The 227,155-nt window shown below is 68.1% G+C and carries 204 protein-coding genes, 4 tRNA genes and 2 pseudogenes (2 of these 210 cut by a window edge); 91 read left to right on the top strand and 119 right to left on the bottom strand.

Translation table 11 applies throughout. The features are described 5' to 3' along the window. Both AT699_RS22370 and AT699_RS22365 read left to right on the top strand, forming a co-directional pair. Window positions 1-197, top strand: the 3' portion of a protein-coding gene (locus AT699_RS22370) for a hypothetical protein (protein WP_006387672.1). Its footprint begins 94 nt before the window's first position; the window shows 197 of its 291 coding nt (coding positions 95-291); the start codon falls outside the window, past its left edge; its stop codon occupies window positions 195-197. Window positions 198-211: 14 nt separating this feature from the next. Beyond that, a complete protein-coding gene (locus AT699_RS22365) occupies window positions 212-1,936 on the top strand; it encodes a PepSY-associated TM helix domain-containing protein (RefSeq protein WP_024069910.1) in 1,725 nt (574 codons plus the stop codon). Here AT699_RS22365 and AT699_RS22360 read toward each other — a convergent pair. Both AT699_RS22360 and AT699_RS22355 read right to left on the bottom strand, forming a co-directional pair. Then, window positions 1,881-2,279 (bottom strand): DUF6157 family protein, encoded by a 399-nt coding sequence (locus AT699_RS22360; RefSeq protein ID WP_054448805.1) that lies wholly within the window; start codon window positions 2,277-2,279, stop codon window positions 1,881-1,883. The genes AT699_RS22365 and AT699_RS22360 overlap by 56 nt on opposite strands. A 144-nt stretch (window positions 2,280-2,423) precedes the next feature. Further along, a complete protein-coding gene (locus AT699_RS22355) occupies window positions 2,424-5,519 on the bottom strand; it encodes an autotransporter domain-containing protein (RefSeq protein ID WP_267887597.1) in 3,096 nt (1,031 codons plus the stop codon). Between the two features lie 394 nt (window positions 5,520-5,913). Between AT699_RS22355 and AT699_RS31190 the strand changes: the two genes are divergently transcribed. Next, window positions 5,914-7,557, top strand: a complete 1,644-nt coding sequence (locus AT699_RS31190; RefSeq protein ID WP_024069906.1) for a methyl-accepting chemotaxis protein — start codon at window positions 5,914-5,916, stop codon at window positions 7,555-7,557. On the opposite strand, the gene AT699_RS22345 is transcribed toward AT699_RS31190, so the two are convergent. The 10 genes from AT699_RS22345 to AT699_RS22295 form a co-directional block, all read right to left on the bottom strand. Beyond that, window positions 7,460-9,901 carry a fimbria/pilus outer membrane usher protein gene (locus tag AT699_RS22345; RefSeq protein WP_058207457.1) on the bottom strand — a complete coding sequence of 814 codons (2,442 nt, stop codon included), beginning with the start codon at window positions 9,899-9,901 and terminating at the stop codon, window positions 7,460-7,462. The genes AT699_RS31190 and AT699_RS22345 overlap by 98 nt on opposite strands. Continuing rightward, entirely contained in the window at window positions 9,898-10,611 is a 714-nt protein-coding gene (locus tag AT699_RS22340) for a fimbria/pilus chaperone family protein (protein WP_024069905.1), read from the bottom strand. The genes AT699_RS22345 and AT699_RS22340 overlap by 4 nt, the downstream gene beginning before the upstream one ends. Before the next feature lie 69 nt (window positions 10,612-10,680). Beyond that, window positions 10,681-11,316, bottom strand: a complete 636-nt coding sequence (locus tag AT699_RS22335; RefSeq protein ID WP_020928949.1) for a DUF1120 domain-containing protein — start codon at window positions 11,314-11,316, stop codon at window positions 10,681-10,683. Between the two features lie 38 nt (window positions 11,317-11,354). Next, the gene (locus tag AT699_RS22330; RefSeq protein ID WP_020928948.1) at window positions 11,355-12,026 is read right to left on the bottom strand and encodes a DUF1120 domain-containing protein; all 672 of its coding nucleotides are present in this window, start codon (window positions 12,024-12,026) and stop codon (window positions 11,355-11,357) included. A 54-nt stretch (window positions 12,027-12,080) separates the two neighbouring features. Then, window positions 12,081-12,833 carry a hypothetical protein gene (locus tag AT699_RS22325; RefSeq protein ID WP_024069904.1) on the bottom strand — a complete coding sequence of 251 codons (753 nt, stop codon included), beginning with the start codon at window positions 12,831-12,833 and terminating at the stop codon, window positions 12,081-12,083. A gap of 46 nt (window positions 12,834-12,879) precedes the next feature. Beyond that, complete coding sequence (locus AT699_RS22320) at window positions 12,880-13,617, bottom strand: DUF1120 domain-containing protein (RefSeq protein WP_024069903.1); 738 nt, start codon at window positions 13,615-13,617, stop codon at window positions 12,880-12,882. Window positions 13,618-13,789: 172 nt separating this feature from the next. Continuing rightward, window positions 13,790-14,875 carry an ABC transporter substrate-binding protein gene (locus AT699_RS22310; RefSeq protein ID WP_024069902.1) on the bottom strand — a complete coding sequence of 362 codons (1,086 nt, stop codon included), beginning with the start codon at window positions 14,873-14,875 and terminating at the stop codon, window positions 13,790-13,792. Between the two features lie 55 nt (window positions 14,876-14,930). Then, window positions 14,931-15,575 (bottom strand): response regulator, encoded by a 645-nt coding sequence (locus tag AT699_RS22305; protein WP_024069901.1) that lies wholly within the window; start codon window positions 15,573-15,575, stop codon window positions 14,931-14,933. Between the two features lie 64 nt (window positions 15,576-15,639). Continuing rightward, on the bottom strand, window positions 15,640-18,849 hold the full coding sequence (locus AT699_RS22300) for a hybrid sensor histidine kinase/response regulator (protein ID WP_158646892.1): 3,210 nt from the start codon (window positions 18,847-18,849) through the stop codon (window positions 15,640-15,642). Between the two features lie 65 nt (window positions 18,850-18,914). Further along, the gene (locus AT699_RS22295; protein ID WP_024069899.1) at window positions 18,915-20,105 is read right to left on the bottom strand and encodes an EAL domain-containing response regulator; all 1,191 of its coding nucleotides are present in this window, start codon (window positions 20,103-20,105) and stop codon (window positions 18,915-18,917) included. A gap of 246 nt (window positions 20,106-20,351) precedes the next feature. Here AT699_RS22295 and AT699_RS22290 point away from each other — a divergent pair, with 246 nt between their 5' ends. Both AT699_RS22290 and AT699_RS22285 read left to right on the top strand, forming a co-directional pair. Beyond that, window positions 20,352-20,768 carry a hypothetical protein gene (locus tag AT699_RS22290; protein WP_020928941.1) on the top strand — a complete coding sequence of 139 codons (417 nt, stop codon included), beginning with the start codon at window positions 20,352-20,354 and terminating at the stop codon, window positions 20,766-20,768. Between the two features lies 1 nt (window position 20,769). Beyond that, the gene (locus tag AT699_RS22285; RefSeq protein WP_026383239.1) at window positions 20,770-20,973 is read left to right on the top strand and encodes a hypothetical protein; all 204 of its coding nucleotides are present in this window, start codon (window positions 20,770-20,772) and stop codon (window positions 20,971-20,973) included. Between the two features lie 165 nt (window positions 20,974-21,138). Here AT699_RS22285 and AT699_RS22280 read toward each other — a convergent pair whose 3' ends face one another. The 4 genes from AT699_RS22280 to AT699_RS22265 all read right to left on the bottom strand — a co-directional run bounded on the left by AT699_RS22280 (window position 21,139) and on the right by AT699_RS22265 (window position 26,431). Then, window positions 21,139-21,885 carry a fimbria/pilus periplasmic chaperone gene (locus AT699_RS22280; protein WP_024069898.1) on the bottom strand — a complete coding sequence of 249 codons (747 nt, stop codon included), beginning with the start codon at window positions 21,883-21,885 and terminating at the stop codon, window positions 21,139-21,141. A gap of 41 nt (window positions 21,886-21,926) precedes the next feature. Next, a complete protein-coding gene (locus AT699_RS22275; protein WP_058207455.1) occupies window positions 21,927-24,416 on the bottom strand; it encodes a fimbria/pilus outer membrane usher protein in 2,490 nt (829 codons plus the stop codon). Window positions 24,417-24,580: 164 nt separating this feature from the next. Continuing rightward, window positions 24,581-25,135 carry a fimbrial protein gene (locus AT699_RS22270; RefSeq protein ID WP_024069896.1) on the bottom strand — a complete coding sequence of 185 codons (555 nt, stop codon included), beginning with the start codon at window positions 25,133-25,135 and terminating at the stop codon, window positions 24,581-24,583. A 498-nt stretch (window positions 25,136-25,633) separates the two neighbouring features. Next, a complete protein-coding gene (locus AT699_RS22265; RefSeq protein WP_020928936.1) occupies window positions 25,634-26,431 on the bottom strand; it encodes a sulfite exporter TauE/SafE family protein in 798 nt (265 codons plus the stop codon). A gap of 66 nt (window positions 26,432-26,497) precedes the next feature. On the opposite strand from AT699_RS22265, the gene AT699_RS22260 reads away from it, so the two are divergent. Then, window positions 26,498-27,163 (top strand): response regulator, encoded by a 666-nt coding sequence (locus tag AT699_RS22260; protein WP_020928935.1) that lies wholly within the window; start codon window positions 26,498-26,500, stop codon window positions 27,161-27,163. Beyond that, window positions 27,160-28,443 (top strand): sensor histidine kinase, encoded by a 1,284-nt coding sequence (locus AT699_RS22255; RefSeq protein ID WP_024069895.1) that lies wholly within the window; start codon window positions 27,160-27,162, stop codon window positions 28,441-28,443. Before AT699_RS22260 ends, AT699_RS22255 begins: the two co-directional genes overlap by 4 nt. On the opposite strand, the gene AT699_RS22250 is transcribed toward AT699_RS22255, so the two are convergent. The 6 genes from AT699_RS22250 to AT699_RS31990 form a co-directional block, all read right to left on the bottom strand. After that, complete coding sequence (locus AT699_RS22250) at window positions 28,379-29,014, bottom strand: IbrB-like domain-containing protein (RefSeq protein WP_058207454.1); 636 nt, start codon at window positions 29,012-29,014, stop codon at window positions 28,379-28,381. The two genes, AT699_RS22255 and AT699_RS22250, sit on opposite strands and share 65 nt — an antisense overlap. Then, window positions 28,899-29,447: an N-acetyltransferase gene (locus AT699_RS31185; protein ID WP_024069894.1), complete on the bottom strand. Its 549-nt coding sequence runs from the start codon at window positions 29,445-29,447 to the stop codon at window positions 28,899-28,901. Before AT699_RS31185 ends, AT699_RS22250 begins: the two co-directional genes overlap by 116 nt. Next, window positions 29,444-30,667 (bottom strand): phosphoadenosine phosphosulfate reductase, encoded by a 1,224-nt coding sequence (locus AT699_RS22245; protein WP_024069893.1) that lies wholly within the window; start codon window positions 30,665-30,667, stop codon window positions 29,444-29,446. Before AT699_RS22245 ends, AT699_RS31185 begins: the two co-directional genes overlap by 4 nt. A gap of 239 nt (window positions 30,668-30,906) precedes the next feature. Further along, entirely contained in the window at window positions 30,907-31,278 is a 372-nt protein-coding gene (locus AT699_RS22240; RefSeq protein WP_024069892.1) for a tRNA-binding protein, read from the bottom strand. A 58-nt stretch (window positions 31,279-31,336) separates the two neighbouring features. After that, window positions 31,337-32,965: a PQQ-binding-like beta-propeller repeat protein gene (locus tag AT699_RS22235; protein ID WP_024069891.1), complete on the bottom strand. Its 1,629-nt coding sequence runs from the start codon at window positions 32,963-32,965 to the stop codon at window positions 31,337-31,339. A gap of 181 nt (window positions 32,966-33,146) precedes the next feature. Next, window positions 33,147-33,317: a hypothetical protein gene (locus AT699_RS31990; protein ID WP_162838314.1), complete on the bottom strand. Its 171-nt coding sequence runs from the start codon at window positions 33,315-33,317 to the stop codon at window positions 33,147-33,149. Window positions 33,318-33,796: 479 nt separating this feature from the next. On the opposite strand from AT699_RS31990, the gene AT699_RS22230 reads away from it, so the two are divergent. The 3 genes from AT699_RS22230 (at window position 33,797) to AT699_RS22220 (ending at window position 35,262) form a co-directional block, all read left to right on the top strand. Next, window positions 33,797-33,991, top strand: a complete 195-nt coding sequence (locus AT699_RS22230) for a hypothetical protein (RefSeq protein WP_006386486.1) — start codon at window positions 33,797-33,799, stop codon at window positions 33,989-33,991. Window positions 33,992-34,020: 29 nt separating this feature from the next. Next, complete coding sequence (locus tag AT699_RS22225) at window positions 34,021-34,506, top strand: GNAT family N-acetyltransferase (protein ID WP_058207630.1); 486 nt, start codon at window positions 34,021-34,023, stop codon at window positions 34,504-34,506. A gap of 123 nt (window positions 34,507-34,629) precedes the next feature. Next, complete coding sequence (locus AT699_RS22220) at window positions 34,630-35,262, top strand: FMN-binding negative transcriptional regulator (RefSeq protein WP_026384422.1); 633 nt, start codon at window positions 34,630-34,632, stop codon at window positions 35,260-35,262. Here the strand turns inward: AT699_RS22220 and AT699_RS22215 are convergent. Next, a complete protein-coding gene (locus tag AT699_RS22215) occupies window positions 35,222-36,502 on the bottom strand; it encodes an MFS transporter (protein ID WP_024069888.1) in 1,281 nt (426 codons plus the stop codon). The two genes, AT699_RS22220 and AT699_RS22215, sit on opposite strands and share 41 nt — an antisense overlap. A gap of 87 nt (window positions 36,503-36,589) precedes the next feature. Here AT699_RS22215 and AT699_RS22210 point away from each other — a divergent pair, with 87 nt between their 5' ends. From AT699_RS22210 to AT699_RS22200, 3 genes are all read left to right on the top strand, one after another. Then, the gene (locus AT699_RS22210) at window positions 36,590-37,330 is read left to right on the top strand and encodes an ArsR/SmtB family transcription factor (RefSeq protein ID WP_006386490.1); all 741 of its coding nucleotides are present in this window, start codon (window positions 36,590-36,592) and stop codon (window positions 37,328-37,330) included. Window positions 37,331-37,434: 104 nt separating this feature from the next. Next, on the top strand, window positions 37,435-38,085 hold the full coding sequence (locus AT699_RS22205; protein WP_006386491.1) for a hypothetical protein: 651 nt from the start codon (window positions 37,435-37,437) through the stop codon (window positions 38,083-38,085). A 225-nt stretch (window positions 38,086-38,310) separates the two neighbouring features. Further along, entirely contained in the window at window positions 38,311-38,583 is a 273-nt protein-coding gene (locus AT699_RS22200) for a hypothetical protein (RefSeq protein ID WP_006386492.1), read from the top strand. Window positions 38,584-38,625: 42 nt separating this feature from the next. Here the strand turns inward: AT699_RS22200 and AT699_RS22195 are convergent, their stop codons facing one another. The 3 genes from AT699_RS22195 to ypfJ all read right to left on the bottom strand — a co-directional run bounded on the left by AT699_RS22195 (window position 38,626) and on the right by ypfJ (window position 40,961). Next, window positions 38,626-39,393, bottom strand: a complete 768-nt coding sequence (locus AT699_RS22195; RefSeq protein WP_006386493.1) for a DUF1828 domain-containing protein — start codon at window positions 39,391-39,393, stop codon at window positions 38,626-38,628. Beyond that, a complete protein-coding gene (locus AT699_RS22190) occupies window positions 39,390-39,926 on the bottom strand; it encodes a hypothetical protein (protein ID WP_006386494.1) in 537 nt (178 codons plus the stop codon). Before AT699_RS22190 ends, AT699_RS22195 begins: the two co-directional genes overlap by 4 nt. A gap of 180 nt (window positions 39,927-40,106) precedes the next feature. Beyond that, window positions 40,107-40,961 (bottom strand): KPN_02809 family neutral zinc metallopeptidase, encoded by an 855-nt coding sequence (gene ypfJ, locus AT699_RS22185; RefSeq protein WP_006386495.1) that lies wholly within the window; start codon window positions 40,959-40,961, stop codon window positions 40,107-40,109. Window positions 40,962-41,050: 89 nt separating this feature from the next. On the opposite strand from ypfJ, the gene AT699_RS22180 reads away from it, so the two are divergent. The 4 genes from AT699_RS22180 (at window position 41,051) to bamC (ending at window position 44,521) form a co-directional block, all read left to right on the top strand. Next, window positions 41,051-41,677, top strand: a complete 627-nt coding sequence (locus AT699_RS22180) for an L-threonylcarbamoyladenylate synthase (protein WP_006386496.1) — start codon at window positions 41,051-41,053, stop codon at window positions 41,675-41,677. 61 nt (window positions 41,678-41,738) lie between these two features. Further along, a complete protein-coding gene (locus tag AT699_RS22175; protein WP_006386497.1) occupies window positions 41,739-42,386 on the top strand; it encodes a site-2 protease family protein in 648 nt (215 codons plus the stop codon). Window positions 42,387-42,473: 87 nt separating this feature from the next. Further along, the gene (gene dapA, locus AT699_RS22170; protein WP_006386498.1) at window positions 42,474-43,379 is read left to right on the top strand and encodes a 4-hydroxy-tetrahydrodipicolinate synthase; all 906 of its coding nucleotides are present in this window, start codon (window positions 42,474-42,476) and stop codon (window positions 43,377-43,379) included. Between the two features lie 17 nt (window positions 43,380-43,396). Next, window positions 43,397-44,521 (top strand): outer membrane protein assembly factor BamC, encoded by a 1,125-nt coding sequence (gene bamC / locus AT699_RS22165; protein ID WP_006386499.1) that lies wholly within the window; start codon window positions 43,397-43,399, stop codon window positions 44,519-44,521. A gap of 203 nt (window positions 44,522-44,724) precedes the next feature. On the opposite strand, the gene AT699_RS31175 is transcribed toward bamC, so the two are convergent. The 9 genes from AT699_RS31175 to AT699_RS22125 form a co-directional block, all read right to left on the bottom strand. Beyond that, the gene (locus AT699_RS31175; RefSeq protein ID WP_006386500.1) at window positions 44,725-44,952 is read right to left on the bottom strand and encodes a hypothetical protein; all 228 of its coding nucleotides are present in this window, start codon (window positions 44,950-44,952) and stop codon (window positions 44,725-44,727) included. A gap of 217 nt (window positions 44,953-45,169) precedes the next feature. Then, complete coding sequence (locus tag AT699_RS22155; protein WP_024069887.1) at window positions 45,170-46,363, bottom strand: ribosomal protein uL16 3-hydroxylase; 1,194 nt, start codon at window positions 46,361-46,363, stop codon at window positions 45,170-45,172. Beyond that, a complete protein-coding gene (gene mutS / locus AT699_RS22150) occupies window positions 46,360-49,014 on the bottom strand; it encodes a DNA mismatch repair protein MutS (protein WP_024069886.1) in 2,655 nt (884 codons plus the stop codon). The genes AT699_RS22155 and mutS overlap by 4 nt, the downstream gene beginning before the upstream one ends. A 193-nt stretch (window positions 49,015-49,207) precedes the next feature. Next, on the bottom strand, window positions 49,208-49,429 hold the full coding sequence (locus AT699_RS31695; RefSeq protein WP_131727059.1) for a hypothetical protein: 222 nt from the start codon (window positions 49,427-49,429) through the stop codon (window positions 49,208-49,210). Then, window positions 49,407-50,183: a hypothetical protein gene (locus tag AT699_RS22145; RefSeq protein ID WP_024069885.1), complete on the bottom strand. Its 777-nt coding sequence runs from the start codon at window positions 50,181-50,183 to the stop codon at window positions 49,407-49,409. Before AT699_RS22145 ends, AT699_RS31695 begins: the two co-directional genes overlap by 23 nt. Window positions 50,184-50,358: 175 nt before the next feature. Continuing rightward, the gene (locus AT699_RS22140) at window positions 50,359-50,985 is read right to left on the bottom strand and encodes a pyridoxamine 5'-phosphate oxidase family protein (RefSeq protein ID WP_024069884.1); all 627 of its coding nucleotides are present in this window, start codon (window positions 50,983-50,985) and stop codon (window positions 50,359-50,361) included. 29 nt (window positions 50,986-51,014) lie between these two features. Then, a complete protein-coding gene (locus AT699_RS22135; RefSeq protein WP_006386506.1) occupies window positions 51,015-51,536 on the bottom strand; it encodes a DUF4189 domain-containing protein in 522 nt (173 codons plus the stop codon). Window positions 51,537-51,643: 107 nt separating this feature from the next. Then, complete coding sequence (locus AT699_RS22130) at window positions 51,644-51,949, bottom strand: cupin domain-containing protein (protein ID WP_006386507.1); 306 nt, start codon at window positions 51,947-51,949, stop codon at window positions 51,644-51,646. Window positions 51,950-52,189: 240 nt separating this feature from the next. Next, entirely contained in the window at window positions 52,190-52,453 is a 264-nt protein-coding gene (locus tag AT699_RS22125; RefSeq protein ID WP_006386508.1) for a hypothetical protein, read from the bottom strand. Between the two features lie 193 nt (window positions 52,454-52,646). On the opposite strand from AT699_RS22125, the gene AT699_RS22120 reads away from it, so the two are divergent. From AT699_RS22120 to AT699_RS22110, 3 genes are all read left to right on the top strand, one after another. Beyond that, entirely contained in the window at window positions 52,647-53,555 is a 909-nt protein-coding gene (locus tag AT699_RS22120) for an aldose epimerase family protein (protein WP_024069882.1), read from the top strand. A 77-nt stretch (window positions 53,556-53,632) separates the two neighbouring features. After that, the gene (locus AT699_RS22115) at window positions 53,633-53,989 is read left to right on the top strand and encodes a hypothetical protein (RefSeq protein ID WP_006386510.1); all 357 of its coding nucleotides are present in this window, start codon (window positions 53,633-53,635) and stop codon (window positions 53,987-53,989) included. A gap of 133 nt (window positions 53,990-54,122) precedes the next feature. Further along, window positions 54,123-54,476 (top strand): antibiotic biosynthesis monooxygenase, encoded by a 354-nt coding sequence (locus tag AT699_RS22110; RefSeq protein WP_006386511.1) that lies wholly within the window; start codon window positions 54,123-54,125, stop codon window positions 54,474-54,476. Between the two features lie 16 nt (window positions 54,477-54,492). Here the strand turns inward: AT699_RS22110 and AT699_RS22105 are convergent, their stop codons facing one another. The 3 genes from AT699_RS22105 to AT699_RS22095 form a co-directional block, all read right to left on the bottom strand. Then, entirely contained in the window at window positions 54,493-54,792 is a 300-nt protein-coding gene (locus AT699_RS22105; RefSeq protein WP_223203218.1) for a hypothetical protein, read from the bottom strand. 118 nt (window positions 54,793-54,910) lie between these two features. Beyond that, on the bottom strand, window positions 54,911-55,924 hold the full coding sequence (locus AT699_RS22100; RefSeq protein ID WP_024069881.1) for a zinc-binding alcohol dehydrogenase family protein: 1,014 nt from the start codon (window positions 55,922-55,924) through the stop codon (window positions 54,911-54,913). Between the two features lie 26 nt (window positions 55,925-55,950). Then, the gene (locus AT699_RS22095) at window positions 55,951-56,745 is read right to left on the bottom strand and encodes an SDR family NAD(P)-dependent oxidoreductase (protein WP_024069880.1); all 795 of its coding nucleotides are present in this window, start codon (window positions 56,743-56,745) and stop codon (window positions 55,951-55,953) included. A gap of 109 nt (window positions 56,746-56,854) precedes the next feature. Between AT699_RS22095 and AT699_RS22090 the strand changes: the two genes are divergently transcribed. Next, on the top strand, window positions 56,855-57,772 hold the full coding sequence (locus tag AT699_RS22090; RefSeq protein WP_020928912.1) for a LysR family transcriptional regulator: 918 nt from the start codon (window positions 56,855-56,857) through the stop codon (window positions 57,770-57,772). Window positions 57,773-57,784: 12 nt separating this feature from the next. Here the strand turns inward: AT699_RS22090 and AT699_RS22085 are convergent, their stop codons facing one another. Next, a complete protein-coding gene (locus AT699_RS22085; RefSeq protein ID WP_024069879.1) occupies window positions 57,785-58,288 on the bottom strand; it encodes a DUF6496 domain-containing protein in 504 nt (167 codons plus the stop codon). Between the two features lie 190 nt (window positions 58,289-58,478). Between AT699_RS22085 and AT699_RS22080 the strand changes: the two genes are divergently transcribed. Beyond that, window positions 58,479-58,697 carry a dodecin gene (locus AT699_RS22080; RefSeq protein ID WP_006386517.1) on the top strand — a complete coding sequence of 73 codons (219 nt, stop codon included), beginning with the start codon at window positions 58,479-58,481 and terminating at the stop codon, window positions 58,695-58,697. Window positions 58,698-59,676: 979 nt separating this feature from the next. On the opposite strand, the gene AT699_RS22075 is transcribed toward AT699_RS22080, so the two are convergent. Together AT699_RS22075 and hpxZ are read right to left on the bottom strand one after the other, a co-directional pair. After that, the gene (locus AT699_RS22075; protein WP_006386518.1) at window positions 59,677-60,231 is read right to left on the bottom strand and encodes an NADPH-dependent FMN reductase; all 555 of its coding nucleotides are present in this window, start codon (window positions 60,229-60,231) and stop codon (window positions 59,677-59,679) included. A 134-nt stretch (window positions 60,232-60,365) separates the two neighbouring features. Further along, window positions 60,366-60,743 carry an oxalurate catabolism protein HpxZ gene (hpxZ, locus tag AT699_RS22070; protein ID WP_024069878.1) on the bottom strand — a complete coding sequence of 126 codons (378 nt, stop codon included), beginning with the start codon at window positions 60,741-60,743 and terminating at the stop codon, window positions 60,366-60,368. Window positions 60,744-60,951: 208 nt separating this feature from the next. Here hpxZ and AT699_RS22065 point away from each other — a divergent pair, with 208 nt between their 5' ends. Further along, window positions 60,952-61,497: an antibiotic biosynthesis monooxygenase gene (locus AT699_RS22065; RefSeq protein WP_024069877.1), complete on the top strand. Its 546-nt coding sequence runs from the start codon at window positions 60,952-60,954 to the stop codon at window positions 61,495-61,497. 26 nt (window positions 61,498-61,523) lie between these two features. On the opposite strand, the gene AT699_RS22060 is transcribed toward AT699_RS22065, so the two are convergent. The 6 genes from AT699_RS22060 to AT699_RS22035 form a co-directional block, all read right to left on the bottom strand. Further along, window positions 61,524-62,231: a GntR family transcriptional regulator gene (locus AT699_RS22060; RefSeq protein ID WP_024069876.1), complete on the bottom strand. Its 708-nt coding sequence runs from the start codon at window positions 62,229-62,231 to the stop codon at window positions 61,524-61,526. 20 nt (window positions 62,232-62,251) lie between these two features. Next, window positions 62,252-63,640 carry an AtzE family amidohydrolase gene (locus AT699_RS22055; protein WP_024069875.1) on the bottom strand — a complete coding sequence of 463 codons (1,389 nt, stop codon included), beginning with the start codon at window positions 63,638-63,640 and terminating at the stop codon, window positions 62,252-62,254. After that, on the bottom strand, window positions 63,637-63,819 hold the full coding sequence (locus AT699_RS22050) for a DUF4089 domain-containing protein (RefSeq protein ID WP_006386524.1): 183 nt from the start codon (window positions 63,817-63,819) through the stop codon (window positions 63,637-63,639). Before AT699_RS22050 ends, AT699_RS22055 begins: the two co-directional genes overlap by 4 nt. A 28-nt stretch (window positions 63,820-63,847) precedes the next feature. Continuing rightward, the gene (locus AT699_RS22045) at window positions 63,848-64,669 is read right to left on the bottom strand and encodes an ABC transporter ATP-binding protein (protein WP_006386525.1); all 822 of its coding nucleotides are present in this window, start codon (window positions 64,667-64,669) and stop codon (window positions 63,848-63,850) included. A gap of 2 nt (window positions 64,670-64,671) precedes the next feature. Then, window positions 64,672-65,463, bottom strand: coding sequence for an ABC transporter permease (locus AT699_RS22040; protein WP_058207629.1), 792 nt, complete (start codon window positions 65,461-65,463; stop codon window positions 64,672-64,674). Window positions 65,464-65,589: 126 nt separating this feature from the next. Further along, window positions 65,590-66,597, bottom strand: a complete 1,008-nt coding sequence (locus AT699_RS22035) for an ABC transporter substrate-binding protein (protein ID WP_024069873.1) — start codon at window positions 66,595-66,597, stop codon at window positions 65,590-65,592. Between the two features lie 280 nt (window positions 66,598-66,877). On the opposite strand from AT699_RS22035, the gene AT699_RS22030 reads away from it, so the two are divergent. The 8 genes from AT699_RS22030 to AT699_RS21995 all read left to right on the top strand — a co-directional run bounded on the left by AT699_RS22030 (window position 66,878) and on the right by AT699_RS21995 (window position 76,273). Then, window positions 66,878-67,789 (top strand): LysR family transcriptional regulator, encoded by a 912-nt coding sequence (locus tag AT699_RS22030; RefSeq protein WP_020928900.1) that lies wholly within the window; start codon window positions 66,878-66,880, stop codon window positions 67,787-67,789. Window positions 67,790-67,911: 122 nt separating this feature from the next. Continuing rightward, window positions 67,912-68,580 (top strand): DUF4286 family protein, encoded by a 669-nt coding sequence (locus AT699_RS22025; RefSeq protein ID WP_024069871.1) that lies wholly within the window; start codon window positions 67,912-67,914, stop codon window positions 68,578-68,580. 48 nt (window positions 68,581-68,628) lie between these two features. Then, window positions 68,629-69,954 (top strand): MFS transporter, encoded by a 1,326-nt coding sequence (locus AT699_RS22020; RefSeq protein WP_024069870.1) that lies wholly within the window; start codon window positions 68,629-68,631, stop codon window positions 69,952-69,954. Between the two features lie 217 nt (window positions 69,955-70,171). Then, window positions 70,172-71,470: an imelysin family protein gene (locus tag AT699_RS22015; protein WP_024069869.1), complete on the top strand. Its 1,299-nt coding sequence runs from the start codon at window positions 70,172-70,174 to the stop codon at window positions 71,468-71,470. Next, the gene (locus AT699_RS22010) at window positions 71,467-72,984 is read left to right on the top strand and encodes a di-heme oxidoreductase family protein (RefSeq protein WP_024069868.1); all 1,518 of its coding nucleotides are present in this window, start codon (window positions 71,467-71,469) and stop codon (window positions 72,982-72,984) included. The genes AT699_RS22015 and AT699_RS22010 overlap by 4 nt, the downstream gene beginning before the upstream one ends. Then, entirely contained in the window at window positions 72,984-74,078 is a 1,095-nt protein-coding gene (locus AT699_RS22005) for an imelysin family protein (RefSeq protein WP_020928895.1), read from the top strand. Before AT699_RS22010 ends, AT699_RS22005 begins: the two co-directional genes overlap by 1 nt. Window positions 74,079-74,094: 16 nt before the next feature. Then, window positions 74,095-75,279 carry a DUF1513 domain-containing protein gene (locus tag AT699_RS22000; protein WP_024069867.1) on the top strand — a complete coding sequence of 395 codons (1,185 nt, stop codon included), beginning with the start codon at window positions 74,095-74,097 and terminating at the stop codon, window positions 75,277-75,279. Between the two features lie 145 nt (window positions 75,280-75,424). Continuing rightward, on the top strand, window positions 75,425-76,273 hold the full coding sequence (locus tag AT699_RS21995; RefSeq protein ID WP_006386533.1) for a mechanosensitive ion channel family protein: 849 nt from the start codon (window positions 75,425-75,427) through the stop codon (window positions 76,271-76,273). Between the two features lie 83 nt (window positions 76,274-76,356). Here the strand turns inward: AT699_RS21995 and AT699_RS21990 are convergent, their stop codons facing one another. Next, the gene (locus AT699_RS21990; RefSeq protein ID WP_006386534.1) at window positions 76,357-77,118 is read right to left on the bottom strand and encodes an IclR family transcriptional regulator; all 762 of its coding nucleotides are present in this window, start codon (window positions 77,116-77,118) and stop codon (window positions 76,357-76,359) included. A 161-nt stretch (window positions 77,119-77,279) separates the two neighbouring features. On the opposite strand from AT699_RS21990, the gene AT699_RS21985 reads away from it, so the two are divergent. Beyond that, entirely contained in the window at window positions 77,280-78,269 is a 990-nt protein-coding gene (locus AT699_RS21985) for a Bug family tripartite tricarboxylate transporter substrate binding protein (RefSeq protein ID WP_006386535.1), read from the top strand. A gap of 69 nt (window positions 78,270-78,338) precedes the next feature. Here the strand turns inward: AT699_RS21985 and AT699_RS21980 are convergent, their stop codons facing one another. Then, window positions 78,339-79,130 carry an RNA methyltransferase gene (locus AT699_RS21980; RefSeq protein ID WP_006386536.1) on the bottom strand — a complete coding sequence of 264 codons (792 nt, stop codon included), beginning with the start codon at window positions 79,128-79,130 and terminating at the stop codon, window positions 78,339-78,341. A gap of 120 nt (window positions 79,131-79,250) precedes the next feature. On the opposite strand from AT699_RS21980, the gene AT699_RS21975 reads away from it, so the two are divergent. After that, the gene (locus AT699_RS21975) at window positions 79,251-80,036 is read left to right on the top strand and encodes an inositol monophosphatase family protein (protein ID WP_006386537.1); all 786 of its coding nucleotides are present in this window, start codon (window positions 79,251-79,253) and stop codon (window positions 80,034-80,036) included. A gap of 237 nt (window positions 80,037-80,273) precedes the next feature. Beyond that, a complete protein-coding gene (locus AT699_RS21970; protein WP_054499732.1) occupies window positions 80,274-81,440 on the top strand; it encodes a PDDEXK nuclease domain-containing protein in 1,167 nt (388 codons plus the stop codon). A 48-nt stretch (window positions 81,441-81,488) separates the two neighbouring features. On the opposite strand, the gene AT699_RS21965 is transcribed toward AT699_RS21970, so the two are convergent. The 7 genes from AT699_RS21965 to AT699_RS21935 are packed head-to-tail and all read right to left on the bottom strand — an operon-like array spanning window position 81,489 to window position 90,230. Further along, entirely contained in the window at window positions 81,489-82,487 is a 999-nt protein-coding gene (locus AT699_RS21965) for an FAD:protein FMN transferase (protein WP_233639643.1), read from the bottom strand. Between the two features lie 48 nt (window positions 82,488-82,535). Next, window positions 82,536-83,036 carry a nitrous oxide reductase accessory protein NosL gene (locus tag AT699_RS21960; protein WP_024069864.1) on the bottom strand — a complete coding sequence of 167 codons (501 nt, stop codon included), beginning with the start codon at window positions 83,034-83,036 and terminating at the stop codon, window positions 82,536-82,538. Continuing rightward, window positions 83,033-83,863, bottom strand: a complete 831-nt coding sequence (locus tag AT699_RS21955) for an ABC transporter permease (RefSeq protein ID WP_020928889.1) — start codon at window positions 83,861-83,863, stop codon at window positions 83,033-83,035. Before AT699_RS21955 ends, AT699_RS21960 begins: the two co-directional genes overlap by 4 nt. Further along, window positions 83,860-84,765: an ABC transporter ATP-binding protein gene (locus tag AT699_RS21950; RefSeq protein WP_024069863.1), complete on the bottom strand. Its 906-nt coding sequence runs from the start codon at window positions 84,763-84,765 to the stop codon at window positions 83,860-83,862. Before AT699_RS21950 ends, AT699_RS21955 begins: the two co-directional genes overlap by 4 nt. After that, the gene (locus AT699_RS21945) at window positions 84,762-86,075 is read right to left on the bottom strand and encodes a nitrous oxide reductase family maturation protein NosD (RefSeq protein ID WP_024069862.1); all 1,314 of its coding nucleotides are present in this window, start codon (window positions 86,073-86,075) and stop codon (window positions 84,762-84,764) included. Before AT699_RS21945 ends, AT699_RS21950 begins: the two co-directional genes overlap by 4 nt. A 5-nt stretch (window positions 86,076-86,080) precedes the next feature. Next, on the bottom strand, window positions 86,081-87,997 hold the full coding sequence (nosZ, locus tag AT699_RS21940) for a TAT-dependent nitrous-oxide reductase (RefSeq protein WP_006386544.1): 1,917 nt from the start codon (window positions 87,995-87,997) through the stop codon (window positions 86,081-86,083). Between the two features lie 46 nt (window positions 87,998-88,043). Next, window positions 88,044-90,230 carry a NosR/NirI family protein gene (locus AT699_RS21935; RefSeq protein WP_024069861.1) on the bottom strand — a complete coding sequence of 729 codons (2,187 nt, stop codon included), beginning with the start codon at window positions 90,228-90,230 and terminating at the stop codon, window positions 88,044-88,046. A gap of 418 nt (window positions 90,231-90,648) precedes the next feature. On the opposite strand from AT699_RS21935, the gene azu reads away from it, so the two are divergent. The 3 genes from azu to AT699_RS21920 all read left to right on the top strand — a co-directional run bounded on the left by azu (window position 90,649) and on the right by AT699_RS21920 (window position 93,769). Continuing rightward, window positions 90,649-91,098, top strand: a complete 450-nt coding sequence (azu, locus tag AT699_RS21930; RefSeq protein ID WP_006386547.1) for an azurin — start codon at window positions 90,649-90,651, stop codon at window positions 91,096-91,098. Window positions 91,099-91,288: 190 nt separating this feature from the next. Continuing rightward, on the top strand, window positions 91,289-92,872 hold the full coding sequence (locus AT699_RS21925; protein WP_006386548.1) for a TerC family protein: 1,584 nt from the start codon (window positions 91,289-91,291) through the stop codon (window positions 92,870-92,872). 33 nt (window positions 92,873-92,905) lie between these two features. Then, entirely contained in the window at window positions 92,906-93,769 is an 864-nt protein-coding gene (locus tag AT699_RS21920; protein WP_006386549.1) for an undecaprenyl-diphosphate phosphatase, read from the top strand. A 110-nt stretch (window positions 93,770-93,879) separates the two neighbouring features. Here AT699_RS21920 and AT699_RS21915 read toward each other — a convergent pair whose 3' ends face one another. The 3 genes from AT699_RS21915 to AT699_RS21905 all read right to left on the bottom strand — a co-directional run bounded on the left by AT699_RS21915 (window position 93,880) and on the right by AT699_RS21905 (window position 95,970). After that, the gene (locus AT699_RS21915) at window positions 93,880-94,653 is read right to left on the bottom strand and encodes a UDP-2,3-diacylglucosamine diphosphatase (RefSeq protein ID WP_006386550.1); all 774 of its coding nucleotides are present in this window, start codon (window positions 94,651-94,653) and stop codon (window positions 93,880-93,882) included. Then, window positions 94,646-95,155 carry a peptidylprolyl isomerase gene (locus AT699_RS21910; RefSeq protein WP_026382011.1) on the bottom strand — a complete coding sequence of 170 codons (510 nt, stop codon included), beginning with the start codon at window positions 95,153-95,155 and terminating at the stop codon, window positions 94,646-94,648. Before AT699_RS21910 ends, AT699_RS21915 begins: the two co-directional genes overlap by 8 nt. A 131-nt stretch (window positions 95,156-95,286) precedes the next feature. Continuing rightward, window positions 95,287-95,970, bottom strand: a complete 684-nt coding sequence (locus tag AT699_RS21905) for a tetratricopeptide repeat protein (protein ID WP_006386552.1) — start codon at window positions 95,968-95,970, stop codon at window positions 95,287-95,289. Between the two features lie 328 nt (window positions 95,971-96,298). Here AT699_RS21905 and cysS point away from each other — a divergent pair, with 328 nt between their 5' ends. From cysS to AT699_RS21870, 7 genes and pseudogenes are all read left to right on the top strand, one after another. Then, window positions 96,299-97,753: a cysteine--tRNA ligase gene (cysS, locus tag AT699_RS21900; protein WP_006386553.1), complete on the top strand. Its 1,455-nt coding sequence runs from the start codon at window positions 96,299-96,301 to the stop codon at window positions 97,751-97,753. 20 nt (window positions 97,754-97,773) lie between these two features. Then, on the top strand, window positions 97,774-98,418 hold the full coding sequence (locus tag AT699_RS21895; RefSeq protein ID WP_006386554.1) for a DNA-3-methyladenine glycosylase family protein: 645 nt from the start codon (window positions 97,774-97,776) through the stop codon (window positions 98,416-98,418). Between the two features lie 36 nt (window positions 98,419-98,454). Beyond that, window positions 98,455-99,420: an acetyl-CoA carboxylase carboxyltransferase subunit alpha gene (locus tag AT699_RS21890; RefSeq protein ID WP_024069860.1), complete on the top strand. Its 966-nt coding sequence runs from the start codon at window positions 98,455-98,457 to the stop codon at window positions 99,418-99,420. 145 nt (window positions 99,421-99,565) lie between these two features. Continuing rightward, on the top strand, window positions 99,566-100,564 hold the full coding sequence (tilS, locus tag AT699_RS21885; protein WP_058207627.1) for a tRNA lysidine(34) synthetase TilS: 999 nt from the start codon (window positions 99,566-99,568) through the stop codon (window positions 100,562-100,564). A 199-nt stretch (window positions 100,565-100,763) separates the two neighbouring features. Further along, window positions 100,764-102,029, top strand: coding sequence for an aspartate kinase (locus AT699_RS21880; RefSeq protein WP_006387677.1), 1,266 nt, complete (start codon window positions 100,764-100,766; stop codon window positions 102,027-102,029). An 88-nt stretch (window positions 102,030-102,117) separates the two neighbouring features. Beyond that, window positions 102,118-102,210: transfer RNA gene (locus AT699_RS21875), tRNA-Ser, on the top strand. 179 nt (window positions 102,211-102,389) lie between these two features. Further along, a pseudogene (locus AT699_RS21870) lies at window positions 102,390-103,106 on the top strand (phage portal protein); the annotation flags it as partial. Between the two features lie 83 nt (window positions 103,107-103,189). On the opposite strand, the gene AT699_RS21865 reads toward AT699_RS21870, so the two are convergent. From AT699_RS21865 to AT699_RS21800, 14 genes and pseudogenes are all read right to left on the bottom strand, one after another. Beyond that, window positions 103,190-103,477, bottom strand: coding sequence for a hypothetical protein (locus tag AT699_RS21865; protein ID WP_024069855.1), 288 nt, complete (start codon window positions 103,475-103,477; stop codon window positions 103,190-103,192). A gap of 239 nt (window positions 103,478-103,716) precedes the next feature. Then, the gene (locus AT699_RS21860; protein ID WP_058207453.1) at window positions 103,717-105,501 is read right to left on the bottom strand and encodes an NACHT domain-containing protein; all 1,785 of its coding nucleotides are present in this window, start codon (window positions 105,499-105,501) and stop codon (window positions 103,717-103,719) included. A gap of 475 nt (window positions 105,502-105,976) precedes the next feature. Continuing rightward, window positions 105,977-106,210 carry a hypothetical protein gene (locus AT699_RS21855; protein ID WP_054448781.1) on the bottom strand — a complete coding sequence of 78 codons (234 nt, stop codon included), beginning with the start codon at window positions 106,208-106,210 and terminating at the stop codon, window positions 105,977-105,979. Between the two features lie 22 nt (window positions 106,211-106,232). Next, a complete protein-coding gene (ccoG, locus tag AT699_RS21850) occupies window positions 106,233-107,723 on the bottom strand; it encodes a cytochrome c oxidase accessory protein CcoG (protein ID WP_058207452.1) in 1,491 nt (496 codons plus the stop codon). Window positions 107,724-107,733: 10 nt separating this feature from the next. After that, a complete protein-coding gene (ccoP, locus tag AT699_RS21845; RefSeq protein ID WP_024069853.1) occupies window positions 107,734-108,687 on the bottom strand; it encodes a cytochrome-c oxidase, cbb3-type subunit III in 954 nt (317 codons plus the stop codon). Continuing rightward, the gene (locus AT699_RS21840; protein ID WP_080969313.1) at window positions 108,684-108,860 is read right to left on the bottom strand and encodes a cbb3-type cytochrome oxidase subunit 3; all 177 of its coding nucleotides are present in this window, start codon (window positions 108,858-108,860) and stop codon (window positions 108,684-108,686) included. The genes ccoP and AT699_RS21840 overlap by 4 nt, the downstream gene beginning before the upstream one ends. Then, window positions 108,860-109,567, bottom strand: a complete 708-nt coding sequence (gene ccoO, locus AT699_RS21835) for a cytochrome-c oxidase, cbb3-type subunit II (protein WP_058207451.1) — start codon at window positions 109,565-109,567, stop codon at window positions 108,860-108,862. The genes AT699_RS21840 and ccoO overlap by 1 nt, the downstream gene beginning before the upstream one ends. A 10-nt stretch (window positions 109,568-109,577) precedes the next feature. After that, window positions 109,578-111,044 (bottom strand): cytochrome-c oxidase, cbb3-type subunit I, encoded by a 1,467-nt coding sequence (ccoN, locus tag AT699_RS21830; protein ID WP_058207450.1) that lies wholly within the window; start codon window positions 111,042-111,044, stop codon window positions 109,578-109,580. 76 nt (window positions 111,045-111,120) lie between these two features. Then, the gene (ccoS, locus tag AT699_RS21825; RefSeq protein WP_026382396.1) at window positions 111,121-111,282 is read right to left on the bottom strand and encodes a cbb3-type cytochrome oxidase assembly protein CcoS; all 162 of its coding nucleotides are present in this window, start codon (window positions 111,280-111,282) and stop codon (window positions 111,121-111,123) included. Beyond that, window positions 111,279-112,245 (bottom strand): annotated as a pseudogene (locus AT699_RS21820) (P-type ATPase). The gene ccoS and the pseudogene AT699_RS21820 overlap by 4 nt, the downstream one beginning before the upstream one ends. 53 nt (window positions 112,246-112,298) lie before the next feature. Continuing rightward, entirely contained in the window at window positions 112,299-113,336 is a 1,038-nt protein-coding gene (locus AT699_RS21815) for a c-type cytochrome (protein ID WP_024069850.1), read from the bottom strand. Beyond that, complete coding sequence (locus AT699_RS21810) at window positions 113,333-114,058, bottom strand: c-type cytochrome (RefSeq protein WP_054448492.1); 726 nt, start codon at window positions 114,056-114,058, stop codon at window positions 113,333-113,335. Before AT699_RS21810 ends, AT699_RS21815 begins: the two co-directional genes overlap by 4 nt. Before the next feature lie 284 nt (window positions 114,059-114,342). Further along, window positions 114,343-114,684 carry a hypothetical protein gene (locus AT699_RS21805; protein WP_024069848.1) on the bottom strand — a complete coding sequence of 114 codons (342 nt, stop codon included), beginning with the start codon at window positions 114,682-114,684 and terminating at the stop codon, window positions 114,343-114,345. Between the two features lie 74 nt (window positions 114,685-114,758). Continuing rightward, a complete protein-coding gene (locus AT699_RS21800; protein ID WP_006387686.1) occupies window positions 114,759-115,166 on the bottom strand; it encodes a hypothetical protein in 408 nt (135 codons plus the stop codon). A gap of 545 nt (window positions 115,167-115,711) precedes the next feature. Here AT699_RS21800 and AT699_RS21795 point away from each other — a divergent pair. The 3 genes from AT699_RS21795 to AT699_RS21785 all read left to right on the top strand — a co-directional run bounded on the left by AT699_RS21795 (window position 115,712) and on the right by AT699_RS21785 (window position 123,090). Continuing rightward, window positions 115,712-118,489, top strand: coding sequence for an ATP-binding protein (locus tag AT699_RS21795; RefSeq protein WP_049051293.1), 2,778 nt, complete (start codon window positions 115,712-115,714; stop codon window positions 118,487-118,489). Then, window positions 118,486-119,760, top strand: coding sequence for an EAL domain-containing response regulator (locus AT699_RS21790; RefSeq protein WP_006387688.1), 1,275 nt, complete (start codon window positions 118,486-118,488; stop codon window positions 119,758-119,760). Before AT699_RS21795 ends, AT699_RS21790 begins: the two co-directional genes overlap by 4 nt. A gap of 93 nt (window positions 119,761-119,853) precedes the next feature. Then, window positions 119,854-123,090, top strand: a complete 3,237-nt coding sequence (locus AT699_RS21785; RefSeq protein ID WP_049055008.1) for a hybrid sensor histidine kinase/response regulator — start codon at window positions 119,854-119,856, stop codon at window positions 123,088-123,090. Between the two features lie 22 nt (window positions 123,091-123,112). Here the strand turns inward: AT699_RS21785 and AT699_RS21780 are convergent, their stop codons facing one another. The 4 genes from AT699_RS21780 to acpA form a co-directional block, all read right to left on the bottom strand. Beyond that, window positions 123,113-126,460: an autotransporter family protein gene (locus AT699_RS21780; RefSeq protein WP_024069845.1), complete on the bottom strand. Its 3,348-nt coding sequence runs from the start codon at window positions 126,458-126,460 to the stop codon at window positions 123,113-123,115. 311 nt (window positions 126,461-126,771) lie between these two features. Continuing rightward, window positions 126,772-127,815, bottom strand: a complete 1,044-nt coding sequence (gene mnmH, locus AT699_RS21775) for a tRNA 2-selenouridine(34) synthase MnmH (protein ID WP_024069844.1) — start codon at window positions 127,813-127,815, stop codon at window positions 126,772-126,774. A gap of 63 nt (window positions 127,816-127,878) precedes the next feature. After that, on the bottom strand, window positions 127,879-128,496 hold the full coding sequence (locus tag AT699_RS21770) for an NUDIX hydrolase (protein WP_024069843.1): 618 nt from the start codon (window positions 128,494-128,496) through the stop codon (window positions 127,879-127,881). 80 nt (window positions 128,497-128,576) lie between these two features. Beyond that, on the bottom strand, window positions 128,577-130,319 hold the full coding sequence (gene acpA, locus AT699_RS21765; protein WP_058207449.1) for an acid phosphatase: 1,743 nt from the start codon (window positions 130,317-130,319) through the stop codon (window positions 128,577-128,579). Between the two features lie 207 nt (window positions 130,320-130,526). Between acpA and AT699_RS21760 the strand changes: the two genes are divergently transcribed. Then, window positions 130,527-131,159 (top strand): TetR/AcrR family transcriptional regulator, encoded by a 633-nt coding sequence (locus tag AT699_RS21760; protein WP_024069841.1) that lies wholly within the window; start codon window positions 130,527-130,529, stop codon window positions 131,157-131,159. 25 nt (window positions 131,160-131,184) lie between these two features. Here the strand turns inward: AT699_RS21760 and AT699_RS21755 are convergent, their stop codons facing one another. Continuing rightward, on the bottom strand, window positions 131,185-131,874 hold the full coding sequence (locus AT699_RS21755) for an ATP-binding cassette domain-containing protein (RefSeq protein ID WP_049055003.1): 690 nt from the start codon (window positions 131,872-131,874) through the stop codon (window positions 131,185-131,187). Between the two features lie 250 nt (window positions 131,875-132,124). Between AT699_RS21755 and AT699_RS21750 the strand changes: the two genes are divergently transcribed. Together AT699_RS21750 and AT699_RS21745 are read left to right on the top strand one after the other, a co-directional pair. Further along, window positions 132,125-132,201: transfer RNA gene (locus tag AT699_RS21750), tRNA-Arg, on the top strand. A gap of 105 nt (window positions 132,202-132,306) precedes the next feature. Then, window positions 132,307-132,383 (top strand) — tRNA-Arg (locus tag AT699_RS21745). 156 nt (window positions 132,384-132,539) lie between these two features. Here the strand turns inward: AT699_RS21745 and AT699_RS21740 are convergent. Continuing rightward, the gene (locus AT699_RS21740; RefSeq protein ID WP_006387697.1) at window positions 132,540-132,752 is read right to left on the bottom strand and encodes a DUF3079 domain-containing protein; all 213 of its coding nucleotides are present in this window, start codon (window positions 132,750-132,752) and stop codon (window positions 132,540-132,542) included. 310 nt (window positions 132,753-133,062) lie between these two features. Here AT699_RS21740 and AT699_RS21735 point away from each other — a divergent pair. Then, a tRNA-Arg gene (locus AT699_RS21735) sits at window positions 133,063-133,139 on the top strand. Window positions 133,140-133,427: 288 nt separating this feature from the next. Here AT699_RS21735 and AT699_RS21730 read toward each other — a convergent pair. Next, window positions 133,428-134,024, bottom strand: a complete 597-nt coding sequence (locus tag AT699_RS21730) for a short chain dehydrogenase (protein ID WP_006387698.1) — start codon at window positions 134,022-134,024, stop codon at window positions 133,428-133,430. Window positions 134,025-134,153: 129 nt separating this feature from the next. Between AT699_RS21730 and AT699_RS21725 the strand changes: the two genes are divergently transcribed. Further along, a complete protein-coding gene (locus tag AT699_RS21725) occupies window positions 134,154-135,074 on the top strand; it encodes a LysR family transcriptional regulator (protein WP_035183235.1) in 921 nt (306 codons plus the stop codon). Between the two features lie 36 nt (window positions 135,075-135,110). Here the strand turns inward: AT699_RS21725 and AT699_RS21720 are convergent, their stop codons facing one another. Continuing rightward, complete coding sequence (locus tag AT699_RS21720) at window positions 135,111-135,359, bottom strand: hypothetical protein (protein ID WP_006387700.1); 249 nt, start codon at window positions 135,357-135,359, stop codon at window positions 135,111-135,113. 90 nt (window positions 135,360-135,449) lie between these two features. Beyond that, window positions 135,450-136,049 carry a helix-turn-helix domain-containing protein gene (locus AT699_RS21715; RefSeq protein ID WP_006387701.1) on the bottom strand — a complete coding sequence of 200 codons (600 nt, stop codon included), beginning with the start codon at window positions 136,047-136,049 and terminating at the stop codon, window positions 135,450-135,452. A gap of 475 nt (window positions 136,050-136,524) precedes the next feature. Between AT699_RS21715 and AT699_RS21710 the strand changes: the two genes are divergently transcribed. Continuing rightward, window positions 136,525-136,956: a hypothetical protein gene (locus AT699_RS21710; protein ID WP_024069839.1), complete on the top strand. Its 432-nt coding sequence runs from the start codon at window positions 136,525-136,527 to the stop codon at window positions 136,954-136,956. A 114-nt stretch (window positions 136,957-137,070) separates the two neighbouring features. Here the strand turns inward: AT699_RS21710 and AT699_RS21705 are convergent, their stop codons facing one another. Further along, complete coding sequence (locus AT699_RS21705; protein ID WP_024069838.1) at window positions 137,071-137,853, bottom strand: SIR2 family NAD-dependent protein deacylase; 783 nt, start codon at window positions 137,851-137,853, stop codon at window positions 137,071-137,073. 197 nt (window positions 137,854-138,050) lie between these two features. Here AT699_RS21705 and AT699_RS21700 point away from each other — a divergent pair, with 197 nt between their 5' ends. The 6 genes from AT699_RS21700 to AT699_RS21675 all read left to right on the top strand — a co-directional run bounded on the left by AT699_RS21700 (window position 138,051) and on the right by AT699_RS21675 (window position 143,189). Then, window positions 138,051-138,677, top strand: coding sequence for a cysteine dioxygenase family protein (locus tag AT699_RS21700; RefSeq protein ID WP_006387704.1), 627 nt, complete (start codon window positions 138,051-138,053; stop codon window positions 138,675-138,677). Between the two features lie 62 nt (window positions 138,678-138,739). Beyond that, the gene (locus AT699_RS21695) at window positions 138,740-139,504 is read left to right on the top strand and encodes an IclR family transcriptional regulator (RefSeq protein ID WP_006387706.1); all 765 of its coding nucleotides are present in this window, start codon (window positions 138,740-138,742) and stop codon (window positions 139,502-139,504) included. A gap of 132 nt (window positions 139,505-139,636) precedes the next feature. Next, window positions 139,637-140,800: a CaiB/BaiF CoA transferase family protein gene (locus AT699_RS21690; protein WP_024069837.1), complete on the top strand. Its 1,164-nt coding sequence runs from the start codon at window positions 139,637-139,639 to the stop codon at window positions 140,798-140,800. Beyond that, on the top strand, window positions 140,797-141,519 hold the full coding sequence (locus AT699_RS21685; protein WP_024069836.1) for an enoyl-CoA hydratase/isomerase family protein: 723 nt from the start codon (window positions 140,797-140,799) through the stop codon (window positions 141,517-141,519). The genes AT699_RS21690 and AT699_RS21685 overlap by 4 nt, the downstream gene beginning before the upstream one ends. 52 nt (window positions 141,520-141,571) lie before the next feature. Continuing rightward, entirely contained in the window at window positions 141,572-142,426 is an 855-nt protein-coding gene (locus tag AT699_RS21680) for a CoA transferase subunit A (RefSeq protein ID WP_006387711.1), read from the top strand. Next, window positions 142,419-143,189, top strand: coding sequence for a CoA-transferase subunit beta (locus tag AT699_RS21675; RefSeq protein WP_024069835.1), 771 nt, complete (start codon window positions 142,419-142,421; stop codon window positions 143,187-143,189). Before AT699_RS21680 ends, AT699_RS21675 begins: the two co-directional genes overlap by 8 nt. Window positions 143,190-143,199: 10 nt before the next feature. Here the strand turns inward: AT699_RS21675 and AT699_RS21670 are convergent, their stop codons facing one another. The 6 genes from AT699_RS21670 to AT699_RS21645 form a co-directional block, all read right to left on the bottom strand. Further along, complete coding sequence (locus tag AT699_RS21670; protein ID WP_024069834.1) at window positions 143,200-144,093, bottom strand: GntR family transcriptional regulator; 894 nt, start codon at window positions 144,091-144,093, stop codon at window positions 143,200-143,202. A gap of 4 nt (window positions 144,094-144,097) precedes the next feature. Further along, complete coding sequence (gene pdxA, locus AT699_RS21665; protein ID WP_024069833.1) at window positions 144,098-145,150, bottom strand: 4-hydroxythreonine-4-phosphate dehydrogenase PdxA; 1,053 nt, start codon at window positions 145,148-145,150, stop codon at window positions 144,098-144,100. Then, window positions 145,147-146,367: a D-threonate kinase gene (dtnK, locus tag AT699_RS21660; RefSeq protein WP_024069832.1), complete on the bottom strand. Its 1,221-nt coding sequence runs from the start codon at window positions 146,365-146,367 to the stop codon at window positions 145,147-145,149. Before dtnK ends, pdxA begins: the two co-directional genes overlap by 4 nt. After that, window positions 146,364-147,392: a 2-keto-3-deoxygluconate permease gene (locus tag AT699_RS21655; RefSeq protein WP_020928848.1), complete on the bottom strand. Its 1,029-nt coding sequence runs from the start codon at window positions 147,390-147,392 to the stop codon at window positions 146,364-146,366. Before AT699_RS21655 ends, dtnK begins: the two co-directional genes overlap by 4 nt. A 150-nt stretch (window positions 147,393-147,542) precedes the next feature. Further along, complete coding sequence (locus AT699_RS21650; RefSeq protein WP_020928846.1) at window positions 147,543-149,396, bottom strand: ABC transporter ATP-binding protein; 1,854 nt, start codon at window positions 149,394-149,396, stop codon at window positions 147,543-147,545. A 71-nt stretch (window positions 149,397-149,467) separates the two neighbouring features. Then, a complete protein-coding gene (locus AT699_RS21645) occupies window positions 149,468-149,983 on the bottom strand; it encodes a MarR family winged helix-turn-helix transcriptional regulator (RefSeq protein WP_006387715.1) in 516 nt (171 codons plus the stop codon). Window positions 149,984-150,124: 141 nt separating this feature from the next. Between AT699_RS21645 and AT699_RS21640 the strand changes: the two genes are divergently transcribed. Together AT699_RS21640 and AT699_RS21635 are read left to right on the top strand one after the other, a co-directional pair. Continuing rightward, window positions 150,125-151,087, top strand: coding sequence for a tripartite tricarboxylate transporter substrate-binding protein (locus AT699_RS21640; protein ID WP_370445622.1), 963 nt, complete (start codon window positions 150,125-150,127; stop codon window positions 151,085-151,087). 11 nt (window positions 151,088-151,098) lie between these two features. Continuing rightward, the gene (locus AT699_RS21635) at window positions 151,099-152,667 is read left to right on the top strand and encodes a sulfatase-like hydrolase/transferase (RefSeq protein WP_006387717.1); all 1,569 of its coding nucleotides are present in this window, start codon (window positions 151,099-151,101) and stop codon (window positions 152,665-152,667) included. A gap of 43 nt (window positions 152,668-152,710) precedes the next feature. Here the strand turns inward: AT699_RS21635 and AT699_RS21630 are convergent, their stop codons facing one another. The 10 genes from AT699_RS21630 to AT699_RS21585 all read right to left on the bottom strand — a co-directional run bounded on the left by AT699_RS21630 (window position 152,711) and on the right by AT699_RS21585 (window position 167,059). Continuing rightward, window positions 152,711-154,405: a long-chain-fatty-acid--CoA ligase gene (locus tag AT699_RS21630; RefSeq protein ID WP_024069828.1), complete on the bottom strand. Its 1,695-nt coding sequence runs from the start codon at window positions 154,403-154,405 to the stop codon at window positions 152,711-152,713. A 2-nt stretch (window positions 154,406-154,407) separates the two neighbouring features. Beyond that, a complete protein-coding gene (locus AT699_RS21625) occupies window positions 154,408-155,004 on the bottom strand; it encodes a chalcone isomerase family protein (RefSeq protein ID WP_006387719.1) in 597 nt (198 codons plus the stop codon). Beyond that, on the bottom strand, window positions 154,965-155,513 hold the full coding sequence (locus tag AT699_RS21620) for a DUF4442 domain-containing protein (RefSeq protein ID WP_006387720.1): 549 nt from the start codon (window positions 155,511-155,513) through the stop codon (window positions 154,965-154,967). The genes AT699_RS21625 and AT699_RS21620 overlap by 40 nt, the downstream gene beginning before the upstream one ends. A gap of 18 nt (window positions 155,514-155,531) precedes the next feature. Further along, on the bottom strand, window positions 155,532-156,731 hold the full coding sequence (locus AT699_RS21615; RefSeq protein ID WP_024069827.1) for an acetyl-CoA C-acyltransferase: 1,200 nt from the start codon (window positions 156,729-156,731) through the stop codon (window positions 155,532-155,534). Between the two features lie 137 nt (window positions 156,732-156,868). Then, the gene (locus AT699_RS21610) at window positions 156,869-159,259 is read right to left on the bottom strand and encodes a 3-hydroxyacyl-CoA dehydrogenase/enoyl-CoA hydratase family protein (RefSeq protein ID WP_024069826.1); all 2,391 of its coding nucleotides are present in this window, start codon (window positions 159,257-159,259) and stop codon (window positions 156,869-156,871) included. Between the two features lie 60 nt (window positions 159,260-159,319). Beyond that, window positions 159,320-160,630: an OmpP1/FadL family transporter gene (locus AT699_RS21605; RefSeq protein WP_024069825.1), complete on the bottom strand. Its 1,311-nt coding sequence runs from the start codon at window positions 160,628-160,630 to the stop codon at window positions 159,320-159,322. A 98-nt stretch (window positions 160,631-160,728) separates the two neighbouring features. Then, complete coding sequence (locus AT699_RS21600) at window positions 160,729-162,663, bottom strand: 3-hydroxyacyl-CoA dehydrogenase NAD-binding domain-containing protein (RefSeq protein WP_024069824.1); 1,935 nt, start codon at window positions 162,661-162,663, stop codon at window positions 160,729-160,731. Then, on the bottom strand, window positions 162,663-163,952 hold the full coding sequence (locus AT699_RS21595) for an acetyl-CoA C-acetyltransferase (RefSeq protein ID WP_024069823.1): 1,290 nt from the start codon (window positions 163,950-163,952) through the stop codon (window positions 162,663-162,665). The genes AT699_RS21600 and AT699_RS21595 overlap by 1 nt, the downstream gene beginning before the upstream one ends. Window positions 163,953-163,979: 27 nt before the next feature. After that, on the bottom strand, window positions 163,980-166,328 hold the full coding sequence (locus tag AT699_RS21590; RefSeq protein WP_006387728.1) for an acyl-CoA dehydrogenase: 2,349 nt from the start codon (window positions 166,326-166,328) through the stop codon (window positions 163,980-163,982). Between the two features lie 59 nt (window positions 166,329-166,387). After that, a complete protein-coding gene (locus AT699_RS21585) occupies window positions 166,388-167,059 on the bottom strand; it encodes a TetR/AcrR family transcriptional regulator (protein ID WP_006387729.1) in 672 nt (223 codons plus the stop codon). A gap of 357 nt (window positions 167,060-167,416) precedes the next feature. Between AT699_RS21585 and AT699_RS21580 the strand changes: the two genes are divergently transcribed. From AT699_RS21580 to AT699_RS21570, 3 genes are all read left to right on the top strand, one after another. Then, the gene (locus tag AT699_RS21580) at window positions 167,417-169,018 is read left to right on the top strand and encodes a glucosamine inositolphosphorylceramide transferase family protein (protein ID WP_006387730.1); all 1,602 of its coding nucleotides are present in this window, start codon (window positions 167,417-167,419) and stop codon (window positions 169,016-169,018) included. Window positions 169,019-169,583: 565 nt separating this feature from the next. After that, a complete protein-coding gene (locus AT699_RS21575) occupies window positions 169,584-170,330 on the top strand; it encodes a response regulator transcription factor (RefSeq protein ID WP_024069822.1) in 747 nt (248 codons plus the stop codon). A 308-nt stretch (window positions 170,331-170,638) separates the two neighbouring features. Beyond that, entirely contained in the window at window positions 170,639-171,301 is a 663-nt protein-coding gene (locus tag AT699_RS21570) for a response regulator transcription factor (protein ID WP_020928834.1), read from the top strand. Between the two features lie 12 nt (window positions 171,302-171,313). On the opposite strand, the gene AT699_RS21565 is transcribed toward AT699_RS21570, so the two are convergent. From AT699_RS21565 to AT699_RS21505, 13 genes are all read right to left on the bottom strand, one after another. After that, the gene (locus AT699_RS21565; RefSeq protein WP_024069821.1) at window positions 171,314-172,588 is read right to left on the bottom strand and encodes a glycosyltransferase WbuB; all 1,275 of its coding nucleotides are present in this window, start codon (window positions 172,586-172,588) and stop codon (window positions 171,314-171,316) included. Then, window positions 172,585-173,145 carry a putative colanic acid biosynthesis acetyltransferase gene (locus AT699_RS21560; protein WP_006387734.1) on the bottom strand — a complete coding sequence of 187 codons (561 nt, stop codon included), beginning with the start codon at window positions 173,143-173,145 and terminating at the stop codon, window positions 172,585-172,587. Before AT699_RS21560 ends, AT699_RS21565 begins: the two co-directional genes overlap by 4 nt. After that, window positions 173,142-174,029, bottom strand: coding sequence for a glycosyltransferase family 2 protein (locus AT699_RS21555; protein ID WP_006387735.1), 888 nt, complete (start codon window positions 174,027-174,029; stop codon window positions 173,142-173,144). Before AT699_RS21555 ends, AT699_RS21560 begins: the two co-directional genes overlap by 4 nt. A 13-nt stretch (window positions 174,030-174,042) precedes the next feature. Beyond that, entirely contained in the window at window positions 174,043-175,173 is a 1,131-nt protein-coding gene (locus AT699_RS21550) for a glycosyltransferase (RefSeq protein WP_006387736.1), read from the bottom strand. Continuing rightward, the gene (locus AT699_RS21545; RefSeq protein ID WP_020928831.1) at window positions 175,166-176,458 is read right to left on the bottom strand and encodes an O-antigen ligase family protein; all 1,293 of its coding nucleotides are present in this window, start codon (window positions 176,456-176,458) and stop codon (window positions 175,166-175,168) included. The genes AT699_RS21550 and AT699_RS21545 overlap by 8 nt, the downstream gene beginning before the upstream one ends. A 78-nt stretch (window positions 176,459-176,536) precedes the next feature. Next, window positions 176,537-177,439 carry a glycosyltransferase family 2 protein gene (locus AT699_RS21540; protein ID WP_006387738.1) on the bottom strand — a complete coding sequence of 301 codons (903 nt, stop codon included), beginning with the start codon at window positions 177,437-177,439 and terminating at the stop codon, window positions 176,537-176,539. A gap of 20 nt (window positions 177,440-177,459) precedes the next feature. Then, window positions 177,460-178,776: a lipopolysaccharide biosynthesis protein gene (locus AT699_RS21535; RefSeq protein WP_006387739.1), complete on the bottom strand. Its 1,317-nt coding sequence runs from the start codon at window positions 178,774-178,776 to the stop codon at window positions 177,460-177,462. Window positions 178,777-179,072: 296 nt separating this feature from the next. After that, a complete protein-coding gene (locus tag AT699_RS21530) occupies window positions 179,073-180,026 on the bottom strand; it encodes a GDP-L-fucose synthase family protein (RefSeq protein WP_020928830.1) in 954 nt (317 codons plus the stop codon). 6 nt (window positions 180,027-180,032) lie between these two features. Further along, the gene (gene gmd, locus AT699_RS21525) at window positions 180,033-181,142 is read right to left on the bottom strand and encodes a GDP-mannose 4,6-dehydratase (RefSeq protein ID WP_006387741.1); all 1,110 of its coding nucleotides are present in this window, start codon (window positions 181,140-181,142) and stop codon (window positions 180,033-180,035) included. A 10-nt stretch (window positions 181,143-181,152) separates the two neighbouring features. Beyond that, on the bottom strand, window positions 181,153-181,560 hold the full coding sequence (locus tag AT699_RS21520; protein ID WP_006387742.1) for a VanZ family protein: 408 nt from the start codon (window positions 181,558-181,560) through the stop codon (window positions 181,153-181,155). Beyond that, window positions 181,553-182,983, bottom strand: coding sequence for a mannose-1-phosphate guanylyltransferase/mannose-6-phosphate isomerase (locus AT699_RS21515; protein WP_024069820.1), 1,431 nt, complete (start codon window positions 182,981-182,983; stop codon window positions 181,553-181,555). Before AT699_RS21515 ends, AT699_RS21520 begins: the two co-directional genes overlap by 8 nt. Next, window positions 182,980-183,441 carry a GDP-mannose mannosyl hydrolase gene (locus AT699_RS21510; RefSeq protein WP_197541492.1) on the bottom strand — a complete coding sequence of 154 codons (462 nt, stop codon included), beginning with the start codon at window positions 183,439-183,441 and terminating at the stop codon, window positions 182,980-182,982. Before AT699_RS21510 ends, AT699_RS21515 begins: the two co-directional genes overlap by 4 nt. Window positions 183,442-183,514: 73 nt before the next feature. Further along, complete coding sequence (locus AT699_RS21505; RefSeq protein WP_024069819.1) at window positions 183,515-184,924, bottom strand: undecaprenyl-phosphate glucose phosphotransferase; 1,410 nt, start codon at window positions 184,922-184,924, stop codon at window positions 183,515-183,517. A 247-nt stretch (window positions 184,925-185,171) separates the two neighbouring features. Between AT699_RS21505 and AT699_RS21500 the strand changes: the two genes are divergently transcribed. The 7 genes from AT699_RS21500 (at window position 185,172) to AT699_RS21470 (ending at window position 194,899) form a co-directional block, all read left to right on the top strand. Next, window positions 185,172-186,308 carry a polysaccharide biosynthesis/export family protein gene (locus AT699_RS21500; protein ID WP_006387746.1) on the top strand — a complete coding sequence of 379 codons (1,137 nt, stop codon included), beginning with the start codon at window positions 185,172-185,174 and terminating at the stop codon, window positions 186,306-186,308. Window positions 186,309-186,413: 105 nt separating this feature from the next. After that, entirely contained in the window at window positions 186,414-188,675 is a 2,262-nt protein-coding gene (locus AT699_RS21495; protein ID WP_020928826.1) for a GNVR domain-containing protein, read from the top strand. Between the two features lie 18 nt (window positions 188,676-188,693). Next, a complete protein-coding gene (locus AT699_RS21490) occupies window positions 188,694-190,097 on the top strand; it encodes a phosphomannomutase/phosphoglucomutase (protein ID WP_006387748.1) in 1,404 nt (467 codons plus the stop codon). A gap of 13 nt (window positions 190,098-190,110) precedes the next feature. Further along, window positions 190,111-191,784: a glucose-6-phosphate isomerase gene (pgi, locus tag AT699_RS21485; protein WP_024069818.1), complete on the top strand. Its 1,674-nt coding sequence runs from the start codon at window positions 190,111-190,113 to the stop codon at window positions 191,782-191,784. A 12-nt stretch (window positions 191,785-191,796) separates the two neighbouring features. Further along, the gene (gene galE, locus AT699_RS21480; protein ID WP_006387750.1) at window positions 191,797-192,849 is read left to right on the top strand and encodes a UDP-glucose 4-epimerase GalE; all 1,053 of its coding nucleotides are present in this window, start codon (window positions 191,797-191,799) and stop codon (window positions 192,847-192,849) included. A 183-nt stretch (window positions 192,850-193,032) separates the two neighbouring features. Beyond that, on the top strand, window positions 193,033-193,980 hold the full coding sequence (gene epsC, locus AT699_RS21475; RefSeq protein WP_006387751.1) for a serine O-acetyltransferase EpsC: 948 nt from the start codon (window positions 193,033-193,035) through the stop codon (window positions 193,978-193,980). A gap of 91 nt (window positions 193,981-194,071) precedes the next feature. After that, the gene (locus AT699_RS21470) at window positions 194,072-194,899 is read left to right on the top strand and encodes an NAD-dependent protein deacetylase (RefSeq protein WP_024069817.1); all 828 of its coding nucleotides are present in this window, start codon (window positions 194,072-194,074) and stop codon (window positions 194,897-194,899) included. Between the two features lie 171 nt (window positions 194,900-195,070). Here AT699_RS21470 and AT699_RS21465 read toward each other — a convergent pair whose 3' ends face one another. From AT699_RS21465 to AT699_RS21455, 3 genes are all read right to left on the bottom strand, one after another. Then, the gene (locus tag AT699_RS21465; RefSeq protein WP_020928823.1) at window positions 195,071-195,925 is read right to left on the bottom strand and encodes an inositol monophosphatase family protein; all 855 of its coding nucleotides are present in this window, start codon (window positions 195,923-195,925) and stop codon (window positions 195,071-195,073) included. 199 nt (window positions 195,926-196,124) lie between these two features. Continuing rightward, complete coding sequence (locus AT699_RS21460; protein ID WP_024069816.1) at window positions 196,125-197,594, bottom strand: NAD-dependent succinate-semialdehyde dehydrogenase; 1,470 nt, start codon at window positions 197,592-197,594, stop codon at window positions 196,125-196,127. 123 nt (window positions 197,595-197,717) lie between these two features. Further along, the gene (locus AT699_RS21455) at window positions 197,718-198,980 is read right to left on the bottom strand and encodes a 4-aminobutyrate--2-oxoglutarate transaminase (RefSeq protein ID WP_024069815.1); all 1,263 of its coding nucleotides are present in this window, start codon (window positions 198,978-198,980) and stop codon (window positions 197,718-197,720) included. A gap of 95 nt (window positions 198,981-199,075) precedes the next feature. Between AT699_RS21455 and pdxR the strand changes: the two genes are divergently transcribed. Further along, the gene (gene pdxR, locus AT699_RS21450; RefSeq protein WP_353630597.1) at window positions 199,076-200,605 is read left to right on the top strand and encodes a MocR-like pyridoxine biosynthesis transcription factor PdxR; all 1,530 of its coding nucleotides are present in this window, start codon (window positions 199,076-199,078) and stop codon (window positions 200,603-200,605) included. Window positions 200,606-200,707: 102 nt separating this feature from the next. Here the strand turns inward: pdxR and AT699_RS21445 are convergent, their stop codons facing one another. After that, a complete protein-coding gene (locus AT699_RS21445) occupies window positions 200,708-201,619 on the bottom strand; it encodes a DUF72 domain-containing protein (protein ID WP_020928819.1) in 912 nt (303 codons plus the stop codon). Window positions 201,620-201,729: 110 nt separating this feature from the next. Between AT699_RS21445 and AT699_RS21440 the strand changes: the two genes are divergently transcribed. The 7 genes from AT699_RS21440 to AT699_RS21410 all read left to right on the top strand — a co-directional run bounded on the left by AT699_RS21440 (window position 201,730) and on the right by AT699_RS21410 (window position 212,282). Beyond that, window positions 201,730-203,820, top strand: a complete 2,091-nt coding sequence (locus AT699_RS21440; protein ID WP_024069814.1) for an ATP-dependent helicase — start codon at window positions 201,730-201,732, stop codon at window positions 203,818-203,820. A gap of 123 nt (window positions 203,821-203,943) precedes the next feature. Beyond that, entirely contained in the window at window positions 203,944-204,954 is a 1,011-nt protein-coding gene (locus AT699_RS21435; RefSeq protein ID WP_006387759.1) for a magnesium and cobalt transport protein CorA, read from the top strand. A 102-nt stretch (window positions 204,955-205,056) separates the two neighbouring features. Beyond that, on the top strand, window positions 205,057-205,722 hold the full coding sequence (locus AT699_RS21430; RefSeq protein ID WP_020928817.1) for a thermonuclease family protein: 666 nt from the start codon (window positions 205,057-205,059) through the stop codon (window positions 205,720-205,722). 140 nt (window positions 205,723-205,862) lie between these two features. Next, the gene (locus AT699_RS21425) at window positions 205,863-208,100 is read left to right on the top strand and encodes an ABC transporter substrate-binding protein (protein WP_024069813.1); all 2,238 of its coding nucleotides are present in this window, start codon (window positions 205,863-205,865) and stop codon (window positions 208,098-208,100) included. Continuing rightward, window positions 208,097-209,074, top strand: coding sequence for an ABC transporter permease (locus tag AT699_RS21420; protein ID WP_006387762.1), 978 nt, complete (start codon window positions 208,097-208,099; stop codon window positions 209,072-209,074). The genes AT699_RS21425 and AT699_RS21420 overlap by 4 nt, the downstream gene beginning before the upstream one ends. 5 nt (window positions 209,075-209,079) lie before the next feature. Next, entirely contained in the window at window positions 209,080-210,588 is a 1,509-nt protein-coding gene (locus AT699_RS21415; RefSeq protein ID WP_024069812.1) for an ABC transporter permease, read from the top strand. Then, window positions 210,585-212,282 carry an ABC transporter ATP-binding protein gene (locus tag AT699_RS21410; protein WP_024069811.1) on the top strand — a complete coding sequence of 566 codons (1,698 nt, stop codon included), beginning with the start codon at window positions 210,585-210,587 and terminating at the stop codon, window positions 212,280-212,282. Before AT699_RS21415 ends, AT699_RS21410 begins: the two co-directional genes overlap by 4 nt. A 55-nt stretch (window positions 212,283-212,337) precedes the next feature. Here AT699_RS21410 and AT699_RS21405 read toward each other — a convergent pair whose 3' ends face one another. From AT699_RS21405 to AT699_RS21395, 3 genes are all read right to left on the bottom strand, one after another. Continuing rightward, a complete protein-coding gene (locus tag AT699_RS21405) occupies window positions 212,338-212,877 on the bottom strand; it encodes a MarR family winged helix-turn-helix transcriptional regulator (RefSeq protein ID WP_006387765.1) in 540 nt (179 codons plus the stop codon). A 28-nt stretch (window positions 212,878-212,905) separates the two neighbouring features. Continuing rightward, a complete protein-coding gene (locus AT699_RS21400; protein ID WP_024069810.1) occupies window positions 212,906-214,504 on the bottom strand; it encodes a collagen-like triple helix repeat-containing protein in 1,599 nt (532 codons plus the stop codon). Between the two features lie 358 nt (window positions 214,505-214,862). Next, window positions 214,863-216,572 (bottom strand): ShlB/FhaC/HecB family hemolysin secretion/activation protein, encoded by a 1,710-nt coding sequence (locus tag AT699_RS21395; RefSeq protein ID WP_035183252.1) that lies wholly within the window; start codon window positions 216,570-216,572, stop codon window positions 214,863-214,865. 493 nt (window positions 216,573-217,065) lie between these two features. On the opposite strand from AT699_RS21395, the gene AT699_RS21390 reads away from it, so the two are divergent. From AT699_RS21390 to AT699_RS21335, 12 genes are all read left to right on the top strand, one after another. Continuing rightward, window positions 217,066-217,896, top strand: coding sequence for an MHYT domain-containing protein (locus AT699_RS21390; RefSeq protein ID WP_006387768.1), 831 nt, complete (start codon window positions 217,066-217,068; stop codon window positions 217,894-217,896). Between the two features lie 145 nt (window positions 217,897-218,041). Then, window positions 218,042-218,218 carry a Flp family type IVb pilin gene (locus AT699_RS21385; protein ID WP_006387769.1) on the top strand — a complete coding sequence of 59 codons (177 nt, stop codon included), beginning with the start codon at window positions 218,042-218,044 and terminating at the stop codon, window positions 218,216-218,218. Between the two features lie 271 nt (window positions 218,219-218,489). After that, entirely contained in the window at window positions 218,490-218,957 is a 468-nt protein-coding gene (locus AT699_RS21380) for an A24 family peptidase (protein WP_233639206.1), read from the top strand. After that, window positions 218,924-219,364, top strand: coding sequence for a TadE/TadG family type IV pilus assembly protein (locus tag AT699_RS21375; RefSeq protein WP_058207448.1), 441 nt, complete (start codon window positions 218,924-218,926; stop codon window positions 219,362-219,364). The genes AT699_RS21380 and AT699_RS21375 overlap by 34 nt, the downstream gene beginning before the upstream one ends. A gap of 1 nt (window position 219,365) precedes the next feature. Continuing rightward, the gene (locus AT699_RS21370; protein WP_006387772.1) at window positions 219,366-219,857 is read left to right on the top strand and encodes a TadE/TadG family type IV pilus assembly protein; all 492 of its coding nucleotides are present in this window, start codon (window positions 219,366-219,368) and stop codon (window positions 219,855-219,857) included. Then, the gene (gene cpaB, locus AT699_RS21365; protein WP_020928806.1) at window positions 219,854-220,807 is read left to right on the top strand and encodes a Flp pilus assembly protein CpaB; all 954 of its coding nucleotides are present in this window, start codon (window positions 219,854-219,856) and stop codon (window positions 220,805-220,807) included. The genes AT699_RS21370 and cpaB overlap by 4 nt, the downstream gene beginning before the upstream one ends. A gap of 67 nt (window positions 220,808-220,874) precedes the next feature. After that, entirely contained in the window at window positions 220,875-222,251 is a 1,377-nt protein-coding gene (locus tag AT699_RS21360; RefSeq protein WP_020928805.1) for a type II and III secretion system protein family protein, read from the top strand. Further along, on the top strand, window positions 222,248-223,588 hold the full coding sequence (locus AT699_RS21355; RefSeq protein ID WP_026385120.1) for a MinD/ParA family protein: 1,341 nt from the start codon (window positions 222,248-222,250) through the stop codon (window positions 223,586-223,588). The genes AT699_RS21360 and AT699_RS21355 overlap by 4 nt, the downstream gene beginning before the upstream one ends. Window positions 223,589-223,608: 20 nt before the next feature. After that, entirely contained in the window at window positions 223,609-224,964 is a 1,356-nt protein-coding gene (locus tag AT699_RS21350) for a CpaF family protein (RefSeq protein ID WP_024069806.1), read from the top strand. After that, window positions 224,964-225,893 (top strand): type II secretion system F family protein, encoded by a 930-nt coding sequence (locus AT699_RS21345; protein ID WP_020928803.1) that lies wholly within the window; start codon window positions 224,964-224,966, stop codon window positions 225,891-225,893. Before AT699_RS21350 ends, AT699_RS21345 begins: the two co-directional genes overlap by 1 nt. Window positions 225,894-225,903: 10 nt before the next feature. Beyond that, window positions 225,904-226,905 (top strand): type II secretion system F family protein, encoded by a 1,002-nt coding sequence (locus AT699_RS21340; RefSeq protein WP_024069805.1) that lies wholly within the window; start codon window positions 225,904-225,906, stop codon window positions 226,903-226,905. A gap of 53 nt (window positions 226,906-226,958) precedes the next feature. Next, a protein-coding gene (locus AT699_RS21335; RefSeq protein ID WP_024069804.1) for a tetratricopeptide repeat protein crosses the window boundary here: on the top strand, window positions 226,959-227,155 show its 5' end (the start). It continues 640 nt past the right edge of the window; only the first 197 of its 837 coding nucleotides appear in the window; its start codon is at window positions 226,959-226,961; the stop codon falls past the right edge of the window.

Here is a 227,155-nt window from a genome sequence, read left to right as displayed (position 1 = left end):
GCGCGGCGCTGGCGGCGATGACGCGCGGGATTCCCCTTGTGACGCGCTCGCAGCTCGCCATGTGGCTGGTGCCGCCCGTCTGGCTGGGCGTGCTGAGCACGGTCTATTTCTTCCGCAGCGGCCCGCGGGCCTGGGCCTGGCTGGGGGGCGCGTGCGCCGTGCTGTATGGCGCGTTGTTCCTGGCCGGCGCGCTCTGAGGGCGGGCACCATCATGAAAGCCGACTACATACGCATCTACAAATCCGTCCACACCTGGACCGGCATCCTGGCGGGCATGGCGCTCTTCATCGCCTTCTATGCCGGCGCATTGACGGTATTCAAGGAGCCGCTGTCGCGCTGGGCCACGCCGCCCTCGGCCGTGCCGCGCGCGCCGGTGCAGGACGCGCAGGATCTCATCGCCAGGACGCTGGCGGCGCGCCCGGACGTGGCCAGGGGATTCACCATGCACCTGCGCGACGGCGAGCAAGAGCCGGCGCGCCTGGGCTGGGAGGTGCGCGATCCGGGCGCCGACGACCATGACGAATCGCCGCTGCGCCACTACATCGCCTTCCTGGACGCGGACGGGAAATTGCAGGTGCAGCAGTCCGCGCCCAGCGGGCTGGCGGCATTCATCGACGTGCTGCATCGCGTGGTCGGGCTGCCGCTCGACAGCGATCCCAATCGCTGGTTCATGGGAATCATCGCCTCGCTGTACGCGGTGGCGCTGGTTTCCGGCGTCATTGTGCTGCTGCCGTCGCTGGTCAAGGATTTCTTTGCCCTGCGCACCGGCAGGAACCTCAAGCGCATGTGGCTCGATGCGCACAATGTGGTGGGCATTGTCTCGTTGCCGTTCCACCTGGTCATGGCGCTCAGTTCGGTGGTGTTCGCGTTCCACGATGGCATCTACGACCTGCAGGACAAGTTCATGTACGAGGGCAAGCTGGAGGCGGTGTTCCAGCGGCCTGGCGCCGGCGCGCCGGACCCGGCCATCCGGCGCGACCCGGCGGCCATGCTGGCGCCGCAGGCGCTGGCGGCCCGGGCGCGCGAGCTGGCGCCGGGCTTCGAGCCGGACACGCTGCAGTACCAGCAGGTCACCGGTCCGCGCGCCATCGTGCGGGTGTGGGGCAAGGACGACAGGGCGGTGTCGCCGCGCGCGCGCGGCGGCTTCGTGGCGCTCGACCCCTACACCGGCAAGGTGCTGAACAGCGACTACCTGCCGGGCGGGCAGAGCACCGCCAATCTCTGGGTCAGCAGCTTCTTCGCGCTGCACATGGCGTCCTTCGGTGGCGTGACGGTGCAGTGGCTGTACTTCTTCCTGGGCCTGGCGGGCGCGTGGCTGTTCTACAGCGGCAACCTGCTGTGGATCGAAACGCGTCGCAAGCGCGCCGACCGCAGGACCGGCGCGATGCCGCGGCAGAGGCTGGATACGCGGCTGATGGCCTCGGCCACCGTGGGCGTATGCCTGGGCAGCCTGTGCGGCATTTCGTTGATGATCGTCGCCGCCAAAGGATTGAATGGCCGCGTCGACGATCTCGACGCCTGGCTGCGGGGCGTGTACTACGCGGCGTTCTTCGCCAGCGTGGCCTGGGCCTTTGCGCGCGGCGGCGCCAGGGCGGGCGTGCAACTGCTGTGGACCGCCGCGGCGCTGACGCTGGCGATTCCGGCCACCTCGCTGGCGGGCTGGCTGCTGCCCGCCAGCGGACTATGGGCGCACACCACGCCGCCGGCATTGGCCGTGGACGCCACGGCGCTGGCGCTTGCGCTGGGCCTGGCCTGGATGGCGAAAGCCAGCGCGCGGCGTATCCGCCATGGCGAGCGCGACAGCGTGTGGGCGCCGCGGCCGCCGGCGTCGGAGCGCGGCGATCGGGCCCTGGCGCAGCCCGTGGCGCCGGCCCGCGCCGTCACGCCCGGCGACTGCGCATCCCCGCCACGATCTTCAGGTCCGCGCGCGCAATGAGTTCGCGATATGTCTCGCTGTCGACGCCATGGATGGCCACTTTCGACTCGGCGTCGTGATGGATGCCCCAGCCGAATTGCTTGACCAGGGGCGAGGCGCGCAGGCAGGCCTGTGGCCTGGCGAAAAACGCTTCGCGTGCCGGCTTGCGGTCCCGGGGCGCGATGCCGTTGCGAATGGCGTATACCTCGAACAGCAGATCATCGCTGGTGTAGTGGTACGGGTGCCGCGTCAGCAAGGCGTGCTGGAGCTGGGCGATGGAGTTGGCCTTGGCCGGCATCGTGCCGGCCGTGGCGGTGCTGTCGGGGGACGCCGTGATGAAGGTCGCCGTGTAGTTCGTTGTCATGGTGGTCCTGGTTTCCCCCGGGGCTGAGGGGCCAGGCCGGCCGCGCCATTGCCGGTCCGGCCCCGTTCCGCCAAGTTTCGCACTTTTCGGGCTTGTCGGTGCGGCGACGGCCTGCGCTTCGCGACGCATGAGGCCCGCGGGCCGTCACTGGAAGCGGTACCGCAGCCCCGCCGCGAACACGTTGTTGGTCAGCCCTCCGGGGCCGAACTGCGCGTCGTAGCTGGCGTACCACGAGACGTCATCCGCCAGCTGCGAGCTGGCGCCCAGGCCCAGCCAGCCGGTATGGCGCGGCAGGCCGATGCCCTGGACCTCGAAGCTCGCGTCCGGAGCGCCGGCGAAGGCGGCCGTGAAGTCCAGGCGGGTCGGGTTGCCGTAGCGATACGCGCCATAGGCGCTAAGGGTGGTGCTGCCCCCGGCCCAGTCGAGCGGCGAGGATTGCAATCGCAGGCCCAACTGGCCGGCCCCCTGGTCGTACGACTTCTTTCGAGCCTGCAGGGCGAAGGCGCTGCCATCTTCGTCGATCGCGCCGCGCGCCAGATGGTCGTAGGACACGCCGACGAAAGGCGTCACGCGGCCGCTGTCGAACGCGAAGGCGTGGCCGATCTCGGCGTAAAGGGCGGTGACGCGGTCGTTACGGCCGCTGGCGACGCGTTCGGCGCCGCCGGCCAGGATGTCGCGCTTGACGTCCGCATGGCGCCATTCGTGGCCGGCGCGCGCCGATACGTACGGGCCGGTCTCGGCCCCGTAGCGGCCATACAGCGACAGCCCGGTTCCCTGGCTCCTGGACTGGCCGCCATAATGGTCGAAATCGGCCTTGGCGTCGGACCACGTCAGGGAAAGACCGAGAATGCCGTCGTCCGTGACGCGATGGTCAACGCCCAGCTGGCCGCCATACAGGCGCGTATCCGCGCCGGCGAAACCGGACTGCTTCAACTTGCCGGCGCCGCCCATCATCTGCATCCACACGCCGCTGCGCGCGCCTGCGAGCGCCAGCTGGTCGACGCGGTTCGACAGCGCGCGGTTCACGGCCTGTGACTGCTGGAAGCCGAGCGCCTGCGACGAGGCATGGATCTGCCCGCTGACGCTGTCGAGCGCCGCCGCCAGTTGCGCGGCGCTGTCGACGCTCTGCAGCCGCGCCGCGCGCTGGATGAAGGCGTCGCTGACGTTGCTGTCTGCGCCCAGGACCTTGGCGTCGGCTGCCTCGAAGGCGGTCTCGATCGCCTGCGCGGCGCCCAGCCTGCCGGCCTGGCCGCCGTACAAGTCATGCGCCACGGTAGCGACGTTGCTGCGCGCCACGTCCAGGTCGATCTGGTCGGCGGTCGAGTAGTCGGGGCTGACCGTGTACAGCAGGCTCGGTCCGGCGCTGACCGTGCCGAAGCGGCCGACCACCGCGAAGGCCTTGAGAACCGTCTCGCGCGACTTGACCACATAGGCGTCGTCGGGCTTGGTGATTTCCAGCGCGGAATTGCCCGGCGAGGCCAGGCCATCGACCGTCAGGGTCGTGCCAAGCTGGGTCGCCAGCCTGGCCTCGGGGCGAAACGCGAAGTAGCTGCCCTGGATGTGCAGGCCGTTGCCCTTGGCCACCAGCGTGCCGCGGTTGTGCACCGAGCGTCCCGCCACGCCGCCGTCGGCGCTCAGGACGCCATCGGCCTGGATCGAGATGTCCCCGGCCACGCTGCCGTACAGTTCGACCGTGCCGCGGGTGATGGTCGTGGTGCCGGTATAGCGGTTCTGGCCCCACAGGACCAGGGCGCCGGTGCCTGCCTTGGTCAGGCCGGCGTCGCCGCCGATGTCGTTGAAGAACTCCGAGCGCATGCCGTCGAAGTCCGCCACGAAATCCCCGCCCAGTGTCAGGCGCGTGTCGAACAGGGCGGGGCCGCGCACCGCGCGCGCCATGTTCAACCGGCCCCAGCCGAAGCGGGTACGGTCGCCCAGGTCGTCGGCGGTCGACAGCAGGGTCTGGCGCAATGCGCTGTTGTCCATCCAGGGATAGGCTTGCGATACCAGCGCCGCCGTGGCGGCGACCACGGGCGCGGCGAACGAGGTGCCCGTCAATTTGTCGTCGTCCGGCGACCGCGCGCTGATGCACCACTTCGCGGCGATACCGCAGGCGTTGGACCAGGGCGCGAGATCGCCGTCGGCAAGCACCTGCGTGACCGTCAGCCAGCCGCGTTCCAGCGTCGGCACGACACGAGGCGCGGCGGCCAGCAGATAGGGATTGGGTTGCGCTTCGTTGCCGTTGGCCCAGACCAGCAGCTGGCCGTTGCTGTTCACGGCTTCGTCGAGCGCAGGGAAGAAGGCCTTGACCGTCGGCGAATCGGGCTTGGTTTCGTCGCCGTCGGGCAGGGCGTACTCGGGGCCGGGAACGAAGGACCAGGAATTGTTGACGATCTTGACCCCGCGCGCGTTCAGGGCTGACAGCACGCCGCGCAGGCTCAGGTTCGAAAAGGTGGCCCGCTGGTTTGCCTGGTACAGGTTGACGCCCGTGGCCACGCCCTTGCCGAAGTCGTCGCCGGCCACGACCTTGCCGCCAATGATGCGGCTGACGATGGCGCCATGGGTGGCGATCTTGCCGTCCTTGTCGACGGGCTCGGCGGCATCGGGGGCGAGGACCTCGCGCAGCGCGCCCGCAACCGAGAGCTTGTGGTGGTCCGTGGCCGGATCGGCGTCGAAGCCGTTGTCGATCACACCGACGTTGACGCCCGCGCCCTCGAAGGCCGCCGCGTCGGGCGGGGCGGGCACGGGCGAGGTCGGCCGCCAGCCGGGGATGCCGGTGTCGCTGATGGGGACGACAGGGGCTGGCTGGGGCGGATCGGGGGGCGCGACGGGATCGGCCGGTGTGGCGGGATCGGGGGGGGTGACGGGATCGGCCGGTTTGGCGGGGTCGGGGGGCGTGACGGGATCGGCGGGCTTGACGGGGCCGGGAGGCGTGAGGGGATCGGCCGGTTTGGCGGGGTCGGGGGGCGTGACGGGATCGGCGGGCTTGACGGGGCCGGGAGGCGTGACGGGATCGGCCGGTTTGGCCGGATCAGGCGGCGTGACGGGATCGGCGGACTGGACCGGAGGCGCGACCGTCCCGGCGCCGCCAGGACCGCCACCGCCGCCACTTCCCGTGCCAGGCAGGCTGCCCCCCGTGTCTCCATGGCTTCCCCCGCCGCCTCCGCAAGCCGCCAGGATGGACAGGGTCAGGATGGACAGGGCGAGTCTGGATGCGATCGGCAGGGATCGATGTGTGCGCATGATGCGGCGGTTTCCGTATTTGTGCTGGCCCCGGGCAAGGGGCGCTTGAAAGGGGGGCGTCGCCGTCAAGCCAAGTTTGGTTTTTGCGACACGCCATGTTTGGCGGCGCGCATTAACCCCGCATTAGCCGAGGCCACAAGGGCACCGCGCGAGCGTGTTCTCGGACTGCCGGACATCCACCCCTTCCGCCAGGAACCGCTGGCCTATTAGCGGGATTTATGCCGGGCTTAAGCCATTGCTTGAACCAGCGTCGTGAACAGTGAGCAAAACCCGCTATTCCTGGGGTTTTCCCTCATCTTCTCGTCGCCCTACCATGCCCGTCCGGATCAATCAGGCCCCGCGACAACAACAGGCGCCATCGCGCCATCCGGCCGGGGCCGCATAGGAAGCAAGCATGTTTCGGCTATTTACTGGATTGCGCATCCGCGCCCGGCTCTCGGGCGCATTCTTGATCGTGGCGATGATCGGCGGGGCCATTGGCGCCGTTGGCGTCTGGGGGCTGGCCAGCATCAACGACATGAACACGCGGCTTTACGAAGTCGAGCTGCGCGGCCTGTCCGACATGAAGGAAGCCAACATCCATTTCATCTATGCGGGCCGCGCCCGCAACAGCTACCTGGCCGCCTCCAGCGAACGCGAACGCCAGGCCGCGCGCGCGCAGTTCGACAACGCCGTGCGCAACATGGACAAGCTGCGTGACCGCGCGCAGGCCTACTACCAGACGGACGAGGGGCGCCAGATGCTGGACCGCTTCAAGGAAATGGAAGAGACGTGGAAACGCGACGCCGACGCCTTCTTCACCGCCGCCGCCGCGTTGCCGCCGGTGCAGAAAGACCCGCGCGCGGCCGAGATCGAACGACACGTGATCGCGTCGTCCGAGCAACTGGACCGCGTCATGAGCAAGCTGGCCCTGCAAAAAGAGGCCTCCACCGCGCGGTCGGTGCGCGAGGGCTCCGATCTGTACGAGCGCATGCGGGACGTCATGATCCTGCTGTCGGTGGCTGGGGTGGTGCTAGGCATCCTGCTGGGCGCCGTGATGACGCGCGGCATCGTGGGGCCGCTGGGCCAGGCCGTGAACGCGGCGCGCCGGGTGGCGGCCGGCGACCTGACCGGCGACATCCAGGTGGCCACGCGCGACGAGACCGGCGACCTGATGGCCGCGCTCAAGGCCATGAACGCCAGCCTGACCGGTATCGTGCGCGAAGTGCGCGGCGGCAGCGAGGGAATCGCCGCGGCCTCATCGCAGATCGCGCAAGGCAACGCCGACCTGTCCCAGCGCACGGAGGAACAGGCGGCGTCGCTGGAGGAAACCGCGGCCTCCATGGAGGAACTCACCGGCACGGTGCGCCAGAATGCCGGTAACGCCGGCCAGGCCGAGCAACTGGTCAGCCAGGCCTCGGCCGTGGCGGCGCGCGGCGGCGAAGTGGTCGATGGCGTGGTGCAGACCATGGGCGCGATTTCCGACAGCTCGCGCCGCATCGTGGATATCACCAACGTGATCGATGGCATCGCGTTCCAGACCAACATCCTGGCGCTCAACGCCGCGGTCGAGGCGGCCCGGGCCGGCGAGCAGGGCCGCGGCTTCGCCGTGGTGGCGGGAGAGGTCCGCACCCTGGCGCAGCGCTCGGCGCTGGCCGCCAAGGAAATCAATGCCCTGATCAACGAATCCGTCAGCCGCGTCGAGGATGGATCGCGCCAGGCCGACGAGGCCGGGCGCACCATGCGCGACGTGGTCCAGAGCGTGCGCCGCGCGGCAACGCTGGTGCGCGAAATCGCCAGCGCCTCGGCCGAGCAGTCGACCGGCATCGACCAGGTGAACGTGGCGATCGCGCAGATGGACGGCGTCACGCAGCAGAACGCCGCCCTGGTGGAACAGGCCGCCGCCGCGGCCGCCAGCATGCGCGAGCAGGCCGGTCACCTGGCGCAGCAGGTGCGGCGTTTCAAGGTGGATGCGGACGCGCCGCCGCCGCGGGCGCTGCCTTGCGGCATACCGCCGGCGCGTCCTGGTAGGGACGATCCGGATCCGGCTTGCCCGTAGGCTGGAATTCCAGAAAACACCGGCCGCCTTCCTTCAGCGCGACTTGCAGAGGCGCGGCATAAGCGTCATCCAGGAAGATCTGGCCCTGCCGGCCGACCAGCGTGACCAGGTTGCCGCGTCCGTCCATTACCGGCAGCCGTTCGGCCAACGGCTGCCGGTCGGCTTCGGACACCGCCGACAACAGATAGCGCTGGACCTGGCGCAAGTTGAAGTCAACCACCTGCACCGACCCGCGCGCCGGCTTCACCGACTGGATGCCGTTGGGCAGGTTGGCGTTGCGCGGCAGGCTGGCGGTGTTGATCTCGACCGAGCTTTCGCTGTAGGCGGGCAGGCCTGGGATCACGGCATGGCCCCAGGCATCCGTCCAGGCCGGACCCGCGGGCGTCTGGATTTGCACGCCGCCCAGGTCGCCGACCTTGGCGATGCCCAATGTGTCGCCCACGTCGTATGGCGAAAACGCCACCGCGCCGCCAGCCGCCACCACGGAACCCTGCACTCCCCAGTTCGTGGACAGGCTGCCCTGTGCATCGCGGTTGGCCGACAGGTTCAGGTGGGTATAACGCGGTAGCGCGTCAATGGCCACGGACGAGTTCACGGCATGACCCGGATTGGCCACGCTGGAACTCAGGTTGTAGCTGAATTGCGGGCTGACCGTGTCCGAATAGCTCGCGCCAAGGGCGCTGCTATCGCCCGCCTTGCTGACATACACGCCGGCGCTGGCGCTGCCCAGCGGGAAACTGAGGGTCAGGAAATACTGATTGTCCGAGCGCGCACGCGTGTCGGCGCTGAGGTCTTTCGCCGCCGACAGCGTCACCGAAGTGCGCCCGAAATTGCGGTTCCACGACACCGTGGCGCGCCGGCGGGTGGCATCCAGGCCGCTCAGGCGGCTTGCCGTATAGGTGGCCGACAGCGAGCCCAACGTGGCATTGAACCAGGAGGCTCCGGCGGTATAGGTCTGGCTCGCCCTGGCCCCGGCGCGCGGGTCATCCGTGCGTTGCAGTACTTGCGCCAGGTCGCGGTACCCCTGCGTCTGCCAGGTCGCCGAAAAATTGGTGGACAGCCTTTCCCATGGCGAGATCGACAGGGTCGACGTGATCTGCTGCCCCTGGAGCTTCTGCCCCTGCGCCATCGCGCTGGAGGCACGGATGCCGATCGAGCCATTGATGGCCTCGCCGGGCGAGGCGGTAAGCGTCGCGGCCAGCGCGCGGTACGACGGCGATGCCAGCACGCCCGCGTTGACGCTGGCGTGGCGCCCCAGGTTCCAGCCATTGCTGGCGGTGGCTACCAGCGGCGTCTGGCTGTCGCTGCCGCGATAAGCCTGGTAGCGGCCCACCGCGATCGACAGCCCCTGGGCCGTCGTGTTGCGCACCGCACCGAATGATGCCGCCGGGACGATGAACTGCTGCCGCTCGCCGCTGGTGGAAATCACCTGCACGTCGAGGTCGGAATTGCCGCTGATGATGGGTACATCGCTGATCGTGTAGGCGCCGGCAGGAACCTGCGTCATCAGGATCAGCGTTCCCATCTGGCGCACTTCCACCCGGCTCGGACCGCTGGCGATGCCGCTGAAGGCGACGCCCGACGCCTGCGTCTGCCGCAACGCATATTCGGGAAAAAGCTGCACGCCGCGCAGTGTGCCGACCGCGAACAGCGAGCCCGCGGGTGAGATCTGGCCTGCCTGGAAGGTGGCGCGCAGGCTCGGCACGGCGTGCTGGGCATACGTATCCCCCTGGGTGAAGGTCGATCGGCCTCCTTGCGAGTAATAGTCCTGGCGGCTGCGCAGGATCCAGTCGGCCACGTTCAGGCCCGTCTCACTGTATGCGCGCAAATACTGGTAGCCCGAATCCCCGGTGCCGCTGCGCGAGCCGCTCAGGTTGTAGTTGATCATCGCGGCGGTGCCGCCCGAAACATATTGACCCTGGATTGCCTCCTCGGCAGGGGCGCGGGCGGCCAGCGGCGTGACGATGTCGACCTGCGACTGGTTCGGCAGTTGGGTGATATCGGTTTCCGGATAGGCCTTGCGATAATCCTGGCAGCCTTCCTCCGACGTGCCGTCCGGCACCTTCAGGCCGATGTGCCGCAGAAGCTCGGGCGTGAAGCACAGCGTGCCTTCGTCGTTGAAGCGCACGTCCATGGTGCCCCGGTCGATGCCATTGACATTCAGGCGCACACGGGCCATACCCGGCAGGAAACGCGCCGCTTTGCTGAAGTAGGCCGCGGCTTCGGGCGAGATGCCCAGGCGCTTCAGGGTCTGGGGATCAAACTGCTGCGCGAACGCGGCGCCCGGGACGGTCATGCCGATGCAGGCCGCCACGCCCGCAGCCGCGTACGCCAGCGGGTTCATTTCGCGGGAGTCTGGCTGCAGCCATTGGACAGGGGGATGGCATAGCTGCCCGCGGCGTAGCCGTAGACGGTGGCGGGCCAGATCGTCACGGTACCGGCGGTGGCCGCCCGCTTGCCGGCCAGCGGCAGCTCGAAGCGCTCACCCGGCAACAGGTAGGTCTTGGGCAACGGCAGATTGACGTTGGCGCTGTCCAGCCGCGCCTGCTGGGCCAGGCGCACGACATAACCGCTGTCATTGCACAGGCGCAGCTTGTCGCCGTCCACGCTGCTGGACAGGCGCGTCCATGGGTCCTTCAGCTTTTCCAGCGCGCGGGGCTGGATGATCATGGGGATGTTCTGGCGAAAGGTGGTCTGCACCTGGTTGTCGGCGCCACGCGCGAACGGGATGCCTTCGAAGGCCACGCGCTTGAATCGTTGCGTGGCCAGCGGCCCCTTCTTGGTCAGCATGAAGCGCACCAGTTGTGACTGGCCGGCTTCCAGCCGTGCCATCGGGGGTGTGACGACCACCATCTCTTCGGGGTCCTCGGCGATGTTCTCGATGGTGGTGTAGAGCAGTACCGCCGCGGCGTCGGTGTTCTGCACGACCATGGTGCCCTCGCCGGTGGCTTCGTCGACGATGAGGACCGAGCTTTCGGGTACGACGCCGGCCGCACCGGCGGGGTTGGCCAGCAGGGCGAAGGCCAGGGGAATGCAAGTCAGGAAGGGTTTCATATCAGCAAGCAGAAGACGTATTGACGCCGGCCGGGCTCGGCCTGCGGGAAATGGCCATCCGGAGAAGGCCTACGGGAAAACGGCTGACAGGCTTATCGAGCCGTCGAGCTGGACCTCGCGGCCCAGGTACAACGTGGAGGTCGGCGCGATGGCCGTTTCGATTCGCACGCCTGCCGTCAGCGTGCGGCCGCTGGCCGGGCGGCGTTGCTCGCCGCGCGCCCAGGCGATCAGGTCGGCGGCGCCGATGACCGCATCTGATTCCAGCTCGCGCCAAGTGGCGCCGCCATCGGACGAGACGATCAGGCGCGCCGGCACGCCGTCGATGCTGGCGGCGTCGCGGCGCCAGCGCAGCGCGAACGCGCCCAGCGGTTTGCCGGATGCCAGGCCGATGCCGTGGCTCGTTTCGCCCGCCAGGCCCAGCCTGCCGCCGGCCGCCGTGCTGGCCGAGCCGTCGACGCCGGACTGGCGCAGTGCGAGCGTTGCCGGTTGTTCACAGATCACCGTGACGCTGCGTTGCTGCGCGGGCAGCGGCGCGGCTTCGGCGGCGCGCAACAGGCTGCGCTTGATCTTGCCGTAGTCCACTGTGGGGCCGCCACCCAATTGGATGCGGCAACTGTTGGCCTGCGGCGCGGGCGGCGCGGCAAGGCTCGCCGCGCTGAGCAGGGCGCCCAGCAGGGCGCAAAGGGAAGGCAGGTAAGGCTTCATGATCAGCCGGAGCTCCCGGCGCGAGGCGGCAGCGGCCGCTAGAGATAGACGAGCGTCATGACCGCGCCGCCGGTGAACGGCACCTCGGTCGCCACGCCCAGTTGTGCGCTGCGGTCCAGGGCCACCTGGATGCGTACGGTACCCACGAACTCACGGCCGAAGGCGGGTTCGCGCGGCCCCGGCATGCTCCAGGTTTCGAGGCTGCCGTCGTCATGGAAGAAGTTACCGACAGAGGGATTCCAGGACTTGCCGCCGTCGCCGCTGTAAATGGACTGCGTATCCTGCTGGTCCACCTTGAAGCCTGGCACCAACTGCAGCGCCCAGGAGCCGATGCTGCGTCCTGCGTCATTGCGCAGACCATATTGCCGGGCGGGCGACCAGCTCTTGCCACGCCCGCCGAAGAACACCATGTCTTCCTTGAACGCCACCAGGCCGGGATTGCTGTCACTGACGGTCAGCGCGACTTTGGTCAATGACTCGCAGGAAATCCGGAGCTCTCGGTCGATGACGGGCAACTGCGTGTAGGTATCCTTGTTCAGATCCTTCAGCTTCACCTTGCCGTAGTTGAAGGTGCCCTGGTCGGAAATCTGGAAGGTGCACGCCCCGGGCCTTATCGAACCCTGTACGGCGACGTTCAGGGGAGTGCTCTGTGCCAGGGCGACCAGAGGCAGGGCCGCGAAGGCGCAGGCCAGGAGATATCGGAGTTTCATCGTGTTTTGGCCATCGGCCAGCCGGCGCGGCGTGCGCGCCGGCTGGCACGTGGATCACAGGTAGCTGAGCGTGATGGTGGTCTCGCCGCGGAACGTCAAATCGTTGTTGATCGTCAGTTCGGACTTCGGCTGGATGGCGGCGCCGATCACGATGTCGCCGTTGAACAGGGATGCCGAGACCGGCACGGTGGGCGTGGCGGGATCTGCGAAGGTCACGAACGTCGTGCCGTCCGACTTCAGTTGCGCGGCATTCGCGGCGGTGTCCGCGGCACTGGCCCATGCGGCCCGGTCGCTGCTGGTCACGACCAGCGCTCTGGCCTGCTTGCCGTTGGCTGCGGCGGTGGTGTACTGGAAGTTGCGGAACTGGAACACGTAGCGTCCGATGCGCGTGGTCGAAGTCGCCGCGTCCACCAGGTCATAGATATAGCCCTTCTTGGCTTCAGCCTGGATGCCAGTGGCCTTGTGGTCGAGTGCGGTGTCCGAAGGCGTCGGTGCCTTGACCGTGCCGGCAACGGACAGGGCGACCGCGGCATCGCCGCCGTCGCACTTGATGGACAGCTGCTGAACGATAGGTGCCAAGGGGGTCTCGACCTTTTCCTTGAGCGAAGCGGGGTTGATCTTCTTCATGTCGAAGGAGATCGCGCCGGAGGTCGGGGTGCAGCTTCCCGGGGAGATGACGCCGCCGACGGCGACGTTCAGCGTCGACGGCGCGGGCGCCGCGGCCGGGGCGTTCTGCGCCGATGCCGTCGCGAAGCCGGCGCAGGCCAGCACCGCGAACAGGATCTTGCGGATTTGGAAGTGTTTCATTCTTGCTCTCGGTATATCGAAGCGTGCGTCACGCCCGACGCGTGGATCAGAGGTAGTTCAGCGTGATGGTCGCGCCGCCTTCGAACTTGAGGTCGCCAGTCAGCTTCAGGTCTTTCTTGGCCAGGATGAGCGGCGCCAGCATCAACTCGCCTTCGAAGGTGCTGGCCAGCACCGGCGTGGTATTGGCCTTGGGGTCGGCGAATGACACGTAATTGCTGCCGTCCTTCTTGAGCTGCGCGGTGTTCCAACCGTTCGGGCTGGAGGTGTTGTTGCTCCACGAGTTCTTGTCGTCGCTCTTGATGATCTCGGCCTTGGAAGCGACAGCGCCCGTGCCGCCGCCGGTGTACACGAAGTTGCGGAACTGCATGGCGTATACGCCGACGCGGCTGTTGCCGTCGGCCGGGTTGACCAGGTCATACAGCGAGTCTTCGTAAGTAGAGGTGCCGGCCGGGTGGTTGTCCATGCTGGCGCCGTAGGCCTTCGATGCCTTGGTATAGCCGGTCACGTTCAGCGCGATCGCGGTGTCCGCGGTGCAGGTGATCCTGATCTTGTTGGTGATGCCGCTCAGCATGGTGACCTTGTCGTTGTTCAGCGACTTCGGGTTGATGCTCTTCATGTCGAACGTCAGGTCGCCGGACGCCGGCGTGCAGCTGCCCGGGGTAATCGTGCCGGTGACATTAATCTTGAAGCTGGGCGCGGCGGCGGGGGCGTTCTGGGCCAGAGCGCTGGTGGAGGCGGCGCAGGCCAGGAGGGCGGCGAGGAGCTTGCTGGAGTGGTGTTTCATGGTTGTCTGAAAGCCAAAGTGATAGCGGAGCGGAGGTTCTGTGGTGTCGTTCCTGCCACGAAAAATCGGACGAAATCACCACGGAAACTAAGGTACCAATCCGCTGCCGCACCGCACCATCAGACAATTCCGGTAGTGCGAGCCGGAATACAGGGACGCTTCGGCCGCCTCGCTACGGCGCCGGCTTCATGATGCGCGTCAGCCACGCCGCGCGCATCGCCGCAAAGTGTTCAGCCGTCAGTCCCGCCCAGTCCACCGGGACCAGCCTGGCGGCGATGTCGGGTGAGAGCAACGGAATCCTGGCGCGCGCCGCTTCGCTGATCTTGGCCTTCTGGTTGGACGGCGCGTAGTACATCGCCTCGGAAAAGGCCTGTTGCGCCCGCGGGCCGAGCGAATAATTGATGAACGCCTGCGCTGCCTCGCCATTGGGGCGGTCCGCGACCCGGGCGATCAGGATGGGCACGGCGACAGTGCCCTCGCTGGGCACCGTTGTCGCATAGCCGTCCAGCGCGTCCATCTGGCTCTGGCTGCGCGAGTTCCAGCCAACCGCCAACAGGGCGCGCTTCTGGGATACCAGCCAGTACTGGTTGGGGCGCGGGTTCCAGGTCAGGATGTTGGCGGTGATTTTCTCCAGATAGTCGAAGCCGGGATCGAAGCTGCCCAGACCGTCGGCGGCCCCGGCCAGGCGATTGGCGAGAAAGGTCAGCGCAATCATGCTGCCGTTGACGTTCGGATTGGTGGCTACGGCCACCTTGCCCTGGTACTTCGGATCCCACATCTCGCGCCAGCTCCGGGGGGGATGGGCAAAGGCAGACTTGGCGTACACCAGCGTCATGGAGTCGTACATGGCCGGCAGCGCCCAGAATCCGAGCTCGCGGCCCATCTTGCCCAGGTCCGCGGCATTGGGAATGCGCTTGGGGTCCATCGGCTCGATCAGGCGCTCCGCCTGCGCCAGGCGCGCGTTGGGCGGGTCCAGGATCACGATGTCGATGCGCGGCGCGGCCCGCTGCGCCCGCAGCACCGCCAACGCATTGCGTGAATCGCGCACCGCGTAGTAGCCGACCTCGATGTCCGGATGTGCCGCTTCGAACGGCCGGATCACCGTCCGCAGGTATTTTTCGTCGAACGCGTCCACGCCATAGGCCATGACCGTGAGCTTGACCGGCGCGGCCGCGAGCGTCGCCTCGGGGCACAGCGACGCCGCCAGGCCGGTGATCGCCAGAACGATGAGCAGGCGGCGGGGAAAGCGGTGCGTCATGGTGAGGGCTCCATCATGATGCCGGCGCGCCCATCGCGGGACGCTGGCGCGGCCATTACTTGAAAAGATCGTGATTGACGCCGAACATGACCAGTTCGTGGTCCGTTTCCACGTCCAGCTTGCGCATCGCCGCGATCTTGTGGGTGCTGACCGTCTTGACGCTGCGATTCATGACGCGCGCGATGTCGCCCACCGAGGTGCCGGAAAGGAAATGCCGCAGCACCTCCAGTTCCTTGGGCGACAGCCGCGCGATCCGAGCCGCCGCATCGTGCGAGCCGCCTGGATGGTTGGCGGCCGGGGCCTGCGGCGCGCCGCGGTAGATCTGGTTGTTTTCCAGCGTGCCGAGCGCGGTCAGCATCTCGGCCAGGTCGCCGCTCTTGAACAGCACTCCGCTGACGCCTTCCTCGTACAGGCTGGCGACGATCACCGGCGAAGAGATCATGGTATGGATAAGGATCCGCACCCGAGGGAAGTTGCGGCGCAGGTATTGCACCAGCGCCAGGCCATCGCCGTAGCCATCCTCGGACGGCATGTTGTAGTCGGTGATGATGATGTCCGGCGCCAGCTCGCGCGCCTTGCGGATCAGTTCGGCGGCGTTGAGGGCCTCTCCGACGATGTGGTAACGGGCGACGCCTTCGAGGACGTTGCGCACGCCCAGGATCACGACTTGGTGATCGTCGGCCAGCAGGATTCGTGTCATGTTTCTCGTTCCTTGTTTGACGCTTCTAGCGAGGTGGCCTGGGTCTGTTTGGAAAAGTGCCGGGCTATAGCTCCTTGAACTGTTCGGCCAATTGCGAGAGCGTACTCTTGACGGCGTTTTCCAGGACCGAGGTCAATCCTTCTTCAGTGATCTTCTGTTCCAGCACGCCGCAGAACCGGGCGATTTCCTCGGCGTTCATCACCACCAGGGATCCCCGTATGCGGTGCAGGGTCGAGACGATCGCTGCCGCGTCGCGCGCCGCCAGCGCCGTCCGCATCGCGGCCATGTCCTCGCGCATGGTGGTGTTGAACGCCGCGCGCAGTTGGCTGTCGTAGAACTCCTTGGGGCGGTTTGGAGGAGGCGGGCCAGCGAACTTGGCGCTTATGATTCTCGCGCAGGCGGTACTTAGCGCGTCGTGCAGCGTTCGCAGGTCCACCGGCTTGACCACCCAGGCGTTCAACCCCGCGGCGAAGCCGGCATCGCGTTGCGTCTGCAGCGCGTCGGCCGTCAGGCCGATGATCGGCGCCTTGGTGTGGCGGGCGCGCAGCGTGCGCACCAGTTCGTAGCCGTTCATCAGCGGCATGTTCATGTCGGTGATGAGCACATCGAATTCATCGCCGTTCCAGCGCGCCAGGGTTTCCACGCCGTCGACGCAAAGGGTGACCTCGCAGCCCAGCTCCTCCAGCTGGCGCACGAGCAGGGTGCGATTGACCGGGTTGTCCTCGGCCACCAGCACGCGCAGGCCCAGCCGTCGCAGACCCGCGTCGGGGCGATACTCCGGCGCCAATGCCTCGCCCGCGTCCGGCGTGTCGGCCGATTCCTCGGTGGGAGCTGGCCGGCCGCGCTGCGCCAGCGCGACCGCTTCGACGATGCTTTGCCGCAGGTGGCTGGTCACGTGGATCTCGGACAGGCTCCATTGCGGCTTGTCTGGGCCATCGGGAATGCACGATACCCGCGGCCCGGTCCATTCGATCGGCGGCAGCCGTTCCGGCAGCAGTTCCACCAGGATGCCTTCGCGCTTGGCGGGCGCGCTGCCGCCATGGCTCGGACGCGCGGTGGCGCCGGCCAGGGTCAGCCACGCGCAGGTATCCTGCGCCAGGTCCGCAACCGGGGCCCGCACCCATACCGGCGGCGCCGGCGCTATTTCGCCGTTGCCCGCCAGGCGCGCCGAGTCGGCCGTGACGCGCAGCGGCAGCCGGAAGATGAACGTGCTGCCACGGCCAGGACTGCTGTCCAGCGTGATGTCGCCCTGCATCAACTGGCTCAGGCTGTGGCAGATATACAGCCCCAGTCCGGTTCCAGGAATGGAATGGCCCGGCCCATACGCCTGGTAGAAAGGCTGGAACAGCAGCGGCTGCTGGTCGGCGGATATCCCCAGGCCGGTGTCGGCGACGCGCCACTCCAGCACCGACAGGCCGTCGCCGCCGCCGACCACCGTCAGGTCTATCCGCACCCAGCCCGCCTCGGTGAACTTGATGGCGTTGCTGATCAGGTTGTTCAGCACCTGCTTGATACGCAAGGCATCGCCATGGGCATACACCGGCACATCGGTGGCGATGGTGGAGAAGAACTGCAGGCCCTTGGCGTCCGCGGTGGCGGCGTAAGATTGCAGCGCTTCTTCCGTGAGCGCAGCCGGATCGAACCGGTGGTCCTTGAGCGTCATCTGGCGCGACTCGATCTTGGACACATCGAGGATGTCGTTGATGACGTTGAGCAAGCCTGCCGACGAGGTCTGGATGGTGCGCAGATAGCCGCGCTGCAAATTGGTCAAGGGCGTCAGGCCCAATAGTTCAACCGTACCCAGCGTGCCGTAGAGCGGTGTGCGGATCTCGTGGCTCATGGTGGCCAGGAAAACCGTCTTGCCGGCGTTGGCGTCATCGGCGGCGCGCTTGGCTTGCGCCAGTGCGGCCTGCGCGCGCTTGTGGTCCGTGATGTCGCTGAAGGTGGCCAGTACGATCTCCTCGCCCTGGTAAGTCACGCGCGCCGCGCTGAAACTCAGGTGCCGGCCATTGATCTCGATGTCGCCGGGCACCGCGGCGCCGTCGGCGGAGAAGGTCAGCTGTTTGACGATCTCCACGTCTCCCAGCCATTCATCCGCCAGATGGTTCTTGGCCACGATCTGGTGGTCGGAGACGCGCAGCGCGCAGACGGCAACGCGGGCGGCCGCGATCACGGCGCGATTGAAGGATTCGCTTTCGACCACGCGTTCGTGGCTGGCTTGCGCGGGGCGCACGATCAGGTTGCGGTGCCGTCGGTACAGCGCCACGCTACCGCCCGAGCACAACAGCATAAGAGCGACGAACGATATAAATTGCCAGCGGGCGGTCTGGAAAAACTGGGCGTAAGGCACCAGATAGGTCGCGTGCCAGCCATCCTCGCACCAAGTGTGGATGTGCGCGCCATCCACCCTGAAGTCCACGTCGCTTTTCACCTCCTCCAATGCGCCGGGCTCGTGTGGAAGAACCGGCGAGTGGGATCCGGCCGACGCCGTGCTCAGATGCTGGAAGTACACCCGGCCGTAGGTCGGGTCGCCGGAATATACGTCCTGCATCTCGATGAACGTCGCCAACACCAGGTCGCGCTTGGGTGTGTCGGGCAGCCAGGCGGCGTCCGGCAGCGTGATGGGGCTGTACACCACATAGCCTATCCGGCCCGCGCCGCTACCGGGCAGGTTGACGCTGATCCACTTTTCCCCGCCCGGACTGGTGCGCGGGGTCTGCGTATAGATGAGCTCGCGCACGCGGTTCGCCGACAGCGGGCAACGCCACCAGCGATGCACGTCATCGGTCATTGAATCCTCGGAGCAGGGCACGGATATGCTGACCTGGCTGTTCAGGTCCAGCAGGAACGCCTGCATGCCGGGTTGCTGCCAGCTGCTGCGGTAGGTGCCGTAAAGGCTGGAAAGTCCCGCCGCCACTGTCTGCAGGCGGCGGCTGTAGTCGTTGCCGCCCGGCGTGTCGCTGCGGCCGACCTTGACGATGTATGGCATGGCCAGGCTTTCGTACTGGCCCTCGTAAGTGTTGGTCGTGGCGTCGCTGTCGATCAGTTCGAACGAGGCCGGGCCGCCTTGCGTCATTGCCAGGCCCTGGCGCACTGCATCGTTCCTGGTGGCGCGCGCAATCAGCGATTCCTGGCCATGCAGATTGAGGATCAGGTGCTGGAAGTGCGAGCGTGCTTCGTTGGTGGCATGGTTGATCAGGCTATTCACGACCCAGTAACACATCACCAGCATGATAATCGCAATGATCAGCGTCACGATGAACAGCAGCTGCATGCGCAGCGAAACCCGGGCAAGGTCGCCGATGGACGCGAGGTGCGTATGGCGGGGCCTGGCGCGCATCATCGCGAGACAGCGGAATTCCGTTTCAGGAATCCCAGCAGCAATTCCGGCGTCAAGGCGCGCGAAATCAGGAATCCCTGGGCCGTATCGCACTGCATCTTCTTGAGCAGCGCCAGTTGCTCCCAGGTTTCGACGCCCTCGGCGACCACGTTCAATGCCAGGCGCCGGCCGAGCGACACAATGCTCTCGACCGCGGCCTGGGCGCCGTCATCGGTGACGCTGCGGCTGATCAGGGAACGGTCGATCTTCAGCTCGGTGAAGGGGGTCGAAACCAGGTTGAACACCGAACTGTAGCCCTGGCCGGAGTCGTCCTGGGCCAGGCCAAATCCCTTCATCCGCAGGCGGCAGGCACCGGCGTAATAGTCGCTTATCGCATCCGTGGTCGTGCCCTCGGTCAGTTCAAAGCAGATGTCCTGCGGGTTGCCGCCCAGGCGCATGACGTGGTCGTACAGGCGGTCCGGCAGATCCGCATCCTGCAGCAGATGCGTTGGCAGGTTGACGGACACTTCCACCCGGAAGTCATGCCGTTGCCAGGCGTGCTGCGCCGCGATCGTCTGCGCGAGCATCGACAATAGCAGGTCGTCTTCGAGCTCGTCCAGTATCAGCGCGGGCAGGAACTGGCCTGGCAACAACACGGTGCCGTCGGGGCGCACCCAGCGCACCAGCGCTTCGGCGGCGGTGATGGCGCTGTCGGCGATGCGCATCTTGGGCTGGAACCACGCGCGGATCTCGCCCGAGGTCAGGGCATGTTGCAATGCGGCACGGTCGAACACCTGCCCCGACACCAGGGACTCGGCCTTGAGGCGGGACGCCGCTTTCAGCTTGGCCACCAGGGCGATGATAGCCTGCGGTTGCGCCGGCTTGGACAATTGGTCGATGACCCGCATGCCCAGTGTCTTGGCCACCAGGCTGGCGCCGGCGATCAGGCGCTTCGGCGACGAGCTGATCACCGCCAGCAGCGGCGGCGCTTCGTAGGTGGACAGGCGCTGGATCAATTGCACGCCATCCAGTTCGGGCATGAGCAGGTCGCTCAGCACCAGGTCGTAGTGCTGGTTTTCCAGCAGGCGCAGGGCGTGGCTGCCGTTCTCGGCGGTTTCCACGTGCGCAATGCCGGCCTGAAGGAACAGGTTCTTCAGGTACTCGCGTTGCAACAGCTGGTCGTCGACGATCAGGACGCGATAGGACAGCATGGCTTGATATCTCCAGAGGGGCGCCGCTGCCCGTCGGGGCGAAACGGGCCCCGCGGGAACGGCGTGCGCGCGTCGGCGGTCAGCAAGTCGGCTATTGGACCAGTCCGAGGGCGAGTTGGGTATCAGACATTTCCGAATCGCTGGCGAGTCGCGTTGGGACGAGAAGGTGGGTTTCGGAACCGTCTGATGGGCGCGCGCCGCGAGGTTTCCTAGAATGCGTGGCCCTGATCAACCGTTTTTCCCGCCGTGGCCCATTTCGCCTTTCTGCACAACTTGCATGTGCATGCCCAGTACATCGACCGCGCCACCCGGCTGGCCGCGAGCCTCAAGGAATCGGTCGCCGCAATCAACTTCTATACCGAAACGCAAGCCAGCCTGTACGCGCGCGCCGGCGCTCCGGGCCGGCATTACCTGCTGGTCGAGGGCCGCTCGCTGTGGTTACAACGCTTTTTCTCGGCGCCGCATTGCCCCCAGGTGGCAGGCGTGCTCGCGGTGGTGACCGACAGGCCCGGTTCGGCCGAGCGCGCCCGGCTCATGCTGGCCGGCGCGGACATCTGCTTGCCAGGCTCGACGCTTCCCGGCGAGGTCGTGGCGGCGTTATCGGCGCTGGCGCGGATGGAACGGCGACTGGCCGTGGCGGGCGCCAGCGGCAACGGCGGATAGCATGGTGGCACGGGTGTCGGCACGTCCGCGCACAGTGTTCCGCGCCGTCCGCAGATGTGCGCTTGGCGGCCTGGTGGCGCTGGCCGCCGTCATGGCATGGTGCCTGTCGCTATCGGAGTCGGCCTGTGTCAGGTACGGCGGCTGGATCGCCGGCGGGACCTTGCTCGGCATGCTGGGGCTGGGCCTGTGGGTCAGCCGCCGCTGAATGTCAGGCCGATAGACCGGTATTGCGTCGCCCGCGTCAGCCCCCGAGGACCGTATTGACCGGCTGCAAGTCCGAACCGGCGGCGCTCAATTCAGCGGTGCATTGTCAGTGCAGCGTCGCCGCGCCGCCGAAACAACGGCCTAGCGTGGCCGGGTTGCGCCCGCGCTACTGACGCAGGCGTTCCTGGAAAACGCACTGCCCCGCCGCGCAGCGATAGCGGTTCATGCGCAATCCGCCATAGTCGTCGACATTGCCCAGCACCAGCTCGCCGACGTCCGGCGGCAGCGTCGCCTTGACCTCCTGTTCCGAGAACGGCGCCAGCATTGGTGCGTTATCGAAACCTGGCAGCGGCTGCTTCACATCGCGTCCCAGCCAGATCACCGTGACGTAGTACGGCGTGGGGTTTTTCAGCGTCAGGCTGTTGCCGCGTGCCTGGATCTGCAGGGACCTTTCCGGATTGACCTCGTCGCTCTTGCCGAGCGCCGCCGGGCGCAGCAGCAGCTTCAGCCGGCTTTGCGTGGTCAGCTGCAGGATGTTGGCGTCGGTCTTGGGCGGTTCCGGGGGAATCTCGCGCACGTTGAAATAGAACAGGGTCTCGCGGTCCTGTGGCAGGCGTGCGGTGAAGGCGTCGTTGGCACGCATGATGCGCACCTGGGCCTTCTTGCCGCCATCGATCCGCTGCAGCGGCGGCAGCGCCACCAGGTCGCTGATTGTCTTGCCGTCGGCGTCCTCGATCCAGGCTTGCGCCAGGTACGGGGTGTCATGGCTTTCGTTGCTCAGGACGACCGACACCGATTTCTGGTTGCCGCCCATGATGATGCGGGTTCGGTCGACGTTGACCGCGGCCTGGGCGCAAAGCCCCCATGCCAGCGTGGCGCCCAGCAGCAGGCCTCTCAGATGTTTGCGTTTCACGTGTGCTCTTCCCAAAAAGATGTGGCGCCCTGCGGGGTCGTTCAGTGGCAGGGCAAGGACCGCGGCCCCTGGTCGATGGCCGCCGCGGCCGGCAGCGCCAGGCGGCATTCGCGGGCGCCGCCCCAGGTCACGGTCAGCGCCTCGCGGTCATCCGGTTCCACGTTCAGGTACACCAGTCCGCCGTCGGCCACCATGCCGGCGGTCTTGCCGCTGCGGGTCGACAGCACCAGCGCGCCAAGCGGTGGGTGGCCGCCGTCGGCCAGCTCTACGCGGCCCAGCACCTGTTCGCCATGGCGGGCACCGACACGGGTGTAGCCGATGGCGCCCTCGGTCAATACCTGGCTGATCATCGCGTCGGCCACGTCCACGCCGTCGGGCAGGGCATTGACGTCCACCGCCAGGTTGCTTTCGCGATAGCTCGATACGCCGTTCACGACGGCGATGCCGAAGCGGTTGGTGACCCCGTCGCCGTTCTCGATCTGCACGCCGGCGATGCCGTCGGTGTCGATCATCATGCGCGGTTCGTTGCCCGAGGAAGGCGGGCCGAAGGCCGCGCCCTCGGCGGTTGCCGTCAGCGAGCCGTACCAGTTCAGGCCGACGCTGCGGTACTGGCCCGGCTGCAAGGTGAAATCGCCCGCGGCGCGGCCGTAGGGGGTGCGGCTCTGGATATTGCCGCTCACGCTCTGGTGGCGGTCGGGTGCGTCGCGGTCGTCGCTGGCGCTCAGGTTCCAGGTGGTGTCGGGGTTGCTGAAGTCGGTGTAGCCGACGTTCTGCTGCATGCGGCCGTCGCCGCTGTTCTGGTAGCCATAGCTGAGCTGGCGGCTGTCGCCCAGCGGGATGCTGAGACTGGCGTAGACCTGGTTCTGCGTCGGTCCGTAGACGCTCTGGGTGCGCGCCAGCGACAGCGACAGGCTGACGTTGCGCAGCGGGCCGAAGCGGGCGTTCTTGTTGAACGACAGCATGTAGTGGTTGTTGGCCGCCGCGTCGTTCCAGTAGTTGAGCCGGCTCAGCGACAGGGAGACGCTCAGTTCCAGCGGCTGGATGTACTGGCTGTAGGAAACCGTATAGCTTTGCTTTTCGTCGCGGAAGTCGCCGCCGTGCAGGGCGGAGCGGACAATGAATTCCCGCATCGACAGGAAGTGGCGCCCCGAGAACCGGTAGCCCATGAAGGCCAGCGTGCTGCCCAGGTCATCGAAGCTCTTGGCGTAGTTGACCCGATAGCTGTAGCCCGTGCGTCGCGGCGCCGACGAATACGGCAGGCGCGCGTCCGAGCGCGTGACGTCGGCCGACAGCGCGCCCAGCGCGCCCATGTTCTGCCCGGCGCCCAGCGCCAGCGACTGGTAGTTGTCGTCGGTGACGATCAGGCCGCCGTACAGCGAGGTGTTGTTGAACGCGCCCCAGATGGCCTCGCCCGCCATGAAGCGTGGCTTGGCAACGTGGTTGCCACTGGGGCCGCCGAACAGCGGGCGTCCCAGCGACACCTGGTAGCGCAGGTTGCCCTTGCGCGTCATGAACGGCACGCTGGCCGTGCTGACCTGCCAGCTGCGCTTGGTGCCATCGCTTTCCCGCAGCGACACGTCCAGGTTGCCGCTGATGTACTGATTCAGTGCCGGCAGCACGAACGGCCCGGGCGATACCCGCGTCTGGTAGAGCAGGCGGCCGTTCTGGCTGACCGTCACCTCGGCATTGCTGGTGGCGATGCCGGTGATCTGCGGCGCATATCCCTGCAGCGACGGCGGCAGCATGCGTTCGTCGCTGGCCAGCGTCACGCCGGCGAAGCGGAAGGGGTCGAAGATCGCGGACGCCAGGTAGGTCTGGCCCAGCGTCAGTTTCGAGCGCCATTGCGGCAAGGCGCGGAACAGATAGGTCTGAGGCAGGCTGAAGCGCGCCTGGGATTGGCCGCCGCTGTCGTAGCGGTTGTACTGGTAGTCGCTGCGCAGGCGCCATGCGCCCAGGTTCAGGCCGCCGGTGCCGTACAGCGTGTAGCTCGCCGAGCCCGCGCCCTGCCGCGGCATGTAGCGGTTGGCCAGCACGTTGTAGTCCAGGATCACGCCGTTCACGCCGTTGCTCCAGCGGGCGGGGGGCACCCAGTCGGGGTCCTGGTATTGCAGCCAGGCCTGCGGCACGGTCAAGGTCAGGCTCTGGTGTTCGGCGCTGTAGACGACCCGGCTGTCGGGCGTGTCCAGGTCGATGCAGGGGCCGCCCTCGGCCGTGTGGACCTGGGCCAGCCGCGCGCGGAATTCGTCTTTCAGGCTCAGCATGTCGACCATTCCGGGGGTGACACAGAATACGGTGCCATCGCCGATCACCGGCACGGCCTTGACCAGTGTCTGGCCCTGGATCAGCCGCTGGTCCAGGTAGATGTCGAGCAGGTAGCTGCCGGGCGCGATGTAGCCGTCGCGGCTGAAGGTCGACAGGTCGATGTTGTTCTTGTCTTTGGTATTGAGAAAGCCCGTGCTGAATTCCGTCGCCTGTGCCGTGCACACAAAAGTACTGATCGCCACGAGGAATGCCAAACGGGCCAGGGTCATGATGTCTGTTGCCGAATCACCGGCCTGAAGGGTTGCCGGACTGCTTCGGCGTCGATGCGGCGGCGCTGGGCGGCCGCCTCGGTGAGGTAATGCTCGCGCGCCCGCCGAACCCTGGCGCCGGAGCGGCGGGGTTCGGGCGCGCGTAACGGCAGGGGGGCTGCCGTCTACTTGTAGTCAAGCATGTAGGTCACCTTGGCCGCGACCGAGCCGGCCGTGGCGGCGGTTGCGCCGGTATTGGCGATGCGGGCGAACAGGCTCAGCATGTTGCCGTTGCCCTGGTGCATCTGCGTTCCGGCGCTTCCCGTCGCGAAATTGACTGCCGTCGTGTTGTCGGCGTTCATCATCTGGATGGCGACGCCGGTGGCGTCACCGGTATTCGGGATCATGCCGGTCGTCGACGTCTGGCCGGGGAACGTGACGTTGACCTTCGACAGCTTCAAGGCCTTCGTCGTGGCGTCTTCCTCGAAGTTGCAGCCCGCCAGGTGGATCTCCACCGGCACCGGCGTGCCGAACTTACCGGTGCCGCTCAGGACCTTCTTGGAAATCTGACCCAGGTCGATGGCCAGGTTGGAGTCTGCGGCCGAGATGGAGCACGGCGCCTCGGTGACCGAACCGGTGAAGGTGATAGTGCCTTGGCCCATATCACCGGCGGCAAATGCCGCCACCGGGCCGAGCAGGGCGGCGGTGGCCGCGGTGGCGAGGAGCGTCTTCTTAAACATGGATAGTCCTTATGTGATATCCGTGGGGGATTGCCTGCGCTGAATGCCGCGCAGTGGTTGAAGAAATCGAAGAAACCGGGCGGAAAAATTATGGAGTTGGATGCGGTGCTTTTTTCCACGCATCCATGGCGGGATCTATAGCGTCCGCGGGGAAATGCGGGCCATGGATGTCAGCAATGCGCAACGCGCTGGACCGTGCCGCGATCACGAAAGCGCAAGGCGGCGCGCGCGGCCGTGAAAGCGATGGCGCCGGCTGTTGGCGCAAGGGTTGGGCGGGACGGCGGTGCGGCCGGGTTCGCCGGCGAGGCCGGTGGCGAGCCAATCAGGACCCGCCAGGCATGCGGATGGATATGAGAGGTTTTCGTCATGCAGGCCATCTTGCATGGCGTGCATTATCTGAGCGTTAACACGAATCAGAGACGAAGCCAGTGCCTATCGTGCGTGCGATAGGCACGGCGTGGCGCGATAAGGCCTGCGCGAAGTTGGAAGCGGACCCGCTCAGGCGCGCCAGGCCAGCACGCCCGCCACCACCACGCACACCGCGGCGAAGGCGCGTTGCAGCACGGCCTGCGGCACGCGCGGCGCCAGCGCGCGCCCGCCCGCCATGCCGGCGATGGCCGCGGCCACGAAGGCCCATTGCGCGGCCGACAGCGTCAGGCCATGCAGCAGCGCGGAGCTGACCGTGGCGGCCGACACCAGCGCGATGACCATGAGCGAGGTCGAGACGATGCTGATCATGCGCGCATCGCTGAAGTGCGTCAGCGCCGGCACGATGATGAAGCCGCCGCCCACGCCCAGCATGCCGGTGCAGATGCCGGACACGGCACCGATGCCGCCCAGCGTGGCGGCGGTCAGGCGATTCCAGACGAAGCGGCCGGTCTCGGGCGACAGGCGGCAGGCCTTGGGCGGCGCGTCGAGGGCGCCCGGTAGTGGCGCGCGACGTCGCGATTGCTGCACCATGCGCACCGCCACCAGCAGCATCACGCCCGCAAAAGTCAGACTAAGCCACTGTGCCGGCACCTGGCGCGCCAGCGACAATCCCAGGGGAGCGGTCAGTGCGCCCACCGCGGCCATCAGCATGGCGGCCTTGTAGCGCACCAGGCCCCGCATCAAACCCTGCAGGGCGCCGACCGCCGAAGCGATGCCCACCGCGATCAGCGCCACCGGCGCCGCCTGTGTCAGCGTCAGGCCCAGGCCGAACATCAGCGCGGGCACGGCCAGGATGCCGCCGCCAGCGCCCGTCAGGCCAAGGGAGACGCCAATGCATAGTCCCAGCAGGGTCGCGGTCATCATCATTAATTACTTTTGGAAATTAACTTATTACTTCTAATAAGTATAACGTGCCGGGACTGGGATACTGCGATGCGCATTTTGTTGGTCGAGGATGACGCGTCCATCGCGTCGGCGATTCAAGCCGGGCTGGGACTGCAAGGTTTCGTGGTCGATGCGGTGGGGAGCCTGCGGCAGGCCGACCTGGCGGTGCAAACGTCCCACGCCAGCGCTTGTGTGCTGGATCTCTGTCTGCCCGATGGCGACGGCGTGACGCTGCTGGCGAAGTGGCGCGCGCGGCGCCAGGACCTGCCGGTGCTGGTGCTGACCGCCAGGTCGGCAATTGCGCAGCGCGTCGCGGCGTTGCGCGCCGGCGCCGACGACTACGTCCTCAAGCCGTTCGACCTGGATGAACTGGCCGCGCGGTTGCAGGCGCTGATACGGCGCGCGGCCGGCCATAGCGCCGATCGCATCGACCACGGCCGCCTCACGTTGTACCTGTCGCGCGGCGAAGTCCTGCTGGACGGCGCCCGCGTCACGCTGCAGCGGCGCGAACTGGCCTTGCTCAAGACGCTGTTGCAGCATCCCGGGCAGATCCTCACCATGGACCAGTTGCGCGACAGCCTGTACGGCTTTGACGACCGGGTCGAGAGCAACGCCGTCAACGTGCATATCCACAAGCTGCGCCGCAAGCTCGGCGCCGGGCTGATCGAGACCGTGCGCGGCTGGGGCTATCGGCTGGGGATGCCGCCGCCATGAGCCTGCGCGTTCGCCTGATGCTGATCCTGGGCGCCGTCTGGCTGGTGGTCGGCGGCGCGGTGACGCTGTGGATGTTCGAACTTGCCAGCGCCGAGCTGGACGCGGCGCTGGACTCGCGGCTGGCGGCGTCGGCGGCCATGGTGGCGCGGCTGGTGACGCAGCCGTCGCGTCCGGCCACGGCGGATGGCGGCGACATGCTGGCGATCGTCGGCCCGCCGGCGGGCGACGCCCGCTGCGCGGCCGGGCCGGGCGACGACGCGGCGCAGGCGTGCGCGCCGGACGGACAGGCGCTTGCCGCCGCGCCGCTCGGCTACGGTTCGCTCATGCGGGCCGGTGCCGACTGGCGCACTTATGCCTTCGAGACCGACGACCTGCGCGTGGTCACCGCCGGTCGCGGCGACATCCGTGCCGCGCTGCATCGGCAGATCGCCTGGACGGCGCTGCTGCCCAGCGTGGCCGGGCTGCTGCTGGCCATGGCGCTGCTCTGGTTCGGGGTCGACCGCCCGTCAATTCCCCAGACGCTGGCGCGGCTGTCGCGGCGCATGGAGGAAATGCTGCGGCGTGAGCGGCATTTCTCGGATCATGCGGCGCACGAAATGCGCGCTCCGGTCACCGCCATCAAGGCGCATCTGCAGGTGCTGCAACGGTTGCCGCAGGCGCCCCATGATGCCGCCAGCCGCCAGGCCATTGCGCATGCGCTGCAGGGCACCGAGCGCCTGGAGCGCCTGATCGAACAGCTATTGGCGCTGGCGCGCGCCGATGGCGACGAGGCGGCCGGCGTTCCGGCCTGCGACGCGCTGGCGGTGCTGGCGCGGGTGGCCGGCCGCAAGCCCGCGCGGGTGCGCTGGCGCATGCCCGCCGGCCAGCCCTGGGTGGCGCTGCCCGATACCCTGCTGGATTGCGCCGTGCGCAACCTGGTGGACAACGCGCTCAAGTATTCGCCCGACGACAAACCGGTGGAGGTCGACGCCGGCATCGTCTCGGATTGGCTGGTGGTGACGGTGCGCGACCACGGTCCCGGCCTGACGCCGGCGCAGTGCGCGCAGGCGGCCGCGCCGTTCTGGCGCGGTCATCGCCAGGTCGAGGGCGCCGGCCTGGGGCTGTCGATCGTGGCGACCATCGCGGCGCGCCACGGCGGCATGCTGGAATTGACGCCGGCCGTCGGTGGCGGCTTGTGCGGCCGCCTCAGCCTGCCCCTGGTCAATCCCGTCCATGCTATTCCCATGACCTGGAATAGTGATGATCAAGGAACATCTCAGGCAGGCCGGACACCTGCTTGAAGCGCAGGATCTCGTCGGGGTCCATGCCGAGCTGGCGGGCGATGTCGGCATCGTTCCAGCCCGCCCTGACCAGCCGCACGACGATGTCGGTCATGGGCATGACGCCATGCACGCCGCGGGCGCGGTTGTGGCGGATGGTCGCGGCGATGCGGTCGGCCGTGGCATCGCGCCCGGCCCGGATGGCGACGACGGGCAGGTAGCCATGCAGCCGCTGCCGGATGGGCCCCTTCTTCTTGCCGACCCGCTGGCGGTGGAAACCGTCGACCACCACGTAGCCATCCTGCCCGTCCGGATGCGCCACGATGGGCTGGGTGTAGCCGTCGGCGTCGATCGACAACTCCAGCAGCCGCATCTCCGGCGGCGCGACGGTGTTGGGGTTGTAGTCGTTGGCCTGGACCTGTTCGCCGGGCACCCACAGCACGCAATCGACCGGCTCGGCGGCAAAAGGGCTGTGCTCATGCAGGCATTGGCGGATCTGGTTGATGGCTTCGATCCGCTCGCGCAGCGGCAGGCTCCGCAGTTCGTTGAACAGGAGCCGGGCCCGGCTCGTCAGGTTCGCTGCGTGTGGCATGCGTGTTCCTTTTCAAGGTGGCCCAGTTGCCACGGGTGAGATGGACCTGGAAGCCGTAAGGCTGCAGGAGCGCGGCGCAGTCCCATGGCACGCGCAACACGCATGGCTGGTTCAGCGCGTCGATGTACTCCAGCACCCGCTGCCGCAGCGCCCGGAACAGGCCGAGCTGGCGCGCCTCGGGGCGCACGTAGCCGTCGCGGATGCGGACCTCGCCGCTCAGGAGTTCGATGCTGATGAAACCCAGCACGCGCTTGCTGGCGTGTCTTCGGACGATGAACCAGAGATAGCGCGGGCCGTCGCTGAGGGGGTAGCCGCCGCAGTCGCGCCTGACGTTGGCGCTGGCGAAGAAGCGGCCCATCGGGGCGAAGAAGGCCGGCTCGTCGTCGTACGAGCGCAGTTGTTCGAATGCGTAGTGCTTCAGGGGATGGGTCATGGGACGGCGCGGGGCTTGGCGGGAAGCAGGGTGTCGATATCGCGCCGGGCGGGGCCGAACGACAGGGAGCGCGCCATGTCCTGCTTGAGCAGCGACAGGCCGATGCGCCGCCATGACGGTTGCGCCTTGCGGTTCTCGAGATCGGGAACGCCCGCGTCCGGCCACATCGAAAGGGGATGGCCGCGTTGCTCCCACCACTGGATGAAGACATCGATGCGCCGCGCGTAGACCTGGCGCAACGCGGCCGGCATGCTGTCGAGCAGGAACTGGCAGTATTGGCGCCAGGTGCTGAAGGTGGGGGGCAGGCCCAGGCCGCCGCGGTAGCCGAGAAAGCGCTGGCGGCAATAGCGGGCCGCGTAGTTGGCGCCTTCGACGCGCCTGACCGTGCGGAACCAGGTGGCGGGTTCGAGCTTGTGGAACAGGTCCAGGCCCTTGCGCTGGTCGTCGCCGTAGGGCTGGCAGATGCGCATCTGCGAAAACGCCACGCCCGCCCGCAGCATCTGGTCGTAGAGGCGGTTGTAGGCGTGGCCGTGCTCGCCGGTGTAGCGCCACAGGTCTTCGAATTTCCAGTCGTAGATCGGAAAGAAGGTGACGCCGCCGTCGCCGGATTTGTCGCTGGTGCTCCAGGGCAGCGGCTTGTGCGCGCCGGGGGGCGTCCAGGCGCATTTCTTGGTGCGGCGCTTGACCGCGAGGTAGCGGTTGAGCGATTCGTCGGAACGGATGCCGACCAGGAACGCGGTGGACGCGTCGCGCGCCAGCCAACGGTTGAATTCGGGCACGAATTCCTCGAACTCCATGCGGTGGCGATAGAACGGGAATCGGGCGGGGTCGCTGATGACCGAGGGATGGCTCGGCAGGGGGCGGATCCAGTCGGCCTCGCGGCCCGGTTCCCAGGCGCACCAGTAGGGTTCGCGCAGGCTGGACGCGTTGCGCAGGTTGATCGGCAGGCAGACCCACCACGGCTGGACGTCGGGCCGGTCGAACATTTCGGTGACGTGCGCGATGGTGGCCTGGTATTGCCCTTCGAGGTCGATGAACACGGCGTGCACCGGGCCGCGCTTCATTTCGCGGGCGACCTCCAGCGCCAGGTGCAGCGTGACGGAACTGTCCTTGCCGCCGGAGAAGGCCACGCACACGCGTTCGAAGTGCTGGAACACCAGCCGCAGGCGCGCCTTGGCGGCATCGTGGACGTTGAGATCGCGGTAGTGCTTCACCGCCATTGTGCTGTTACCTATTCGCTTCATCCCGAGAGTCGGCGCGCGGCTGGAACCGCGGCGCGACGATGTGGCCGGCCAGGGAAAATTTATGCGAATCGGCCGCCGTAAGCCTTTGAGAATAGCGTGAAGGGCAGGCGCGGACAGGGTCAATATGTCCGACATTCACGCGACCCTCGGCGGGCATTTGCCGCGATCAGGCCGGCAGGCAGGGCTTCGGAGAGCGGTAGCTTGTGCGGGTGCGGTCAGGTGAGCCGGGCGCCATTGGGGACATCGAGCTCGGGCGTCACCAGCACGGTGTCGCCGGCGTCGTCGGCCAGGCCCAGCACCAGGACTTCGGAGCGCACCGGACCGACCTGGCGCGGCGGGAAGTTGACGACGCCCAGCACCCGTTTGCCGGGCAGCTGGTCCAGCGCGTAGCGGCCGGTGATCTGCGCCGAGCTTTTCCGCACGCCGACGCCAGCGCCGAAGTCGATGGTCAATTTATAGGCCGGCTTGCGCGCTTCGGGAAACGCGTCGGCGGCGACGATGGTGCCGACACGGATGTCGACTTGCATGAAGTCGTCGAAGCTGATGGTGGCGGCGGGCGGGGTGTTCGGGTCTTGGGTGTAGTGCATGGCTTGGCGTGACGAAGGGAATGGAACGGGGCCGGCCCGAAGGCCGGCGACAGGCCCATCATGCCAGATCGAGGTTGCCGTCCGCGCCGGTCCTGGCGGGCAGGTCGGCCAGCCTGGCCAGCGCGATGCGGCCGTCCAGCGTGCCGATCGCGAGGATGCCGTCGCGCGCCGCCATGGCGTAGATCACCGTGGCGATGCCGTCCAGGCGGACCTTGGCCGACAGACGCAGGTCGCCGGTGCGGGCGTCGATCAGCATCAGGCTGCCGTCGAGGAAGGCCGCCGTCACCAGGCCGTCGGCCAGCACGATGGCGCTGGCCGACGCCGGCGTGGCATGGCGCCAGCGTTCCTGGCCGCGCGCCAGGCTCTTGCGGTAGATGAAGCCGCGGTAGGCGCCGTCGACCGTGGGCGAATAGTGCTTGCCGGCGATGACGACGCCCGCGCCGAGGGCGTCGTCGACGTAGGCGCCGCGGCATTCCATGGCATGGCTGGCCGGCGTGCGATCGGGCTTGAGCACGGGCCAGAGCCGTTCGATGCGGCCGTCAGGGTGGACGATGCACAGGTACTTGCCCTCGTGCGAGCCGGGCGGGGTGCCTTGCAGCGCGAACAGGCAGGGGGCGCCGTTGATGCCGATGTAGTGGTTGAAGCAATCGTAATGGCCGACGTCCAGCCGCTGTTCGCGGGCCAGCGCCGGATCCAGCAGGATGTCGGCGGCGCCGCGCGCGCGACTGCCGACGCGGTCTTGGCGGCCCAGCAGGCGGCCATCGGCGTCGACCGAGAATGTGTATGCGCCGCCGGCGTAGTCGCGCGCCGCCGCCAGTTGCCCGTCGCGCAGCACGTACAGGCGGGAATCGCGCCGGAAAATGTCGGCCGGATCGGGGGGCGCCAGCGCGTGCACCGTGACCGCCGCCGCGGGCAGGATTTCGCTGCCGCGGCCGCCGCCTTCGTGGCGCGACAGCAGCTCGCCGTTGCGGTCATAGCGGTCCAGCAGGCAGGCGTCGTGGGTGGCGCCAAGGGTATCGGCGTCGAGCCAGGCGAGGTCCCAGATCGCGCCGCGCAGGCCCAGGTCGGGCAGGCCGGACCAGTCGGCCAGGCGCGTGACCGCAAGGCCATCGTCCGGCGGCGTGGCGTCGACCATGGCGGTGGTTTCGTCGAGGTCGAGCGCGGCGGGTTCGCCGGCGCGCCAGGCCGCGTCGGAATCATCGATCCGTATCCGCAGCAGCGTATCCGCGGCCGGCGCGGCGCGGTCGTCGTCCTCGTCCCAGGATTCATCCCATGGACGGACCCAGGCTTCGAGCTGCCCGGCATCGTCCAGGTAGCGGCAACGGACCACTTCCGGGACATGCAGGCAGGGACGGCGGCTGCGGCCGTCGGCCCAGTTCCAGATGACGAGGTCGCCTTCGAACAGATAGCCGCCATCGTAGCTGCCCGCGCCGATCGCAATCGCGGGCCGGGTGGGATGGAAGGCGACGTCGTTGACCGGCAGGCGCAGCGCGTCGAAGGTGGCGAACGGCGCGGCCTCGCCGCGGCGGTACAGGCCGACACGGTAGCGCAGGGTGGCGCCGCCATAGACGGCGCGCGCGCGCGGATTGATCAACAGCGGAAAGGCCGAGGCCACCGCCGCGAGCTCGCCGTCGGGACTGAAGAACACGGCGGTGATCTTGCCGGCGCCGCGCAGCGCCGGATTCATGAACGGGTTCACGATGGGCGGGGGCCGCGCGCGCCGATGCGTGGCGCGGCCGGACGTTTGGGGCCGCGCATGCCCGCGCCGGGGCGGCGGCAGGGCGGGACGATGGCGGGCGCGGGCATGGCGGATGCTGACGGCGTCAAGGGTGTGTCACATCAAGGGGGCGCGTCACGTCAAGGGCGTGTCACGATTTGGCCGCGCCGGCCGTGGCCGCGGGTTTCTTGGCGCGAGGCTTGGCCGTGGTGGACGGCTTGCCCGCGGGGGGCGCGTCGAATTCCTGTTTGTTCCGTTCGCCCCGCGGGGTGTTTTCCGGGTGGGGTTTGGGGAACGCCCAGGGTTTGGTTTTCTGATCCATTGCTTGTACTCCTTGCACAGGCCGAACAGTAGCATTAGCCGTGCCAGCGAGTAAGTGAGGGTTGACGTCAATATTCATCGCTTCGTGAGAGAGGACGCGGCAAGCGCGGATGGCCGGGAAAGGCGGCCACGTGGCGGGCTGGCTGACATACGACCGCGGCGGCGGCGCCGCGTTCACTCATGGGAGGCGTTTTATCCGGTATCGAATCGGGCCGCGCGATCGTTCGCGGGCGGGGTGGGTGGCGTGCATGGCCCCTGCGGGCCGCGGCCGGGTGGCCGCGCGGCCGCGATTTCGCGGGGCTGTCCGGCGTTGCCATCGTGCGCGGACGGTCCGGATGCGCGAATTTTACCGTGTCGCCGCGCTCGGCCAAATGCAGCCATCCCGCCACGCATCGGACTCATCCATTTGCGTCGCTGAATGAATCACCGCAGCCAGCGCCAGCGGGGCTACGATCGGGGTGTGCACATAGGGAGGGAGCTATGGACACGACCAAGGAATGGTACGCCGCCGTCAAGGAATGGCAGCGCGCGCGCGACGAATTGACCGCCGCCGTCGCCGCCATCAAATGGCCCGATCCGACGTCGGCCTGTCTGGCCACATACGACCGCGCCTACGCGCATGAGACCGCGGCGCGCGAGCGCATGAACCAGGCCTACGAGCGCGTCCGACGATGACGGGCGGCGCGGTTGCTACACTGCCGCGCATGACGCAAACCCCGAACACCCTGACGATCCGGCTGGCGCGCCCCGACGATGCGGCGGCGCTGGAAGACATATTGACCGCGACCTACGAAGGCACCTGGCGACCGCAGATGACGCCCGAGAAATATCGGTATTTCCTGGACAGCGGCAAGATCCCGCGCTATGTCGCCGAACGCGGCGCGCGCTTTTACGTGTGCGAAGCCGAAGGCCGGGTGGCGGGCATGGTGGACTGGGAAAAGAACTTCATCTGGGCGCTGCACGTGCATCCGGCGATGCAGCGGCGTGGCGTGGGCGCGGCGCTGCTGGCGCTGGCCGAGGACGGCATGCGCCGCGCCGGTTTCGGCCAGGCGCGGCTGGAAACCGATACCTTCAACATGCAGAGCCGCGCGTTCTACGGCAAGCAGGGCTATGCCGAGATCGACACCTATCCCGACGAGGAATGGGACAGCGGTTTCACCACGGTGCTGCTGGTGAAGGCGCTGGCCTGACACGGACGGCGCGGCGGAGGGCGGCGCCACGTTGTGGCCCCATGAATTGATGGCTGGATGGCTCTGGCAATGGGGCCAGGGCGGCGCTATGGTGTGTTTTTCCTCCAGCCAGCCATTGCCGCCATGTATCTGCCGTCCGCCTTCCGCGAAGACTCGCTCGATATCCAGCACGACTTCATCCGCGCCCATCCCCTGGGGGTGCTGGCCACCAGCGGGGACGGCGGGCTGATGGCCAACCACATTCCCTGTCTGCTGTATCCCGAAGGGCCGCGGGGCGTGCTGCGCCTGCACATGGCGCGGGCCAATCCGCAGTGGCGGGAGCTGGCCGACGGCGCCGAGTGCCTGGTGGTGTTCCACGGCGCCCAGGCCTATGTCACGCCGTCCTGGTACGCCACCAAGGCCGAGACCCACAAGGTGGTGCCGACCTGGAACTTCGTGGCCGTGCACGTGTGGGGCACGCCGCGGATCCATGACGATCCGGCCTGGGTGCGCGCGCAGATCGGCGCCTTGACCGACGCGCAGGAAAAGGCGCGGGCCCAGCCCTGGCGCGTCGAGGATGCGCCCGACGATTTCATCGCCGCGCAGATGCGGGCGATCGTCGGCGTGGAAATCGCCATCACGCGCATCGAGGGCAAATGGAAGGTCAGCCAGAACCGCAACGCCGCCGACCGCCAAGGGGTGGCGCAGGGGCTGGCCGACGAGCAGGGCGACGCCGTCATGGCCGGCCTGGTGGCGCGTCGCGGCGGGCTGGACTGAGTCCGCGCCGCCAGGCCGCGCCGCGGCCCCATGCCAGGCAGGCGATCGCGGCGGCTTGCAGGCAGGCCGCCACCGCCAGGAATGCGAACATCGATTGGCCGTCCTGGCCGGCCATGGCGCGCAGCACGCCGAACACCGCCGGCGCAAACGCATAGGCGCCTTGCGACACGGCGACGATCAGCGGCACCACGCGCAAGGCGTCCTCGCGGCCGAATTCGCTCTGCGCGATCAATGGCGGCAGCGACGTGGCGTTGCCGATGCCGGCGCCGAACAGCAGCACGCCGGCCCACACCGCCCAGGCGTGGTCCGCCGCCAGCATCAGGACCAGCGAGCCGAGGATCTGCGCGCCATACGATACGCAGGCGACCTTGCGGCGGTCGGCGGACGGCGGCATCAGCCAGCCCACCAGGCTGCGCCCGGCGATGGCGCTTGCCGTGGCCAGGCCCATGGCGATGCCGGCGGTCTGCGCGCCCAGCAGTGGCGCCAGCAATGACAGCAGGTGGGCGATCAGGCCGATCTGCGCGAACAGGCCCAGCGCCATGCCGGCGCCCAGCGACAGGAAGGCGCGATCGCGCCACAGGCGCGGCACCGGCGCCAGCGTGGCGGCCGCGGCCGGTGACTGCGGGTCGGGCGCCACGCCGTCCGGGTGCTGGCCCAACTGGCGCGGCGTGACGGCGAATACCTTGCGCGCCAGGATCGCGATCACGATGACCATCGTCGCGCCGATCCACCAGGCCGCCTGCGCGAAACCGTAGCCGGAAATCAGGAAGACCCACAGCGGCGAAAACACGATGCCGCCCACGCTGGCGCCGTTGTAGGCCATGCCGAGCGCGGCCGGGCGCCGTTTGACGAACCAGGGCGCGATCAGCGCATTGACCGCCGCCGCGCCCAGCGTCACCCAGCCCATGCCGGAGAACAGCGCGGCCGCGTACAGCTGCCACGGCGCCGCCGCGCGCGCCCAGCCCGACACGCCCAGCGCCAGCGCAACGGCGCCCGCCAGGGTCACCGCCGGCACGCCCCAGCGCCGGTACAGGCGCGGCAGATTGGCCACGATCAGCGTGCCGCACAGGAAGTGCAGGCTGACCGCGGCCGAGACCAGCGCCACGCTCCAGCCGGTGCGCTGCACCACGGCGTGCAGGAAGACCGGCGGACCGTAGAAGCCCACGCCCCAGCCGAAGACGGCCAGCACGAAGGTGGCGTAGAGAACTTTCCAGCCGAAGAAAACCGGGGTGTCGCGCATGGCGGTGGCCGGCGGCGCCGGCTGTCTTGTTGGGATGACTCGCAGTATGCTTGTGCCTGTACACAACACTTTGGCCGGGACCGAATCATGGAATCCGAGTTCGCCGATATCAATCTGTCCGCCGTCGCGGGCGCCATCGCCGATCCGGCGCGGGCGCGCATGCTGTGCGTGCTGCTGGATGGCCGCGCCCGCACCGCCACGGAACTGGCCGCGGCCGCGGATATCGGCGCGTCCACGGCCAGCAGCCATTTCCAGCGCCTGCGCGAGCAGGGCCTGGTGGAGCAGGCGGCGCAGGGCAAGCACCGCTATTACCGGCTGGCCAATGCCGAAGTGGCGCGCGCGCTGGAAGCGTTGCTGGTGGTGGCGGGCGCCGAGCGCGCGCCATTCAAGCCCAACACGCCATCGGCGCTGCGCGAGGCCCGCACCTGTTATGACCACATGGCGGGCACGCTGGCCGTGCGCGTCCATGATGCGATGCTGGCGCGCCAATGGCTGGCGGCCGATGGCCGCGACTATGTGTTGACGCCGCTGGGCGAGGCCTCGCTGGCACAGGTCGGGGTGGATGTGGCGCAGGCGCGCCAGCGCCGCCGCCGCTTTGCCTGCCCCTGCCTGGATTGGAGCGAGCGCCGCTCGCACCTGGGCGGCGCGCTCGGCGCCGCGCTGCTGGAGGCGTTGTTGCGGCGCGGCTGGGTCGACAAGGACCTGGACTCGCGCGCCTTGTCGGTCACGCGCAAAGGCGCGCGCCAGTTCCCGGCGTTTTTCGGCATGCCCGGGGAGGCGGCCGCCGACGCGGTGGACTGGAACCTGACGGGCGGCCACGCCGCCTAGGACCATTTCGAGGCGGATTTTCATCGCGCCCCCGCGGACCGGCAGGTCGCGGGCGGGCGCACATCTTTTTTTCATCGGGCATTTGCCCTGTACAGGAGGTGGCCTTGCCTACGCTGGCCCTGCACGCTTTCCGCCGCGCCTTGCCTATCGCGACGGAACTGCGCATCGACGTCAATCACGCTCCGCGCGAAGTGGAGACCGAACTCGATGCCATCCACGACCGCATGAATCGTCCTTCGGACCGCTTGCATGGATTGCCGGAGGTTCAAACCGACATCCCTGGCATGGTGCTTCGCTACCGCGAGGCCGATGGCGAGTATTACGTGTATGTGGTGGACGCGCGGCGCGGCCGGCTGGCGGGCTACACGGTGTTCAACCGGCTGATCGAAGTGGGGCGGCGCGCCGATCCCTACGTGCGCGCGCCGCATTCGAAGTACGCCGCGCCCTACCAGGGCATGGGGCTGGCCACCGCGGTCTATCGCTGGGCCCTGGACGCGGGGCTGTGCATCATGAGCGGGGCGCGCCAGTCGGTCGGCGCGCATCGCCTGTGGCTGGGGCTTGCTCGCGATTATCCGCTGGGCTATGCCGACCTGCGGCGCAAGCGGCTGACCTACCTGGGGCCGGCGGTGACGCCGCAGGTGCTGGGCGATCTGCACACCCGCATGTTCCTGCTGGGCCGGGGCTGGACCTTGCCCGACTACCTGCGGGCCACGGGCATGCAGCCCCCCGATAGTGCGCTTTCGCAACAGCTTTAGGGAAATCCCCGGGACGGATCGACGCGGCCCCGGCCGGGCGCGGGTCGCGTCCGGCTGTCAGCCGCGTCCTGCCTGCCTGTCGGCGTGGCGGGCAGGCCGCCAGGGAAACGGGGACGCAATTAGCGCGGTGCAACAATGTTTCTATCGGATGCCTGGGTTACAAAACTTATCCGAACTGTCATGAACAGGCGCGGTATGCTGGGTCGCAGATAGAGGGCATCCGAAGTGCATCAGAACAACTTGATCTACAAGGGATACCGGCTGACGGCCAAGGTGTCCCGGGGCGCGGGCGATGAAGTCCAAGCGTTGCCGAGCGGCCCCGTTTTCATCGCATCGGTCATGGTGGTCCAGGCTGGCGCCGTGCTGGAAGGTGGCGACGAATATCCCGTGCCACGCTTTGCCGAAGGTGGTTTTGTCTTCAGTCCGCGCGAAGCGGTGCATGCCGCCATCCTGCACGGCCGCGAAATCGTCGACGGCCTGACCAACATGCCATCCTGACGCCGCCGGCCGGCGCTGATGGGGCGCGGTCCGCGGCGGCGGCTATTCCGCGGCGAACACCGCCCGCCAGTCGCGGGTCTTGGCCAGCGTCAGCACGCTGGCCGACTGTTCCAGGATGGTCACGGCTTTCCTGAGTTCCTCGGCCGACGCGCCATCCTCCAGGATCACCATGCGCGAGTTGCGCGCATCGGCCATTTTCACGTCCGACATCTTGCCGTGGGTCTGGTAGACCTGCGTCCAATCCATTTTCTTGCCCGCCTTGAGCGCGATCGGTTCGATGTAGGTCAGCGCGGTGCTGCCCGCGGCGCGCACGGCGAAGGCGAAGTCGGCGGTATGGCCGCTGCTGCCCTTGGCGCGCGCGCCCTTGACCATGCGATTGGGGCCGACCCCGGCCGCCAGCGCCCGGCCGACCTGGGCGCGAAAGCGCAGCTGGCTGAAACGCGGCATCCACTTGGCGCACTGGAACGACAGCGCCATGGCCAGCTTGACCGCGTCCCACAGCGCTTCCTGCAACTGCTCGTTGGGGCCGCTGGCGACGATGGCGCCCGACTTGTCGAAGTGCGCCAGGCTCACGCCCGGCGTTTCGTTGAGGATGTCGATCCGCTTGGGCGCCAGTTCGATGCCGTAGCTGGAGGCATGCATCGCGGTTTCACAGGCGTCGGTGAGATAGAACGACGTGTCGTCCGGATGGGCGATGAAGAACGCCGCGTGCTGGCCGTCCAGGCCCAGCGTCATCGGCGAGATCGCGCGGATGGCGTGCTCGCCCGCCGGCAGGACGGTCCAGCCGGAGGCTTCCAGGAAATTGCTCATAGGATCAGTTCGATTTGTCGGCCTTTGAGGGGATGCGCGAAACCGCCGGTCAGGGTCAGGTTGGCCCTCGGCAGGAAGTACTGCATCAGCTCGGCGATCGTGTGCAGGGCGGGCACGATGGGTTCGGCGTAGCCTTCGCCTTCGTCCACCCAGATGTGTTCGTGGCTGCGGTCCGCCAGCGGCTTGCGGTATTGCGGCCGGCCTTCGCCCACCAGGCTGGTGTGGAAGGAGTCGTCGGTGTCGACGCCGAGGACGCGGTGCGGGCCGACGAACAGGCTGGCGCAGAACGCCTCGGCCAGGAAAATGGTGGCCTGGCCGTGCACGTCGGTGCGGGCGCCGCGGTAGGTGGCGCGGAAGATCACGTCGTCGCGCACTTCACCCTTGATGCGGCAAGGGCTGGCGAACTCCATCCACTGGATGCTGGTGGCGGCCGGCTTGGGGATCCAGGTGATCGGCTTGACGGTTTCCTTGGGCTCCGCGAGGATTTCTTGCACCTCATCAGCGGTGATTAACGGTTCGAACTTGTTGGCCATGGAACGGATCTGGTGTCTGGAAATGCGCCGCCGGGCCGCCCAGCGGGAAAAGCCCCCTTGCGGGAGCTCTGGCCCGCGCTTGGTCTGCGCGGGGGCGTAATCTTACAAGATGAAGACGCCCTCGGTCCGCGCGCTGTATGGATATACAGGCGCAATGGCGTCGCGGCCGGCACGCCGGGGCTACAGCGAGCTGGCGGCGAAGGTATCACATTGCTTGAGCTCGCCGCCTTCCAGGCCGCGCTTGAACCAGCGCACCCGCTGGGCCGACGAGCCGTGGGTGAAGGCGTCCGGCACCACGTAGCCCTGGCTCTGCTTTTGCAGCCGGTCGTCGCCGATGGCGGTGGCCGCGGCCAGCGCTTCCTCGACGTCGCCGCCCTCGAGGATGTTGCGGGCGGCGTTGGCGCGTTGCGCCCACAGGCCGGCGAAGCAGTCGGCCTGCAGTTCCATGCGCACGGACAGCGCATTGGCCTGCGACGGGTTGCGGCGGCGCAGGTTGTCGACCTGGTCGGAGATGCCCAGCAGGTGTTGCACGTGGTGGCCGACCTCGTGCGCGATGACGTAGGCCTGGGCGAAATCGCCGGGCGCCTTGAAGCGGTTCTGCAATTCGTCGAAGAACGCCAGGTCGATGTAGACCTTGCTGTCGCCCGGGCAGTAGAACGGCCCCATCGCCGCCTGGCCGGTGCCACAGGCCGTGGGCGTGGCGCCACGGAACAGCACCAGCTTGGGCGGCACGTACTGGCGGTTCAGGTCCTTCTGGAAGATGGCGCTCCAGGTGTCCTCGGTTTCGCCCAGCACCTTGGCGACGAAGCGTGCCTGCGGGTCGTTGGCGGGCGGCCGGGCGGCCGGCCCCTGTTGCTGCTGCGCCGGCGGGCCTTCGGCCATCTGCAGCACCACGCTGGGATCGACGCCGAAATACATGGCCACCAGGGCCAGCACGATGGTGCCGATGCCGATGGTGCCTCGGCCGCCGATACGCGGGCCGCTGGCGCGGCGGTCTTCCACGTTGTCGCTTTCGCGGGAATCGTCCAGGCGCATACTGTGTCTCCGGGCGGGCCGGCATGGCCGCCATGTGTTGCCGTGGCCGCCCATGGTGAAGCGGCCTTCAAGAGTGTTAGGATAAACCCATGGCTCTCCATTTAGATATCCACCCCGCGAATCCCCAACCGCGCCTGCTCAAGCAGGCCGCCCAATGGCTGAACGACGGGGGCCTGGTGGCGGTGCCCACCGATTCCAGCTACGCGGTGGTCGCGCGCCTGGACGACAAGAACGCGGCCGACGGCCTGCGCCGCCTGCGCGGCCTGGACGAGCGCCATCACCTCACGCTGCTTTGCCGCGACCTGGCCGAGATCGGCCACTTCGCGCGCGTCGACAACCGCCAGTACCGGCTGCTCAAGGCCGCTACGCCCGGCCCCTGGACCTTCATCCTGGAAGCCACCAAGGAAGTGCCGCGGCGCGTCTCGCACCCGTCGCGCAAGACCATCGGCATCCGCGTGCCGGATCACGCCGTGATGCTCGGCCTGCTCGAACAGATGGGCGCGCCGCTGCTGTCCACCACCCTCATCCCGAAGGACGAGACCGAAGCGTTGAACGACGCCGAGGACATCCGCGAGCGCTACGCCCACGAGCTGGCCGCCATCATCGACGCCGGCGCGTGCCCGCATTCGCCGACCACCGTGATCGACCTGACCGGCGCCGAGCCGGTGGTGGTGCGCGTGGGACGCGGCGACCCGGCCACGCTGGGCCTGGCCTGAAGTCACCGCCGCGCATGGCCCCCCGGCGCGGCCACGCGGGTCCTCTACAATCCGGTTCGCCATGAACGAGATCATCCAAACCATCGCGGTCTACGCGATACCGGTCATTTTCGCCATCACCCTGCACGAGGCCGCGCATGGTTATGTCGCGCGCATGTTCGGCGATCCGACGGCGTACCAGGCCGGCCGCGTCAGCCTGAACCCGGCGCGCCACATCGATCCGATCGGCACGCTGCTGGTGCCGGTGGTGATCCTGCTGACCTCCAAGCTGCTGGGCAGCCCGGGCATGCTGTTCGGCTGGGCCAAGCCGGTGCCGGTGGATTTCGGCCGCCTGCGCCGTCCCAAGAAAGACATGCTGTGGGTGGCGCTGGCCGGACCCGCCGCCAATCTGCTGATGGCCATCCTGTGGGTGTTTTCGCTGCGCCTGTTCCTGGAATCGGGCATGCAGGAGAGCTTCTGGTTCGAGATGGCGATGGCCGGCGTGCAGGTCAACCTGGTGCTGATGGCGCTGAACCTGCTGCCGATTCCGCCGCTGGATGGGGGACGCATCCTTTTCAGCCTGCTGCCCAACCGCCTGGCCTGGCAATACTCGAAAATCGAGCCGTATGGGCTGGTGATCGTGGTGGTGCTGCTGGTGACCGACGTGCTCTGGATATTGATGCGTCCGGTATTGGCTTTGGGAACGACGATCGTTCAGTGGTTCCTCTAGGATTTTGGCCAATATCCGTTAAACTCAGCGGTTTCACTGATTCTGGCCCTGGGGCATCCCGCCGTGGGGCTTTGGAGCCCCTCATTTATGGCATCCCCTGCAACCGCCGCAGGCGTTAATTTCCAGGGCAGCATGGTGGCCCTCGTCACCCCGATGCAGCCCGACGGCAGCCTGGACTACGCTGCCTACCGGTCGTTGATCGATTGGCATATCCAGGAAGGAACCGATGCGCTGGTGGTGGTGGGCACCACCGGGGAATCGCCGACGGTTTCCATGGAAGAACACGCGGAACTGATCCGCGTGGCGGTCGAGCATGCGGCGGGCCGCATCCCGGTCATTGCCGGCGTGGGCGCCAACTCCACCGACGAAGCCATCCACCTCACGCGCCACGCCAAGGCGGTGGGCGCGCAGGCCGGCCTGTCGGTGGTGCCGTACTACAACAAGCCCTCGCAGGAAGGCCTGTACCGCCACTTCCGCGCCATCGCCGAAGCCGTGGACCTGCCGACCATCCTGTACAACGTGCCGGGCCGCACCGTGGCCGACATGAGCAACGAAACGGTGCTGCGCCTGGCGCAGGTGCCGGGCATCATCGGCATCAAGGACGCCACCGGCGACATCGCCCGCGGCGGCCTGCTGTTGCGCGAGGCACCGGCCAGCTTCCAGGTGTTCAGTGGCGATGATCCCACCGCCGCCGCCCTGATCCTGCTGGGCGCGCGCGGCAACATTTCGGTGACCGCCAACGTCGCGCCCAAGCTGATGCGCGACCTCTGTGCCGCCGCCCTGGCGGGCAATGTGCCGAAGGTGCGTGAACTTAATGCGCACCTGGCCCGTCTGAACAAGGCTTTGTTCGTTGAAGCCAATCCTATTCCCGTCAAGTGGGCGCTGGCCGAAATGGGCCGCACCGCACTGGGCTACCGGTTGCCGCTGGTGGAACTGGGCGCACCGCACCACGAAACGGTGCGTCGCGCGCTCCAGGAAACGGGCCTGCTCTAAATATCGTGAGGATACGTATGAACAAGCGTCATGCCGGTCTGTCGGCATTGATGTCTCTGGTGTTGTTGGCCGGCTGCAGCGAGGTCAACCAATTCCTGGGCAATGAAGAGTCCGTCAACTACAAGAGCGCCGTCACGCAACGTGGCGAGCCGCTCAGCATCCCGCCCGACCTGACCCAGGCCGCCAGCGATCCGCGCTACCGCGCGCCGGCGTCGGGCTCGACCACCTACTCGCAATTCCAGCAGCAGGGCCAGGCCCAGGCCAACGCGCCCAAGGCCAGCAACGTGCTGCCCAACCGCCAGGACATGCGCGTCGAACGCGACGGCGACCTGCGCTGGCTGGTGGTCGACCGCGCGCCCGAGGACGTGTTCCCGCGCCTGGTCGACTTCTGGACCGAAAACGGCTTCACCGTCGCCAGCAACAATCCGGCCGCCGGCCTGATCGAGACCGACTGGGCGGAAAACCGCGCCAAGATCCCGGAAAGCTGGCTGCGCCAGGCCCTGGGCGCGGTGCTGGAATCGGCCTGGGACAGCGGCGAGCGCGAGAAATTCCGCACCCGCGTCGAACGCGTCAACGGCCACACCGAGATCTACGTCAGCCACCGCCAGATGCTGGAAAAGCGCGTTGGCAACGACGGCTCCCAGGTGCAATGGCAGAATGGCAAGGAAGACCCGGGCCTGAACGCCGCCATGCTGGCGCGCATGATGGTCTACCTGGGCACCGACGTCGACAACGCCCGCAAGCTGGTGCAGCAGGCCGAGGCCGCGCCGCAGAAGCCCGCGGTGCAGCAGGACGTCCGCACCCAGGGCGCCGCCCTGATCGTCAGCGAGTCGTTCGACCGGGCCTGGCGCCGTGTCGGCGTGGCGCTGGATGGCGGCGGTTTCTCGGTCGAGGACCGCGACCGTTCCGCTGGCGACTACTACGTGCGCTACGTCGACACCGACACCGGCGAGAAGATCGACCAGCCGGGCTTCTTCAGCCGCATGTTCTCGGGCGACAAGAAGGCCGAGGCGCCGCAGTACCGCATCCATCTGGTCGGCAGCGGCGAACAGACCACCGTCACGGTGCTGGATGCCAAGGGCGAACGCGACAACAGCGCCACCGCCCAGCGCCTGCTGAGCGTGCTGAAAGACAAGATGTGATCCACATCCCCGGCGAGCGCCACGGCGCTCGTATGGACCCGGAAAAGGCCCCTTGCGGGCCTTTTTCTTTGTGCGCGGGGCTGGCGCTCATCGGCCGCAGGACAAAGGGCATGGCCGTGGCGCGGCGGCTGCGCGCAAACAAAAACCCCGGCGCGAGGCCGGGGTTTTTGTTTGCCGTGATCAGCGCGGGGGTTGTTCGCTGATCAGGAAGCGGGCGTGGTCGAGCCGCCAGGGGTGGTCGAGCCACCGCCGGGCGTGGTGCCAGGGGTGGGGGCCGGGGCCGGCGAGGTGGCCGGCGGCGTGCTCGAGGGCGCCGGGGTGCTGGCGCCCGGCGTGGGGTTGTTCGCGGGCGCCGGGGCATCTTCCTTCTTGTTGCACGCGCTGAGCGACACCGCCAGCACCGAGGCAATAATCAAGGTTTTGCTCATCATTTTTAGACTCCTGTAGATGACGACTCTTGAAACCCCGTCAGGGGAAACCAGAATCCAGGCTACAGGAAGCCGTAAGCGATGCGAGTGTGAAAGTTAAAAAGGTCGCATCCCAACGGCAACAAACCTTTCCGGGCGGTGTGTTGTCTTGCTTTATGTGACCCTGCGCACAGACCTCATTGCGTTCTGTGCAAGATGGATACGCGCAGGTGTCTGGATACTACGAGGCGACGTAATGCAGCCAGCCGGAGTCGAGCCAGTCCGCCAGGCATGCGCGGGCCTCGTCGGACAGGCGCGCGCAGGCCGGATCGGCGCAGTCCAGGCTGCGCGCATCGGCCAGCTTGCAGAGCGCAGGCGCGGCCGGCGTCATGGCGGTCTCGCCGTTGATGAAGAGCTGTTTGCCGCGATAGAGCATGCGGCTGCGGCGATCCAGCACCAGCCTGCCGCTGGCGGGCCAGTCTTCTTCCAGGTCCACGTCCAGCCCCTCGGGGCCGTCGAACACGCTGAGGTTGCTGGGCTCGGTCAGCCAGCAGCCCAGGAAGCGCGAGGCCAGCGCGTCGTCGAAACGCAGCTTGCTGACGGTTTCCAGCGTGGCCGCGACCAGCGCGTCCGGCACCTGCGCCGGCGTGGCGACGGCGGCCTGGGCCGGGTCGCGGTACACGGCCGACAGCCTGGGGCCAGGCAACGCCGGCTCGCCATAGGGACCGCCCAGCAGCCCGACGCGCGCCATCACCTGGTCGGCGGCGGCTTCGAGCAGGCCGCGCGCCAGCGTGGCTTGCGTGGGGGCCCGGAAACCGATGGAGATGGTCATGCAGCCGTCGCCCGCGGCGATGCCGTCGTGCGCGGCCTGCGGCGGCAGGTAGAGCATGTCGCCGGGCGCCAGCAGCGCTTGTTCCTCGGGCTGGAAATGGCTGAGGATCTTGAGCGGCAGGCCGGGTTCGAGCGACAGGTCCTTCTGACGCCCGTAGCGCCATTCGCGCTCGCCGGCCGCTTGCAGCAGGAATACGTCATAGCTGTCGAAGTGCGGACCGACGCCGCCGCCATGGCTGGCGATGCTGATCATCACGTCGTCCAGGCGCGCGTCCGGGATGAAGCGGAACTGCTGCATCAGCTCGGCCGCGGCGTCGCTGTGCAGGTCGACGCTTTGCACCAGCAGGGTCCAGTCGCCTTCGTTGTCCTTGGGCAGGCGGGCGAAGGGGCCGTTTTCCATCTGCCATTCGCCGTTCTCGCGCCAGATCAGGCGCGATTCGACGTCGTCGCGGCGCGCCAGCTTCTTGATCGCGGCGATGGTGACCGGCGGCTTGAAATCCGGGATGGCCTGGCGGATCAGCAGCGGCTTCTTCTGCCAGTAGCGGCGCATGAAGTCGTTGGGGCTCTGGTTGCCCAGCAGCGGCAGGGGATGGTCGAGGTTCATTGCAGGTGCTTCTTCAGGCGGTAGAGGGCGTCCAGCGCTTCGCGCGGGGTCAGGCTGTCGGGGTCGATGCCGGCGAGTTCCTCGCGCAGCGTGTCCAGCGCCTCGATGGCGTCGGCGCGATCGGCTTCGGCATAGGCCTGCGCGTCGGCGTCGGCCGCGGCCGAGAACAGGCCGAGCTGCGGCGTGGGCGCGCCCTGCGCCTCGAGCCGTTCGAGTTCGCGGGTGGCCTGGCGGATCACGGCGGCGGGCACGCCGGCGCGCTGCGCCACCTGGATCCCGTAGCTGCGGCTGGCCGGGCCTTCGCGCACTTCGTGCAGGAACACGATGCCGCCGGCCGATTCGGCCGCGGCCAGGTGCACGTTGGCCGAAGCGGGTTGTTCGGCCGGCAGGCGCGTCAGTTCGAAATAGTGGGTGGCGAACAGCGTCAGGGCGCGGTTGTGCGCCAGCAGGCGGCAGGCGATGGCCCAGGCCAGCGCCAGGCCGTCGTAGGTGGAGGTGCCGCGGCCGATCTCGTCCATCAGCACCAGGCTGTTGGGCGTGCTGGCCGCGAGAATGGCGGCGGCTTCGGTCATCTCCATCATGAAGGTCGAGCGTCCGCCCGCCAGGTCGTCGGCGGCGCCGATGCGGGTGAAGATGCGGTCGATGCGGCCGATGCGGGCGCGCGCCGCCGGCACGAAGCTGCCGATGCGCGCCAGCAGCACGATCAACGCCACCTGCCGCATGTAGGTCGATTTACCGCCCATGTTGGGGCCGGTGATGAGCAGCATGCGGCGCGCCGGATCGAGGCGGCAGCCGTTGGGCGTGAAGCGCTCGATGGCCTGTTCGACCACGGGATGGCGGCCGGCGTCGATATCGATGTCGGCCTGCTCGGACAATTCGGGGGCGATCCAGTCGTGCCGCCGCGCGTGTTCGGCCAATGCCGCCAGGGTGTCCAGTTCGGCCAGCGCGCCGGCGCAATCGGACAGCGGGCGCACGTGTTCGGCCAGCACGTCCAGCAGCTGCTCGAACAGCCACTTTTCGCGCGCCAGCGAGCGGTCCTGCGCCGACAGCACCTTGTCTTCCCAGGTCTTGAGTTCCGGGGTGATGTAGCGTTCGGCGTTCTTGAGCGTCTGCCGGCGGCGGTAGTCTTCCGGCACCTTGGCGGTCTGGCCCTTGGTGACCTCGATGTAGAAGCCGTGCACGCGGTTGAATTCGACGCGCAGGTTGCTGATGCCGGTGCGCTCGCGTTCGCGCGCTTCCAGTTGCACCAGGAAGTCGCCGCCGTCGGCGGCCAGGGCGCGCAGTTCGTCCAGTTCGGCGTCAAAGCCGGTGGCCAGCACGCCGCCGTCGCGGATCGCCACGGCCGGCTCGGCGGCGATGGCGCGCACCAGCAGGGCGGCCAGCGCCGGGTCCACCGACAGGTGCGAGACCAAGTCGTTCAGCCGCGGCGATGCGGCCATCGGCGCGACCAGGTCGCGCAGCGCCGGCAAGGCTTGCAGGGCGTCGCGCAGGCTGGCCAGTTCGCGCGGGCGCACCGAGCGCAGCGCCAGCCGCGCGGCGATGCGTTCGATGTCGGGGAAGGCGTTGAGCGCGCCGCGCAGTGTTTCCAGCAGGCCGGCCGAGCCGAAGGTCTGTTCGACGTCCATGCGGCCGGCCAGCAGCGTCGAGATGGCCTGCTGGCGGGCCTGGGCCGGGGCGTTGTCGCGCAGCGGATGGTGCAGCCAGCGGCGCAGCAGGCGGCTGCCCATCGGCGTGCGGCAGCCGTCCAGCAGCGAGAACAGCGTGGGCGAATCCTCGCCCGACAGCGTCTGCGTCAGCTCCAGGTTGCGGCGCGTGACCGGATCGAGCAGCACGAACTGGCCGGGCCGCTCGGCCGACAGGCTCTGCACGTGCGCCAGCGCCTGCGACTGGGTGCGGGCGGCGTAGCGCAGCAGCGCGCCGGCGGCGCAGATGCCGGCCGGCATGTCTTCGATATCGAAGCCGGCCAGCGTGTCGGTCTTGAAATGCGCGAGCAGGTGCGCGCGGGCGCCGTCGCTTTCGAAGTGCCAGTCCGGCACGCGCGAACGGGCGCCTTCGAACGGAAAGTCGAATTCGGCGCTGTCGGCGCAGACGATTTCGGCCGGGGCGATGCGGTGCAGTTCGGATTCGAGCTGCGCCGGCGCGCATTCGGTGACGCGGAAGTCGCCGCTGGCCAGGTTCAGCCATGCGAGACCGGCGCGCGGCGCGCGCGCATTGCCGGTGACGAACACCGCGGCCAGCGCGCGGTCGGCCTTGGCCGGCAGCAGCGCGTCGTCGGTCAGCGTGCCGGGGGTGACGATGCGCACGATGCGGCGCTCGACCGGGCCCTTGGAGGCAGCGGGATCGCCGATCTGCTCGCAGATGGCGACGGACTCGCCCATCGCCACCAGCCGCGCCAGGTACTGCTCCATCGCGTGCACCGGCAGCCCGGCCATGGGGATGGGCGTGCCGTTGGACGAGCCGCGCTTGGTCAGCGTCAGGTTGAGCAGGCGCGCGCCGCGTTCCGCGTCTTCATAGAACATTTCATAGAAGTCACCCATGCGATAGAACAGCAGCAATGGGCCGGCCTCCACCTTCAGGCGGAGGTATTGCTGCATCATGGGGGTGTGGCCGGCGTGGGCCTCGGCGGCGGTGGTCTGTGTTGCGGAATTCATGCCCGTGATTGTATCGGGCCGGGGCGGGGTGGGGGAGCGGGCGCCGGAGGCTTTTACGACGGTGCCTGGCGGGTCGGCCTGGCGTGGGGAGCGTCAGGGCAGAAAGGGCAGCAGGACGATGCCATGGACCAGGATGAAGATGCCGAAGAGGCTCATGGGCGGCAGGGGGCGGCTTGCAGGAGGGCGCCGCCTATCATTGCTCGCCTTTCATTCGTCCATTGCGGCTTGAACGGTCTGGGACTTCGGCGATCTCCGGATACCGTCGTCCGTGGGTGGGCTGCCGCGCGGCGGCCTCGATCTGGGCCCAGGTCTGCGCGTCGGTCGGCTCAACGCCCTCAAGCGACAAGGAGATGGCGAGGCTTGGCGCCTGCTGCGTGCAGGAGAAAGCGGTTTTACGCGAATGGACGGTGCTCATCGGAGCCTCCGTTGAAGACCTTACGAACGTAGCGTAGCAGCTTTCCCCACGATGTGCTGTGAGGCGCCAGGTCGAACAGCATCATGCGCTGGGTGCCGTGGGCATCCCACCAGGCCGGGTCCCTGGCCAAGATTTTCTGGATTGTCTGGCAGCCCTGCAAATATGGCGCGGCGGCCAGCTCATCGGAGGCGATGTCGGCGTCGAAGCCGAATTTTGGCCAGATCCGGTAGCCGACGTAGCGTTTCCTGGCGCCCGGGCCACCGGCCGCGACCAGCGAGATATGCGACAGCCCGGCCAGATGCGCGGTAATTGCTGACAGCGCGAAGGCGATGGTGCCAAGACCCGGTGGCGCGTGGTGCGCCAGGCATATGCAGTCGATGTGCATGTTCTTGACGATAAGCGTGCTGTCGTGTTTGTCGCGTGCGCGGTAGAGTCCCAGTCTGTTCTTGTTCGGGCTTTGGATGATGCCGTTGTTGATGATGGAGAAGTACAGCCCCGCCGGGGCATCGTGAAGGGGCTTGCGGGCGAACTGCGCGTGGACCCGGCTTCCGTTGAAAACGGTGAACAGGTGGGCGAACTCGAGTGTCGAGATCATCCGATCCATGCCGTGGATGAGTTCGCCCGGTACAAGGGTCCTGCCGTCCAGCCGTATGCCGCGGCCGCTCAAATGAGCGATGCCGATCGGATGGCGCAACAGCGCCACATGCAGTGATCGCAGATGCGATCGATAAAAGTCTGTAGGTTCGAGCGGCACGCCGAAGATCCGTCCATCGATGAGGTCGCGGGGCCTTGGCGGGCACCCGTTAACGCATGGATGTCAGGGTATCGGGTTGATGGTGACGGCACACGTCGCGGTGTGATGTTTGCAGCATCATCGGGATGCGCAGCGGCATCCCGGGCGGCGTTCCGCTCGATTCAGCGGCAGAGACTCAATACAACGTGCTGGCCACGCGCGCCGGCAGGTCGCGGTCGTAGGCCGCGCCGTCGAAGGTGCCGGCGCTCAGGTCGGAGAGCATGCGGCCGACGCTGGGCAGCGCCGTGCGCGGGATCTGGGTGGCGGGGTCCCACAGCCGCGAGCGCAGCAGGGCGCGCGAGCACTGGAAGTAGACGGTCTGCACGTCGACGATCAGGACCGAGCGCGGCTGCTTGCCGTCCATCTCGAAGCGTTGCAGCAGCGCCGGGTCGACGCTGATGCGCGCGCTGCCGTTCACGCGCAGCGTCTCGTTGACGCCGGGAACCAGGAACAGCAGCGCCACGCGCGGTTCGGCCAGGATGTTGCGCAGGCTGTCGATGCGGTTATTGCCGCGCCGGTCCGGCAGCAGCAAGGTCTTTTCATCCTCGACCACGACGAAACCGGCGGGATCGCCGCGCGGCGACACATCCAGGCCGTCGGGGCCCGAGGTGGCCAGCGCCACAAAGGGCGCGGCCTCGATGAAGGCGCGGTAGTGCGGATGGACGTGGTCCACTTCCTTCTTGAGCGAAGCTTCGCCCGGTTCGCCATACAGGGCTTGCAGGGCGGTGGCGTCGGTGACGAGGTGGGTGGTGTCCAAGGGCATGGCGAAGGCTCGGGGAAAGGGGCGGCGGGCTATTGCACCCGTACCGGCATGCTGCAATCGGAGAAGAATACCTCACAGGCGCCGCCGCTTTCCCGCTTGCACTCGGCGAGCGTCATATCCGTCGCGGCCTCGAGCGTGGGGGCGAACCGGGAGACGGCGATGCCGTTGCCCCAGACGATCACGCCGCATTGGTTGGCGTACGAGACCTGGACGCGGCAGTCGCCGCCGCCTTTTTTGGCGCAGGATGCCACGGAGTCGTCTTCGGCCTGTTGCCGGCTCTTTCTGCTGCCGGCCACGCCAACCTTGCCGGTGACGGCATCCATGGCGATGGCGCCCCAGCGTTGTTCCCAGCGGACCGGCGGCGGGGGCGGCGGCGCCTGGTAGCCGCCCGGCACCTGGTACAGCCCGGGAATCGGAATGCACTGGGCGGTGCCCACGGCGGCCATGGTGTAGCCATCGGGACAGCCTTGTTCGGCCGTTGCCGGACGCGTCATCGCCAGTCCGAGGGCCAGGGTTGCGAATACCACGATGTGAAGAGGAAGACGCTTCATGGACTGGCCTGTGGTGACCGACGCTGTCGGGATGCGCGGATACTAGCGATTCCGGCAGCCAGTGGCAATATGCGCGCGCGAAGCGGAGTGGGCCGGCCGCCGCGGCCTCAGTAACCGACCGGATCGACGATCATCAGCACGCCGTGGCTGCCCTCGGCGACGGCGTGCGGCACCCCGGCGGGCGCCAGGTACATGCTGCCGGCCGCGACCTCGATCGCCTCGCCCTTGACCGACAGGCGCAGCGCGCCACTGATGACGATCAGGGCTTCGTTGTAGTCGTGCGTTTCGGCGGGGGAGGGCTGGCCGTCCATCCGTAGGATCTTGACGTTGCAGCCGCCAGTCTGGGCCAGCACGCGGGACTTCCAGGCGTCGGGCAGGCCGTTGGCGGCGTCGAGCAGGTCGAGCAGGGGCATGGTGGGCTTGCCGGGCGCGTGCCTGGCGCGAGAGGAAGGCGTTCTCACGCCCTGGAGAGGGGGAAGGGACCGTTCAGGCTTCCTGGCCGTAGCCGAAAGGCCAGCGGCGGCGGGTGGGTTCGGGCTTGGCGGTGTCTTCTTGCATGTTTTTCTCCGTAGGGTGCATTCCGGGGGATTCTATTTCCCGAGATGTAACAGCATTGCAAGGGATCGTTAGCACTCTGTCGTCGCGGCGGCCCCCTAGTCGGGCGCGAACAGCGTGACCTGGCGTTCGAGCGCGTAGGTGGCGCGGTAGCTGGCGGGCGTGGCGCCGCGGTCGATCAGCAGCAGGCCCTCGCGTTCGGCGGTGGCCAGGACGTCGCGCAGCTTCTGGCCGCTTTCCAGGCCGGTGGCTTCCTGCAGCCGTTGCAGGGGCAGGTAGTCGCCGTTCTTGACGCCGCTCAGGCGCGTAAAGGCGCTGAGCCAGATGCTGCGGCTGGGCGGGGAATTGATCAGACTGGTCATGGGCAGGGGTCCCTTGCGGTCGGATTACTGTATGAATGAACAGTATATCCGAACGTCGGACCAATCCCCGGTAGAGTATGTCGCACGGGTTTGAGGCATGGGGCAACGCTGAGGCCGGCAGCGTTTGCCGGCTCCGGACCGCGCCATGCACAATGGCGTCTCGCGGCCGTTCGCAGAGCCGCGGGAGCGCCCGATGCCCGATGATTTGCCCTTCCCCGCCTCGCTGGATGCCAGTGAACGCGTGACCATCACCCACGGCCCCCATCGCGCCGAGTTCGCGCCCGGCGGGGGCGGACGCCTGACGCGCCTGTCGACCGAGGCGCACGACTGGATCGTGCCGCTGGCCGAGACGGATTGGCCGCCCGCGCAATGGCCGCGCGCCGGCTCGTATCTGCTGGCGCCGTACTCGAACCGGGTGCGCGATGGCGTGTTCACGTTCGAAGGCGCGCGCCACGTGCTGGCATCGTTGCCCGGACGGCCGCAGGCGATTCACGGCGCCGGCCTGTATCAACCCTGGCAGGTGCGCCATCTGGCCGATGACGCGGTCGACCTGGTGCTGCAACAGCCCGCCGGCGTGCTGGGCTGGCCGTGGCCGTATGAATGCGTGCAGCGCTATCGGTTGGATTCGCGCGGGCTGTCGTTGACGCTGTTGATGATCAACCATGGCGATGCGCCGATGCCGTTCGGTTGCGGCATCCATCCGTACTTCACCGCCACGCGCGTGGCGCTGCATGCGCGGCGCATCTGGCCGACCGACGCCGACGGCCTGCCCGGCGCCAGCCAGACCACCCACGTGCGGGAACTGGGCCGGTCGGCCGAGGGGTGCGATACCTACCTGTCGCAGTGGGGCGGCCGCGCCACGCTGCACTGGCCGGATGGACACGAACTGGCGCTGCACGCCGATCCGGCTTTCGCGCACCTGGTGGTCTACACGGCGCCAGGCGCCGATTTCCTGTGCGTGGAGCCGGTGACCAATGTCGCCGATGCCTTCAACCTGGCGGCGGCCGGCGAGACCCGCACAGGCCTGCAGGTGCTGGCGCCGGGCGGGCGTTTCAGCGCCTCGATGCTGCTGGCGTTGCAAACGCCGCGCGCGGCGCGTTGACGTCGCGCGATGCCGGCGCTGGCAACGGCCAGGGCCTGTCGGCGATAATCCGGCCAAACCAATCCAGGAGTCGCTACGTGAAAAAGCTCAGCACCGAACAATTGCAGGCGGCCGCCGAAACGCTGCGCCGGGTGCAGGCCAGGCTGGCCCGTTCGGGCAATATGCCGCTGGAACCGACGATCTACGCCAGCGCCAAGGGCTTCCGGCGCAACGTGCCCGACTATGTCTGGTCGTGGCTGTCGGGCCTGCTGGCGCCGCACAAGAGCCTGTCGGCGTGGATGGATGCGCACCAGCCCGGTTGGCGCGAAGGCAAGATTCCGGCCGCCGTGGTGTATGCGCGCACCGAGAACGGCTGGTTCGATTGGCTGATCGCCGAGCTGGAAACCGAGATCAATGATCCGCACGCCCGCGCCCGGCGCGAAGGGCGCGCCTGATCCGGGCCAGGGACCGAGAAGGGAGGCTGCGCGATTGCGGACGGCATTGTCCGTAGTCTCGCGCCCGCCGGCCTCTTTTTCGCGGCGTCGCGCCGGGCCATAGTGTCGCCTGTCTTTCACCGCAGGAGCCGACATGGCCTTTCCCGTTACCGCCACCTTCAAGCCCGCGCCGGATGGCACGGTGTTCATCGTCAACGTGATTCATGCCCACCCGGGCCGGCAGGAGGACGCCTTCCAGGCGATCCAGGAGGTGGTGCATTACGTCGCGCGCACCAAGCCGGGTTTCCTGTGGAGTAACCTGGCCAAGAGCACGGACGGCAAGACCGTGGTGAACATCGAGGCGATCTCGGGGGCGGGAAAGGTCGACGAATTCTTTTCCGATCCGGTGTTCCTGGAGAAATTCCGCAAGCTCGATGCGGTATCGACCAGCGAATTCCACACCTACCAGGTCGATGACCTGGTGTTGCCCGGAATGCCCGCGGCCTGAGCAGGCCGGCGAGGTGTCAGGCCCGCGCCCGCGAGCGCGCGGCGCGCAGGCGCCGCGCCAGCAGCACCAGCAGTTCCTGCGCCGCGGCCACGAGCAAGGCGGCCAGGATCGAACCGAGCACCAGGGCGTCCCACAGGCGCGGCGGGCCGACCCGGAACTGGATGGTGTCGAACACCAGCCCGGCGGTGATGCCGGCGACGATGACGGCCTTCCAGCCCTGCAGCGGCACCAGCCGCAGCATCAGCAGGGCGACCGCCACCATGCCCCAGAGCATCGGTTCCAGCGCTTGGTCGAACAGGTGAGAAATCAGAGCCAACTCCCGAAAGCGCGGCCACGGGCTGAAGGCCCGCGGCGCGCAGTCGAGGTTTTACCTCTTTCTTCCGACGAATGCGAGACACCCGTCCCAATTTTTTCGTCGAGACGGGCCGGGCGCCTCAGAAGCCTTCCAGCACCACCTTGCCGCGCGCCTTGCCGCTTTCGATGAAGGCGTGGGCGCGGCGCAGGTTTTCGGCGTTGATGCGGCCGTAGTGCTCGCCCAGCGTGGTGCGCAGGGTGCCGTTGTCGATCAGCCGCGCGGCCTGGTTCAGCAGTTCGTGCTGGGCGATCAGGTCGGGCGTGTTGTGCAGCGGCCGGGCGAACATGAATTCCCAGTGCAGCGAGGCCGACTTGCCCTTGAGCAGGCGCACGTCGATGGCGGAGGGGTCGTCGATCAGGGCGATCCTGCCTTGCGGCGCGATGGCTTCGGCCAGCTGCGCGAAGTGCTGGTCGGTCTGGGTCAGGCCGGCGATGAAGCCGACCTGCGGCAGGCCGATGCGCTTGAGTTCCTCGGCCAGCGGGCGGGTGTGGTCGATGACGTAATGGGCGCCCAGCTCGGTGACCCAGGCCTGGGTCTCGGGCCGGGAGGCGGTGCCGATGATGGTCAGGCCGGTCAGCTGGCGCGCCAACTGCACCAGGATCGAGCCGACGCCGCCGGCCGCGCCGACCACCAGCAGCGTGCCCTGGCTGGGCGCGGCGTTGTCCAGCACGCGCAGGCGGTCGAACAGCAGTTCCCACGCGGTGATGGTGGTCAGCGGCAGCGCGGCGGCCTGGGCGAAGTCCAGGCTCTGCGGCATGCGGCCGACGATGCGCTCGTCGACCACGTGCAGTTCGCTGTTGGCGCCGGGGCGGGTCAGGGCGCCCGCGTACCAGACGCGGTCGCCGGGCGCGAACAGGCTGGTCTTGGCGCCCACGGCGCGCACGATGCCGGCGGCGTCCCAGCCGATGATCTCGGGCTGGCCGTCCTTGGGCTTGCGGTTGGCGCGGATCTTCACGTCCACCGGGTTGACGGAGATGGCTTTGACTTCGACCAGCAGGTCGTGGTCGCCGGGAACGGGGTCGGGCGCGGTGATGTCCTGCAACGATTGCGGATCGGTGGCGGGCAGGTTCTGGAAGTAGGCGATGGCTTTCATGGGGGATCTCGGAACGGGAAAAGGGATCAGGCGATGGTGCGGACCACGCCGCCGTCGACGCGCAGCGCGGCGCCGTTGGTGGCCGAGGACTGGCGCGAGCAGGTGTAGACGACCATGTTGGCGACTTCCTCCACCGTTGCCAGCCGGCGCAGCAGCGAGCTGGGACGATGCTGGGCGATGAAGTCGCGTTCCATCTGTTCTTGCGGCAGGCCTTGTTCCCTGGCCATTTCGGCGAAGAAGTCGACCACGCCTTCGGAGCGCGTCGGGCCGGGCAGCACGGCATTGACGGTGACGCCGCTGCCGGCCGTCAGTTCGGCCAGGCCGCGCGAGACGCCCAGCAGCGCCGTCTTGCTGACGCCGTAGTGGATCATTTCGGCCGGGATGTGCAGCGCCGATTCGCTGGAGATGAAGACGATGCGGCCCCAGTCGGCGGCCAGCATGCGCGGCAGGTAGTAGCGCGACAGGCGCACGCCGCTCATGACGTTGGTATCGAGCATGTAGCGCCAGTCGTCGTCGGTGATTTCGGTGAAGGACTTGGGCGCGAAGTAGCCGGCGTTGTTGACCAGGATGTCGACGTCGGGATGGGCGGCGCAGACCGAAGCGGCGCCGTCGGCGGTGGACAGGTCGGCCTGCACGGTGTGCACCTGGGCGCCCGGATGCCGGCGCGCGATGGCTTCGGCGGCCTGCTTGAGCTTGTCGGCGCTGCGGCCGTGCAGCACCACCTGGGCGCCGGCTTCGGCCAGGCCCTGGGCGATGGCCAGGCCGATGCCGCCGGAAGAACCGGTGACCAGGGCCTTCTTGCCGTTGAGTTCGATTTTCATGGGGACTCCAATGCGGGTAGGGGGTGACGTCATGATTACCCAGTGGCGAACGATGAAAAACCGGCTAGCATCGGACTCAGTTTCAATAATTCTTTGAAAATGAGCCCCCATGGTTCGGTTGGAAGACTTGCGCATCTTTGTCGCCGCGGCGGATCACGGCGGTTTTTCGGCTGCCGCGCGCGAACTGGACCTGACGCCGGCGGTGGCCAGCGCCGCGCTCAAGCGGCTGGAACTGTCGCTGGACACCCGCCTGTTCGTGCGGTCCACGCGCAGCCTGCGGCTGACCGGCGACGGCGAGCGCTATCTGGAATACGCGCGCGCCGCGCTGTCGAGCCTGCAGGCCGGCCAGAGCGCGCTGGCGCGCGACAAGACGGCCATCTCCGGCACGCTTTCGGTGTCGATTCCGTCGGACCTGGGGCGCCATGTGCTGCTGCCCTGGCTGGACGAATTCCAGCAGCGCCATCCGCGCGTGAACTTCCAGGTACGCATCAGCGACCGCCTGGCCGACCTCTACCGGCAGCCGGTCGACATTGCGTTGCGCTACGGCACGCCCGGCGATTCCGGCCTGGTGGCGCTGCCGCTGGGCGAGCACAACCGCCGCGTGGTGTGCGCCGCGCCGGCCTATTTCGCGCGCCATGGCATGCCGCAGACGCCGGCCGACCTGCGCCGCCACAACTGCCTGTGCTTCGTGCTGGGCGAATCCCTGCACGACCGCTGGGCCTTCGAGCACGAGGGCGGGGCGCTGACCGTGCCGGTCAAGGGCGACCGCGTCGGCGATGACGGCGACCTGGTGCGGCGCTGGGCGCTGGCCGGCTACGGCGTCGCGTACAAGTCGCGCTACGACGTGCTGGCCGACCTGCGCGCCGGCCGCCTGGTGCAGGCCCTGCCGGACTATACCGGCGAGCCGTCGCCGCTGTACCTGCTGTGCGTGCACCGCATGCTGCTGTCGCCCGCCGTCAAGCGGCTGCGCGAATTCCTGCAGGCGCGCCTGCGCGAATTCGAGGCGGGCGCCGGCGCGGCGCCCTGACAGCCGCGCCGCTCAGTGATGCGCGGCGGCGCGGTTGGCGGCGCGGGTGCGCGCGGCTTTCTTGGCGGCGGCCGAGCGTCCCGCCGCGCCCTTGGTGGCGGCGGCCTTCTTCGCGGCGGCCGAGCGATCCGCCGCGGTGCGCCGTGACGCCGTCTTGGACGCGTGGCGCGACAGCGCGGGCTTGGACGCGGGCCTGGCGCTTTCGCGCTTGAGGGCGCGCGTGGTGGCGCGGGCGCGCGTCGGCGATTTGGCGTGCCCGTCATGCGCGGCCTCGCTGTCCTGCTTGGCCTTGCGCCGGGTCGACGCGCTGGCCTTCTTGGGCGAGGGCAGGTCAACCCCAGCGCGGCGCGCCTTCGACAGGCCGATGGCGATGGCCTGCTTGGTCGAGCGCACGCCGTGCTTGCCTTCGCGCACGTGGTCGATTTCCTCGCGCACGAATTCGCCCGCTTGGGTGGATGGGGACTTGCCTTGCTTCTTGTCGCGCGCGGCGCGTTGCAGCGTTTTCCGTTCAGGCATGACAACCTCCTGGCTTGCGTTTCAGAAGCGAGACCCGGGGACGCGGGCGAGGCCGCGCCGACGGAACTCGTAACACCACTCTATGCCCTGCGCGGTATCCTGTGTGTTCGAATGGATTGCCGGTCGTAAGCGCCGGAACCCCGCGCGCGGCCGACGATTCGCAACGCTTCCCCCTCAAAGGAGACAAGCCATGTCGAATCATGTCTACAAGCAGATCGAACTGGTGGGCTCGTCCACCAAGTCCACCGACGATGCGATCAGCAAGGCCATCGAGCGCGCATCCGAAACGCTGCGCCACCTGGATTGGTTCGAGGTCACCGAGGTGCGCGGCCACATCAAGGACGGCAAGGTGGCGCACTGGCAGGTCGGCCTGAAGATCGGCATGCGGCTGGAGGATGGCGACGTCTAGCGCCGCCGACGCGCGATGGCGAGCGCCCGGCATTCACGCGGCGGGCGCGACGCGTCTGCGGCGCTGCTCCTTTTTTGAGCGGTCCTTGCAAGTGCTTGTCGGATAAGATTTTTTTCGGCTTGTCATGAGACTGTTCAGAGGTTTGTCCACATCCGGTGGGGACAAATGCGAGAAGGGGCGGGCGGGCGCGGCGCATCACGTAGCTGGCGCGGCCGGAGCACGGCGCCTGAGCGTTTATTGCCCGCCTGGCGCAAGGCCTTGGCGGTAAAGGGATTTTTGCGGCTGCCCGCAGGCTGTCCTCAGCCTTATCCACATTTCCCGGGGACAACCTGGCGCCTGGGCGAGTGCGTCTGGGCCTTTCTTGACCACCCCTTGCAGGTGCTTGATGTGCAAGGGAAAAGCCGAGCTGCCCTCATCCTGTCCTCATGCTTGTCCACAGAATGCTGGGACAAATGCACCGGTCGATGCGAAGCGTCCGCGGGCGTCCCGCAATCGCCCTTTGGACGGTGGATAAGTGCGCCAGGAATCGGCCAAACGATGGATTGCGCAGTTTTTGACCGGTGCCTGCAAGTGCTTGGCACGTCAGGCTTTTTCGTACCTGCCCCACAGCTGTCCTCAAGCTTCTCCACAGTTGGCGGGGATATGTGGGCCCCCACGCGGCGCGCACTGCGTGCGCTTGCTGCCCCCCGAGGGGGCTGCCCGGCCTTCGGGCGGCCGGGCGGCCGGGCGGCTTTTTTTTTGGGGCGGTGTTGGTGGGCGAAGGGGGCGCGCGAAGGGGCGGGGGGGCGCGCGCACGGGGCGGCGTGTTGGTGGCGGGGGGGGCTGCCTTCCCAGGGGCGGCGAAGGGAACTGTTTTTCGGAGCGGGGCCGCTTTATCCACAAAAAAAGCCCCCCGGCTTGGCGGGGGGCGTGATCGCCCGGAGGTAGGCGGGCGATCGGTGCCGGGTGGGGAGGCGCCCTGGCCCGGCATCGGCGGCAATCAGGGATTGAACTTCTTGATCCAGTCGACGTAGCGGTCGATCCAGCCTTGCAGGAACTTGCGCGTGCCCTCGTTGGTGATGGTGTACTGGTCGTCGATCAGGCCATCGGTGTATTGCAGGAAGACTTCCGGCGTGGTCAGCGCGATGGCGCCTTCGGCGGCCAGGATGTTGCGCAGGTGCTGCTGCATGAGCGCGGTGCCGGCGGCGCTGGGCGAGGCGCCGAGGATGCCCACGGCCTTGCCGGCCCATGAGTTCTGGCCCCACGGGCGGGTGCCCCAGTCGATCGCGTTCTTGATGGCGGCGGGCACCGAGCGGTTGTGCTCGGGCGAGACGAACAGAATGCCCTGGGCGTCGAGGATCTGCTGCTTGAGCTTGGCCGCGGGCGCGGGCAGGTTGTTTTCGTTGTCCTGGTTATACAGCGGCACGTCGCCCAGGCTGACGTAGTCGAACTTGAAGTCCGCGGGAACCAGTTTTTCCAGCGCGCGCGCCAGGCGCAGGTTGATCGATGCGGCGCGCAGGCTGCCGACGAAGACGGCGATCTTGTAGGTGCTCATGAGGCGGGGCTCCGGGTCGGGGAAAGCCCAGTGTAGACCTGTCCTCATGACGGCTCAATGGCCGCGAATCAATATGGTTATGGGCGGTGTTGACTTGTGTCAGGGCGCATCTGCGCCGGCCGTCGCGGTCGCGTCTAGCCGCTCATGAGGCTGACGTGCGCCGAGACCACGCGCCAGCCCTGCGGCGTGCGCATCCAGGTCTGGCTCTGGCGGCCGATGCGGTCGCTGCCATCGCGCTGGAATTCGATGTTGGTGGTGGCGAAATCGCGGCCGTAGGTGGTGATCGCGGTACGCAGCACGCGGCGCGCAAGGCCTTGCGGCGAGCGGCCCGCGCGAAAGGCGCGGATGGCGTCGTAGCCATAGAGGTTCTCGGCGGCGCCATAGCGCAGCGTGTGCGGGCTGTTCCAGAACAACTCGTCCAGCACCTCGACCTGATTGCCGACCAGGGCGGCTTCATAGCGGGCAAAGGCCACGGTGACCTCGGTGACGACGTCGGGCAGGTTGATATCCATGTGAGGGGTCGGGCTCCGGGTTGATTGCACCGTCATGGTGCGTGATTCAGGGTAATCACCAATATGGGGTGTGTTGCGGTGCGCAAATCTCGCGGCCAGACGCGGCGATCGCCCTATGCGCGGGGAAATGATGCGGTGCAAGGCTGGCACGCCGCTTGCTAGGGTTTACACCACATAACACGCTGCGCGCCGCCCCAGGAGTTTCACCATGTCCAGTTCCGCCGTTTCCGCCCCGGTCACCATGCTGGTCACCCGGCACATCACGCCCGAACGCTACAGCGATTTCCTGTCCTGGATGCGCCAGGGCGAGATCCTCGCCGCCGGCTTTCCCGGTTTTCTCGGCTCGGGCGTGCTGCAGCCGCCCGAGGGCGGCGACCAGTACCAGATCGTGCTGCGCTTCAACGACGAGGCCAGCCTCAATCGCTGGGAGCAATCGCTGCCGCGCCGCATGTGGCTCGAACGCGGCGCCGCGCTGGTGCGGGCCAGCCATGCGCGCCGCGTCAGCGGCATGGACAGCTGGTTCGGCCCGCAGGGCAACGCCGGCGCGCCGCCGCGCTGGAAGCAGGCCGTGAGCATCTGGCTGGCGTATTTTCCGGTGCTGCTGGCGTTCACCTTGCTGGTGAGCGAACACCTGAGCGCACTGCCGGTGTTCTGGCGCGCGCTGATCACCAGCGTGACGATGACGCCGGTGATGGTGTTTGTCTGCATTCCGTTCGTCACGCGCCGGCTGGAGCGCTGGCTGCGGCCGCACTGACGCGGCCGCGTATCGCGCCAGCGCCATCACGCCGCCTGCGCGCGGCGCGTGGCATACAGCCGGTGCAGCGTGATCTTGCGCACGGCGGCCTGGCTGTCGCCGATATGCGCCGCAAGCAAGGCCGTCGCGCGTTCGGCGTCGCGGGCCAGGATGGCGTCGAGGATGGCGCCATGTTCGGCGTAGGTATGGGCGATACGGTCGGGCTGGGTGAAGTCCAGCCGCCGCACGATGCGGATGCGCTCGGTGGCGGCGCGGTGCACGCGCGCGATCTCAGGATTGCCGGCGGCGGCCACCAGGTCCGCATGGAAGCGCTCGTCCAGGTCCGCCAGCCACTCGCCATCGCCGGAATAATGGGCGCTGTCCACCAGCCACGTATCCGCCAGCGGCTGCAGCGCGCGCAGCGGATCGGGCACCTGGCCCGGCGCGCACAGCGCGCGCACCGCCGCGATCTCCAGCACGCTGCGCAGTTCATAGAAGTGATCGAGCGTGTCGAAGTCCAGCGGCTTGACCAGCCAGCCATTGCGCTGGCGCACCTCCAGGTAGCCCTCGCGTTCCAGGCGGAACAGGGCTTCGCGCACCGGCGTGCGGCTGACCCGCAGGCGGTCGGCGATTTCGGTCTCGGTGAAGCGGTCGCCCGGCGCCAGGCGGAAATCCAGGATGTCGCGCTTGAGCGTGCCGTAGGCGGAGTCGGCCAGGCTGCGGGGCGTGTCGATGACGGCGAATGCGGAATCCATGGACGGCCTCGGTTGGCGGGTCAGGAGAGGGGACGAACGGTGGCAACGCCCGCCTGTTCCAGCCGCCGCGCGGCCAGCAGGCAATCGGCCTCGCGCCACGGCGCGGCGATCAATTGGACGCCCAGTGGCAGGTGCGCGTCGGCGCCGATGCCCGGCCAGGTGGGCGCGGCGCACACCGGCAGGCCAAGGCAGGAGATCGGCTGCGTCAGCAGGCCCATGCTGGCGCGCGCGGGCAGTGACTGGCCGGCCAGGGCCAGGGTCTCGGTGCCGATGGCGGTGGCGGGCACCGGCGTGGCCGGGGCGATCAGCACGTCGTAGCGCGCGAACAGCGCCATGGCTTCGCGGTAGACGCGGTGGCGCACCCGCTGGGCCTGCTGCACCCAGGCGGCAGGCACCAGGCTGCCGGCGACCAGGCGGTCGCGTGAATGGGGTTCGTAGTAGTCGTAGTGCGTGACCAGACGGCGGCGATGCAGCGCGCCGCCCTCGGCCGCCGTGATGACGAAGGCCGCGGCGCGCGCCTGTTCGGCGCTGGCCAGTTCGACGATCTCGGTGGCCGCGAGCGCGCGCGCGGCCAGTTGCACGGCCTGGCGCGCCTCGGGGCCGGCCCAGTGCGCGAAGTAGCCGCCCAGCACGGCCACGCGCAGCGGGCGGTCCGAAGACAGCTCCGCCAGCACGGGTTCGACGGCGCGCTGGGCGCAGGCGGCATCCTCGGCATCCGGGCCTTGCAGCGCGTCGTAGGCTGCGGCCAGGCTGGCCGTGTCGGTCGCGAACGGACCCAGGTGGTCGAGGCTGCCGACGAAGGGGAATGAGCCGGTGCGCGGCAGGCGGCCGAAGGTCGGCTTCAGGCCGAACACGCCGCACAGCGAGGCCGGCACGCGGATCGAGCCGTTGGTGTCCGAGCCCAGCGTCAGCGGCACGAGGCCGCCGGCCACCGCGGCCGCGCTGCCACCCGACGAGCCGCCGGCGATGCGGGCGGGGTCGTGCGGATTGCGGCTGGCGCCGTAGTGCGAGTTCTCGGTGGTGAAACCGTAGGCGTGTTCGTCCATGTTGAGCGCGCCCACCAGCACGGCGCCGGCCTTGTGCAGCCGCGCGACCAGCGCGGCGTCGCGTGGCGCGGGCGGGTTGGCGGCGTTGACGCGGCCCCCGGCCAGCGTTACCTCCTCGGCGGTGTCGAACAGGTTCTTGACCGCGTAGGGCACGCCGGCCAACGGCGGCAGGGTGTCGCCGCGGGCGCGGCGCGCGTCGATGGCGGCGGCTTCCTGGCGCGCCCGGCTTTCGGTGACGGCGGTGAAGCAGTTGTAGCGCGCATCGGCGGCGCGGATGCGGGCCAGCGTGGCTTCGAGCACCGCCGCCGCGCTGCGTTCGCCGGCGCGGATCTGCCGCGCCAGGTCGAGGACGGCGCCGTTCATGGACGGAACACCGCGGCCGATTCCAGCTCCACCGGCAAGGCTTCGTCGACGAAGGTCGAGGCGATGTCGTGGATGCGCGTGAATTGCCGCGCCACTTCGGCCGTGGCCGGTTCGCGCAGGGCGTAGCCGGCCAGCGCCAGCGCGCTGCGCACGTATTGGTCGATGGTTTCCTGGGTCATGGCGGACTCCCGTGAATGGCGTTGCGTGTCAGCGACGGACTTCGCGCTGGAAGATCTCCAGGCTCAGCTTCTTCATGCCGATGAAGCTGGGCTCGGACAGCGTCTCGACGGTGCGTGGGCGGGCGTCGCCGTAGTCCAGGATCTCGGCCACGCGGGTGGGGCGCTTGGTCAGCAGCAGCACCTGGTCGGCCAGGTACACGGCTTCCTCCAGGTCGTGCGACACCAGCAGCATGGTGGTGCCGGTCTGCATGAAGACTTCCTGCAGCTTTTCGCGGATGAACAGCGTCATCTCGAAGTCCAGCGCCGAAAACGGCTCGTCCAGGAACAGCACTTCCGGTCCCGGGGCCAGCGCGCGCATGATGGAGGCCGTCTGCTGCTGGCCGCCCGACAGTTCGTAGGGATAGCGCTTGAGGTCGAACTTGACGTCGAACGAGGCCACCAGCTCTTCCACGCGCGCGTCGACTTCGGCCTTGCCGCGGCCTTCCAGGCGCAGCGGGTAGGCGATGTTGTCGATGGTGCGCAGCCACGGGAACATGGCCTCGCGGTAGTTCTGGAAGACGTAGCCGATCTTGGTCTGGGCCAGCGACTTGCCGTCGAACAGGATCTCGCCGGCATCGATGGGGATGAGACCGGCGATCATGTTGATCAGCGTCGACTTGCCGCAGCCGTTGGGGCCGAACACCGAGACGATCTTGCCCTTGGGGATGTCGAGGTTGAAGTCCTCGTACAGCGGCCAGCCGGCGAAATACTTGGTCAGGCCGCGGATGGTGATGTGGGTGCCGGCCGGGCCCGGCCGGAACGGCGCGGGCGTGGGGGCGGGGGCGATGACGGGATTGATGACGGTGGACATGATTATCGGCCGCTCCAGTGGACCACGCGCTTTTCCAGCACCAGGAAAAGGATGTTGAGAACGTAGCCGAGCGCGCCGGCGGCCAGGATCGAGGCGTACATGTCGCGCACGTTCAGCACCTGCTGGGCGTTGATGATGCGGTTGCCGAGCCCGCTGTCCGAGCCGATGAACATCTCGGCCACGATCACGATGACCAGCGCCATCGATACGCCGCTGCGCAGGCCGACGAAGGTGGGTTGCAGGCTTTCCCAGATCAGCACGTCCTTGAAGATCTGCCAGCGCGAGGCGCCCATCACCCGCGCCGCCATCACGCGCTGCTTGCGCGCATTGATGACGCCGTAGGCGCTGTTGAACAGGATCACCAGCACCGCGGCGAAGGCGGCGATGGCGATCTTGTTCATGTCGGTCACGCCGAAGATCATCAGGAACAGCGGGATCAGCGCCGACGACGGCGTCGAGCGGAAGAAGTCCACCAGGAATTCGACGCTGCGGTAGGCTTTTTCATTGCTGCCCAGCAGCACGCCGAGCGGCACGCCGATCACGCCGGCGATGACGAAGGCCTGCAGCGTGCGGCTGACCGAGGCCAGGAAGTCGCCCAGCAGCGGGCCGCCGGCCATGCCCTTGGCCAGTGCCACCAGCGTGGCGTCGGGCGTGGGCAGCAGCACCGGGCTGACCAGTTGCAGGCGCACCACCAGGTCCCACACCACGTACAGCGCCAGCGGGCCGATCAGCGGCAGCAGGCGCGCGGCGGTCCAGGTGCGCGGCGGGCGCGAGGCGGGCGCGGCGGCAGGCATGCCGGCGCGGGCGGTTTTGCCCGGCGACCCGGCGGCCGGGTGGGCGGCCGCCGTCGCGACGGCCGCGTGGCCGGCGCCGCCGGCCGGGGCCGCGCTGGCGCGGTTGGCGTTGATCGCGTCCATGGCTCAGCCCTTGTACAGCATCGAGGCCACGTCCACCTTCTGCGCGAAGATGCCCTTGTCGGCGAACAGGTCGAAGAATTTCTGGAAGTACTGGATGTCGCTGGGGGTGAACTCGTTGTAGAGCGTGTAGGCGGCCAGCGGCACGGCTTCGGTCATGGGACCTTCGATGGCGGTGTAGCCCTTCATGAAGGGGCGCGCCTCGTCGGGCTTGCTGCGGATCAGCTCGATGCCGCGGGCGTAGGCGGCGATGAATTTCCTGCTTTCCTCGGGATGCTTCTTCAGGAACGCGGTGGTCAGCGAGGCCGAGCCGCCGAACCACGGCGCCATCGGATCGCCCAGCACGTATTTGGCGATCACGCCCGCCTCGAGCACGCGGGTGGTGCCGTTCAAGCGCCCGACCGTGCCGGTGGGCTCGAGCGTGTAGCACGCATCCAACTGGCCGGCGGCGACCGCGGCGACGTGCTGGCTGATCGCCAGCTCGACCACGGTCGCCCCGGTTGCGCCGGCGCGCTCCAGCACTGCTTTGGCCAGCGTGGCATTCTGGATGCCGGGTCCAGAACCGACCTTTTTCCCCTTGAGGTCTGCGATGGATTTAATGGGACTGTCTTTCGCGACGATGAACTCGTCCAGCACGTTCCTGGCGTTGCTGGGATTCGAGGCGAATATCTTGAACAGGCCGGGCGAGGCGATCTCGCCGATGGCCAGGTTGGCCGAGCCGGTGCCGTTGGCGCTGCCGTCGGCGCGGCCCGCCAGCATGGCTTCCATGACCTGCTGGGCGCCGGCGAACTTGAGCGGCTCGACGTTCAGGCCGGCTTCCTTGAAATAGCCCTTTTCGATGGCGGCGTAGAACGGCAGGCCGGCCGCGACCGGCCAGTAGCCGATGCGGATGACCGGGCCCGACTGCGCCCGCACCAGGGCCGGCGCGGCCAGCGTGGCGGCGCCCAGCGCGGCGCCTTGCATCAGCCGGCGGCGGGTGGCATTGAAAGCGAAGGGCGCGGGGCGGTCGGTCATGCGGGACTCCTGGTCGGAAAAGTGACGGGCGCTTGTAGACAAGCTTGCATACCAGTCATCAAGCAAGACCCGTGCCAACCGCCTTTTGCCCGGTTTTCGCGCCCCGCGGCGCCATCCGGGCGCGGCGCATGAACCATGCTGGTGCACGCGGCACCGCGAGAGGGCGTGCGTTGCATCATGGCGCGAGCGGCGCGCCAGGCGTTAGGATGTGAACAGGCCGGGGCCTGCCGCCCCGCCGTTCCTGAAAAGGGCGCGTCGCCAGGCGCGCCATGGCGTGGATATGAATACCCGTTTTGTCGAAGCATTCCTGTGGTCCGCCCGCCTGGGCAGTTTTCGCGCGGCCAGCGACCGCCTGCACATCACTCAGGCCGCGGTGGCCAACCGCATCGCCTCGCTCGAGGAGGACATCGGCGCGCGCCTGTTCGAGCGCGATGCCAAGGAGCTGCGGCTCACGGCGGTGGGCACGCGCCTGCTGGATTACGGTGAGCGCCTGCTGCAGCTGCGCCAGCAGATCCTGTCGCTGGGCCGCACCGGCGACGAGGTGTTCGGGCTGGTGCGCATCGGCGCCATCGAGACGGTGGTGCACACCTGGCTGATCGGTTTCCTGACGAACCTGCGCTCGACCTATCCGGGCATCGAGGTGCAGCTGACCTCGGAGACCACCCGCGCCCTGCATCGTGGCCTGCGCGAAGGCACGCTCGATATTGCCTTCCAGACCGATCTGCTGACCGACACCGGCGTCATCAGCACGCCCTGCCTGCCGATGGAAATGGGCTGGGTGGGGCCGGCCGGTGATGAAGATGCGCTGACGGTGCAGCAGCTGCTGGCCGAACCGGTGCTGACCATGAGCCCCGGTTCGCAGCCGCATGAGGCATTGAAAGGGCTGTTCCGGGAAGCCGGGCTGCCCCTGGGCAAGGTGCACTGCGTCAGCTCGATCTCGGCGCTGGCGCGGCTGGTGCGCAGCGGCTTTGGCCGCGCCCTGGTGCCGCTGCCGCCGATCTACGAATACGTGGCGCGCGGCGAAGTGCAGATGATCCGCTGCGACGTGCCGGTGCCACCGCAACTGCTGGTGGTGAGCTACCTGGAAGGCGCCGGCTCGGACGCGATCCGGCTGGTGGCCGAACTGGCCTGCCGCGCGTCGGACCAATACACCGCGTCGGTCACGCCGCCAAAATTCGGATCCGCGCAATAGCGTTATCCCTAGGTCGGCGCTCAATAATTTTATTGCTGGCGCGAAAAATTACTCGTTTGTCGGGCATGGCCGCCTCGGCCGAAGATGAGTCCCTTCCGTTATCGCAGGGATTTCTTCGTTCCATGAGCCAAGCCACCACTCCGTCCACGCCCAACGGCATGCTGTTCGTCGCCTGCGACGTCGATCCCGCTTTCGAGACCGATTTCAATCGCTGGTACGACCGCGAGCACGTCGAAGAACGCGTGCGCATCCCCGGCTTCCTGTCGGGCGCGCGCTATTTCTCGCTGTCCGGCGGCCGCAAGTACCTGGGGCTGTACCGCACGCAATCGCTGGGCGCCTTCACCACCGCGGACTACCGCGCCGCGTTCGAGCGCCAGACGCCGTGGTCCGTGACCAACCTGGACCGCATGCGCGATCCGATGCGGCGGGTGTGCGCGGTGCAGGCCGTGACCGGCTTCGGCAGCGGGAGCCACATCGCGGTGCTGCCGCTGGTGTTTGGCGGCGATGCCGAGGCGCTGCGGACGCGGGCGGCCGAGGCGGGCGCGGCGCTGGCCCGGGCCGATGGCTTCGTTCAGTCCTATCTGCTGGCGCCGGATGCCGCCCTGAGCGGTCCGTTGCCGCGCGAATCCACCGAAAACCGTCGCCTCGATCCGCTCTTCGTGATCGAAGCCAGCTCGGCGGGTGTGGCCCAGGCCTTGGGCGAACAGGCGGCCGCGGCGTTCGGCACGCGCGGCGCCGACACCTGGCTGCTGGAGCTGGGCTGGAAGCTGGCCGCGGCCGACTTGCGTTGACGCGCGCCAAGCGCCGCAACGCCACACACACAGACATGGGGAACCACAATGGCTGAGAACACCTTGCACGCGCCCGCGTCCGCCCACGGCGGCGCGGCGCCCGACAACATGAAGATGAAGAAACTGGCGATGGCCAGTTCGGTTGGCACCACGCTGGAGTGGTACGACTTCACTATCTACAACCTGATGGCGGCGTTGGTGTTCAACGCCATCTTCTTCCCGTCGTTCGACCCGCTGACCGGCACCATCCTGGCGTTCTCGACCTATGCCGTGGGCTACGTCTCGCGGCCGCTGGGCGGTTTCGTCTTCGGCCACCTGGGCGACCGCCTGGGGCGCAAGTTCGTGCTGGTCGCCACCTTGGTCATCATGGGCGTGTCGACCGGGCTGATGGGCATGCTGCCCACCTACGGCACCTGGGGCGTGTGGGCGCCGGTGGCGCTGGTGGCATTGCGCTTCATCCAGGGCGTGGCGCTGGGCGGCGAGTGGGCCGGCGCGGTGCTGCTGTCGATGGAACACGGCAAACCCGACCAGCGCGGCCGCAATGCGTCCTTCACGCAGGTCGGCCCGTCGTGCGGCACGCTGGTCGGCACCGGCTTCATCGCGCTGATCTCGCTGTGGCTCACGCCCGAGGAATTCCAGGCCTGGGGCTGGCGCGTGCCGTTCGTGTCGAGCGTGGCGCTGGTGCTGTTCGGCCTGTGGCTGCGCCGCGGGGTCGAGGAAACGCCGGTGTTCCTGGAAATGGAACAGAAGCGCGAAACCGCCAACACCCCGATCAAGGAAGTGCTGGTGCAACACTGGCGCCAATTGCTGGTGGCCGGCGGCTCGCGCATCGGTTCGGACGTGCTGTACGCGCTGGTGGTGGTGTTCACGCTGACCTACGTGACCACCGTGCTGCACCTGTCGCGGCCGCTGGCGCTGGGCGCCACCATGCTGGGCGCGGCGCTCAATGCCATCGCCGTGCCGCTGTGCGGGCATTTGTCGGACAAGATCGGGCGCCGTCCCGTGTACGTGGCCGGCGCGGTGCTGGGCATGGTCTGGGCCTTCGTGTTCTTCACGCTGATGGACACCGCGCATCCGGTCGCGATCTGCGCGGCGGTGGTGGTGGGCCTGTTGATCCACGCGATGATGTACGGCCCGCAGGCCGCCTTCATCACCGAGCAGTTCCCGGGCCGGGTGCGCTACGCCGGGTCGTCGCTGGCCTACACGCTGGCCGGCATCGTCGGCGGAGGCTTCGCGCCGCTGATCATCGCCAGCCTGTTCAAGTCGTGGAGTTCGACCGTGGCGGTGTCGCTGTACGTGGCCGCCGCGCTGGTGGTGACCGCCGTGTCGGTGCTGGCCGCCAGGGAAACCGCCAAGGCGCCGTTGCAGCGTTGAGCATCCGGCCGGCCTGGCTGGCAGGAAGCCCGGGACCGCTCCCGGGCTTTTTTTCGTCCCCGGCCCGGTTTTGCTGGCTTTTTCCGTTCGGATAAACGTCAGGTATCTGACTTTTCGCTGAATAACAAACGAAAATTGTTTACACTCGCATCCACAAATTCAAGTGTGGACGGGGCCGCCGCGGGGTGGATTTCGTCCGATTTACGGGAGAAAGTCGATGCGCAAGTTGTTGTTGGGGGCGGCGCTGGCCGTCGCGGCATTCGGGGGAACGGTTCATGCCGCCACGCAGCCCAAGGCCGTGGTGGCGAACTATTCAGACCTGGCGCTGGCGGGCTATCAAGACGCGCTGACCTCCGCCAAGACGCTGCGCGAGGCCATCAACGCCCTGGTCGCCAAGCCCAGCGCGGACACGCTCAAGGCCGCCCGCCGGGCCTGGCTGGACGCGCGCGTGCCGTACCAGCAGACCGAGGCGTTCCGCTTCGGCAACCCGATCGTCGACGACTGGGAAGGGCGCGTGAACGCCTGGCCGCTGGACGAAGGCCTGATCGACTACGTCGACGCCTCCTACGGCACCGAGAACGACGAGAACGCCTACTACGCGGTCAACGTCATCGCCAACTCCAAGATCTCGGTAGGCGGCAAGACCGTCGATGTCAGCGAGATCACGCCCAAGCTGCTGTCCGAAGTGCTGCACGAGGCCGACGGCAACGAGGCCAACGTCGCCACCGGCTACCACGCCATCGAATTCCTGCTGTGGGGCCAGGACCTTAACGGCACCGGCCCGGCACCGGCCGACCGCAAGGGCACGCCGCAGGAGCGCCACTCGGGCAACCGCCCGCACACCGACTACGACGTCAAGCAGTGCACCGGCGGCAACTGCGAACGCCGCATCGCCTACCTGAAGGCCGTGACCGACCTGCTGGTGACCGACCTGGAAGAGATGGTCGGCAATTGGCAGAAGGACGGCGCCGCGCGCAAGGCCGTGGAAGAAGACCCCAAGGCCGGCCTGGTGGCGATGCTGACCGGCGTGGGCAGCCTGTCGTACGGCGAACTGGCCGGCGAGCGCATGAAGCTCGGCCTGATGCTGCACGATCCCGAGGAAGAGCACGACTGCTTCTCGGACAATACCCACAACTCGCACTTCTACAACCAGATCGGCATCCGCAACGTCTACCTGGGCGCGTACACCCGCGTCGATGGCAAGCAGGTGTCGGGCGCCAGCCTGTCGGAACTGGTCAAGGCGCGCGATCCGAAGCTGGACGCGGAAGTGCGCGCCAAGCTGGACGCCACCGTGGCCGCCATGCAGGCCATGAAGACCCACGCCGAGACGGTCGAGACCTACGACCAGATGATCGCCGACGGCAACAAGGAAGGCAACGCCGTGGTGCAGGCCGCCATCGACCGCCTGGTCGACCAGACCCGCAGCCTGGAGCGCGTGATCGCGCTGCTGGACCTGGGCAAGGTCGCCATCGAAGGTTCCGACAGCCTGGACAAACCCGACGCCGTATTCAAGTGAAGCTCGTATTCGCCGCCGTACTGGCGGCGTCGGCCCATGCCGGCGCCGCCGCCGCTCCAACCGCGCCCGCCGGGCGCGACGACCTGAGCGCCGAAGACCTCAAGCGGGTCCTCGCCATCACCGCGCCGACCCGTGATTTCTCCAAGGCCGAAACCTTCGAGACCATGCAGGCGGGCGCCACCACCACCAACAAGCTCATCAACGCCGACATTTTCTCGCAGCCGTCGGCCAACATGAGCTTCGAGCGGCGCCAGGAATTCCAGGTCGGCAACGGCCTGTTCCGCAAGGACTGGGTGTCCGCGCCGGCGTCCACGCAGGCCTCCGACGGCCTCGGGCCGCTGTTCAACGCGCGTTCGTGCCAGGCCTGTCATACCAAGGACGGGCGCGGCTCGGTGCCGGGCTTCGATCCGCTGGAACGTCCCGACGCGGTGGCGCTGCTGCTGCGCCTGGCGGTGCCGGAGGGCCCCGACCGCGGCCATCCGCGGCTGGCGCCGGGCGAGATCGCGCTGCTGCCCGAGCCGGTTTACGGCGTGCAGCTGCAGAACTTCGCCGTGGCCGGCCTGCCGGCCGAAGGCCGCATGGAAATCGAATACACGCCGGTCACGGTCAAGCTCAACGGTGGCGAGACCGCGACGTTGATGAAGCCGGTCTACCGCATCGACAACCTGGGCTACGGTCCGATGCGCAAGGACACGCAGATATCGCCGCGCCTGGCGCCGCCGATGATCGGCCTGGGCCTGCTGGAATCGATCCACCAGGCCGACATCCTGGCCAACATCGGCGCCGACAAGCGCGACGGCATCGTCGGCAAGGCCAACTGGGTGACCGACGCGCGCACCGGCCAGCGCGTGCTGGGCCGCTTCAACCTGAAGGCCGGGCAGCCCACGGTGGAGCAGCAGAGCGCCGCCGCGTTCTCCAACGACATGGGCCTGTCGACGCCGCTGTTCCCCAATCACCACGGCGACTGTACGCCGGCGCAACCCCAGTGCCTGGAGATGCCGCACGGCGCGCAACCGCGTTTCGGCCCCGAGGAAGTGCCGGCCAAGCTGATGGACTTCGTCACCACCTATTCCACCAACCTGGCGGTGCCGCAGCGGCGCGACGCCGACGACGCCCGCGTGCTGGCCGGCAAGAAGCTGTTCTACGAGGCCAACTGCGTCGCCTGCCATGTGCCCAAGTACGTCACCAGCCGCGATGCGAAACAGGCCGAGCACCGCTTCCAGCTGATCTGGCCGTACACCGACATGCTGGTGCATGACATGGGCGATGACCTGGCCGACGGCGTGTCCGACGGCTCGGCCAATGGCCGCGAATGGCGCACGCCGCCGCTGTGGGGCATCGGCCTGACCCGGACCGTCAATCCCAACGCTACCTGGCTGCACGACGGCCGCGCCCGCACGCTGCTGGAAGCGGTGCTGTGGCACGGCGGCGCCGGCCAGCCGGCGCGCGATCGCGTGGTGGCGATGACGCCCGAAGAACGCGCCGACCTGATCCGTTTCCTGGAGTCGCTGTAATGGCTATCTTTGTTGCACGCTGGCGCGCGCCGGCCCGGACCCTGGCCGCCGCGCTGGCGCTGGCCTGGCCGCTGGCCGCGGGCGCCGAACTGCCCGCCGACCTGGGTGAGCGCCTGGCGCAGGGCTACGCGCGGCCGGCGGCCGCCGGCATGGTCGCGGCTGCCACCGACCTGGAAGGCGCGCTGGGCCAGTGGTGCGGCAAGCCGGACGCGGACGGCGCCAAGCGCGTGGAAGCCGCCTTCGCCGGCCTGGCGCTGGCGTGGGCGCGGCTCGAACCATTGCGTTTCGGTCCCCTGGTGCAGGCCAATCGTTATGAACGCCTGGCATTCTGGCCCGATACCCGGGGCGTGATGCCCCGGCAGGTGCAGGCCTTGATCGCCGCGCAGGACGCCGAACTGCTCAAGCCGGGCGCGCTGGCGGGCCGCAGCGTGGCGGTGCAGGGCCTGCCGGCGCTGGAATTCGTGCTGTACGGCGAACCGGCAGCGCTCACGCAGACCGCCGCGCCGACCTTCGGCTACGCCTGCGGCTATGCCCGCGCCGTGTCGGCCAACATTGCCGCGATCTCGCGCGACGTGGCGCAGGCCTGGGAGGCCAAGGCCGAGTTCGGCCGCCAGTTCGCGCGGCCCCAGGCGGGCAATGACCTCTACCGCGATCCGCAGGAGGTGGCGGCCGAAGCCATGAAGGCGCTGTCCACCGGCCTGCAGTTCGCGCGCGACGTGAAGCTGTTGCCCGTGCTGGGCGATTCGGCCGGGAGCGCGCGGCCCAAGCGCGCCGCCTTCTGGCGCAGCGGCCTGTCCACGCGCACGCTGGCGGCCAGCCTGGATGGCCTGGCGGCGTTCTACACGGCGGGCGGCTATGCGCTGCCCAAGGGCGAGGACTGGATGCCGGGCGCGGTGCTGGGCGAATTGCAGGGCGCGGCGCGCGCGTTGCGCGAGGCGCCGGCGCCGCTGGAGCAGGCCCTGGCCGACGCGGAAGGGCGGCGCCTGCTGGGCCTGGCGGCGCTGACGTTGAAGAACGCCAAAGCCATCGTCGACCAGGACCTGGCGCCGGCACTGGGCGTGACCATCGGCTTCAATGCGCTCGATGGCGATTGATCGAGCGCCGGCCGCGATGCCGGCCGATCCAAGCGGGCGACCCGCGCCGCGCGTGGCGGACGGCGCGCCGGCGCGGCCCGCGCGGCGCGAATTCCTGGCATGGGGCGCCGCGGGCGCGCTGGGCGCCACGCTGGCCTGGCCCGGCGCGGCGCTGGCCACGGCGGCGCGCGATGACACCGCGCTGTACCTGGCGGCGCGCCAGCGCGGCGGCCGCGACGAGGCGGTGGTCCTGGATGCGTCCGGGCAGGACCGCCGGGTGCTGCCGATGCCCGCGCGCGGCCACAGCTTCGCCATCGACGCGGCCGGCGGCCGCGCCGTGGTGTTCGGGCGCCAGCCGGGCTTTTTCGCCCTGGCCTTCGACCTGCGCGGCGAACGCGCGCCGCTCGAACTGCCGTTGCCGCAAGATCGCCATTTCTTCGGCCACGGCGCCTATTTCGATGGCGGCCGCCTGCTGGCCGCCACCGAAAACGATTTCGAAGGCGCGCGCGGCGTGCTCGGCATCTATGACGCCACGCCCGGCGGCGGCTACCGCCGCGTCGGCGAGTACGACAGCGGCGGCATCGGCCCGCACGAAGTCGTCCTGATGCCGGACGGCAGGACCTTGTGCGTGGCCAATGGCGGCATCCTGACCCACCCCGACTACGGCAAGCTCGAACTCAATCTCGATACCATGCGCCCGTCGCTGGCGTACCTGGACGCGGCCAGCGGCAGGTTGCTGGAAAAGGTGGAACTGGCGCCCGAGTTGCATCGCCTGTCGATCCGCCACCTGGCGCTGGCGGCCGATGGCAGTGTGTGGTTCGGCTGCCAGTACATGGGACCGGCCGGCGACCGCCCGGCGCTGGTGGGCCGCCACCGGCGCGGCGCGCCGGCGCAGCTGCACGCCGGACCGGCGGCCACGCTGCGCGAGATGCGCAATTACGTCGGTTCGGTGGCGGCGGACGCCGCCGGCGCGGTCATCGCCACCTCCAGCCCCGTGGGCGGCCGGGTGCTGTACTGGGACGCCGCCAGCGGGGCCTGCCTGGGCGAGACGCGGCTGGCCGACGGCTGCGGCGTGGCGCCGGCGCCGCGCGCCGGTTTCCTTGTCAGCAGCGGGTTGGGCGCCATGCTGCGCACCGATGCCGCGGGTGGCGAACAGCCGCTGCTGGCGCCGTCGCGCGAACGTTCCTGGGACAACCACTTCCGCAAGGTCGCCGGCGCCTGACCGCGCCGTTGCCGCCGCATATCCCTGCGGCTCAGCCAGCGCGCTTTACAAAGCCTGACATACCGGACACCCGCCGGCGCCCTTTCCGCATGACGCATCTGATACAGTTTTCGGCTGTCTTTTTTTGCATGAGGGAGCGACAACGATGGAAGACGCCTTGAAGGAATTCAATGCCTGGGCGCCCAGGCTGGTGGACCTGGGCATCAATCTGCTGGTGGCCTTGCTGATCCTGGTCATCGGCTGGTGGGTGTCGACGCTGCTGGGCCGCTGGGTTCGGCGCATCGCCACGCGTTCCAGCAAGATCGACCCGACCATCGTGCCGATGTTCTACAGCACCGTGGTATGGACGGTGCGCATCTTCACGCTGATCGCGGTGCTGGCGCGTTTCGGGGTGCAGACCGCCAGCCTGATCGCGGTGCTTGGCGCCGCCGGCCTGGCCGTCGGCCTGGCGCTGCAGGGCACGCTGCAGAACATCGCGGCCGGCATCATGCTGCTGATCCTGCGCCCGGTGCGTGCCGGCGAATACGTCGGTTTGAGCTCCGGCGCCGAAGGCACGGTCGAGGAAGTCGGCCTGTTCCTGACGCGCCTGATCCAGGTCGACGGCATCCACCTGACGCTGCCCAACAGCACCGTCTGGAACGCCACCATCACCAACTACAGCCGCAACAAGACCCGCCGCCTGGATATCCCGGTACCGGTGCGCTATGGCGATGACCTGAACGCGGTGCTGACCAAGCTGCAGGACATCGTCGCGGCCAATCCGAACGCGCTGAAGGATCCGCAGCCGCTGGTGAAGGTGGTCGACTACAAGGAAAGCGGCGTGGTCGTGAACGTGCGGGTGTGGGCCGACGCCGCCAAGTACTGGGACCTGCGCTGGGGCCTGTACCAGGACATCCGCCTGTCGCTGGAGGCCGCGGGCTTCCAGGCGCCGATCCCGCTGCGCGAGATCCAGAACCCCAAGGCCAGCGAGCCCAAGGCTGGCGCCGCGGCCTGAGCGTATGGCCTGCAATGAAAAGGGCGTCCCGGCCGATGGCGGGACGCCCTTTTTCATGGCGCGGCGTGGACCGCGTGCCGGGCTCAGGCCTGCACCGCCAGCCGCGCCAGTTCGGCCTTGATCCAGCCGGCGATCTCGCGCTGGCGCTGGGCCGGCATGCGGTCGATGATGGCCGTGACGCTGACCGCCAGCAGCGGCGCGCCATGGTTGTCGAGCAGGGCGCAGCCCACGCCCAGCGCGCCGCGCACGGCATGGTTGCCCACCACCGAATAGCCGCGGGCGCGGGTGTTTTCGATCAGGCGGAACATCTCTTGCGGCGTCATGCCGCCGTATTCGTCCAGCCGGCTGGAGTTGCGCTCGACGATGCCGCGCGCGACGTCGTCGGGCAGCGCGGCCAGCAGCGCCATGCCGCCCGAGCCCACGCCCAGCGGCTGGCGCTTGCCGGCGTAGGTGGCCAGGATCTGCACCGGATAGCTGCCGATCTCGCGATGCAGGCTGATGGAGTCGTCTTCATCGCGCACCACCAGGAACACGGCGTCGCCGGTGCGGTCGGCCAGGCGTCGCAGCACCGGCAGCAGCTGGCGCACGCGCGGATCGCGCGAGCGGGTGTCGGGGTCCACCGCCAGCTGGGCGCGGTACTTCTTGGTGCCCGTCACCGGCAGCACCAGGCCCGCGTCGAGCAGGGCCGCCAGCAGGCGGTAGATGGTGGGACGCTGGATGCCCGTCAGGCGGGCGATATCGGTCACGCTGAGCCCATCGGGGCCCTGGTCCCGCAGGGCGGCCAGAACGGCCAATCCGCGCCGCAATGTGCGGGGGCCTGCGGCCGCGGCATCGCTGTCTTGCATGCAACTCTCTGAAAACTTGGGGGTTATGGCGCAATGGTCAAGGGAAAACCATAGTCCGTAGCGTGGACTCTACCTTGATGCTCCGCTCGTGTATAGATCAGAATGCAGCATCCAATAATTCGAATCGTCCATTTAATGGACAGTATCAGCACGGAGACTATATGAAGACCGGTCAAAAGCCTGGACTGCGGCGTCTTGCCGCCACGCTACTGGCTACCGCCGCAAGCGCTTTCGCCATGGGTTCCGCCCAGGCCGCCTATCCCGACAAACCTGTCCGCATCGTGGTCGGCTTTTCCGCCGGCGGCACCACCGACGTGATCGCCCGCATCATGGCCAAGGAGCTCACCGAGAGCCTGGGCCAGTCGTTCGTGGTCGAGAACAAGCCGGGCGCCGGCAGCAACATCGCTACCGACATGGTGCAGCGCGCCGCGCCGGACGGCTACACGCTGCTGTTCGTGGCCGTCACCAGCGCCATCAACCAGACGCTGTACAAGAACGTCACGTTCGACCTGACGAAGGACTTCACCCCGGTGGCGCTGGGCGCCAAGGTGCCGAACATCCTGGTGGTGAACCCGCAGGTGCCGGTCAAGACGGTGCAGGAACTGGTCGACTACGCCAAGAAGAACCCGGGCAAGCTGGCGTTTGCCTCGTCGGGCAGCGGCACCTCGATCCACATGGCCGGCGAACTGTTCAAGATGAAGGCCGGCATCGACGTGCTGCACGTGCCGTACAAGGGCAGCGCCCCGGCCATCACCGACCTGATCGGCGGCCAGGTGCAATTCATGTTCGACAACATGCCGTCGGCCTGGCCGCACGCGCAATCGGGCAAGCTGCGCGCGCTGGCGGTGACCACGTCGGACCGCTCCAAGAGCGCGCCGGACCTGCCCACCATGCAGGAATCGGGCTTCGCCGGCTTCGACGTATCGTCGTGGTTCGGCCTGATCGCGCCGGCCGGCACGCCGCCGGAAGTGGTCAACAAGCTCAACGCCGCCATGGTCAAGGCGCTGGACAAGCCGGAAGTGCAGACCAGCTTCGAAAAACTGGGCGCCGTGGGCGTCAAGACCACGCCGGCCGAATTCGGCCAGTTCATCAAGTCGGAAGTGGAAGGCTGGGCGCCGGTGGTCAAGGCGTCGGGCGCCAAGGTCGACTGAGCACGCGCTTCGTGCCGCGGCGGGCCAACCGCCGGCGGCCGATGACGGGGGACGGGCAGATGCCCGTCCCTATTTTTTTGGGCCGCCGTCGCGACGCGCCGCGGCCAGCATGGCGGTGCAGACGCCGCGCATCATGTCGACCTCGTCGCGCGTCAGGGCCACCCGGGAAAAAAGGTGCCGCATCCGCGGCAGCAATTTCTTGGGATGGGCCGGGTCCAGGAAGCGCACGCCCACCAGCGCTTCTTCCCAGTGCGCCAGGAAGGCCTGCACCGCTTCCCCGGAGGCTGGCTCGGCCCCGCGCGAGGGCGCTTGCGCGGTGGAGGCGGGCAGCAGGGCGGCGCCCTGGTCCACCAGCAGCGCGTAGCGCAGCTCCCAGGCCGCCAGCTGCAGCGCCTGGGCCACGTTCAGCGAGCTGTATTCGGGGTTGGCCGGGATATGGCAGATGCGGTGGCACAGCCCGATCTGGGCGTTGGTCAGGCCGGCCCGCTCGGTGCCCAGCACGATGGCCGCGCAACCTTCGGCGGTTTCCGCGAGGTGGGCGCAGGCCAGGTCGGCGGCCTGGCGGATGTCGCAGGGCGGGGGGCCCAGGTCGCGCACCCGGGCGGTCAGGGCGAACGCCAGGGTCACGGGCGCCAGCGCCTCTTCCAGGGTATCGTAGATGCGCGCGTTCTCCAGCACGTCCAGGGCGCCGCTGGCCAGGGCCACGGCCTCCGGCTGGCTGGTTACATCGGCGAATTTGGGCCCCACCAGCACCAGTTCCGAGAAGCCCATGGTCTTGATCGCGCGGGCCGCCGAACCGACGTTTCCGGGGTGGCTGGGGTTCACCATGATGAAGCGAACGCGTGAAAATGCTTGAGTCATTTAAAATGGCACGTTTGGCTTAGTGCCTTCCTGGTTTTTTGGGCCGGTTTCCCCCTGTCGGGGGGCGGCGGATCCGGGGGGGTGGCTAGCGGCCTACCCACCGCATACGTACGGAATTTTATGCACCCGATGCTCAACATCGCCATCAAGGCGGCCCGGCGTGCCGGCACCATCATCAACCGTGCCAGCATGGATTTGGAACGACTCAGCGTGGCTCGCAAGGGGCCGCGCGATTATGTCACGGAAGTGGATCGCGCCGCCGAGGAGTCCATCGTCGAGACGCTGCGCGCCGCCTACCCGGACCATGCCGTCCTGGGCGAGGAATTCGGCTTGCAGGGCCCCGACCAGGCGGAATTCCAGTGGATCATCGATCCGCTGGACGGCACCACCAACTTCATCCACGGCCTGCCCAACTACGCCGTGTCGATCGCGCTGACCCAGCGCGGCCAGGTCACGCAGGCGGTCATCTATGACCCGTCGCGCAACGAACTGTTCACCGCCAGCCGTGGCAGCGGCACGTTCCTGAACGACCGCCGCGTGCGCGTCTCGGGCCGCACCCGCTACCACGAGGCCCTGCTGGGCGCGCACTGGCCCAACTCGGGCGACCTGGAACAAGGCTCGCAGCGTTTCCGCACCATGGCCGAAGGCAGCACCGGCGTGCGCCGCCTGGGCGCCACCGTGCTCGACCTGGCCTACGTCGCCTGCGGCCGCCTGGACGGCTTCTGCGGCGTGGGCCTGAAGCCCTGGGACCTGGCGGCCGGCAGCCTGATGGTGCTGGAAGCCGGCGGCCTGGTCGCCGACTTCGACGGCGAACAAGGCTGGATGGATTCGGGCAACGTGCTCGCCGCCAGCCCGAAGATCTTCACGCAGATGCTGTCGGCGCTGAATCCGACGCCGGCTGCCTGAGCGCGCTTCGTTGCCTCCCCAAAACCCGCCACCACGGCGGGTTTTTTGTTTGGGGTGATGCAGTTCGGTCATGTTTTGCGTCAGCGTCCCGGGTGGACTGATTGGTCACGGTGCGCGCGACCATGGCCCGGTTCATGCGCTATGGTCATGCCGCGAGTGATGTGGTGTGTCTGGCGCCGAACGAAGGGTCTACCGGTGACGAAGGCGCCTGCGTCTTCCTCACACGGAGATGATCGCATGACAGGAAAGACGTCGATGCGGCCGAGCCGGGCTGGCGTGTTGCCGGCCGGCTATGCCGGTATTCACGGCGATATCGTCGAGCTGCTCGATAGCGCCCGCCGGAGCGCGGCGCGGCGGGTCAATGCATTGATGACGGCCAGTTACTGGGCGATCGGCCAACGGATCGTCGACGCCGAGCAGAAAGGCAGGCGACGGGCCGGCTACGGGGAACAGTTGATCCAACGGTTGTCCATTGACCTGACCGCGCGGTTCGGGCGCGGCTTCAGCGCCGACAACCTGGAGAACATGCGGGGGTTCTTCCTTGCCTATCCTCCATCTGCAATTTCCGAGACAGTGTCTCGGAAATTCGACGAAACGGGAATGGCCGCGACTTCCGAGACAGCGTCTCGGAAATTCGATCTATCCGATCTGTCCCAGGCATTCACGCTGCCTTGGTCGGCGTATGTGCGATTGCTGTCGGTCAAGGACAGCCAGGCTCGCCGGTTCTACGAGGCGCATGCGCTGCGTGGCGGCTGGAGCGTGCGCCAGCTCGGCCGGCAGATCGAAAGCCAGTTCTACGAGCGCACTGCTTTGTCCAGGAACAAGGCCGCAGTGCTGGCGAAGGCAGCGCTGCCGATGCCTGGGGATAGCGTCACCGCGGACGATGCGATCAAGGATCCGTATGTGCTGGAGTTTCTCGATCTCAAGGACGAATACTCGGAATCCGATCTGGAAGCCGCCCTGACGCAGCGTCTGGAAGGCTTCCTGCTGGAGCTCGGGGAAGGCTTCACCTTCGTGGGGCGGCAGCGTCGATTGCGCATCGACCAGACGTGGTATCGCGTGGATCTGCTGCTGTTTCATCGCAGGCTGCGCTGCCTGGTCATCATCGATCTGAAACTCGGCAGCTTGACCCACGCGGATGTGGGTCAGATGCACATGTACTGCAACTATGCGAAAGCGCACTGGGCGCTTGCCGACGAGAATCCACCGGTGGGGCTGATCCTGTGCGCGGACAAAGGCCGTGCGCTGGCGCAGTATGCGTTGGACGGACTGCCAACCCAGGTGATGGCAGCCAACTACCGCACCGTCCTGCCGGACGCGGCGTTGCTGCAGCGGGAACTGGAGGCCACGCGCAGGCAGTTCGAGGCGCGCCAATCGAGCACCGCCCGCAAGGGAAAATCGTAGCCGCCGGTTCAGCGTTCCCCGTCCGGCAGGCGGTCGGTGCGCATTGCGTTACCCCTGGCCGCCCTGCGACACCAATCCCCCGTCGAGCGGCACGAACCACGCGCGCAGCCCCAGCTCGCGCACGATCGGCGCCGTGACCCGCAGCGGCATGTGCGAGAACGCGGTCGACAGGGCATCGGCCATGGCGGCGTTGGGCGCCATGATCGACACGCTCTGGTAGCGCGGCCGCGCGCTGCCGGTGCGGGGATCGAACAAGTGGGTGCAGCGGCCCGCCGCGTCGATGGCCGTGCCGTAGCCGCTCGATGTGGCCAGCGCCTGGTTGCGCACGGGCACCGAGGCCAGGATCCGCCGCGGCGCGCGCGGATCGGCCAGGCCGACCCGCCAGTCGCCGGGGGATGCGCGGCTGTCCAGCCCGCGGATCTCGCCCATGTCGACCAGCGCGCGATCCAGCCCGCCCTGCTTGAGCAGGCGCGTGATGCAATCGGTGATGTAGCCCTGGGCGATGCCGTTGAGCGTGATGCCCATTGCGGGCCGCCGCAGCTCGATGCGGCGGCTGTCCAGCGTCACGTCCCGGTACGACACGCGTGCCAGGGCCCGCGCCAGCTCGGCCTCGGACGGGCCCTGCGCGGGCGCCCCGGGGCGCGCGAAATGGCTGGCGTACAGCTGCCACAGCGGCTGCACGGTGGGATCGAAGGCGCCATCGGTCAGGCGGCTGTAGCGCAGGCTGTCGCCCAGCAGGCGCAGCAGGTCGGCGGGCGGATCGGCCAGGTAGCCCTGCCGGTTCAGCCGCGCCAGCGCGCTGTCGTCGCGATACAGGCTGAATATGCCTTCCAGGCGATGCAGTTCTGCCAGCGCCTGGTCGATCAGTTGCCGCGCGGCGCGCGGGTCGGGATGGTAGAGCCGCAGTTCGGCATCGGCGCCCAGCGCGACGCCTTGCCAGGTGGTGGGCGCGATCGCGGCGGACGCGCGGCGCAAGGACAGGGGGGCAAGCGCCAGCGCGGATGCGGCGGCGGCGATGCCGATGAAACGGCGGCGGCGTGGATTCATGGCGATGGACATGGCGGATGGGGGCGGCGGGGGCGTTCAAGGGCCGCGCTATTGGGCGAAGACATAGGCTTCCGGGACGTCGGCATAGGCCACGACGCGGCCGCCGTGCGCCTGCGCGAAGGCCTCGGCGCGGTCGCGCAGCGAGAACGGCATGGCGTCCTCGGCGCCCATGCCGCCAACGAAACGGCCTTCGATGACGTAGAACGCCTGGCGCGCGTCGATCCAGGCGGCCGGATCCGGCACGCCGTCGGCGCCGGCGGTGGCCATGTCGTTCACATAGATCGCGGCGATCGCCTTGGGTTCCTCGGGCAGCAGCGTATAGGCGAAGACTTGCTTGATCGACGAGAACCAGACCGGCGCGGGCCGGCCCTTGATGAAGATCTGTCCTTTCGGACCCGTGTGATCGGCCAGCGCCATGCCGCAGTAATGGCCCACCGACTGCGACGAGACCGCTTGCGGCGGGGGCGGCGCGGCGGGCGCGGCGCCGTCGTCGCAGGCGGTCACGGCCAGCAGGGCGGCCAGGCCGAGGGAAAACAGCAGGGCTCTCATAGCGGTCGGTTCCTGAAAGACGCGGCGGCCAGCAGGAAGGGCAGGGCGATCCACAGCAGCAGCGCCGCCAGCAGCGCGGGCACGGGCAGGCTGGCCTGGTCGCTCACGCCCGCCATGCCGGCGTACAGCGAAATATTCTCGAAGCCCGTCAGGTTCAACAGGCGATAGACGTCGGAGGGATTGAGCAGCAGCAGCGCGTTGAGCAGGCCGGGGCTGACGTAGCGGCCCTGGTCGGCCGCCAGCAGGCCCAGCAGCGCCATGTCGTAGATCACCACGAAGAACAGCCATACGCCGACGGCGATGCCGGCGGCGGTGGCGCGCTCGCGCACCAGCGTGCTGATCAGGTAGCCCATGGCCAGGAAGCTGGCGCCCAGCAGCACGCTGGCCCCGATCAGCAGCGCGAACGGCTGCCAGGCGGCGGCGTCCAGGCCGCCGTAGGCCCATTGCAGCGCCAGGCCGGCCGAGCCGTAGCCGGCGCCGGTGGCCAGCGCCAGGATCGCCAGGTGGCCGATGAACTTGCCCACCAGCACCTGCCAGCGCGACACGGGGTAGCTCAGCAGCAGGGCCATGGTGCCGCGGTCGACTTCGCCGACCACCGCGTCGTAGGCCAGCAGCATGGCGATGAGCGGCACCAGGAAGATCGACAGGCTCGACAGGCTGACCACGGTGACGGTCAGCGGGTCGGCCTTGACGGTGCCGGTCGGCGAACTGCCCAGCAGGCCCAGCGCCAGCGCCAGCGCGCCCAGCAGCAGCGCGGTGGCGAGCACCCAGCGATTGCGCAGGCCGTCGCGGATTTCCTTGCCGATGATGGTGCAGACGGCGTTCATATGTCTTCCCGTTCAAGCAGGTGGGCGTAGATGTCGTCCAGGCTTGGCGCCTGGATGTCGAGGTCGGCGATGGGCGCGGCGATGGCGCCGATGCCGCGGATGGCCTCGACCTTGTCGCGTTCCTGGCAGGCCAGTTCATAGCGGCAGGCGTCGAGGCGGCGCCAGGGCCGCGTCAGCAGCGTGCCGGATTGCGGCTCGGCCAGCGTCAGCCGGATGCGGATGGGCAGCCCGGTGTCGCGGCGCAGCGCCGACATGGCGCCGTCGGCGATCTTCCTGCCGGCCTTCATGACCACGATGCGGTCGGCGTGCCCCGCCAGTTCCGACAGGGCATGGGTGCTGAGCAGAATGGTGGCGCCGGCCGCGCGCAGTTCATGCACGATCTCGTAGAACATCAGGCGCGAGGCCGGGTCCAGCCCGGTGGTCGGTTCGTCGAACAGCAGCACGCGCGGCTCGCCCAGCAGCGCCTGCGCCAGCGCCAGGCGCTGCCGCATGCCCTTGGAATACCCGCCCACGCGACGATGGGCGGCGCCGGCGATGCCCACCTTCTCCAGCAGGGCCGGGTTGCCGGACAACGACCGGCGCTTGAGCCGGGCGTAGAAGGCCAGCGTTTCCACGCCGGTCAGCGAGGGATGCAGCGCGACGGTCTCCGGCAGGTAGCCGATGCGGTCGCGCAGGCGCGCGGCGGCGCGGCTGTGGGCGTCCTCGCCGAACAGCGTGACGCGCCCGTGGGTGGGCCGGATCAGCCCCAGCACCAGCTTGATCAGCGTGCTCTTGCCGGCGCCGTTGTGGCCGGCCAGCGCTACGCATTCGCCTTCGCGCAATTGCAGGTCGAGGCCGTCGATGGCGCGCTGCGCGCCATAGTGCTTGCTGACGCCGGCCAGCGTCACCAGGTCGGTCTTCATGGGGTCTCCTTGGCGCGAGCGGCGGCGGGCCGCGGCGGCGGCTGCATCAGCGGCGCGCTGTCGATGACGCCGCCGGGCAGGATGGCGGGAAATTGGGATTGGGCCCAGCGCACGATCGATATCGACGGGCTGTTCAGCAGGATGCGCGCCGCGGGCGCGCGCCACAGCAGCTGGTCGACCACATCGTTGGGCCGGTAGGCGGTGTCGGCGATGCCGTCGCCGTCCAGATCGAAGGCGGTGTTGTCGCTCCAGTAATTGCCGCGGCCGTTCACGGCCCAGTCGAGCGTGCGGGTGCCGACATACTTCACCTGGTTCTTGTTGTGCAGGAAAGCGTTGCCCGAAATCTGGTTGCCATCGGATCCGGCGGTGTAGTGCACGCCGATATCGCAGTTGGCGAAGTGGTTGTCCAGGAACGCATTGTTGTTGGCGTTGTAGATGAACACGCACTTGCCGGCGCCATCGACCGTGTTGCCGGTGATGCGCGACTGGTTGGCGTAGTTCAGCATCAGGCCCTGTTCGCGGCTGTCGCGCGCGACGTTGCCCTGCACCACCAGCCGGTGCGAATACATGATGGCGTAGGCGATGTCGTTGCCGGTCGAGACATTGCCGCTGATCTCGCTGTCATTGGTGTACATGTAGTGGACCGCGTAGCGCAGGTCGTGGAAGTGGTTGCCGCTGAAGGTGTTCCGCCTGCTGGTGTTGACGAAGATGCCGTCGCGGCCCGCGGAGATGTCGTTGTCCAGGATCCGGGTTCCCGGCGTATTCCACAGGGTGAGGCCGTTGCCGCGCTCGGCCACGCGCAGTTCGCGGTTGCCGACGATGCGGTTGGCCCGTACCAGCGCGTCATGCGGCCCCCACACGTGCACGCCCACCAGGTTGTCGAGGATGTCGTTGTGCTCGATGCGGGCGCGGTGCGCGCCGCGGTCCAGGAACACGCCGGCGTCCATGTCCGACAGGCTCAGTCCGGAGCGGGTGATGGTCAGGTTGCGCAGCGTCACGTCCTCGGCCTTGATCCACAGCGTGCGCCCCTGGCGCGTGCCGGCGATGACGGCGGCGCGGTCGGGCGGGCCTTCCAGGGTCAGGGGCTTGTCGATGACGATGCCGCCGGTGTAGCTGCCGGGCGCCAGCGCCAGCACGTCGCCGGGCTGGGCGGCGGCCACCGCCGCCGCCAGGTCCGCGCCGGCGGCGACGGACACGTTGGCCGCGGCGGCGGGCGGCGCCCAGGCGGGCGCGCCTCCCAGCGCGGCCAGCGTGGCCAGCGCGGCGGCGGTCCTCCTGCCGCCCCGGGTCAGGTTAGCGAGGAAGGTCATGGGCGCTACGCGGTCTTCTTCGGCAGCACCACCAGCTGGCCGGACATTTCCATGTGCAGCGCGTGGCAGAACCATTGGCAGTAGTACCAATGCACGCCGGGGCGGTCCGCCGTGAAGGTGACCGACGCGGTGGCCTGCGGCGCGATCTCCATGGCGATGCCATGGCCTTCGAGCGTGAAGCCGTGGGTCAGGTCCTCGATCACTTCCATGTTCGTGACCACCACGGTGACTTCGTCGCCCTGGTTGACCTCGATCCGTTTGAGGCTGAACATCGGCGCCACCGCCATCATGTACACGCGCACCTTGTTGCCGTCGCGCACCACCTTGGCCGCGTCCTCCAGCGTCACGCCGTCCTTTTTGGCCATCTGGCGCGCGTCTTCCCACATGGGGTCGTCGCGCTTCCAGACGCTGACGGGGTGGACCTTGGAGCGGTGCACCAGGCACATGTCGTGCGGCTCGGCGAAGCTGGGGCCGTCGTGCACCAGCTTCATCGTGTCGCCGGAAATGTCGATGAGCTGGTCGTTCTCGGGCTTGAGCGGGCCGACGTTCAGGAAGCGGTCCTTCGAGAACTTGTTCAGCGACACCAGCCACTTTCCGTCGGCCTCGCGCGTCTCGCCCATGGTCGAATGGTTGTGGCCGGGCTGGTAGTGCACGTCCAGCTTCTGGATGATCGGGTCGACCTTCTCGCCCTTGTAGGCGCGCTTGGCCAGGTCGATGTTCCACTTGACCATCTGGCTGTCGATGAACAGCGTGGTGTAGGCGTTGCCGCGGCCGTCGAACGCGGTGTGCAGGGGGCCCAGGCCCAGCTGCGGTTCGGCCACCACGCAATCGCGCGGCTTGATCTTGTCGTCGAACAGATCGTCCAGCGTGCGCACGTCCAGCACGGTCACGGTGGGCGACAGCTTGCCGTTGAGCACCAGGTGGATGCCGTCGGGCGCGGCGTTGCAGCCGTGCGGCGAGTTCGGCACCGGGATGTAGCGGGTGTACTTGGAGCCGTGGCGGCCGTCGATCACCGGCACGCCGCCCATCATCTTGAAGTCGCCTTTCTTGACGGCTTCCTCGATGCGCTTGATGTTGAACACCACCACCCAGTCCTGCTCGTTGGCGGAGGCTTCCTCCACCGTCACGCCCTTCTCGGAGTTGTAGCAGGTCGAGAAGGAATACTTGCCCTGGTAGTCGGCGTCGCCATTGTCCAGGTTGCCGTCCACCAGCACCTGCCAGGCGACCTTCATGGTGTCGCCGTCCAGCGCGGTGTAGATCGCGAAGAAGTTCTTCTTGGGATCGTCGGTCACCTTGCCGTCGTTGGGCAGCGGGATGATGTGCTCGCCGTTGGCGAACACGTAGCCGGTGCGTGGATAGCGCTGCGGCCGCAGGCCGTGCACGCCCGACACGTTGGGCAGCTCGGTGATCTTGTCGGTCTTCATCACGTCCAGGCGGATGCGGGCGACGCGGTTGTTGGCCTTGTCGTTGATGAAGAGATAGCGGCCGTCGTAGGTGCGGTCGGTGAACGACAGGTGCGGGTGGTGGGCGTCGCCGTTCAGGAATACGCCGCCCTTGTCCTTGAGGTATTCGCGGGTCTCGGGCGTCAGGCCTTCGGTGAGGATCTTGCGGCTTTCGTTGGTGCGGCCCCAGCCGGTGGCGCTGCAGTGGTTGAAGACCGGGATGCGCACCAGCTCGCGCATGGACGGCAGGCCCAGCACGCGCACTTCGCCCGACTGGCCGCTGGAGTTGAAGGCATAGTATTCGTCCAGCTCGCCCGGCGCCACGTGGCCGCTCTGGCCGGCGGCGCCGGCCTTGGCGTCCTTGCCGTGGGCGGTGGACAGCTGCGCGCCGCCCACCAGGCCGGCCGCGCCGGTGATGGCGGCGGTTCCCAGGAAGCTGCGGCGGCTCAGGCCGGTTTTGTCGGGGTTCTTGTCGGACATGGTTAACTCCTCGATAGGAACGGCGTCTGGCGCCGCGGTACGGAAATCAGGGTTCGGAAGGGGCGGGCGCGTTCGGCCTGGGCGCGCGGTGCAGCACCACTTCCTGCACCGCCGGCTCGCTGTCGGCGGCGCGGCGCCGCTCGCGCTTGCCGTATTTCTGGATCAGGTGCGGGCATTTCTGCTTGTGGTGGTAGAGCATCTGGCAGTGCAGGCACTGGATGCACTCGTTGGGGTTGATCTCGCCGGTTGGCTCGATCGCCTGCACCGGGCATTCGTGGTTGCAGCGCTGGCAGGGGTTGCCGCAGTCGCGGTAGCGGCGCAGCCAGTTGAAGATGCGCAGCCGCGCCGGGATCGCCAGGGCGGCGCCGAGCGGACAGAGATAGCGGCAGAAGAAGCGCTCGATGAACAGGCCCGCGGCCACCAGCGCCACCGCGAACACCACGAACGGCCAGTCGCGCAGGAAGCGCAGGATGATGGCGGTCTTGAACGGCTCGACCTCGGCCAGCCGCTCGGCCAGCGCCAGGTCGTACAGCGAGAAGCCGAACAGCACCAGGAAGATCACGTACTTCAGCGTCGACAGGCGCTGGTTGACGCCGTGGCGCACCGTGACCTGGCGCAGTCCCAGCCGCCTGGCGAAGCGGTTGGCCAGTTCCTGCAGCGCGCCGAACGGACAGAGCCAGCCGCAGAACGCGCCGCGATTCCAGAACACCATGGAGATGGCGGTGGCGCACCACAGGATGAACACCAGCGGGTCCATCAGGAAGTAGTCCCAGCGGAAGTCGGTGCGCAGGGCCGAGAAGAACGTCAGCACGTTGACGATGGACAGCTGGGCCTGCCCGTACCAGCCGATCCAGAACAGCGCGAAGGCCAGGAACGCCAGGCGCAGCCGGTCGTGCAGCAGCGGCCGGCTGGTCAGCTGGTCCTGGAAGAAGAAGATGCCCACCAGCACCAGCAACGCCGCCGTCAGGATCGCCACCTGCACGGCCTTGCCGCGCCAGATCTGCCGCCACAGCGCGGGCGGCGCCTCATCCCGCGGCGCGACGGCGGCCGGCGCGTCCGGGCTTGCCAATGGGCTGGCCGTGGGGCTGGCCGTCGTGGTGGCGCGGGTATAGCGGGCCGGCAGTTCGTAGGGCAGGTCGAAGGTGACGAAGGCCTTGTCCGACACGCTCAGCACGCGCTGCACCATCAATTGCAGCCGCCACGGCTTGACCGGATCGAACGCCGCGTCCTCGGGCACCACGAATAGCGCCACTTCGCGCAGGGCCGGCGCGCCTTGCGCGACGACGTCGGCCAGGCGCTGGTGATTGCGGTCGCGGAAACGGAAGCTGCCTTCGTCCTGGATGATCTCGATGCGGTCGAAGATGCCGCCGCGCACATAGCCCGAGCCCTTGAACGAATAGGCGCCGTTGCCCGCCACCAGGATGGCCTGCTGGCCCGGCTTGAGGCGTTCCTTCAGGCGTTGCCATTCCGCGTCGCCCAGCAGGCTGCGGCCGATGGACGGCACGCTGGCCAAGGCGACATACAGGTCGATGAACAGCGCGTCGTCGGCGGCTTCCTGTCCGCGTTCGGCGGCATCCTGGCGGCCGGACTCGCGGAATACGCGGTTCACGTCCTCGGGCGACAGGCGCAGGTTGCGCACCGCGCCGGCATCGCGCAGCGCCTGCCATGGCTCGACCGCGTCGCGCGACTCGTCGATCAGGCGCGCCGGCGCCGCGACCGCTGGCGTGGCCGCCTGCGCGCCGGCCGCCGCGGCGCCGTCCACGCCGTAGGCGCGCGCCACCGCGATGGCCGAGCGCGTGATGCTGTCGCCGATCACCATGAGGGTGACGGTGGCGCCGCTGATGATGTCCACCGGCGGCGGCGCGCCGTGGCGCGGCGGGCTGTCGATGAAGTTCAGGCCGACGTAGCTCTGGATGAAGTGGTCGACCTTCGATTGCGGAATGCCGATCAGCACGATGGGCTCGTGGTGCTCGACCAGCCTGGCGCTGACGATGCGGCCGTTGTCCGCCAGCCCCACCAGCACGTCGATGGGCTTGCTGGAATAGCCGCGGGTGTTGACCACGTCGGAGGTCAGGTAGACGCGTCCCAGCGCGCGCTCGCCGGCATAGGCGCGCGCCGTCATCGGCTTGCCTTCGGGCGGGCCGAGGCGATCGGCGCCGGGGAATATCTCGGCGATGGCAACGGTCTTCAGGAAGTCGGGCAGCCGCTGCGCCTGGGCGGCGTTCGCGGCCAACGCACAGCACAGCAGAACGATTGAAATGAAGATCCCGATGAGCGGCAGATACCCGTGGCGTGCTTCGCGATGCTTGCCGTGATTTGTTTCGCGATGCGCCCCGTAATGTGCCCCGCAATTCGCCCCGCAATGTGCCCCGTAATGTGCCGCCAGACTGCCGCGCATGCTTCGACTCTTTGTTGATGTAGGTTTGCAGCCATCCTACGAATCGGTGCCACGGCGCAGGTTGCGGTTTGTCAAGTTGCCACCGGTAATCAGTAATACCCCTATTGACCATAGGGATGTGCGCAGGTAAGCGCCGGCCGCTTGATGCGCGTCAAGCGGCCGGCGGCGGCGGCCCCCTAGACTGGTGCGCGGTGGCGTTGCGGGCGCAGTCCGGCAACGCACAGAGACACCATTCAGTCATCGGAGAAGATTCATGCTTGCCAAAACCACCCTGGCCATCCTGTTGTCGGCCGCCAGCCTGCCCGCGCTTGCCGCGCAATGCGAAGCCACCGTCGAAAGCAACGACGCCATGCAGTACAACGTCAAGGAAATCGTCGTCGACAAGAGCTGCAAGCAGTTCACCGTGCACCTGAAGCACGTCGGCAAAATGGCCAAGGTCGCCATGGGCCACAACCTGGTGCTGACCAAGGACGCCGACAAGCAGGCCGTGGCCACCGACGGCATGGGCGCCGGCCTGGCGCAGGACTACGTCAAGGCGGGCGATACCCGCGTCATCGCCCACACCAAGGTCATCGGCGGCGGCGAATCCGACTCCGTCACCTTCGACGTGTCCAAGATCGCCGCGGGCGAGAACTACGCCTATTTCTGCTCCTTCCCCGGCCACTGGGCCATGATGAAGGGCACGCTCAAGCTGGGCAGCTGAGCCTGTCCCGGGCGCGAACGCAAAAAAGCCGGCGGCCATCGCCGGCTTTTTTTTGCGTTCGCCGGCGGTTTTCCCGCCTGCCGCAATGACGCCGGGCCGCCGGCCGTAGGCCATCCGTACGACCCGTGTCACCGGCGTGTCACGCGTTTTCCGGGTACGATTACCGGTCGTGTAACTTCTGGAGCTCCTGATGGAGTGGCTGCTGGACCCCGCTGCGTGGGTCGGCTTGCTTACCCTGGTCGTCCTTGAGATCGTCCTGGGAATCGATAACCTGATTTTCATCGCCATCCTGGCGGACAAGCTGCCCCCGTCGCAACGCGACCGCGCGCGCATCCTTGGCCTGAGCCTGGCGCTCGTCATGCGGCTCGGCCTGTTGTCGGTCATGTCGTGGCTGGTCACCCTGACCACCCCCCTGTTTTCGGTCGGGCCCCTGTCGCCATCGGGACGCGACCTGATTCTCATGGCCGGCGGTTTCTTCCTGCTGTTCAAGGGCACCATGGAGCTGCACGAGCGGCTGGAAGGCGGCCAGCACGGCGGCTCTTCCGGGCCGCGCGTGTACGCCAGCTTCTGGGTCATCGTGACGCAGATCGTGGTGCTGGACGCGGTGTTCTCGCTGGACTCGGTCATCACCGCGGTCGGCATGGTGGACCACCTGGCCATCATGATGATCGCCGTGGTCATCGCCATCGGCATCATGCTGCTGGCCTCCAAGCCGCTGACGCGCTTCGTCAACGCCCACCCGACGGTGGTGGTGCTGTGCCTGGGCTTCCTGCTGATGATCGGCTTCTCGCTGCTGGCGGAGGCCTTCGGCTTCAAGGTGCCCAAGGGCTACCTGTACGCCGCCATCGGCTTCTCGGTCGCGATCGAGGCCCTGAACCAGGTGGCGCGCCGCAACCTGCTCAAGCTGGACGCGCGCCGCCCCATGCGCGAACGCACGGCTTCGGCGGTGCTGCGCATGCTGGGCAAGCGTCCGCCGGCCGACGAGCCCGACCTGCCCAGCGCCGACGGCCCCGCCATCCCGGCCTTCGGCGTCGAAGAGCGCAACATGGTCAGCGGCGTGCTGACGCTGGCCGAACGCTCGATCCGCTCGATCATGACCCCGCGCACCGACGTGTCGTGGATCAACATCGACGACGACCCCGACACCATCCGGCGCCAGATCACCGAGGCGCCGCACAGTTTCTTCCCGGTCTGCCGCGGCTCGCTCGACGAGGTGCTGGGCATCGCCCGCGCCAAGGACCTGGTGGCCGACCTGATCACCGAGGGCCGGGTGCGCCGCAACCGCCTGCGCGACCCGATCATCGTGCACGAGGCCATCGGCATCCTGCGCCTGATGGATACCCTCAAGCGCTCGCGCGGCCAACTGGTGCTGGTGGCCGACGAGTTCGGCGCCATCGAGGGCCTGGTCACACCGATCGACGTGTTCGAGGCCATCGCCGGCGAATTTCCCGACGAGGACGAACTGCCCGATATCGTCGCCGACGGCCCCAACACCTGGAAGATCGACGGCGCGGCCGACCTGCACCACGTCGAGCAGGTGCTGGAAACCGAAGGCCTGGTCGATGAGGCGCAGGACTTCTCCACCCTGGCCGGCTACCTGCTGTCGCGCTTCGGCCACCTGCCCAAGCCGGGCGATGTCTGCGAGTACGAATTCCACCATGACCATTTCCGCTTCGAGGTGCTGGAAATGGACGGCCGCCGCATTGCCCTGGTGCGCGTCGAGAAGCGCGCGCCGGAGCCGCTGGACGAAGACGCCTCGCTGACCAATGACTAAGGCCGCCACTCCCTCAAAGGAACCCTTGCCATCGTGACCGACAACGCCCTCTATCTCATCAAGGCCTTCATCCTCGGCATCGTCGAGGGGCTGACCGAATTCATCCCGGTTTCCAGCACCGGCCACCTGATCCTGATCGGCGACTGGATCAACTTCGAGTCGAGCCAGGGCAAGGTGTTCGAGGTGGTGATCCAGCTGGGCTCGATCCTGGCGGTGATGTGGATTTTCCGCGCCCGGCTGCTGCAGCTGATCCGCGGCACCCTGACCGGCGTGCCGAGCGAGGTGGCCTTCACCCGCAACCTGCTGATCGCCTTCCTGCCGGCGGCGGTCATCGGCGCCATCTTCATCAAATCCATCAAGCAGGTGTTCTACCATCCCGCCGTGGTGGTGGTGACGCTGGTGCTGGGCGGCCTGATCATGCTGTACGTGGAGCGCCGCACCCGCCATACGCCGGGCGACCAGCCGGGCGCGGCCGACGATACCGCGTCGGACGAGCGCGCCACGGCCATGACGCTGGAGCAGATCAGCTGGAAGCAGGCGCTGGGCGTGGGGGTGGCGCAGTGCCTGGCCATGATCCCGGGCACCTCGCGTTCGGGCGCCACCATCATCGGCGGCATGATCGCCGGCATCCAGCGCAAGACGGCCACCGAGTTCTCGTTCTTCCTGGCCATGCCCACCATGCTGGGCGCGGCGGTGTACGACATGTACAAGAACATGGACCTGTTGACCCAGCACGACCTGTCGGGCATCGCCGTGGGCTTCGTGGCGGCCTTCCTCAGCGCCATGGTGGTGGTGCGCGCCGTGCTGCGTTTCGTGGCCAATCACACCTATCGCGTGTTCGCCTGGTACCGCATCGTCTTCGGCGGCATCGTGGCCGCCTGGATCTTCACCCGTTGATCCGCCGGCCGCGTTGGCGGCCAGGCAAGAGAAAGGGCCGCGTGATACGCGGCCCTTTCTCTTTGGTCGGCATTTCGAGGGCTGCAAGGCCCGCGCCGCGGCGCGCCAGCCTAGGCGGCGGCTTCCAGATCGTAGAACTGCAGGCCGTCGCGGTCGATGACCAGCCAGCCGCCGCGGGGCGGCGAGACGTGGTCACAGTCCCAATCGGGCAGCACCCAGCGCTCGCGCTTGCTGCCGTCGACCTCCAGCACGTGGCGGGCGGGACGGTGCGTGTGTCCGTGCACCATCAGGGCCACGCCGCTGTCGCGGAAGGCCTGCTCGACGGCGGCGGCGTTGACGTCCATGATTTCCATGGACTTGGACTGGTTGGCCATCTGGCTTTCGCCACGCGCCTGTTGCGCCATCGCCAGGCGCTCGGGGATGGTCTTGGCCAGGAACGCGGCCTGCCATTGCGGGTTGCGCACCATCTGGCGGAACTGCTGGTAGGCCGCGTCGTCGGTACAGAACTCGTCGCCGTGGGTCAGCAGCACATCGCCATAGTCGGTCTGCAGCAGCGCCGGCTCGGGCAGCAGCCGGGCGCCGACGGCGCCGGCCAGTTCTTCGCCGATCAGGAAATCGCGGTTGCCGCGGCCCAGCCACAGCGGGATGCGGCTGGCCGTGGTCCGCAGCGCGGTCAGTGCCGTGGCGAGCCACGGCGGCGCGGCGCGGATCACGTCGTCGCCGATCCAGGCGTCGAAGATGTCGCCCGGCAGCAGCAGGGCGGCGGCTTCTTCCTCGGCCGCCTGCAGGAAGGCCAGGAAGGCCTCCGCCGTGGCCGGCGTGGCCGGCCCCAGGTGCAGGTCGGACGCCAGCCAGACCGGGCCGGGCAGGGCGATCTTATTCAAGAACTTCGGCCTTCTCGATGATCACGTCTTCGTTCGGCACGTTCTGGTGGAAGCCCTTGTTGCCGGTCTTCACGCCCTTGATCTTGTCGACCACGTCGGTGCCTTCGGTGACGCTGCCGAACACGGCGTAGCCCCAGCCGTTCGGCGTGGGCGCGGTGAAGTTCAGGAAGTCGTTGTTCGAGACGTTGATGAAGAACTGGGCGGTGGCCGAGTGCGGGTCGCTGGTGCGGGCCATGGCCAGGGTGTACTTGTCGTTCTTCAGGCCGTTGTTGGCTTCGTTCTCGATCGGGGCATGGGTCTGCTTCTGCTTCATGCCGGGCTCGAAACCGCCGCCCTGGATCATGAAGCCGTCGATCACGCGATGGAACACCGTGCCGTTGTAGAAGCCTTCCTTGACGTAGGTCAGGAAGTTCTCGACGGTCTTGGGCGCCTTGGCGGCGTCCAGGGTGATGACCATGTCGCCTTGGTTGGTGTGAAGCTTGACGCGGGGATTGGTGCTCATGGCTTTTGTGCCTTCAGAGGTGGAGTTGGAGGGGGCGGCCGCGGGCGCGGCGCTGACGAGCGCCGGGGCAAACGCCAGCGCGAACGAGCACGCCGTCAGGCGCAGCAGGTGAAGAGGGGAGTAACGGGACGTCATTTGCGTTGCTTATCCTTCAGCATGGTTTCGACTTCGCGGGCCTTGTCCTGCATGCCGGGCACGCCTTCCTTGGCGGCCTGCTTGTAGGTGCGCAGGGCCTGCAGCAGTTGCAGGTCGCCCAGGTTGGCGCGGGCGGCGGCGTAGCCGGGGTCGGCGCGCAGGGCCATCTGCAGGGCGTCCTGCGCCTTTTCAAGTTCGCCCCGGCTGGCATATAGAGCCGCCAGGTTGTTCCAAGGTTCCGGCAGCTCGGGGAAGCGGGTCGTCATCTCGGTGTAGATGTCGACGGCCTCGGCCTTGCGGTCCAGCGCGGCCAGCGCGCGCGCGTGCTGGAACATCAGCTGCACGTCGGTGCCGCGCTGGTCCTTGATCTCGGCCTGGCGCTTTTCGATCATCGCCAGCGCCTCGGCGTTGTCGCCGCGGTTCAGCAGGCGTTCGATATGGGTGGTGATCTGCGAGGCGGACGGCTGCAGGCGGGTGTCCACGCTGGGCTGCATCGCCTTGAGCACGTTGGACAGGCCATCCCAGCCGCCCTCGGGCGGAATCGGGTCCAGGGTGGTGCGGCTGGCATTCGGGTTCTCGCCCGAGCCGCCGGCCATGGACTGGGCATGGGCGCCGGCGAGCGGCGACCCGGCCAGGGCCAGGGCGAGCAGGGTGACGCAAAAACGCGGCTTGATAGTCACGTGGGCATCCGTTAAAAGTCGTGGCCGGCCGGCGCTGACGCGCGCGGCCGGGCCGCTTGCTATACTTGACGACCGCCATTTTAGCCTTGGTTGAGTTTTTGGCTCGACAATAGGTGAAGCCAGTGGGTAAAACCAGCGGGTGCCCGTGGGTGGATGCCCCGTTTGGCAAACCCGCCAGGGAGGGGTTCCTGGATCCACGCGAACTGGATGACGCGAATCCGGGCATAGCCCGAACCCCCCGGCCGGACGGCAAGCCTCGAAGGTATCGTCCTTCGGGCGCAACGTTTTCCGCGGCCGCCACGGAAAGAACAGGACCATCACAAGCGCCATGCTGCAAATCTACAACACGTTATCGCGTACCAAAGAACCGTTCAAACCGGCCCAAGCCGGCCAGGTGCGCATGTACGTGTGTGGCATGACCGTGTACGACTTCTGCCACCTGGGCCACGCCCGCATGCTGGTGTCGTTCGACGTGGTGCAGCGCTGGCTGCGCGCCAGCGGCCTGGCGGTCGATTACGTGCGCAACATCACCGACATCGACGACAAGATCATCCGCCGCGCGGTCGAGACCGGCCGCCGCATCGGCGAGGTCACCGAGTTCTACATTGCCGCCATGCACGCCGACGAGCGCGCGCTGGGCGTGGCCTCGCCCGACCGCGAGCCGCGCGCCACCCAGTACGTGGGCGAGATGCTGGACATCATCGGCAAGCTCGAGCAGAAGGGCCTGGCCTACCAGGCCGACGATGGCGACGTGAACTACGCCGTGCGCGGCTTCGAGGGCTACGGCAAGCTGTCCGGCAAGACCCTCGACGACCTGCGCGCCGGCGAGCGCGTGGCGGTGGGCTCGGCCAAGCGCGACCCGCTCGACTTCGTGCTGTGGAAGTCGGCCAAGGAAGAAGAACCCGCCGACACCAAGTGGGAATCGCCCTATGGCCTGGGACGCCCGGGCTGGCACATCGAGTGCTCGGCCATGAGCAAGTCGCTGCTCGGCCTGCCGCTGGACATCCACGGCGGCGGCCCCGACCTGAAATTCCCGCACCACGAGAACGAGATCGCCCAGACCGAAGGCGCCTTCGGCGGCACGCTGGCCAACATCTGGATGCACTGCGGCCCGCTGATGGTCGATTCGGACAAGATGTCCAAGTCGCTCGGCAACTTCCGCACCATCCGCCAGACCATCGCCCAGGGCGAGCCGGCCGCCGACACGGCCGACTACCGCGTCAACCCGCGTGAAGCGGAAATGGTGCGTTTCTTCATCGTGCGCAACCACTACCGCAGTCCGCAGAACTACACGCCGGACAACCTGGTCGACGCCCAGAACGCGCTCGACCGCCTGTACCAGGCGCTGCAGAACGTGCCGGCCGACGACCAGGGCATCGACTGGAACGAACCCCAGGCGCAGGCCTTCAAGGCCGCCATGGACGACGATTTCAACAGCTCGGGCGCCGTGGCGGCCCTGTTCGAACTGGCCTCCGAGGCCAATCGCGGCAAGAGCGCGCGCAGCGCCGGCCAGCTCAAGGCCCTGGGCGGCCTGCTGGGCCTGCTGCAGCAGGATCCGGCGGCGTACTTCCAGTCGTCCACGCGCTACTCGGCCGCCGGCATGGAGCAGGGCGCGCGCGCCGAACTCGACGCCGCCGCCATCCAGGCCCTGATCGACGCCCGCGCGGCCGCCAAGGCCGCGCGCGACTTCGCCCAGGCCGACCGCATCCGCGCCGAGTTGCGCGAAGCCGGCATCGAGCTCGACGACAAACCGGGCGGCCTGACGCAATGGCGTCGGGCGTGAACCCCCTGGATACGCCCGCCATGTCCCCCGTAGATACCGAGATTCCCAAGCCGGATTATTGGGAAGCCGCCGTCGCCCACCTGATGCGGCGCGACCGCATCCTGAAAAAGATCATTCCCCAGCACCCCGAGGTCTGGCTGACGTCGCGCGGCACGCCGTTCGTGACGCTGGCCCGCGCCATCATCGGCCAGCAGGTCTCGGCCAAGGCGGCCGACGCCGTCTGGGACAAGTTCCTGGAAGCCGCCGGCAAGCGTCCCACGCCGGTGGCGGTGCTGCGCGTCGGACTGGAAGGCCTGCGCGCGGCCGGCCTGTCGCAGCGCAAGGCCGAGTACGTGCTGGATCTGGCGGTGCATTTCGGCGAACGCCGGGTGCACCCCGAGAAATGGGCGGCCATGGACGACGAGGCCGTCATTTCGGAATTGACCGCCATCCGCGGCATCGGACGCTGGACGGCGGAGATGTTTTTGATTTTCAATCTGCAGCGGCCCGATGTTCTGCCGCTGGATGATCCTGGGTTGCTCAAGGCAATCTCGCTACACTATTTCAGCGGCGAGCCTGTCTCGCGCTTCGAGGCTCGCGAAGTCTCGTTGGCGTGGCAACCCTGGCGTACCGTGGCAACCTGGTATCTGTGGCGCAGTCTGGAACCGACGCCGGTCCAATACTGACGCAATCCAGGTCGCCCATCTACGGAACCACACTACATGCGCAATACATTTCTGGAATTTGAACAGCCGCTCGCCGAGCTTGAGAACAAGATCGAGCAGCTGCGCTATGTGCAGGCCGATTCGGCGGTGGACATCTCCGACGAGATCGGACGTCTGCAGCAGAAGAGCCAGTCGCTGGCCAAGGAGATCTACGCCAAGCTCACGCCCTGGCAAACGGCGCTGGTCGCCCGCCACCCCCAGCGTCCCTACACGCTGGACTACGTGCGCGAGATCTTCACCGACTTCCACGAACTGCACGGCGACCGCATGTACGCCGACGACCAGTCCATCGTGGGCGGCCTGGCGCGCTTCAACGGCACGCCCTGCATGGTGATCGGCCACCAGAAGGGCCGCGACACCAAGGAACGCGCCGCGCGCAACTTCGGCATGCCGCGTCCGGAAGGCTACCGCAAGGCCCTGCGCCTGATGCGCCTGGCCGAGAAGTTCGGCATCCCCGTGTTCACCTTCGTCGACACCCCGGGCGCCTATCCCGGCATCGGCGCCGAGGAACGCGGCCAGTCCGAAGCCATCGGCCACAACCTGTACGCCATGGCCGAACTGAAGGTGCCGGTGATCGTCACCATCATCGGTGAAGGCGGCTCGGGCGGCGCGCTGGCGATCGCCGTGGGCAATGCCGTGCTGATGCTGCAGTACGCGACCTACGCGGTGATCTCGCCCGAAGGCTGCGCCTCGATCCTGTGGCGCAGCGCCGACAAGGCGCCCGAGGCCGCCGAGGCGCTGGCCATCATCGCCCCGCGCCTGAAGGACCTGGGCCTGGTCGACCGCGTCATCAACGAACCCGTGGGCGGCGCGCACCGCGATCCGCGCGTCATGGCGCGCCTGCTGCGCCGCGCGCTCGGCGACGCCCTGCGCCAGCTGCAGGGCATGACGCCCGAGCAGCTCGTGGAACAGCGCGTGCAACGCCTGCTGTCCTACGGCGCCTTCCAGGAAGTGCGCGCCTGAGCGAAGCGCGCGCGCCGGCCTTGGCCGGCGCCGCGGCCGCTTCCGGCCCGCGCCCGCCGCCATGACTTCCCCGTTCCCCGCGTCCGCCTCGACCGTCGCGGGGAACGCCTTTCCCCATCCCGTCTCGCCTGACCTGGCCGCGGCCCTGCGCTGCGCCCTGCATGCCCTGCCGCGACCGCCCGGGCGTTTCGCCGTGGCCGTCAGCGGCGGCGCCGACTCGGCCATGCTGGCGTTGCACGCGGCTGCGGTGGCACGGGAGCAGGGGGGCGGCGTGGTGCTGTTGCATGTGCATCACGGCCTGCAGGCGGCCGCCGACGGCTGGCGCGACCGGGTCGAGGACCTGGCGGGCCTGCTGGCGGCGCCGCTGCGGCAGGCCCGCGTCGAGGTCGACGCGGCCGGCGGCAAGGGCATCGAGGCCGCTGCCCGCGACGCCCGCTACGCCGCGCTGGCGCGGCTGGCGCACGAGGAAGGCATCGGCCTGGTCCTGCTGGCGCACCATCGCAACGACCAGGCCGAGACCGTGCTGCTGCGCCTGTTGCGCGGCACCGGGCTGGCCGGCATGGCGGCCATGGCGCCGCTCAAATCGCGCGATGGATTGTCCTATCTGCGGCCGTGGCTGGATCAGGATCGGGCGACGATCCTGCGGGCCGCGCAGGCATTCGCCGGCGCCACCGGCTGGCAGCCGGTGCAGGACCCGACCAACGCCGATCCCCGCTACACCCGCGCCGCGCTGCGCGAACTGCTGGCGCCGGTGCTGGATGCGCGCTGGCCCGGCTGGCGCGCCATCGTCGCCCGCCATGCGCGCCACATGGCCGAAGCCAACGAGATCCTGGACGAGGTGGCGCGCGCCGACTTCGCCGCGCTGGAGCCGGACGCCGATGGCGCCAGCTTTTCGCTGGCGGCGTGGCGCCGGTTGTCGCCGGCGCGCCAGGCGCACGTGCTGCGCTACTGGATGGGGCGGCAGGGCGCCCGAATGCCGACCGAGGCGCGCCTGAATGACCTGCTGCGCCAGCTGCGCGGCCTGCACAGCCTGGGGCACGATCGCCAGTTGCGGGTTGAACAGGCCGGCCACGTGGTGCGCTGCCATCGCGGGCGGGTGTGGATCGAGCCGCGGCCGGATTCGCAAACGCCGGCGTCACGCTAGCGCAAAAGGTGCAGGCGCCGCGCGCAGGGAAATCCGCGGCTGGCGCCGTCGAATTCTGGCCAAAACGACAGTTTTCCGGAAAAAACGACCGCTCTCTGGAAAGAAAATTCCATGGTCTGCGCAAATTTTTACCGTCGGGATAGAATATGAGGTTTTGCCCGCCCCCACTCTTGCGGCGGGTCCCCAGCCAGAGTACGAGATGTCCCTGATCGTTCATAAATATGGCGGTACTTCGATGGGCTCGGTCGAGCGCATCAGGAACGTGGCGCGACGCGTCGCGAAGTGGCACGCCGCCGGCCACCAGGTTGTCGTGGTGCCGTCGGCCATGGCAGGCGAAACCAATCGCCTGCTGGGCCTGGCGCGCGAAATCACGCCCCAGCCCGACGCGCGCGAGCTCGACATGATCGCCGCCACCGGCGAGCAGGCCAGCAGCGGCCTGTTGGCCATCGCGCTGCAGGCCGAAGGCGTCGCCGCCCGCAGCTACGCGGGCTGGCAGGTGCCGGTGCGCACCGATTCGTCGTTCACCAAGGCCCGCATCACCTCGATCGACGACGCCCGCATCCGCGCCGACCTCGACGCCGGCCGCGTGGTCATCGTCACCGGCTTCCAGGGCGTGGACCCGGACGGCCACATCACCACCCTGGGCCGCGGCGGCTCCGACACCTCGGCCGTGGCCGTGGCGGCGGCGCTCAAGGCCGACGAATGCCTGATCTACACCGATGTGGATGGCGTCTACACGACCGATCCGCGGGTGGTGCCCGAAGCGCGCCGCATGGCCGTCGTTTCCTTCGAGGAAATGCTGGAAATGGCCTCGCTGGGCTCCAAGGTCCTGCAGATCCGCTCGGTCGAATTCGCCGGCAAATACCGTGTGCCGACGCGGGTGCTGTCCTCGCTGACCGACCCGCTCATCCCGCTCGACGAAGAAATGTGTTCGGGCACGCTGATTACTTTTGAGGAAGACGAAAAAATGGAAGCCGCCGTTGTCTCCGGCATCGCCTTCAGCCGCGACGAAGCCAAAATCACCCTGCTGGGTGTTCCCGACAAACCCGGCATCGCCTTCTCGATCCTGGGCCCGGTCGCCGCCGCCAACATCGACGTCGACATGATCGTGCAGAACCAGTCCGTGGCCGGCACCACCGATTTCTCGTTCACCGTGAACCGCAACGAGTTCGCGCGCGCCGTCGACCTGCTCAAGCGCGAAGTCATCCCCGCCGTGGGCGCGCGCGAACTGTCGACCGACGAGAAGGTCGCCAAGGTCTCGATCGTCGGCATCGGCATGCGCTCGCACGTGGGCGTCGCCAGCCTGATGTTCCAGACCCTGTCGCAAGAGGGCATCAACATCCAGATGATCAGCACCAGCGAAATCAAGACCTCGGTGATCATCGACGACAAGTACATGGAACTGGGTGTGCGCGCCCTGCACAAGGCCTTCGGCCTGGACCAGGCGCCCGCCACCAAGCTCTGAACGGAACGGACGCGACACGTTTTTTTCCCGCCCGCGGCCCTGTTGCAGGCAACGGTGTAAAAAGTCGTGCTAGAATCTCGTTCTCTTCGGAGATGTGCCCGAGAGGCTGAAGGGGCTCCCCTGCTAAGGGAGTATGTGGCTAAAAACTGCATCGTGGGTTCGAATCCCACCATCTCCGCCAGATTTCCAGCCTGGCCTGCCAGGCTGGTAAGAAACCCGCAGAACGCAAGTTCTGCGGGTTTTTTCTTGGGCTCGCGCTAGATCTACTCGCCATATGTGGTGCGGCTTTATCGATGACACCCGCAACAAACGCTTGGAGTTCGATGTCGGTGCTACTGACTTGGCGCAGTCGCTCATGGCTTCGGCAACACCTACGCGGAGCGGCTGGACAGCATGACGGGCAAGCTGATCATGATGAAGCACGCGCTTGCGAAGTACACGCGGCGCGGCGTAGAGCCTGGCCGCTTCTTCTTTCTGCCCAGCTCCGGTCAGGAGCATGAATTCCGCGCCGGCACGGTGTGCCAGCTGATGCAGCCGGACATCAACCAGGAAATCTATGGCCTGCCCGAGTACCTGGCCGCGCTCAATGCTGCATGGTTGAACGAGTCGGCGACGTTGTTCCGGCGCAAGTACTACCACAACGGCAGTCATGCGGGATTCATCATGTACGTGACAGACTCGCTGCCGGACGGTGGCTATGTCGATGACATCCGTGAGGCGATGAAGAACTCGAAGGGGCCGGGCAACTTCCGCAACCTCTTTGTCTATGCGCCCGGCGGCAAGAAAGACGGCATGCAGATCATCCCGGTTAGCGAGGTGGCCGCGCGCGATGACTTTTTCAACATCAAGAACGTGTCGCGCGATGACGTACTCGCCGCGCACCGGGTGCCGCCGCAGCTCATGGGCCTGGTGCCGACGAACTCGGGCGGCTTCGGCACGCCGATATCGGCGGCGAAGGTGTTCGCGCGTAACGAGCTGGAGCCGCTGCAGGCCAAGTTCCTGGAAATCAATGACTGGCTGGGCGATGAGGTTGTGCGTTTCAAGCCTTACACGATCCCAGGAGAAGGCGACGAGTAGCGCGCCCGAGCCACAGACATAAGCCCCGCATCAGCGGGGTTTTTTTTTCGCCCGCGTCGCGCGGTGGTCTGCAGGCCTGGCCCTTACCGACGCTCGCCGCGCTTGCGCCCCTGTTTGACTGCCAGCGGCTCGGTCAGACAGGGTTCGCCCTGGATGTATTCCAGCAGGCCGGTGACTTGGTCAATCACATCCTGGCGATGGCGCAGGCTTGCCGCGTTTCGCATGCCGGCTTCCAAAGCGATCAGAACGCGCTGCAGGCGCCAGATTTCCCAGGCCATGGCGCAGGTCTCGGTGGTGGGGTTGCGGGCGTACAGCTCGCGTATGCGCGTCGCAGGCATGGGCGTAGGTGGGGGACGGTCGAGCAGGGTCATGATGGGCACCTCAAAGTACTGTATAAATATACAGTAATCCGACCCGTCACCACCTCTGGCGCGCAGTCTTCCCCCCTCCACGCCTGCCCGCTAAATCGGCAAGAAAAGACTCACCCCTGCGTCACCCTCTGCCACCAGGCTTTAAGCGCCTCTGTGGGCTGATTTGGGGCCTCGCCAGGCGACGCATTACGACGCAGCACAGACGCATGGAGAATGCGAACCCAGATAGACATCAGCGGTCAATTGCCGAAGAGAATGGAACTCAAGTCATTTTTCCGGGCTTCGATTTCGCGGGTACTTTCAGCCCGAGCCTTGTAAAGTGAGTTGGCTCGCTGCCGAAATCTGCGTAGGTAGTCAGAAAAAAAGGAGGGCTGTGCCCGAATGAAAGATGTTATTGACATCAGACGGCCGCCGTCCCCGTCAACGAATACGCGTTCTCTAGCGTCTTGAGACAGGGCAATCATCGGATCGTCCGGGCTTGCAAACAGATGATCGGAAGTGAGGTTGTAGTAAGGGCAATCCGAGTTCAACACGAATATCCAGCGGAATTTCTCAGCATTGCGCGAATCGGCGATATATACGCCATGAAAAATATCCTTAAGCGCGCGTACTACGTTGGCCTTGCTGACCTTAGTACGACTTTCCTGCGCGTAGTCGATGAACATGAGTGACTCGTCGGCCCCCGGCAGAAACAAGTACTTTAGGTATCGGATTTGGTCAATGTGCTGGAGAAATGAAAGCTCCTGGATCCATTGCGAGAGCTTATTGCCGCGCATCTGTGCGTATATTTTTGCGACAACCTCTCCATCAGTCTGAGACCGTATAAAAGATGCTGCGAAAAATTCCTGTATCCCCCGATGGACAAACGCGGTCTTTAGACCGTCCCTGCTCATTAAGCACACGCCCTCTGTCAGTTCGGTGCGGAGCCCATCCGGCCCGAACTCTTTTTTTGTGAGCGTCGCACTTTTTCTGGCACAGGAATTGAACTGCGTGTCGCTCAGGGACACCCCATGGTCCTTGGATAGGAAGGTAAAAGTCTCGAAGACGTCTTGAAGCTCACTCGTGCTTAATGAGGTCGCCCTCTCCCTTACATAGGAGGGCTTCAATGCGTCGTGGTGCCAGGCTGCGACTTGAAAAAGTTGCAGGTAGAAGTCGTGAATGCTGGCGGGAATTCCGTTGCTCCGTTTAAAAAGAACCGCAAGCAGCGTTACCATCAATGGCGTGGTTAGCAAACCCTTGATACTAGTGGTCGTGTGTGCCAACTGAGAAAGCAGGCTTTCTCGCTGTTCTGCATCCCCTAAAACTCGTTCCAGGAAGGGCTTTAGATCCGCCTCGCCAAGCGGCATCAGTTCATATATGGAGAACCTTGGGATGGCATGAAGATGATTTGACAGGCTACCGCGTCGAGTCGAAATCACCCAACGCGTGGCTCGATACTCCACTGTAAGGCTATGAAGTTCTCCCTGAGTCCGGAGGGCAAACTCTCGCCTTACTTCATCGAATCCGTCCGCATATATGCTAAGAAAGCCCTCTTCCAACATGTACCTCACTGTGGGGAGGTCGATATCTCTGAAGCCCAGCAAGCAAAGCGCCTGCACAAGTAGGTCCAGAATGGTGGTGCTCTCATCGATCTTTCGAAGTTCGATGAACACAGGAATTTTTTTTCCCTCTTTGGCTTCCAACAAACAAATCCACCGCATCAGCATGGATTTGCCCTGTCCCATTGTGCCTGTGATAACCGCGTTCTTGAGCGATGCGACGTCGGCTGCAGTGCGTAGGCGGTTGACCTCAGTCGTTGCACTGTGGAGGATCGAGGAAGGATAGTAGAACGAGGACAACGACACGGGGGTATCGTGAAAAAGCGTCTGTACCGTGTCCAGCTGCTGGATACGTTCGAACAGGTCAGGGACTACCTTTGCCGCTTGGTATTGTCTGTACTTTTTGGCCCCATATGACGCCAGTTTTGCGCAAATCGCGTCAATCGTCTTATTTGCGACTCCCCCTGCAATGAGTGCTTCGATCATGCTTGATCCGTTCTCCACGTTTCCTGGCCTCGATGGCTGATTCATATGGCCCCGTGCGCGGTCCAACAGCGCAAGGGGGCGGCTTAGGAACCTAAAATTACAAGAAATTGATACATATTGTACGGCTTGTATGCCAGGTGATCGCCCGCGCATAGAGGCCTTGATCTCTAGGAGGCGCGTTCGGGCGTAATTAAGGCTTTGTCAGGGCATCGCCTGCTCGCAGCTAACACTGTATTTACGGGTATTTTTTCGGGTATTTATATTCCAATTTGATTTATTGTTGTGTTTTTTCAATGGGTTGTGATGATTGTTGTAATGACACCATCTCCACCAGATTTCCAGCCTGGCCTGCCAGGCTGGTAAGAAACCCGCAGAACGCAAGTTCCGCGGGTTTTTTCTTTGGCGTTCCTGTTCTTAGGCATCTTCGCAGATACCTCCGCACCCCAAGGCGCTGGCACGGCCCCGGCCCGAAGAACTACAAACTGTCCTGCGCCGGCGGCGAGGATGCCGCATCGACCTGCTCGATCACCAGCCCGCGCGTGACCACGCCTTCCTGGATCGGCTGGTTGCCGAAGTACGTAAAGGCCAGGTAGATCGTGATGGCGCAACCGACCACCGCCAGGAACGGCCCGGCCATCAGGAACCACGGCCAGGGTTCGCGGTACCAGGGCTTGGCCATCGGTGGCACGGCAACAGGGGCGGTATTCATCGTCGGCATCCTTGGTTCGGAATCACTCGGGGACATAAAAACTCGCGGCTTCGTCGGTTTCGACCGGCCGGTTCTCTTGATCGTGGGCGCGGGCCCGCAGCGTGATCGGGTGCGCGCCCGGCTCGGCGTCGGCCGGCGCGCGGATCACCATCGGCACCAGCTTGTTGGCCGCCGCCTCGACTTCCACCACGTCCGACTCGCCCTGCCCGGCGCGCACCGCCAGGCCGGGCATGCCATCGGCCGACAGCCGCAAGCGCAGCGGCGAATCCGAGGTGTTGATGATCTGCAGCCGATACACGTTCTCGATCATGCCGCCGGCCACCTCGCGCCCCAGCACGCCGCGATCGCGGATCACGTCCACCCGCAGCGGGTTGCGCAACGTCAGCGACACCACGAACGCCACCGCCAGCCCCAGGATCAGCGTGCCGTAGATCAGCACGCGCGGGCGCAGCAGGTGCGAGCGCGCGCTCTGGGTCGACAGCCCTTCCAGCATCGCCCGCTCCGAGGTGTAGCGGATCAGCCCGGACGGGTACTGCATCTTGTCCATCACCTGCTCGCAGGCGTCGATACAGGCGCCGCAGCCGATGCACATGTATTGCAGCCCGTCGCGGATGTCGATGCCGGTCGGGCACACCTGCACGCACAGGCTGCAATCGACGCAGTCGCCCAGCCCCGCGGCCTTGTGGTCGACCTTGCGCGAACGGCCGCCGCGCGGGTCGCCGCGGCGCTTGTCGTAGGTCACCACGAAGGTGTCGGGGTCGACCATCACGCTCTGGAAGCGCGCGTACGGGCACATGTACTTGCAGACCGACTCGCGCATGAAGCCGGCATTGCCCCAGGTGGCGAAGCCGTAGAACAGCATCCAGAACCATTGCCACGGCCCAAGCTGCAGCGCGAACAACTCGTGGCCCAGTTCGCGGATCGGCGCGAAGTAGCCGATGAAGGTCGAGCCGGTCCACCAGGCCAACGCGATCCACAGGAAGTGCTTGGTGACCTTCAGGCGCGCCTTGCGCCAGGTCCAGGGCGACTCGTCCAGGCGGATGCGGGCGACGCGGTCGCCTTCGACCTTGCGCTCGATCCACATGAAGATCTCGGTGTAGACCGTCTGCGGACAGGCGTAGCCGCAGAACAACCGGCCGGCCACCGCGGTGAACAGGAACAGCGCCAGCGCCGAGATCACCAGCAGCACCGCCAGGTAGACCACGTCCTGGGGCCACAGCACCAGGCCGAACAGGTAGAACTTGCGCGCGCCCAGGTCGAACAGCACGGCCTGGCGGCCGTTCCATTGCAGCCAGGGCAGGCCGTAGAAGATCAGCTGCGTGAGAAAGACGAAGGCGATGCGCCAGCGGGCGAAGATGCCGCTGACCGAGCGCGGATAGATCTTGCTGCGCACGCCGGCCAGGGTCTGCTCCAGCGTCTCCTGGCCGGGCCGGGGCGGCCGCACGTGCGGCCGCCAGGGTGGCGGATCGCCGCCAGGCGGACTGCTGACGCTTGCGGTTGACCCATCATCCATGGGGCAATGCCTAATCGGCCGGGCCGGCGGGCGCGGCCGGCTGCGCCTGCGCCTCGGGCTTGTTCGACAGGCCCCAGACCCAGGCCGTCAGGAGCTTGATCTGCACCGGCGTCAGGATGTCGCCGTGCGCCGGCATGTGATTTTCGCGCCCATCCAGGATGGTCTTGACGATGGACGCTTCCGAGCTGCCGTAAAGCCAGACTTCGTCGGTCAGATTCGGCGCGCCCAGGACCTGGTTGCCCTTGCCATCGACACCGTGACAGGCAATGCAGTAGGTCTGATAGCCGCGCTGGCCGCGCAATACCCGCTCCGGATCCGCGTCCAGCCCCGACAGCGACCGCACGTATTGCGCGATGTCGCCGGCGGCCTTGGGGGCGATGGCGGCTTTCCAGGCCGGCATCACGCCGACGCGGCCATAAGTGATGGTCTGCATGATGGTGTCGGGCGAGCCGCCATACAGCCAGTCCTTGTCGGCCAGGTTGGGAAAGCTGGGCCCGCCCTTGGCGTCGGAGCCGTGGCATTGCGCGCAGGTGTTCAGGAACAGGCGCTGGCCGATCTCCCGGGCGCCCGCGTCCGCGGCGATCTGCGGCACCGTCATGGTCTCGAAGCGCGCATAGATCGGGCGCACGGCCTCGGCCATCCTGGCCTGCTGCCGCGCCACTTCGTCGGCGCTGCTGTAGTCCAGCAGGCCTTGGTATGTTCCCAGGCCCGGCATCAGGAACAGGTAGCCCAGCGCGACCGCGCACGCCAACAGGAACATCCAGGTCCACCAGCCAGGCACCGGGTTGTTCAGTTCGGTCAGGTCGCCATCCCAGACATGGCCGGTGTCGTCCGCCTGGCCGCCGGCCGGTCTGGCGCCGAGCCAGCGGCGTTGCGAGTACAGCAGCGTCACGCAGAACACCACGCCGCCGACCGCGACGATGGAGATGAAGTAGCCCCAGAAGCCGCTGACGAAATCGCTCATGGCTGATCCGCTCCGTCTTGTTGTGCCGGCCCGAATTCATCGGGCAGCGCGAACGGCAGCATCGCCGATTCGTTGTTGGCGCCCTGGCGGCCGCGCGAGCAGGCCCACCAGACGATGCCGACGAAGGTTGCCATCGAGATGGCGGTGACGATTGCGCTCAAGTAAGCCATGATCAACCTCCCGTGGCCGCGGGTTGCGCGGCGGCAGCGGGCTGCGCCGCCTTCCTGGCTTCTTCGGCCTTCTTGGCCTGCCGCGCCTTGCGCACGCCCACGCCCAGCCCTTGCAGATAGGCCACCAGCGCGTCCTCTTCGGTCTTGCCTTCGATGGCCTTGGGCGCGGCGGCGATCTCTTCGTCGGTATACGGCACGCCCAGGGTCCGCAGCGCGCGCATGCGCTGCTCGACGTTCTGGCCGGTGATCACTGTCTTTTCCAGCCAGGGATAGGCCGGCATGTTGGACTCGGGCACCACCAGGCGCGGGTTGCGCAGGTGGATGCGATGCCACTCGTCGGAGTAGCGTTCGCCCACGCGCGCCAGATCCGGGCCGGTGCGCTTGGAACCCCACAGGAAGGGATGGTCGTACATGGACTCCGCGGCCAGCGAGTAGGGGCCGTAACGTTGCACTTCGGCCGCCAATACACGAATCTGCTGCGAGTGGCAGCCCACACAGCCTTCGCGGATGTAGACGTCGCGCCCCATCAGGCGCAGCGGGCTGTAGGGTTCGACCCCCGCCACCGGCTGCGTGGTGCTGTGCTGGAAAAACAGCGGCACGATCTGCACCAGGCCGGCGAACGACACCACCAGGATACTGGCGATGATCATCCAGCCGATGTTCTTTTCGAGCGTCTGGTGGGAGAAAAAACCTTGTTGCTTGTTGGCCATGATGTCCTCGTCAAGCGGTGGCCGGCGCGCCGACGGCGTGGGCGGTGTCCGGCGGAATGGCGGGGTTGACCGCCTTCGCGCCGCTCACCGTCTTCCACACGTTCCAGGCCATGATCCAGATACCCGACAAGTAGAGCGTGCCGCCCAGCAGCCGGATCAGGTAATACGGCACCCGCGTCTTGAGCTCTTCGACGAAGCTGTAAACCAGCGTGCCGTCGGCTGCCGTGTCGCGCCACATCAGGCCCTGCTGCACCCCGGCGATCCACATCGCGGCGATGTACAGCACCACGCCGATGGTGGCGATCCAGAAGTGCAGTTCGATGGCCTTGACGCTGTACATCTTTTCGCGGCCATACAGGCGCGGGATCAGGTAGTAGAGCGAGCCGAACGAGATCATCGCGACCCAGCCCAGCGCGCCCGAGTGCACGTGGCCGATGGTCCAGTCGGTGTAGTGCGACAGCGCGTTCACGGTGCGGATCGCCATCATCGAGCCTTCGAACGTGGCCATGCCGTAGAACGACAGCGCCGTCACCATGAACTTCAGGATCGGATCGGTGCGCAGCTTGTACCAGGCGCCCTGCAGCGTCATGATGCCGTTGATCATGCCGCCCCACGACGGCGCCAGCAGGATCAGCGAGAACGTCATGCCCAGCGACTGGGTCCAGTCGGGCAGCGAGGTGTACAGCAGGTGATGGGGACCGGCCCACATGTAGGTGAAGGCCAGCGCCCAGAAGTGGACGATCGACAGGCGATACGAATAGATGGGACGGCCGGCCTGCTTGGGCACGAAGTAGTACATCATGCCCAGGAAGCTGGTGGTCAGGAAGAAGCCCACCGCGTTGTGGCCGTACCACCACTGCACCATGGCATCCTGCACGCCGGCATAGGCGGAGTACGACTTCCACAGCGTCACCGGCATCTCGATGTTGTTGAAGATGTGCAGGATGGCGATGGTCAGGATGTACGAGCCGAAGAACCAGTTCGCCACGTAGATGTGCTTGGCGCGGCGCTTGACGATGGTGCCGAAGAACACGATGGCGTAGGCCACCCAGACCAGCGTGATCAGGATGTCGATGGGCCATTCGAGTTCGGCGTATTCCTTGCTGCTGGTGTAGCCCAGCGGCAGGGTGATGACGGCGCCGACGATGACGACCTGCCAGCCCCAGAACGTGAAGGCGGCCAGCCAGTCACAGAAAAGGCGGGCCTGACAGGTGCGCTGGACCACGTAGTACGAGGTCGCGAACAGCGCGCTGCCGCCGAAGGCGAAGATCACGGCGTTGGTGTGCAGCGGGCGCAGGCGGCCGTAGCTGAGCCAGGCGGTGTCGAAATTCAACTGAGGCCAGATCAGCTGCGCGGCGAGAAAAACACCCACGGTCATGCCGACGATGCCCCAGAACACGGTGACCAATGCGAACTGCCGGACGATACGGTAGTTGAAGGTGTCGGACTTGCTTGCGATGGCGGAGTAATGGTCCATTACCACCCCCTTTTTTTAAACAACAGCCTCAAGTTTCAATGATGAGGGTCGATATGAATATGGGATTCGATCCGAATCATCCGCGAACCGTCGGTCCGCTGTCGTCGTCGCGCAGGATGGCGGCGCCGGCGTTGTCAGTGTCGTCATACTGGCCGCTGAATACCGCCCACCACAACGACACGCCGATGACCAGCACGAACAGCAGGGACAGCGGCAGCAGCAGGTAGAGAATGATCATGGGGCGGACCCCGGCGCTTCGGCGCATGCCAGATCAGCGGACCAATCGCGGCGGGCCCACCGCCACGCGTTGCATGCCACCGCCAACGACGACACCAGCATGGCGATCGCCGCCAGCCAGGGCGTGACCCAACGCCAGCGGCGTCACCAGCAGATGCCAGGCCAGCGCAGCGTGCAGGCTCTGGCGCGCCTTGCGCTGCGCCTGGGCCAGCAGCGTGTCCAGCGCCGCTTCGGACATCGACGGATGGGCCGCCAGCGCCGAATGGGCCGACGCCATGGCGGTGGGCACCGCCATCGACATGGCGCAGGGACAACTCATCACCAGCAGCGCCACCATGACGGGAAGGCTGCGGGTCGGATCGATATAGGCCCAGGCGGCCGCCGCGGCCAGCGCCAGCGCCACCTGCGCCATGACGAAGCGCGAGGCCAGCCGGTCTGCGCTGGCGCCCAGCAGCAGGCGCTGCGCCTCGACCCGGGCATGCCGTTGGCTGCCCGTCGGGCCGCCGAACGACTGCCGGGCGCAAAGTTCCAGGTAGCGCGCCGTCAGCAGGAAGGCGACGAACATGGTGACCGAATCGAAGTACACCTCGCCGCGGCCCGTATAGGTGGCATGCACGCTGGGGACGAAGGCGGCGACGATACCCAGCGCCACCGGCACGTCCATGCCGGCGCGGCCCTGGCGCAGGTTGGCGCCGGCGTGGCGCCAGATCGGCCAGGCCGAATACAGCACCACCGGCAAGGTCAGGGCCAGGCTGGCCCAGTTCATCAGCACGATGGCCCAGTCCAGCGTTTCCAGGGCGTCCCTGGGGATGCCGTCATGGCGCAGATAGCCGGGCCACGCAAGCATCATCACCTGCATCATTGCCAGCCAGGCCAGCGACAGGCGCAGCAACGCGTGCCGGCGCAGTCGCCGGTCGGCGTCGGACAGGCTCGGGGGCTGCGCGAAAATGGATCGGTGTCGCATGTGGTGGCGGTGCCGGCTGGGACTCCATCGTCAATGGCCGATGACATCCGGCCTCAGCGCCCGGTGCCCTGCGCCAGCCTGCCTCCGGACGGCGGCGCCTCGCTGCCAAGCAGGTGGCCATTGATTTCGAGGCCGTACAGCGAATCCTCGGAATCGTGGTATTTGGCGCGGGTCTTGGCCACGGATTCGGTGTAGCGCGGATCTTGCGGGCGTTCATGCGCGTTCATGAAGTAGGCCACGTCCCAGGCTTCCTGGTCGCTCAGCAGGCCGCCACGGCCCAACGGCATGTTGGCCTTGATGAAGCCGGCGGCGTTCTTGATCTGATGCATGCCGGCGCCCCAGTTGAAGGAATCGGGCCCCCACAAGGCCGGGAAGACCCAGTGTTCGCCATTCTTCTGACCCTGGCCTTCGTCGCCATGGCAGACGGCGCAGTTCCGGGCGTAGACCTGGCTGCCCCGCAGGTAGTCGGCCTTCTGTGGCGGCGCCGCCAGCTTCGGATAGCCGTGGCCCTTGAGCGGCACGCCGGTGGGCGCCTTGTCGGCGAGCCAGAACATGTAGGTCTGCAGGGCGACCAGGACCGGATCGTCGGCCGCGGGTGGCTTGCCGTTCATGCTGAAACGGAAACAACCCTGCAGTCGTTCTGCGAGCGTATTGACGTGGCCGTTCTTGGCGCGATAGGCCGGATACATCACGTAGGCTGCCCACATGGGCGCGGCGTCGGGGCGGCGGCCGGCGTCCAGGTGGCAGCTGGAGCAATTCAGGTTGTTGCCCGCGAACTGGGGAGCGTTCTGCGGCGTATGAAGGAAGATCTGCTCGCCCTGGCGCACGGTCTTGCCGAATGCCGTGTCCGGCAGCGAGGCGGCTGATGGCGGCGTGAAAGCGGGGCGGGTATCGGGCCGCGGCGCGGCGGCCGCAGGACCAAGGGTTGACGTCCGATCGGCGGGCGCATCGGCTGGCGGGCGAGGAAGGGCAGTCGTGGGAAACGTCGGGCGCCCGTTGCGAATCGCGGTGGCCAGGACGATCGCGCTGATGGCCAGCAGCGCAAGGACGGCAACCTGCAGCGGGCGCAGGCGGGAGGAGGGCGGGATCATGGCTTGGCCTTCGCGGCGGTGCCGGCTTGCGCGGTGAGCGGGTCGGCCGCCCTGGGCAGGCCGGCGTAGTAGGCGGACACCGCGGTGATCTCGGCGTCCGTCAGGCGCGTGGCGACCGCCGCCATCAAGCCCAGCGGGCCGGGCGGACGTTGGTTTTCACGCCACAGGCGCAGCTGTTCGGCGAGGTAGGCGGCGGGCTGGCCCGCCAGGCTTGGGAAATGATCGCCCACCCCGATGCCGCCGGGGCCGTGGCACTGGTTGCAGGCGGGTATGTTTCTGTCCCAGGCGCCACGAATGGCGAGCCAGGCGCCCACGTCGGCGGGCTTGGGAGACTGCTGCGCGGTGGCGGCCAGGCGGTCGGTGTCCAGGGGGGAGGGCAGCGCGGCGTAGAACCGCGCCACGGCCTCGCGTTGCGCCGGTTCCAGTGTCTTGGCGATGGTTGTCATGACGGGACTGACGCGCGAGCCGTTGGCGATGGCCTCAAGCTGTTCCTGCAGATAGGCCGCGCCAGCGCCTGCCAATCGGGGAAAGCCGGAGACCTGGTTGCCTTCTCCGTGGGCGCCGTGGCAGAGCATACAGGCGGGCGCGCCGTTGGCGCCCTGGGTGCTGATGAGCAGTGCGTCAGGCGCGCCATGAACCGTGCCGGGCACTACGGAAAACACACTGGCGAAGAAGATCGCCACGCTCGCCCATCGGGCGCCGGGCAGAAGGCGGGAGGACATGAGGAGGAACGCTGCCGAAGATTTTGGCTCGACTATATTTCCAAAGACGACGACATAGAACCGCTATGCACGAAAGGTAGGACACAAAGATCGCGTTCGCGCACGCGCCCGTCGCATCGCGACGATGCCGTCCGTCCTGTCCAGGCGCAAAAAACCCCGCGGAACGTGAGTCCTGCGGGGTTATGGCGGGCCTGCCGGTCGTCGGCCTCGCCTGCCTGCCTTGATCCGCGGCAGCCCTGGTTCGGGGCCTGGTGCGCGGCCTCGACCCTGCCGGGTCGGGCCGCCTACTTGATCTTGCTGCAGCGGAAGGCCTCGATGCCTTTTTCCACGTAATGCGGTTCGCGCGCGCAGGCCGCGCGCATGGCCTGGTTGGCCAGTGTCATGAGGTTGGCCGCATTGGTCATGGCTTCCAGTCCGTCCGGGCCGGGGCCGATCTTGTCGAAGCGTTCCTTGAACTCGGTGGCCTGCTTGCTGTAGGCGAAGGCTCGCATCACATCGGCATAGGCGATGGCGCGCGAAATGTCGCCCGCGGTGGGTTTCTTTTCGGCGGCAAGGGCCGGCCCGGCCAGCAGGGTCAGGGCGAGCAGGGGAACGACTAGGGCGTGGGTGGCTTTCATGTTCATCATCAGGAAGTCTCTTGCGGGTTGTCCGAGGAGAGGCCGGCCGGCGGGGCGCTTGGGCGATCCGCGTGGCGCCGCCGTCACCACATCTTGCAGGTCGTGCCGTTGTTGACGAGTTCGCCGCCGACGACGATGCCCTTCTCGTCGACGTGCAGCATGGTGTAGCAGCTGGCGACGCCCGTGCGCCGCTGGTAGATGGTGCCGGTGTTGTTGCCGAAACCGTAGCTGACGCCGCCGGGCGGAGGCACGTAGAAGGTGCCGACGGCCTCGTCCCAGGAGACTTCGCCGGAGGTCTGCCACATGTAGACCAGTTGCCCGATCGGCAGGTCTTCGCTGGCATAGACGCGGTCGGGCACGCCCCAATCGGCCACGATGTCATTCACGGGCTTGCCCTTGTGGCGCATCATCGCCACGTCCCAGGTGGTGCAGGCGCTCAGCACGGCGCCGCACAGGCAGGCCAGCAGGGCCTTGAAAAAACTGAATCGCACGTTTGTTTTCCTTGTTCAGATGCTCGACAGGTGCCCTACGCGCCGCATGATGCCAGCGCGTCGCGCCCATGGCGAGAGGGGGTGTGGCGCGCATTCCACATCCGCCGCCCGGTGCGCCGGATTGCTCCACCCCTTTTCCCGGGGTTGCCACCGGGGAAGGTTCGGCAAAAGCGGGGGGCCGTCATAGGGCGAGGCGCGGGCGAAGGGGCGCTGGCCGGTCTGGCGATGCCGGTTGGCGTCGGGTTGTTCTGAATTAATTTATTTTATTTTGTTACATAGAGCGGGCGAAAAACCACGGCGACATGGCTGCGGGCCGGACCGGGCGGATCGCCAGGGGGAGGCGATTGCGACGTGGCCGAGGGCGCTGGCGCGGCGGGCTTTTCCCCGGGCCGAACAAGGCGGGGCGGCGCGTGCCGGGGGCAGGCCCGCTCCCACGCTTTGAGAATATTCTTGGCTTGGCCGCCAAAGCGGAAATCTATGATCGACGCATGATCTTGAATCCCCGTTCCCGGGAAGCATTGACGGCGGCGGCCCCAGGCCTGCCTATGCTTCTTCTGCACATGTTTGCCGTGGCGCTCGCGGCTTGCATCCTGGTGGGAACGGCGCTGTACGCCTATGGCGCGTTCACCGGCGAAGTCTCCAAATACCGCCGCCGCATGAACGCCGGCGCCTACAACGCGCAGCTGTATTTCGACCAGCGCGAGTCGCTGTTGCGTTCGGTGGCCGCCTCGGCGGTGCGCAACACCGACCGCATGTCGGTCGCCGATACTCCCCGGACCTTCGGCGCCACCGGCCAGATCAGCGTGGCGCCGCTGGTCGATGCCGGTGGCACCTATGAATGGGCGCTGATCCTGACGCCGCGCGACCGCGCCAACGTGGCGCAATTGCGCGCGCACGTCGTCTATGCCTCGCCCGCCAATGCCACGGTCACGCGCCTGTCGCTGCGCTCCGACGCCGGCGCCACGCCCATGTCCGACGCCACCGCGCGCTGGCTGGCGCAGGCGTTGCGGCTGCGCAGCGCGCAACCGGGACCCGACGGCCGCAATCCGATCGTCTGGCTGCGCCCGCCCATGGACGAGGCCAACCGCCTATTCCTCTATACCCCAGCCGACGTCACCGGCGATGAACGCACCTGGATCGGACTCGAGGTCGGCGGCCTGGGCGCGGTCGTCGGCGAAACCGAATGCGCCAGCGGCGGCGCCGGCTATGCCCTGTACGACGGCAACGGCGCCATGGCGCTGCATGGCGGCACGCTGCCGCCGCGGGTCGAGGAAACGCCCGCCTACCTGTCGAGCGATTCGTTTCGGCTGCGCGGCGAAAGTTGGTGGCCGCAGACGCTGGTGCTGGTCAAGTCGGTCGGCGAGGCGGGCTGGCGGCTGGCGTACTACGTGCCCATCGGCGACCTGCTCGAAGATGGCGCCGTGGCGTTCTGGACCGCCGGCGCGGTGGCGGCGTTGCTGATCGTCATCGTGCTGCTGGCGGTGCGCCACATCCGCAACCGGTTGGTGAAACCCGCGCTGCGGCAGTACGAGGCCCTGGTCGACAGCGTGGCGCTGAACCGCAAGATCGTCGACGTGGCGCCGGTGGGGTTGTGCCTGCTGCGGCGCAAGGATGGCGAACTGCTGCTGTCGAACGCGGCGGCGCGGCAATGGCTTGGCGAACAGGACCACTGGCGCCAGGCCCTGCTGGGGGCCGGCATCGAAACCGGCGGCGGCGAATACACCCTCAAGGACGGCCGCAGCGCCTACGTGGCGTTCGCCGCCACCACCTATCAATCCGAGGACGTCGTGCTGTGCGGCATCAGCGACATCACCGCGCAGAAGAAGGTCGAGCATGCCTTGCGCCAGGCCAAGCTGGCCACCGATCGCGCCAGCGAATCCAAGGCCATGTTCTTTGCCACCATCAGCCACGAAATCCGCACGCCGCTGTACGGCATCCTGGGCACGCTGGAACTGCTGGCCCTGACCGGCCTGACCGGACAGCAGGAACAGTACCTGAACACCATCCAGCAGTCTTCGTCGACCCTGCTGCGCACCATCAACGGCACGCTCGACCTGTCGCGCATCGAGGCCGGCCATGAAGAGCTCGAAATCAGCGCCTTCTCGCCGGCGGACCTGGTCGAGCAGGTGGTGGCCAATTACGCGGCGCGCGCCCGCGCCAAGGGCCTGGACGTCTACGCCATCACCGAGGTCGGCATGCCGGCCTCGGCGCTGGGCGACTCGATCCGCATCCTGCAGATCCTCAACAACCTGGTCAGCAACGCCGTCAAGTTCACCGAAGCCGGACGGGTCGTGCTGCGCGCCAGCGCCACCGCCGAGGGGCCGGGACGCACGCATCTGCGCTTCCAGGTGGCCGATACCGGCCCCGGCATTTGTGAAACCCACCGCGCGCGGCTGTTCGAGCCTTATTTCCGCGCGCCCGCGGCGCAGGATTGCGATGTCGCCGGCACCGGCCTGGGGCTGACGATCTGCCGGCGCCTGTCCGACCTGATGGGCGGCTCGCTGTCGGTCGTCAGCGAGGAAGGCCTGGGGACCAGCATCCTGTTCTCGCTGACCCTGGACACCGACGAACAGGCGGCGGCGCCGCCTCTCACCCTGCAGCCACGACCGGTATACGTGGACGGCGCGGTGCCGGAGGTGGTCGACAACGTGCGCGGCTGGCTGGCCGCCTGCGGCGCCAACGCCTTGCCCTATCGCAGGCAGGCGGACGGCGTCGAACCCGATGGCGCGGTGCTGGTGCAGACCTGGCCGCCGGCGGTGCCCGAACCGCGCTGGAAACACCAGCGGGTGCGGGTGCTGGCGCCCGGCGCCGGCCAGGGCGCCTTCATGGCCGCCACCGGCGGCGCCGGCGTGGCCAGCGCATTCAACCCGGTCAGCATCTGCCGCGCCGTACAGATGGCGCAGGACGGCGTCGAACCCGGCGCGCTGGGGGCCGACGGCGCCAAACAGGGGCCGCTCGACCTGCGCATCCTGGTCGTCGAGGACAACGTCATCAACCAATTGATCCTGCGCGAGCAACTCGAGCATCTCGGATGCGCCGTGACGCTGGCCGGCAATGGCGAAGAGGCCCTGCAACGCTGGCGCGGCGAACGGTTCGACCTGGTCCTGACCGACCTGAACATGCCCGTGGTCAACGGCTACGAACTGGCGCGGGCGCTGCGCGAGGGCGGCTACGACGGCCCCCTCATCGGCCTGACTTCCAGTTCGGCCGCCGAGATCGCGCAGCGCGGGGTGGCCGCGGGCATGACCCAGGTGTTGTGCAAGCCCCTGCCTTTCATGGTCCTGGCCCAGACCCTGCACGGCATCGCAAAGGATATGAAGTGAAACAGCTCTCCGATTACAAAGTGCTTGTCCTGGACGACCACGCGTTGCAATGCCTGCATCTCAAGGACATGCTGCAACAGGCCGGCTTCGGGCATGTGGATACCGTCGAAAGCGCCGGCGCCGCGCTCGACCGCATCAGCGCCGAAGGCTACCACCTGGTGCTCATGGACATCAGCATGCCCGGCATGGACGGCGTGCAGTTCATCCATGAACTGGCGCGCCTGAACTTGCGGCCCATCCTTGCCGTCGTCACCGCTTGTTCGCGGCGCATGGCCAACAGCGTCGGGCTGATGGCCAAGGAAAACGGCTTCTCGATGCTCGGCACCTTCGTCAAACCCGTCACCGGCGAGCAGATCGCCAGCCTGGCGGACCGCCTGCGGCGTCGCGCGCCCGACGATGCCCAGGAGCCGCAGGCCCATCGCGGCGACACCGAAGGCCTGTTGGACCGGGCCAGCGTCGAATCCGCCTTGCGCGATGGCAGCATCCAGGCCTGGTTCCAGCCCAAGAAATCCCTGTCCTCCGGCACCATCGTCGGCGCCGAGGCGCTGGTGCGCTGGCGGCATCGCGGGCTGGGCCTGATGCTGCCGGGCTCGTTCCTGCGCACGCTGCGCGAGTACGGGCTGGACTACGAGCTGCTGACGCGCATGCTGGAAGACAGCCTGGCCGCCTATCGCATCTGGCGCCGGCGCGGCTTCCGCGTCCCGGTGTCGATCAATCTGCCGGTCAGCCTGCTGGATCGCCCGCAACTGCCCGACGAACTGCACCACCTTGTCACCCATGGCGGCATTCCGGCCGAAGACGTAACATTCGAACTCCTGGAAGACGACATGACGGTGGCGCCCGGCAATTACTACATGGGCGCCAGCCGCTTGCGGCTGAAGGGATTCGGCTTGTCGCAGGATGATTTTGGCAAGGGCTATAGTTCGATGTACAGCCTCATCTCCACGCCGTTTACCGAACTGAAGATCGACCGCGCTTTCGTCCATGGGGCCACCAAGGACGAGGTCCGGGCGGCCGCGCTGGTGTCATCGGTGCAGCTCGGGCGGCAGTTGGGGTTGCAGGTCACCGCCGAGGGAGTCGAGACCATGGAAGACCTGCAATTCCTGCGCCAGATCGGCTGCGATTGCGTGCAGGGCTTCCTGATCTCGGCAGCCGTCGACCTGGCGGCGTTCAACGAATTGCTGGACAACGAGCCCACGCCCGCCGAACTGGCGGGCGCCGTCCATGGCCAACCGGCGGCGCGCCGCCGCCACGGCGCCCGTGGGCACTGAAATCACCGGGCAGTCCGACCGCGGCCGCCAGAAGCCGGCCTGACGCTCTTTCGCTCCCCGTTCGACTCTCGTTCGTCCCCGCTCGATGCTCCTATGAAACTGGATACGCCGCTAATAAAAGTCATACGCGCTTCCCGTCGGTTGAACATCGCGCTGTTCGGCGTGCTGCCCCTGCTGCTGGTGCTCGGCGGGGTGCTGTATTGGGGCGCCCAGCGCATCCTGCAGCAGGAAGAGGAAAAGCTGCGCATCGACTTCTCCGTGCTGGTCGGCTATATCCACGCCCACGAGACCGTGTTGCAGAGCCTGCACGCCCAGGGCTTGAACCCCGATGGCCGGCGGCTGGTGACGGCCACGCCCGTCAGGGAAACGCCAGGCTTCGACCGGGCCGCCGGGGAGTTCTTCGACGGCCAGCACGCCATCGCCGCGATGCCGTTTTCGCTGTTGTGCCAGAGCCCCGATGCCTGCCCGGTGGTCGACGGCGTCTTCACCGGCATCGGCGGCTACCTGTCCGACTTCTATTCCACCCGCTGGGCCGCCTCGGTGTATCCGGCGGCGCCGCTGTTCATCATTTCGCCGAGCCAGCAGCTCAGCCTTAGCGTGCCGGCCATCTCCACGGTGTCCGGCTTCGAGCCATTGACGCGGCAGACCTTCCTGTCGGTGGTGGACGCGGTGGGGCGGGCGGCCGGCGGCGCCGATCCGGAAGACCGTTCCCATGGCGAGGGCCCGCGGGTCACCTGGCTGCGGGACGCCGACCTGCCCGACATGCTGATCGGCATGCTGCCGGTGACGCTGCCGCTGAACACCCGCGACGGCACCCTCACGGCGCGGCGCAGCGTCTATGCCGTGTCGCTGCTGAGCCGCGGCCGGGTCAGCATTTCAGAGCAGATCCTGCGCGAGCCGCTGTACGACCAGTTCTGGTTGCAGCACAAGGGCACCGGCGTACTCATCGGCGAGGGCGCGCCGCCCGCGGTCGGGCAGCCCGGCTTCCATTTCGGCGGCGACGGGCTGGTGCTGCGCATCGCCGATCGGACGGGCAGCTGGACCGGCTATTACAAGCTGAACTACGGCAGCTTCTTCCGCGCCAACATGTGGCTGCCGATCACGGTCCTGCTGATGCTCGGGCTGGGCCTGGCGGCGGGCGCGGTCTACCTGCTCTGGTACAACCGGCGCGTCATCCAGCCGGCTGAAATCGCCCACCTCGACATGGTCGAGAGCGAGGAGTTCAACCGCACCGTGCTCGATACCGCGCCGGTGGCGCTGTGCGTGCTGTCGCGGCTCGACGGCCGCGTGGTGTTCGGCAACGCGCTGGCCATCCAGTGGCTGGGCATCGCCGTGGGCGAGCAGCCGCGGGATTCGCCGGAAGCCAACAAGCTGCTGCGCCAGGTCCTGGGCGCCTCCAGGCCGGGCACCATCGAGACCTTCCGCACCCACGAGGGGCGGCCGCTGTTCGTGGCCTTTGCGCCCACGCGCTACAAGAAGCAGGACGTGGTGCTGTGTGCTTTCGCCGACATCAGCGCGCGCGCCGAAATGGAACACACGCTGGCGCAGGCCAAGCAACAGGCCGACCGCGCCAACGAGGCCAAGTCGACCTTCCTGGCCACCATGAGCCACGAGATCCGCACGCCCCTGTATGGCGTGCTCGGCACGCTCGAAGTGCTGTCGCTGACCCACCTGGACGACGAGCAGCGCCGGCATGTCGACCGCATTCAGGACTCGTCGGTGATCCTGCAGCAGTTGATCAGCGACATCCTCGACATCACCAAGATCGAGTCCGGCCAGCTGGGGCTCGAGATGGACGGCTTCGATCCGCGCGAGCTGGTGCAGCATTGCGTCGCCTCCTATGCCGGCATGGCCGAACAGAAGGGGCTGGTCATCTACAGCTGTATCGATACCTCGACGCCGGCGTGGGTGGTGGGCGACGGCGGCCGTATCCGGCAGATACTCAACAACCTGGTCAACAACGCCATCAAGTTCACCGATTCCGGCCATGTGGTGGCGCGGCTGCGCGCCGAGGTCCTGCCGGACGGCCGCGCCCGCCTGCATTTCCAGGTGGTCGACAGTGGCGTCGGCATCAGCGCCGAAAACCAGGTCTGCCTGTTCGAGCCGTTCTACCAGATCGATAGCGGATCGCACCTGGTGCGAGGCGCGGGCATCGGTCTGTCGATCTGCGCGCGCCTGGCCGAATTGATGGGGAGTACGATCCAAGTGACCAGTGAATTGGGATTGGGCAGCAGTTTTTCGATCGCCATCGACCTGGATACGGCCGAGCCTCCGCCCGGGCCGTCGCCGCGGTTGGACGGATTGCGCGTCTACGTGCGCAGCGCGCGCAAGGAGCTGAGCGAGAACATCTGCCAGTGGCTGGCCTATTGGGGCGCGCAGGCCAGCGTCGCGCCGGCGGTCATCGCGCGCGACGAGGACAGCGACGGCGTGCTGGTCGACGTGCACATCGTCGGCGACGCGGCGGCGCCGACCGAATGGCGGGGGCCGGTGGTCTCGGCCGGCGGCCGCGACGTGCGCGGCACCGCGCTGTACCGCGCCGACCGCCACTACCTGTCCAGCATCGGCTTCGCGCTCGAGCGATGGGCGCGCGGCGATACCGATACCGCCAAGGACACGGCGACGCCTCACTACGCGCCATTGAACCTGCGTATCCTGGTGGCCGAGGACAACCCGATCAACCAGGTGACGATGTGCGATCAGCTGGAGCAACTGGGTTGCCAGGTGACGGTGGCGCCGGATGGCGCCGAGGCGCTGGCGCAATGGAACATCGAGCCGTTCGACGTGGTGCTGACCGACGTCAACATGCCTCGCATGAACGGCTACGAACTGGCCGGCGCGTTGCGCGCGCAGGGCGTGACCGTGCCCATCATCGGCGTCACGGCCAATGCGCTCAAGGACGAAGAGGCCCGCTGCAAGGCGGCGGGCATGAGCAACTGGCTGGTCAAGCCGATCAAGCTGAGCCTGCTGTGGAGCCAGCTGCGCGCCGTTCGCGGCGAGCCGGCGGCGCCCCGGACGACGGCCGGCGCGGCCGAGGCCGCGAGCCCGCGCGCCGCGCCGCCCATCGTCGGCAAGTACCGCGAGGTGTTCCTGGAAACCATGACCCAGGACCTGGCGCGCATGGAACAGGCCGAGGCCGATGGCAACGCGCGCGACCTGCGCGCCGTGCTGCATCGCATGCGCGGCGGATTCGCCGCGGTGCAGGCGATGGATCTGTACCAGCAGGCCGAAAGCGCCGAGGACCGGTTGGTGGCCGATGGCCTGAACGACGCGGTGAGGGCGTTGCTGACCGCCCTGGCGGTATCGCTCAGGCAGACCCTGGCCGAACTCTGACGTCGGCCGCCCCGGCACGCGGTCACCAGCGATAGCTGACATTCAACATGCCGCCATAGCCGTGCTGGCTGTGGCTGCCCGTCTGGCCAAAGAGGTGGCCGGACACCTGCACCGCCTTGCCCACCCGGCCCTCCGCGCCCACCTTCAGCTCCAGGGCGTTGCGCGAGGGTTGGGCCTGCAGCGTGGTGCTGCCCATGCGCACGGTCGGATCGTCGCTGCGGTGCAGCCAGTTGGTCTCCAGGAACGGGCGAACGCTGCTCTTGCCCGGGCGCGGCGTGACCAGCGGATAGAGCCGCACGCCGACGCGCGACTGCCAGCTGCCGTTGTCGCCGCTGCGCATGCGCGTGCCTTGCAGCGTGGCGTCCTGGGCGCGGTAGCGGCTGTAGACCAGTTGCGCGTTCGGTTCGATCACCAGGGCTTCCAGCGCCGACCCGGCGGCGAAGGGCTTGAGGGCATAGCCGCCTTCGAGCGAGGCGCTCCAGACGTTCGAGCGGTAGCGCACCGACCCGAGTTCGCTGCTGACCTGGTTGGTGTAGCGGCCGTACTGGATCCATGTGTCGGCGTAGGCGCCCAGGCGGGTGAGGTCGTTGGCATAGAAGGTGCCGTAGACGCCACCGGCATAGCCGGAAACCTTGCCGCGGGCGCGGGCATGTGACGATTGCGTGGCGCCCGGCAGCATCAGGGTCGATACGGAACGCGAGCGCGCGTCGCCATAACCGCCCATCAGGCCCGCATAGAGGGCGCCCTCCCGGCCCAGTGGCGCCTTCAGCAGGTCGCCGCCCAGTTGCACCATCGCGCTGTCGGTGTCGACGTCGACACGCCCCTCGGACATGCGCAGGCCGCTGTCATGGCGGCCCTGCACGCGCGCCCACAGGCCGCGGCCATGGCGGGCGTCGGCGTCGCCGTCGGCATAGGCCGGCACGCGGTCATGCAGGCTGTGGGTGAAGAGCCGGGTGGCGGCGAGCCGGTTGCCGGCATAGGCGCCACTTTCGGGCGAGACGTTCTTGAAGCCGGGACCGCCCGGCAGAACGGGGTCCGGCGGGGTCACCGGACCGGTCGGATCGCCGGGGTCGGTCGGGTTGATCGGATCGACCGGATCGGGCGGCGTCACTGGCGGCGTGTAGTCGGAGGTCAGGTACCAGTCGGGCGCCACGGCACCGTTGCCGCCGCGCACCAGGCTGTAGTCATAGCCGTTGAGCGACACGGTACGGGCGCTGGCGCGGTAGCCGGTGGAGCCACTGTCCAGGTGGAACGCATCCGCCGTGGTGGTGCCGCCGTTGATGGTTTCGACCACACGAATGCCATAGGTGGTCTGGCCGCCGCTGCCGCCGGCGTTGACGATGCGCAGCGCGGTATTGCCGGACGTTGTGCCGCCGTCGATCACCAGCTTGTCGGTGGGCGAGGCGTCATCCCCCAATTGTGTGTTGAGCACCAGTGTGCCGCCGCCCACGTAATTGTTGACGGTCAGGGTCTTGAAGCCGGCGCCGCCCGCCGGGGCCGCGAAAGCGACGGTGCCGGCGTTGGACAGCGTGGCCAGGCTGGAATCGCCGCGCACGATCCAGGTGCTGGTGCCATCCAGCGTCAGGCCGTTGATGCGGCCCGTGCCGCGCTGCACCAGGGCGCCGTTCAGCGTCGAGCCGTTCGCCAGCGACACGTCCACCGTGCCGCTGTCGGCCAGCACGTCGCCGGTGAGCCGGGCGTTGGTGGCGTCGAGCGTGATCTGTTCGCTTTCGATGACGGTGGATACCCCGCCGCTGGTTACGGTCACCGCGCGCGAGTGCAGCAGCACGCCGCTGCCGACATCGCCGCCGGCGCGCGCGGTGATATCCGAGTCGGAGACCAGGAAAGTATGGCCGCCGCCCGAGGCGAGCAGGCCAACGCCGTCCTGGGTGTCGATGCGGCTGCCATTGCGCAGCGTGACGGTGTTGCTGACACCGGCGGCGGTGACGTAGCTCCAGATGCCATGGGCGCCTGCGCCGGCCAGCGTGAAGCCGGTGTTGTCCAGCGTGACCGCCGCGCGGTTGCTGACGGACAGGCCGGTCGCGTTGGCGCCGCTGGTGCTGATCTGGGTGTTGCGCGCCGACAGGCTGACGCCGGAGCCGCTGGCGAACAGACCATAGGCGCTGGCGCCCTCGGTGGTCACGCTGGCGTCCAGCAGTTCGATGGCGGCGCCGCTGGCGCGCGCCAGCACCCCGACTGCGCCGTCGCCACGGGTCTTGACGTTGACCTTGGTGGCCTTGATGGTGGCGGAGCTGCCGTATTCGCGGGATACATACAGGCCGTGGGCATTGGCATCGCGGGTCGTGACGTTGCCGTCGACCAGCGTGACCCGGCCCGCGCGGTTGTCCACGCCCACATGGGACGAGGTGAGATCAAAGCCGGTGGCCGTGAACGAGGTGCCGGTGGACGGCAGCCAGACGCCGGTGCCGTAGTAGCCCAGCGCCGAGATCGAAACGTTCTCGACCGCCGCGGAGGTGTCCTTGGCGTTGATGTTGATGCCATAGCCAAAGTCGCCGGTGGACGTCAGGGTGGCGTTGCGGATGTCGACGCTGGATGCGGCGCCGGTGCCCGAGCTGAGCATCACCGCCGAGCCGCCGGCGGTCAGGCTGCCGCCGTCCATCACGAAGCGGCCGCCCTCGAGCCGCGCACCGACGCCGGCGCCCACGTTGATCTCGGTGCCATACACGGACACCAGGGCATTGGCGCCGCGCACGCTGATGCCGTCGCCGTAATTGCCCGTGGTCGTGATCTTGCCGCCATGCAAGGTGATGCTGGCGCCGTTTTCGGCATAGGCGCCGCCGGCGTTGTACGCGGCGGTGGAGAGGACCACGTCGCGGGCGACGATGACCGAGCCGGCGCCCTCGGCGCTCAAGCCGCGGCTGCCGCTATTGGTGGTGGTGATGGTGCCGCCGTCCAGTTCGATGCGGCCGCCGGACTGCGCGTAGGCGCCGTGAGAATACGTGCCCTGGGTGCTGACGTCGCTGCCGCTCACGCTGACCACGCTGCCGGCGCCGCTGGCGGCCAGGGCATGCGCGCCCTGGCCGTCGCCCAGCGTCTTGATGGCGCTGTCCGACAGCGTCACCTTGCCGCCGGCGCTGGCGCGCACGCCGATGGTGCTGCGGGCGGAGGCCGATCCGGCCGTGACGGTGATGCCGGCGCCACGCACCGTGTTGCCGGCCACCGAGACATCGATGGCGGCGCCGGCGCCGGCATAGGTGGCGGTGTCGCCGTCGCCGAGCATCAGCTGCGTCGCGCCGGCGGCGTCGTTGACCAGCACCTGGCCGCGTTCGGCGGCGTCGGCCGAGCCGGCAAGGGCGGGCAGCGTGAGGGCAAGCAACCCGAGCATGATGGGGTTGAGGGGACAGTGCATAGGGGCTCCTTGGCCCTTGGCCTTGGCAACCCCATACACTTTTATCGATCAGATCCGGGCCCCGGACGAAACGGCGGCCACTGAAGCGTACTGGTGCGTATCGGACAAAGGCGATGACGTGGCAGTAGCGTCCATGGTGCGTTTCGGAAGCGCGCAGAAAAATAAGACGATTCTTAGAAGCGCTGTATAGATTGGAAGGAGAAGTAATGAATTGAAAACGGGCGCGGAAAGGCCGCATTTCCCGGCGGAAAAATGCGGCCTTTAAGAAAATTCTTGACTCCGCCGAAGCGGATTTCAGGTAGGAAAATGCGTCAGCCCAGCGCCGCCAGCAGCGCGCGCGCCTGCGCCACGAGATCGCTGTCGTTGGGACGGAACACCACTTGCAGCGCCTGGGGCAGGCGCGTGAAATGGGCGTGGCTGCTGCGGGCATAGGCCGGGTCGTAGTGTTTGTCGATCAGCTCGCGCGCCAGGTCGGCGTCGCGGCCTTCGTCGACCATGCGCAGCCAGTCGCCGATGGTGTCGCGGCTGTGCAGGCCGACCAGGCGTTGCAACTGCGACTTGAACGCGGCGGGGTCGTCCAGCAGTTGCGCATAGTCCTGCCGCAGGAAGGCGGCGCGGTCTTCGGGGCTGGCAGAGACCGCGACGCAGGCGCCCTGGTGCATGGCGGCCAGCAGCGCGGCGGGCAGCGCCACCGCGCCGATCTTGCGGCTTTCGGCTTCGACGAATACCGGCCCCGAGGCGTCCAGCTCGCGCAGGCGCGCCGCCAGCAGCGTGTCGAAGCGTTTTTGCGTCGGTTGCGGCACGCCCGGCCGCGCGCCCAGCAGCGAGCCCCGGTGCGCGGCCAGCGCCTCCAGGTCCAGCGTCTGCGCGCCAGCCTGTTGCAGCGCGTTGAGCAGGCGCGTCTTGCCGCTGCCGGTGGGGCCGGTCAGCACCACGAAGCGCAGGCCGGCGGGCAGCGCGTCCAGCGCTTCCAGCGTGGCGCGGCGGTAGGTCTTGTAGCCGCCATCGAGCTGGCGCGCGCGCCAGCCGATCATGTTGAACATCACCGTCATCGAGCCCGAGCGCTTGCCGCCGCGCCAGCAGTAGATGAGCGGGCGCCAGCCTTGCGTCCGGTCGGCGAAGGTGGTGTCGAGGTGGCGGGCGATGTTGCGCGCCGCCAGCGCGGCGCCCAGGCGCGTGGCTTCGAAGGGCGATTGCCGGTACAGCGTGCCGACGCGGGCGCGCTCCTCGTTGCTGAATACCGGGGCGTTCAGCGCGCCGGGGATGTGGTCGTCGGCATACTCGAGTGGCGTGCGCACATCGATGATGTCGTCGAACTCATCTCGTCTGTCCAGGCCGACAAGCAGATGTTTCAAGGCGGGAAGATCCAGGGAAGAAGAGCGAATTCTCGCACGCCGCCGGGGGACCTGCCGGACTCGCTAGTCCAGGAACACCCGGTCGGGCCGCGCCATGAAGGCGAAGGCGCGTTCGATATCCTGCGCGGCGACCCGGTCGCGGCACAAGTGCGGCAGTCGGTCCGGCGCGAAGTAGGCGGCGTCGGCGGTTTCCGGTCCCGGGGCGGGAGCGCCGTCGTCCAGCCGCTGGCACAGGAAATACAGCTTGTAGAAGTCGCGCACGTCGGGGGCGAAGGGCCCCTTGGCCTTGTGCCGCACGCCGTACAGGGCGCTGGCGCGCACCTTCAGGCCGGCTTCCTCCATGACTTCCTTTTCGGCGTTTTCGGCGGCGGAATAGCCGATCTCGGCAAAGCCGCCCGGCAATGTCCAGCGGCCGTTGTTGCGTTCCTGCACCAGCAGGATGCGGCCGTCGCGGATGACGGCGGCGCGCACGTCGACCTTGGGCGTGGGATAGGCGCGGGCGTCGGGGGACAACTGGGCGATGCGCTCGACTGGAGCCGTGGCCAGGCGCGCCAGCATGCCGTTGGCGATGTCCAGGGTCTCCTGCAAGCGCTCGCGTTCGTAGTCGTCGTCGCAATAGGCCAGGCCGGTGCAGGCGATGGCCTGCAGGCGCTTGGCTTTGGCGAACCAGAAGTCTTCCATGGCGGAGCATCCTCGCGTTGGCGGGGCGACGCGATTGCGCCCCTCCGAGGAAGATTCTAAGCCGTATCGGCGCGCGACGTTCAGGCGTTGAAGGCCAACGCGTTGGTCAGGTCGCCCATGGGCTGCTGGCCACGCGCTTTCATGGCGTCGTCGCGGGCTTTCAGGCCATCGAGGGTGGGCAGGTCGAACAGCCGCGCGGCCAGGCGCAGGATCGAGCCGGTATCGTAGATGGTGTGGTCCACGGTGCCTTTGCGGGCGAAGGGCGAGACCACCAGCGCGGGAACGCGGGTGCCAGGGCCCCAGCGGTCGCCCGCCGGCGGCGCGACATGGTCCCACCAGCCGCCGTTCTCGTCCACGGTGATGACCACCACCATGTTCTCCCATTGGGCGCTCTTGCGCAGGCTGTCGACGATGTGGGCGATGTGCCGGTCGCCCGAATCCACGTCGGCATAGCCGGCGTGCATGTTCAGGTTGCCTTGCGGCTTGTAGAACGTCAGCGGCGGCAGCTTGCCGGCTTCGGCATCGGCCAGGAACCGGTTGGTCGACGCCAGATCGCCCAGGCCGCCATCGCGCAGGTGCGCGGCGCGGGCCGCGGTGCCGGGGCCGGTGCTCTTGAAGTAATTGAAGGGCTGGTGGTGCGCCTGGAAATTGGGCGACGACGGAAAGCCGGAATTGGCGGTCGAGTCGACCGCCGCCTGCCAGCCGCCCGCATACCAGGCCCAGTCCAGGCCCTTGGCGTCCATCAGGTCGCCGATGTTGGGGTGTTCCTGCGGCACCATGGTCTGTGGGCTGGTGGCGTCGGCCAGTTCCGGATGCGCGGCGTCGCGCGAGAACGACGGCCAGTAGGGCGGGGCCATGGTGTTGACGCCATAGCCGTCCGGCGTCAGCGCGCTGGCACCGAATTGCGGGATGCCGGTGAGGGCGCTGGCCGGCGAAGCGGGCTTGGGCTGCAGGCGCGGATCGGCCGGATCGCTGCTTTGCAATTGCGCGATCTGGGTGCTGGCGACCGAGGCGGCGGCGTTCGGATAGAACGGCGGACGACCGGCGATCAGGTACTGGTGGTTCAGGAACGAGCCGCCGAAGGCGCCCTGGAAAAAGTTGTCGCACAGCACGAATTCCTGCGCCAGCTGCCACAGGCGCAGGTTGTACGCGGAGTCGCCATAGTGGCCCATGACCAGGGCGCCCGAGTCGGCCCAGGCCACGAAGCGGTCGTTCTTGCCGCCGTTGATCTGCATCTGGTTCTGGTAGAACACGTGCCACAGGTCGCGCGTGACCACGCCCTGCGGCAGCGGCTCGCCCTGCGGACCGCGCAGGTCGAACGGCGCGTTGGGCAGGTTGTTCATGTAGGGCGCGTTCTCGGCCACCTGATAGGCAACATGGTTGGCCTGCTGCGAGGTTGGCACCATGCCGCCCCACACGGGCGGCAGCACCGGCAGCGGCGTACCGTCGCGATCGTTCTGCGTGTAGTCCGCGGCGGTCAGTGCCGACAGCGGTTTTTCCACGCCGGGGAAGTTGGCGAAAAGGTTGTTGAAGCTGCGATTCTCCGCGAAGATCACCACCAGCGTCTTGACGTTCTTGCGCAATTGCGCCGTCACGTCGACCGGCGCGGGGGCGGTGGGAGGCGTGTTGTCGTTGCCGTCGTCATCGTCGTCGCTGGAGCAGCCTGCCAGGGCGCCCATCGCGGCGGCGCTGGCGCCAAGCGCCGCGATGCCGGTCAGGAAGCCGCGGCGGGTGGCCCGGGCGGGGGCATTGGCATCCTGGGAATCGGCGGCGGTCGGTGTCGCGACGGCCGGCGTGGCCGCGCGCTTTTCTTTTTCAGACATGTTGTAGACCTTGCGGTGTGGGCGGCGCCCTGTCATTGCGCCACGGGTCGCCGGATGACAGCCGGCTTGAAATGGGTTTGCAGGCCGGTAGGCTAGAGACCGCAGGTTCTATCGATGTGACCGTCCGCTGTCAGAAAGCTGTACGCTGGGGAGGCTGGCGCAAAATTCCCTTAGACTGGCGCCATGGATGAAATCCGAGTGAAAGCAATGACCGATCACACCGCAGACGACTCCGCGCACAGAACGGCGCCGTCCCGCACCAAGCCCGCGGAAGTGCGCCTGGACGAATTGATGGGCGCCGCGCAGGCGCTGTTCCTGGAAAAGGGTGTCGAGGCCACCACCATCAGCGAGATCACCGAGGCGGCTGGCGTGGCCAAGGGCACGTTCTACGTGTACTTCCCGTCCAAGCAGGAAATGCTGGTGGCGCTGGGTGAACGGTATGTGCGGAAGTTCGTCGAGCGGCTCGAGCGCGCGGTCGCCGCCTGCGCCGAGGACGACTGGGAGGGGCGGCTGCGCGCCTGGATCCATGCCAATGTGTCGATGTACCTGCGCACCTATCGCGTGCACGATATCGTCTTCACGCATCCGCACCATCATGCGCGCGAGGGTCATACGGAAAACCAGGTGGTCACGCAGCTGCAGGGAATCCTGCGGGCGGGCGCGCAGGCCGGCGCCTGGCGTCTCGACAATCCGCGCATGATGGCGTTGCTGATCTATGCCGGCGTGCATTGCGCGACCGACGATGCGATCCTGTCGCGCCAATCCGATGCCACCGATTTCGCTCGCGGCATCGCCGATGCCTATCTGCGCATGCTGGGCGCGCGGACTGATTCCGAGTAGCCGTCGGCGCCGCGTGAAGCGGGGTTCATGCGGACGACAACAGCGTGGCGTCCAGGTCGCCAGCCTGGACCTGCTGGCGCAATTGCGCGGGCGTGCCCTTGGCGACCAGGCGGCCGTGGTCCAGCACGAGCACGCGGTCGGCCACCTGCAGCGCGGCGGCGGCATCGGTCATGGCGATGACGGCGCGGATGCCCAGCTCGCTTGCCGCATGCTTGAGCAAGGCGGCGATGCGCGCCTGGCACGAGGCGGCCGGCGGGCCTTCGGGTTCGTCCATCAAGATCACGTCCGGCTTGCGGACCAGGGCCAGCGCCAGTAGCAGGCGCTGGCGGGCTGCCGCATCCAGCCGTTCCACCAGCAGGCCGGCGGCGTGCGCCAGGTCGGCTTGCCGCAAGCAGGCGTCGACCGCCTGGATCTCTTCGGTTCCGAGCGCCCAGCGCCCGCCTTGCTTGTGCGCCAAAAGCAAGGCCTCGAACACGCGCAGCGAAGGTACTGTCACGGGTGGCGCCGCTGCCAGGATGATGCGCGCGCCGCTCTCGCCGTCGGCCATGTCGCGCGCCAGCCGGCCCAGCAAGCCCGTCTTGCCGGACGCCGCCGGCCCCAGCACCACGGTGAGCATGCCGATCGGCAACGGGCCGGGGCGCAAGGGACCCAGCCCGGGCGGTGGCACGGGGCACGGCACGGGCGACGAAGCGGAGTGGGGGAAGGGAGCGATCATGGCGGTAGCGGGGCAAGCGGCGCGCCGATGTCGACGCGCGGTCCGAGACAGACTATAGATAATGACTGACCGCCAGTCAATGATAATGAGAGGTGTTGTCAAACAGCGCGGGGGATGTCACGCCCCTTGCCACCGGCAAGGCCATGTTTGGTATGAGCACGCTCGCGGGCGGCATGCCGTGCAGGCGATCGCGGCACGCAACTTGCGCGGTTTGCGAAACAACGCTATGATTCAAGGCTTGCTTTTTCAAGCGCCCGTAGCTCAGCTGGATAGAGTACCTGGCTACGAACCAGGGGGTCGTAGGTTCGAATCCTGCCGGGCGCGCCATTGAAAATGCAGGACAGCAGTAAAAAGCAATGCAAAAAAAGCAGTGCAAAAAACCTGCAGTGCGAGCGTGAAATTATTCTGATATAATTTTGCCTCTTTGCCGGAGCGCCCGTAGCTCAGCTGGATAGAGTACCTGGCTACGAACCAGGGGGTCGTAGGTTCGAATCCTGCCGGGCGCGCCAAAGTAAAAACGAAAGGCCTTTGATTTTTTAATCGAAGGCCTTTTTGTTTTTCCGGCGACGCCTTGTGTGGTGTGGCGAGGTGTGGGTGTGGGGAAACGAGGCGGCGCGAAGTGAAGCCGCCGGACGGGGAAGGCCTTGAAACACCTCGCGGCGGGTTCAGCCCGCGGTGGTGGCCGCGACGGTTTTTTCCTCGCTGTCTTCCAGGTCCCAGTTGCCAACCGTGTACCAGTCGTCGCCCAGCAGTTCCGCCGGATGCATGGTGCGATCGGAACCGTTGCCACAGGCCAGCGCGTCGGTCGGGCAATAGCGGTCACAGCCCCAGCAGATGCGTTCGGGGTGCTTGGGATGCAACGGAAATTTCTTGGCCATGCTGATGCCTCCATCCAGGCTGCCGGAGGGCGCGCGACAAGTTCGGGCTCGCCCGGTTTCTTCCGCGGTGCCGCGGATTCGCTGCCGCGCATTGATGGCTTCAGCGTAGCGCCGTTGGTTCGTGCGGGAATTGATCTGGCGCAAGGCGTGTGGGAGCGTGCCGGACTGGGTCCATGCTGTCCGGCGCATCGGTCCCCGGGTCCGAGGGACGCCGCTCCCGAATGCCGCTCACGTGTTGCCTCAGAACCCGGCACGGGCGGGCCGATTTGCCGAGCTCAGCCGCTTCATGTTATAAACACGCCTCTTTAGCGCGCCCGTAGCTCAGCTGGATAGAGTACCTGGCTACGAACCAGGGGGTCGTAGGTTCGAATCCTGCCGGGCGCGCCACCTCATTTCACGCAGCGCCACTGCACGCTCTTCATTGCACCAGGCAGTGAGTTTGAGACCAGTGGCGGGACCAAGGGTTGATGCAGCGCTGAGACCAGCGGTTGATGCAGCGCTGGGAAAGCACAGCGCAAACAGCATTGCGAAAAGCACTGGAAAAGGCCTGGCGGTCACTCGCCAGGCCTTTGTCATTGTGGGCGCGCGGGCGGCTTCGCCGCATGGAACTGACCACCGCCCGGACCCATCTGCCGGCGCAGGCCCTCTTTGAATCCCTGCGCTGGCGGCACGGCGTTACCAGACGCGGTAGGTGCGGCCGGTCTGCGCGCCTTCCACGCTGCGGCTGTAGGCCAGCGCCACGCGTTGCGCCGGCGCGGCTTCGAAGCCGGCGAAGTAAGGGCCGTAGCCCTCCCACGATTCTCGCAGCACGGTCGGACTGACCGAGTTGATGCGCGCGTTGCGCAATTCCACGGCCGCGCCGCGCACAAAGCCGTCGATGGCCGAATTGACGGCCGAGGCGTTGGCGCCGAAGCGGATGGGTTCGTCGCTGACGATGCCGCTGGTCAGCGTGATGGAGCCGCCCTGGTTCAGGTAGTGCTGGCCGATCAGCGCCAGGTCGACCTGGCCCAACAGCTTGTCATGCAGGCCGATCCTGAACTGGTCCGCGGTCATCTCGGCCAGCGGGCCGAAGTGCAGCGTGCCGGCGGTGGAAACGATGGCGTCGACCTTGCCCACGCGCTCGAACAGCTCGCGGATGCTGTCGCTGCGCGTGATGTCGACCTGGTATTGGCCTTGCGTCTTGCCCACGGCGATGATCTCGTGGCGTTGGCCGAGTTCCTGGGCGACGGCGCGGCCGATGGTGCCGCTGGCGCCGATAAGTGCGATTTTCATGGGGATTCCTGGTATGCGGGTTTGGGGGCGCGGACGGGGTGCCGGCGCATGCAAGCATTCTGCGGATTCCATTCCTGTGGAAAAATCCACGAATGGTTGGAACTCTTCATACCCAGGGTGCGTAATTCAATGGATCGTCTGCTCAGCATGGAGATCTTCGTGGCGGTGGTCGAGCTTGGCAGCCTGACCGCCGCGGCCGCGCGCCACGAGATGTCCGCGGCCATGGCGGCCAAGCACATCAAGGGTCTGGAGACGCGGCTGGGACTGCGCCTGATGAACCGCACCACGCGGCGCCAGAGCCTGACCGAGGCGGGGCAGGCGTATTACTCGCGCTGCAAGGCGATCCTGGCCGACATCCGCGAGGCCGAGCAGGGCGCCGAGGCATTGCGAGTCGCGCCGCGCGGCAATCTGCGGATCACGTCCACGGTGTCGTTCGGCTCGTTCGCGCTGGCGCCGGCGATTGCCGACTACCTGAATCTCTACCCCGACGTCAGTGTGGAGCTGGCGTTGAGCGACGCCGTCGAGGACCTGGTCGCGTCCCGCTACGACCTGGCGGTGCGCATTGGCGAGCCGCGTGATTCCGGCCTGGTGGCGCGCCCGATCGGCACCTACCAGATGATCATCTGCGCCGCGCCGGCCTACCTGGCGCGCCATGGCACGCCCGAAGCGCCCGCCGACCTGGCGCGCCATCAGTGCCTGGACTTTTCCTATTGGAGCCGCCGCACCGGCTGGCGCCTGGGCGGGCCGGAAGGCGCGGATGCCGACTTTCCGCCCACCAGCCGTTTCATCGCGAACAACGGGCAGGCGCTCAGGCAGGCGGCGCTGGCCGGATTCGGCATCGTGCTGCAACCCGAGCTGCTGCTGGCCGAGGACGTGCGCGCCGGTCGGCTGGTGCCGATCCTGCAGTCCTATTGGCCGGCGGCGCGACCGGTGACGCTGCTCTATCCGAAAGACAGGCAGGCGCTGCCCAAGCTCACCACGTTCGTGGAGTTCGTCGTGGCGCGCTTCACCGGCGGCGCGAAACGGCGTCAGGGCCCGGCGGGCCGGTGACGCCGTCAGCCGCCGCGCGGGCGGAGGGAAGGACGGTCAGGCGCGTCGTCGGTCCACCGCCGTGAGCGACAGGCCGGTCTTGAGCAGTTGATAGGCCTGTCCGCCCAGCCAGGCGACTTTCTCGCCCGAGCTGGTGCGGCAGACACAGTGGGTCTTGGGGTCGAAGCGTGATGTGCCCAGCGCGGAATAGGCGTCAGGGTCCGACACGAATCGCTCGATGCGATACAGCGTGCCGTCCGGGGCCGTGGCCAGTACATCGGTCAATCGTCTTGCGGTTCCGAGCATTTTTGATACCTCCCCATGCGCGGGCCGTTCTTGCGCGGCGCCAAAGTTGTTCGAACATCATTCATTGGCCGAGGCGTTTGCTGCCAGGCGTCAATGAAAATGTCCTCCTAACGATGAATCATCGAGCTGGTCGGGCGATACGCCCAGGGCTTCCGAAATGCGGTCCAGGATGATCTGGCGGGGCCGCGGGCGGGGCCTTTCCAATTCGATGTAGATGGAGTGGTCCACGCCAAGCCGGGCAGCCATATCAGTGGTGCTGATATTGAGGTGCTCACGCCAGGCGCGTATCAGGCTCCAATCGTTGCCGGTTTTTAGACTTGCTACAGCAGATGGTACGACGTTTTCCCGCGCCGCGTGCGGTTGGCGCGCGGTGGCGGGGCGGACGTCCCGCAGGGTGTTGCGGGCCTTCGCATTCTTGCGGGCTTCGGCCATGGGCGGCGCGGCGCCGGATTCGGCGGTGAAGATCGCGCCGCCATTGAGCTGGCGGTAGCGATTTTCACCGATCCAGGCCAGCGCCTCGCCGTTGTCGAGCATGCATTCGCAATCCAGGTGGTAATTGCTGGGAATGCTCTCGAGCTTGGCGATGGTTTCCGTGGTCGTGGCGTGCCGCACCACGCGATGCAGGACACCGTCTGGCGAGCGCACGAACACGTCGGGAAGTCTCCAGGAAAACGGAATGATGATCTCCATGGCTGCACTGGTTCGCTACCACTGTATCCCTCTGCGTGCGCGATGGAATTTGGGGTTTCCCCTGCATCGCGGACGTGCGTTCATGGTAGTCCCGATCCACTCAAAACATCTTCACAAATCTTCACGTCGCCATCGGCTTTGAATGGCCGCAAGCCCGCAAGATGAGGGATTCGAGGCCAGAGTCGGCGTAATGGTTTTTGTTGTGACGGGCGCTTTGCGGGAGGCATCGGCCGCGCCCCGCGGTCGCGCGATGGCGTGGGGCGCGGCGGGGCTTGCCTGCTGCCTGCACGTGCTGGTGGCCTGCCTGTTGTGGCGGGCCGCCGATGATCGGCGCCCCGCGCCCGGGCGCGGAGACGATTTTTTCGTGACGTTGTTGCCCCCGCCCGCCACCGCGCCCACGGCGCGTCCCGCCTACGCCGACGGGCCGCCGCAAGCGAGGCCCGCGGAGCCATCGCCGCCAGCCCCGCGGCCATCCATGCCCGCGCCGCCGGCGGTGGCCGCGCCGGCGCGATCGGACGCTGCCGGCGCGGCGCCGCAAGGGCTGTCGCCGGCAGGCTCCAGGCCGGCGCCGCATGCCGCGCCGGCCGGCGCATCGCCGCGGCAACGGGCGTCACCGCCGCGCGATGCCGGGCCTTCGCCCTCGTCGGCGTCCGCGCCGCCCGCCGCCGCGCCCGCGCATGATTTTCGCTGGCGCGCCGAAGATGCGGCGGCCCTGGGCGCGCCGCGCGCGCGCGGCCAGGCGCGGGTGGACCTGGCGCCCAAGGCGCCGGCCGAACCGTCCGCGCTGGCCAAGGGCATTGCGCAAAGCGCGCGGCCGCCTTGCCGGCAAGCGCATGCGCACCTGGGATTGCTTGCGGTCCCGTTCCTGCTGGCCGACACGGTCCGCGACGGCGGCTGCAAATGGTGAAGGTCAAGACCGGGTGAGGGTCAAGACAGGGCGAAGGCGGGGCAGGCAACGCCGTGGGCGACGCCTTGCGATACGCGAGAAGAAGACGGCGCGCGTGGGAGCGCCTTGAGGCCTTCAGAAGCCGGCGGCGGCCAGCAGCCGTGGCAGGACCTGGGCGGCCGCGCCGCGCAGGTTGAAATCGGCATGCGCGTCCAGCGGCGTGGCCTGCGGATTGACCTGCACCACGGTCGCGCCGGCGCGCGACGCGCGCAGCGGCAGTTCGGCGGCGGGGTAGACCATGGCCGATGTGCCGATGCTCAGGAACAGGTCGCATTGGCTGGCGGCCTCGCGCGCCGCGAGCCAGGCGTCGGCGGGCAGGCTTTCGCCGAACCAGACCACCCCGGGACGTACCGCCGCCCCGCACCGCGCGCAGGCTGGCGGGACGATGGCGCGGCCGGTTTCCGGTTCGTCGCCGCGGCCCGTGGCCGCGGCCGCGAATTCGGCGGGTTCGCCGCAGGCGGCGCAGCGCGGCGCGTGCAGGCTGCCATGCAGATGGACCACGCCCTGGCTGCCGGCGCGTTCATGCAGGTTGTCGACGTTCTGGGTGATCAGCGTCAGCGCGGGCATGCGCCGCGCGAGCGCCGCGATGGCGTGATGGGCCGCGTTCGGTTCGGCGCGCGCCACCTGCGCCCGGCGCCACTCGTACCAGCCCCAGACCAGGTCCGGCTGCGCCGCGAACGCCTCGGGCGTGGCCAGGGCCTGCGCGTCAAAGCGCGACCAGAGGCCGGTCAGGGGATCGCGGAATGTGGCGATGCCGCTTTCGGCCGACACGCCGGCGCCGGTGAAGACGGTCACGCGCGAGGCGCGCGCCAAGGTGTCGGCCAGCGCGGGCGGAATGGGAGGATTGACGATTGCCATGCCGTGCGGCCGGTAATGAGAGAGTCCGCTACGCTGCACGCGCGGGCCCGCGTCTGTCAAGCGCGGCGTGGGAGGCCGCCTGGAGGCGGGGCGGCGGCCATTGCGGCGATCATCCCAAATCATGGATACTGGAAACCCCAATTGGGATGCCAAACCGACCTGCCCCCACGGGGGCGTGTCCGACCCGGAGATACGCAATGCCCGACGCCCTTGCCGGCCTGGACCGGCTGCGCCATTTCATCGCCACCGCCACCCGCCTGGCCACGCCCGCCGGCCTGGCGCAGTCGCCCGAACTGCAGGCCGCGTTCGCGGCGCTGATCGCGCACGACGACTGGCTGCCTGAAGCCTGTACGGCGCCGCATCCCCAGTACTACCAGCAATACCTGCTGCATTGCGATCCGCTGGAGCGTTTCTCCCTGGTCAGCTTCGTCTGGGGGCCGGGCCAGCAGACGCCGGTGCATGATCACGAGGTCTGGGGCTATGTCGGCATGCTGCGTGGCGCCGAGGTGAACCAGCGCTACGCGCGCGATGCCGATGGCCGGATGGCGCCGCAGGGAGCGCCGCAAACGCTGCGTCCCGGCGACGTCGAATGCCTGTCGCCGCAGGCGGGCGATATCCACCGGGTGTCCAACGCCTTCGACGACAAGGTGTCCATCAGCGTGCACATGTATGGCGGCAATATCGGCGCCGTGTCGCGCCACGTCTATGACCCGGCCACGGGCCAGGCCAAGCCGTTCGTCTCGGGCTATTCGGCGGCCAGCGTGCCGAACCTGTGGGACCGCTCCGCGGCAGTGCGGGCGGCCCTGCCGGCGGGGCCCGCCTGAGACCTGTTCGCGGCGCGCGGCCCGTGCTATGTTCGCGTCCTAAATAATGGGAAACCCAGGAAATGGACAAGACATTGCTCAAGGGGCTGATGGTGCTGGAGGCGGTCACCGACGTGGACGATCCGCCGCGCACCATCGATGCGCTGGCCGCGCGCGTGGGGCTGACGCGCAGCAACACCCATCGCACGCTGCAGACGCTGATCCATGCCGGCTACGTCATCAAGGACGAGGATGGCGGCGGTTATCGCGGCGCGGTGCGCTTGTTCGAGCTCGCCGCGCGGCAGCTCGGCCAGCTGGACCTGCGCAAGCTGGCGGCGCCATTCATGCGCACGCTGGCCGACCAGACCGGCGAGACCGTGCACCTGTCCGTGCTGGATGGCCTGGATGTGGTCTACGTCGACAAGATCGACAGTCCGCAGCCGATCCGCGCCTATTCGATGGTGGGCGGACGCGCGCCGGCCTACGCGGTGGCCACCGGCAAGGCGCTGCTGGCCTACCAGGCGGACGGATATGTGGAACGCTACGCCGACAAGCTGCTGCGGCATACGCCCGCCACCATCGTGTCGATGCCGTTGTTGAAGGACGAACTGCGCAAGGTGGCGCGCGCGGGTTATGCGGTCAATCGCGGCGAATGGCGGGAAGGCGTGGGCGGGCTGGCCGTGGCCCTGTTCAACAGCCTGGACCAGCCGGTGGCGGCGGTGGGCATTTCCGGACCGCTGGATCGCCTGAGCGCGGCCCGCATGAAGCAGCTGGCGCCGGACGTCGCCGCGTGCGCGCAGGCAATCTCGCGGGGCATGGGTTACCGGCGCGGCTTCCTGGGGGAATGACGCCTCGGGGCCGGACCGTCAGGGAGATCAAGAAAATCCTATTTAATAGGATTTGAATTTCAATTAATGGTTTACCGGGCATTCTGCCCGGTGCTATGCTGGGCGCCGGATTCGTATAACGAGAGGTCGTCCATGACTCCTGGCTCGGCGTTGGCCGGCATTACCGTGCTCGAGATCTGCAACGTGGCGGCGGGGCCGTTCTGCGGCATGTTGCTGGCGGACATGGGCGCCGATGTGATCAAGCTGGAAAACCCGGAAGGGGGCGACACGCTGCGCAGCTGGCCGCCCTTGAGCCAGGGCTACAGCGAGAACTTCGCCTCGCTCAACCGCAACAAGCGCTCGGTCACGCTGAACCTGAAGGATCCGGCCGACCTGGCGCTGGCGCGCGAGCTGGCCGCCGGCGTGGACGTGCTGATCGAGAACAACCGGCCCGGCGTGATGGATCGCCTGGGATTGGGCTACGCGGCGCTGCGCGAAGCCAATCCGCGCCTGGTGTACTGCTCGATCTCGGCCTATGGCCAGTCCGGTCCGCGCGCGCAGGAAGGCGGCTTCGACCTCACCATCCAGGCTATGAGCGGCCTGATGAGCGTTACCGGCGAGGCCGGTGGCGAACCGGTCAAGTGCGGCGTGCCGGTGGCCGACTTCTCGGCCGGCCTGTATGGCGCCTTCGCCATCGTGTCGGCGCTGCGCGCCGCGCAGGCCTGCGGCCAGGGCACGCACATCGACGTGCCGATGCTGGGCGCCACGCTGGGCATCGCGGCGCTGCAGACCTCGGAGTTCTTCGGCAGCGGGCGCGACCCGGTCAAGCTCGGTTCGGCCCACCCGCGCAACGCGCCCTACCAGGCGTTCCGTTGCAAGGACGGCTATTTCGGCATGGCGGCGGGCAACAACGCCTTGTGGAAGGGCGTGTGCGCGACGGTGGGCCGCGAGGACCTGCTGGCCGACCCGCGCTTTACCGACACCAGCGCGCGCGCCCGCAACCAGGACGCGCTGCGCGAGATCCTGGAAGCGATCTTCGCGGACGCTGACGCGCCGACGTGGCTGGCGCGCTTTCGCGCTGCCGGGGTGCCGTGCGCGCCCATCAACACCTATTCCGAAGTGCTGGCGGACCCGCAGGTCGAGCATATGGGCTGGGTGCAACCGCTGGAACTGCCGAACGGCGTGCGCACGCGCACCTTCGGCCTGCCGGTGCGCTTCGATGGCCAGACCACCGCGCTGCGCCGCCCGCCGCCCGCGCTGGGCGAGCACAACGACGCGGTGCTGGGGCCGTTGCGCAACAAGGGGAAGGGCGCATGAGCGCGGCGCTACGGGTCGAGCGGCATGGCTCGGCGCAGGTATTGATGCTGGCGCGGCCCGAGAAGATGAACGCATTGTCTGCCGAGCTGGTCGAGGCCCTGATCGCGGCGGTGGACGCCGCGCCGGCGCAGGGCGCGGACGTCATCGTGCTGCGAGGCGAGGGCCGCAATTTCAGCGCGGGTTTCGATTTCGGCGATTGGGAAGCGCAGAGCGAGGGCGACCTGCTGCTGCGCTTCGTGCGCATCGAGACGCTGTTACAGCGCGTGGCGGCCTCGCCCTGCCTGACGGTGGGGCTGGCGCACGGCCGCAACTTCGGCGCCGGCGTCGACCTGTTCGGCGCCTGCAAGTGGCGCGTCGCCGCGCCGGACGCGAGCTTTCGCATGCCGGGCCTGAAGTTCGGGCTGGTGTTGGGCACGCGCCGCTTTGCCGCCCTGGTGGGCGCCGAGCGGGCCCGCGCCATCCTGGAGCAGGCCAGCGTGTTCGACGCGGCCCAGGCCCACCGCGACGGCTTCGTCAGCCACCTGGCGGCGCCCGACTCGTGGCCCGGGATCGAGCGCCAGGCGGGTGAAGCCGCGGGCGCCCTCGCCGGCGCCAGCCGCGCGCAGCTGTACGGGGCGCTGTCGGCCGAGCAGCCCGATACGGACCTGGCGCGGCTGGTGCGGTCTGCCGCCGAACCGGGATTGAAGGCGCGGGTGGCGGCCTACCTGCAGGCGCGCTGAGCACGCCGGCCCGGCTCCTTTTAGTGTGAACAGGCCCTGGCGAGGAGACGGCATGGGTTCGGGATTCAATCAGGCACACAAGCAGCGCTCGCTGGCCGAACTGGCCGCGCTGGTGCCGGACGGCGCGTCGATCGCCCTGGGCGGCAGCTTCCTGCACCGGGGGCCGTTCGCCTTCGTGCGCGAACTGGTCCGCCAAGGGCGGCGCAACCTGGAACTTGTCAAACAGTCGCCGGGCTATGACGTCGACATCCTTTGCCGCGCCGGCGCGCTGCGGCGCGTGCGCGCGGGCATCGTGGCGATGGAAGGCAACTTCGGCCTGGCGCCGTGGTACCGCAAGGCCATCGAGCGCGGCGAGGTCGAGCTGGAGGAGCACGCCTGCGCCAGCCTGACGGCGGGCCTGCGGGCCGCCGCCTATGGCGTGCCGTTCCAGCCCTGCGGCGGCCTGCACGGCAGCGACCTGCCGGCGCTGAACGGCTGGCACTGCCTGGACGATCCCTATGGCAGCGGCGAGCGCACCTGGGTGATCCCGGCGGTGCGGCCGGACTTTGCCGTGATCCAGGCCTCGGAAGTGGATGCGCGGGGCAATGTGCGGGTGCACGGCACGGCGCACTGGGACCGCATCATGTCGCGCGCCGCCGGCAGCGTGCTGGTGGTGGCCGAGAAGCGGGTGGACAGCGCCGTGTTCGAGGCGCAGCCCGAAGCCACGCTGGTGCCGTATTTCATGGTGCAGGCGTACACGGTGCTGCCGCGCTCGGCCTGGCCCGGCTCATGCTGGCCGGACTATGCCATCGACTATCCGGCGGTGCAGGCCTACATGGACAAGGACGGCGACCTGGCGGCGCACCTGGCCTCGGCGCCGGAAATGCGGGCCCAGGCGCGGACGCACGCGGGAGAGGCGAATGGCTGAGCAATGGTCGGGGTTTTCGTACATCGTCACCAATCTGGCGCGCTTCATCCGGCCCGACGAGATCACCTTCAGCGGCGTGAATTCGACCTTGCCGATGCTGGCCTGCCTGCTGGCCAAGCGCGCCTACGACTGGGACTACGTCTACATCAACGTGGCCGGCGGGGTCGATCCGCGGCCCTCGCATATCCCCTTGTCCAGCTCCGATCCCGTGCTGGCCGAGCACAGCGCGTCGATCTTCGCCAACGAGGATTTCTACGACCTGTGCACGCGCGGCCGCATGGACCTGGCGTTCCTGGGCGCGGCCCAGATCGATGGCGCGGGCCGCGCCAACAATTCCTGCATCGGCGACTGGCACGCGCCCAAGGTGCGCCTGCCCGGAGGGGGCGGCGGCGCGGTGATGACGCCGACGGCGCGGCGTTGCTGCACCTGGCGTACCGAGCATTCGCGCCGGGTGTTCGTCGACAGGCTGGACTTCGTGACCTCGGGCGGCGGATTCGCCGGCGTGGCGACGCCGATCGCGGTGTTCGTCAGGCGCAATGGCCGGCTGGCGCTGCAGTCCTGGCACCCCGAATCCAGCCTGGAGGAAGTGCGCGAGCGCACGGCGTTCGACTTCGACGCGCAGGGCGCCGGCCCGACGCCGCCGCCGACGCAGGCGGAGCGGCGCGCCTTGCGCGAACTGGATGCGGATGGACGCTTCGAGCGCGACGCGGCGGTGACGTTGCGTCCCGACGCGCCCGCCGACAAGGGCGTTGGCGCCCGCTAGCCGCCAGGAGCTAGGAGCCGGCGCGCAGGCGCGCCAGTTCCGCCGAGAGTTCGGCCACCAGCGCCTGGGCGCGCGCCAGCGGATCGTGGCTGTCGGCCGCCGCCTCGACGCCGGCCACGGCCGCGTCGCGCAGGCGCGGCTGCACGCTTTCGTGGCCGACGCTGACGTCGACGTCGAACACCAGCTGTTCGGCGCGATGCCAGGTGCTGAACCATTCCAGCGGCTTGCCATGCTGGTCCATGCCCTGGCCTTCCAGCATCAGCAGCGGCGTGCCGGTGTCGGTCTGCAGCAGCGCGGCCAAGGCGGCATCGGCGGCCACCGCGCGGATCTGGTTGCGGCCGGCGCCGGGATGCAGGCCGAAACGCCGCGTCAGCACGCCGTGCAGCGAGGCATCGGCCAGGTCGTCGGCGCGCAGGCCGGGGACGGCGGCGGCGGGCAGCCACGTGCGCACATAGGCCAACGGCGCATCGGCCACGTGTCGCAGCCGTTCCAGCAGCAGCAGGTCGGCGGTGCCGAAGAACTCGATCACGGCCTTGGGCGCTTCGCCCGGCGCCAGGCCCAGCACGCGTGTCTTGAGCGCCACGCCGGACTGCGCGAACTGTTCGTAAAGGCCGGTGGAACGCTGCACCAGGCGGCGATGCTCGCGCGGCGTGGCGACGACCGCGGGCCGTCCCGCCTCGCGCTGGATCAGCCCTTCCGCCGCCAGCGCCGACAAGGCCTGGCGCACCACGCTGCGGGCCACGCCGAAGCGTTCGCACAAGGCGGCTTCGCTGGGCAGCAGCGCGCCGGCGCCGAGCTTGCGGGTGCGGATGTAGCCGCGCAGCAGCGCCGCCACCTGGGCGTGCAGCGGCACGTCGCCGGAACGGTCCAGCGCGGGCAAATCTTCAGCGTTGGCGGGCGCCATGCAATCAACCTCCTGTTTGAGCCCGCGCAGTTTCCCATACATGCGTCCAGCCGGGGGCCAGATGCGCGGCGCGCTCGGCGGCCAGGATCAGACTGTCTTCGCGGGCGATGCCCTGGCCCGCGATGTCGAACGCGGTGCCGTGATCGACCGACACGCGCACCACCGGCAGGCCGACGGTGATGTTAACGCCGTCGTCGCCATAGACGGCCTTGAAGGGGGCGTGGCCCTGGTCGTGGTAACAGGCGATCACGAACTGCCACTTGCCGCGCACCGCCTGCGGGAACAGCGCGTCGGCCGGGATCGGGCCGGCGGCCAGGATGCCGGCGGCGTTGGCCTCGGCCACGGCGGGCGCCAGGATGTCGGCATCCTCGGTGCCGAAGATGCCGTTTTCGCCGGCGTGCGGGTTCAGGCCCGACACCGCCACCGGGCGGTCGCCGCGGCCCAGGGCCTTGGCGAACGAGCCGGCCAGACGCAGCACCGCGCGCATGCGCGCCGGGGTCAGGTCCGCGATGGCCTGGCGCAGCGACACGTGGGTGGTGGCGTGGAAGATGTAGAGGTCGCCGGCGGACAGCACCAGCGAGAAGGTCTTGACGCCGAATTCGTGCGCCAGCAATTCGGTGTGGCCAGGCCATTTGTGGCCGGCGGCGTGCATGGCGGCCTTGTTGAGCGGGGCGGTGACGATACCGTCGACCTCGCCGGCGCGCGCCAGGGCGCAGGCGGTGGTGACGAATCGCACCGAGCCGTCGCCAGCGTCGGCGCTGATCTCGCCCAGCTTGACGTGGCCCAGCGACGGGCCGGCCTGCAGCACGTCGATGGTGCCGGGCGTGTTGGTGGCGTCGGCGGGGCGTTCGACGCGGCGCACGATGGCGGGATCGCCGCCGAGGCTGCGTACCGCGTTGGCCATCACGTCGACATCGCCGATCACGACCAGGCGCGCCTTCTGGCGCAGTTCGTCATGGCCCATCAGCATCTTGGCCGTGATCTCCGGCCCGATGCCGGCCACGTCGCCGAGGGTGACGGCCAAGAGCGGCAGCTTGGGGGCGGGGGTTTGTGTCATCGCTTGAATCTCCTGTCGCGGATCGCGCGCACGGCGCGAACCAGTACGTCTTCGGCGCCAAAGCCGCCGGCCTTGGTCACCACGGGCAGGCCGTCGGCCGTGCCTCCGGTCAGCGTGCCCAGGGGTACGCCGCCCATCACTTCATCCACCAGGGCGATGCTGCTGGCGCCCAGCGCCAGCAGCACCTGGCGCGCGCCGTCGCCGCCGGTGGCGACCACGCCGGCGGCGCGCGAGGCGCCGATGGCCTGCGCGGCCAGCGTGCCCAGGCGCTGCGCCACGGTGTCGGAATCGAGTCCTTCGCGCTGGCCGGCGGGGGCCAGCAACAGCAGGGTGCCGGCGGCGTCGGCGCCGTCCTGCGCGTGGGCGCGCAGCAGCGGTTCGCACCAGGCGCGCCAGGCGGCGTCATCGGCCAGGTCCGCCAGTTGCGGCGCCCAGGTGCGCGCGCCGGCGGCTTGCAGCGCGGCGGCCTGCGCGCGCGCGGCGCTGTGCTGCGAGGTCACCACCACGACCACAGGGGCGGTCTGGTCGGCGCCGGCCCAGACACGGGCCAGCGGCACCGCCAGGCCGCCGGCGCCCACCGGCAGGGCGCGCGGCCCCAGGATGCCGATGGCGCGGGCCAGGCGTTCCAGGTCGGCGTCGTCGCGGGCGTCGACCACCACCGTGGCGCCGGCCTGCGCGATGCGCGCGGCCAGCGATTCGGGCGATTCACCCGCCTTGGCCGCGACGTGGGCGCAGCCCAGCAGGGTCGGGATATGGCTTTCGGTCACGGGCGTGACCGGGTCGGTGGCGGCCGACGTGGCGGTGACGGGTTGGCCGCCGACCATCAGCACGCCGTCTTCCACGGTGCGGCCGGTGGCGGGGAACGCCGGGCACACCACCGCGATGGCATCCGCGCCCCAGGCCTCGCGCGCCGCGTCGATCTCGGCCTTGAAGGCGCCGCGCAGCGTCGAGTCCACTTTCTTGTACAGGCGCGAGACGCCGGCGGCGCGCAGCCGCTCGACGTTGCGCCGGATCACCGCGCCCGCCTGCGCGGCGGGCAGGGCGCGGCTGTGGGTGGTGACCGCCAGCACGTCGACGTCGTCGGCGGCCGGCGCGGCCAGCGCCTCGTGCGCGCCGTCGATCGACAGGCGGGTGGTCCAGCCGGCCCGCACGAACTGCACGGCGGTGTCGCCGGAGCCGGTCAGGTCGTCGGCGACGATGGCGATGGCGGGATTCAAAGGGCCTCCCCGCGCGCCTCGCGGTAGCCGCCGGCCGCCGCGTCGTCGGCGGCGTCCTCGGACTTGAGTTCACCGGCGCGCTTGAGGAAGTACGAGGCCAGCACCGGCGCCAGGATCGAACTGATCAGCACACAGGCGGCGACCTGCGCGGTGGCGGTCGAGACGTATTGCTGGAAGTTGGGGTCGGCGGCCGCGACCACGGCGGGCGTGGCGATGGCGTTGCCGGCGGTGGTGCCGGCCGCGAAGCCCAGGCCGCTCTTGCCGCCGCGGCGCAGGATCAGGCGATAGCCCAGGTAGACCAGGCCGCCGGTGATCGGGCTGATGATCAGGCCGAGGATCAGGCCGGTGACGCCGCCATTGACGACCGCGCCCAGGTTGATGCCGGTGCCCAGCGCGAAGGCGAAGAACGGGATGACGATGTTGGGCACGGGCTTGAGCACGTCGCGCCATTTGGGATCGAGGTTGCCGACCAGCACGCCCAGCAGGAACGGCACCAGCGCCGCCACCAGGGCGATCATGGGGATGTCGGCCAGGCCCGAGGCGCCCAGGAACAGCAGGCTGAAGAAGGGGCCGTCGTTGACCGCGCTGGCGACGTAGGCGCCACGGTCGCGGGCGTCGCCGTACTGGCCGGTGTAGGCCAGCCACAGGCCGCCGTTGCTGTTGTCGAAGGCGGCCAGCATGGCCAGGATCGACACGCCCAGCACGCCGTCCAGGCCGACGTAGCTGCCCAGGATGATGATAAGGGTGGCCGGAACCAGCGTCTTCATCAGCAGGATGGTGCCGGCGGTGGCCAGGATCGGGCCGCCGGTGCGCGCATTGACGTGGGTGCCGGTGGCGAAGATCAGCAGCGCGATCAGCGGCAGGGCGCTGTTCTTGAACAGGGCGGTGGTGAAGCCGCCGATGGCCAGCGCGTCGGGCGCGAAGGTGCCGAGCAGCGAACCCAGGATCAGCGGTACCAGCATCAGGCCGCCAGGGATTTTCTGCATCGTGCCAAAGAAGGGCGAACGGGTGGTTGCGGTCGTCACAATCGGAGTCTCCAGGGGGATTTTCTCGCGGCGCAGACGTTCATGCGTGCGTCTGTCAGGGGGTTGAAAGCCGCCAGTGTACACCTGTACGTACAGCATGTACGTACAGGGTCTTCCCGTGTGGCGCCAGCGCGACGTCCGCCCGCCGGCTCAGTCCAGCCCGACGAACCCCCCCGTCTGGTGGCTCCACAGCCGCGCGTACAGCCCGCCCTGGGCGATCAGGCTGGCATGGGTGCCGGATTCGACGATGCGCCCGCCGTCCAGCACGACCAGCCGGTCCATGCGGGCGATGGTGGACAGGCGGTGCGCGATGGCGATGACGGTCTTGCCCCGCATCAGCGCCTCCAGGCTTTCCTGGATCGCGGCCTCGACCTCGGAATCGAGCGCCGAGGTGGCTTCGTCCAGGATCAGGATGGGCGCGTCCTTGAGCAGCACGCGGGCGATGGCGATGCGCTGGCGCTGGCCGCCCGACAGCTTGACGCCGCGCTCGCCGACGTGGGCGTCCAGGCCGCGGCGGCCGTCGCCGTCGACCAGCGCGTCGATGAATTCGGCGGCGCGAGCGCGGTCGATGGCGTCGCGCAACTGCGCCTCGCTGGCGTCGGGCCGGCCGTACAGCAGGTTGTCGCGGATCGAGCGGTGCAGCAGCGAGGTGTCCTGGGTGACCACGCCGATCTGCGAACGCAGGCTTTCCTGGGTGACGCCGGCGATGTCCTGGCCGTCGATCAGGATGCGCCCGCCTTCCAGGTCGTACAGCCGCAGCAGCACGTTGACCAGGGTCGACTTGCCGGCGCCCGACGGGCCGATCAGGCCGATTTTCTCGCCGGCGCGCACGGTCAGGTCCAGGTGCGGGATGATCTGGCGGCCGCTGCCGTAGTGGAACGACATGTCCTCGAAGCGCACCTCGCCCTGCGTGATGCGCAAGGGCACGGCGTCGGGCCGGTCGAGCACCTGGCGTGGCTGCGAGATGGTGGCCAGGCCGTCCTGCACGATGCCGACGTTTTCCGAGATACCGTTCACTTCCCACATGATCCAGGCGGACATGTTGTTGATGCGGATCACCAGGCCCAGCGCCAGCGTGATCGCGCCCAGGCTGATGCTGCCGATGCTCCACAGCCACAGCGCCAGGCCGGCGGTGCTGGCGATCAGGATGCCGTTGAGCGTGTTGATGGACACGTCCATGGCGGTGATGACGCGGGTCGACAGGCGCTGCTTTTCGGTCTGCTCGGTCATGGCCTGGCGCGCGTAGTCTTCTTCGCGGCGGGCGTGGGCGAACAACTTGAGCGTGGAGATGTTGGTGTAGCCGTCGACGATGCGGCCCATCAGCCTGGAGCGCGCCTCCGAGGCGATGACGGCGCGCGACTGCATGCGCGGCACGAAGTACGCCAGCATGCCGCAGTAGATGGCGATCCACAGCACCAGCGGAATCACCAGGCGCCAGTCGGCCTCGGCGAACAGGTACAGCGCGCTGGCCGCGTACAGGATGACGTGCCACAGCGCGTCCACCGACTGCACGGCCGAATCGCGCAGCGAATTGCCGGTCTGCAGCACGCGGTTGGCGACGCGGCCGGCGAAGTCGTTGTGGAAGAACGCCAGGCCCTGGTTCAGCACGTAGCGGTGGTTCTGCCAGCGCACCAGCGTGGTCAGGCTGGGCGAGATGGTCTGGTGCGACAGCAGGTCGTGCGCGGCGATCGACAGCGGCCGCAGCACCATCACCACGAACGCCATCCACACCAGCGTGTAGGCGTGCTCGCGGAAGAAGTCGGCCGGCGCGGTGTGCTGCGCCATGTCGACCAGGTCGGCCAGGAAGCTGAACAGCGCCACTTCCACCAGCGCGCCCGCCAGGCCCACCAGCAGCAGGATGGCGAAGATCGGCCAGACCTGCCACAGGTAATAGGCGTAGAAGCGCAGCACGCGTCCCGGCGGGGTGATGTCGGGGGCGTCGCGGAACGGGTCGATCAGGTTTTCAAAGTAGCGAAAGACGGGGTTCGATTTTGCGCCGGGCATGGCAGGTCCGTAGAAGGAGGCCGCCCAAGCGTATCAGGGTAACCCCTTAAAAATAAAGGGGCTGGGTGCCGTCATCCGTATTGCGCGCGCCGCGTTCCGCCTTCGCGCCGGCTGGCCTTGTCGGTGATGAGGTTGTCCTGCGCCATGCGCTGGCCGCGCCCGGCGATACGGGTCAGCAGGTCGCGCAGCAGGGCGATCTCGGCGGCGTCCAGGTCCTGCACCAGCAGGTCGTTCAGGCGCAGGACCTCCGGCAGCAGGGCGCGGTAGCGGTCCAGGCCCTCGGCGGTGGCCTCGATGCGCACCACGCGCCGGTCGGCGCTGTCGGGCAGGCGCCGCAGCCAGCCCTTTTCACACAGCGAACCCAGCGTGCGCGAGGTGCGGGCCAGGTCGAGCTTGGCGGCGGCCGCCAGTTCGGCCGAGGTCATGATGCCGCCCTCGATCGCACAGGCCAGCAGGCGCCATTCGCGCCGGGTGATGCCGAAACGGCCTTCGCACAGGCGCACGAAAACGGGGTTGGACTGCGCCCAGGCCTGGTACAGCTGGTACATCAGCATCCCGGCCAGGGGGTGTTCGACGGGGTGGGTCATATCGTTATGGCAAGTACTGGATTAGATCAAGCAATCTTCGCGGCGCTACAGTCGTCTCGCCTATCCAGGCCCAGGCCCGGCAAGCACAAACATAACCGACAGCGGGCCGTTGTCACCAGGGAGACTAGCGTGCGTAATTGGATATCCCGCGTCGCATTCGCGGCGCTTGCGGCGGTTTCGGCCGCGCCGGCCTGTGCCCAGCAGGCGCCGCTGGACGGCGCCTTGACCATCGTGGTGGGCTATCCGCCGGGCGGCAGTTCCGACCGCGTCGCGCGGCTGGTGGCCGACCGCCTGAAGGACCGGCTCGGCGTGACGGTGGTGGTCGAGAACAAGACCGGCGCCGGCGGCCGCATCGCGGCCCAGGGCCTGCATGCGCTGGCCGCGCGCCAGAACGTGCTGATGCTGGCCAATCCGGCGGTAATGGTGGTGGCGCCGCTGGTCTATGCCGAGCCGGGCTACGATGCCCGCCGCGATTTCCAGCCGGTGTCGCTGGTCAGCCGCTACAAGTTCGCGCTGGCGGTGGCGGCCAATTCGCCGATCCACGATGTGGCCGGATTGCGCCAGTGGCTGCGCGACCACCCGCGCCAGTTCACGGTGGGCGTGCCCGCCACCGGCAGCCTGCCGCATTTCTTCGCGTTGATGCTGGGCCGCGAGCTCAAGCAGGAACCCGAGGTGGTGGGCTATCGCGGTTCGGCGCCGCTGATTTCCGAGCTCATCGGCGGCATCCTGCCGCAGGCCGTCGACACCCTGGACACGCTGTTGCCGCAACACCGCGCCGGCAAGATCCGCATCCTGGCGACCTCGGGCGAGGCGCGCGCCCCGGAGCTGGCCGACGTGCCCACCTTCCGCGAGGCCGGCGTGGACCTGGCGGCCGATGGCTGGAATGCCTTCTTCGCCTCGTCCGCGATGGCGCCGGCCAAGGCCGTCCGGCTGGGCGAGGACATCGCCGCCGTGATGCGCGAGCCCGCCATGCAGCAGGCGGTGCGCGACTCGTACCTGGAGCCGGTGGCGGCCGATGCGGCGGCCACCGGACGCGACCTGGATGCCTACCGGGCCCAATGGGAACCGGTGGTGAAGGCCTCCGGCTTCACCGCGACGCAATAGGGCGGGCGACGATGAGTACCGTGCAGAATGTGCTGTTCATCATGGCCGACCAGCTGCGGGCGGACCACCTGAGCTGCTATGGCCATCCCTATTTGCGGACGCCCAGCCTGGACGCGCTGGCCGCGCGCGGCGCGCGCTTCGACCGCGCCTTCGTCAATTCCGGCGTGTGCGGCCCGTCGCGCATGAGCTATTACACGGGGCGCTATCCCTCGCGCCACGGCGCCACCTGGAACCGGGTGCCGCTGTCGGTCAACGAGATCACGCTGGGCGAGTACCTGGCGGGGCAGGGGCGCGACCTGGCGCTGGCGGGCAAGACCCACGTCATTCCCGACCGCGCCGGCATGGAGCGCCTGTCGATCGACGGCGGCTCAGAGCTGGGCGCGCTGCTGTCGCGCGGCGGCTTCATCGAGGTCGACCGCTACGACGGCCACCACGAGCCGGGCAAGGAAAGCGGCTACCCAGCCTTCCTGCGCAGCCAGGGCTACGACAGCGCCGATCCCTGGACCGACTACGTCATCGCCGGCGTCGACGCGCGCGGCCAGGTGGTCAGCGGCTGGAACATGCGCAACGCGCACCTGCCGTCGCGCGTTGCCGAGCCGCACTCCGAAACCGCCTACATGACCGACCAGGCGCTGCGCTTCATGCAGCAGCGCGGCGGCCAGCCCTGGGTGCTGCACCTGAGCTACGTCAAGCCGCACTGGCCCTACATGGCGCCGGCGCCCTACCACCAGCGCTACACGGCCGACCAATGCCTGCCGGTGCGGCGCAATCGCGAGGAACTGGCCGGCGCGCATCCGGTGGTGGCGGCCTATCGCCAGCACGAGGAAAGCGTCAGCTTCTCGACCGACGAGTGCGTGCGCGTGGTGCGCCCGGCCTACCAGGGCCTGATCCGCCAGCTCGACGACCACCTGGGGCGGCTGTTCGACTACATGGAAGGCGCGGGCCTGATGCGTAATACGCTCATCGTGTTCACGGCGGACCATGGCGATTTCCTGGGCGACCATTGGCTGGGCGAGAAGGAACTGTTCTACGACACCGTGCAACGGGTGCCGTTCATCGTCATGGACCCGTCGGCGGCGGCCGACGCCACCCGCGGCCAGGCGCTGGCGGACATGGTGGAAAGCGTGGACCTGGTGCCGACGGTGCTGCGCGCGCTGGAGGCGCCGCGGCCCTGGCACCGGCTGGAAGGGCGCGAATTGCAGACCGTGCTGCATGGCCGCGGCGCGGACGAGCCGTGGCGCGACTGCGTGTTCTCGGAGCTGGACTACAGTTTCCGCCAGGCCCGCATCCTGCGCGGCAAGACCCCACAGAACGCGCGCGCCTGGTCGGTGCGCACCGACCGCTGGCGCTACGTGTACTGGCTGGACGAGCCCGAGCAGTTGTATGACCTGCAGGCCGATCCCGACGAGTTCCAGGACCTGGGCGCCAGCGCAGCGCATGCGCCGGTGCGGGCGCAGCTGCGCGAGCGGCTGCTGGACTGGATGCTGCGCGGCAAGCGCCGCACCACAATGAGCGACGCGGCGGTCGAGCAGGGCACCAATGCGCACAAGCGCGCCGGGGTGTTCTTCGGGCAGTGGTGAGCGGGCAGGGGCGGCGGCGCCCGCCGCCGCGCCCGGGCCGGCGTCAGGCGCCGGCCGTATCCTTGTGCGGCGCGTCGGCCGTGGCCGGCTTGAGTTCGCGCCGCAGGATCTTGCCGACGTTGGTGCGCGGCAGGTCGTCGCGGAACTCGATGTAGCGCGGCACCTTGTAGCCGGTGAGCTGGGTGCGGCAATGCGCGATCAGCGTTTCGGCGTCCAGGTTCGGATCCTTGCGGATCACGTACAGCTTGACCGCCTCGCCCGAGCGTTCGTCGGGCACGCCGATGGCCGCCACTTCGCGGACGCCGGGATGCAGCGCCGCGGCATCCTCGACCTCGTTGGGATAGACGTTGAAGCCGGACACCAGGATCATGTCCTTCTTGCGGTCGACCAGGAAAACGTAGCCGGTTTCGTCGACGTAGCCGATGTCGCCGGTGCGCAGGTAGCCATCGGGCGTCATCACCAGCGCGGTCTCGTCGGGCCGGTTCCAGTAGCCCTGCGTCACCTGCGGGCCGCGCACGCAGATCTCGCCGCGTTCGCCCACGCCCAGTTCGCGTCCGTCATCGTCGCGGATCGACAGGTCGGTCGATGGCACCGGCAGGCCGATGGAGCCGGTGAAGGCCTTGACGTCGAGCGGGTTGATGGTCACCGCCGGCGAGGTCTCGGTCAGGCCATAGGCCTGCGCCAGCGAGCGGCCGGTGACGGCCAGCCAGCGCTCGGCCACGGCGCGCTGCACCGCCATGCCGCCGCCCATGGTCAGCCGCAGGCGCGAGAAATCCAGTTTGGCGAAGTCGGGATGGTTGAGCAGGGCGTTGAACAGTGTGTTGACGCCGGTGAAGGCGCTGAAGGGCACCTTGGCCATCTCCTTGATCAGCCCGGGGATGTCGCGCGGATTGATGATGAGGAGGTTGCTGGCGCCGATCTTCATGAAGGCCAGGCAGTTCGCCGTGAGCGCGAAGATATGGTAGAGCGGCAACGCCGTGACGATGCATTCCTCGCCATCCTTGACCAGCGGCTTGATCCAGGCGTGGGCCTGGGTGACGTTGGCGGCCAGGTTGCGGTGGGTCAGCATGGCGGCCTTGGCCACGCCGGTGGTGCCGCCGGTGTATTGCAGGCAGGCCAGGTCGTCCTGGGTCAGCGCGACTTCCTCGAAGGGCGCGTCGCGGCCGGCCCGCAGCGCCTGGCCCAGGCGCAGGGCGCCGGGGATCGACCAGGCCGGCACCATGCGCTTGACGCGCCGTACCACGAAGTCCACCAGGCGGCCCTTGAGCGGACTGAGCAGTTCGCCGATCGAGGTCACCAGCACTTTCTCGACCGGGGTGTTGGGCAACGCCTTCTGCAGCGTGGCGGCGAAGTTGTCGGCCACCACGATGGCGCGCGCGCCGGCGTCGGCCAGCTGGTGCTCCAGTTCGTGGGCGGTGTACAGCGGGTTGCAGTTGACCACGACGCAGCCGGCGCGCAGCGTGCCGAACAGGCAGACCGGATATTGCAGCAGGTTGGGCATCATCAGCGCCACCCGGTCGCCCTTGCGCAGGCCGTTGGCGTGCAGCCAGGCGGCGAAGTCGCGCGTCAGGCGGTCGAGTTCGGCGTAGGTCATGGTCTTGCCCATGCTCAGGTACGCGGGCTTGTCCGCGAACCGCCGGCAGCTGTCACGCGCGATCGAGACCAGCGTGGTGGCGCTGTCGAGCTCGATGTCCCTGGGCACGCCCGCGGGGTAGCTCTTTTGCCAGATTCGTTCCATCTTTACGGGGCTCCCAACAGGGCTTTTTTCAGGGAGGATTGCGCCGGATTGTCGCCCAGCCAGACACGCAGCAGCGCGCGGCCGAAGGCGGGGTCGTCGATGCGCCCGCGCTGCCTGCCGTTGTCGGTGATCGCCACGCCGCGGGCATCGAAGTCCAGGTCGATCACGTCGCCTTCGCGGGCCGAGCCGATCTCGGCCATCAGGGCGGACAGGCGCGCGGCGGACGGTTGCAGGGCGGCGAGTTCCTGTTTGGACGTATTGTCGCGCAATCCTTCCTGCAGCGCCGCGTCCAGGCTCTTGCTGTCGACATCGCGCAAGAGTTGCAGGCGCATGCGGCGCGGCGCGTTGCTGTTGATCAAGGCCGCGGCGTCCTGGCTTTTGGCGCCGGCATACAGCGCCGCCACGTAGACCTTGACGACGAACTTGGTGCGCAGGCCGGCGCCGTTCAGCACCAGCGCCTGGCCGCCTTCGGACAACTGCGCGGGGACGCGCACGCCGGCCACTTCCACGTCGGCGGCCAGCGCGGGGGCGGCCGCCAGGCAGGCGGCCAGGACCAGGCTCAGGGCGGCGGCGCGCCCTCCGGGGATGATGTCACGCATGGGTCTCCTCCAGTGGTTTTCTGCTTGTAGTACTTCTTGTCGGCGATGTAGATCGTGCGTTCCACGACGGCGTAGACGACGCCGTCCTTGTCTTTCAATTCCACGGTGTAGGTCCGGGTGGTCTCGTGGTCGCGCGCAAGGATCTTGCGTATGTCCGCGATTTCTCCCGGCGGCAGCCGGAAGTCCACATACAGCGTGGTATAGGCGGGCTTGCGGTAGCGGATGGATGCGGCCTTGTCCCACACGATGTGGTCCGCGCCCAGCGCCGCCATCAGCATGGTGGGATGGGCGCCGTCTGTCACCGCGAACAGCGAGCCGCCGTACATCGAGCCCACGATGTTGCGCGTGCGCCGCAGCAGGGGCAGCTTGATGCGGATGTGCTGGAAATCGTGCGACACGTGCAGCACCCGGCCGCCGGTGGCGCGGAACGCCGGATGCAGGTTGAATCCCACCCGCATCAGGCGCGCGCGCCAGGCCGGCGACAGGCGTTTGAACCAATAGGGCTTCACCGCTTTACATCGCCTCGGTCACATGGCCTCGAACAGGCCGGCCGCGCCCATGCCGGTGCCGATGCACATCGTCACCATGCCGTACTTGCCGCCGGTGCGGCGCAGGCCGTGCATCAGCGTGGCGGTGCGGATCGCGCCGGTCGCGCCCAGCGGGTGGCCCAGCGCGATGGCGCCGCCCAGCGGGTTGATCTTGGCTGGATCGAGCTTGAGTTCGCGGATCACCGCCAGCGACTGCGCGGCGAAGGCCTCGTTCAGTTCGATCCAGTCCAGGTCGTCCTGGGCGATGCCGGCGCGCGCCAGCACCTTGGGGATGGCGGCCATGGGGCCGATGCCCATGATTTCCGGCGGCACGCCGGCCACCGAATAGCTGACGAAGCGCGCCATCGGGCTGAGGTTGAACTCGCGCAGCACGCGCTCGGACACCAGCACCACGGCGGCGGCGCCGTCCGACATCTGCGAGCTGTTGCCGGCGGTGACGCTGCCGCGCGCGGCGAACACGGGCTTGAGCCGCGCCAGCCCCTCGGCGCTGCTGTCGGGGCGCGGGCCTTCATCGACCTCGACCAGGCGGCGGGTTTCGCGCACGTCGCCCTTGGAGCCGCCGGGCAGGCGCGTCACCACCTCGAACGGCGTGGTCTCGGCGCGGAAGTGGCCGGCGGCGATGGCGGCGTTGGCCTTCTGCTGCGAGGCCAGCGAGAAGGCGTCCTGGTCTTCGCGCGACACCTTCCATTGCTCGGCCACTTTCTCGCCGGTCAGGCCCATGCCGAAGGCCATGCCGACGTTCTCGGGATGCGAGAAGATGGCCGGGTTGAGCGACACCTTGTTGCCCATGATCTGCGGCATGGCGCTCATGGACTCGGTGCCCGAGCCGATCATGATGTCGACCTCGCCGCTGCGGATGCGGGCGGCGGCGTCGGCCACCGCTTGCAGGCCCGACGCGCAGAAGCGGTTGACGGTGACGCCGGCCACGCTTTGCGGCAGGCCGGCCAGCAACAGCCCGATGCGCGCCACGTTCATGCCCTGTTCGGCTTCCGGCATGGCGCAGCCGGTGATGACGTCGTCGATGCGCGCCGGATCCAGCCACGGCGTCTGCTTCAACACGCCCTGCAGCGCCGCCGCCAGCATGTCGTCGGGCCGGGTGGTGGCATACACCCCATTGCGCTTGCCCACCGGCAGCCGCGTCGCCGCAACGATGTAAGCCTCTTGAATCTGCTTGCTCATATCATTTCCTCGTATCCATAACAGTCACCCTAAGTCCATCGCGGTCTCTCACTAGCGGGGCCGCGCGGATCCGGCTTTGCCGGTCCGCCACCGGCGCCCCTGGGGGTAGCGCCGCAGGCGCTTCGGGGGGGGGACTATCAGTTCCGCAATGGCTTGCCCGTGTCGAGCGTGTGTCGGATGCGGGCCTGGGTCTCGGGCGTGCGCAGCAGCGCCACGAACTCCTTGCGTTCGACCGCCAGCAGCCATTCCTCGTCGACCTTGGCGCCGGTCTCGACCTCGCCGCCGCAAAGCGCGACGGCGGCGCTGCGGGCCACGCGGTAGTCGTGGGCGCTGATCATGCCGCCTTCGCGCATGTTGACCAGCACCATCTCGAAGTTGGCGATGCCGTTGCGGCCGGCCACGGGCACGTCCTGCAGGCGCGGCGGCGGCGCGTAGCCGGCGGTGGCGGCGGCGCGCGCCTGGCCGATGGCCACGAACAGCAGCTCGCCCGGATGGAACAGCACGATGTCCTGCTCGCGCGCGAAGCCCAGGTCCACGGCCTCGATGGCGCTCTTGGCGACCCGCGCCATGGCGATGGTCTGGAACACCGGTTGCAGGAACGGGAACACCTCGCCGGGCGTGGCCGTCTTCGCCGCCAGCGCCGCGGCGCGGCCGGCGAATTCCTTGCTGCCGCCGCCGGCCGGGATCAGGCCGACGCCGGCCTCGACCAGGCCGATGTAGCTTTCCAGCGCCAGCACGCGGTGCGAGGCATGCATCAGGAATTCGCAGCCGCCGCCCAGCGCCATGCCCTGCACGGCCGCCACGGTGGGGATCTGCGCGTACTTGAAGGCCTGCGAGGTGCGCTGGAACTTCTCGACGGTGGCTTCCAGCATGTCCCATTGGCCGGCGGCGCAGGCTTCGGACACCTGCTGCAGGTTGGCGCCCACGGCGAACGGGGCGTCATGCCAGATCACCAGGCCGTCGAACTCGCGCTCGGCGCGCGCCACGGCCTGCAGGATGCCTTCCAGCACCTCGGCGCCCAGCGTGTGGTTCTTGGACGTGACCGACAGGATGGCGATGCCGGCGTCGACCTCGGGCAGGTTCCACAGGCGCACGCCTTCGTTTTCCCACACCGTGGTGCCGCGGTCGTCGGGGCCTTCGCCGAACACGCGCTCGGGGAACAGCTGGCGCCGGTAGACCGGCAGCGCCGAGCGCGGGTGCAGCTTGCCGCTGCGCGCCGAATACGAGCCGGCGGGCGTGTGCACGCCCTGGCGGTCGGGCTCCAGGGCCCAGGCCGGCAGCGGCGCGTCGCTCATGGCGCGGCCGGCGGCGATGTCCTCGGCCACGGCGCGGGCGATGGCCTGCCAGCCGGCGGCCTGCCAGGTCTCGAACGGGCCCTGGGCCCAGCCGAAGCCCCAGCGCATGGCCAGGTCCAGGTCACGGGCGTTGTCGGCCACCTGGCCGAGCTGCGCCGCGCTGTAGTGGAAGATGTCGCGGAACAGGCTCCACAGGAACTGGGCCTGCGGATGGTCGCTGGCGCGCAGCGCGGCGAAGCGCCTGGCCGGATCGCGTTCCTTGAGCAGGGCGGCGACCTCGTCGGCCAGCTTGCCGGCGCTGGGGCGGTAGTCCTGCGCCTGCAGGTCCAGTACCTGGATTTCGCGGCCGGCCTTGCGGTAGACGCCGGCGCCGCTCTTCTGGCCCAGCGCGCCCTTGGCGATCAGGGCCGACAGCCAGGCGGGCAACGTGAAATAGCGGTGCCAGGGATCGTCGGGCAGGTTCTTGTCCATGGTGCCGACCACGTGGGCCAGCGTGTCCAGGCCGACCACGTCGGCGGTGCGGTAGGTGGCGCTCTTGGGGCGGCCGATCCTGGGGCCGGTGAGGGCGTCGACCTCGTCAAAGCCCAGGCCCAGGCGCTGGGTGTGGTGCATGGCCGCCAGGATCGAGAACACGCCGATGCGGTTGGCCACGAAGTTGGGCGTGTCGAGCGCGCGGATCACGCCCTTGCCCAGGGTGGAGGTCAGCCAGGTCTCGAGCTGGTCCAGCACCGGCGCCTGGGTGTGCGCGGTGGCGATGATTTCCACCAGCCGCATGTAGCGCGGCGGATTGAAGAAATGGATGCCGCAGAAGCGGTCGCGCAGCGCGGCCGGCAGGGCGTTGGCCAGCGCGTCGATCGACAGGCCGGAGGTATTGGAGGCGATGATGGCGCCGGGCGCGACGTGCGGCGCGATGCGCTCGTACAGCGCCGTCTTCCAGTCCATGCGCTCGGCGATGGCTTCGATGATCAGGTCGCAGCCGCGCAGCTGTTCGATATGGTCGTCGTAGTTGGCCGGGGTGATCAGGGCCAGGCGCGAGGCGCTGGCCAGCGGCGCGGGCTCGAGCTTCTTCAGGCCGGCCAGCGCCTTCTTGACGATGCCGTTGCGGTCGCCTTCGGGCGCCGCAAGGTCGAACAGCGTGACGGGCACGCCGGCGTTGGCCAGGTGGGCGGCGATCTGCGCGCCCATGACGCCGGCACCCAGCACGGCGACGTGTTTGACGACGAACTTGCTCAAGGAAGTCTCCTGAAAATGCGGGCGGAAGACGGGACCGGCCCGTCATCCGCCCCGGCAAGGCTAGAAGCGGGACGACAGCTGCAGGCCGAAGATGTGGCCGCTGCTGTCATAGGTGCCCGCGACGCGGCCCTTCGTCAGCGCGTTGCCGGACGTGGTGTCGATATCCGTCTTGCGCAGGTACAGATAGGTATAGCCCAGGTCCAGCGTGGTGCTCTTGGTGGCCTGCCACTGCACGCCCGTCGAGAACCAGTAGCGGTCGTTGTCGGGCAGCGAGGTGGGCCGGTCCTCGGCCTTGTGGACCGGCGATTGATCGTAGGCCAGGCCGAACTTCCACTTCCAGTCCGGCGCGAACTTGTAGGTCGTGCCCACGGCGATGCGCCAGGTGTCGCGGAAGTTCAGCGGCAGGTCGTCATCGCGCGCGCCGGTGCCGGAGTTGCGGATCTTCAGGTCGGGGATGCTGCTCCAGCCGGTCCACGAGATGTCGCCCAGCAGTTCCCACTTCTCGTTGAGCTGATGGGTGGCGCTCAGGATCAGCGTATCGGGCAGGTCGACCGAGGCCTTGGCGTCGAACGAGACCGACTGGCCGGTGGGGCCGATGTGGTCGATATCGGTGTCGCCCTTGGCGGTGTGCTTGATCTTGGAACGGTACGACAGGCCGATGCGGGTGTCTTCGGTGGGTTGCAGCATGAAGCCCACGTTCCAGCCCCAGGCATCGCCCTTCAGGTTGAGGTCGGCGTCGCCGTTGGTGAAGACCGTGCGGCCGCCGGGCAGGGCCACGGGCACCACGGTCTTCTTCTTGTAGTTGGCGTCGATGTGCTGCCAGTTCACGCCGAAGCCCATCGAGAATTTCTCGTTGACCTTGTAGGCGATCGAGGGATTGATGTTGATCGTCTTGATCTCGAACTTGTTCGAGTGGTATTGGCCGGCCCAGCCGTCGTCGTACTCGGTCATGAGGCCGAACGGCGCGCCGATGCCCAGGCCGATGAACCACTTTTCGCTCAGCTGCCACGAGCCGTAGAGGTTGGGCACGACCCCCAGGTTGCCGGCGTCGCCGCCGTCGCCGCCGGTGGGGCGGGTGCCGCCCAGCGCGGTGGGATTGCGGCTGTCACCGTTGTCCGAGAACTTGAACGACGGCTTGATCAGGTTGACGCCGCCCGAGACATTGATGCCGGGCAGGTAGGTCATGCCTGCGGGGTTGTAGTAGATGATGCTGGCGTTTTCCGGATTTGCCGCCGAGCCCGCATAAGCGTTGCCCAGGCCGCTGGCATTCTGCTCCAGGAGCTGAAAGCCGGCGCCGTGGGCGGCGCTGGTGGCGCCCAGGCCGACCACAATGGCGGACAGGGTGCTCAGGGACAATGAACGTCTGCTCATGGTACTGCCTCCTCGATGTTGGATATGTGTGTCTCTATGGCACTGCCGGTCTCGTCGGCCCGGTCTAATCTCTCGGCATACGCCGGTTCTCTACTGCGCTACGCACTGCGACTGCTCTGGTAATGCAGGGGTCCGCCCGTGAACGGCGCGAACCCGGTCCCGAAAATCACGCCGGCGTCGGCCAGGTCGGCATCGGCCACCACGCCGGCCTCGACCCGCTCGCGGGTGGCGTCCACCAAGGGCTGGATCAGGCGTTCGGCCAGGCCGGCCGGCGCGCGGGCGGCGCCCTGGCCGTCCTTTACCGGTTTGCCGTCGCGCCAGGTGTAGAAGCCGCGGCCGCTCTTCTTGCCCAGGTCGCCGCGCGCCAGCTTCTCGGCCAGGCAGCGCGGCGGCTCGGCGCCGCCGGCCAGTTCCTGGCCCGCCGCGCGGGCGATGTCCAGGCCGACGGTGTCGGCCAGTTCCAGCGGCCCCATGGGCATGCCGAACGCCACCATGGCCGCGTCCACGGCGGCGGGCGACACGCCTTCGTCGACGCTGCGCATGGCCTGCAGCATGTAGGGCGCCAGCACGGCGTTGACCAGGAAGCCGGGCGCGCTGCGCACCGGCAGGGCCAGCTTGCCGATCTGGCCGACGAAGGCGCTGGCGCGCGCCAGCGTGTCGGCGGCGGTGCCGTCCGCATGCACCACTTCCACCAGCGGCATCTTGGCCACGGGGTTGAAGAAGTGGATGCCGACCAGCCGCTCGGGCCGCGCCAGGCCGGCGCCCAGCGTTTCCAGCGACAGGCTGGAGGTGTTGGTGGCCAGCAGCGCGTCGGCCTTCATGCGCGGCTCCAGCGACTGGTACAAGCCGCGCTTGGCCTCGGGGTTCTCGCTGATGGCCTCGATCACCACGTCGGCCAGCGGCACGCCGCCGCCGGCGGGATCGGGCACCAGCCGGTCGAAGGCGGCGCGGGCCGCGCGGCGGTCCTTCAGGCGGCGCGAGAACAGGGCCGCGGCGCGTTTGATGGCGGGCGCGATGCGGGTCATGTCCTGGTCCTGCAGTGTCACGGTCAGGCCCTTGAGCGCGCACCAGGCGGCGATGTCGCCGCCCATCACGCCGGCGCCGACCACGTGCACGTGGCGCACCGGGGCGATGCCGGCCTGGCGGCCGTTGGCCTTCAGGCGTTCCTGCAGCCGGAACACGCGCAGCAGGTTGCGGGCGGTGTCCGAAGCGATGATGGTGTCGATCAGCGCGGGCGCCTGCAAGGCGTTGCCGCCGTGCTTTTCCCAGAGTTCGATGATGGCCGGCGCGGCCGGGTAGTGGCCCAGCGGGTCCTTGGCGGCGACCTGCTTGCGGGCGCGGTTGGCGGCCACCGCCTTGAGCGGCCAGCGGTTCAGCCAGGCGCCCAGGCCGCGCGCGCGCCGCGGCGGCTTGCCCGACAGCACCATGCCGCGCGCCGCCGCCTGCAGCAGGCGGGTCGGCACGCGCGCATCCACCAGGCCCAGCGCCGCCGCGCGGCGCGCATCGGCGCCGCGGCCGGTCAGCATCATGTCGAGCGCGGCCGGCGCGCCGATCACGGCGGGCAGGCGCAGCATGCCGCCCCAGCCGGGGAAGATGCCCAGCATGACTTCCGGCAGCGCCAGCGAGGCGCCGGGCGCGTCTTCCACCAGGCGGTAGCGGCAGGCCAGCGCCAGCTCCAGGCCGCCGCCCAGGCAGTGGCCCTGGATCAGCGCCAGCGTCGGGTAGCGCACCGCCGCCAGGCGGTTGAACAGGTTCCAGCCACGCGCCACCAGGGCGCGGCCCTGCTCCGGCGTGTTCAGTTCGGCGAATTCATTGACGTCGGCGCCGACGATGAAGCCGGTGGCCTTGCCGGAACGGATCACCAGGCCCTTGGGCGGCTGGGCGTCGAGCGCGTCCAGCACCGTCGCCAGTTCCGCCATGGTGTCGGCCGACAGGGCGTTGACGGCGCTGCCGGCGCGGTCGAACGTCAGCCACGCCAGGCCGTCGGGGTCGCGCTCCAGGCGCCAGTGCGAGAGCGTCTCCAGCGCGTTCATTAGCGGTTCTCCAAGGTTTCGACCAGCATCGCGCCACCCAGGCCGCCGCCGATGCAGATGGCGGCCATGCCGCGCCGCGCGCCGCGGCGCTTGAGCGCCTCCAGCAGGTGCAGCACGATGCGGGCGCCCGAGGCGCCGACTGGATGGCCGATGGCGATGGCGCCGCCGTCCACGTTCAGGCGGGCCGGGTCGAGCGCGCCCCACGCCGGCGTGCCGAAGTGTTCCTGGCAATAGGCCTCGTCCTGCCAGGCGGCCAGGCAGCCTAGCACCTGCGCGGCGAAGGCTTCGTTGATCTCCCACAAGTCCAGGTCATTCAGGCCCAGGCCGTGGCGTTGCAGGATCGGCGTGGCGGCATGCACCGGCCCCAGGCCCATCATGGCCGGATCCAGGCCGGCCCACTGGCTGTCGACGATGCGGCCCAGCGGTCGCAGGTTCCAGCGCCGCACCGCTTCCTCGGAGGCCAGCACCAGCATCGCGGCGCCGTCGGTGACCTGCGAGCTGTTGCCGGCGGTGATGTTGCCCCAGGGCTTGTCGAACACCGGCTTGAGCCTGGCCAGCTTTTCGGGCGTGGAGTCCTCGCGCACGCCGTCGTCGTCCGGGTACAGCTTGCCCTGGGTGTCGATCAGCGGCGTGATCTCGGCGAAGGCGCCGTTGGCGCGCCCGGCCAGCGCGCGCGCGTGGCTCTGCGCCGAATAGGCGTCCATGGCCTGGCGGCTGATGCCGAAGCGGGTGGCGACGTTCTCGGCGGTCTGGCCCATGGACAGGCCCACCACGGGGTCGGTCAGGCCCTTGAGCAGGCCGATCACCGGCGCCAGGTGGCGCAGGCGCAACCGGCCGAGCGTGGCGAGCCTGGCGCCGATGCCGCGGGCCGCGTACCAGCTGGCCAGCCAGCGCACCATGTCGTCCGAGAACAGCACCGGCGCGTGCGACAGGGCGTCGGTGCCGCCGGCCAGCACCAGCTGCGAGCGGCCGGTCTGGATGTTGGCGATGGCGGAATCCAGGGCCTGCATGCCGGACGCGCAGTTGCGCATCACCGTCCAGCCCGGCACCTTGTTGCCGCAACCCAGGCGCAGGGCGATCACGCGGCCGATGTTGACTTCGTCGGCCGAGGGCGCGGCGCAGCCCACGATGACCTCGTCCAGGTCCGTGGGCGCATAGGGCTGGCGCAACAACAGGCCGCGTCCGGCCTGCACCGCCAGGTCGCCGGCCGCGAATGGGCCGGGGCCCGAGCGCGCTTTCAGGAAAGGGGTGCGGGCGCCGTCGACCACGTATACCGGTTTGAATGCCATCCGATCTCCTTGGTGTGAGGACGGGCCTCAGGCCGCCTTGCGTTCGGCCACGGGCTTGACCGCGCCGGTGATGCCGAGATCAAAAGGGAAATCATCCACTTTCACCACGGTGTCGCGCAAGGTATTCCGGCGCTTGACCACCGCATATTCTTCGGCGGTGATGCCGCCGGCGGCAAAGACGGCGTCGGCCAGGTCGCGCACGTTGGCCTGCGGGTTGCCTTCGAGCGCGCCGCTTTTCTCGAATTCGCGGATCTTCGATTCGATCGGTTCGGCTTCGAGCGTGGCGGCCAGCGCCTGTTCGATCGCGCCGACCGGTTCGTCGGCGGTCGCGGGCAGGTGGCAGCCGGCGGTCAGGCGGTCGCGGGTCGCGCCGGGGTTGATGAGCAATCGCGCCACGTCCTGGCCCAGCTGATCGGACGGCAGCGACTGCGGCCGGCCCCAGGGGAAGACGATGCGGCGCAGGCTCCACGCCACCAGGCGGTTGGGATAGTTTTCCAGCACGCCGTCGATGGCGTCCTGCAGGCGGAACAGCGCATCCTGCACCGACCAGTGCACCAGCGGCGCGTCGGCGCTCTGGCGGCCTTCGTCCTCGAAGCGCTTGAGCGCGGCGCTGGCCAGGTACATCTGCGACAGGATGTCGCCCAGGCGCGCCGACAGGCGCTCGCGGCGCTTGAGGCTGCCGCCCAGCACCAGCATCGAAGTGTCGGCCAGCAGCGCGAAGGCGGCCGAATAGCGGCTCAGCAACTGGTAGTAGCGCTTCATTTCGGGCGCGACGTCGGCGTCGATGCCGACGAAGCGGCCGCCGGTCAGGGCGGTGCCCAGCGCGCGCAGCTTGTTGCGCGCGACAAAGCCGACGTGGCCCCAGAAGGCGCGGTCGAAATCATCCAGCCCCTGCCTGCGGTCGGGCGACTGCGCCGCGCGCATCTCGGCCAGCACGTAGGGATGGCAGCGGATCGCGCCCTGGCCGAAGATGATCAGGCTGCGGGTCAGGATGTTGGCGCCTTCCACGGTGATGCCGATGGGGATCTGCTGGTAGGCGCGGCCCAGGAAGTTGGACGGCCCCAGGCAGATGCCCTTGCCGCCGATCACGTCCATGCCGTCGTTGACGACCTGGCGCGCGCGTTCGGTGACGTGGTACTTGACGATGGCCGACACCACCGAGGGCTTCTCGCCCAGGTCGACGGCGCCGGCGGTCATGCTGCGCGCGGCGTCCATCATGTAGGTGTGGCCGCCGATGCGGGCCAGCGCTTCCTCGACCCCCTCGAACTTGCCGACCGGGGTGCGGAACTGGCTGCGCACGCGGGCGTAGCCGCCGACCGCGCGGGCCGTCAGCTTGGACATGCCGGTGTTGGACGACGGCAGCGAGATCGAGCGGCCGGCCGCCAGGCATTCCATCAGCATGCGCCAGCCCTGGCCGGCCATGGCCGGGCCGCCGATGATGAAGTCCAGCGGCATGAACACGTCCTGGCCGCGGGTCGGGCCGTTCATGAACATGGCGTTCAGCGGGAAGTGGCGGCGGCCGGTGTCCACGCCCGGATGGTCGTGCGGCACCAGCGCGCAGGTGATGCCGATGTCCTTCCTGCCGCCCAGCAGGCCGTCCGGGTCGTACAGGCGGAAGGCCAGGCCCAGCAGCGTGCAGACCGGCGCCAGCGTGATGTAGCGCTTGTCCCAGCTGACGCGCATGCCGATCACTTCGCGGCCCTGCCATTCGCCCTTGCAGACGATGCCGCTGTCGGGGATGGCGGCGGCATCGGAACCGGCCCAGGGGCTGGTCAGCGCGAAGGCCGGCACTTCCTCGCCGCGCGCCAGGCGCGGCAGGTAGTGGTTCTTCTGTTCCTCGGTGCCGTAGTGCAGCAGCAGCTCGGCGGGGCCGAGCGAGTTGGGCACCATCACCGACACCGCCAGCGCCGACGAGCGCGTCGACAGCTTGGTCACGATCTCGGAGTGGGCATAGGCCGAGAAGGCCAGGCCGCCGTATTCCTTGGGGATGATCATGCCCAGGAAGCCGCTGCGCTTGAGATAGTCCCAGACTTCGGCGGGCAGGTCGAAGCGTTCCTGCGTGATGTTCCAGTCGTTGACCATGCGGCAGGCCTCTTCGGCCTGGTGGTCGAGGAAATGCTGTTCCTCGTCGGTCAGGCGCGGGCGCGGATAGGCCAGCATGCGCTTCCAGTCGGGGCGGCCGCGGAACAGCTCGCCCTCCCACCACACCGTGCCGGCCTCGAGCGCGTCGCGCTCGGTGTCCGACATCTGCGGCAGCACCTTGCGGTAGAGATTGAAGATCGGCGCCGACAGCAAGGCCCGCCTGACCGGGCGCACGCCCAGCAGGACGACGGCCAGCAGCGCGATGACGACCAGCGCGACGATGACTGCGTTCATTTCCTTGTCTCCTTTCTCGATATCTTCTGGAACCGCCGCACCGCGCTGACCCCTGGGGCCTAAGTGGCGGGATGCTGCGGCAGGGGAGCGCGCAGGCCGCCGAGCAGGAAGCTCATCAGGCGGGGCAGCAGCAGCTCGGGGTTGTCGGGTTGCTCGGCTTCGTCCAGCGTCCAGCCGGTCACCGAGCGCAGCAGGTCGGTGCCGATGATGGCGTAGGAGGTGGCGCCCAGCATGAACTGGAAACGCCACACGATCTCGGCGCGCGGCACGTCGGGCAGGGCGGCGAAGAAGGCATTGCGGTAGCGCTCGAGCACGTCGGCGTATTCCTCGGCGAACAGCGCGCGGATGAAGCCGGCCGGGTCGGTCATGGTGCGCTCGAGCAGTGGCAGGAAAGTGCTGCCGGCCTGCTCCGGATCGGCCGCCAGGCGCAGCAGCGTGCCGAAGAAGGCGTCGACGATCTGCGACGGCTTGAGCGGTTTGCCCTGGGCCTGGGCTTCAAGTTCGTCGAGCAGGCGCAGCCGTTCGCGGTTCAGGACTTCCAGGCGGCGCTTGAGCACGGCCTGCACCAGCGACTCCTTGGAGCCGAAGTGATAGTTGACCGATGCCAGGTTGACGCCGGCCGCGCCGGTGATCTGTCGCATGGACGTGCCGTCGTGGCCCTGCTGCGCGAACAGCGCTTCGGCGGTGTCGAGGATCGATTCGCGGGTGCTGGAGGATCTGAGTTCTTGCATTAGGTTGAATTCAAACGTTCGTTTGAAAGGAGTATGCGCGCCCCGGTGCCGGCAGGCGATAGTGGTTATCCCTAGCTGGTGCGCCTGAATCCCGAGGCGGCCCGGACGACCCGCCTCGTTCCTTTGCACGAGAGGCCGTTCCGTTGGCCGAGGACGGGCGCCGGGCCTCGCCCAAACGGCACTGCGCCGTTTGTCCTCGGACGAGCGCCCTAGGTTGAAAGCCGTCTGGAAGACCTCGCCGAAACGCCGCAGTATCAGCGCGAGGACTTGAGAGCGTTGCACCGTGGATGCGGCTGGCGAGCCCGATCGCCGTTCCGGTGGCGCAGGCCAGATCGCCCTGACACAGGAGCAGGAGAAATGACGACCTACAGAGTGGGGCTGTTGGTGGACGGGACCGACCAGCCCGGCTGGATCCACGACATGGCTGAGTGGCTCGCGCGCAGCCAGGATTTCGATTTCTCGGCCTTGCTGGTGTTGGAAAAGGCGACCACCGGTCCCGCGCCGCGCCTGAGCGCCAAGGCGCTGTTCGGCACCTTGTCGCGGCTCGAGTCGCGGCTGCTGCCCGTCCGGCAACGGCAGATGCTGGCCTGCCACGACATGCGCGACGGCTTGCCGCCGTCAACGGCGTTGCTGACACTGCCGGCCGATCCCGACGACGGCGGACGCGATGACGGCGTGGCCGCGCTCGGCCTGGACCTGGTGATCATGCTGGGCGGCCTGCCATCGCTGCGCGCCCGCATGGCCGACTGGGCGCGGCTGGGGGTATGGCAGCTGAGCTATTCCGATATCGCCGTGTCCACCAGCCGCTATGCGGGATTCTGGGAGGTCTACCAGCGCGCGGACCACACCACGGTGAAACTGTGGCGCATGGGGGCCAGCGCCGAGGAGGACGCGTTGCTGGACCAGCGCAGCTTCAATACCGAAGTGTTCTGGCTCAAGAACCAGACCCGCGCCTTCAGCCTGGGCAACTTCATGATCTACGACGCCTTGCAGGCGTTGGCGCGGGCGCGGCCGGGCGCCGCGCCGCCGGGCATGCAGATCATGAGCGGCGAACGCCGCGACGATCCGGCCGAATGGGACAGCGCCGCCTACATCGCGCGCCAGGCCTGGTTAATGGGCGATTTGATTGTGCGGCGCGTCATGAAACGCAATGTGCGCTGGCGCATTGGTATGTTTCCCTCGACCCGGCAGCAGGCGGTGATTTCCGAAGCGATGGTATTGCAGCCACCGAAGGGCCGATTTTTCGCGGATCCCTTCGTATATACCAAGGACAAGAATCCATATATATTTTTCGAGGATTACGATTTCAATTCCCGCAAGGGCACGATTTCGGTCGCGACCTACTCGGACGGGGCTTTCCGGCTTTTGGGGACGGCTTTGAATCTGCCCTACCATTTATCGTTTCCGTATATTTTTGAATACGATGGCGTGACCTACATGGTTCCGGAAACCTGCGGAAATCGCAGCATAGAATTATGGAAATGCACCGATTTTCCGTTGAAATGGGAGTTGGACTTAACCTTGATGACGAATATTTCCGCCGTCGATACCATTATTTTCAAGCGCGGAGAATACTGGTGGCTGTTAACCAATATCGATCGCACGGACGGCCAGAGCCATTGCGACGAATTGTTCGCCTTTTTCGCCGACTCGCCGCGGTCCAGCCATTGGACGCCGCACGCCTGCAACCCCATCGTGCGCAACCCCATGCGGGCCCGCAACGCGGGAATCGTTGTCTCGCCTGGCGGAGAGGTGATCCGCTGCGCCCAGTACCAAGGCTTCTGCCACTACGGCAAGGGCGTCTCGCTGAACCGGATCGAAGAGCTGTCGCCGTCCACCTACGTCGAGACGGATGGCGAAATCCATTACGCCAGCTTTTTGAGAAAACGCCATGCTTCAATGCACCATTGGCACCACCAGGGCGGTCATACGGTATTCGACTTCGCCTATATGGAGTAAATGACGTCGTGATGGGCGAAAATAAAAGTGTTACCTATATTTCGATTGCGATGGCGATGTCCGGGCTTAATGTGTCAGCGGAAACATATCGACAAGCCTGCCGGCGAATTCCACCTCTTCCCGCCGTTCCCGTGGTCCGCGGCGATGGCGCCTGCCGGCGCCGCGCGCCGGCCTGAGCGCGGCGTCCCGGCGGGGCCTTTGCCCACGCGGCACAGAGGGCGGGGCGCCGTGGCCTGCCCGGGAATCTCGGTAAAAACCCTAGCGGATGAAAGGATGATGGCGGTTCCTCATCCTGATTTACGAGGGTGATTAAGGCTAACGAATGATTTCTGTTTTTGTCGGATTATATCGCCTGCAAGCGTCTTGATTTTGCCAATTTCGAACCATAAGATGGGTTCATGCCATCCGTTATGTTGGCTACGAAAGTCTCCCAGCCCAAATGGCCCGGTGCAGCGTCATTAGATATTCCGGGATATTGCGGACCACCCCCGCGAGGGCTGGAAAAAAATAGTCTTCAGCACAGCGAAGATCCCTTCTAGGCCTGTTGAACAACCGGGAGGACACCATGGCCAAGATGGTCCTGATTGAAGCCCATCCGCTCTTGCGGCTGGGGTTATGGCAGATTCTGAGCAAGTTGGACGATGTGTGGGAAATCGAGGGGATGGGGTTGGCCGATGTTTCCAAGGCCAACGGCGCGCATGCGGGCGCCGATCTGTTGATCTACGGCCTGCCCGTGGACAGCGAGGAAGCCTGGAGCACCTTGCATGAAATCCAGCGCGAACTCAGCCCGAAGCGCATTCTGCTGTTGACCGATGTCATGCCGTTGCCGATGCCGGTGCAGGGCTTGCCCGGCGCCAGCGTCTACGGCTGCCTGATGAAAACGGCATCGGTGGAAATCCTGGAAGCGGCGATCCGCCTGGTCATGGCGGGCGGCCAGTGCTTTCCAAGCGAACAGGCCTTGCAGTCGCCTTCGCAGGCGGCGTGCGCCTTGCCGGCGCGCGATGTCGACGAGGGCGCCAGGGGCACCATGCCGGTCAGCGCCGGCGCTCAGCTGCTGCAGATCACGCCGCGCCAGTACGAAGTGCTGGTGCTGCTGGCACGGGGCTATCCGATCAAGACGGTCAGCCGCATGCTCAATATCTCGGTCGCAACGGCCAAGACGCATGCCTGCACGCTGTACCAGCGCCTGCACGTCAAGAACAAGGGCGAAGCCGTGTACGCGGCCCTGCAACGCGGCGCCACGCTGGAATGGCACGAGCCCAACGGCCGCGAAGTCGACGCGGGCCAGCTTTACGGGCGCAAGCTGGGATAGGGGCCTGGCGGGCCGGCCCCGCCATCCCGCCTAGGGCGTAGATCCTGCAGCATCGGCGGTCGCCGTGCCGCAGCATTCCTCCTCCAATCATCCTCCTGAACGAGATTCAGCGAACGTAGCCGCTGATAGCATGGGTCGTGTCCGCAAGCATGGATCGAAATGGCGAATCACAATGCCCGCCCTGACGATGCCGCGCGGCGGACGAGATTCCCGTGAGCCTGGCGACGCGCTGGAACCAGCGTCGCAGCCGTGCGCAGCCCGGCCATGGGAACCGTGTCTGGGCCCTGCGTCACAAGGTTCCCCCCGGGATGACAACCGTTCTAATCGAAGACTACGCTCTGCTTCGTGTCGCCATCCAGCATGTGCTGGAGCGGGTACGGAACGCCGAGGACATTCTGGCGATCTCGCCAGCCCATCTTGTGAACATGCCCGGTTCGATCAACCGGCCGGTGGAATTGCTGGTAATCGGCTGCAGCGGCGTGGCCGAACCCGACATCGGCCTGCTGTCGCAGGCCATGGCGCTATTCATGCCGCGCCTGGTGCTGGCCCTGTACTCGGTGCTGGACCAGAGCGTGATGGCGGCCTGCGCCCGCGCGGGAGTGGCCGGCTATCTGCCCAAGGCTTCCAGCCCCGACGCGCTGGCCGCCGCGGTCAGCCTGGTGCTGGCGGGAGGCGAGTGCTATCCGCAACCCACCGCGCGCCCGCTGGCGACCGCGCATGCGCCGCTGCAGGAACTGCGCGAGCTGACCCAGCGGCAGGAAGAGATCCTGCAATTGCTGGTGCAGGGCAAGACCATGCGCGAAATTGGCCAGCAGGTGGGGATTTCCGTGGCCACCGTGAAGAGCCACGCGCGCACGCTGTACTGGAAACTGAATGCGCGCAACCAGGCCGAGGCGGCCTACATCGCGGTACAGATGGGCCTGGTGCGCGGCAACGACGCGGCGGCGGGCAAGCGCGACGACACGCCGTAGCGGGCCGCGGCTTCAGCGGCCGGCGTCGCGGCGCGCGCCATCGGCCGCTTGCGGCGCGGGCGCCGCGCGGGGGCCGATGACCGCGGCGAATTCGCGTTCGGCGGCCACCAGCACCGCGTCCACGTGCAGGTGATCGAGCGCATGGCGGCGGGCCGCGGCGCCCAGCGTTTCGCGGACCTGGGCATTGCCGGCCAGCTTGCGCACCGCCTCGGCCATGGCCACGGCGTCCTCCGGCGGCGTCACCAGGCCGCAGTGCGCCACCACCCCCGCCAGCTCGGTGCCGCGCGCCGCGCCGCATACCACCGGACGGCCGCTGGCCAGCATGCCGGTGAGCTTGGACGGCATCACCAGGTCCGCCGCGCCGGCGCGTTGCGGCAGCAGATGGATGTCGGCGGTGTTCAGCAGCGCCGCCAGGCGCTCGGCGGGTTGCAGGTCCAGGAAGCGCACCCGCGCCAGTCCCTGGCACTGCGCCTGCAGCGGCGCCCGCGCCGGGCCCTGGCCGCAGAAGACGAACCAGAGGCGTTCGTCGCCTTCCAGCAGGCGGGCCACCTGCGCCAAGGTCTCCAGGCCCTGCTTGCCACCCATGTTGCCGGAATACAGCGCCACCACCGCATCGGCCGGGATGCCGAGTTCGGCGCGCAGGTCGCCGGCGCGGTCCGGCGCGATGGCGTGGACATCGATCCAGTTGGGCAGCAGCACCGCCTTGTCCGGTTCGACGCCCTTGTACAAGGCAAGGTCGAGCATGCGCCCCGAAATGGTCGACACGCGATCGAAGCGCCGCATCAGCCAACGTTCCGCGCGCCGCACGGCGGCGCGCAGCCAGGCGCCCTTGAGCAGCCCCAGGTCGAAGGCGGCGTCGACCTCGTAGTCCTGGATGTGCAGCCAGGCGCGCGCCCCGCACAGGCGCGCGGCGAGCCAGGCGGCCGGCGCGCAGAACAGGGCCGGCTCGACCACCAGGATCAGGTCGGGCCGGCCGGCGGCCGCGCGCAACAGCGACGGCAGGCTGGAAAGGGCGAAGCTGGCCAGGTGCAGCAGGCGTTTGGCGCCGCCGGGCCGGGCCGGCACCCACAGGGGCGCGCGCCTGACCGTGACGCCGGCGCGGGTTTCCTTGCGGTAGCGGCCCGCGCGGTAGCCGTCATGCACGCGCCATTGCGGATAGTAGGGTGGCGCCGTGACCACGCTGACGTCATGGCCGCGGGCCGCCAGCCACTCGGCCAGTTCGGCGCTGTATTTGCCGATGCCGGTCAGCTCCGGCGCGTAGTTGATGCCGTACAGGAGGATCTTCATGCCGGCGGCGCCACGCGCGGTTTGACGGGGCGGCAGGGGTTGCCCAGGCACACCATGGCGGGCGGCAGGCTGCGGAATACCGAGCTGCGCGCGCCCACCACCGCCTCGCGGCCCACCGTGACGCCCGGGCCGACGAACACGTCGGTCGCGACCCAGGCGCCGTCCTCGATGCGCACGGCGCGCTCGCGCAGCGGAAAATCCGGTTGCGCCGCGTCGTGGTCGGCCGCGCACAGGTAGCTGCGTTGCGAGACCACCGCGTGCGCGCCGACGTGGATGGGGCCCAGGCTGTAGAGCACCGCGTCGTCGCCGATCCAGGCGTAGTCGCCGATGTCCACTTTCCAGGGATAGGTCACGGTGGCGCTGGGCCGTATCAGCACCTTGCGGCCGATCTGCGCGCCGAAGCAGCGCAGCAGCCAGCGCCGGAAGCCATAGGCGACCTGCGGCGACCAGCGGAACAGCGTGCCCTGCACCAGCCACCACAGTTGCACCGTGAGCGCGGACCGGCCGCGCTGGCCGGGCGCCAGGGAAAAACGGTCGAGCCGCTGCAGCGCGCTCATTTGGCGGCTCCGGGCAGGGCATCGCCTTGCGAGTCTGCGGCGGCGGCGCGCCGCGCCTGCTGGATTTCCTCGGTCTTGATGCGGATCTGCCAGTAGTACATGGCGCGCGCCACGGCGTAGTCGAAACCGGCGCGGCCATCGAGAAAGCCCAGGCGCAGCAGGTAGGAATGCAGGAACGACACCGGCGCCTTGAACGGCATGGCCTGGAACAGGCGCTTGAGCAGCGCCCGCGCGCCCACGTTGGCCTCGCGCGGATCGTTCATCAGGCCCTTTGTCCGCAGATTGGCTTCCCAGTCAGAGTAGCGGTTGTGCTTGTCGAAGTAGTGGTAGAGCGAATCATGGTCGTTGTGCACCATGCGCGCCCGCAGCGCGAAGGTCTCGCCCTGCACCTGGGGCTGGTAGTGGCCCTCGACCTCCCACATGTGGGCCACGTCCAGGTCGTCGTAGTCCAGGAAGCGCGAGCGCTCGCGCGCCAGCAGCGCCAGCTTGTAGACGCGATGGCCGTGGCGCAGCTTGCGGCCGCAGAAGACGTAGTCGAACGGCACGAAGGCGCCGCCGGCGCCGGCCGCAAAGCGCGGCAGTGTGGCGCGGATCTCCGCGGCCAGTTCGGGCGTCATCTCTTCGTCGGCGTCCACGTACAGCACCACCGGATGCGTGAACGGCAGCTGTTCCAGGCACCATTGCTTTTTCTTGGGGTATTTGCCGTTCCACTGGAAATGGCTGATCCTGGCGCCCAGCGCGGTGGCCAGGGCGCAGGTGGCGTCGGTGCTGTCGGAGTCGACCACGAAGACTTCGTCGAAGTCGGCCAGCGCTTTCAGGCACTTGACGATGTTGCGTTCTTCGTTCTTGGTCATGACGACCACGGATACCGGTATCTTGGACATGATGCTTTCCTGTTCAGGACGCGCCGCGCTGCATCAACGGCTGGAATAGCTCGATGACGTCGCGGCAATGCCGTTCTAGTGAAAAGGCGTCGGCGCGGCCGGGGCCGTCGGCCGCCAGCCTGGCGCGCATGTCGCCGTCGTAAGCCAGGCGGCGCACCGCCGCGGCCAGGGCCGCCGCGTCGCCCACCGGCACCAGCAGCCCGTAGCGGCCGGCATCGAGGATCTCGGCCGGCCCGTGCGGACAATCTGTGGAAATGACCGGAATGCCCAGGCACAGGGCCTCCACCAGCACATTGCCGAAACTTTCGCGCACCGAGGTCAGGGCGAAGGCGCCGGCGCCGGCGATCACCGGAAACGGATTGTCGATGTGGCCGGCCAGGGTCACCGGGCTGCGCGAGGGGCGCGCGTCGATACGCCGTTGCAGGGCGGCATGTTCCGAGCCTTCGCCCAGGATGGTGAAGCGGATGCCGGGATCGTCCAGCAACGCGGCCGCGTCGATCAGGGTGGCGTAGTCCTTGACCGCCTCCAGCCGACCGACCGCGACGACGTGATACGGCGCCGCGTCGGATGCCGGAGCCGGCCGCGCCGCGCCCTGCTCGCGCACGTCGTCCAGCGGCACGCCGTTGTAGATGGTGCGCACCTTGCCGCGCAGCGGCGGGAACATGCTGACCAGGTCTTCCTTGACCCCGCGCGAAACGCCGACGACGGCGTCATGGCGGCGATAGGTCTGGCTCACCAGAAAGCACTTCAGGCGCCGCATGCGCGAGGCGCCATAGTGGATCGCCGGGCTGCTGTGCTCGAAGGCGACGGTGGCGAAGTTGCCGCGCAGGATCTTCCTGGCCAGCACCACCAGCATGTTGCACAGCAGGCCGTGCGAGCAGACGATGGCCGGCCGCTCGCGGCGGATCTGCGCCAGCAGCCGCGCAAACGCCAGCGGCAGCATCAGCCGCAGCGAGGCGGGCGACTCCACCACGGGCAGCGCCCGCGTCACGCGCGGGTTGGCGACCGGATATTCGCGGTTGCGCGAGCGCAGCAGGAACAGCGAGGCGTCGACGCCGCGTTCGGGCAAGGCGTCGGCGATGAAGGCGACGCATCTTCCGACGCCGCCGTGCAGGTCGGGCGCGACAAACAGGACATCAGGCATGGGGCATTACTCGCGGTGGAGCCCGGCGCGCGGCGACCGGGCGTTGGCTGGAGGCCGCGGCCGCGGGCCGGGGCACGGGCAGCGCCCGGGCATTGCGTATCAGCGACAGGCAGTAGCACAGCAGAAAGCCGGTAAAGGCGGTCTTGGGCGCGTAGGCCAGGCCGCCGGAGAGCGAGTCGACGAAGATATAGATCGGCGCGGTGGCCAGCAGGTAGCGGCGATGCAGCTCCAGCCCCGGGTGCGCGTAGCGCCGGAACAGCGAAAGCAGCAGGATCAGCAGCGGCGGCAGCATGATCATCACGGTGCCGACGATGCCGAACTTCATCAGGTAGAAGGCCCAGGAGTTGTGCGCGAACGTGCTGAGTTCGAAGCCGTTCTCGCCCATCACCCAGCTGCGAAAGCCGGCGCCCTTGCCGAACACCGGGCTCTCGGCGAAGGAATCCATCTGGCCCTGCATTTCCTGGATGCGGGCGCCGTAGCTGGAGTCCTCGTCCAGGCGCTCGACGCTGAAGACGCGGTTGGTCAGTACGTCCAGGTAGCCGATGCTGGCGAACACCAGGATGCCGGCGACCGCCGCCGGGGCGAAGATCAGCACCACCCGGCGGCGCACCTCGGAACCCGAGGCCAGCATCACCGCCATCAGCACCGCCACCATCAGCTGCAGGTATTGGCTGCGGTTCAGCGAGAACACCAGCGCCAGCAGCATGTAGACGGTGAGCGCATAGGCCTTGGGCCCGGACACGTTGAGGGTCTTGCGGAAGTACAGCAGCGAAACCACGCCGAACGGAATCGCCCATACCCCCAGCCGGACGTTGCGCAACGGGTTGGCGACGCTGAAGCCCTGCAACTGTTCCAGCAGCATCAGGGTGGCGACCGCCAGGCAGGCCGCCACGATGTACTTCTGCAACACGGCGTAGGCGGCGGGCCCGTCGATGTCCTTGTAGCAAAGGAACGGCGTGCACAGGAAATAGAACACGATGCGCAGGTCGCGCGCGACGTCGCCGGTCTCGATGCCCGGATGGTGCAGCGACACCAGCACCAGGTAGATCACCGACAGCACCTGCAGGCCCAGCAGCATGCCGAGCGCGCCGCGCGGCAGGGCATAGGCGGCGGGGTCCGCCAGCCGCAGCGCCTTGACCACCAGGATGGCCACGAACAGCAGGTCGAAGGGCGACAGCTTGAAACTGCCCACGCCCAGGATGAAATGGTCGTCGTTCAGCGCCAGCGCGGTGAACGCGAACAGGCCCAGCAGGTGCAGCGTGGAAAGGCGGCGGTGCGGATGCATGACGGCTCCATGGCGGGGAAGGGGCTGGGTCGGGGATGTCGCGGGCTTGGGCGAGGCTCCTTTCAGTGCCAACGGGCCCTAGTGCGCGGCCCAGTCGTCGCGCCCGAACAGCTTGATCGCCAGTTTCTCCACCAGGTAGGACAGGTCGCCCTGGCGCGCATGCGCCGCCACCTGCGAGGCGCGGCACGACAGGCCGTACAGCTTGCCCATGCCCGGCTCGGTGCGGCGGATGCGGTCGACGATCTGTTCGCGTTCCTCCAGCAGCACGTCCTGCATCAGCGCGGTCTTGGTCTCGTCGTGGGCGGTGTAGACGCCCATGGCGTCGGGCACGATCAGGTTCCTGCCTTCGCGCAGCAGCCGGCTCCACAATTCCAGGTCCATGCAGTAGCGCATGCTCTCCTGCAGCAGGCCGTGCTTGCGCAGCAGGTCGCGGCGGAAGATGGCCGACTGGTTCGGGATCGAGGCCTTGACCACGGTCAGCGTGCCGCGGTTGACCGGGGTGTAGTGGATCTTGCGGAAAATGCGGTTGTCGGCATCGGCCACGAACAGGTTGCCGCTGACGATCGGCGCCCGGCCGCGGGCCGCCGCCGCGCCCAGCTTGCGCAGCGCGCCGGGATAGTACAGGTCGTCGGAGTTCTGCCAGCCGACGTAGTCGCCGGTGGCGCGCTCGAAGCCCTTGTTGATGGCATGCGATTGGCCGCGGTCCGGCATGCTTTCCCAATAGGTCAGGTGGCGTTCGTACTTGCGGATGATGTCGACGCTGCCATCGGTCGAGCCGCCGTCGATGATGATGTACTCCAGCCGCGGATAGCCCTGGTTCAGCACCGAGATGATGGTCCGCTCCAGGAAGCGGGCCTGGTTGTACGAGGGGGTCACGATGGTCAGCTTGGGCAGCAGGCCAGCGGCAATGGGGGCGGGCGGGCGCAACTCGCGCACGAAATCGATGAGCTGGCGCGAGTATTCGGTGTGACGCTTGCGCATATAAGACCTCAACATGGTGGCTACCGGGTGGCCGCAGGCAGGGCGCCGGGGTAGTCTGGCCGGGATTGACGGATGGCGAGCGCCACGCCGGCCAGCGTGATCGCCGCGTAGGCCATGCGGCCCCAGGCCGCGGCATGCTCGCCCGCCGCCTGCACCAGGGCGGCCATGATGCACAGCATGGCCAGGCCGCCCAGGCCATTGAGAATCGCCACGGCGCGGGAGTTCCCCAGCCCGAGCAGCGAAAAATGGGCCGCGGCGTTCAGTGACAGCAGCCCCGAGGCCGCGATCAGCAACCGGAAGGTGCCCAGGTGTCCGTCGGCCAGGGCGTGGCCCAGCAGCAGGTCCAGCAGGGGCCGGCTGACCGCCAGCACCGCGACCGTGGCGCCAGCCGACAGCGCCAGGTTCCACAGCATCAGGCGGCGGATTTCCTCTTCGGCCGCGCCCGGATGCGGCGGCGCGGCGGACAGGCGGCTGACGCGCGGCATGGCTTTCTGGAAAATCGCCACGGACGCCGTGTGGATCATCTGGCCGACCTGCACGCCGACGGTGTAGATGGCCAGCGCGGCGGGTCCCATCAGGCTGCCCACCAGCACCCGGTCGACCGAGCCGAAGGCCAGCGCGCTCAGGCTGTTGAGCCAGGACCAGCGCGAGAAGCGGAAGGCGTCCAGCATCGCGCCGCGGTCGCGCACCGGCCGCACCAGCACGTGGCCATAGCGGCGCGCGAACACCCGCATCTTGACCGACCCGGCCAGCAGCAGGCCGGCGGCCTGGGCCAGGCCGGTCCAGGTGGGCGAGGCGGTGAGCCAGGCGGCGACGCAGGCCAGTCCCATGGTGCCGCTGCGGCTGAAGACTTCGCACAGCGCGGTGGCGCGGAAATCCTCGCGGCCCTTCAGGCAGCCGGACATCAACTGGTCGTACTGCTGGGTCAGGTAGACCGCCAGCGCCGGCATCGCCAGCAGCGTCACCGCCACGCCGCCGAAGGTGGCGGCGGGCCAGCCCCAGCGCACCGCCAGCCACAGCAATGCCGCCGCCAGCGTTACCACGCCGAGCGCGCAGCCGATCAGCGACATGGCCACGCCGGCCGCGCGGTAGGCGCCGCCCGGCTCGTGCATGCGTTCGGACACCAGCTTGGTGGCGGTGACGGCGGCGCCCAGGTTGGCGGCATTGCCGAAGCCGGCCAGCGCGATGATCATCGAGTACTGGCCGAAACCCACCGTGCCCAGCTGGCGGAACAGGATGGGCAGCGCCACCAGCGCCGCGACCGGGCCGATGCCGTATTCCACCAGCCCCCAGAACGAGGCATTGCCGGCGACGTGCTTTCTGATGAGTCGGTACATCGGAATGCCTGTTCTCGATAGGCGTGGTTAGGGCCTGTTCACACTGAAAGGAGCCTCGCACAGGCCGGTAATCGGCCGCCAGGCTAGGCGTGGTCGCCGCCGCGTGGCTGTGCCACGCAAGGTGAGCGCAACGACGCCTGGCGGCCGATTACCGTCCTGCCCGAAGGGTGAGTACCCAAATGAGCGCCTCTCGGCGTTGCGAATGCTCGCCGGGGACCTGCCACGACTGCGCTTCGCGCCTTGATAGTCACTCATTTGGGTACTCATGCGAGGCTCCTTTCAGTGTGAACAGGCCCTCAGGCCACGGGCAGGGGTTGGCGCGCCTGCTCGCGCAGGAAATGGCCGTAGGCCAGCGTCACGCCATGAGTCAGCGATATCTCCGGCTTCCAGCCCAGCGCGCGTACCCGTGACGAATCCATCAGCTTGCGCGGCGTGCCGTCGGGCTTGCTGGCGTCGTAGTCCACGCGGCCCTGGTAGCCCACTACCTGCGCCACGACCCGGGCCAGTTCGGCGATCGACAGGTCCTCGCCGGCGCCGATGTTGTAGATGCCCTCGGCGGCGGGCGTTTCCATCAGCATCACGCAGGCCCGCGCCAGGTCGTCCACGTACAGGAACTCGCGCAGCGGCTTGCCGCTGCCCCACAGGGTGACGCTGTCCTGGCCGGCCTCGCGGCCTTCATGGAACTTGCGGATCAGGGCCGGCAGCACATGGCTGCTGTGCAGGTCGTAGTTGTCGTGCGGCCCGTACAGATTGGTCGGCATGGCGCAGATGAAGCGCGCGCCATATTGCCGTTGGTAGGCTTCGCACAGCTTCAATCCGGCGATCTTGGCGATGGCGTAGGGCTCGTTGGTGGCTTCCAGGGGCCCGGTCAGCAGCGCGTCCTCGCGGATCGGCTGCGGCGCCTCGCGCGGATAGATGCAGGACGAACCCAGGAACAGCAGCTTGCGCACGCCGGCCGCGTAGGCGGCGCGGATCACGTTGCACTGGATCATCAGGTTGCGGTACAGGAAATCCACCGGATGGTTCTGGTTGGCCAGGATGCCGCCGACCTTGGCGGCGGCCAGGTACACCACGTCGACCGGCGTGGTCGAGAAGAAGCGGTGCACCTGGTTCTGGTTTTCCAGGTCCAGTTCGCTATGGCTGCGCGTGATGATGTCGCGGTAGCCGCGCTCCTGCAGCTCGCGCACCAGGGCGGCGCCCACCATGCCGCGATGGCCCGCCACGAACACGCGTTGGTCCAGGTTGCTCATGGCGGACTACTCCTTGTAGGCGTAGATTTCGTAGCCGTTCTGTTCCACCAGCGCATCGCGCCGGGCGTCCTTCAGGTCGCTTTCCACCATTTCCTTGACCAGCTGGGCGAAACTGGTGCGCGGCGACCAGCCGAGCTTTTCGCGCGCCTTGGTCGGATCGCCCAGCAGGGTCTCGACCTCGGTGGGGCGGAAGTAGCGCGGGTCGACCCGCACGATGACCTGGCCCGGCTTGATGTCGTGCACCGGGCTGAACAGCACCGTGGCGGTTTCCTCCAGGCCTTCGCCCTCCCACGCCAGCAGGATGCCCAGCTCGCGCGCCGCCGTATTGATGAATTCACGCACGCTGTATTGCATGCCGGTGGCGATGACGTAGTCCTCCGGCGTGTCCTGCTGCAGCATCAGCCACTGCATTTCGACGTAGTCGCGCGCATGGCCCCAGTCGCGTAGCGCCGACAGGTTGCCCAGGTACAGGCATTCCTGCAGGCCGAGCACGATGCGCGCCAGGCCGCGGGTGATCTTGCGCGTCACGAAGGTTTCGCCGCGTTTGGGGGATTCGTGGTTGAACAGGATGCCGTTGCAGGCATACATGCCGTAGGCCTCGCGGTAGTTCACGCTGATCCAGTAGGCGTACAGCTTGGCGGCGGCGTAGGGGCTGCGCGGATAGAACGGCGTGGTTTCCTTCTGCGGGGTTTCCTGCACCAGGCCGTACAGCTCCGAGGTCGAGGCCTGGTAGAAGCGCGCCTTGTCCTCCAGCTTGAGGATGCGGATGGCTTCCAGCAGGCGCAGGGTGCCCAGGCCGTCGGCGTTGGCGGTGTACTCCGGCTCTTCGAACGACACCCCGACGTGGCTCTGCGCCGCCAGGTTGTAGATCTCGTCGGGCTGGACCGATTGCACGATGCGGATGAGGCTGCACGAGTCCGTCATGTCGCCGTGGTGCAGCACGAAGTTGCGCGGCTGGTCATGCGGATCCTGGTACAGGTGGTCGATGCGCGCGGTGTTGAACAGCGACGCGCGCCGCTTGATGCCGTGGACTTCATAGCCCTTGGCCAGCAGGAACTCGGCCAGGTAAGCGCCGTCCTGGCCGGTGACGCCGGTAATCAGTGCCCGTTTTGGCATGGTTTTATCCTTAAGACTTAGTCACTGCACGAAAGGAGCCGAAGGCTGCGGAACCGATGTTCAACGAGATTACTGTCGCACCCGCCGCAGAGATATCGGCCAAAAGGTCTAAGAGTTCGGCCTGTCGATAGGCAAAAAAGGATTGGATTCCTTCATCCAGCGCGCCCAGGGCGGATACGGCCAGCAGCGCCGTCAGGCCCGGCCGCCGCTGCACCGAGAGGTAGACCAGCACCGTCAGGAAGGCGTAGGCCGCCAGGTGCAGGCGCTTGTCGCCGAAGGCGTCGGACATCTCGGCGGCCAGGCCCGGCAGGTTGCCCACCGTCACCAGCGTGGCGAAGAACAGCGCCGCCAGCGGCAGGCAGATCCGCGCCAGGCCCGGCCGCCAGAAGGATGAGGCCGCGCGCCGGGGCTCAGACACGGCCGTACATGTCCTGGAAGCGGACGATGTCGTCCTCGCCCAGATAGGCGCCGGATTGCACCTCGATGATCTCCAGCGGGATCTTGCCGGGGTTCTCCAGGCTGTGGACCTCGCCCAGCGGGATGTAGGTCGACTGGTTTTCGGTCAGGAGGTACTGCTTGTCGCCGTTGTAGATGCGCGCCGTGCCCGACACCACCACCCAGTGCTCGGCGCGGTGGTGGTGCATCTGCGACGACAGGCGCGCGCCCGGCTTCACCGTGATGCGCTTGACCTGGTAGCGCGGGCCCTGGCCGACCGAGTCGTACGAGCCCCACGGGCGCTGCACCTCGCGGTGGTGGTTCAGTTCGCTGCGGTGCTGCACCTTGAAGGCCTCCACCAGCCGCTTGACGTCCTGCGAGCGCGTCTTGTGGGCGACCAGCACGGCGTCGGCCGTTTCGATCACCACGATGTCGTCCAGCCCCACCGAGGCCACCAGCCGGCTGGTCGAATGGATGAGGCAGTTGCGCGAGTCCTCGACCATCACGTCGCCGGTGGTGGAATTGCCCTCGGCGGTCTTGCGGGCGATGCCCCAGACCGCGTCCCAGGCGCCGACGTCGCTCCACGGCGCGGCCAGCGGAATCACCACCGCGCTGTCGGTGCGTTCCATGATGGCGTAGTCCATCGAGTCGCTCGGGCAGGCCTCGAAGGCCGGGCCGTCCAGTTGGAACAGCGCGTTTTCGCCATGGCCCGCGGCCACCGCCGCCCGGACCTGTTCGAGGATGCGCGGCGCCAGCCGTTCCAGTTCGGCCAGGAAGACCGAGGCCTGGAAGGCGAACATGCCGCTGTTCCAGTAGTAGCTGCCGTCCTCGATGAAGCGCTGCGCCACTTCGGGCGAAGGCTTTTCGACGAACCGGCGCACCTTGCGGGCGGGCGTCATGGCGCCGGGTTCGGCCGCCTGGATGTAGCCGTAGCCGCTCAGTGGCGCGGTCGGGGTGATGCCGAAGGTCACCAGCGCGCCCTGGCGGGCGGCCTGGTAGGCCTGGGCGAAGGCCGCCGCCAGCACCGGGCCATCCTCCAGCACATGGTCGGAAGGCATGATGAGCATGACCGGATCCTCGCCGTCGCGCATCGCCCGCAGCGTGGCCGCGGCGATGGCGGGCGCGGTATTGCGCGCATACGGCTCCAGCACGATTTCGGCGTCGTGGATGTCCAGTTCCAGGGCCTGCTCGGCGGCGATGTAGCGGTGGGCGTCGTTGCAGACCAGCATGGGGCGCGCCTGGGCGCCGGCGGACCCCAGCCGCAGCAGGGTGTTCTGCAGCAGGCTGCGGTCATCGGTCAAACGGATGAACTGCTTGGGCAGCAGCTCGCGCGACAGCGGCCACAGGCGCGAGCCGGACCCGCCGCAGAGAATGACGGCCCGATACGGAGGATGAGGATTGGTCATGGCGCTGACTCCTTGAAGTAGGCCTGGGTGTAGGGGTGCGCGCCCGGATCGGCGGCGATGGCCGCCGCGGGCTGCCAGCGGTAGCGGCGGTGCTGGCCCAGCGGCAGGCTGGCGGTGTCCAGCGTGAGTTCCGCCTCATAGGCGAGGACGATGTAATGGGTGGAGCGGCCGGCCTCGCCGGCAAAATTGGTGCCATAGAAGTGTTCGTACACGCCCCGGGGGCGCCAGGCCTGCGGCGGCAGCGTCAGGCCCAGTTCCTCGCGGACGATGCGTTGCAGCGCGCGCGGCAGCGTCTCGTTCTTGCGGATGCGGCCGCCCGGCACGAACCACGAACCCTGCGCCGGCGGATTGCTGCGCAAGCCGGTCAGGTAGCGGCCTTCGGCATCGCGCAGCAGCAGGTCGATGGACACCAGCGGCAGCATCTCCACCGCGCGGCGGAAATCGCTCTCGGCCAGCAGGCCGGGCGGCTGGGTCGCCGGCGCGGGCGCGCAGCGGGCGCGTGGCGGGGCGAAAGGGGGCCAGCCCAGCGGTTCAGTAGACATTTCGCCCCGTCCATCCGGATACCGCCGTGCGGGCGATGATCATCAGGTCCATCCGGAACGTCCAGTGCTGGATGTAGTAGATGTCATGCTCGATGCGGTCGCTCATCTTGCGCAGCGTATCGGTCTGGCCGCGCAGGCCATTGACCTGGGCCCAGCCGGTGATGCCGGGCTTGACCCGGTGGCGCATCATGTAGCGCTGCACCAGGTCCTTGTACAGTTCGTTGTGCTCCAGCGCGTGCGGGCGCGGCCCTACCACCGACATGTCGCCGCGCAGCACGTTCAGGAATTGCGGCAACTCGTCCAGGCTGGTGCGGCGCAGGAAGCCGCCGATGCGGGTGACGCGCGCATCGTCGCGGGTGGCCTGCGTGACCACGCCGTGCTCCTGGTGCACGGTCATGGTGCGGAACTTGTAGACATGGAAGACCTTGCCGTCCACGCCCAGGCGCGGCTGGGTGAACAGCACCGGGCCGCGCGAGGTCAGCTTGACCAGGCAGGCGATGGTCAGCATCAGCGGCGACAGGCCCACCAGCGCGCACAGCGCGAAGGCGCGGTCGAACGCTTCCTTGGCCAGGCCGCGCACGCCGGCGGCGGGCAGGCTGTTGAGCTGGATCGCGGGCAGGCCGAGGAATTCCCCGATGCGATGGCCCAGCAGCTGGATCGACATCACGTCGGGAATCCAGCGGATGTCCACCAGGTCGTTGCGCAGGTGATAGAGCACTTCGCGCAATTCCTGGCCGGCCTCCATCGGCAGCACGATCCAGACCTCGCGCACATTGTGTTCGCGCACGAAGCCGTGCAGGGCATCCAGCTCGTGCAGCCGGCGCACTTGCGGCGGCAGGTTTTCGTGGGGCTCGGCATAGATGCCGGCGACTTCGTAGCCGGCCTCGCGATAGCGTTCCACGCGGCGCCACAGATCGTGGCCGAGCGCGCCGAAGCCGACCAGCAGCACGCGCTTGCGGTCCAGGCCGCGGTCGCGCGCCGCGCCCAGCACCGCGTAGGCCGCCAGGCGCACGCCGGCCAGCGCCAGGGCGGCGCAGCCGAACCAGGTCGCGGCCCACAGGCGCGATACCGACGCGCTCTGGTGCATGAGGAAACTGACCAGGATGCCAAGCGCGAACACCAGCGCCCATGCCGCCAGGCTGCGCACGACCAGGTCCATCAGCCGGCGACCGCGCCATGACACGTACAGACTGAACGCCGGGAACAGGGCGATGACGCCCAGCCCGCAGAGATAGATCAGGAACAGGTGGATCTGCGGCGGATCGATCATCGCCTCGTCCGAGAACTTCAGCTCGGTCACGGCCAGGCCGCAGATGATGACGATCGCCGCATCCAGCAGGCGGTACAGATAGCTGGATCGGCTCGATCTCGCCGACGTGTCCGTAAGGGACGGGTCCATCGCGTACTCCTTTGTTCGGGGAGTCGCCCTGCGGCCGCGGGGAAAACAGCGGTGCACCGCCGCAAAGCATGTGGCTACCGTCGAAATCTTATTGAGTGCCCGGCGTACCCGAAACCTCCAAACGATGTAGGAGAAGGCTTAGGGCATCCGTCGAATGTGCGGGGGCGTGAAAAGAGAGTGGAATGTCGCAACCCGTTACGCATCGGGCTCCTTTCCAAGCAACGAAGTCATTCACTGTGGATCCGCCATGACGACATTTTTCGGAACGTTGAGCCGAGCCATCGCTGCCATCGCGCTCGTGTCCTCGCTGGGCGCTTGCGCCCTTTCTCCCGGCATGACCTTCAATTCCAAGCATCTCGTCGATCCGCTGGATCCGAATTCCGTGGCCGAGATCAAGGAAATCACGCCTTCGCTGGTGCTTGCCGATCACCGCGCCCGCCAGGCGCTGCTGGACAATGATGGCGTTTCGCGCCTGGTCGACAAGACCGAGCCCTATCGCATCGGCCCCGGGGACATCCTTTCGATCGTGGTCTGGGACCACCCCGAACTCGTACTTCCGACGCAAACCTACGCCATCGGCACCGGGGTGACCGAACTAGCCTTCGGGGATACCGCCTCGGGCATTCCGGGCTATACGGTCTCATCCTCTGGATACATCCAATTTCCCTATACGGGATTGCTGAAAGTGGCGGGGTTGACGGAACTGCAGGCGCGCAATCTCATAGTGAATAGTTCAGGCAAGTACATCCAGGATCCGCAGATCACGGTGCGGGTGCTGGGTTACCGCAGCAAGCGAGTCTACGTCGAGGGCGAGGTGAAAACGCCGGGCACCGTCGCGATCAACGACATCCCCATGACCCTGCTGGAAGCGATCAATCGCGCGGGCGGCATCCTGCCCACCGGCGATCGCAGCAGTGTCTATGTGATCCGCGACGGCAGGAAGACGCGCGTCAACCTGCCCGCCTTGATCGAGCGTGGCCAGGACCTGAACCAGGTGATGCTGAAGTCGGGCGACATCGTCCGGGTGACGCCGCGCGACGAAAGCAAGATTTTCGTGACGGGCGAAGTGACCACGCCCGCCGCGATAACGATGCGGGATGGAAGGCTGACGTTGAACGAAGCGCTGGGCGAGGCGGGAGGCCCCAACCAGTTGACCGCGGACTCGTCACAGGTGTTTGTGGTGCGCAGTACCGAGCAGGCGACGCCGCTGGTGTTCCATCTGAACGCGGCTTCGCCGCAGGCATACGCGGTGGCGGAGAAGTTCGAGTTGCAACCCAAGGACGTCGTCTTCGTGGACACGGCGGCGCTGGTGCGGTGGAACCGCTTCATCAGCAACCTGTTCCCGAGCGCGCAAACGGTGCAGACCGTGCATTCAATCAAGTAATCGACCCTCGGAACCCGCCTCGCGCCGCTGGACGCGCGCGGCGGGTCCCGGCCCACGCCTTTGGGGGCGTCGCGACCGCGGCGGCGCCTATTCTTGGAGAGCTGCATGTCGTTGCCTATCGAATCGTTCGAGCCCTCCGTCCCGGCTCGCCAGCAGGAAACCCCGCTGTCCTCGCATGTGGACGCCATTTTCTCCAATCGTTGGCTGATCATCGCCATCACGCTTATCGCGCTGCTGGGCGCGGTCACCTACGTCATGGTGACGCCTTCGGTCTATTCGGCCGACATCATCGTCCAGGTGGAGGAGGAGATGCCGCAAGGCCAGAGCCGCAGCCTGCTGGGCGACGTCTCGGCCATCTTCGACACCAAGGCCGAGACCTCGGGCGAAATGGAAGTGCTGCGTTCGCGCATGGTGGTGGGACCCGCCGTCGACAAGTTCATGCTGTACATCCACGCCAAGCCGCGCTATTTCCCGGTGGTCGGCGAGTGGCTGGCGCGGCGCTACGAAAGCCTGCCGTATCCATCGGGCCTGCCGCGCGGCGGCTATGCCTGGGGCGGCGAAACCATCCAGGTATCGCAGCTGGACGTGCCCAACGAATGGCTGGGCAAGCCCTTTCGCATCACCACCCTGGGTGAGGGCGCCTATACCCTGAGCGACAAGATCACCGGCGCCACGTTCAAGGGCACGGTTGGCAAGCCCGAACATTTCCTGCTGCCTGGCGGCGGCGCGCTGGACGTGCACATCGATGCGCTCAGCGGCCGGCCCGGCACCGAGTTCACCGTGTCGCGCACCTCGCGCCTGGCGGCGATCGAGGACGTGCAGTCGCGCCTGGGAATCTTCGAGCGTGGCCGCACCTCGGGCGTGATCGGCGTGACGCTGGAAGGCAACGATCCGGCGCTGACCACCGCGGTGCTGAACCAGATCGGCCAGGAATACGTGCAGCAGAACGTCAACCGCAAGTCGGCGCAGGCCGAGAAGTCGCTGGCGTTCCTGGACGAGCAGTTGCCGCAGCTCAAGCGCGAGCTGGACGCGGCCGAGACCAAGTACAACTCGCTGCGCAACAAGCGCGGCACCATCGACCTGAGCGAAGAGGCCAAGCTGATCCTGGCGCAGTCGGTCGACGCCCAGACCAAGGTGATGGAGCTGCGCGCGCGGCGCCAGGACATGATCACGCGGTTCGCGCCGACCCATCCCAGCATCATCGCGATCGATCGGCAGATCGCCTCGCTGACCGGCGACGTCAACCGCATCGGCAACAACATCAAGCAATTGCCCGATCTGGAGCAGGACGTGGTGCGGCTGGTGCGCGACGTGCGCGTCAACACCGAGCTGTACACCGGGCTGCTCAACAACGCGCAGCAGCTGCGCCTGATCCGCGCGGGCAAGGTCGGCAACGTGCGCATCCTCGATGCGGCGGTGCAGCCGGACAAGCCGGTGCGTCCCAAGGCCGCCATCATCATCGCCGTGGCCACGGCCATCGGCCTCATCTTCGGCCTGCTGTGCGCGTTCGTGCGCAATGCGCTGTTCGGCGGCCTGTCCGAGCCCGACGACGTCGAGCGCTACACCGGCCTGCCGGTGCTGGCCGCGATTCCGCATAGCGACCTGCAGGACAAGCTGTGGCGCCGCAGCCGGCGCAAGAACGCGACGGTGCCGGCGCTGCTGGCGCAGAGCCAGAGCACCGCGCCGCCGATCGAGAGCCTGCGGTCGTTCCGCAATGTGTTGCAGGCCTCGCTGCAGCAGTCCACCAACAACATGGTCATGTTCACCGGGCCGGTGGCCGGCGTGGGTAAATCGTTCCTGTCGGCCAACTTCGCCTTCATCCAGGGCGGGGTCGGCAAGCGGGTGCTGCTGATCGACGCCGATTTCCGCAAGGGCCAGTTGAACCGCTATTTCGGCGTGCCCAAGGAAGACGGCCTGTTCGAGGTGCTGTCCGGCACGCTGCCGCTGGAGCGGGTGCGCAAGCACAGCGTTTCCGAGGGCGTGGACTTCATCGCCACCGGCGCGGTCAGTTTCGATCCGTCGGAACTGCTGGCCTCGCCGATCTTCGGCCAGACCCTGCGTGAACTGGCCAGCCAGTACGACATGGTCATCCTGGACACCGCGCCGGTGCTGTCCTCGCCCGACGCGGCGGTGGTCGGCACCCACGCGGCCGCGGTCATGGTGGTGGTGCGCTCCGGCATGAACACCGTGGGCGAGATCCGCGAGACCGCCAAGCGCCTGATCCAGGCTGGCGCGCCGGTCGATGGGGTGCTGTTCAACGGCCTGAAGCTGATGCCCGAGCGTTTCGGCTTCCGCTCCAAATACGGCGGCTATCGCTACTCGCGGGCCGCCTACTACGGTGATTTCAAGCAGAACGGCCCCAAGTAACCTCCGCGGAGAACTGGCATGCATGGAACGTTTGGCTGGGAAACCCCGCAGATCCTGGATGCGGTCTTCAAGGCATACGACATACGCGGCACCGTGCCCGATGAAATCGACGCGCGCTTCGCCCACAGCCTGGGCATGGCGGCGGGCGCGCGGGCGCTGGAGCTGGGCGCGCGCGCCATGGTGGTCGGACGCGACGGTCGCCTGAGCAGCGTGGAGCTGGCGGCGGCGCTGCAGGCCGGGCTGCGCTCGGCCGGGCTGCACGTCATCGACATCGGCATGGCGACCACGCCCATGGTGTACTTCGCCACCCGCCTGATGGATACCGGCGCGGGCATCGCCGTCACCGGCAGCCACAACCCGCCGACCCACAACGGCTTCAAGATCGTGCTGGACGGCGCCTCGCTGTATGGCGAGGGCATCACCGCGCTGCGCGACGCGATGCGCCTGCCGATCGAATCGGCCAGCGTCGCCGGCGGCCGCACGCAGATGCAGATCCAACCATGCTACGCGGCGCGGCTGGTCGGCGACATCCGCATGGCGCGGCCGATGAAGATCGCCATCGATTGCGGCAGCGGCGTGGCCGGCGCGGTGGCGCCGGCGTTGTTCCGCGCGCTGGGCTGCGAGGTCACGGAATTGTTCTGCGAGGTGGATGGGTCCTTTCCCGGACATCATCCGGACCCGGCCGATCCGCAGAACCTGCAGGACCTGATCTATTGCCTGCGCTACTCGGATTGCGAAGTGGGGCTGGCGTTCGACGGCGACGGCGACCGGCTGGGCGTGGTCACCAAGTCGGGCCAGATCATCTGGCCCGACCGGCAACTGATCCTGTTCGCGCGCGACGTGCTGGCGCGCAATCCGGGTGCGGAGATCCTCTACGACGTCAAGTGCAGCCGCCATGTGGCGCGCGCCATCGTCGAGGCCGGCGGCAAGGCCACCATGTGGAAGACGGGACACTCGCTGATCAAGGCCAAGATGCGCGAGACCGGCGCGCTGCTGGCCGGCGAAATGAGCGGCCACGTGTTTTTCAAGGAACGCTGGTACGGCTTTGACGACGGCATCTACGCCGCCGCGCGGCTGCTGGAGATCCTGTCGGCCGCGCCCAATCCCTCGGCGCTGCTGGAGAGCCTGCCGCAATCCTGCGCCACCCCGGAAATCAAGCTGGAAACCACCGAAGGCGAACAGTTCGAACTGGTGACGGCCCTGCGCGAAGGCGGGACGTTTCCCGGCGCGCTGTCCATCAACGACCTGGACGGGGTGCGTGTCGACTACGCCGACGGCTTCGGCCTGGCGAGGCCGTCCAACACCACGCCGACGGTGGTGCTGCGTTTCGAAGGAGACTCCGTGGCCGCCCTGGCCCGTATCGAGGAGGACTTCCGCAATGCGTTCCGGCGCGTTGCGCCTCATATCCGTTTACCGTTCTAAGGAGCATCACGCGATGGGAAAGGCGAATTTTGCGAGAGAGGCCCGGGCCGGGACCGAGGTGGACAGCCTGGCCGCCAGCCCCGAATGGCAGGCGTTCGCGCAGGCGGCGCGCGGTGCCGCGCTCGACGCGGCGGCGCTGAAGGTGATCGAGGCGGCCGGCCTGTGCGTGGACCTGACCATGCAGCGGCAGTCCGCCGCGCTGGACACGGCCGCCGCGGCCCTGCTGCGCGCCCGCGGACTGGACGCGGCGCGGCAGGCATTGTTCGCCGGCGGGCCGGTCAACTGGACCGAAGGCAAGCCGGCCTGGCACACCGCGCTGCGGGCCGGCCGCACGCGCGAACAGCCGGACGGGCAGGACCAGGATTCGGTGTGCGAGTACTCGCGCATGGCGGATTTCGTGCGGCGCATCGACCAGACCGCCGATTTTTCCTCGGTATTGCACGTGGGCATCGGCGGCAGCGACTGGGGGCCGCGCCTGGCGATCCAGGCCTTCGGCGGCCCGGGGCAGCGGCGCCAGATCCGTTTCGTCTCCAACATCGACGGCCACGCCTTCCATGACGCGGTGGCCGGGCTGGACCCGCGCCGCTGCCTGGTGGTGGTGTCGTCCAAGTCCTTCACCACCGCCGAAACGCTGCACAACGCCCGCGCCGCCATTGCCTGGCTCAAGCAGGGCGGGGTGGCCGACCCGTCCACGCACCTGGCGGCGGTCACCGCCAACGTGCCGGCCGCGCGCGCCCTGGGCGTGCCGTCGAGCCAGGTGTTCCACATGTGCGATTGGGTCGGCGGGCGCTATTCCGTGTGGTCGGTGGCGGGCCTGTCGATCGCCCTGACCGTGGGGGTCGACGTGCTGATCGGCATGCGCGCCGGCGCCGAAGCCATGGACCAGCATTTCCAGCAGGCGCCCCTGGCGGCCAATGCGCCGGTGCAGCTGGCGCTGGCCGGACTGGTCAATTGCAGCGTGCTGGGCCACGGTTCGCTCAACATCGCCGCCTACAGCGCGCGCTTGCTGCACCTGGTGACCTATCTGCAGCAGCTGGAAATGGAATCGCTGGGCAAGCGCGTCGGCGGCGATGGCGCCGAGGTCGACGTGCCCACCGCGCCGATCATCTGGGGCATGCCAGGCACCGACGGCCAGCACACCTTCTTCCAGTGGCTGCACCAGAGCGCGCAGGGCGCGCCGGTCGATTTCATCGCCAGCCTGCAGGGCCATCCGGACAGTCCCGACGCCCATCGCATGCTGCTGGCCAACTGCCTGGCGCAGCGCCAGGCGCTGCTGCGCGGCAAGAGCCTGGAACAGGCGCTGCTGGACGTGGCCCAGGTCGATGATCCCGACAAGGCCTTGAGCCTGGCGCACCACATGGTGCATCCGGGCGGGCGGCCCTCGACCCTGATCGTGCTGCGCCAGCTCGATCCGCGCGGCTTGGGCGCGTTGTTGGCGCTGTATGAGCACAAAGTGTTCGTGCAGAGCGTGGTATGGGGCGTCAACCCCTTCGACCAGTGGGGCGTGGAACTGGGCAAGCGGCTGGCCACCGGCATCGAGCGCGAGCTGGCGGTGCCGGTGTCGGCCGGCGTGGTCGACTGGGGCCACGACGCGTCCACCTCGTACTGGATCGACCGCTACCGCGGCCACGCCCAGGCGCCGCGCCCGCGCCATGCCTGGGTGCCGGGCGTGGCGGCGCATCTTTGAACGGAGAGCGGCATGACGGACATGCGCGTGCTGGTCACCGGCGGCGCCGGCTACATCGGCGCCCACACCCTGGTGGCGATGCTGGCGGCGGGCCAGCGGCCGCTGGTGCTGGACAACTTCAGCAACGGCAGCCCGGAGGCGGTGCGGCGGGTCGAGCGCCTGTGCGGCGCGTCGATCCCGCTGGTCGAGGGCGATATCCGCCAGACCGGGCTGGTGCAGGCGCTGCTGGCGCGCGAGGCGCGGCGCGGTGATCCGGTGCGGGCGGTGCTGCACCTGGCCGGCTGCAAGGCGGTCGGCGAATCGGTGGCCGATCCGCTCAAGTACTACGACAACAACGTGTCCGGCTCGGTGGCGCTGTTGCGCGCCATGCGCGAGGAGGGCGTGACGCGGCTGGTGTTCAGCTCGTCGGCCACCGTCTATGGCGAGCCGCGCGCGCTGCCGTTCACCGAGGCGCATCCGCTGGCGCCGGCCAACCCCTACGGCCGCAGCAAGCTGATGGTCGAACAGATGCTGCGCGACCTGTGCGCCGCCGAGCCGGCGTTCGGCGCGGTGACGCTGCGCTACTTCAACCCGATCGGCGCCCATCCCAGCGGCCAGATCGGCGAAAGCCCGCGCGACGTGCCCAACAACCTGTTTCCCTACATCACCCAGGTGGCGGTGGGGCGCCAGCCGTTCCTGAACGTGTTCGGCGATGACTACGCCACCGAGGACGGCACCGGCGTGCGCGATTACCTGCACGTCATGGACCTGGCGCAGGGCCACGTGCAGGCGCTGGCCTATGCCGCCGATCACGCGGGCTTCGTGGCGGTGAACCTGGGCACGGGGCAGGGCACCAGCGTGCTGGAACTGGTGCGCGCCTTCGAGCGGGTCAGCCAGCGCCGCATCCCGTTGCGCAAGGCGCCGCGCCGGGCCGGCGACATCGAGCGGATGTGGGCGGATCCCGCGCTGGCGGCGTCGCTGCTGGGCTGGCGCAGCACCCGCGGGGTCGAGGCCATGTGCGCCGATGGCTGGCGCTGGCAGCAGGGCAATCCGCACGGCTACGAGGGCGAGCCGCCCGCGCCATAACCCCAACGGCGTGTCGGATGGGTTCCGCGAAGCGGGCCGAGCGGTTACAGTTGACGGAAATATTGCGAAGCAGCATCGCCGCGCGGCCCGGCCGTCACGGGCGATGCACCGTCACCGAGGCACTGTCATGCTCGATTCCCTTCCGTCCGCCGGCCCGGCCGGCATCCTGCCGGGGCTGTTCCAATGAGCGGCCCGGCCTACCTTCCCACCGCCCACTGGAACCTGGACAGCATCGTCTCGGGCCTGCGCCAGGCGCGGGTGGCCTGGCGCGGCCCGCGCGGCCGCCTGCGCGAAGACGCCGGCCTGCGCGAGTTCCCGTCGCAGGAAGCCCTGCGCCAGATCATCAAGGACCTCTGTGGCGCCTTGTTCCCCATGCGGCTGGGGCCCATCGACCTGCGCGAGGAGGTCGAGGACTTCTACGTCGGCCACACCATCGGCGCGGCGCTCGATGCGCTGCTGCACCAGGTCAACCTGGAACTGCAATACGTCGGCCGCGACGATCCGGCGCAGCAGGCCGTTTCGCAGCAGCGCGCCATCGACATCGTGCGCCAGTTCGGCGCCGAATTGCCGCGGGTGCGCGCCGCGCTCGACCTGGACGTGACCGCCGCCTACCAGGGCGACCCGGCCGCGCACAGCGTCGACGAGGTGCTGCTGTGCTATCCGGGCGTGGCGGCCATGATCCACCACCGCCTGGCCAACGTGTTGTACCGCCTGGGCGTGCCGATGCTGGCCCGCATCGTGGCCGAGATCGCCCACGCCGACACCGGGATCGACATCCACCCGGGCGCCACCATCGGCCGCAGCTTCTTCATCGACCACGGCACCGGCGTGGTGATCGGCGAAACCGCCATCATCGGCGACCGCGTGCGGCTCTACCAGATGGTCACGCTGGGCGCCAAGCGCTTCCCGCCGGGCGAGAACGGCGAACTCAAGAAAGGCCTGGCGCGCCACCCGCTGATCGAAGATGATGTCGTCATCTACGCGGGCGCCACCATCCTGGGGCGCGTCACCATCGGCAAGGGTTCGACCATCGGCGGCAACGTCTGGCTTACGCGCAGCGTGCCGCCGGGCAGCAACGTCACCCAGGCCAGCCTGGTCAGCGACATGCCGGACTGCGGCCTGGGCGGCTGAGACGGCGTCCGCGTTTCGGCTGGGCGGCCCTGGCGCCGCCCGCTTCTCGCCCGGGCGGCGCTGACGCCCGGGATTCGCTACGGGAGCCTGGATGGACACACGTGTTTCGGATCTGGCCGCGCTGCGCGGCTTCGTCGACCGCCACCCGCGGCTGTTCGTGCTGACCGGGGCGGGCGTCAGCACCGATTCCGGCATCCCCGACTACCGTGACACCGACGGCGAATGGAAGCGTTCGCCGCCGATGACGCTGCAGACCTTCATGGGCGGCGAATACGCGCGCGCCCGCTACTGGGCCCGCAGCATGGTCGGTTGGCGCCGCTTCGGCCAGGTGCAGCCCAACGCCTCGCACCGCGCGCTGGCGCAATTGCAGCAGCGCGGCCGGGTGTCGATCCTGGTGACGCAGAATGTCGACGGGCTGCATGAAGCCGCGGGCAGCCGCGACGTGGTCGACCTGCATGGCCGGCTCGATCAGGTGCGCTGCATGAACTGCGACTGGCGCGGCCATCGCGATGCCTGGCAGCAAACGCTGCACCAGCGCAACCCCGGCTGGATCGCCTTCGAGGCCGACGACGCGCCCGATGGCGATGCCGACCTGGATGGCGTGGATTTCGCTTCGTTCCAGGTGCCGCCCTGTCCGGTCTGCGGCGGCATCGTCAAGCCCGACGTGGTGTTCTTCGGCGAAACCGTGCCGCGCGAGCGGGTCGACCGCGCCAACGCCGGCCTGATGGCGGCCGACGCGGTGCTGGTGGTGGGCTCGTCGCTGATGGTCTATTCGGGCTACCGCTTCGTCACGGCGGCCTCGCGCAACGGCATGCCGATCGCCGCCATCAACCTGGGCCGCACGCGGGCCGACAACCTGCTGACGCTGAAGGTCGAGCTGCCCAGCGCCATGGCCCTGGAGGCGCTGACAGCCCCCTAGAAGGGGACGGGGCGGCGGCCGGTTTTTGACCGGTTTAACCAAGTACCCGCCCTGTAAGGATTTTTTTGCGCCGTTACAGACCTTTCCATAGGGTTGTCCACAGATACTGTGGATAATTCCTAGGGATTACCCCGATTTTGCAAGGATTTCCCGGTGTGTTGGCGGGGATTGTCAAGCCTCGGCGTCGGCAATCGCATCGCCCAGCAGCGCCTTGCGCGCGGCATGCCAGCTGCCCGCGTCGGGGGCGTACAGCAGCCCGCCGCTGCGGTGGGTGGGCTTGTAGGGCGAGCCGTCGAAGCGCGCCGCGTAGCCGCCGGCCTCGCGGTGCAGCAGCCAGCCGGCCGCGTGGTCCCAGGCAGTCAGCTGGTTGTACAGGGCGACGTGGCTGTGGCCGGCCGCCAGCATGCGGTATTCATGGGCGGCGCAGCGCAGGCTGGCGGTGCTGCCCAGGCGCGACAGGTTGCCGTTGACGGTGGTGCGCAGCGGCTCGGGCAGGGCGCCGGTCGAGATCAGGCCGTCCATGTCCTCGGGCGGCGCGGGGCTGGCCACGGCCAGCGGCGCCTGCTTGCCGCTCTCGTACTCCATCCAGGCGCCTTCGCCGCGCACCGCCAGCGCGCTGTCGCGGTTGACCGGGTCGTAGATCACGCCGGCGATCACGTCGCCGCGATGACAGGCGGCGATCATCATGCCGAACAGCGGCAGGCCGGCAACGTAGTTGCGGGTGCCGTCGATGGGATCGATCAGGAACGCCAGGTCGGCGTCGACCAGCATGTTCAGCAGGGCCGGATTGCGGGTCGAGGCTTCCTCGCCGATCAGCACCGCGCCCGGGTGCAGCCTGGCCAGGCGCGCGGCGATCAGGCGCTCGGCGGCCTCGTCGGCATCGGTGACCAGGTCGCGCGGCGAGCTCTTGTCGCGCACGCTGCCCTCGGGCAGGTTGCGAAAACGCGGCATGACCTCCGCCTGCGCGGCCTCGGCCAAAATGCCGGCCAGCTTGCGGGTGTCCTCACGGGTAAAAGTTCTGCTCATGGTCGCTCGTCCAGGGAACGCGCAAATCTATCACGCCTGGGCGGCATTTGATCGCGATTTATAACCGCATGAACTCAAAGGGGATTTTGTACCTGTGCAGGAGTTATCTGCCAGGTTGTCCACAATTCCTGGGGATAAACGGGACCGGAGCCCCGTTTATCTTCCCCCCGGGCGGGCGCCCGGGGGAGGCAGGACGCGCTCAGGCGCCCAGGTCAACGCAGAGGTACTTGATCTCGAGGTATTCCTCGATGCCGTACTTGGAGCCTTCGCGGCCCAGGCCGGACTGCTTGACGCCGCCGAAGGGGCCGACTTCGTTGGAGATCAGGCCGGTGTTGATGCCGACGATGCCGTATTCCAGCGCCTCGGACACGCGCCAGATGCGGGCGTAGTCGCGGGTGAAGAAGTAGGCGGCCAGGCCGAAGATGGTGTCGTTGGCCATGCCGATGACTTCTTCCTCGGACTCGAAGCGGAACAGCGGCGCCACCGGGCCGAAGGTTTCCTCGGTCGCGAAGCGCATCGACTGGGTCACGTCGCGCACCACGGTCGGCTCGAAGAACGTGCCGCCCAGCGCATGCGGCTTGCCGCCGGCGATGACCTTGGCGCCGTGCGCGGTGGCGTCGGCGATGTGTTCCTGCACCTTCTCGATGGCGTTGGCATCGATCAGCGGACCTTGCGTCACGCCGTCCTCGAAGCCGTCGCCGACCTTCATGGCGTTGACCTTGGCCACCAGGCGCTTGGCGATTTCCTCGTACACGCCGGCCTGCACGTAGATGCGGTTGGCGCAGACGCAGGTCTGGCCGGCGTTGCGATACTTGGAGGCCAGGATGCCGTCGACCGCGCGGTCCAGGTCGGCGTCGTCGAACACGATGAAGGGCGCGTTGCCCCCCAGTTCCAGCGACAGCTTCTTGATGGTGGGGGCGCATTGCTCCATCAGCGTGCGGCCGACTTCGGTCGAACCGGTGAAGCTCAGCTTGCGCACCACGTCGCTTTCGCACAGCGCCGCGCCGATCTCGCGCGAGCTGCCGGTGATGACGTGGAACACGCCGGCCGGCACGCCGGCCTCTTCGGCCAGCACCGCCAGCGCCAGCGCGGTCAGCGGCGTCTGCTGGGCGGGCTTGACCACCATGGTGCAGCCGGCGGCCAGGGCCGGGCCGACCTTGCGGGTGATCATGGCGGCGGGGAAGTTCCACGGCGTGATGGCGGCGGTGACGCCGATCGGCTGCTTCAGGGCCAGCAGGCGCTGGCCGGCCTTGGGGCTTTGCAGCACGTCGCCGTCGATGCGCTTGGCTTCCTCGGCGAACCATTCCAGGAACGAGGCGGCGTAGGCGATTTCGCCGGCGGCCTCGGTCACGGGCTTGCCCTGTTCCGAGGTCATGATGGCGGCCAGGTCCTGCTGGTTCTGCATCATCAGCTGGGCCCACTTCAGCAGGATCGCGGCGCGTTCCTTGCCGGTCTTGGCGCTCCAGGCGGGCAGGGCGGCCTCGGCGCTGGCGATGGCCTGCTCGGTCTCCTTGCGGCCCAGCTTGGGCACCGACACGATGGTCTTGCCGGTGGAAGGATTGTCCACGGGAATGGACGGGCCGTTGCCGGCGGATACCCACTTGCCGTCGATGTAGCAGGCGTCGCGCAGCAGTTCCGGGCGCGACAGGGGATGGGTCAATGACGTCATTGCAATAGTCTCCTCTATAGGAACGCGGCCGCCGGGGCGGAACTGACGCGGGCGCAGCGGAAATCCGCTACGCCCGCAATCGCCGTGCCCGACGGCCGCAAAACCGGATGATCGGATTGGCGCTTAGGCGGCCAGCGACTCGGCCAGGATGTCCAGCGCGCGGTCGAACTGGGCGTCGGGAATGGTCAAGGGGTACAGGAAGCGCAGGACGTTGCCGTACACGCCGCAGCTTAGCAAGATCAGGCCTTGCGCGATGGCGCGGGCCTGCACCTTCTTGACCGCCTCGGCATCGGGCTTGCCGTTGGCGTCGTTCAGTTCCAGCGCCACCATCGAACCCAGGCCGCGCACGTCGGCGATGCCCGGCACCTTGGCGCGCAGGCCCTCGAGGCGGGCGCGCAGCTTGTCGCCCAGTTGCACGGCGCGCTCGCACAGCTTTTCCTCGGCGATCACGTCCAGCACGGCGTGGGCCGCGGCCACCGCCAGCGGGTTGCCGGCGTAGGTGCCGCCCAGGCCGCCGGCGGCCGGGCCGTCCATGACGTCGGCGCGGCCGACCACGCCCGAGATCGGGAAGCCGCCGCCCAGGCTCTTGGCCATGGTGATCAGGTCGGCCTGCACCGAATGGTGCTCCATGGCGAACAGCTTGCCGGTGCGGCCGAAGCCGGTCTGCACTTCGTCGGCGATCAGCAGGATGCCGTGCTCGTCGCAGATCTTGCGCAGCGCCGTCATCAGTTCGGGCGGGGTGATGTTGAAGCCGCCTTCGCCCTGCACCGGTTCGATGATGATCGCGGCGACGCGCTTGGGATCGATGTCGACCTTGAACAGCAGGTCCAGCGCCTTGAGCGAGTCGGCCACGGTGATGGACTGGGTGCCGTTGGGGAACGGCACGTGGTAGATGTCGCCCGGCATCGGGCCGAACGACAGCTTGTAGGGGGCGACCTTGCCGGTCAGCGCCATGCCCAGCATGGTGCGGCCGTGGAACGAGCCCGAGAAGGCGATGACGCCCGAACGGCCGGTGGCCGAGCGCGCGATCTTGACGGCGTTTTCGACGGCTTCGACGCCGGTGGTGAAGAAGGCCGACTTCTTCAGGCCGTCGATCGGGGCCAGGCGGTTGATGCGCTCGGCCAGCGACACATAGCCTTCGTACGGCACGATCTGGTAGGCCGTGTGGGTGAAGTTGTCGAGCTGGGCGCTGACGGCGGCCTTGACCTTGGGGTGCAGGTGGCCGGTGTTCAGCACCGCGATGCCGCCCGCGAAATCGATGTATTCCTTGCCGTCGGCATCCCACAGCGTGGCGTTCTCGGCGCGCACGGCGTAGAAATCACACATGACGCCGACGCCGCGCGGCGTGGCCAGGGAACGGCGGGTATTCAGGTCCTGATTCTTCATCTCAGCCTCGGATGGCAAGTGGGCGGTAAAGCCTTACTTTAATGCTACTATGGCCCCATTGGTGGGAACCACTTTTATAAATCAGGTAGAACCAATTGCGGTCCATCGTTGGAGACTTGCTGCAACTGCGCCTGGCCGATGCCGCCGGCGGGCCGATGAACAAGCGCCTGTACCACGGCATCCGCGAAGCCATCCTGGATGGATCCATCGCCGCCGACTCGCGCCTGCCCGCCTCGCGCGACCTGGCCGCCGAACTCGGCATCGCCCGCAATACCGTGGTGCACGTCTATGGCCAGTTGCTGGCCGAAGGCTACACCCGCAGCCTGCAGGGCAACGGCACCTTCGTCAATGCCTCGCAGCCCGACTCCTATCTGGCCAGCGGCCGCCAGTCGCGCCGCGCGCCGGTGCCGCAACCGCGTCCGGCGCTGTCGGCGCGCGGCGCCGCCATCGTCGACGGCGTGTCGGCCTCGCCCTACCAGTGGGGCGCCTTCATGCCGGGCGTGCCCGACCTGACCGAATTTCCGCACAAGAAGTTCGGCCGCATCTTTTCCGCGCTGTGGCGCAACCCCACCCCCGACCTGCTCACCTACGCCTATGGCGGCGGCCTGCCGGCCCTGCGCGAGGCGCTGGCGCAGCACCTGGCGCTGACGCGCTCGATCGACTGCGATCCCGACCAGATCCTCATCACCGAAGGCTCGCACCAGGCCATCGACCTGGCCACCCGCATCCTGGGCGAGGCGGGCGAGACCGCCTGGGTCGAGGACCCGGGCTACTGGGGCGCGCGCACGGTGCTGCAGGCCAACGGCCTGCACACGGTGCACCTGCCGGTGGACGAGGAAGGCATGCGGCTGCCGGACGCCGACCTGGCGCCTGGCATGGCGCCGCCGCGCTTCATCTTCGTGACCCCGTCGCACCAGTATCCGCTGGGGCCGGTGATGTCGCTGGCGCGGCGCCGGCAGTTGCTGGCGGTGGCGCGGCGCCATGGCAGCTGGATCATCGAGGACGACTACGACAGCGAATTCCGCTTCTCGGGCCGGCCGATCGCCTCGCTGCTGGGGCTGGAGCCGGACGCGCCCGTGATCTACATGGGCACCTTCAGCAAGACGCTGTACCCGGGGCTGCGGGTCGGCTACCTGGTGCTGCCCAAGACCTTGACCGCGGCGTTCCAGGCGGCCCACGCCGAGCTCTACCGCGAAGGCCACCTGATGACGCACGCGGCGCTGGCCACCTTCATCGCCGAGGGCCACTACGCCGCCCACATCCGCCGCATGCGCATGTTGTACGGGCGGCGCCGCGCCATGCTGGTCAACCTGATCGAACGGCGCCTGGGGCCCGACTGGCTGCACCGCGACGCCAGCCTGGCCGGCCTGCACCTGGTGCTGACGCTGCCGCCGCACCTGGACGACCTGCGGGTGGTCGAGGTGGCGCGGCGCAAGGGCGTGCTGACGCGCGCGCTGTCGCGCTACTACGTCGGCGCCGAAGGCCGCCGGCCCGGCCTGCTGCTGGGCTATGCCTGCGTGCCGGAGCACGACATCGCGCGCAAGTTCGAGGTGCTGCTGGAAAGCCTGGCCGAAGTGGCGCGCATGACGCCCGCGGCGCCCGCGCTGGTGGCGCAGCCGGCCTGACTGCCGGCGTTGAAGGCCGGCGGCGCCGCACGGGCCTTGAAAGCCGGTGGCGGGCTGCCGGCGCTTGCAGCCTGCGCGCCGCGACCACACGGCGCGAGGGCCTCAGCCCAGGCGGTCCTGTCCGCCGCCCAGCGCCGCCGCGAAGGCCGCGGCGTTGCGCATGCCCTGGTCCTCGAAGTTGGTGTTGAACACCGCATGCGCCTGCGCGCTCCGTTGCGCCAGTTCCTGGAAGCGGCGCGCCAGTTCGGCCAGCTCGGCCTCCGAATACTCATATTGGAAGCGCCCTGACGAGGCGGCGCCGCCGGCGTTCCAGGTGGCGACGTTGCGGCCATGCAGCCGCAGCAGCGTCAGCTCGGGGTGGGTGCATTCCCAGACGGCCGGCACGCTGTTGTCGAAGCCCTGCGGCGCGTCCACCACGGTGTGCACCAGGCCCAGCTCGCGCTCTAGCGCCAGCGTTGCAGCCGTGGCCTCGGAGGAGTCGAACCAGCTGCGGTGGCGGAATTCGACCGACAGCAGGTGCTCCGGCAGGCGCCGCGCGCATTCGGCCACCAGCGCCTCGCCGCGCGCCCCGCGCCGCAGCCAGGGCGGGAACTGGAAGTGCACCGCGCCCAGCTTGCCGGCCATGCGCAAGGGTTCCAGCGCCAGCGTGTAGCGGCGCCAGAGTTCATCGCGCAGGTCGTCCGGCATGGCGTGGTGGTAGATGACCGGCTCGGGCCAGTCGGCCAGCTCGCGGCGGATGTCGGCGGGCAGGGCCGCCAGCGGCGTCTGGTGGCCGGTGAAAAGGCGGTAGGCCTTGATGTTGAAGACGAAATCGTCGGGCGTGCGCTGCGCCCACAGGTAGGCGTTCTCGGCGCTGGGCAGGGCGTAGTAGCTGGAATCGACCTCGGCCAGCCCGAAGCGGGTGGCGTAGAAGCGCAGCCGCGACTGGGCGTCGTGCGCCTCGCGCGGGTAGAAGCGGCCGCACGCCAGCAGCGTGGGGTCGGTCCAGGAAGCGGTGCCGGCAAGCAGGCGCATGGGGAAAACGGCGGTAGCGGGAGCGGGGGGCGATGCGGTTATGATACCTGGATATATCCCCAGGTATCGGGCCGCGCCGACCGCGCCCGCCGCCCACCATTCCACGCCCCATGTCCGACCAGAATTCCGCCCACCCGTCCAGCCGTCCCGATCCCCTGGCCGACCTCAACCCCGCCCAGCGCGAGGCCGCCGAATTCGGCGTCGGCGGCGCGGGCGACGACGGCCCGCTGCTGGTGATCGCCGGCGCCGGCTCGGGCAAGACCAACACCCTGGCGCACCGCGTCGCCCACCTGATCCTGAACGGCGCCGATCCGCAGCGCATGCTGCTGTTGACCTTCTCGCGCCGCGCCGCCCAGGAAATGGAGCGCCGCGTCGGCAGCGTGCTGCAGCGGGTCATGAACCTGCGCGGCACCCAGCAGGCGCCGTCGCTGCCGTGGGCCGGCACCTTCCACGCCATCGGCGCACGCCTGCTGCGCGACTGCGCCCAGCGCATCGGCCTGTCCGAGGCCTTCACCATCCACGACCGCGGCGACGCCGAGGACCTGATGGGCATGGTGCGGCACGAGCTCGGCCTGTCCGCCACCAAGTCGCGCTTTCCGCTCAAGGGCACCTGCCTGGCGATCTACTCGCGCGTGGTCAACAGCCAGACGCCGGTGGCCGACGTGCTGCACGGCACCTTCCCGTGGTGCGCGCAATGGGAGGACGAGCTCAAGAACCTGTTCCGCGCCTACGTCGCCGCCAAGCAGGACCAGCAGGTGCTCGACTACGACGACCTGCTGCTGTACTGGGCCGAGATGATGGGCGACGCGGCCATCGCCGCCGACGTCGGCGCCCGCTTCGACCACGTGCTGGTGGACGAATACCAGGACACCAACCGCCTGCAGGCCGCCATCCTGCTGGCCATGAAACCCGACGGCCGCGGCCTGACCGTGGTGGGCGACGACGCCCAGTCGATCTATTCGTTCCGCGCCGCCACGGTGCGCAACATCCTCGATTTCCCGGCCCAGTTCCCGCAGCCGGCCCGCGTCATCACGCTGGACCGCAACTACCGCTCGACCCAGCCCATCCTGAACGCCTCCAACGCCGTCATCGGCCTGGCCGCCGAACGCTACGCCAAGGATCTCTGGAGCGACCGGCAGTCGTCGCAGTTGCCCGAGCTGGTCACCGTCAGCGACGAGGCCGGCCAGGCCCGCTGGGTGGCCGACCAGGTGCTGGCGCAGCGCGAGGGCGGCGCCACGCTCAAGTCGCAGGCGGCGCTGTTCCGCACCTCCAGCCACAGCGCCGCGCTCGAACTGGAGCTGACCCGCCGCAACATCCCCTTCGTCAAGTTCGGCGGCCTGCGCTTTCTGGAAGCGGCGCACGTCAAGGACCTGCTGTCGCTGCTGCGCTGGGCCGAAAACCCGCGCGGGCGCATGGCGGGGTTCCGCGTGGCGCAACTGCTGCCCGGCATCGGTCCGGCCACCGCCGCCAAGCTGATGGACGCCATGACGCAATCGGCCGAACCGCTGCGCGCGCTGCGCGAATTCAAGCCGGGGGCGGCGGCGCAGGCCGAGTGGGGCGCGTTCGCCGACACCTACGCGGCGCTGGCCGACCCAAGCCTGCGCTGGCCGGCCGACGTCGACCTGGCGCTGCGCTGGTACGCCGGCCAGCTTGAACGGCTGTACGACGATGCGCGGGTGCGCAAGACCGACCTGGACCAGCTGGCGCGCATCGCCGCCGGCTACCCGTCGCGCGAGCGCTTCCTGACCGAGCTGACGCTGGACCCGCCCGACGCCACCAGCGACGAATCCGGCGCGCCATCGCGCGACGAGGACTACATGATCCTGTCCACCATCCACTCGGCCAAGGGCCAGGAATGGAAGGCGGTCTACGTGCTGAACGTGGTCGACGGCTGTATCCCGTCCGACATGAGCACCGGCAGCGCCGAAGAGATCGAGGAAGAAAGGCGTCTGCTGTACGTGGCCATGACGCGCGCCAAGGAACGCCTGCAGCTGATCGTGCCGCAGCGCTTCTACGTGCACCAGCAGACCGGCATGGGCGACCGCCACGTCTACGGCTCGCGCACCCGCTACATCACCAACGCCATGCTGCCGCTGTTCGACCACCTGCCCAAGCCGCCCGACCTGCCCGCGCGCGAGGCCAAGGCGCCGCAGGCGCCGAGCGTGGACGTGGCCAGGCGCGTGCGCAACCTGTTCGCGTAGGGCGCGTTCGCCGGGGCGCGGACCCGGACGCGGACGCCGCCGCGCGGCGGCGCCGGTGGGCTATCATCGGCCGATACGTTGGATACGCTGCACCCGCAGGGCTCGCATCGCCAAAGGATGTCTATGTCTACCGAAGCAACCGCCGCCGTCGCCGCGCCGCCCCAGGGCGAAGTCGTGGCCTCCATCGCCTATGTGAATGGCCGGCGCGACCACGAGGTGCCCATCGAGGAGGTGGGCAGGCACGTCGATCCCAAGCACGGCATGGTGTGGATCGGCCTGCGCAATCCCAGCCCCGAACGGCTTGCCGACGTCGTCAACCAACTGGGCGCCTGCGACAAGAACATGGAAGAAATGCTGGAGTCGCACCGCCGGCCCAAGATCATCGACTACGGCAACATGGTGCTGATCGTCGCCATCACCGTCGAGGTCGAGGCCGAGCGCCCCATCTTCGGTGAAACCCAGTTCCTGATCGGCGAAGGCTTCCTGGTCACCGTGCGGCGCGGCGCCACCGCCGGCCACAGCCCCTTGCGCGAACGGCTGGAGGCCTCGCCCGACCTGCTCAAGCGCGGCAGCGACTACGTCGCCTCCGAACTGCTGGACTGGCTGGTGGACCGCTACGTGGCGGCGGCCGGCAAGATCGAGTCGGTGGTCGAGGGCGCCGAGCAGAAGCTGCTGATCCGCGGCGCCAAGGACTCCGACATCCGCAGGCTGTACCGCCAGCGCCGCGACCTCCTGCGCATCCACACCGTGGTGTCGCCGCTGGCCGAGATCTGCCGCCGCCTGGCGCGGGTCGAGATGTCGGCGGTCGATGAACACGCGCGGCCGTATTTCGGCGAGGTGGCCGACCGCGTGCTGCGGGTCGATGAACTGTTCAATTCGCTGCGCGAGTCGCTGGCCTTCGCCTTCGAAGCCAGCCTGATGATCGGCCAGGCCGCGCAGAACGACACCACCCGCAAGCTGGCGTCATGGGCCGCCATCCTGGCCGTGCCCACCGCCATCGCCGGCATCTACGGCATGAACTTCAAGTTCATGCCCGAACTGGATTCGCCGTTCGGCTATCCGGTCACGCTGGGCGTGATCGTGTCGGTCTGTTCGCTGCTGTACTGGCGCTTTCGCAAGTCGGGCTGGCTGTAGCGCGGCGGACGGCGGCGCCGTGCCGGCGGCGACACACTGGCGCGCGCGGCGCCGGCCCGGCTGTGGCAAACTGCCTGCGTTTCTGATTCCGGAGCCCGGCTCGTGCGCGGCAAATCCCCCTTCGGCGGCAGCAAGCTGACCGCCCTCGTCGTCGCCCTGATCCTGGCCGCGGCCGGCGCCCTCGTCAACTGGCTGCAGCCTGCCCGGCAGGGGGGCGAGCGGCCGGCCGAACGACCCGCCGCCAGCGCGCCCGCGCCGCGCGGCAAGCCCGGCGCGGCCCTGGCCGGCGACGTTCCCGCCGGCAGCTATACCCTGACCGGCATGATCGTCAACGTCGCCGACGGCGACACCGTGACGCTGCGCGCGCCCGACGGCCAGCGCCGCATCCGCATGGACAGCATCGACGCGCCGGAAGAGGGCCATGGCAACGACCAGCCCGGCCAGCCCTACGCCGAGGCCGCGCGCCAGCACCTGGCCGGCCTGGTGGCCGGCAAGACCCTGACCGCCCAGTGCTACCAGAAGGACCAGTACGGCCGCGACGTCTGCGCGCTGATCCTGGACGACGGCCGCTCGGCCAACCGGCTGCAGGTCGAGGCCGGCTACGCCTGGGCCTACACCGCGCGTCAGGGCGACTACCTCAACGACAAGGCCATGCCCGAGTTGCAGCGCCAGGCCAAGGCGGCCGGCCGCGGCCTGTGGGCCGGCAAGGATCCGATGCAGCCCTGGAAGTGGCGCTACGACTGCTGGCGCCAGCGCCAGTGCGGCTGATTGGCGCTGGCCGGCGGGGGGTAATCCGTCCTGGTGTGTGTGGAGAGCCGCCTGCGCAAGTTCCCTAGGGGGATGCCAGGGTACTGGGGCGGATATACCTTTGCTATCCTCTGTCGCACTGAATAGAAGGAAAGGTTTCCATGCGTGCTTTGATGCGGCTCTGGGCGGCGGCCATGATGCTGTTGCTGGCGTTGGCGGGCTGCTCCCGGGACGGCAGTCCCATCAACAGCCCCTATCCGTCCGGCGCCGAAGGCCGGAACACCCTGTATTCCGCCTTCGTCAAGCGCTCGCCCAAGTACCTGGACCCGGCCAGCTCTTATTCCGGCGATGAAACCCCTTATACCTACAGCATCTATGAGACGCTGTACGGCTACCACTACCTCAAGCGGCCCTACGAACTGATCCCGCGCGCCGCGGCCTCGATCGACCCGCCGGTCTACCTGGACGCGCAGGGCAAGGTGCTGCCGGCCGATGCGCCGGGCGAGCAGATCGCCCAGAGCATCTACGACATCAGGATCAAGCCCGGCATGCGTTTCGCGCCGCACCCGGCCTTCGCCCGCAAGACCGACGGCAGCTACGACTACTTCCCGATCGCGCCCGAGGACCTGGCCGACAAGTTCGCCATTCCCGACTTTCCGCGCACCGGCACCCGCGAACTCACCGCCGACGACTACGTCTACGCCTTCCGCCGCCTGGCCAGCCCGCGCGTGGTGTCGCCGATCTATTCGCTGATGGCCGAATACGTGAGCGGCCTGAAGGAATATGGCGACCGCCTGCGCGAGCGTGACAAGGCGCTGCGCCGCGACCTTCCCGGCGGCGGTGGCGCGTCGTGGCTGGACCTGCGCGAGCCGGACGGCTTCACCGGCGTGCAGGCGCTCGACCCGCACACGCTGCGCATCCGCGTCAACGGCAAGTACCCGCAGTTCAAGTACTGGCTGGCCATGACCTTCACGGCGCCCGTGCCCTGGGAGGCCGACCGCTTCTACAACCAGCCCGGCATGGCCGAGCACGACCTGTCGCTCAACACCTGGCCGGTCGGCACCGGCCCCTACATGCTGGCCGAGTCGCTGCAGAACCGCCGCCACGTGCTGGCGCGCAACCCCAACTTCCACGGCGAACCCTATCCCTGCGAAGGCGAGCCGGGCGATCGCGCCGCCGGCCTGCTGGCCGATTGCGGCAAGCCCACGCCGTTCATCGACCGGGCGGTGTTCAGCGTCGAGAAGGAAGCCATTCCGCTGACCGGCAAGTTCATGCAGGGCTACTACGACGTGCCGCAGATCGAGCGCGGCGAGTACGGCGTGGCCATGCTGGTGGCCGCTGGCGACAGCCAGGACAAGGCGCGCAAGTACGCCGAGCACGGCATCCGCCTGCCCACCACGGTCGAGACCGCCAACTGGTACATGGGCTTCAACTGGCTCGACCCGGTGGTGGGCAAGGGCGACACGCCCGAGCAGGCCGAGAAGAACCGCAAGCTGCGCCAGGCCATCAGCATCGCCTTCGACTGGGAAGAATACGTGGCGGTGTTCGAGAACAGCCAGGCCTCGGTGGCCTACGGCCCGGTGCCGCCCGGTGTGCTGGGCTACCGCGAACCGCCCGAGGGCGTGAACCCGGTGGTCTACGACCTGGTCGACGGCAAGCCGGTGCGCAAATCCATCGAGACGGCGCGCAAGCTGCTGGCCGAGGCCGGCTACCCCGACGGCCGCAACGCCGTCACCGGCGCGCCGCTGGTGCTGTACTACGACTCCATGACGGGCGGCGGCTCCAACCCGCAGTTCGACTGGATGCGGCGGCAGATGGCCAAGATCGGCGTGCAGATGGACGTGCGCTCGACCGACTACAACCGCTTCCAGGACAAGATGCGGCGCGGGTCGGCGCAGATCTTCCTGTGGGGCTGGAACGCCGACTACCCCGACGCCGAGAACTTCCTGTTCCTGCTGTACGGCCCCAACGCCAAGGCCAAGGGCGGCGGCGAGAACGCCGCCAACTACGACAGCCCCGAATACGACAGGTTGTTCGAGCAGATGAAGTTCCTGGACGATGGCCCCGAAAAGGAAGCGCTGATCCAGCGCATGGTCGCCATCGTGCAGCGCGACGCGCCCTGGATGTTCGGCTACTTCCCGATGTCGGGCGGCGCCTACCAGCAATGGGTCGGCAACGCCAAGCCCACTCAGATGGTGCGCAACACGCTGCAGTACATGAAGATCGATCCCGCCCTGCGCGAGCGCAAGATCGATGAATGGAATTCCCCCATCTGGTGGCCGGTGGGCCTGTTCGTGCTGCTGATCGCGCTGGCGATCTGGCCGTCCTACGTGGCGCTCAAGCGGCGCGAACGGCAGACCGCCTTCGCCCAGGCTTCCCGCAAGGAGCATCAATCATGATCGGCTACGTCATCCGCCGGCTGCTGTACGGCGTGCTGATTCTGATCGGCGTGAACCTCTTCACCTTCATCCTGTTCTTCGCGGTCAACACGCCCGACGACATGGCGCGCCTGGCCATCGGCGGCCAGCGCGTCAGCCAGGACGCGGTCGAGAAATGGAAGGTCGAGCACGGCTACGACAAGCCGCTGTTCTACAACGCCCAGGCCAAGGGTTCGGCGCAACTGACCGACACCGTGTTCTACCAGCGCTCGGTGCCGCTGCTGGCGATGGACTTCGGCGCCTCCGACGGCGGCCGCGACATCGGCCGCGAGATCCAGACGCGCATGGGGCCGAGCCTGGCGCTGGCGGTGCCGACCTTCTTCCTGGGGCTGTTCGCCAGCATCGTGTTTTCACTGACGCTGGTGTACTTCCGCGCCACCCGGCTGGACTTCTGGGGCGTGGTGGTGTGCGTCATCCTGCTGTCGATCTCCAGCCTGTTCTACATCATCGCCGGGCAGTGGATGTTCGCCAAGCTGCTGCGGCTGGTGCCGTTCTCGGGCTTCGAGGGCGGCCTGGACATGATCAAGTTCCTGGCGCTGCCGGTGCTGGTGGCGATCGTCTCGCGCCTGGGCCCCGAGGCGCGCTTCTACCGCACCCTGTTCCTGGAGGAAATCGGCAAGGACTACGTGCGCACCGCCCGCGCCAAGGGGCTGGCCGAGCGCGTGGTGCTGTTTCGCCACGTGCTGCGCAACGCCATGCTGCCGATCCTGACCAGCACCGTGGCCGCCTTGCCGCTGCTGTTCATGGGCAGCCTGATCGCCGAGTCCTTCTTCGGCATCCCGGGCCTGGGCAGCTACACCATCGACGCCATCAACGCGCAGGACTTCTCCATCGTGCGCGCCATGGTGTTCCTGGGGGCGTCGCTGTACATCGTCGGGCTGATCCTGGCCGACATTTCCTACACGCTGGCTGACCCCCGCGTCCGATTCGAGTAGCCGCCATGCCCAAGTTCGTATTCCTCTGGACCGACATTGCGCTGTGGCTCATGGTGCTGGGCGCGCTGGCCTACGCCTGGCGGGTGCGGCGCAGCCCGAACCTGCGTTCGACCTGGGCGCGGGTAGCGCGCGACACGCCGGCCATGTGCTCGGCGGTGGTGCTGGCGGCGTTCGCGCTGGTCGGCCTGCTCGATTCCGTCCATTACCGGCCGCAGCTGCCGCCCGCGCCCGGCGCGGCCGCCGACGCCGCGCCGGTCTACGCACCGGCGGTCAAATCGGCGCTGGACGGCCTGTTGCGCGGCAGCGTGCTGACCCAGCCCGAGAAGACCTATTCCAGTCCGCTGGCGGTGCGCCAGTTCACCAAGGAAACCCTGCTGGTCGACGACAAGCCGGTGCGCGATTTTCCGCGCCTGCGGGCGGCCGGCACGCACCTGGCCGACCCCGACCGCGACCACCTGGGCGACGTCTACTACCGGCTGGGCCTGGGCCTGGCGGCGGGGCTGGCGGTGGCGCTGATCGGCGCCGGCCTGCTGTTCGCCTGCCTGGCGCGGCGCGGCGGCGCGTCGGCGGCGGCCGAGGCCCTATTGGGCGGGCGCGCCGAGGTGCCGTGGCGCGCCATGGCCATCACCTTCACCCTGCTGTGCCTGGTGGCGGGGGCGCTGGCCGGGCTGTCCAGCGGCTACCACGCCCTGGGCACCGACCGCATCGGCAACGACGTGCTTTGGCAGGCGCTCAAGAGCATCCGCACCGCGCTCGTCATCGGCAGCCTGACCACGCTCGCGATGCTGCCGCCGGCCATCGTCTTCGGCATCGCGGCGGGCTACTTCAAGGGCAGGATCGACGACGCCATCCAGTATCTCTACACCACCATCACCTCGATCCCGGGCGTGCTGCTGGTGGCGGCCTGTGCGCTGATGATGCAGGTGTACATCGACAACCACGCCGAGCTGTTCGACACCTCCGCGGCGCGCGCCGACCTGCGCCTGTTCCTGTTGTGCATGATCCTCGGCTTCACCGGCTGGGCCGGGCTGTGCCGCCTGCTGCGCGCCGAAACGCTCAAGCTGCGCGAGCTGGAATACGTGCAGGCCGCGCGCGCCTTCGGCGTATCGCACTGGCGCATCATGACGCGCCACCTGCTGCCCAATGTCGCGCACCTGGTGCTGATCACCGTGGTGCTGGAATTCTCCGGCCTGGTGCTGTACGAGGCGGTGCTGTCCTATCTGGGCATCGGCGTCGATCCCAGCATGAATTCGTTCGGCTCGATGATCGACGGCGCCCGCCTGGAAATGTCGCGCGACCCGATGATCTGGTGGAACCTGATGACCGCGTTTCTTTTCATGCTGGCCCTGGTGCTGGCCGCCAACCTGTTCGCCGACGCGGTGCGCGACGCCTTCGATCCGCGCACCCGCCGCTACAAGCCGGGCCGCCTGCCGGGCATGGGCTGGTTCGGCCGCCGTCCGGGCGCCGCGCTGGCGGCCGATGCCCGCGCCACCAAATCCGGAGACGCGCCATGAGCCAGCAGGATAACCGCCAGGACACGCCCCTGCTGGCCGTGCGCGGGCTGGACGTCGACATCGCCGGCGACAGCGGCATGACGCACGCGGTCAAGCGCCTGCAGCTGGCCATCTCGCAGCGCGAGACCTTCGCCCTGGTGGGCGAGTCCGGCTGCGGCAAGAGCATGACGGCGCTGGCGCTGTTGCGCCTGCTGCCGGACGCCGGGCGCATCGTCGGCGGCCAGATCGACCTGGATGGCGAAGACCTCAACCGCCTGCCCGAGAGCGCCATGCGCGGCGTGCGCGGCGGCCGCATCGGCATCATCTTCCAGGAACCGTCCACCAGCCTGAACCCCGTCATGCGGGTCGGCGACCAGATCATCGAGACGCTGGCGGCGCACACGCCGCTGCGCGGCGCCGCGGCGCGCGCCCGCGCCATCGACTGGCTGCGGCGGGTCGGCATCCCGGAGCCCGAGCGGCGCGTGGACGATTACCCATTCCAGTTCTCCGGCGGCCAGAAGCAGCGCGTCATGATCGCCATCGCGCTGGCGGCGGAACCCCTGCTGCTGATCGCCGACGAGCCCACCACCGCGCTGGACGTCACCGTGCAGGCGCAGGTGCTGGACCTGCTGGCGGGCATCCAGCGCGAGATCGGCATGGCGGTGCTGCTCATCACCCATGACCTGGCGGTGGTGCGTAACGTGGCTCATCACGTGGCCCTGATGCGCGGCGGCGAAATCGTCGAAAGCGCCAGCGCCGAGGAATTCTTCCGCGCGCCCAAGCATCCCTACGCGCGCCAGTTGTTCGACGCCATTCCCACCTTTGAAAAGCGCGGCGTGCCTCTCAGCCAGGCCGGCCGCGCGGCCCAGGCGCAGGACGCGGCCCGCAAGCGGCCGCGCGAGCCGGGCGTGGTTCTCGACGTGCAGGACCTGAAGGTCCATTACCCGGTGCGCAAGGGCCCGCTGCGGCGCGTGGCCTCGTGGGTCAAGGCGGTCGACGGCGTGACGTTCACGCTGCGTGCCGGCGAAACCCTGGCGTTGCTGGGCGAGTCCGGTTGCGGCAAGACCACCACCGGCAAGGCGCTGCTGCGCCTGATCGACGGCGCCCGTATCTCGGGCCGCGCCATGCTGCAGGGGCAGGACCTGCTGACCGCCGACCGCGCCCGCTTGCAGCGGCTGCGCCAGGACATCCAGATCGTGTTCCAGGACCCGTACGCATCGCTCGATCCGCGCATGCGGGTCGGCGACATCCTCGACGAAGGCCTGGAGTCGCTGCGCCGCGGCATGGGCGCGCGCGAGCGACGCGACCGCGCCGTCCGCCTGGTCGAGCGCGTCGGCCTGCCGGCCAACACGCTGTCGCGCTATCCGCACGAGTTCTCCGGCGGCCAGCGCCAGCGCATCGCCATCGCCCGGGCCCTGGCGGTCGAACCCAAGGTGCTGATCTGCGACGAGCCGACCTCGGCGCTGGACGTCTCGGTGCAGGCGCAGATCCTCGACCTGCTGCGCGAGCTGCAGGACGAGCTGGGCATCGCCTACCTGTTCATCACCCACAATTTCGGCGTGGTCGAGTACCTGGCCGACCGCATCGCGGTCATGGACGGCGGCCGCATTGTCGAACTGGGCGAGGCCGACGCGGTGCTGCACGCGCCGCGCCAGGACATGACGCGCCGGCTGCTCGACGCGGTGCCGCGGCTGCAATTCGGCGCGCCCGAATGAAAACCGCGCCCCGATCCTGGCGGATCGGGGCGCGGCATGCGCGCGCCTGGGCGGCTCAGTCGTGGGCGTTGCGGGTTTCGAGCCAGACCAGCGTGTCGTGCCGCAGGGCGCGGACACATTGCGCCAGGAAGGCATGCACCACTTCCAGCTCGCCGGCGTCGTAGCGCCGGGCCATCAACACCACCGCCTCGGCCACCCACTGGCGTTCCTGGGCCAGTTGCTGGCATTGCTCCTCGACCGGCCGGATCACGATCATGCGGCGATCCAGCGGATGGCGGCCGCGTTGCACATAGCCGGCCGCCTCCAGGCGGTTGATCAAGGCGGTGGCGCCGCCGGAGCTGATGCCCATCAGCTGGGCCAGTTGCCCGGTGGGCAGGGCATCGAACTCCATCACCAGTTCCAGCGCTTTCAGATCCGCCAGGGGGATACCCAGTTTCTCCGCCAGGGCCGACTGGCACGCCGCGTTGTACACGGCGAACTGCCGGCCCAGCATCAGGGCGATATCGTCAAGCATTCCGGGACGCAGGTCACTATTGCGGGATTCAGGCATCACGGTCACATGCTCGTGGTGGACGATGGTTTCTTGTTGCAGCATGGCGTCGCTCCCTCACGGATCCCGTCGATTACTTCTTGGCGGTCAGGCCGCCGAGCAGGCCGCCCAGCAAGCCGCCGTTGGTGGTGCCTCCGGTGCTGGCGCCGCCGCTGACGCCGGCCGTCACGCCGCCCAGCAGGCCGCCGAGCAGGCCGCCGTTGCTGGCCGTGCCCGTGGCGCCGCCACCGGCGCTGGCGCCCGCGCCCGCGCTGGCCGTCGCGCCGCCCGTCAGGCCGCCCAGCAAGCCGCCCAGCAGGCCGCCGTTGGCGCCCGCGGCGCCGCCGGCCGTGCCACCGGTGGCGCCGGTCACGCCGCCCAGCAGGCCCCCCAGCAAGCCGCCGTTGGCCGCGCCGCCCGTGGCCCCGCCCAGGTTGCCGGTCACGCCGCCGAGCAGGCCGGTCACCGGAGCCAGCAGGCCGCCGTTACCGCCCGCCGCGCCGCCGGTCACGCCACCCAGGATGCCGGTGATCGGGCTGAGCAGGCCGCCGTTGTTGCCGCCCACCGCGCCGCCCAGGCCCAGGCCACTGGTCAGGGAGGCGACCGCGCCGGTGGCATTGGCCAGCGTGTTGCCGAGCGGGTTGGTGTTGCCGGGCGTGGCATTCAACAGGCCGCCGGCACTGCTGACCGCGCCGCCCAGGCCTTGCAGCACGCCATTCAAACCGGCCACGTTGCCGCCGGGCAATTGCGTGCCCAGGTTGCTGACGGTGCCGCCCAGGGTGTTGAGCAGGCCGGCGACCGGCGCGCCCAGCTTGGTGGTGGCGCCCACTTGCTGGGTCAGGCCGACCACCGTGCCGGCCAGGGGGCTGGCCGTCGGGTCGAGCGCCGCGCCGATGCCCCCGAGGGTCGGTTGCAGGCCCAGCGGCAACACGTTGTCGACGGTCTTGCCGACGTTGCCGAGGGCCGGTTCGAGCAAAGGCTTGGACGGTCCCCCCAGCACGCCGCCGGTCACGCCGCCGACCAATTGGGTCACGGGGTTCAGCAGGCCGCCCTGGCCGGACAGGCCGGCGGTCAGGGCGCCCACCGCGTTGGTGGCATTGCCCAGCACCGTGGTCAGCGGTTGCGGATTCTTGGGATCGGCATTGAGCAGGCCGCCGGTGCTGGCGACCGTCTTGCCCAGGCCTTCGACCAGGCCGCCGACGCCGCTGCTCAGGCCGCCGGGCAGCCCGGTGCCTTTGACCGTGGTGCCCAGGTCCTGCACCAGTCCGCCGACCTGCTTGACGGTGCCGTCGACCGGTTGGCCCAGGCCGGTGGTGGCGCCGATCTCCTGCGTCAGGCCAACCACCGTATCGACCACCGGCTTGACGGTGGGATCCAGCGCCTTGCCGACGCCGCCCAGCGTGGTGCCCAGATTTAACGGCAGCGTATTGTCGACGGCGCCGCCGGTATTGCCGAGCGTGGTCTGCAGCAAGCCGGTCGTGACCGGATCGGTCGGGTTGTTCGGATTATTCGGGTTGTTCGGGTTATTCGGACCGCCGGGATTGGTGGGAATATTCGTGCCGGGCAGGGAAGCCGAACTCTTGTGGCCACCACCACCGCCGCCGCATGCGGCCAGCGCGCTCATCAGAGCGGCCGCCATGACGGTGGAGGTCAGAATACGTTGTACGCGCTGCGTTTCAATCTTGGCATTCATGGCGAGCTCCTGTGGGGGAAGTGTCAGGCGTCGAAACTGCCCGATACATCCCTACATGCATAAACCGTGCCAATATTTTCCGAATGCCGTCCGGCAACGTGGCGAGGTATTTTTCTTTCCTTAAAAAATCCTTTTAAATCAATGTGTTATTTGTATATTAGAGGGTTTGTACCAATGTTTTGAATCCCCCATTTTTACGATCACGCCTGACCTGCGAATGTTACGCCGAAGGGGGTAACAGCCGTTACGTTACGGGCCACGTTACGTAACGCGGTGTATGGAACAGGCCAAAAAAAACGCCTGTCGAAACAGGCGTGGTGGCGGGCGGGTATATGGACCCCCAGGTATGGATGCCCAATCAGAATGCGTCGTAATACAGCGAGTAATTGGCGTTGAAGCGCAGGTCGCGGTCGTTGTTCACCGTCGCCGAACCGATAGGCTTGGCCACATTGAAATCGAACAGGTAGTACTTGTCGTCGGTAAAGCGCAGTCCCAGCGCCACCGAGGAAAGGTGACGCTGATTCAATTGCTGCAAGCCTGAATTGTTGTACCAGGTGCGCGCATAGTCGATCAGCGCGTAAGGCTGCACATTCGTCAGATATTCCCAGCCGATGCCGAAGCGGCGATTGACTTCGGCGGAAACCCCCACGCCCTTGTCGCCACTTTGCTCGCCCTGCGGATAGCCCATCGCGTAGCGCCAGCTGCCGTACGACACTTGCTCCGACGACGGCAGGATGTTGCTGGAATACTGGGCCGCGCCAGACAGGGTCAGGCCGAACTGGGCCGGCAGGGCGAAGGTCTGCTTGGCGTTCAGGTTGTAGCGCGTGAAATCCAGGTCGAGGACGGGAACGGCGGAATAGCCATAGTTGGTGCTGATCTCCTTCTTCGCGCCGGCCGCATCGAAGCCCTTGGCCACGCCCAGTGTCACGTCGGTCGTCATGGATTCCGACACCTGGATATAGCGCATTTCGAGGTTGGCGGCGCGCACCTGCGAATCCTGCTGCAGCCAGCGATCGGAATTCTTGGCTTCGTAGCGATCCTTGGAGTTGGCGGCGTAGACGCCCAGCGTGCCGGTCAGCGAACGGGTGTTGTTCAACAGGAACGGATAGCTGACGCCGATGCCGATGCGGTCGTTCTTGACCCGGCGATTGAAGCCCAGGTACTCGATCGCCTCGTCCTCGGGCCGCGCGTCATAGTGATAGCCGTCCACCTTGACGGCCAGGCCGTCGTTGCCCAGCGGCACGCGGATCTCGCCGGACACGTATTTGACGTCGTCGGTATTGAACGGTATCGACGCCGTCAGCTTGACCTGCTCGCCCAGCGGCGTGAGGCTGTTGGTGGCGGCGTTCACCAGGGGTTGCATGCCGGTGCCCAGGTCGGCCACGCCGCCGGTCAGGCTGACCGGCTGACGCGAGGCGGCCAGCACCAGTTCGGTGGCGCCGTCGGCGCGCCGCGGCAGGTCCAGCGAAGGCGTGAACTTCACGCCCGGCACGGTCCGCATCAGGTTCAGCACGCGCTCCAGCGTGGCCTGCTTCAGCGGTTTCTCCTGCTTGAGCGGCTCGGCCAACGATTCCAGCCGGTCCTGGGCGTTGCCGATATCGCCTTCGATGCGCACCGTGCCGATATAGCCTTCGACCACGGTGACGACCACCAGCCCGTTGGCGAAGCTCTGGTTCTGGACCAGCGCGAACGACAGCGGATAGCCGCGGTCGCGGTACAACTGCGTGATCTTGTCGACCTGCTGCACCAGTTCGCCCAGGCTGATCTCCTTGCCCGAGAGCGGCGCGAGCAGGGCGGAAACCTCCTCGAACGGCATTTCGTGCACGCCCGTGACATCGAAATGCCGGGGCACGATGCGTTGCGCCAGCCGCGCCTGCAGCGCCAGTTGTTCCGGCGTGGCGGCCTGTACCACCGGGGGAGGCTGGGTGGCGCCGGGCGGCCGTTCGATCTGCGGCATGGCATCGACCGGATTGCCGCGCAAGGGGCCGTCGGCCCGCGCCGCGCCGACGGCGGCCAGCATGCAGAAAAGGGCAAGGGAAAGCGGACTTGCGGGAAGCGTACGTCTCATGCCTGGTGGTCTCTCGTTTGCCGCTGACGCCGTTTAAACAGGCCGAAGATAAATACCTGAATAAGGGCGTGACTGAATGGGGCCGCTTTATAAGGAGTTAAACCGTGCGCGTCGTTCAGGCGGTATGTTGCCAGCGCGGCAAGCCAATGACAAATTATTTCATTGTGACTGGCCGGAAACGTGGATATAACAACAGCGCGCAATGGAAGGCAATCCGGACGGCGCCTGATCGAGGGTTTTCCGGGGTATTTGAAAATGAAGCTGGCTAATTTCCGGGTATTCGTTACAAGTAAGCTGTCGCAGCATTGCGAATACTGGTATAAACCCTGATGTGTATTAATTGTTAATAGATAAGACTATATAAACGTTTCAAAACACATCGGGTTTACAGGCTTTCGGGAGTCCGCAAGATGGACCAGGATGACCGCCACAGAATCGTCGTATGCCGGCCCGCGAGATGCGTCTGCCGGCGGCCGGCTCACAGGGGCCGCGCATGAACCCGGGCGATATCGTTCCGCTGTCGTTCCATGCCGGGCTGGTGGCGCTGTCGTTCCTGATCGCGGTCCTCGGCTCCTACGTCGCCTTGCTGGCCGCGGTGGGCATCCGGGCGGAAACGCGGGACGGCGAGATCCGCATCGGTTACATCATCATCGGCGCGCTGGCGATGGGCGGGGTGGGTATCTGGAGCATGCATTTCATCGGCATGCAGGCGCAGCAGCTGCCGTTCGAGGTGGGTTACCAGACGGGATTGACGGCGCTCAGTTTCCTGGTGGCCGCCGGTTTTTCCGGCTGGGCCTTCTGGTATGTCGGCCGCGACCGTTTCACATTTACGCGCTGCCTGGTGGGCGGCCTGGCCGCCGGTCTCGGCGTGGCGGCCATGCATTATGTGGGCATCAGCGCCATGCGCATGCCGGCGGTATTCATGTGGAATCTGCCGATGGTGGTTTTATCGGTGCTCATAGCGGTTATTGCCGCGTCAGCCGCATTGTGGCTGGCCTTCAACACGCAGAATGAGTTTCAGCGCGCCGCCGCGGCCATTTTGATGGCGGTGGCGGTGTGCGGCATGCATTACACGGGCGTGGCGGCCGGCACGGTGGTCTGCACCACGCCGCGCGAATTCTCCAGCATGCAGATCGGCGGGGTGATGCTGCCGTATATCGCGTTCGCGCTGTCGGCGGTCATGCTGCTGGTGATGCGTTGGCATTTGCAGCGGGCCTCGCGCCGTTTCCGCGCGCGCCTTGCGCAACGTATCGATTCGATCATTGAATCGGCGCCGGCGGTGGAGGGGGGCAGGGCGCCCGGCTCCACGCTGGGGCCGGGTTGAGGGTGAGTCAAGGGCCTTTGCGGCCTGAGTACCCCGGAAGCGCGCGGGCGTGGAACATGCCAGCGCGCCGGTTGCACCGGGTTTAGGGGGCCAGCGCCGCCCCGCGGCATGGCTCGATTATCAAGCGAGACCTCAGGAGCTCGACATGAAAGCGAAACTTGCGCAGTTCTGGAACGAAGAAGAAGGCATCACCGCCCTGGAATACGGCCTGATCGCGGGCACCATCGCGGTGGCGCTGGTAGCGGCTTTGGCGACATTCACGGGCGCGCTCGGCGACCTGTTCACGTCGCTGCAAGCAAAGCTGGCCGCCGCGTCCACGTGAGGCCGAAGGCCCCGGCCGATCCGACGGGCCTGGTCCCAGCCAGGCATGCGCGGAAGGCCGGGTCCCCGCCCCGCCTGGCGCGGAGCTGATGTTGGCAACACTTCCCGCGCGGCGATTTCGGGCGGTTGTGGATTGACGGCGTTGCGCGCATCGGCTCCCGGGGGCCGCGCGACCATGTATTGCCGCATTGAAACCGAAACCGTCGGAAGGTCCTGCCTTGTATCCAGGGGAAGTGCTGTGGTGGCTGTTGTTCGCATGCTGGAATCTGGTGTTGATATACACCGATCTGCGCTATCGCCGCGTACCCAACACGCTTATCGTCGCGGGCTTCGCGGGACAGGCGCTGTGGCTGCTGGCGGCATGGCTGGCGCCGGCATGGGGGTATCCGCCGCGCTGGGCCGGCTGGCCCATGGCATTGGCCGGATTCGCGCTGGCCTTGCCGTTCTTTCCGCTCTGGAGCCGGCGCCTGATGGGCGCGGGCGACGTCAAGGCGATCGCCATCCTCGGATTGCTGGCGGGCTTCGCGCCGCTGGTGATGACGTTGGTGGCCGCCAGCCTGCTGGCCGGCCTGCATGCCTTGTCGTACCTGTTTCTTTCCCGAAGCCGGGCGCTGCCGCTTCGGGCCCGCCAGACGCCGTACGGCGCCTATCTGGGCGTTGCCGCGCTCAGCGTGGCGCTTATTCCCTTGAATTCGGCCTGGTATTCGTGGTGTTTTTCCTGGTGTTCTACGCGATCCTGACGTACGCACTGGTCTTCACCGCCCAGCATTCAGTCACCCTGGCGGCGCAGGACGGCGCCCGCAAGGTCCTGCAGTGGCAGCCGGGCGCCGCGTCCCTTACGGTGCGGGCCAATGCCGGCCGCGATACGGCGCTGGATCGCTCGGGCTGGATCACCGCCATGTCCTCGGCCGCGGTGGCGGTGGCGGTGTGCGGCCCCGGCGGCACGCTCAGCAGCACCGGCGGGGGCACCTGCAGCGGCTTGCCGTTGAGCGCCGACCAGATCGAAGTCACGGTCAGCTACCCCTATGGCGCCAACCCGCTGATCCCCAATCTGCCGTTGCTGGCCCAGGCCCTGATGCCGCCTTCGAGTGTGTTGACGGCCCGCGCCACGGTCCACCTGGGCAATGCGCTGGACGGGAGCAATTGACATGGACAGGCACCGCGATCCCGATGAGCCCCGCGGCCGCCGGCGTGTCCAACGCGGCATCGCCACGCTCGAGTTTTCGCTGACGGTGACCATGCTGCTGATGTTCGTCTGCGCCGTGGTCGGCTATGGCGTGCTGTTCTGGATGCAGCAGCAATTGGCATCGGCCGCGTCCGAAGGCGCGCGCGCGGCGGTCCATGCGCGCTTTGCCGGCCAGGCGGACGTGCCGACCGTGGCCTGTGCGGCGGCGATGAGCGTGTTCGGCGCCGGATCGGCGGTGGCATGCTCGACCACCAATGCGCAATGTTCCTGGGAGGGGGCGGAGGGCAAGACGGCGACGTGCGCCACGGTCACCATGGCTTTCAAGGTGGACGACTGGCCGGTGCTGTCGACCTTCCAGGCCCTGATTGCCATGTTGCCCGGGACGGACAAGAACTGGATTCCGACCCGCCTGTCATCGAAGGCCATCGTGCAAATTTCGCAAGGGACACCATGAGCAGTCTGAGCAAGATCATCGCGGGTGTATTGCTGGCGGCGGGCCTGGTGCTGGCGTTCGTGGCGTGGCGCCTGGCCTCGCAGCCTTCCCCCCCGCCACCGGCCCCGGCCAGCCCGGTCGCCACCCAGGCGAGCGCGCCGGCCGAGCCGCCGGCCAAGCGCTATCCGGTGGTGGTGGCTGCCGCCGCGATCCCGGCCGGCACCCGCATCGATGGCGCCAGGATGCTCAAGGTGGACCAATGGCAGGTGGCGCTGTCGGGCAGCTACAGCTCGCCCGCGCCGCTGCAGGGCGCCTATGCCCGCGTCGATATCGCCGCGGGCGATCCGCTGTTGCCCAGCATGCTGGCGCAGGGCCTGGGCCGCCAGCTCAAGCCGGGCGAACGCGCGGTGGCGATCGCGGTGGACGAAGTGGTGGGCGGCGGCAACCGCATCGCGCCGGGGGACCTGGTGGACGTGTTCTTCCTGCTGGAGAAGGGCGTCGAGATCCAGGCCGGACAGGCCCGGCTGCTGCAGTCGCGGGTGCGCGTGCTGGCCTATGGCACGGCGTCGGTGGACGGCCCCGAGGACAAAGGCACGCTGCCGGGCCCGCCGGGCCAGCCGGCCAGGACCGCGGTGCTGGCGGTGCCGGTCGAGCAGGTCAGCGAGTTGCTGTTGGCGGGCCGCTCCGGCCGCCTGCAACTGGCCTTGCGCCCGGTCGGCGATGACGGCGGGCCCGATACCCAGTTGTTCGCGCAGCGCGGCGCCGTGCTGCCGCCGCGGCCGGACCTGACGCCCGAGCAGCGCGCCTTGCTGCAGAGCGGCCCGAACCGCGCCTACGCCGGCGAAAGCCTGGCGCAGCTCGAGGGCACGACGCCGGCGGCCAGGCCCGCGGCGGTCCGCGCCACCGGCGGTGGCGGCGGGCGCAGCGTCGAAATATTGCGAGGAGACAAATCCGAGCGCGTGCGCTATTGAAACGTGGCTGCGCGTGGCCAGGTGCCGCCCGCGGCTGGACCTAACCTGTCAAACCAGATCCAGCACAATGATGAGATTTCAGCGCACCACCCTGATCTGCGTCCTGTCGGCCGCAGCGGCAATGACCTGCGGCGCGGCCAGCCTGGCGCAGACCGCCCCCGCGGCGGGCGCCAGCGCGCCGGCCCGCGACATCGCGGTTGCCGTCAAGGGCCAACAGGCGCTCATGCTGGACGGCGCGCCGGTCCGCATCGCCATCGGCGATCCGGACGTCGCCGACGTCAAGGTGCTGGCGGCCTCGGGCAAGCGGCAGGCGTCGGTGCTGCTGTATGGCAAGAAGGCCGGCACCACCCAATTGCAGATCTGGACCGGCGCCAACGCCGCGCCGCAGGTCTGGACCGTGCGGGTGGCGGGCAACGTGCAGCAGGTCATGGCCGGACGGGGTGTCGCCGGCGGCGCCAACGTCGACGTGGCGGGCGAGCGCGCGGTGGTGTCGGGCCAGGCCGAATCGCCGTTGACGCACCAGGCCTCGGTGGCGGCGGCCGGCGCGGCGGTGGGCGACAAGAACGTGGTCGACGTATCGACCGCCGGCACCGGCGGCGTGGTGCAGGTGGAAGTCAAGGTGGTCGAGGTGTCGCGTTCGGTGATGAAGCAGGCCGGCATCAGTTTCGCCGGCCGCAGCGGCCCGTGGGGCAGTACCAATTCGATCACCCCGGACGGCTTCCCGGCGCCGCTCGGATTCAACAAGGGAGCGGCCCTGGCCTCGGGCTTTTCGCTGTTCTACGACTCCAATGACTTCAGCGCCCGCCTGCGCCTGCTGCAGAACAATGGCATGGCGCGCGTGCTGGCCGAGCCGACGCTGGTCGCCTTGACGGGCCAGAGCGCCAGCTTCCTGGCGGGCGGCGAGCTGCCGATTCCAGAGGCCGGCGGCCTGGGCACCACCACGGTGACGTTCAAGCCGTTCGGCATCGGCCTGACGGTGACGCCCACGGTGCTGTCGCGCGAGCGGATCGCGTTGAAGGTGGCGCCGGAAGCCAGCGAGCTGGACTACAGCAACGCCATCGCGGTGTCCAACGGCACCAATTCGACCACGCTGATCCCGGCCCTGCGCACGCGTCGCGCCGACACCACGGTCGAGTTGGGCGATGGCGAAAGCTTCGTGGTCAGCGGCCTGGTGTCGCGCCAGACCAGGGCGCTGGTCAACAAAGTGCCGATGCTGGGCGACCTGCCCATCATCGGCTCGTTTTTCCGCAGCGTCGATTACACCCAGGAGGATACCGAGCTGGTCATCGTGGTGACGCCGCGCCTGGTGCGGCCCATTGCGCGCGGCGTGACGTTGCCGTTGCCGGGGGCCAAACAGGAAGCGGCCGATACCGCGTTCAACGCTTGGGGCTATTACCTGATGGGCCCTGTCGGCGGGCAGCAAATGCCGGGTTTCTCACGGTGAGCGATATGAAGACACATGCCAGGGAGTGGGTTGGCTTGCAGAACGGCAACCGGTTTCTATTTTGTTCCAAGGGCGACGGCGTCGCCGCGCAGCTCGGGCAGGCGCTGGGCGACATGGGCCTGCTGACCCAGGAAGTGCCCGGCGTCGAAGAACTGGGCAGGCGCCTGGCCGAGATCGAACCGCAGGTGGTGTTCCTGGATTTCACCTTGAGCGAGGACGAGCCGGGCAAGCTGTTCAAGTCGGCCGAACTGGCGCGCCTGCTGGCCCGCATCGCGCCGGCGATTCCGCGGGTCGCGGTCGGCCTGCTGAGCCAGCCGGAAGGCGCCATCGCAGCCCTGCGTGCCGGCGTCAGCGATTTCGTCGACCCGACCGTGGCGCCGCAGGAGGTCAAGGACGTGGTGCAGCGGCTGCTGGACGTGCCGGCCAGCGGCGGCCGCATGGATGGCTCGCGCCGCAGCGTGCTGCTGCTGGGCGCGCGCCCGGGCGTGGGCACCAGTACCCTGGCGGTGCACCTGGCCGGCATGGTGCAGGACCGGCTCAAGCAGCAGCACCTGGCGCGCGCCGCGGCGGCGGGCGCCAAGGCCGCCAAGCCCGCGGCCGACGCCGGCAGCCATCTGCCGCTGAGCAGCCGGGTGGCCCTGATGGACCTGGGCTGGCCGGTGGGCGACTGCCAGCTGTACCTGAACATCGGCGGCGACTTCGACTTCGCCGAGGCCGCGCGCAACCTGCGGCGGCTCGACTCGACCTTGCTGGGTTCGGCCATGTCGCATACCCCCAACGGCCTGAGCGTGCTGGCGCTGCCGCGCGACCTGGGCCAGATGCGCGACGTGTCGCAATCGGATTCGCTGCTGGTGTTCGAGCGCATGCGCCAGCATTTCGGCGTGGTGGTGGCCGATTCGGGCGGCTTCACCAATCCCGAATTCGTGGCCGGGCTGGCGCGCGCCTCGCAGCAGAACTGGATCGTCACCGACCAGAGCGTGGGCGCGCTGGTGTCGCTGGCCGGGCTGCTGCAAGAGCTGGAGCAACTGCACGTGGAGCGGCGCAGCCTGGGCCTGATCGTCAACCGCTACGACGAGCGCTACGGCATGACGGCGCAGCAGATCGCCGAGCGCTTCCAGCTGGAGCTGGTCGGCACGCTGCCGGATCGCACGCTGGCGCTGATGGTGTGTACCAACCAGGGGCACCTGCTGCACGAGGAGGCCGAGCGCGACATCTACGTGCGCGCGGTGCAGGCGCTGGCCGAGAAGCTGAGCGCGGAAGAAAACACCCCCGGCGGCCGCGCGAGCTGGCTGGCCACCTGGCTGCCCGGCGTGCATCGCCGCATGGTGGTCGAGTAACGGACGGCGGCGGAACCGACATGATCAGGACAGCGACCATAGAATTCGGCGGCGATGGCGACAAGGGCTTCACATCGTCCAACCGCTTCCAGGAAGTGAAGACGGCGGCCTACGAGCACCTGCTCTCGCGCATCGAGGAGCTGGGCGCGGAGTTCGGCCGCTGGGCGCGTTCGGCGATCCAGGAATTCGTCGACATCGAGGTGGCCAGCTTCGTGCGCCTGCGCCGCGTGCCGATCAACGAAGGCGAGATGCGGCAGATCGCCGAGGCCCTGACCAAGGAATTGGCCGGCCTGGGGCCGCTGGAGGACCTGCTGGCCGACCCCGCGGTCGAGGACATCCTGATCAACGGCTACGACAACGTGTTCGTGTCGCGCCGCGGCGTGCTGGCGCGCGAGACGCTGCGCTTCACCGACAACCAGCACGTGCTGCGCATCGTGCGCCGCATCCTGGCGCCGATCGGCCGCCGGCTGGACGAGTCCAGTCCCATGGTGGACGCGCGCCTGCCCGACGGCGGCCGCCTGAACGTGGTGATCGAACCGCTGGCCGTGGACGGCCCGATGGTGTCGATCCGGAAATTCCGCCAGGACCCGCTCAAGCCGGCCGACCTGCTGACGCTGGGCACCTTCGACGAGGAAATCTACCGCCTGCTGAACGAAGCGGTGAAGAACCGCTGCAACATCCTGGTGTCCGGCGGCACCAGCTCGGGCAAGACTTCGCTCTTGAACGCGCTGGCCTTCTTCATCCCCGAGACCGAGCGCGTGGTGACGGTGGAGGACACCGCCGAACTGTCGCTGAACCACCCGCATGTGGTGCGGCTGGAATCGCGCCAGGGCGGCTTCGACGGCAGCGGCGCGGTCAGCATCCGCGAGCTGATCCGCAACAGCCTGCGGATGCGTCCCGACCGCGTGGTGGTGGGCGAGGTGCGCGGCGCCGAGGTCATGGACATGCTGCAGGCCATGAACACCGGCCACGAAGGCTCCATGGCCACGATCCACGCCAACTCGCCGCGCGAATGCCTGTACCGGATCGAGATGCTGGCGGGCTTCGCCGGCTTCCAGGGCAGCGAGGACAGCCTGCGGCGCCAGATCGCCAGCGCGCTCGACTTCATCGTGCAGATCGGCCGCCTGTCCAACGGCAAGCGCCGGGTGCTGTCGGTGACCGAGGTAACCGGCATGGGCGACAACGTGATCTCGACCCAGGAACTGTACCGCCACGAAGCCTTCGCCACGCCCGAGGGCGAGGAGAAGGACCGCTGGAACTGGCTCGGCATCCATCCGCACACCCCCAAGCTGGCCAGGCTGCGCAATGAACAGCGGCCTGTCGACAACGCGCCGCCCGAACCCGACGGCGGCGGCTTCTGGAGCAGGAGACGCTGATGCTGCAAGCCGGGGTGGTCGCGGGTCTGGCGCTGGTGCTGGCCTTGGCGGCGGTGCTGCTGTGGCGCCACGCCAACAGCGGCCAGCGGCGGGCCGCCAGTTCCGCGTTCCTGGAAGACCAGTTGCGGCGCAGCCGCGGCGCGCCGGTGAGCGACAAGATGCCTTTCGCGCAGGGTTCGCGCGCCCTGCGCAGCGGCTTTTCGCGCTGGGACATGCTGCTGCTGCAGGGCGGCGTGCGCCAGAGCCCGGCCTTCTACGCCAGGCTGGCGCTGCCGATCCTGGCCGGCGCGCTGCTGGCCTGGACGTTGCTGGGCTGGCTGTCCGGGCTGGTGACGCTGGTGCTGCTGGCGGTGTTCGCCTATTTCCTGCTATGGCTGCGCGCCGACCGGCGCCAACGCCGGCGGGTGTCGCAACTGCCGGCTTTCCTGGACAACATCGTGCGCCTGGTCACCATCGGCAACAGCATGGCGGCGGCCTTCCAGACCGCGGCGGCCAGCACCGACGAGCCGCTGCGCGAAGTGGTCGAGACCGCCGCCGCGCTGAGCCGCTCGGCCAAGGAACTGGACGCCGCGCTGGTGCAGGTTTCGCGCCAGTACGACATGAAGGAGCTCTACATGGTGGCGGCGGTGGTCTCGGTGGCGCTGCGCTTTGGCGGCCGCAGCGACCAGGTGCTCGAACGCATGGCGGCGTTCATGCGCGATATCGGCCAGGCGCGCGCCGAACTGTCGGCCAGCTCGGCCGAGATCCGGCTGTCGGCCTGGATCCTGGCGCTGCTGCCGCTGGGCATCGCCGGCTTCATCATGGTGGCCAACAATGACCTCTTCATGGGCCTGTGGGTCGACCCGCTGGGCTTCAAGATGCTGCTGACGGCGGTCTGCCTGCAGGTGGCCGGCTCGTACATCCTGTATCGCATGGCCAAGGCCATCTGAGGGCGCTCCCATGCAAGCGATCCAATCCTGGAATGTCTCGACCGTGCTGGCGGTGGCGCTGATGCTGGTCGCCGCCGCCATGCTGATCCTGGGCCTGAGCCTGGCGCGGCGCCTGCGCGGACAGGACCGCAGCCGCCAGGTGGTGGACCAGGCCCTGGCCACGCGCGAGGGCCGCGTCCCGGCCTTGGCCGCCGCGCCGGCCGACGGCGCGCAGGGCGGGCGCCTGGCGGCGGCCACGCGCGCCGCCGACTCGTTCGGCAAGCGCCTGAGCGAAGGCCGTTTCGCCGAGGCCCTGCTGGCTGGCGAGGACCGCAAGCTGGTGGACCTGGCGGGCTACGAGAACCCGGGCACGGCGCGGCTGCGCTTCATCGTGGCGCGCTTCACGCTGGCGCTGCTGCTGCCGGCGGCGGCGGTGGCGCTGGACCTGGGGCGCGGCATCGGCGGCTCGTCGCTGGGCCTGTTCGTGGCGGCGTTCTTCGGTTTCGCCATCGGCTACATGCTGCCCAAGTGGTTCGTGCGCAGGCGCGTGTCGCGGCGCCGGCGGCAGGCGGCCAACGAACTGCCGCTGCTGATCGACCTGCTGCGGCTGCTGCAGGGGGTGGGCCTGTCGATCGACCAGAGCCTGCAGGTGTTGATCAAGGAATTCGCCCAGGTGCTGCCGGTGCTGGCCTACGAGCTGCGGCTGGCGTCCGAACTGTATGTGCGCGGCCGCACCCGCGAGCAGTCGCTGGCGCGGCTGGCGGCGGGGTTCGACAACGACGACCTGTCGGCCATCTGCCGCCTGATCGCCCAGGTCGACCAGCACGGCGGCGCGGTGCAGGAACCGTTGAACCGTTTCGGCGAACGGCTGCGCGAGAAGCGCCGCCTCGAATTGAAGGAAAAGGTGGGCAAGACCACCGTCAAGATGACGGCGGTGATGATCGTGACCCTGCTGCCGGCATTGTTGATCGTGACCGGCGGCGCGGGCTTCGTGGCGGTATTGCGCGGCTTGTCGCGCATGGGGGGCATGTGATGGCGGGCGGCATGGGAAGGGCGCGTGGCAGCGCGCGGCGCGCGGGGCGTTGGATGCTGGTGGCGGCGCTGGCCGCGGGAACGGGGACGTTGGCGGGTTGCCAGACCAACAACGCCGAGACCGCCTGGCAGCTGATCCAGCAACAGCAGCAGGAGCAGGCGCTGATGCGCCAGCGCGAGGACGAGGCGGAGAACCGGCGCAAGCCGGCCGAGCCGGAAATGATGCTGTCCATGATCGCCGAATCGCAGCG

Origin of the sequence: Achromobacter xylosoxidans, assembly GCF_001457475.1 — a bacterium.
GTDB lineage: Bacteria > Pseudomonadota > Gammaproteobacteria > Burkholderiales > Burkholderiaceae_B > Achromobacter > Achromobacter xylosoxidans.
The sequence above is the reverse complement of the archived record's forward strand: the minus strand, read 5'-3'. Positions and strand labels throughout refer to the sequence as shown.

Bases quoted from the DNA above. Each gene is read 5' to 3' on its own strand.
- AT699_RS21505 (WP_024069819.1), bottom strand. From the start codon at position 184,924: ATGGACCCGTCCCTTACGGACACGTCGGCGAGATCGAGCCGATCCAGC.
- AT699_RS21515 (WP_024069820.1), bottom strand. From the start codon at position 182,983: ATGACCAATCCTCATCCTCCGTATCGGGCCGTCATTCTCTGCGGCGGG.
- AT699_RS21600 (WP_024069824.1), bottom strand. From the start codon at position 162,663: ATGAACGCGCTGGAGACGCTCTCGCACTGGCGCCTGGAGCGCGACCCC.
- AT699_RS22340 (WP_024069905.1), bottom strand. From the start codon at position 10,611: ATGAAACCCTTCCTGACTTGCATTCCCCTGGCCTTCGCCCTGCTGGCC.
- AT699_RS21605 (WP_024069825.1), bottom strand. From the start codon at position 160,630: ATGAGCAGACGTTCATTGTCCCTGAGCACCCTGTCCGCCATTGTGGTC.
- AT699_RS21585 (WP_006387729.1), bottom strand. From the start codon at position 167,059: ATGCAAGAACTCAGATCCTCCAGCACCCGCGAATCGATCCTCGACACC.
- AT699_RS22255 (WP_024069895.1), top strand. From the start codon at position 27,160: ATGAGCCTGCGCGTTCGCCTGATGCTGATCCTGGGCGCCGTCTGGCTG.
- AT699_RS31185 (WP_024069894.1), bottom strand. From the start codon at position 29,447: ATGACCCATCCCCTGAAGCACTACGCATTCGAACAACTGCGCTCGTAC.
- AT699_RS22030 (WP_020928900.1), top strand. From the start codon at position 66,878: ATGAATACCCGTTTTGTCGAAGCATTCCTGTGGTCCGCCCGCCTGGGC.
- AT699_RS22000 (WP_024069867.1), top strand. From the start codon at position 74,095: ATGCCGGCCGATCCAAGCGGGCGACCCGCGCCGCGCGTGGCGGACGGC.
- AT699_RS22095 (WP_024069880.1), bottom strand. From the start codon at position 56,745: ATGAAAATCGAACTCAACGGCAAGAAGGCCCTGGTCACCGGTTCTTCC.
- AT699_RS21400 (WP_024069810.1), bottom strand. From the start codon at position 214,504: ATGAATGCCAAGATTGAAACGCAGCGCGTACAACGTATTCTGACCTCC.
- AT699_RS22020 (WP_024069870.1), top strand. From the start codon at position 68,629: ATGGCTGAGAACACCTTGCACGCGCCCGCGTCCGCCCACGGCGGCGCG.
- hpxZ (WP_024069878.1), bottom strand. From the start codon at position 60,743: ATGGATATCAACCTGCCCGACGTCGTCACCGAGGTCACCGTGGCCTTT.
- AT699_RS22330 (WP_020928948.1), bottom strand. From the start codon at position 12,026: ATGAAACTCCGATATCTCCTGGCCTGCGCCTTCGCGGCCCTGCCTCTG.
- AT699_RS22080 (WP_006386517.1), top strand. From the start codon at position 58,479: ATGTCGAATCATGTCTACAAGCAGATCGAACTGGTGGGCTCGTCCACC.
- AT699_RS21720 (WP_006387700.1), bottom strand. From the start codon at position 135,359: ATGCTCGGAACCGCAAGACGATTGACCGATGTACTGGCCACGGCCCCG.
- AT699_RS22295 (WP_024069899.1), bottom strand. From the start codon at position 20,105: ATGCTGTCCTATCGCGTCCTGATCGTCGACGACCAGCTGTTGCAACGC.
- AT699_RS21500 (WP_006387746.1), top strand. From the start codon at position 185,172: ATGACGACATTTTTCGGAACGTTGAGCCGAGCCATCGCTGCCATCGCG.
- AT699_RS22265 (WP_020928936.1), bottom strand. From the start codon at position 26,431: ATGATGATGACCGCGACCCTGCTGGGACTATGCATTGGCGTCTCCCTT.
- AT699_RS22250 (WP_058207454.1), bottom strand. From the start codon at position 29,014: ATGCCACACGCAGCGAACCTGACGAGCCGGGCCCGGCTCCTGTTCAAC.
- galE (WP_006387750.1), top strand. From the start codon at position 191,797: ATGACGGACATGCGCGTGCTGGTCACCGGCGGCGCCGGCTACATCGGC.
- AT699_RS22110 (WP_006386511.1), top strand. From the start codon at position 54,123: ATGGCCTTTCCCGTTACCGCCACCTTCAAGCCCGCGCCGGATGGCACG.
- AT699_RS21670 (WP_024069834.1), bottom strand. From the start codon at position 144,093: ATGGCGCCCGCCAACGCTGAAGATTTGCCCGCGCTGGACCGTTCCGGC.
- AT699_RS21715 (WP_006387701.1), bottom strand. From the start codon at position 136,049: ATGGAGATCATCATTCCGTTTTCCTGGAGACTTCCCGACGTGTTCGTG.
- AT699_RS21710 (WP_024069839.1), top strand. From the start codon at position 136,525: ATGCCCGCGCCGCCGGCGGTGGCCGCGCCGGCGCGATCGGACGCTGCC.
- AT699_RS21725 (WP_035183235.1), top strand. From the start codon at position 134,154: ATGGATCGTCTGCTCAGCATGGAGATCTTCGTGGCGGTGGTCGAGCTT.
- AT699_RS22365 (WP_024069910.1), top strand. From the start codon at position 212: ATGAAAGCCGACTACATACGCATCTACAAATCCGTCCACACCTGGACC.
- AT699_RS21615 (WP_024069827.1), bottom strand. From the start codon at position 156,731: ATGAGCAAGCAGATTCAAGAGGCTTACATCGTTGCGGCGACGCGGCTG.
- AT699_RS22045 (WP_006386525.1), bottom strand. From the start codon at position 64,669: ATGTCCACCGTCATCAATCCCGTCATCGCCCCCGCCCCCACGCCCGCG.
- AT699_RS21645 (WP_006387715.1), bottom strand. From the start codon at position 149,983: ATGACCCACCCCGTCGAACACCCCCTGGCCGGGATGCTGATGTACCAG.
- AT699_RS22065 (WP_024069877.1), top strand. From the start codon at position 60,952: ATGTCCAGTTCCGCCGTTTCCGCCCCGGTCACCATGCTGGTCACCCGG.
- AT699_RS21815 (WP_024069850.1), bottom strand. From the start codon at position 113,336: ATGATCCCGCCCTCCTCCCGCCTGCGCCCGCTGCAGGTTGCCGTCCTT.
- AT699_RS21465 (WP_020928823.1), bottom strand. From the start codon at position 195,925: ATGAGCAGAACTTTTACCCGTGAGGACACCCGCAAGCTGGCCGGCATT.
- AT699_RS21760 (WP_024069841.1), top strand. From the start codon at position 130,527: ATGACCGATCACACCGCAGACGACTCCGCGCACAGAACGGCGCCGTCC.
- AT699_RS22360 (WP_054448805.1), bottom strand. From the start codon at position 2,279: ATGACAACGAACTACACGGCGACCTTCATCACGGCGTCCCCCGACAGC.
- nosZ (WP_006386544.1), bottom strand. From the start codon at position 87,997: ATGTCCGACAAGAACCCCGACAAAACCGGCCTGAGCCGCCGCAGCTTC.
- AT699_RS22210 (WP_006386490.1), top strand. From the start codon at position 36,590: ATGGAATCCGAGTTCGCCGATATCAATCTGTCCGCCGTCGCGGGCGCC.
- AT699_RS22125 (WP_006386508.1), bottom strand. From the start codon at position 52,453: ATGACCAGTCTGATCAATTCCCCGCCCAGCCGCAGCATCTGGCTCAGC.
- AT699_RS21955 (WP_020928889.1), bottom strand. From the start codon at position 83,863: ATGAACGCCGTCTGCACCATCATCGGCAAGGAAATCCGCGACGGCCTG.
- AT699_RS21565 (WP_024069821.1), bottom strand. From the start codon at position 172,588: ATGAAGATCCTCCTGTACGGCATCAACTACGCGCCGGAGCTGACCGGC.
- AT699_RS21895 (WP_006386554.1), top strand. From the start codon at position 97,774: ATGTCCCCCGTAGATACCGAGATTCCCAAGCCGGATTATTGGGAAGCC.
- AT699_RS22325 (WP_024069904.1), bottom strand. From the start codon at position 12,833: ATGAAACACTTCCAAATCCGCAAGATCCTGTTCGCGGTGCTGGCCTGC.
- AT699_RS22195 (WP_006386493.1), bottom strand. From the start codon at position 39,393: ATGAGCAATTTCCTGGAAGCCTCCGGCTGGACCGTCCTGCCGGCGGGC.
- AT699_RS21410 (WP_024069811.1), top strand. From the start codon at position 210,585: ATGAGCCAGCAGGATAACCGCCAGGACACGCCCCTGCTGGCCGTGCGC.
- AT699_RS21960 (WP_024069864.1), bottom strand. From the start codon at position 83,036: ATGAGAGCCCTGCTGTTTTCCCTCGGCCTGGCCGCCCTGCTGGCCGTG.
- AT699_RS21975 (WP_006386537.1), top strand. From the start codon at position 79,251: ATGCACCCGATGCTCAACATCGCCATCAAGGCGGCCCGGCGTGCCGGC.
- AT699_RS21495 (WP_020928826.1), top strand. From the start codon at position 186,414: ATGTCGTTGCCTATCGAATCGTTCGAGCCCTCCGTCCCGGCTCGCCAG.
- AT699_RS21690 (WP_024069837.1), top strand. From the start codon at position 139,637: ATGACTCCTGGCTCGGCGTTGGCCGGCATTACCGTGCTCGAGATCTGC.
- AT699_RS21415 (WP_024069812.1), top strand. From the start codon at position 209,080: ATGCCCAAGTTCGTATTCCTCTGGACCGACATTGCGCTGTGGCTCATG.
- AT699_RS21590 (WP_006387728.1), bottom strand. From the start codon at position 166,328: ATGAACGCAGTCATCGTCGCGCTGGTCGTCATCGCGCTGCTGGCCGTC.
- AT699_RS21985 (WP_006386535.1), top strand. From the start codon at position 77,280: ATGAAGACCGGTCAAAAGCCTGGACTGCGGCGTCTTGCCGCCACGCTA.
- AT699_RS21440 (WP_024069814.1), top strand. From the start codon at position 201,730: ATGTCCGACCAGAATTCCGCCCACCCGTCCAGCCGTCCCGATCCCCTG.
- AT699_RS21535 (WP_006387739.1), bottom strand. From the start codon at position 178,776: ATGTACCGACTCATCAGAAAGCACGTCGCCGGCAATGCCTCGTTCTGG.
- AT699_RS21855 (WP_054448781.1), bottom strand. From the start codon at position 106,210: ATGAATACCGCCCCTGTTGCCGTGCCACCGATGGCCAAGCCCTGGTAC.
- AT699_RS22245 (WP_024069893.1), bottom strand. From the start codon at position 30,667: ATGGCGGTGAAGCACTACCGCGATCTCAACGTCCACGATGCCGCCAAG.
- AT699_RS21370 (WP_006387772.1), top strand. From the start codon at position 219,366: ATGGACAGGCACCGCGATCCCGATGAGCCCCGCGGCCGCCGGCGTGTC.
- AT699_RS21555 (WP_006387735.1), bottom strand. From the start codon at position 174,029: ATGTCCAAGATACCGGTATCCGTGGTCGTCATGACCAAGAACGAAGAA.
- AT699_RS22005 (WP_020928895.1), top strand. From the start codon at position 72,984: ATGGCTATCTTTGTTGCACGCTGGCGCGCGCCGGCCCGGACCCTGGCC.
- AT699_RS21470 (WP_024069817.1), top strand. From the start codon at position 194,072: ATGGACACACGTGTTTCGGATCTGGCCGCGCTGCGCGGCTTCGTCGAC.
- AT699_RS21425 (WP_024069813.1), top strand. From the start codon at position 205,863: ATGCGTGCTTTGATGCGGCTCTGGGCGGCGGCCATGATGCTGTTGCTG.
- AT699_RS21860 (WP_058207453.1), bottom strand. From the start codon at position 105,501: ATGATCGAAGCACTCATTGCAGGGGGAGTCGCAAATAAGACGATTGAC.
- AT699_RS21705 (WP_024069838.1), bottom strand. From the start codon at position 137,853: ATGGCAATCGTCAATCCTCCCATTCCGCCCGCGCTGGCCGACACCTTG.
- AT699_RS21595 (WP_024069823.1), bottom strand. From the start codon at position 163,952: ATGGCATTCAAACCGGTATACGTGGTCGACGGCGCCCGCACCCCTTTC.
- AT699_RS21770 (WP_024069843.1), bottom strand. From the start codon at position 128,496: ATGGAAGACTTCTGGTTCGCCAAAGCCAAGCGCCTGCAGGCCATCGCC.
- AT699_RS21980 (WP_006386536.1), bottom strand. From the start codon at position 79,130: ATGACTCAAGCATTTTCACGCGTTCGCTTCATCATGGTGAACCCCAGC.
- AT699_RS22230 (WP_006386486.1), top strand. From the start codon at position 33,797: ATGGACACGACCAAGGAATGGTACGCCGCCGTCAAGGAATGGCAGCGC.
- AT699_RS21625 (WP_006387719.1), bottom strand. From the start codon at position 155,004: ATGCGTGACATCATCCCCGGAGGGCGCGCCGCCGCCCTGAGCCTGGTC.
- AT699_RS21880 (WP_006387677.1), top strand. From the start codon at position 100,764: ATGTCCCTGATCGTTCATAAATATGGCGGTACTTCGATGGGCTCGGTC.
- AT699_RS22025 (WP_024069871.1), top strand. From the start codon at position 67,912: ATGAGCCAAGCCACCACTCCGTCCACGCCCAACGGCATGCTGTTCGTC.
- AT699_RS22260 (WP_020928935.1), top strand. From the start codon at position 26,498: ATGCGCATTTTGTTGGTCGAGGATGACGCGTCCATCGCGTCGGCGATT.
- azu (WP_006386547.1), top strand. From the start codon at position 90,649: ATGCTTGCCAAAACCACCCTGGCCATCCTGTTGTCGGCCGCCAGCCTG.
- AT699_RS21730 (WP_006387698.1), bottom strand. From the start codon at position 134,024: ATGAAAATCGCACTTATCGGCGCCAGCGGCACCATCGGCCGCGCCGTC.
- AT699_RS22355 (WP_267887597.1), bottom strand. From the start codon at position 5,519: ATGCGCACACATCGATCCCTGCCGATCGCATCCAGACTCGCCCTGTCC.
- AT699_RS21780 (WP_024069845.1), bottom strand. From the start codon at position 126,460: ATGCACTGTCCCCTCAACCCCATCATGCTCGGGTTGCTTGCCCTCACG.
- AT699_RS21405 (WP_006387765.1), bottom strand. From the start codon at position 212,877: ATGCTGCAACAAGAAACCATCGTCCACCACGAGCATGTGACCGTGATG.
- AT699_RS31990 (WP_162838314.1), bottom strand. From the start codon at position 33,317: ATGGATCAGAAAACCAAACCCTGGGCGTTCCCCAAACCCCACCCGGAA.
- AT699_RS22100 (WP_024069881.1), bottom strand. From the start codon at position 55,924: ATGAAAGCCATCGCCTACTTCCAGAACCTGCCCGCCACCGATCCGCAA.
- AT699_RS21635 (WP_006387717.1), top strand. From the start codon at position 151,099: ATGAGTACCGTGCAGAATGTGCTGTTCATCATGGCCGACCAGCTGCGG.
- AT699_RS21685 (WP_024069836.1), top strand. From the start codon at position 140,797: ATGAGCGCGGCGCTACGGGTCGAGCGGCATGGCTCGGCGCAGGTATTG.
- AT699_RS22040 (WP_058207629.1), bottom strand. From the start codon at position 65,463: ATGCCTGCCGCCGCGCCCGCCTCGCGCCCGCCGCGCACCTGGACCGCC.
- AT699_RS21965 (WP_233639643.1), bottom strand. From the start codon at position 82,487: ATGAATCCACGCCGCCGCCGTTTCATCGGCATCGCCGCCGCCGCATCC.
- pgi (WP_024069818.1), top strand. From the start codon at position 190,111: ATGGGAAAGGCGAATTTTGCGAGAGAGGCCCGGGCCGGGACCGAGGTG.
- ccoS (WP_026382396.1), bottom strand. From the start codon at position 111,282: ATGATCATTCTCTACCTGCTGCTGCCGCTGTCCCTGCTGTTCGTGCTG.
- AT699_RS21395 (WP_035183252.1), bottom strand. From the start codon at position 216,572: ATGAGACGTACGCTTCCCGCAAGTCCGCTTTCCCTTGCCCTTTTCTGC.
- AT699_RS21865 (WP_024069855.1), bottom strand. From the start codon at position 103,477: ATGACCCTGCTCGACCGTCCCCCACCTACGCCCATGCCTGCGACGCGC.
- AT699_RS21990 (WP_006386534.1), bottom strand. From the start codon at position 77,118: ATGCAAGACAGCGATGCCGCGGCCGCAGGCCCCCGCACATTGCGGCGC.
- AT699_RS22180 (WP_006386496.1), top strand. From the start codon at position 41,051: ATGGCTCTCCATTTAGATATCCACCCCGCGAATCCCCAACCGCGCCTG.
- AT699_RS21560 (WP_006387734.1), bottom strand. From the start codon at position 173,145: ATGAGCGCGCTGCAGCGGCTCGACCGTTTTTCCCTGGCGCCCGGCCAG.
- AT699_RS31190 (WP_024069906.1), top strand. From the start codon at position 5,914: ATGTTTCGGCTATTTACTGGATTGCGCATCCGCGCCCGGCTCTCGGGC.
- AT699_RS21680 (WP_006387711.1), top strand. From the start codon at position 141,572: ATGGGTTCGGGATTCAATCAGGCACACAAGCAGCGCTCGCTGGCCGAA.
- AT699_RS22090 (WP_020928912.1), top strand. From the start codon at position 56,855: ATGGTTCGGTTGGAAGACTTGCGCATCTTTGTCGCCGCGGCGGATCAC.
- AT699_RS21575 (WP_024069822.1), top strand. From the start codon at position 169,584: ATGGCCAAGATGGTCCTGATTGAAGCCCATCCGCTCTTGCGGCTGGGG.
- AT699_RS21810 (WP_054448492.1), bottom strand. From the start codon at position 114,058: ATGTCCTCCCGCCTTCTGCCCGGCGCCCGATGGGCGAGCGTGGCGATC.
- AT699_RS22075 (WP_006386518.1), bottom strand. From the start codon at position 60,231: ATGAGCACCTACAAGATCGCCGTCTTCGTCGGCAGCCTGCGCGCCGCA.
- AT699_RS22035 (WP_024069873.1), bottom strand. From the start codon at position 66,597: ATGACCGACCGCCCCGCGCCCTTCGCTTTCAATGCCACCCGCCGCCGG.
- AT699_RS22050 (WP_006386524.1), bottom strand. From the start codon at position 63,819: ATGACCCAGGAAACCATCGACCAATACGTGCGCAGCGCGCTGGCGCTG.
- AT699_RS22220 (WP_026384422.1), top strand. From the start codon at position 34,630: ATGTATCTGCCGTCCGCCTTCCGCGAAGACTCGCTCGATATCCAGCAC.
- AT699_RS21675 (WP_024069835.1), top strand. From the start codon at position 142,419: ATGGCTGAGCAATGGTCGGGGTTTTCGTACATCGTCACCAATCTGGCG.
- AT699_RS21700 (WP_006387704.1), top strand. From the start codon at position 138,051: ATGCCCGACGCCCTTGCCGGCCTGGACCGGCTGCGCCATTTCATCGCC.
- AT699_RS31175 (WP_006386500.1), bottom strand. From the start codon at position 44,952: ATGATGAGCAAAACCTTGATTATTGCCTCGGTGCTGGCGGTGTCGCTC.
- AT699_RS22190 (WP_006386494.1), bottom strand. From the start codon at position 39,926: ATGGCCAACAAGTTCGAACCGTTAATCACCGCTGATGAGGTGCAAGAA.
- ccoO (WP_058207451.1), bottom strand. From the start codon at position 109,567: ATGGCCAACAAGCAACAAGGTTTTTTCTCCCACCAGACGCTCGAAAAG.
- AT699_RS22130 (WP_006386507.1), bottom strand. From the start codon at position 51,949: ATGCCCCTGCTCGACCTGCTCGACGCCGCCAACGGCCTGCCCGACGCC.
- AT699_RS22155 (WP_024069887.1), bottom strand. From the start codon at position 46,363: ATGAACCTCGACCATCCCCTGCCGCTGCTGGGCAACCAGAGCCCCAAC.
- AT699_RS21530 (WP_020928830.1), bottom strand. From the start codon at position 180,026: ATGAGCAACCTGGACCAACGCGTGTTCGTGGCGGGCCATCGCGGCATG.
- AT699_RS22335 (WP_020928949.1), bottom strand. From the start codon at position 11,316: ATGAAGCCTTACCTGCCTTCCCTTTGCGCCCTGCTGGGCGCCCTGCTC.
- dapA (WP_006386498.1), top strand. From the start codon at position 42,474: ATGGCATCCCCTGCAACCGCCGCAGGCGTTAATTTCCAGGGCAGCATG.
- AT699_RS21545 (WP_020928831.1), bottom strand. From the start codon at position 176,458: ATGCATCCGCACCGCCGCCTTTCCACGCTGCACCTGCTGGGCCTGTTC.
- ypfJ (WP_006386495.1), bottom strand. From the start codon at position 40,961: ATGCGCCTGGACGATTCCCGCGAAAGCGACAACGTGGAAGACCGCCGC.
- AT699_RS21755 (WP_049055003.1), bottom strand. From the start codon at position 131,874: ATGATCGCTCCCTTCCCCCACTCCGCTTCGTCGCCCGTGCCGTGCCCC.
- AT699_RS21740 (WP_006387697.1), bottom strand. From the start codon at position 132,752: ATGGCCAAGAAATTTCCGTTGCATCCCAAGCACCCCGAACGCATCTGC.
- AT699_RS21570 (WP_020928834.1), top strand. From the start codon at position 170,639: ATGACAACCGTTCTAATCGAAGACTACGCTCTGCTTCGTGTCGCCATC.
- AT699_RS22120 (WP_024069882.1), top strand. From the start codon at position 52,647: ATGCCCGATGATTTGCCCTTCCCCGCCTCGCTGGATGCCAGTGAACGC.
- AT699_RS21445 (WP_020928819.1), bottom strand. From the start codon at position 201,619: ATGCGCCTGCTTGCCGGCACCGCTTCCTGGACCGACCCCACGCTGCTG.
- pdxA (WP_024069833.1), bottom strand. From the start codon at position 145,150: ATGACACAAACCCCCGCCCCCAAGCTGCCGCTCTTGGCCGTCACCCTC.
- acpA (WP_058207449.1), bottom strand. From the start codon at position 130,319: ATGTCTGAAAAAGAAAAGCGCGCGGCCACGCCGGCCGTCGCGACACCG.
- AT699_RS22305 (WP_024069901.1), bottom strand. From the start codon at position 15,575: ATGACACGAATCCTGCTGGCCGACGATCACCAAGTCGTGATCCTGGGC.
- epsC (WP_006387751.1), top strand. From the start codon at position 193,033: ATGAGCGGCCCGGCCTACCTTCCCACCGCCCACTGGAACCTGGACAGC.
- AT699_RS22310 (WP_024069902.1), bottom strand. From the start codon at position 14,875: ATGACGCACCGCTTTCCCCGCCGCCTGCTCATCGTTCTGGCGATCACC.
- AT699_RS21785 (WP_049055008.1), top strand. From the start codon at position 119,854: ATGAAACTGGATACGCCGCTAATAAAAGTCATACGCGCTTCCCGTCGG.
- cpaB (WP_020928806.1), top strand. From the start codon at position 219,854: ATGAGCAGTCTGAGCAAGATCATCGCGGGTGTATTGCTGGCGGCGGGC.
- AT699_RS21460 (WP_024069816.1), bottom strand. From the start codon at position 197,594: ATGACGTCATTGACCCATCCCCTGTCGCGCCCGGAACTGCTGCGCGAC.
- AT699_RS22320 (WP_024069903.1), bottom strand. From the start codon at position 13,617: ATGAAACACCACTCCAGCAAGCTCCTCGCCGCCCTCCTGGCCTGCGCC.
- AT699_RS21550 (WP_006387736.1), bottom strand. From the start codon at position 175,173: ATGCCTGATGTCCTGTTTGTCGCGCCCGACCTGCACGGCGGCGTCGGA.
- AT699_RS22225 (WP_058207630.1), top strand. From the start codon at position 34,021: ATGACGCAAACCCCGAACACCCTGACGATCCGGCTGGCGCGCCCCGAC.
- AT699_RS21420 (WP_006387762.1), top strand. From the start codon at position 208,097: ATGATCGGCTACGTCATCCGCCGGCTGCTGTACGGCGTGCTGATTCTG.
- AT699_RS21910 (WP_026382011.1), bottom strand. From the start codon at position 95,155: ATGAGCACCAATCCCCGCGTCAAGCTTCACACCAACCAAGGCGACATG.
- AT699_RS21995 (WP_006386533.1), top strand. From the start codon at position 75,425: ATGGAAGACGCCTTGAAGGAATTCAATGCCTGGGCGCCCAGGCTGGTG.
- AT699_RS22285 (WP_026383239.1), top strand. From the start codon at position 20,770: ATGGTGGCACGGGTGTCGGCACGTCCGCGCACAGTGTTCCGCGCCGTC.
- bamC (WP_006386499.1), top strand. From the start codon at position 43,397: ATGAACAAGCGTCATGCCGGTCTGTCGGCATTGATGTCTCTGGTGTTG.
- AT699_RS21805 (WP_024069848.1), bottom strand. From the start codon at position 114,684: ATGATGAACATGAAAGCCACCCACGCCCTAGTCGTTCCCCTGCTCGCC.
- AT699_RS31695 (WP_131727059.1), bottom strand. From the start codon at position 49,429: ATGAGCACCGTCCATTCGCGTAAAACCGCTTTCTCCTGCACGCAGCAG.
- AT699_RS21385 (WP_006387769.1), top strand. From the start codon at position 218,042: ATGAAAGCGAAACTTGCGCAGTTCTGGAACGAAGAAGAAGGCATCACC.
- ccoP (WP_024069853.1), bottom strand. From the start codon at position 108,687: ATGAGCGATTTCGTCAGCGGCTTCTGGGGCTACTTCATCTCCATCGTC.
- AT699_RS21390 (WP_006387768.1), top strand. From the start codon at position 217,066: ATGAACCCGGGCGATATCGTTCCGCTGTCGTTCCATGCCGGGCTGGTG.
- AT699_RS22300 (WP_158646892.1), bottom strand. From the start codon at position 18,849: ATGCAGCTGCTGTTCATCGTGACGCTGATCATTGCGATTATCATGCTG.
- AT699_RS21795 (WP_049051293.1), top strand. From the start codon at position 115,712: ATGCTTCTTCTGCACATGTTTGCCGTGGCGCTCGCGGCTTGCATCCTG.
- AT699_RS21340 (WP_024069805.1), top strand. From the start codon at position 225,904: ATGCAAGCGATCCAATCCTGGAATGTCTCGACCGTGCTGGCGGTGGCG.
- ccoG (WP_058207452.1), bottom strand. From the start codon at position 107,723: ATGGATGATGGGTCAACCGCAAGCGTCAGCAGTCCGCCTGGCGGCGAT.
- AT699_RS22215 (WP_024069888.1), bottom strand. From the start codon at position 36,502: ATGCGCGACACCCCGGTTTTCTTCGGCTGGAAAGTTCTCTACGCCACC.
- AT699_RS22235 (WP_024069891.1), bottom strand. From the start codon at position 32,965: ATGAATCCGGCGCTGCGCGGCGCCGGCAAGATCACCGCCGTGTTCTTC.
- AT699_RS22140 (WP_024069884.1), bottom strand. From the start codon at position 50,985: ATGCCCTTGGACACCACCCACCTCGTCACCGACGCCACCGCCCTGCAA.
- AT699_RS21695 (WP_006387706.1), top strand. From the start codon at position 138,740: ATGGACAAGACATTGCTCAAGGGGCTGATGGTGCTGGAGGCGGTCACC.
- AT699_RS21490 (WP_006387748.1), top strand. From the start codon at position 188,694: ATGCATGGAACGTTTGGCTGGGAAACCCCGCAGATCCTGGATGCGGTC.
- AT699_RS21360 (WP_020928805.1), top strand. From the start codon at position 220,875: ATGATGAGATTTCAGCGCACCACCCTGATCTGCGTCCTGTCGGCCGCA.
- AT699_RS22240 (WP_024069892.1), bottom strand. From the start codon at position 31,278: ATGCACTACACCCAAGACCCGAACACCCCGCCCGCCGCCACCATCAGC.
- AT699_RS22345 (WP_058207457.1), bottom strand. From the start codon at position 9,901: ATGAACCCGCTGGCGTACGCGGCTGCGGGCGTGGCGGCCTGCATCGGC.
- AT699_RS21650 (WP_020928846.1), bottom strand. From the start codon at position 149,396: ATGCCCGGCGCAAAATCGAACCCCGTCTTTCGCTACTTTGAAAACCTG.
- AT699_RS22085 (WP_024069879.1), bottom strand. From the start codon at position 58,288: ATGCCTGAACGGAAAACGCTGCAACGCGCCGCGCGCGACAAGAAGCAA.
- AT699_RS21455 (WP_024069815.1), bottom strand. From the start codon at position 198,980: ATGAAGAATCAGGACCTGAATACCCGCCGTTCCCTGGCCACGCCGCGC.
- AT699_RS21435 (WP_006387759.1), top strand. From the start codon at position 203,944: ATGTCTACCGAAGCAACCGCCGCCGTCGCCGCGCCGCCCCAGGGCGAA.
- AT699_RS22175 (WP_006386497.1), top strand. From the start codon at position 41,739: ATGAACGAGATCATCCAAACCATCGCGGTCTACGCGATACCGGTCATT.
- mutS (WP_024069886.1), bottom strand. From the start codon at position 49,014: ATGAATTCCGCAACACAGACCACCGCCGCCGAGGCCCACGCCGGCCAC.
- AT699_RS22275 (WP_058207455.1), bottom strand. From the start codon at position 24,416: ATGACCCTGGCCCGTTTGGCATTCCTCGTGGCGATCAGTACTTTTGTG.
- AT699_RS21950 (WP_024069863.1), bottom strand. From the start codon at position 84,765: ATGAAGACCGACCTGGTGACGCTGGCCGGCGTCAGCAAGCACTATGGC.
- AT699_RS22270 (WP_024069896.1), bottom strand. From the start codon at position 25,135: ATGTTTAAGAAGACGCTCCTCGCCACCGCGGCCACCGCCGCCCTGCTC.
- cysS (WP_006386553.1), top strand. From the start codon at position 96,299: ATGCTGCAAATCTACAACACGTTATCGCGTACCAAAGAACCGTTCAAA.
- AT699_RS22135 (WP_006386506.1), bottom strand. From the start codon at position 51,536: ATGAAGCGTCTTCCTCTTCACATCGTGGTATTCGCAACCCTGGCCCTC.
- AT699_RS22015 (WP_024069869.1), top strand. From the start codon at position 70,172: ATGCGCAAGTTGTTGTTGGGGGCGGCGCTGGCCGTCGCGGCATTCGGG.
- AT699_RS21925 (WP_006386548.1), top strand. From the start codon at position 91,289: ATGGAGTGGCTGCTGGACCCCGCTGCGTGGGTCGGCTTGCTTACCCTG.
- AT699_RS21890 (WP_024069860.1), top strand. From the start codon at position 98,455: ATGCGCAATACATTTCTGGAATTTGAACAGCCGCTCGCCGAGCTTGAG.
- AT699_RS21630 (WP_024069828.1), bottom strand. From the start codon at position 154,405: ATGGAACGAATCTGGCAAAAGAGCTACCCCGCGGGCGTGCCCAGGGAC.
- AT699_RS21350 (WP_024069806.1), top strand. From the start codon at position 223,609: ATGATCAGGACAGCGACCATAGAATTCGGCGGCGATGGCGACAAGGGC.
- AT699_RS21970 (WP_054499732.1), top strand. From the start codon at position 80,274: ATGACAGGAAAGACGTCGATGCGGCCGAGCCGGGCTGGCGTGTTGCCG.
- AT699_RS22055 (WP_024069875.1), bottom strand. From the start codon at position 63,640: ATGAACGGCGCCGTCCTCGACCTGGCGCGGCAGATCCGCGCCGGCGAA.
- AT699_RS21540 (WP_006387738.1), bottom strand. From the start codon at position 177,439: ATGCGCAAGCGTCACACCGAATACTCGCGCCAGCTCATCGATTTCGTG.
- AT699_RS22060 (WP_024069876.1), bottom strand. From the start codon at position 62,231: ATGGATTCCGCATTCGCCGTCATCGACACGCCCCGCAGCCTGGCCGAC.
- AT699_RS21580 (WP_006387730.1), top strand. From the start codon at position 167,417: ATGACGACCTACAGAGTGGGGCTGTTGGTGGACGGGACCGACCAGCCC.
- ccoN (WP_058207450.1), bottom strand. From the start codon at position 111,044: ATGGACCATTACTCCGCCATCGCAAGCAAGTCCGACACCTTCAACTAC.
- gmd (WP_006387741.1), bottom strand. From the start codon at position 181,142: ATGCCAAAACGGGCACTGATTACCGGCGTCACCGGCCAGGACGGCGCT.
- AT699_RS21345 (WP_020928803.1), top strand. From the start codon at position 224,964: ATGCTGCAAGCCGGGGTGGTCGCGGGTCTGGCGCTGGTGCTGGCCTTG.
- AT699_RS21945 (WP_024069862.1), bottom strand. From the start codon at position 86,075: ATGACCTTCCTCGCTAACCTGACCCGGGGCGGCAGGAGGACCGCCGCC.